At 55.5% G+C, this 230686-nt stretch carries 216 protein-coding genes, 5 pseudogenes and 1 riboswitch (1 of these 222 running past the window's edge); of the genes and pseudogenes, 87 read left to right on the top strand and 134 right to left on the bottom strand.

From position 1 onward, the window contains the following. The 3 genes from ACG98I_RS04070 to ACG98I_RS04060 form a co-directional block, all read left to right on the top strand. A protein-coding gene (locus ACG98I_RS04070; RefSeq protein ID WP_394718600.1) for a (deoxy)nucleoside triphosphate pyrophosphohydrolase crosses the window boundary here: on the top strand, nt 1–232 show its 3' portion. 161 nt of this gene lie to the left of the window's left edge; 232 of the gene's 393 nt are visible here — the last part of the coding sequence; its start codon lies beyond the left edge, outside the window; it ends in the stop codon at nt 230–232. Then, nucleotides 229–3351: a DUF3427 domain-containing protein gene (locus ACG98I_RS04065; protein ID WP_394718598.1), complete on the top strand. Its 3123-nt coding sequence runs from the start codon at nt 229–231 to the stop codon at nt 3349–3351. Before ACG98I_RS04070 ends, ACG98I_RS04065 begins: the two co-directional genes overlap by 4 nt. Nucleotides 3352–3435: 84 nt before the next feature. Continuing rightward, nucleotides 3436–4356 carry an ornithine cyclodeaminase family protein gene (locus ACG98I_RS04060; RefSeq protein WP_394718596.1) on the top strand — a complete coding sequence of 307 codons (921 nt, stop codon included), beginning with the start codon at nt 3436–3438 and terminating at the stop codon, nt 4354–4356. Between the two features lie 7 nt (nt 4357–4363). Here ACG98I_RS04060 and ACG98I_RS04055 read toward each other — a convergent pair whose 3' ends face one another. Together ACG98I_RS04055 and ACG98I_RS04050 are read right to left on the bottom strand one after the other, a co-directional pair. Next, nucleotides 4364–4642 carry a PhnE/PtxC family ABC transporter permease gene (locus ACG98I_RS04055; RefSeq protein ID WP_394718594.1) on the bottom strand — a complete coding sequence of 93 codons (279 nt, stop codon included), beginning with the start codon at nt 4640–4642 and terminating at the stop codon, nt 4364–4366. Nucleotides 4643–4686: 44 nt separating this feature from the next. Then, a pseudogene (locus tag ACG98I_RS04050) lies at nt 4687–5241 on the bottom strand (PfkB family carbohydrate kinase); the annotation flags it as partial. Between the two features lie 470 nt (nt 5242–5711). On the opposite strand from ACG98I_RS04050, the gene ACG98I_RS04045 reads away from it, so the two are divergent. Both ACG98I_RS04045 and ACG98I_RS04040 read left to right on the top strand, forming a co-directional pair. Then, on the top strand, nt 5712–6473 hold the full coding sequence (locus ACG98I_RS04045) for a GntR family transcriptional regulator (protein WP_394718592.1): 762 nt from the start codon (nt 5712–5714) through the stop codon (nt 6471–6473). A gap of 320 nt (nt 6474–6793) precedes the next feature. Then, the gene (locus ACG98I_RS04040) at nt 6794–6982 is read left to right on the top strand and encodes a hypothetical protein (protein WP_394718590.1); all 189 of its coding nucleotides are present in this window, start codon (nt 6794–6796) and stop codon (nt 6980–6982) included. Here ACG98I_RS04040 and ACG98I_RS04035 read toward each other — a convergent pair. Beyond that, nucleotides 6966–7718, bottom strand: a complete 753-nt coding sequence (locus tag ACG98I_RS04035) for a TSUP family transporter (protein WP_394718588.1) — start codon at nt 7716–7718, stop codon at nt 6966–6968. The two genes, ACG98I_RS04040 and ACG98I_RS04035, sit on opposite strands and share 17 nt — an antisense overlap. Nucleotides 7719–8218: 500 nt before the next feature. On the opposite strand from ACG98I_RS04035, the gene ACG98I_RS04030 reads away from it, so the two are divergent. The 3 genes and pseudogenes from ACG98I_RS04030 to ACG98I_RS04020 all read left to right on the top strand — a co-directional run. Continuing rightward, the gene (locus tag ACG98I_RS04030) at nt 8219–10195 is read left to right on the top strand and encodes an FAD/NAD(P)-binding protein (protein WP_394718586.1); all 1977 of its coding nucleotides are present in this window, start codon (nt 8219–8221) and stop codon (nt 10193–10195) included. A gap of 76 nt (nt 10196–10271) precedes the next feature. After that, entirely contained in the window at nt 10272–10820 is a 549-nt protein-coding gene (locus tag ACG98I_RS04025) for an OsmC family protein (protein ID WP_394718584.1), read from the top strand. Between the two features lie 54 nt (nt 10821–10874). Continuing rightward, a pseudogene (locus ACG98I_RS04020) lies at nt 10875–11171 on the top strand (hydroxyquinol 1,2-dioxygenase); the annotation flags it as partial. Between the two features lie 108 nt (nt 11172–11279). On the opposite strand, the gene ACG98I_RS04015 reads toward ACG98I_RS04020, so the two are convergent. Beyond that, nucleotides 11280–13178: a BCCT family transporter gene (locus ACG98I_RS04015; RefSeq protein WP_394718582.1), complete on the bottom strand. Its 1899-nt coding sequence runs from the start codon at nt 13176–13178 to the stop codon at nt 11280–11282. Between the two features lie 386 nt (nt 13179–13564). Between ACG98I_RS04015 and ACG98I_RS04010 the strand changes: the two genes are divergently transcribed. Then, entirely contained in the window at nt 13565–14809 is a 1245-nt protein-coding gene (locus ACG98I_RS04010) for a PLP-dependent aminotransferase family protein (RefSeq protein ID WP_394718580.1), read from the top strand. A gap of 12 nt (nt 14810–14821) precedes the next feature. Here ACG98I_RS04010 and ACG98I_RS04005 read toward each other — a convergent pair whose 3' ends face one another. From ACG98I_RS04005 to pcaH, 14 genes are all read right to left on the bottom strand, one after another. Continuing rightward, nucleotides 14822–15850 (bottom strand): sialic acid TRAP transporter substrate-binding protein SiaP, encoded by a 1029-nt coding sequence (locus ACG98I_RS04005; protein WP_394718578.1) that lies wholly within the window; start codon nt 15848–15850, stop codon nt 14822–14824. Between the two features lie 12 nt (nt 15851–15862). Then, nucleotides 15863–17140: a TRAP transporter large permease gene (locus tag ACG98I_RS04000; RefSeq protein ID WP_394718576.1), complete on the bottom strand. Its 1278-nt coding sequence runs from the start codon at nt 17138–17140 to the stop codon at nt 15863–15865. Further along, entirely contained in the window at nt 17140–17748 is a 609-nt protein-coding gene (locus ACG98I_RS03995; protein ID WP_394718574.1) for a TRAP transporter small permease, read from the bottom strand. The genes ACG98I_RS04000 and ACG98I_RS03995 overlap by 1 nt, the downstream gene beginning before the upstream one ends. Before the next feature lie 146 nt (nt 17749–17894). Continuing rightward, nucleotides 17895–19670, bottom strand: a complete 1776-nt coding sequence (locus ACG98I_RS03990) for an FAD-dependent oxidoreductase (protein WP_394718572.1) — start codon at nt 19668–19670, stop codon at nt 17895–17897. A gap of 28 nt (nt 19671–19698) precedes the next feature. Next, nucleotides 19699–20496, bottom strand: a complete 798-nt coding sequence (locus ACG98I_RS03985) for a sugar phosphate isomerase/epimerase family protein (RefSeq protein WP_394718571.1) — start codon at nt 20494–20496, stop codon at nt 19699–19701. A gap of 27 nt (nt 20497–20523) precedes the next feature. Then, nucleotides 20524–21642 carry a Gfo/Idh/MocA family protein gene (locus ACG98I_RS03980; RefSeq protein ID WP_394718569.1) on the bottom strand — a complete coding sequence of 373 codons (1119 nt, stop codon included), beginning with the start codon at nt 21640–21642 and terminating at the stop codon, nt 20524–20526. A gap of 9 nt (nt 21643–21651) precedes the next feature. Continuing rightward, on the bottom strand, nt 21652–22995 hold the full coding sequence (locus tag ACG98I_RS03975) for an MFS transporter (protein ID WP_394718567.1): 1344 nt from the start codon (nt 22993–22995) through the stop codon (nt 21652–21654). Nucleotides 22996–23247: 252 nt separating this feature from the next. After that, complete coding sequence (locus ACG98I_RS03970) at nt 23248–24036, bottom strand: IclR family transcriptional regulator (RefSeq protein ID WP_394718565.1); 789 nt, start codon at nt 24034–24036, stop codon at nt 23248–23250. Nucleotides 24037–24095: 59 nt separating this feature from the next. Beyond that, nucleotides 24096–24965: a shikimate dehydrogenase gene (locus tag ACG98I_RS03965; RefSeq protein WP_394718563.1), complete on the bottom strand. Its 870-nt coding sequence runs from the start codon at nt 24963–24965 to the stop codon at nt 24096–24098. 132 nt (nt 24966–25097) lie between these two features. Next, on the bottom strand, nt 25098–26975 hold the full coding sequence (locus ACG98I_RS03960) for a TIM barrel protein (protein WP_394718561.1): 1878 nt from the start codon (nt 26973–26975) through the stop codon (nt 25098–25100). A gap of 6 nt (nt 26976–26981) precedes the next feature. Then, the gene (gene pcaC, locus ACG98I_RS03955) at nt 26982–27395 is read right to left on the bottom strand and encodes a 4-carboxymuconolactone decarboxylase (protein ID WP_394718560.1); all 414 of its coding nucleotides are present in this window, start codon (nt 27393–27395) and stop codon (nt 26982–26984) included. A gap of 46 nt (nt 27396–27441) precedes the next feature. After that, nucleotides 27442–28626 (bottom strand): lyase family protein, encoded by a 1185-nt coding sequence (locus ACG98I_RS03950; RefSeq protein ID WP_394718559.1) that lies wholly within the window; start codon nt 28624–28626, stop codon nt 27442–27444. Nucleotides 28627–28662: 36 nt separating this feature from the next. Continuing rightward, a complete protein-coding gene (pcaG, locus tag ACG98I_RS03945) occupies nt 28663–29328 on the bottom strand; it encodes a protocatechuate 3,4-dioxygenase subunit alpha (protein WP_394718558.1) in 666 nt (221 codons plus the stop codon). Between the two features lie 62 nt (nt 29329–29390). Further along, the gene (pcaH, locus tag ACG98I_RS03940) at nt 29391–30086 is read right to left on the bottom strand and encodes a protocatechuate 3,4-dioxygenase subunit beta (RefSeq protein ID WP_394718556.1); all 696 of its coding nucleotides are present in this window, start codon (nt 30084–30086) and stop codon (nt 29391–29393) included. Between the two features lie 604 nt (nt 30087–30690). On the opposite strand from pcaH, the gene ACG98I_RS03935 reads away from it, so the two are divergent. Together ACG98I_RS03935 and ACG98I_RS03930 are read left to right on the top strand one after the other, a co-directional pair. Then, a complete protein-coding gene (locus ACG98I_RS03935; RefSeq protein WP_394718554.1) occupies nt 30691–31395 on the top strand; it encodes a GntR family transcriptional regulator in 705 nt (234 codons plus the stop codon). 68 nt (nt 31396–31463) lie between these two features. Further along, the gene (locus tag ACG98I_RS03930) at nt 31464–32576 is read left to right on the top strand and encodes an RNase H family protein (protein WP_394718553.1); all 1113 of its coding nucleotides are present in this window, start codon (nt 31464–31466) and stop codon (nt 32574–32576) included. Between the two features lie 136 nt (nt 32577–32712). Here the strand turns inward: ACG98I_RS03930 and ACG98I_RS03925 are convergent, their stop codons facing one another. From ACG98I_RS03925 to ACG98I_RS03900, 6 genes are all read right to left on the bottom strand, one after another. Beyond that, nucleotides 32713–33720 carry a bile acid:sodium symporter family protein gene (locus ACG98I_RS03925; RefSeq protein ID WP_394718834.1) on the bottom strand — a complete coding sequence of 336 codons (1008 nt, stop codon included), beginning with the start codon at nt 33718–33720 and terminating at the stop codon, nt 32713–32715. 330 nt (nt 33721–34050) lie between these two features. After that, entirely contained in the window at nt 34051–34542 is a 492-nt protein-coding gene (locus tag ACG98I_RS03920; protein WP_394718551.1) for a YdcF family protein, read from the bottom strand. A gap of 17 nt (nt 34543–34559) precedes the next feature. Continuing rightward, nucleotides 34560–35063 carry a 5-(carboxyamino)imidazole ribonucleotide mutase gene (gene purE / locus ACG98I_RS03915; RefSeq protein ID WP_394718549.1) on the bottom strand — a complete coding sequence of 168 codons (504 nt, stop codon included), beginning with the start codon at nt 35061–35063 and terminating at the stop codon, nt 34560–34562. Nucleotides 35064–35105: 42 nt separating this feature from the next. After that, a complete protein-coding gene (locus ACG98I_RS03910) occupies nt 35106–36338 on the bottom strand; it encodes a 5-(carboxyamino)imidazole ribonucleotide synthase (RefSeq protein ID WP_394718548.1) in 1233 nt (410 codons plus the stop codon). 59 nt (nt 36339–36397) lie between these two features. Next, a complete protein-coding gene (locus ACG98I_RS03905; protein ID WP_394718547.1) occupies nt 36398–36880 on the bottom strand; it encodes a hypothetical protein in 483 nt (160 codons plus the stop codon). Between the two features lie 14 nt (nt 36881–36894). Then, nucleotides 36895–37710, bottom strand: a complete 816-nt coding sequence (locus ACG98I_RS03900; RefSeq protein ID WP_394718546.1) for a biotin--[acetyl-CoA-carboxylase] ligase — start codon at nt 37708–37710, stop codon at nt 36895–36897. Nucleotides 37711–37872: 162 nt separating this feature from the next. On the opposite strand from ACG98I_RS03900, the gene ACG98I_RS03895 reads away from it, so the two are divergent. Continuing rightward, a complete protein-coding gene (locus ACG98I_RS03895; protein WP_394718545.1) occupies nt 37873–39174 on the top strand; it encodes an ABC transporter substrate-binding protein in 1302 nt (433 codons plus the stop codon). A gap of 188 nt (nt 39175–39362) precedes the next feature. On the opposite strand, the gene ACG98I_RS03890 is transcribed toward ACG98I_RS03895, so the two are convergent. Further along, entirely contained in the window at nt 39363–40643 is a 1281-nt protein-coding gene (locus ACG98I_RS03890) for an NAD(P)/FAD-dependent oxidoreductase (protein ID WP_394718544.1), read from the bottom strand. Between the two features lie 369 nt (nt 40644–41012). Between ACG98I_RS03890 and ACG98I_RS03885 the strand changes: the two genes are divergently transcribed. From ACG98I_RS03885 to ACG98I_RS03840, 10 genes are all read left to right on the top strand, one after another. After that, nucleotides 41013–42140 (top strand): carbohydrate ABC transporter permease, encoded by a 1128-nt coding sequence (locus ACG98I_RS03885; protein ID WP_394718542.1) that lies wholly within the window; start codon nt 41013–41015, stop codon nt 42138–42140. Continuing rightward, a complete protein-coding gene (locus tag ACG98I_RS03880) occupies nt 42137–42973 on the top strand; it encodes a carbohydrate ABC transporter permease (protein WP_394718540.1) in 837 nt (278 codons plus the stop codon). Before ACG98I_RS03885 ends, ACG98I_RS03880 begins: the two co-directional genes overlap by 4 nt. 20 nt (nt 42974–42993) lie before the next feature. Then, complete coding sequence (locus ACG98I_RS03875) at nt 42994–43242, top strand: hypothetical protein (RefSeq protein ID WP_394718538.1); 249 nt, start codon at nt 42994–42996, stop codon at nt 43240–43242. Nucleotides 43243–43247: 5 nt separating this feature from the next. Next, a complete protein-coding gene (gene treS, locus ACG98I_RS03870; protein WP_394718537.1) occupies nt 43248–44885 on the top strand; it encodes a maltose alpha-D-glucosyltransferase in 1638 nt (545 codons plus the stop codon). Between the two features lie 217 nt (nt 44886–45102). Beyond that, nucleotides 45103–46719 (top strand): acyl-CoA carboxylase subunit beta, encoded by a 1617-nt coding sequence (locus tag ACG98I_RS03865; protein ID WP_394718535.1) that lies wholly within the window; start codon nt 45103–45105, stop codon nt 46717–46719. Between the two features lie 222 nt (nt 46720–46941). Continuing rightward, nucleotides 46942–48498, top strand: a complete 1557-nt coding sequence (locus ACG98I_RS03860) for an acyl-CoA carboxylase subunit beta (protein WP_394718534.1) — start codon at nt 46942–46944, stop codon at nt 48496–48498. Nucleotides 48499–48589: 91 nt separating this feature from the next. Next, a complete protein-coding gene (locus ACG98I_RS03855; protein WP_394732527.1) occupies nt 48590–48853 on the top strand; it encodes an acyl-CoA carboxylase subunit epsilon in 264 nt (87 codons plus the stop codon). Between the two features lie 152 nt (nt 48854–49005). Beyond that, nucleotides 49006–49647, top strand: a complete 642-nt coding sequence (locus tag ACG98I_RS03850; RefSeq protein ID WP_394718531.1) for a Maf family protein — start codon at nt 49006–49008, stop codon at nt 49645–49647. Between the two features lie 23 nt (nt 49648–49670). Next, the gene (locus tag ACG98I_RS03845) at nt 49671–50105 is read left to right on the top strand and encodes a DUF3151 domain-containing protein (protein ID WP_394718529.1); all 435 of its coding nucleotides are present in this window, start codon (nt 49671–49673) and stop codon (nt 50103–50105) included. 82 nt (nt 50106–50187) lie between these two features. After that, entirely contained in the window at nt 50188–51018 is an 831-nt protein-coding gene (locus ACG98I_RS03840) for an aldo/keto reductase (protein WP_394718527.1), read from the top strand. Here the strand turns inward: ACG98I_RS03840 and ACG98I_RS03835 are convergent. Both ACG98I_RS03835 and ACG98I_RS03830 read right to left on the bottom strand, forming a co-directional pair. Then, nucleotides 51015–52517, bottom strand: a pseudogene (locus ACG98I_RS03835) (succinate CoA transferase). The gene ACG98I_RS03840 and the pseudogene ACG98I_RS03835 overlap by 4 nt on opposite strands. A gap of 34 nt (nt 52518–52551) precedes the next feature. Continuing rightward, nucleotides 52552–53190 (bottom strand): HD domain-containing protein, encoded by a 639-nt coding sequence (locus ACG98I_RS03830; protein ID WP_394718525.1) that lies wholly within the window; start codon nt 53188–53190, stop codon nt 52552–52554. Nucleotides 53191–53310: 120 nt separating this feature from the next. On the opposite strand from ACG98I_RS03830, the gene ACG98I_RS03825 reads away from it, so the two are divergent. From ACG98I_RS03825 to ACG98I_RS03810, 4 genes are all read left to right on the top strand, one after another. After that, complete coding sequence (locus tag ACG98I_RS03825; RefSeq protein WP_394718524.1) at nt 53311–54276, top strand: GlxA family transcriptional regulator; 966 nt, start codon at nt 53311–53313, stop codon at nt 54274–54276. Between the two features lie 229 nt (nt 54277–54505). After that, nucleotides 54506–56689 (top strand): choline BCCT transporter BetT, encoded by a 2184-nt coding sequence (gene betT, locus ACG98I_RS03820; protein ID WP_394718522.1) that lies wholly within the window; start codon nt 54506–54508, stop codon nt 56687–56689. 16 nt (nt 56690–56705) lie between these two features. Further along, nucleotides 56706–58187, top strand: a complete 1482-nt coding sequence (locus tag ACG98I_RS03815; protein ID WP_394718521.1) for an aldehyde dehydrogenase family protein — start codon at nt 56706–56708, stop codon at nt 58185–58187. Nucleotides 58188–58275: 88 nt separating this feature from the next. Then, nucleotides 58276–59841 (top strand): GMC family oxidoreductase, encoded by a 1566-nt coding sequence (locus tag ACG98I_RS03810; RefSeq protein WP_394718519.1) that lies wholly within the window; start codon nt 58276–58278, stop codon nt 59839–59841. Between the two features lie 128 nt (nt 59842–59969). On the opposite strand, the gene ACG98I_RS03805 is transcribed toward ACG98I_RS03810, so the two are convergent. Further along, complete coding sequence (locus tag ACG98I_RS03805) at nt 59970–61037, bottom strand: Cj0069 family protein (protein ID WP_394718518.1); 1068 nt, start codon at nt 61035–61037, stop codon at nt 59970–59972. A 363-nt stretch (nt 61038–61400) separates the two neighbouring features. Here ACG98I_RS03805 and ACG98I_RS03800 point away from each other — a divergent pair, with 363 nt between their 5' ends. Continuing rightward, nucleotides 61401–62270 carry a sulfurtransferase gene (locus ACG98I_RS03800; protein WP_394718516.1) on the top strand — a complete coding sequence of 290 codons (870 nt, stop codon included), beginning with the start codon at nt 61401–61403 and terminating at the stop codon, nt 62268–62270. Nucleotides 62271–62491: 221 nt separating this feature from the next. Next, entirely contained in the window at nt 62492–64267 is a 1776-nt protein-coding gene (locus ACG98I_RS03795; protein WP_394718514.1) for a biotin carboxylase N-terminal domain-containing protein, read from the top strand. A 102-nt stretch (nt 64268–64369) separates the two neighbouring features. On the opposite strand, the pseudogene ACG98I_RS03790 reads toward ACG98I_RS03795, so the two are convergent. Then, nucleotides 64370–64699 (bottom strand): annotated as a pseudogene (locus ACG98I_RS03790) (ABC transporter family substrate-binding protein); the annotation flags it as partial. 67 nt (nt 64700–64766) lie between these two features. Here ACG98I_RS03790 and ACG98I_RS03785 point away from each other — a divergent pair. Further along, the gene (locus ACG98I_RS03785) at nt 64767–64979 is read left to right on the top strand and encodes an integrase core domain-containing protein (RefSeq protein WP_394718512.1); all 213 of its coding nucleotides are present in this window, start codon (nt 64767–64769) and stop codon (nt 64977–64979) included. On the opposite strand, the pseudogene ACG98I_RS03780 reads toward ACG98I_RS03785, so the two are convergent. After that, a pseudogene (locus tag ACG98I_RS03780) lies at nt 64957–65983 on the bottom strand (ABC transporter permease). The gene ACG98I_RS03785 and the pseudogene ACG98I_RS03780 overlap by 23 nt on opposite strands. Nucleotides 65984–66482: 499 nt before the next feature. Here ACG98I_RS03780 and ACG98I_RS03775 point away from each other — a divergent pair. Next, the gene (locus tag ACG98I_RS03775) at nt 66483–67052 is read left to right on the top strand and encodes a GNAT family N-acetyltransferase (protein ID WP_394718510.1); all 570 of its coding nucleotides are present in this window, start codon (nt 66483–66485) and stop codon (nt 67050–67052) included. A gap of 154 nt (nt 67053–67206) precedes the next feature. Here ACG98I_RS03775 and ACG98I_RS03770 read toward each other — a convergent pair whose 3' ends face one another. From ACG98I_RS03770 to prpD, 4 genes are all read right to left on the bottom strand, one after another. Beyond that, nucleotides 67207–70656 carry a pyruvate carboxylase gene (locus ACG98I_RS03770; RefSeq protein WP_394732525.1) on the bottom strand — a complete coding sequence of 1150 codons (3450 nt, stop codon included), beginning with the start codon at nt 70654–70656 and terminating at the stop codon, nt 67207–67209. Between the two features lie 393 nt (nt 70657–71049). Beyond that, complete coding sequence (locus ACG98I_RS03765) at nt 71050–72198, bottom strand: bifunctional 2-methylcitrate synthase/citrate synthase (RefSeq protein WP_394718507.1); 1149 nt, start codon at nt 72196–72198, stop codon at nt 71050–71052. Nucleotides 72199–72388: 190 nt separating this feature from the next. After that, on the bottom strand, nt 72389–73318 hold the full coding sequence (prpB, locus tag ACG98I_RS03760; protein ID WP_394718505.1) for a methylisocitrate lyase: 930 nt from the start codon (nt 73316–73318) through the stop codon (nt 72389–72391). Continuing rightward, complete coding sequence (gene prpD, locus ACG98I_RS03755) at nt 73319–74830, bottom strand: 2-methylcitrate dehydratase PrpD (protein ID WP_394718503.1); 1512 nt, start codon at nt 74828–74830, stop codon at nt 73319–73321. It lies immediately after the preceding gene. Nucleotides 74831–75011: 181 nt separating this feature from the next. On the opposite strand from prpD, the gene ACG98I_RS03750 reads away from it, so the two are divergent. From ACG98I_RS03750 to ACG98I_RS03730, 5 genes are all read left to right on the top strand, one after another. Next, on the top strand, nt 75012–76334 hold the full coding sequence (locus tag ACG98I_RS03750; protein WP_394718502.1) for a short-chain fatty acyl-CoA regulator family protein: 1323 nt from the start codon (nt 75012–75014) through the stop codon (nt 76332–76334). A gap of 88 nt (nt 76335–76422) precedes the next feature. Continuing rightward, nucleotides 76423–77274: an Ltp family lipoprotein gene (locus ACG98I_RS03745; RefSeq protein WP_394718501.1), complete on the top strand. Its 852-nt coding sequence runs from the start codon at nt 76423–76425 to the stop codon at nt 77272–77274. A 141-nt stretch (nt 77275–77415) separates the two neighbouring features. After that, the gene (locus ACG98I_RS03740; protein WP_394718500.1) at nt 77416–78192 is read left to right on the top strand and encodes an Ltp family lipoprotein; all 777 of its coding nucleotides are present in this window, start codon (nt 77416–77418) and stop codon (nt 78190–78192) included. A 178-nt stretch (nt 78193–78370) separates the two neighbouring features. Then, nucleotides 78371–79156 carry an Ltp family lipoprotein gene (locus ACG98I_RS03735; protein WP_394718499.1) on the top strand — a complete coding sequence of 262 codons (786 nt, stop codon included), beginning with the start codon at nt 78371–78373 and terminating at the stop codon, nt 79154–79156. Between the two features lie 168 nt (nt 79157–79324). Next, nucleotides 79325–80329 carry a hypothetical protein gene (locus ACG98I_RS03730; protein WP_394718497.1) on the top strand — a complete coding sequence of 335 codons (1005 nt, stop codon included), beginning with the start codon at nt 79325–79327 and terminating at the stop codon, nt 80327–80329. Nucleotides 80330–80653: 324 nt separating this feature from the next. On the opposite strand, the gene ACG98I_RS03725 is transcribed toward ACG98I_RS03730, so the two are convergent. From ACG98I_RS03725 to upp, 4 genes are all read right to left on the bottom strand, one after another. After that, a complete protein-coding gene (locus ACG98I_RS03725) occupies nt 80654–82081 on the bottom strand; it encodes an NAD(P)H-quinone dehydrogenase (protein WP_394718496.1) in 1428 nt (475 codons plus the stop codon). A 119-nt stretch (nt 82082–82200) separates the two neighbouring features. Next, entirely contained in the window at nt 82201–83406 is a 1206-nt protein-coding gene (locus ACG98I_RS03720; protein ID WP_394718494.1) for a M20 family metallopeptidase, read from the bottom strand. 178 nt (nt 83407–83584) lie between these two features. Beyond that, a complete protein-coding gene (locus ACG98I_RS03715; protein WP_394718492.1) occupies nt 83585–84166 on the bottom strand; it encodes a helix-turn-helix domain-containing protein in 582 nt (193 codons plus the stop codon). A 185-nt stretch (nt 84167–84351) separates the two neighbouring features. Then, a complete protein-coding gene (gene upp, locus ACG98I_RS03710) occupies nt 84352–84987 on the bottom strand; it encodes a uracil phosphoribosyltransferase (protein ID WP_394718490.1) in 636 nt (211 codons plus the stop codon). Nucleotides 84988–85044: 57 nt separating this feature from the next. On the opposite strand from upp, the gene ACG98I_RS03705 reads away from it, so the two are divergent. Genes ACG98I_RS03705 through ACG98I_RS03695 form a run of 3 tightly spaced genes read left to right on the top strand, consistent with a single transcriptional unit; the run spans nt 85045 to nt 87696 of the window. Next, nucleotides 85045–85338: a transducer protein Htr23 gene (locus tag ACG98I_RS03705; protein ID WP_394718489.1), complete on the top strand. Its 294-nt coding sequence runs from the start codon at nt 85045–85047 to the stop codon at nt 85336–85338. A 41-nt stretch (nt 85339–85379) separates the two neighbouring features. Further along, a complete protein-coding gene (locus ACG98I_RS03700; RefSeq protein ID WP_394718487.1) occupies nt 85380–86435 on the top strand; it encodes a C40 family peptidase in 1056 nt (351 codons plus the stop codon). Nucleotides 86436–86457: 22 nt separating this feature from the next. Then, on the top strand, nt 86458–87696 hold the full coding sequence (locus ACG98I_RS03695; protein WP_394718485.1) for a hypothetical protein: 1239 nt from the start codon (nt 86458–86460) through the stop codon (nt 87694–87696). A 105-nt stretch (nt 87697–87801) separates the two neighbouring features. Here the strand turns inward: ACG98I_RS03695 and ACG98I_RS03690 are convergent, their stop codons facing one another. Beyond that, the gene (locus tag ACG98I_RS03690) at nt 87802–88875 is read right to left on the bottom strand and encodes an alpha/beta hydrolase (protein ID WP_394718483.1); all 1074 of its coding nucleotides are present in this window, start codon (nt 88873–88875) and stop codon (nt 87802–87804) included. A 14-nt stretch (nt 88876–88889) separates the two neighbouring features. Next, nucleotides 88890–89840 (bottom strand): adenosine deaminase, encoded by a 951-nt coding sequence (locus ACG98I_RS03685; RefSeq protein ID WP_394718482.1) that lies wholly within the window; start codon nt 89838–89840, stop codon nt 88890–88892. Between the two features lie 87 nt (nt 89841–89927). On the opposite strand from ACG98I_RS03685, the gene ACG98I_RS03680 reads away from it, so the two are divergent. After that, nucleotides 89928–91277 (top strand): D-alanyl-D-alanine carboxypeptidase family protein, encoded by a 1350-nt coding sequence (locus tag ACG98I_RS03680; RefSeq protein WP_394718481.1) that lies wholly within the window; start codon nt 89928–89930, stop codon nt 91275–91277. Here the strand turns inward: ACG98I_RS03680 and ACG98I_RS03675 are convergent. The 6 genes from ACG98I_RS03675 to ACG98I_RS03650 form a co-directional block, all read right to left on the bottom strand. Continuing rightward, nucleotides 91207–92202, bottom strand: coding sequence for an RDD family protein (locus ACG98I_RS03675; RefSeq protein WP_394718479.1), 996 nt, complete (start codon nt 92200–92202; stop codon nt 91207–91209). The two genes, ACG98I_RS03680 and ACG98I_RS03675, sit on opposite strands and share 71 nt — an antisense overlap. Nucleotides 92203–92293: 91 nt before the next feature. Then, the gene (locus ACG98I_RS03670; RefSeq protein ID WP_394718477.1) at nt 92294–93376 is read right to left on the bottom strand and encodes a YhjD/YihY/BrkB family envelope integrity protein; all 1083 of its coding nucleotides are present in this window, start codon (nt 93374–93376) and stop codon (nt 92294–92296) included. A 57-nt stretch (nt 93377–93433) separates the two neighbouring features. After that, nucleotides 93434–94468, bottom strand: a complete 1035-nt coding sequence (gene trpS, locus ACG98I_RS03665; RefSeq protein ID WP_394718475.1) for a tryptophan--tRNA ligase — start codon at nt 94466–94468, stop codon at nt 93434–93436. A gap of 152 nt (nt 94469–94620) precedes the next feature. Then, the gene (locus ACG98I_RS03660) at nt 94621–94812 is read right to left on the bottom strand and encodes a hypothetical protein (protein ID WP_394718473.1); all 192 of its coding nucleotides are present in this window, start codon (nt 94810–94812) and stop codon (nt 94621–94623) included. 146 nt (nt 94813–94958) lie between these two features. Further along, nucleotides 94959–95867: an exodeoxyribonuclease III gene (locus ACG98I_RS03655; RefSeq protein WP_394718472.1), complete on the bottom strand. Its 909-nt coding sequence runs from the start codon at nt 95865–95867 to the stop codon at nt 94959–94961. A 71-nt stretch (nt 95868–95938) separates the two neighbouring features. Continuing rightward, nucleotides 95939–97303 (bottom strand): MFS transporter, encoded by a 1365-nt coding sequence (locus tag ACG98I_RS03650; protein ID WP_394718832.1) that lies wholly within the window; start codon nt 97301–97303, stop codon nt 95939–95941. 243 nt (nt 97304–97546) lie between these two features. Between ACG98I_RS03650 and ACG98I_RS03645 the strand changes: the two genes are divergently transcribed. The 7 genes from ACG98I_RS03645 to ACG98I_RS03615 all read left to right on the top strand — a co-directional run bounded on the left by ACG98I_RS03645 (nt 97547) and on the right by ACG98I_RS03615 (nt 107241). Next, complete coding sequence (locus ACG98I_RS03645; protein ID WP_394718470.1) at nt 97547–98653, top strand: iron-siderophore ABC transporter substrate-binding protein; 1107 nt, start codon at nt 97547–97549, stop codon at nt 98651–98653. Between the two features lie 184 nt (nt 98654–98837). Beyond that, complete coding sequence (locus ACG98I_RS03640) at nt 98838–99818, top strand: FecCD family ABC transporter permease (RefSeq protein WP_394718830.1); 981 nt, start codon at nt 98838–98840, stop codon at nt 99816–99818. After that, nucleotides 99818–100840, top strand: coding sequence for a FecCD family ABC transporter permease (locus ACG98I_RS03635; protein WP_394718469.1), 1023 nt, complete (start codon nt 99818–99820; stop codon nt 100838–100840). The genes ACG98I_RS03640 and ACG98I_RS03635 overlap by 1 nt, the downstream gene beginning before the upstream one ends. A gap of 7 nt (nt 100841–100847) precedes the next feature. After that, nucleotides 100848–101684, top strand: coding sequence for an ABC transporter ATP-binding protein (locus tag ACG98I_RS03630; RefSeq protein ID WP_394718468.1), 837 nt, complete (start codon nt 100848–100850; stop codon nt 101682–101684). 7 nt (nt 101685–101691) lie between these two features. Further along, a complete protein-coding gene (locus tag ACG98I_RS03625; RefSeq protein WP_394718467.1) occupies nt 101692–102681 on the top strand; it encodes a siderophore-interacting protein in 990 nt (329 codons plus the stop codon). 126 nt (nt 102682–102807) lie between these two features. Further along, the gene (locus ACG98I_RS03620) at nt 102808–104982 is read left to right on the top strand and encodes an NADP-dependent isocitrate dehydrogenase (protein WP_394718466.1); all 2175 of its coding nucleotides are present in this window, start codon (nt 102808–102810) and stop codon (nt 104980–104982) included. Between the two features lie 144 nt (nt 104983–105126). Then, on the top strand, nt 105127–107241 hold the full coding sequence (locus tag ACG98I_RS03615) for a M3 family metallopeptidase (RefSeq protein ID WP_394718464.1): 2115 nt from the start codon (nt 105127–105129) through the stop codon (nt 107239–107241). A gap of 134 nt (nt 107242–107375) precedes the next feature. Here the strand turns inward: ACG98I_RS03615 and dps are convergent, their stop codons facing one another. Then, on the bottom strand, nt 107376–107855 hold the full coding sequence (gene dps / locus ACG98I_RS03610; protein WP_394718462.1) for a DNA starvation/stationary phase protection protein Dps: 480 nt from the start codon (nt 107853–107855) through the stop codon (nt 107376–107378). A 135-nt stretch (nt 107856–107990) separates the two neighbouring features. Here dps and ACG98I_RS03605 point away from each other — a divergent pair, with 135 nt between their 5' ends. The 4 genes from ACG98I_RS03605 (at nt 107991) to ACG98I_RS03590 (ending at nt 112361) form a co-directional block, all read left to right on the top strand. Beyond that, complete coding sequence (locus tag ACG98I_RS03605; protein WP_394718460.1) at nt 107991–108614, top strand: MBL fold metallo-hydrolase; 624 nt, start codon at nt 107991–107993, stop codon at nt 108612–108614. Beyond that, the gene (locus ACG98I_RS03600; RefSeq protein WP_394718458.1) at nt 108611–109795 is read left to right on the top strand and encodes a saccharopine dehydrogenase family protein; all 1185 of its coding nucleotides are present in this window, start codon (nt 108611–108613) and stop codon (nt 109793–109795) included. Before ACG98I_RS03605 ends, ACG98I_RS03600 begins: the two co-directional genes overlap by 4 nt. A gap of 110 nt (nt 109796–109905) precedes the next feature. Further along, nucleotides 109906–111219, top strand: coding sequence for an O-acetylhomoserine/O-acetylserine sulfhydrylase (locus ACG98I_RS03595; RefSeq protein WP_394718457.1), 1314 nt, complete (start codon nt 109906–109908; stop codon nt 111217–111219). Beyond that, nucleotides 111219–112361 carry a homoserine O-acetyltransferase gene (locus tag ACG98I_RS03590; protein WP_394718455.1) on the top strand — a complete coding sequence of 381 codons (1143 nt, stop codon included), beginning with the start codon at nt 111219–111221 and terminating at the stop codon, nt 112359–112361. The genes ACG98I_RS03595 and ACG98I_RS03590 overlap by 1 nt, the downstream gene beginning before the upstream one ends. Before the next feature lie 51 nt (nt 112362–112412). On the opposite strand, the gene ACG98I_RS03585 is transcribed toward ACG98I_RS03590, so the two are convergent. Next, on the bottom strand, nt 112413–112730 hold the full coding sequence (locus tag ACG98I_RS03585; RefSeq protein ID WP_394718454.1) for a DUF3017 domain-containing protein: 318 nt from the start codon (nt 112728–112730) through the stop codon (nt 112413–112415). Between the two features lie 19 nt (nt 112731–112749). After that, complete coding sequence (locus ACG98I_RS03580; RefSeq protein ID WP_394718452.1) at nt 112750–113604, bottom strand: bifunctional methylenetetrahydrofolate dehydrogenase/methenyltetrahydrofolate cyclohydrolase; 855 nt, start codon at nt 113602–113604, stop codon at nt 112750–112752. Nucleotides 113605–113628: 24 nt separating this feature from the next. Between ACG98I_RS03580 and ACG98I_RS03575 the strand changes: the two genes are divergently transcribed. Further along, nucleotides 113629–114096, top strand: a complete 468-nt coding sequence (locus ACG98I_RS03575) for a tRNA (cytidine(34)-2'-O)-methyltransferase (protein ID WP_394718450.1) — start codon at nt 113629–113631, stop codon at nt 114094–114096. Between the two features lie 21 nt (nt 114097–114117). Here the strand turns inward: ACG98I_RS03575 and ACG98I_RS03570 are convergent, their stop codons facing one another. Both ACG98I_RS03570 and ACG98I_RS03565 read right to left on the bottom strand, forming a co-directional pair. Beyond that, nucleotides 114118–114408, bottom strand: coding sequence for a type II toxin-antitoxin system RelE/ParE family toxin (locus ACG98I_RS03570; RefSeq protein ID WP_394718448.1), 291 nt, complete (start codon nt 114406–114408; stop codon nt 114118–114120). Then, a complete protein-coding gene (locus tag ACG98I_RS03565; protein WP_394718447.1) occupies nt 114405–114638 on the bottom strand; it encodes a type II toxin-antitoxin system ParD family antitoxin in 234 nt (77 codons plus the stop codon). Before ACG98I_RS03565 ends, ACG98I_RS03570 begins: the two co-directional genes overlap by 4 nt. Nucleotides 114639–114736: 98 nt before the next feature. On the opposite strand from ACG98I_RS03565, the gene ACG98I_RS03560 reads away from it, so the two are divergent. Then, nucleotides 114737–115033 (top strand): addiction module antidote protein, encoded by a 297-nt coding sequence (locus ACG98I_RS03560; protein ID WP_394718828.1) that lies wholly within the window; start codon nt 114737–114739, stop codon nt 115031–115033. Between the two features lie 5 nt (nt 115034–115038). Here the strand turns inward: ACG98I_RS03560 and ACG98I_RS03555 are convergent, their stop codons facing one another. The 3 genes from ACG98I_RS03555 to ACG98I_RS03545 all read right to left on the bottom strand — a co-directional run bounded on the left by ACG98I_RS03555 (nt 115039) and on the right by ACG98I_RS03545 (nt 120322). Continuing rightward, the gene (locus ACG98I_RS03555; RefSeq protein WP_394718826.1) at nt 115039–116457 is read right to left on the bottom strand and encodes a PH domain-containing protein; all 1419 of its coding nucleotides are present in this window, start codon (nt 116455–116457) and stop codon (nt 115039–115041) included. Between the two features lie 188 nt (nt 116458–116645). Further along, on the bottom strand, nt 116646–117125 hold the full coding sequence (locus tag ACG98I_RS03550) for a PH domain-containing protein (protein WP_394718445.1): 480 nt from the start codon (nt 117123–117125) through the stop codon (nt 116646–116648). Nucleotides 117126–117136: 11 nt separating this feature from the next. Then, entirely contained in the window at nt 117137–120322 is a 3186-nt protein-coding gene (locus ACG98I_RS03545; protein ID WP_394718443.1) for an error-prone DNA polymerase, read from the bottom strand. A 293-nt stretch (nt 120323–120615) separates the two neighbouring features. On the opposite strand from ACG98I_RS03545, the gene ACG98I_RS03540 reads away from it, so the two are divergent. From ACG98I_RS03540 to ACG98I_RS03530, 3 genes are all read left to right on the top strand, one after another. Next, nucleotides 120616–121518, top strand: a complete 903-nt coding sequence (locus ACG98I_RS03540; RefSeq protein ID WP_394718442.1) for a MetQ/NlpA family ABC transporter substrate-binding protein — start codon at nt 120616–120618, stop codon at nt 121516–121518. A 78-nt stretch (nt 121519–121596) separates the two neighbouring features. Then, the gene (locus ACG98I_RS03535) at nt 121597–122625 is read left to right on the top strand and encodes a methionine ABC transporter ATP-binding protein (RefSeq protein WP_394718440.1); all 1029 of its coding nucleotides are present in this window, start codon (nt 121597–121599) and stop codon (nt 122623–122625) included. Further along, entirely contained in the window at nt 122622–123302 is a 681-nt protein-coding gene (locus ACG98I_RS03530; RefSeq protein WP_394718438.1) for a methionine ABC transporter permease, read from the top strand. Before ACG98I_RS03535 ends, ACG98I_RS03530 begins: the two co-directional genes overlap by 4 nt. A 59-nt stretch (nt 123303–123361) precedes the next feature. Here the strand turns inward: ACG98I_RS03530 and ACG98I_RS03525 are convergent, their stop codons facing one another. Further along, entirely contained in the window at nt 123362–124261 is a 900-nt protein-coding gene (locus ACG98I_RS03525; protein ID WP_394718437.1) for a sucrase ferredoxin, read from the bottom strand. Nucleotides 124262–124353: 92 nt separating this feature from the next. Here ACG98I_RS03525 and ACG98I_RS03520 point away from each other — a divergent pair, with 92 nt between their 5' ends. Then, complete coding sequence (locus tag ACG98I_RS03520) at nt 124354–124914, top strand: hypothetical protein (protein ID WP_394718435.1); 561 nt, start codon at nt 124354–124356, stop codon at nt 124912–124914. A gap of 36 nt (nt 124915–124950) precedes the next feature. On the opposite strand, the gene ACG98I_RS03515 is transcribed toward ACG98I_RS03520, so the two are convergent. The 5 genes from ACG98I_RS03515 to ACG98I_RS03495 all read right to left on the bottom strand — a co-directional run bounded on the left by ACG98I_RS03515 (nt 124951) and on the right by ACG98I_RS03495 (nt 129771). Continuing rightward, nucleotides 124951–126597: a DNA polymerase Y family protein gene (locus ACG98I_RS03515; RefSeq protein ID WP_394718433.1), complete on the bottom strand. Its 1647-nt coding sequence runs from the start codon at nt 126595–126597 to the stop codon at nt 124951–124953. Then, nucleotides 126594–127334, bottom strand: a complete 741-nt coding sequence (locus tag ACG98I_RS03510) for a hypothetical protein (protein WP_394718431.1) — start codon at nt 127332–127334, stop codon at nt 126594–126596. The genes ACG98I_RS03515 and ACG98I_RS03510 overlap by 4 nt, the downstream gene beginning before the upstream one ends. Before the next feature lie 196 nt (nt 127335–127530). Then, entirely contained in the window at nt 127531–128217 is a 687-nt protein-coding gene (locus ACG98I_RS03505; protein ID WP_394718430.1) for a response regulator, read from the bottom strand. A 42-nt stretch (nt 128218–128259) separates the two neighbouring features. After that, nucleotides 128260–128430, bottom strand: coding sequence for a hypothetical protein (locus ACG98I_RS03500; RefSeq protein ID WP_394718428.1), 171 nt, complete (start codon nt 128428–128430; stop codon nt 128260–128262). Between the two features lie 147 nt (nt 128431–128577). Further along, nucleotides 128578–129771: a PspC domain-containing protein gene (locus ACG98I_RS03495; protein WP_394718426.1), complete on the bottom strand. Its 1194-nt coding sequence runs from the start codon at nt 129769–129771 to the stop codon at nt 128578–128580. Nucleotides 129772–129884: 113 nt separating this feature from the next. Here ACG98I_RS03495 and ACG98I_RS03490 point away from each other — a divergent pair, with 113 nt between their 5' ends. Together ACG98I_RS03490 and ACG98I_RS03485 are read left to right on the top strand one after the other, a co-directional pair. Beyond that, on the top strand, nt 129885–131375 hold the full coding sequence (locus ACG98I_RS03490) for a PspC domain-containing protein (protein WP_394718425.1): 1491 nt from the start codon (nt 129885–129887) through the stop codon (nt 131373–131375). 253 nt (nt 131376–131628) lie between these two features. After that, nucleotides 131629–132252 (top strand): hypothetical protein, encoded by a 624-nt coding sequence (locus ACG98I_RS03485; protein WP_394718424.1) that lies wholly within the window; start codon nt 131629–131631, stop codon nt 132250–132252. 154 nt (nt 132253–132406) lie between these two features. On the opposite strand, the gene guaA is transcribed toward ACG98I_RS03485, so the two are convergent. Genes guaA through ACG98I_RS03470 form a run of 3 tightly spaced genes read right to left on the bottom strand, consistent with a single transcriptional unit; the run spans nt 132407 to nt 135411 of the window. Next, complete coding sequence (guaA, locus tag ACG98I_RS03480) at nt 132407–133981, bottom strand: glutamine-hydrolyzing GMP synthase (RefSeq protein ID WP_394718422.1); 1575 nt, start codon at nt 133979–133981, stop codon at nt 132407–132409. 10 nt (nt 133982–133991) lie between these two features. Beyond that, nucleotides 133992–134489 (bottom strand): phosphatase PAP2 family protein, encoded by a 498-nt coding sequence (locus ACG98I_RS03475; protein WP_394718420.1) that lies wholly within the window; start codon nt 134487–134489, stop codon nt 133992–133994. After that, on the bottom strand, nt 134482–135411 hold the full coding sequence (locus ACG98I_RS03470) for a LysR family transcriptional regulator (protein ID WP_394718419.1): 930 nt from the start codon (nt 135409–135411) through the stop codon (nt 134482–134484). Before ACG98I_RS03470 ends, ACG98I_RS03475 begins: the two co-directional genes overlap by 8 nt. Nucleotides 135412–135499: 88 nt before the next feature. On the opposite strand from ACG98I_RS03470, the gene ACG98I_RS03465 reads away from it, so the two are divergent. Then, nucleotides 135500–136429: an EamA family transporter gene (locus tag ACG98I_RS03465; RefSeq protein WP_394718418.1), complete on the top strand. Its 930-nt coding sequence runs from the start codon at nt 135500–135502 to the stop codon at nt 136427–136429. Nucleotides 136430–136484: 55 nt separating this feature from the next. Here ACG98I_RS03465 and ACG98I_RS03460 read toward each other — a convergent pair whose 3' ends face one another. Beyond that, nucleotides 136485–137615 (bottom strand): GuaB3 family IMP dehydrogenase-related protein, encoded by a 1131-nt coding sequence (locus ACG98I_RS03460; RefSeq protein ID WP_394718417.1) that lies wholly within the window; start codon nt 137613–137615, stop codon nt 136485–136487. Between the two features lie 16 nt (nt 137616–137631). Beyond that, nucleotides 137632–139152: an IMP dehydrogenase gene (guaB, locus tag ACG98I_RS03455; protein WP_394718416.1), complete on the bottom strand. Its 1521-nt coding sequence runs from the start codon at nt 139150–139152 to the stop codon at nt 137632–137634. A gap of 131 nt (nt 139153–139283) precedes the next feature. Between guaB and ACG98I_RS03450 the strand changes: the two genes are divergently transcribed. Continuing rightward, entirely contained in the window at nt 139284–139673 is a 390-nt protein-coding gene (locus ACG98I_RS03450) for a DUF5319 domain-containing protein (RefSeq protein ID WP_394718415.1), read from the top strand. An 83-nt stretch (nt 139674–139756) separates the two neighbouring features. Here ACG98I_RS03450 and ACG98I_RS03445 read toward each other — a convergent pair whose 3' ends face one another. Beyond that, nucleotides 139757–140602 (bottom strand): hypothetical protein, encoded by an 846-nt coding sequence (locus ACG98I_RS03445; protein ID WP_394718414.1) that lies wholly within the window; start codon nt 140600–140602, stop codon nt 139757–139759. A gap of 87 nt (nt 140603–140689) precedes the next feature. After that, the gene (locus ACG98I_RS03440) at nt 140690–141256 is read right to left on the bottom strand and encodes a sigma-70 family RNA polymerase sigma factor (protein ID WP_394718412.1); all 567 of its coding nucleotides are present in this window, start codon (nt 141254–141256) and stop codon (nt 140690–140692) included. A gap of 486 nt (nt 141257–141742) precedes the next feature. Here ACG98I_RS03440 and ACG98I_RS03435 point away from each other — a divergent pair, with 486 nt between their 5' ends. Together ACG98I_RS03435 and ACG98I_RS03430 are read left to right on the top strand one after the other, a co-directional pair. Beyond that, on the top strand, nt 141743–142039 hold the full coding sequence (locus ACG98I_RS03435; RefSeq protein ID WP_394718410.1) for a WhiB family transcriptional regulator: 297 nt from the start codon (nt 141743–141745) through the stop codon (nt 142037–142039). Nucleotides 142040–142145: 106 nt separating this feature from the next. Further along, nucleotides 142146–143597, top strand: coding sequence for an aldehyde dehydrogenase family protein (locus ACG98I_RS03430; protein WP_394718408.1), 1452 nt, complete (start codon nt 142146–142148; stop codon nt 143595–143597). Between the two features lie 65 nt (nt 143598–143662). On the opposite strand, the gene ACG98I_RS03425 is transcribed toward ACG98I_RS03430, so the two are convergent. The 11 genes from ACG98I_RS03425 to glmS form a co-directional block, all read right to left on the bottom strand. Further along, entirely contained in the window at nt 143663–145999 is a 2337-nt protein-coding gene (locus ACG98I_RS03425) for an ATP-binding cassette domain-containing protein (protein WP_394718824.1), read from the bottom strand. Nucleotides 146000–146128: 129 nt separating this feature from the next. Continuing rightward, nucleotides 146129–147748, bottom strand: coding sequence for a chaperonin GroEL (groL, locus tag ACG98I_RS03420; protein WP_394718406.1), 1620 nt, complete (start codon nt 147746–147748; stop codon nt 146129–146131). Nucleotides 147749–147769: 21 nt separating this feature from the next. Further along, a complete protein-coding gene (groES, locus tag ACG98I_RS03415) occupies nt 147770–148063 on the bottom strand; it encodes a co-chaperone GroES (RefSeq protein ID WP_006823283.1) in 294 nt (97 codons plus the stop codon). Nucleotides 148064–148298: 235 nt separating this feature from the next. Next, entirely contained in the window at nt 148299–148754 is a 456-nt protein-coding gene (locus ACG98I_RS03410) for a hypothetical protein (protein WP_394718404.1), read from the bottom strand. Nucleotides 148755–148869: 115 nt separating this feature from the next. After that, nucleotides 148870–149916, bottom strand: coding sequence for a tRNA (adenosine(37)-N6)-threonylcarbamoyltransferase complex transferase subunit TsaD (gene tsaD / locus ACG98I_RS03405; RefSeq protein WP_394718403.1), 1047 nt, complete (start codon nt 149914–149916; stop codon nt 148870–148872). After that, nucleotides 149913–150377 (bottom strand): ribosomal protein S18-alanine N-acetyltransferase, encoded by a 465-nt coding sequence (gene rimI, locus ACG98I_RS03400; RefSeq protein ID WP_394718401.1) that lies wholly within the window; start codon nt 150375–150377, stop codon nt 149913–149915. The genes tsaD and rimI overlap by 4 nt, the downstream gene beginning before the upstream one ends. Before the next feature lie 3 nt (nt 150378–150380). Further along, entirely contained in the window at nt 150381–151082 is a 702-nt protein-coding gene (gene tsaB / locus ACG98I_RS03395; protein WP_394718400.1) for a tRNA (adenosine(37)-N6)-threonylcarbamoyltransferase complex dimerization subunit type 1 TsaB, read from the bottom strand. Next, nucleotides 151082–151555, bottom strand: a complete 474-nt coding sequence (locus ACG98I_RS03390) for a hypothetical protein (RefSeq protein ID WP_394718398.1) — start codon at nt 151553–151555, stop codon at nt 151082–151084. Before ACG98I_RS03390 ends, tsaB begins: the two co-directional genes overlap by 1 nt. 55 nt (nt 151556–151610) lie before the next feature. Beyond that, the gene (gene tsaE / locus ACG98I_RS03385; RefSeq protein ID WP_394718396.1) at nt 151611–152099 is read right to left on the bottom strand and encodes a tRNA (adenosine(37)-N6)-threonylcarbamoyltransferase complex ATPase subunit type 1 TsaE; all 489 of its coding nucleotides are present in this window, start codon (nt 152097–152099) and stop codon (nt 151611–151613) included. Beyond that, nucleotides 152096–153196 (bottom strand): alanine racemase, encoded by a 1101-nt coding sequence (gene alr, locus ACG98I_RS03380; RefSeq protein ID WP_394718394.1) that lies wholly within the window; start codon nt 153194–153196, stop codon nt 152096–152098. The genes tsaE and alr overlap by 4 nt, the downstream gene beginning before the upstream one ends. A 19-nt stretch (nt 153197–153215) precedes the next feature. Continuing rightward, a complete protein-coding gene (glmS, locus tag ACG98I_RS03375; protein WP_394718392.1) occupies nt 153216–155081 on the bottom strand; it encodes a glutamine--fructose-6-phosphate transaminase (isomerizing) in 1866 nt (621 codons plus the stop codon). A 208-nt stretch (nt 155082–155289) separates the two neighbouring features. On the opposite strand from glmS, the gene ACG98I_RS03370 reads away from it, so the two are divergent. Next, nucleotides 155290–156150 carry a dienelactone hydrolase family protein gene (locus tag ACG98I_RS03370; protein WP_394718390.1) on the top strand — a complete coding sequence of 287 codons (861 nt, stop codon included), beginning with the start codon at nt 155290–155292 and terminating at the stop codon, nt 156148–156150. A 4-nt stretch (nt 156151–156154) separates the two neighbouring features. Here ACG98I_RS03370 and ACG98I_RS03365 read toward each other — a convergent pair whose 3' ends face one another. From ACG98I_RS03365 to eccCa, 10 genes are all read right to left on the bottom strand, one after another. Continuing rightward, entirely contained in the window at nt 156155–156616 is a 462-nt protein-coding gene (locus ACG98I_RS03365) for a translation initiation factor IF-2 (protein WP_394718388.1), read from the bottom strand. After that, on the bottom strand, nt 156616–158172 hold the full coding sequence (locus tag ACG98I_RS03360) for a hypothetical protein (RefSeq protein ID WP_394718386.1): 1557 nt from the start codon (nt 158170–158172) through the stop codon (nt 156616–156618). The genes ACG98I_RS03365 and ACG98I_RS03360 overlap by 1 nt, the downstream gene beginning before the upstream one ends. Then, nucleotides 158169–158483, bottom strand: coding sequence for a hypothetical protein (locus tag ACG98I_RS03355; protein ID WP_394718384.1), 315 nt, complete (start codon nt 158481–158483; stop codon nt 158169–158171). Before ACG98I_RS03355 ends, ACG98I_RS03360 begins: the two co-directional genes overlap by 4 nt. A 130-nt stretch (nt 158484–158613) precedes the next feature. Beyond that, nucleotides 158614–159957: a phosphoglucosamine mutase gene (gene glmM, locus ACG98I_RS03350; RefSeq protein ID WP_394718383.1), complete on the bottom strand. Its 1344-nt coding sequence runs from the start codon at nt 159955–159957 to the stop codon at nt 158614–158616. Between the two features lie 123 nt (nt 159958–160080). Further along, complete coding sequence (gene rpsI, locus ACG98I_RS03345; RefSeq protein ID WP_394718381.1) at nt 160081–160620, bottom strand: 30S ribosomal protein S9; 540 nt, start codon at nt 160618–160620, stop codon at nt 160081–160083. Then, nucleotides 160620–161063, bottom strand: a complete 444-nt coding sequence (gene rplM / locus ACG98I_RS03340) for a 50S ribosomal protein L13 (protein WP_394718380.1) — start codon at nt 161061–161063, stop codon at nt 160620–160622. Before rplM ends, rpsI begins: the two co-directional genes overlap by 1 nt. Nucleotides 161064–161348: 285 nt before the next feature. Beyond that, on the bottom strand, nt 161349–161636 hold the full coding sequence (locus tag ACG98I_RS03335; protein ID WP_394718378.1) for a WXG100 family type VII secretion target: 288 nt from the start codon (nt 161634–161636) through the stop codon (nt 161349–161351). 55 nt (nt 161637–161691) lie between these two features. Further along, a complete protein-coding gene (locus ACG98I_RS03330; RefSeq protein ID WP_394718376.1) occupies nt 161692–162006 on the bottom strand; it encodes a WXG100 family type VII secretion target in 315 nt (104 codons plus the stop codon). Between the two features lie 138 nt (nt 162007–162144). Beyond that, nucleotides 162145–163176, bottom strand: a complete 1032-nt coding sequence (locus tag ACG98I_RS03325) for a type VII secretion-associated protein (RefSeq protein WP_394718374.1) — start codon at nt 163174–163176, stop codon at nt 162145–162147. A gap of 7 nt (nt 163177–163183) precedes the next feature. Then, nucleotides 163184–166828, bottom strand: a complete 3645-nt coding sequence (gene eccCa, locus ACG98I_RS03320; RefSeq protein WP_394718372.1) for a type VII secretion protein EccCa — start codon at nt 166826–166828, stop codon at nt 163184–163186. A gap of 128 nt (nt 166829–166956) precedes the next feature. On the opposite strand from eccCa, the gene eccD reads away from it, so the two are divergent. After that, nucleotides 166957–168282, top strand: a complete 1326-nt coding sequence (gene eccD, locus ACG98I_RS03315; RefSeq protein WP_394718370.1) for a type VII secretion integral membrane protein EccD — start codon at nt 166957–166959, stop codon at nt 168280–168282. Further along, nucleotides 168282–169505, top strand: coding sequence for a S8 family serine peptidase (locus ACG98I_RS03310; RefSeq protein ID WP_394718369.1), 1224 nt, complete (start codon nt 168282–168284; stop codon nt 169503–169505). Before eccD ends, ACG98I_RS03310 begins: the two co-directional genes overlap by 1 nt. Here ACG98I_RS03310 and eccB read toward each other — a convergent pair. Continuing rightward, complete coding sequence (eccB, locus tag ACG98I_RS03305; RefSeq protein WP_394718367.1) at nt 169441–170727, bottom strand: type VII secretion protein EccB; 1287 nt, start codon at nt 170725–170727, stop codon at nt 169441–169443. The two genes, ACG98I_RS03310 and eccB, sit on opposite strands and share 65 nt — an antisense overlap. A 44-nt stretch (nt 170728–170771) precedes the next feature. Next, nucleotides 170772–171620: a tRNA pseudouridine(38-40) synthase TruA gene (gene truA / locus ACG98I_RS03300; RefSeq protein ID WP_394718365.1), complete on the bottom strand. Its 849-nt coding sequence runs from the start codon at nt 171618–171620 to the stop codon at nt 170772–170774. A 233-nt stretch (nt 171621–171853) separates the two neighbouring features. On the opposite strand from truA, the gene ACG98I_RS03295 reads away from it, so the two are divergent. Beyond that, nucleotides 171854–172333 carry a hypothetical protein gene (locus ACG98I_RS03295; protein ID WP_394718363.1) on the top strand — a complete coding sequence of 160 codons (480 nt, stop codon included), beginning with the start codon at nt 171854–171856 and terminating at the stop codon, nt 172331–172333. A gap of 208 nt (nt 172334–172541) precedes the next feature. Here the strand turns inward: ACG98I_RS03295 and rplQ are convergent, their stop codons facing one another. From rplQ to infA, 6 genes are all read right to left on the bottom strand, one after another. Continuing rightward, nucleotides 172542–173039 (bottom strand): 50S ribosomal protein L17, encoded by a 498-nt coding sequence (rplQ, locus tag ACG98I_RS03290; RefSeq protein WP_394718361.1) that lies wholly within the window; start codon nt 173037–173039, stop codon nt 172542–172544. A gap of 72 nt (nt 173040–173111) precedes the next feature. After that, a complete protein-coding gene (locus tag ACG98I_RS03285) occupies nt 173112–174116 on the bottom strand; it encodes a DNA-directed RNA polymerase subunit alpha (RefSeq protein WP_394718359.1) in 1005 nt (334 codons plus the stop codon). Between the two features lie 123 nt (nt 174117–174239). Further along, entirely contained in the window at nt 174240–174845 is a 606-nt protein-coding gene (gene rpsD / locus ACG98I_RS03280) for a 30S ribosomal protein S4 (RefSeq protein WP_394718357.1), read from the bottom strand. A gap of 22 nt (nt 174846–174867) precedes the next feature. After that, a complete protein-coding gene (gene rpsK / locus ACG98I_RS03275) occupies nt 174868–175272 on the bottom strand; it encodes a 30S ribosomal protein S11 (RefSeq protein WP_006823255.1) in 405 nt (134 codons plus the stop codon). Between the two features lie 3 nt (nt 175273–175275). After that, a complete protein-coding gene (rpsM, locus tag ACG98I_RS03270; RefSeq protein WP_394718355.1) occupies nt 175276–175644 on the bottom strand; it encodes a 30S ribosomal protein S13 in 369 nt (122 codons plus the stop codon). Nucleotides 175645–175828: 184 nt separating this feature from the next. Then, nucleotides 175829–176047 carry a translation initiation factor IF-1 gene (gene infA / locus ACG98I_RS03265; protein ID WP_003854422.1) on the bottom strand — a complete coding sequence of 73 codons (219 nt, stop codon included), beginning with the start codon at nt 176045–176047 and terminating at the stop codon, nt 175829–175831. Between the two features lie 315 nt (nt 176048–176362). On the opposite strand from infA, the gene ACG98I_RS03260 reads away from it, so the two are divergent. From ACG98I_RS03260 to ACG98I_RS03225, 8 genes are all read left to right on the top strand, one after another. Then, nucleotides 176363–177169 (top strand): IclR family transcriptional regulator, encoded by an 807-nt coding sequence (locus ACG98I_RS03260; RefSeq protein WP_394718352.1) that lies wholly within the window; start codon nt 176363–176365, stop codon nt 177167–177169. Nucleotides 177170–177309: 140 nt separating this feature from the next. Then, entirely contained in the window at nt 177310–178689 is a 1380-nt protein-coding gene (locus ACG98I_RS03255) for an MFS transporter (RefSeq protein WP_394718350.1), read from the top strand. Between the two features lie 29 nt (nt 178690–178718). Next, nucleotides 178719–180464 carry a bifunctional 3-(3-hydroxy-phenyl)propionate/3-hydroxycinnamic acid hydroxylase gene (locus ACG98I_RS03250; RefSeq protein WP_394718348.1) on the top strand — a complete coding sequence of 582 codons (1746 nt, stop codon included), beginning with the start codon at nt 178719–178721 and terminating at the stop codon, nt 180462–180464. A 95-nt stretch (nt 180465–180559) separates the two neighbouring features. Beyond that, nucleotides 180560–181498: a 3-carboxyethylcatechol 2,3-dioxygenase gene (locus tag ACG98I_RS03245; protein ID WP_394718346.1), complete on the top strand. Its 939-nt coding sequence runs from the start codon at nt 180560–180562 to the stop codon at nt 181496–181498. Between the two features lie 16 nt (nt 181499–181514). Further along, on the top strand, nt 181515–182297 hold the full coding sequence (locus tag ACG98I_RS03240; protein WP_394718344.1) for a 2-keto-4-pentenoate hydratase: 783 nt from the start codon (nt 181515–181517) through the stop codon (nt 182295–182297). Between the two features lie 27 nt (nt 182298–182324). Continuing rightward, nucleotides 182325–183263 carry an acetaldehyde dehydrogenase (acetylating) gene (locus tag ACG98I_RS03235; RefSeq protein WP_394718342.1) on the top strand — a complete coding sequence of 313 codons (939 nt, stop codon included), beginning with the start codon at nt 182325–182327 and terminating at the stop codon, nt 183261–183263. A gap of 9 nt (nt 183264–183272) precedes the next feature. Beyond that, complete coding sequence (dmpG, locus tag ACG98I_RS03230; protein ID WP_394718340.1) at nt 183273–184286, top strand: 4-hydroxy-2-oxovalerate aldolase; 1014 nt, start codon at nt 183273–183275, stop codon at nt 184284–184286. Nucleotides 184287–184308: 22 nt separating this feature from the next. After that, a complete protein-coding gene (locus tag ACG98I_RS03225) occupies nt 184309–185160 on the top strand; it encodes an alpha/beta fold hydrolase (RefSeq protein ID WP_394718339.1) in 852 nt (283 codons plus the stop codon). 161 nt (nt 185161–185321) lie between these two features. Here ACG98I_RS03225 and ACG98I_RS03220 read toward each other — a convergent pair whose 3' ends face one another. The 10 genes from ACG98I_RS03220 to rpsH form a co-directional block, all read right to left on the bottom strand. Continuing rightward, on the bottom strand, nt 185322–186110 hold the full coding sequence (locus ACG98I_RS03220) for a L,D-transpeptidase family protein (RefSeq protein WP_394718338.1): 789 nt from the start codon (nt 186108–186110) through the stop codon (nt 185322–185324). A 62-nt stretch (nt 186111–186172) separates the two neighbouring features. Next, nucleotides 186173–186970 (bottom strand): type I methionyl aminopeptidase, encoded by a 798-nt coding sequence (gene map, locus ACG98I_RS03215; protein ID WP_394718336.1) that lies wholly within the window; start codon nt 186968–186970, stop codon nt 186173–186175. Next, nucleotides 186971–187516: an adenylate kinase gene (locus ACG98I_RS03210; protein ID WP_394718334.1), complete on the bottom strand. Its 546-nt coding sequence runs from the start codon at nt 187514–187516 to the stop codon at nt 186971–186973. Then, nucleotides 187516–188844 (bottom strand): preprotein translocase subunit SecY, encoded by a 1329-nt coding sequence (gene secY, locus ACG98I_RS03205; RefSeq protein ID WP_394718332.1) that lies wholly within the window; start codon nt 188842–188844, stop codon nt 187516–187518. The genes ACG98I_RS03210 and secY overlap by 1 nt, the downstream gene beginning before the upstream one ends. Nucleotides 188845–189199: 355 nt before the next feature. Further along, complete coding sequence (gene rplO / locus ACG98I_RS03200) at nt 189200–189649, bottom strand: 50S ribosomal protein L15 (protein WP_394718330.1); 450 nt, start codon at nt 189647–189649, stop codon at nt 189200–189202. Nucleotides 189650–189652: 3 nt separating this feature from the next. After that, the gene (gene rpmD / locus ACG98I_RS03195) at nt 189653–189838 is read right to left on the bottom strand and encodes a 50S ribosomal protein L30 (protein WP_003848313.1); all 186 of its coding nucleotides are present in this window, start codon (nt 189836–189838) and stop codon (nt 189653–189655) included. Between the two features lie 4 nt (nt 189839–189842). After that, a complete protein-coding gene (gene rpsE, locus ACG98I_RS03190; protein WP_394718328.1) occupies nt 189843–190463 on the bottom strand; it encodes a 30S ribosomal protein S5 in 621 nt (206 codons plus the stop codon). 34 nt (nt 190464–190497) lie between these two features. Next, a complete protein-coding gene (gene rplR, locus ACG98I_RS03185; RefSeq protein WP_394718327.1) occupies nt 190498–190899 on the bottom strand; it encodes a 50S ribosomal protein L18 in 402 nt (133 codons plus the stop codon). A gap of 3 nt (nt 190900–190902) precedes the next feature. Then, a complete protein-coding gene (rplF, locus tag ACG98I_RS03180) occupies nt 190903–191439 on the bottom strand; it encodes a 50S ribosomal protein L6 (RefSeq protein ID WP_394718325.1) in 537 nt (178 codons plus the stop codon). Nucleotides 191440–191454: 15 nt separating this feature from the next. Then, nucleotides 191455–191838: a 30S ribosomal protein S8 gene (rpsH, locus tag ACG98I_RS03175; protein ID WP_394718323.1), complete on the bottom strand. Its 384-nt coding sequence runs from the start codon at nt 191836–191838 to the stop codon at nt 191455–191457. Between the two features lie 307 nt (nt 191839–192145). Between rpsH and ACG98I_RS03170 the strand changes: the two genes are divergently transcribed. Further along, nucleotides 192146–192406, top strand: coding sequence for a DUF6457 domain-containing protein (locus ACG98I_RS03170; RefSeq protein WP_394718321.1), 261 nt, complete (start codon nt 192146–192148; stop codon nt 192404–192406). Nucleotide 192407: 1 nt separating this feature from the next. Beyond that, nucleotides 192408–193262, top strand: a complete 855-nt coding sequence (gene fdhD, locus ACG98I_RS03165; RefSeq protein WP_394718319.1) for a formate dehydrogenase accessory sulfurtransferase FdhD — start codon at nt 192408–192410, stop codon at nt 193260–193262. Here fdhD and ACG98I_RS03160 read toward each other — a convergent pair. The 6 genes from ACG98I_RS03160 to ACG98I_RS03135 form a co-directional block, all read right to left on the bottom strand. Beyond that, nucleotides 193259–194044: a formate/nitrite transporter family protein gene (locus tag ACG98I_RS03160; protein WP_394718317.1), complete on the bottom strand. Its 786-nt coding sequence runs from the start codon at nt 194042–194044 to the stop codon at nt 193259–193261. The two genes, fdhD and ACG98I_RS03160, sit on opposite strands and share 4 nt — an antisense overlap. Before the next feature lie 131 nt (nt 194045–194175). Beyond that, nucleotides 194176–195279, bottom strand: coding sequence for an HNH endonuclease signature motif containing protein (locus tag ACG98I_RS03155; RefSeq protein WP_394718315.1), 1104 nt, complete (start codon nt 195277–195279; stop codon nt 194176–194178). A gap of 202 nt (nt 195280–195481) precedes the next feature. After that, the gene (gene rplE, locus ACG98I_RS03150) at nt 195482–196033 is read right to left on the bottom strand and encodes a 50S ribosomal protein L5 (protein WP_394718313.1); all 552 of its coding nucleotides are present in this window, start codon (nt 196031–196033) and stop codon (nt 195482–195484) included. A gap of 2 nt (nt 196034–196035) precedes the next feature. Continuing rightward, complete coding sequence (gene rplX / locus ACG98I_RS03145) at nt 196036–196350, bottom strand: 50S ribosomal protein L24 (protein WP_394718311.1); 315 nt, start codon at nt 196348–196350, stop codon at nt 196036–196038. Between the two features lie 4 nt (nt 196351–196354). Then, nucleotides 196355–196723, bottom strand: a complete 369-nt coding sequence (gene rplN, locus ACG98I_RS03140; RefSeq protein WP_394718310.1) for a 50S ribosomal protein L14 — start codon at nt 196721–196723, stop codon at nt 196355–196357. Nucleotides 196724–196946: 223 nt separating this feature from the next. After that, a complete protein-coding gene (locus tag ACG98I_RS03135) occupies nt 196947–197654 on the bottom strand; it encodes an NUDIX domain-containing protein (RefSeq protein WP_394718308.1) in 708 nt (235 codons plus the stop codon). A gap of 60 nt (nt 197655–197714) precedes the next feature. Between ACG98I_RS03135 and ACG98I_RS03130 the strand changes: the two genes are divergently transcribed. Both ACG98I_RS03130 and ACG98I_RS03125 read left to right on the top strand, forming a co-directional pair. Then, entirely contained in the window at nt 197715–198497 is a 783-nt protein-coding gene (locus ACG98I_RS03130) for a hypothetical protein (RefSeq protein ID WP_394718307.1), read from the top strand. A gap of 155 nt (nt 198498–198652) precedes the next feature. Continuing rightward, nucleotides 198653–199402, top strand: coding sequence for a hypothetical protein (locus ACG98I_RS03125; RefSeq protein ID WP_394718305.1), 750 nt, complete (start codon nt 198653–198655; stop codon nt 199400–199402). Nucleotides 199403–199783: 381 nt separating this feature from the next. Here the strand turns inward: ACG98I_RS03125 and rpsQ are convergent, their stop codons facing one another. From rpsQ to rpsJ, 11 genes are read right to left on the bottom strand one after another with little or no spacing between them, the layout of a single operon-like run. Next, nucleotides 199784–200068: a 30S ribosomal protein S17 gene (gene rpsQ, locus ACG98I_RS03120; RefSeq protein WP_394718303.1), complete on the bottom strand. Its 285-nt coding sequence runs from the start codon at nt 200066–200068 to the stop codon at nt 199784–199786. A gap of 2 nt (nt 200069–200070) precedes the next feature. After that, entirely contained in the window at nt 200071–200301 is a 231-nt protein-coding gene (rpmC, locus tag ACG98I_RS03115) for a 50S ribosomal protein L29 (RefSeq protein WP_394718301.1), read from the bottom strand. Further along, a complete protein-coding gene (gene rplP / locus ACG98I_RS03110) occupies nt 200301–200717 on the bottom strand; it encodes a 50S ribosomal protein L16 (protein ID WP_394718299.1) in 417 nt (138 codons plus the stop codon). The genes rpmC and rplP overlap by 1 nt, the downstream gene beginning before the upstream one ends. A gap of 3 nt (nt 200718–200720) precedes the next feature. Next, the gene (gene rpsC / locus ACG98I_RS03105; protein WP_394718297.1) at nt 200721–201464 is read right to left on the bottom strand and encodes a 30S ribosomal protein S3; all 744 of its coding nucleotides are present in this window, start codon (nt 201462–201464) and stop codon (nt 200721–200723) included. Beyond that, on the bottom strand, nt 201464–201826 hold the full coding sequence (gene rplV, locus ACG98I_RS03100) for a 50S ribosomal protein L22 (RefSeq protein WP_394718295.1): 363 nt from the start codon (nt 201824–201826) through the stop codon (nt 201464–201466). The genes rpsC and rplV overlap by 1 nt, the downstream gene beginning before the upstream one ends. A gap of 3 nt (nt 201827–201829) precedes the next feature. Further along, nucleotides 201830–202108 (bottom strand): 30S ribosomal protein S19, encoded by a 279-nt coding sequence (gene rpsS / locus ACG98I_RS03095; protein ID WP_006823225.1) that lies wholly within the window; start codon nt 202106–202108, stop codon nt 201830–201832. A gap of 13 nt (nt 202109–202121) precedes the next feature. Beyond that, nucleotides 202122–202958 carry a 50S ribosomal protein L2 gene (gene rplB, locus ACG98I_RS03090; RefSeq protein ID WP_394718293.1) on the bottom strand — a complete coding sequence of 279 codons (837 nt, stop codon included), beginning with the start codon at nt 202956–202958 and terminating at the stop codon, nt 202122–202124. Nucleotides 202959–202985: 27 nt separating this feature from the next. Continuing rightward, nucleotides 202986–203288: a 50S ribosomal protein L23 gene (gene rplW / locus ACG98I_RS03085; RefSeq protein ID WP_394718291.1), complete on the bottom strand. Its 303-nt coding sequence runs from the start codon at nt 203286–203288 to the stop codon at nt 202986–202988. Then, the gene (rplD, locus tag ACG98I_RS03080; protein ID WP_394718289.1) at nt 203281–203946 is read right to left on the bottom strand and encodes a 50S ribosomal protein L4; all 666 of its coding nucleotides are present in this window, start codon (nt 203944–203946) and stop codon (nt 203281–203283) included. The genes rplW and rplD overlap by 8 nt, the downstream gene beginning before the upstream one ends. Then, on the bottom strand, nt 203943–204599 hold the full coding sequence (gene rplC, locus ACG98I_RS03075) for a 50S ribosomal protein L3 (RefSeq protein WP_394718823.1): 657 nt from the start codon (nt 204597–204599) through the stop codon (nt 203943–203945). The genes rplD and rplC overlap by 4 nt, the downstream gene beginning before the upstream one ends. A 29-nt stretch (nt 204600–204628) precedes the next feature. Beyond that, entirely contained in the window at nt 204629–204934 is a 306-nt protein-coding gene (gene rpsJ / locus ACG98I_RS03070) for a 30S ribosomal protein S10 (RefSeq protein ID WP_003848085.1), read from the bottom strand. A gap of 234 nt (nt 204935–205168) precedes the next feature. Between rpsJ and ACG98I_RS03065 the strand changes: the two genes are divergently transcribed. The 7 genes from ACG98I_RS03065 to ACG98I_RS03035 all read left to right on the top strand — a co-directional run bounded on the left by ACG98I_RS03065 (nt 205169) and on the right by ACG98I_RS03035 (nt 208947). Further along, a complete protein-coding gene (locus tag ACG98I_RS03065) occupies nt 205169–205375 on the top strand; it encodes a hypothetical protein (protein WP_394718287.1) in 207 nt (68 codons plus the stop codon). 280 nt (nt 205376–205655) lie between these two features. Next, the gene (locus tag ACG98I_RS03060) at nt 205656–206207 is read left to right on the top strand and encodes an Asp23/Gls24 family envelope stress response protein (protein WP_394718286.1); all 552 of its coding nucleotides are present in this window, start codon (nt 205656–205658) and stop codon (nt 206205–206207) included. A gap of 27 nt (nt 206208–206234) precedes the next feature. Then, entirely contained in the window at nt 206235–206612 is a 378-nt protein-coding gene (locus tag ACG98I_RS03055; protein WP_394718284.1) for a hypothetical protein, read from the top strand. Between the two features lie 44 nt (nt 206613–206656). Continuing rightward, a complete protein-coding gene (locus tag ACG98I_RS03050) occupies nt 206657–206848 on the top strand; it encodes a hypothetical protein (RefSeq protein WP_394718282.1) in 192 nt (63 codons plus the stop codon). After that, the gene (locus ACG98I_RS03045) at nt 206848–207681 is read left to right on the top strand and encodes an Asp23/Gls24 family envelope stress response protein (RefSeq protein ID WP_394718280.1); all 834 of its coding nucleotides are present in this window, start codon (nt 206848–206850) and stop codon (nt 207679–207681) included. The genes ACG98I_RS03050 and ACG98I_RS03045 overlap by 1 nt, the downstream gene beginning before the upstream one ends. Continuing rightward, nucleotides 207678–208394 (top strand): DUF6286 domain-containing protein, encoded by a 717-nt coding sequence (locus ACG98I_RS03040; protein WP_394718278.1) that lies wholly within the window; start codon nt 207678–207680, stop codon nt 208392–208394. The genes ACG98I_RS03045 and ACG98I_RS03040 overlap by 4 nt, the downstream gene beginning before the upstream one ends. Then, nucleotides 208387–208947: a hypothetical protein gene (locus ACG98I_RS03035; RefSeq protein WP_394718277.1), complete on the top strand. Its 561-nt coding sequence runs from the start codon at nt 208387–208389 to the stop codon at nt 208945–208947. The genes ACG98I_RS03040 and ACG98I_RS03035 overlap by 8 nt, the downstream gene beginning before the upstream one ends. Before the next feature lie 7 nt (nt 208948–208954). Here the strand turns inward: ACG98I_RS03035 and ACG98I_RS03030 are convergent, their stop codons facing one another. Continuing rightward, on the bottom strand, nt 208955–209629 hold the full coding sequence (locus ACG98I_RS03030; protein WP_394718275.1) for a hypothetical protein: 675 nt from the start codon (nt 209627–209629) through the stop codon (nt 208955–208957). Between the two features lie 108 nt (nt 209630–209737). On the opposite strand from ACG98I_RS03030, the gene ppc reads away from it, so the two are divergent. Further along, the gene (gene ppc / locus ACG98I_RS03025) at nt 209738–212482 is read left to right on the top strand and encodes a phosphoenolpyruvate carboxylase (protein ID WP_394718274.1); all 2745 of its coding nucleotides are present in this window, start codon (nt 209738–209740) and stop codon (nt 212480–212482) included. A 152-nt stretch (nt 212483–212634) separates the two neighbouring features. Here ppc and tuf read toward each other — a convergent pair whose 3' ends face one another. The 10 genes from tuf to ACG98I_RS02975 form a co-directional block, all read right to left on the bottom strand. Beyond that, entirely contained in the window at nt 212635–213825 is a 1191-nt protein-coding gene (tuf, locus tag ACG98I_RS03020) for an elongation factor Tu (RefSeq protein ID WP_394718273.1), read from the bottom strand. 382 nt (nt 213826–214207) lie between these two features. Beyond that, entirely contained in the window at nt 214208–216337 is a 2130-nt protein-coding gene (fusA, locus tag ACG98I_RS03015; protein ID WP_394718271.1) for an elongation factor G, read from the bottom strand. Between the two features lie 325 nt (nt 216338–216662). After that, the gene (rpsG, locus tag ACG98I_RS03010) at nt 216663–217130 is read right to left on the bottom strand and encodes a 30S ribosomal protein S7 (protein WP_394718269.1); all 468 of its coding nucleotides are present in this window, start codon (nt 217128–217130) and stop codon (nt 216663–216665) included. A 6-nt stretch (nt 217131–217136) separates the two neighbouring features. Then, the gene (gene rpsL, locus ACG98I_RS03005; protein ID WP_394718267.1) at nt 217137–217508 is read right to left on the bottom strand and encodes a 30S ribosomal protein S12; all 372 of its coding nucleotides are present in this window, start codon (nt 217506–217508) and stop codon (nt 217137–217139) included. Nucleotides 217509–217778: 270 nt separating this feature from the next. After that, on the bottom strand, nt 217779–218498 hold the full coding sequence (locus ACG98I_RS03000) for an aminodeoxychorismate synthase (RefSeq protein WP_394718265.1): 720 nt from the start codon (nt 218496–218498) through the stop codon (nt 217779–217781). Nucleotides 218499–218623: 125 nt separating this feature from the next. Further along, complete coding sequence (locus ACG98I_RS02995; RefSeq protein ID WP_394718264.1) at nt 218624–219382, bottom strand: energy-coupling factor transporter transmembrane component T family protein; 759 nt, start codon at nt 219380–219382, stop codon at nt 218624–218626. Beyond that, complete coding sequence (locus ACG98I_RS02990) at nt 219375–220730, bottom strand: ABC transporter ATP-binding protein (protein WP_394718262.1); 1356 nt, start codon at nt 220728–220730, stop codon at nt 219375–219377. Before ACG98I_RS02990 ends, ACG98I_RS02995 begins: the two co-directional genes overlap by 8 nt. Beyond that, nucleotides 220731–221351 carry an ECF transporter S component gene (locus tag ACG98I_RS02985; RefSeq protein ID WP_394718260.1) on the bottom strand — a complete coding sequence of 207 codons (621 nt, stop codon included), beginning with the start codon at nt 221349–221351 and terminating at the stop codon, nt 220731–220733. It abuts the gene before it with no gap. Continuing rightward, a riboswitch (TPP riboswitch) is annotated at nt 221342–221460 on the bottom strand. (Overlaps the previous gene by 10 nt.) A gap of 113 nt (nt 221461–221573) precedes the next feature. Continuing rightward, nucleotides 221574–225569: a DNA-directed RNA polymerase subunit beta' gene (locus ACG98I_RS02980; RefSeq protein WP_394718259.1), complete on the bottom strand. Its 3996-nt coding sequence runs from the start codon at nt 225567–225569 to the stop codon at nt 221574–221576. 129 nt (nt 225570–225698) lie between these two features. Then, a complete protein-coding gene (locus ACG98I_RS02975) occupies nt 225699–229196 on the bottom strand; it encodes a DNA-directed RNA polymerase subunit beta (protein ID WP_394718821.1) in 3498 nt (1165 codons plus the stop codon). Between the two features lie 495 nt (nt 229197–229691). Here ACG98I_RS02975 and ACG98I_RS02970 point away from each other — a divergent pair, with 495 nt between their 5' ends. After that, complete coding sequence (locus tag ACG98I_RS02970) at nt 229692–230642, top strand: DUF3068 domain-containing protein (RefSeq protein WP_394718257.1); 951 nt, start codon at nt 229692–229694, stop codon at nt 230640–230642. The last annotated feature ends 44 nt before the right edge of the window (nt 230643–230686 follow it).

The raw sequence follows: 230686 nt of genomic DNA, 5'->3' as shown, positions 1-230686 counted from the left end.
CGCCGAAGAACTGTCTCTTACCGCTGATGTCGGTGAAGAAGTAACAACGACCAGGCATGAATATGACTTCGCCACCATTGAGCTGACCACGTTCTTCTGCATTATCGCTGAAGGCACACCACTTCTCACCGACCACGATGAAGCCCGGTGGGTGACAGCAGATGAGATTCGAGAACTGAAATGGGCTCCCGCTGATATCCCTGCAGCCCAGAAGATAGTGGCATTGCTATGAGTCCCAAGGATTCAATACTTCCTTTCGGAATCTATGAAACCCCGGTGAATGCGCGGATTCGCCAACGCCTTGAGCACACCAAAGCTGGGCATCCTCAGGCCGGAATTCACATTGCCAAGGGCGCTGATGAAGACATAGCTTCCCGCTATCAGACCGCGGTCTCACGCGGAATTGCTCGGGTATTGGAGCAAAGGCTTAATGAGCTCGATAACGCCGAAGACCGGTTGGCGCTCATCAATTCCATCACCACGGTCTTAGGCGAGGACGAAGCGATCAGTTCAGAAGAACTGCTCTCAGCCATTGTGGATACCGAGCTCGCTTCCCCACCAGCGCTACCCACGGTTCCATTTCATTCCACTGCGTTATTTACCAATGCGGTTGATGAGACCAACATGTCAACGGAGTTGGCACGCGAGATTAAGACCGCCGATTCCGTCGATCTTTTATGTGCTTTTGTGAAAAACTCCGGCATTTCTGTACTCAGTGACCAGCTGGAATTCTTGCGCGATAATCAAGTGCCATTGCGGGTGATTACCTCCACGTATTGCGGCGCTACTGAGGCCACCGCAGTTGAAGCACTGGTCAAACGCTATGGTGCTGAGGTTCGCGTGTGTTATGAGCACAAGAGCACGCGTTTACATGCCAAGGCATGGCTTTTCCGGCGTAATTCTGGATTCGATACTGCATTCATCGGTAGTTCCAATCTGTCCCGCTCGGCGCTCATCGATGGCTGGGAATGGAATGTGCGCGGCTCTAGTCCCACGACGCCAGAAATCATCGATAAATTCATCAAGACCTTCGATTCATACTGGCACGATAATCACTTCAAGTCCTTCACACCAGAGAAAGACTTTCGCAGGCTCGAGGGCAGTCTGGCGGAGGCACGCACGGGTGGTAAGACTCAGCAGCGCTTGGAGCTTTCCGGACTGCACGTAGAACCGTACCCCTACCAGCAGGAAATGCTGGAGTCACTAGAAGCCGAGCGCACGGTCAAAGATATCCACCGTAATCTTTTGGTTGCTGCAACAGGTACCGGCAAGACCGTGGTGGCTGCACTAGACTACCGCGCGATGTGTGAGAACATTGGCCGCCGTCCGCGGCTGTTATTCGTTGCGCACCAAAAACGCATATTGCTACAGGCTCAGCGCACCTATCGTGAGGTACTCAGAGACTCATCATTCGGCGAAATGCTCGTCGGCGGCGAACGCCCCCGCGACTGGGAGCATGTTTTTGCCAGCGTGCAATCGTTGAAAAGGCAGGTTTTAGACGGTCTCGCACCGGATCGTTTTGACGTTGTGGTCATTGATGAATTCCACCACGCTGAGGCATCCACCTACCAGCGCATTTTGGACCATTTGCAACCAACGGAGCTGCTTGGCCTTACCGCAACCCCCGAGCGAACTGATGGCGAGAATGTGCAGAAGTTCTTCAACTATCGCGTGGCCCATGAGCTGCGACTCTGGGATGCTCTGCATCTTCAGCTGCTCACGCCCATGCACTATTACGGCATCGCCGATGGCACCGACCTCACCGGTCTGACGTGGAGCCGCACGAAGAAGGGTTACGACACGAGGGAGCTTAGCGAACTCTACATTCATGCCGGTGAAAAACGCACGAAGTTCATTATCAATGAGATTGAAAAGCGCGTCATTGACGTCACCAACCTCCGCGCCCTCGGATTCTGTGTCTCCATCGACCACGCTCGTTTCATGGCTCAGCAATTCACTAAGTTTGGGCTCCCTGCCCGGGCTATTCATGGTCAGACTCCTGCGTCAGAACGCGAAGCTGCCATTCGGGATCTGCGTGAGGGTAGGTTAAAGACGATCTTCTCAGTCGATCTTTTCAATGAAGGCATTGATATCCCAGAGGTCAACACCCTGTTGCTCCTGCGCCCTTCGCAATCCCCGGTGCTATTCATCCAGCAGCTCGGGCGTGGCCTACGTCTTGCCAATGGCAAAGATTCCTGCGTGGTTTTGGACTTTATTGGCCAACAACACCAACAATTTGATTTCACCGATCGCTACCAAGCGCTGACGAAGAAGCGCGGCAAGAACTTGGAACGGGAAGTCGAGCAAGGCTTTGCTTCCATGCCAGCGGGTTCCAATATCAGTCTGGACGCTGTCACTCAAGACCAGGTGCTGCGCAATATTCGCAGCGCGGCTAGCAACTCACTAAAGAAAATCAAAGCTCTGGTTGCCGATATACGAACCACAGATTTATCAGAGTTTTTGGATCAAGCTGGCGTGAGCATCAGCGATATTTATAAGACCCGCAGCTCTAATCAGTATTCCTGGACCAGATTCTTACGCGAGGCTGAACTCCTTGATGACCGTGCTGATGAGACCGAAGAATTTCTGTTGAAGAGACTTCGCACCATGCTGCACATCAATGACCGGCACCGCGCGCAGATGTACTCAAGGCTGATGGATCCGCAAGGTCCCGATCCTGAAGTTTTGAGTGAGGAGGAAAAGACCTATGCCCGCATGCTGGTGCTGAGTTTCTGGGCGGGTCAAAGAACAAACCTGCCCGCTGACTTCCCAGCAGCATTGAAGATCCTTCGCCGCTATCCTGCTGTGGCTAAGGAGCTGAGACTCATCATGGAGTATTCCATCAATGCCTCCCGCGTCATTCCGCAGTCATCACACGTCAGCGTCTTGTTGTCGCATGCCGAGTACTCCCTGGCTGAGCTCATGGGTGCTTTGGAAACTAAGCCACTGAATAAAATGGTGTCCTTACCGCGTGAGGGCGTTCGCTATATCAACCGCCTTCAGACAGATTTATTCTTGGTGACCTTCAAAAAGCGCGAGGGCATTAGCGCGTCAACCGATTACCGCGACTACCCCATCTCGCCTGAGCTTTTACACTGGGAATCTCAAAGTCGTACCTCGCTCGATAGTGATGCTGGACAGCGCTATATCCACCACAAAGAGCGCGGAAGCACCATCGCGATGGCAACCCGGTTCCACCAAGACAATGAGGTCGGCACCGCCTCTGCCTACACCTTCCTCGGCAAAGTTGATTACGTCTCCCACCACGGAGAAAAGCCCATCCAGTTCGAATGGGCTTTGAAACGTTCAATGCCGAAGAAGGTCTTCGTTGACGGCCGGACAGTGGCTTAAGCATTCAAGTTAATTCACAACATCACCGCCGCGCTTTTTATAGGCTGGTAAGGGACTTAGATTCCTATCGCGGAAGGCACAACGATGACGCTTACTCATATTGATTCCCAGCAGGTCGCGGCAGCACTGACTCCGAAGGACGCGGTATATGCATTACGCGCAGTACTCGAGCAGGGCTTTGATCCCAGCACGGATCTGCCGCGCACCAGCGGTGAAATCACTAATGGTAGTTTCCTGCTCATGCCCTCAAACTCACCGACGGCATTCGGTATCAAGCTAATCTCAGTGCCCGGTGAGACCGCGGATCCAAGCGTGCCCAGCGTCAATGGTCTCTATGCCCTTTTTGATGGGGCGACGCTGCAACCCACCTGCACCATTGATGGTGTTGCGCTGACGAACCTACGCACCCCGGCGGTGTCGCTGGCGGGTATCGCGCATCTGATTACGGAGTCTTCTGAGCCACTCAACGTGGTCATCGTGGGCACAGGTCAGCAAGGCCGTGCCCATGCGGCAACGGTGAAGTCAGTCGTCGAAGGTATTCGCGATGTAAACATCACCTTCCAAAGCCGCACCCAGCCGGATGAACTGGAGAATTGGCTAAAGGTAGGTTCGGATGAGGCGAAGGCCGCTGTTCAAGAGGCAGAACTCATTCTGACCACCACGACGTCGCCAGAGCCAGTGCTGGATAATGACGATGTGGGCTCTGATGCCATTATCGTTGCAGTCGGCTCGCACTCCCCTGATGCGCGTGAGCTGCCAGGCGAGCTCATGGGACGCGCACAAGTCATTATGGAAGAAGAAGGCGCCGCATTCCGCGAAGCTGGCGATATCATTCAGGCGGTCGATGAAGGCGCGTTAAACAAGGACTCCATCGCATCTTTCGCCGAAGTCGTGCGCGGTGATGTGAAGTTGAACCGTGAATCCCCGGTCATCTTCAAGTTTACTGGAATGCCTTGGGAGGACTTAGTCTTGGCTGAAGCAATCTTCGCAAAGCATCAGGCTTAAGCAGTTTCTATTTCACTGCTTTGCGCAGCCACATGGAGATTAATTCGACGGCGTAGATGACTATCACCATGAGAATGAGGATGTAGCTGACCACGTCGAATTGGTTGACTCGTGATGCATTGAGCAGCTGGAAACCAGTACCGCCGGCGCCCACCAACCCCAGCAGAGTGGCTGCGCGAATATTGTGATCGAATAGGTAAAGCGTGTGTGAGACAAATGCTGGCAGAGCCTGGCGAATAGTCGCGGCAGAGAATACCTGGCTCTTAGTCGCACCAACGCTTTCCACCGCGGTTTGAACCTAGACATCGGTTTCTTCAATGGAATCGGCGGGGTTTCTTCAGCCTTGTCTTCCCAGAACATGTCGCGATAATCCAAGTCCACGATGGTGTGGTCTCGGCGGGCGCGGGTCTGGAGGATTTCCTGGTGCGCGCTACGGCTGGGTTCTTCGCTTAAGCCGGTGAGCGTGAACCACAAGATGTCGACATCGCGGACATCCTCCAAGCTGACATCAGAAGATTTGATGCACATATCCGGAGCCTTTGGCTCGCGATAGAAGTACAGCGGGAAATCATCCGGTGGGAAGATTTCACACAAGGTCAGCGGGGTTTTATATGTGGGGTCCGTGCCAACGTACTGGTTATCCACACCCAGGCGGTCCAGTTCATCCAGCAGGTACTTACCCAAAGGATCATTGCCCACGCGGGACAACAGTGCGGAATTACGTCCATGCCGTGCCGCCGCCACCGAGACATTCGCTGCGGAGCCGCCCAGGAACTTACCAAAAGAAGAAACGTCTTCCAGCCCAACGCCGGTCTGTTGCGGATAGATGTCCACGCCAAGCCTGCCGATGGCCAGAACTTCATGAGCGCTAGTCAAATTCGCCATAAGACTTCTGCAACCTCTCACTCAAAGTAGATGTATTGTGGCGACCCTCACGGCCGCATGTCCTGACAATAGCACATATCAGTTTGGGCGCAAGGGGTTTATTTCAAAGAAATTTGATTCGAGCAATTTTCCCAGAATTTCCCTAGCTCAAACACCTAAATGACCTAATACAGACCCCCTACCCCACCCAGCCCAACCCCTTGCATCGCCGGCTCAAACCGGAGAAACAAGCTAACAAAGGCCGTTTGTCAGCTATCAAATCCCACATTTTCCAGCGTTCGACTGCGGGATTGCGCCCCTGCGTGATAGTGTCAAAAACTCATAACCGCATGATAAAGCCGCCTGACAGCGATTATCCCCTGTCCTCAATCCGCGCATACACTGGACATATCATCATCGAGGCAATATTGTTCAATTGTCCTAATGTATTACATTCGGATTGATAGACGAGTAGTGAAGGAAGCCCACCCATGACATCCAGCGCGCCCATCTGGCCGGCCGAGCTTTTCAAAGACCTTGATCGCAATGGCCCAGTCCCCCTGTACTTCCAGGTTGCGCAGCGCCTAGAAAATGGCATTCGCGATGGCGTACTGCCTCCCGGTGCGCGACTGGAGAATGAGATTTCACTGGCGAAGCACTTGAGTGTTTCGCGTCCCACGGTGCGCCGTGCTATCCAGGAAGTCGTGGATAAGGGTCTGCTGGTGCGTCATCGCGGCGTGGGCACGCAGGTGGTGCAAAGCCACGTAACCCGCCCAGTGGAGCTGACCTCTTTCTTCAATGACTTGAAGAATGCCAAGCTTGATCCAAAGACGAATGTGCTGGAACACCGCCTGATGGCTGCGAATTCTTCCATCGCAGAAAAGCTTGGGATCTCCGTGGGTGATGAGGTGCTCTTTATCCGCCGTGTGCGCTCCACCGGCGATACTCCAGTAGCGATTCTGGAGAACCACATTCCACCGGCTTTCAATGACGTCACTCTGGATGAGCTAGAAAATGGTGGTCTTTATGATGCCCTGCGCCAGCGCGGTGTAATCCTGAAGATCGCGAATCAGAAGATTGGCGCCCGGCGCGCAGTCGGTGATGAAAGCCGCCTGCTGAGCGTTGATGACGGCGGCCCGCTTCTGACCGTCGAGCGCGTCGCCCTCGATAATTCGGGCCAGGTCATTGAGTTGGGTAACCACTGCTACCGCCCCGATATGTACGACTTCGAAACCACCTTGGTAGCGCGCTAGTCCCAAAGGGCGAAGACCTACCATCCCGATGGAGGGCGAGTGCTAGGTCTTTGTGCTGCTGGTGCCCTGGAGCAACACCAGCAAGTTTAAGGTCCTGCTCACATACACGGAATCTCCACGACGGAGGTTTAGCGGCTGTTCTGATTTTAGAGTGCATTCTGCTACGGCGCTGAGATGATCGTTTTAAGCCCCGTCGCCATTGGGCTATTGTTCGCTATCCCGGAAACGCTCGACCACGACATACATATCTTATTATTTGTGCTGGTCCTTCCGGCTCAGTTGCCATGGCACCCTATCTAGCTGCATCACTCTTACTGAGCATGCCAATTTTCGGTTTGCTGAGCTATGGTGAACCGATTCTGCTTTTCGTTGCCGTTTTGATGCTCGACGAAGCCCTTAATAGCACCGATGCCATCGCCTATTACTTGCTTGCATGTGCACTAGCGTTGCTTGGTTTCGATGGAATTTGGCGCTCGCGCAAGACTTTGGAACCTACGCTAACTGCATAATCCCACGGATCAGAACTGCGGCGGCACCTGCAGCAGCCAAGAGTGTTGCTAGCTTGCGCGCCATTGGGCTCGAGATTTTGTCGTTTACTTTGTCGCCGAGCCAAGCACCGACAAACAGCATCGCGATTCCTAGGATCCACAGCCAGATCGGCGTGCCAGAGAAATCCACAGCGCCTAAGAGCAGAAGCTTCAGCAGGAAAGAAAGGGAGTTTGCCACAACCAAAACCGGGTGCAGCGTGGCAACGAAATCGCGGTAATCCCAATCAGTAATTCGCGCATAGATCGTCAATGATGGCCCTGCGATGCCAGCGATGGTGGACATAAATCCTGCCGACATTCCGAATCCCAAGAGCGGGCCTTTTGACTCCGGTGAGACATTGAATTTTTCAGTCGGAAAAAGCGATACTCCTAGGCCAAGGAGCACCAGCACACCAATGGCAATCAGTAGCCAAGGACCTTCAACGAAGTAAATCACTGCCACCGCCGGCAACGATCCCAAAACCAAAGCTGCTGAAATCAGACCAAACTTCCGCCAATCGGTTCGCTTCCTGACCGCCCAGGCATTGTTGACAGCGTTGATGATCGAAAGTCCGTTGACCATGGTGATACCAGCGACTGGCCCTAGGAACATAGAAAGCACTGGCCCGCCTACGAGGCCGACGCCCAGACCGGTGATGCGCTGGAAGAAAGCTCCAATGAGGATTGCGGAAAGAATAACGATGGCAACGGTTAACACAAGGACTTAGCATAAGCGGTGCTATGTTCTTCTCCTATTTGAGTAAAGACTCTCGTTGCTAAACCAAACGCTCCTGCGCAATCAAATGCCTACACCCTAGGCCAGAACGCAAAATCTAGGGACCTCATGGAGGGGAATTTAAAATCGATATGCGAACAACAACTACCTAGCGCTGATCCAAAAATATACCTCCGCATATGCAGAGAAGAGACTCAAACGGAGAACTGCTCCAAATTTTCCGTTGCTGGCAAGCCCATCCATGGTGGCATCATTTTTATTCAAAGGTCGATGTGACCCGTCATTTATATTCGCCATGCAATGCTTGAATATCGCCCAGCGGCTACTTGCTCATGCAGGCTATGCGGATAAGCGCGCAGGAGATCGCACCCCTTATCCTCACGGAAATGAACCGCTCCTACTAATTCTAATAGACAGAGTGGTATATTCAGGAGGAGAAATCGACGGACTTCATAGTCTATGAATTTAGGGATGAAACTTATATGCCAACTTCGCCTTCAATAGCGATTATCGGGCTGGGCCCACGCGGGGTATCCACGCTTGAGCGGCTCATCGCGCACTTTAATGCGGTGACAACACCGCCGCAGGAGTTCCACCTGCATTTGATTGATGATTCCCAGCATGGTGGCGGACGCGTGTGGGATACCCAGCAGACGAAGGCCCTGTGCATGAACACATTTGCGCATGGCATGACGCTGTTTTCAGAGCCAGGCTCCACGGTGGAAGCGCCGGTGGTTGAAGGACCAACTATCTATGAGTGGGTGCGCCTGCACCTGGGACATGATGAAGAGGTGTCCGCGGAGAAGCGCGCTTATGTGGAGAAGCACCCGCTGGGTGATGACCTATCTGAGCGCTTTAGCGATGAGGAGCTCGAAGAGCTTAAGCCGGCGTCCTATCCCCTGCGCGCGCTGTATGGCTTTTATCTGCAGTGGGTTTACCGCTCCATTTTGACGGATGTTCCGGACTGGGTGACGGTGCATAGCCATCAGGCACGTGCGACTGAGATTCAAGATAAGGGCGACCATGACGTCATTGTCTTGAATAATGGCGAATCTGTAGAAGCCTCGGCGACCATTGCCGTAACCGGCTGGCAGACGCAGGGACTGGGCGGACAAGAGCAGTGGATTAAGCAGACCTTAGAAGACCACCCTGACCTGAAATGGATCCGCGCAGACAACCCCATTGAGCAGGATATTTCCCTGATCGAGGACAACGAAACCGTCGTGTCACGTGGTCTAGGCATGGGATTTTTCGACATCCTGATTTTGACCACGCAAGAACGCGGGGGTGAGTTTATGGAAGATCCTTCTGCACGCGGCGGGGTCCGCTATATCCCAACGGGCAAGGAACCAACCTATTACGCCAGCTCCCGGCGTGGATACCCATTCATGCCACAATCCGATGATGGTGGCCTGCCACCAGCAGCGGAGATTCCACGGTTGAAGAAGGTCGTTGCCGAGTTGTCATCGCGAAGCGGCAAGCGGTCCATCGACTATGACGTTGAAGTCTGGCCGGCTGTTTTGCGCGACGCTTACCACGCCTATGCAAAAACCTTGGCGCGCGTGGAGCCGGAAGCTATCAAGACTGACTTGGATACGCTGGTGCAAGCGCTTGACGATGCCGAGGTGGATGCCAGCGTTGTCTTCAACGGCATTTCAGCCATGGACGCTGTGATTGAAGAGCACACCACCAAGCGGTTTACTTTGCTGCGTTGGATGCACCTTCTGCCCGCAAACTTCGATAATTCCGAAGAACTCACGGCTTATCTCATGCAGCGTATGGAAGAAGACCTGAATGAGGCGGCTGCTGGCCAGGACAGCCCGGTTCGTGCAGCGCTCTGGTCTTTGGGATTCTCCCGCAAGCCCACCCAGGTGCTCGGTGCTGAAGGCCGCTACACCGTCGAATCGCGCCACCACATGTTTGATAAAGCCATCGCCTTGGCACAGCTGGCATGCTCGGGCCCACCGATCTTCCGCACGCGCCAGTTGATGGCGCTGGTAGATGCCGGCGTGGTGAAATTCATCGGCGGCTACCCGCTGCTGGATACCGACCGCAGCACCGGTGAGTGGACCATGAGCTCCCAGTCTTCCGGTGGCGTACGATACCGCGGCACCACGCTCTTCGATGCCTGGGTACACAAGCCAGATATCCGCAAAGCACCGATTGATTCCTTCACCAAGGACCTGGTGGATGAAAAGCGTGTAGTTCCATTCACCGAATTATCAGAGGATGGCACGGAATTGCCAACTGCGTCGGTAGCGCAGGATCCGCACACCCGGCGCGTACGTAATGAGACCGGCGAGGAAGATCCACGTCTGCATTTCGTTGGAATCCCAGCTCACGCGCAGTATCCGGACACCACGATTTCGCCACCGATTCCGGGCACTGACTCGTGGTTTATCCAGGAAGCGGATAAGGCCGCGACGAGTGCGGTGAAGATCGCGCTTGCCGAAAATTAATATACCAAGCTGTCTAGAAAAAATTGACCACTAGGACTACAGTGGTGACCGTCTACCAATCAAGAAGGAGATTTACATGTCTGATCTAACTCCAAACCACAATGCTGGTGAAGCACTCGAGCCAATCAATAAGGACAAGCTGGCATCACTGCGCCAGAAGAATATCGATAACCCTGAGGGCGGCAAGAAGGTCATCAAGACTCACACTGAGGCTGACGGCCACTTCCGCAACTACACCCAGGTGCGCGACCTGAAGCCAGTTCTGGTTTCTGAGCCACCAGCACTTCTGGGTGATGACTCCGCACCAAACCCAACCGAGATTGCTCAGGCTGGACTTGCTGCATGTATCTCCGTTGGTATCCAGGCTATTGCCACCCACCGTGGCGTGACCTTGACCAAGATTGATATTGATATTGAGTCCAACATTGACGTTTCTCCAGTCTGGGGCGTTGGTGATATCAACGATGACAAGCGCCCTGGCGTTTCCGACGTGAACGTCAGCATTGATCTGGATGGCGATGCTGACCGTGAGACCCTGCAGAAGATTGTTGATGACGCAATCCAGTGGTCCCCAGTGGTGAACACCTACACCCGTCCGGCAAACCTGACCCACAAGCTGGTCTAGTAGCTGACTATTCGGGGGCGCCAACGGTTGGCTTGGGTAAATAGACTTGCCCACCCGCATGACGGTCCAGTCGGTAAGATGCTGGGTTCTGTGGGACGCTCCCCCGTTTCAGCTGCTCACCCGCATTTTATGGTTAATGCTGACAACCTTCGCACGCTTGTTACCCACATCTTTGTCGACGGCGACGCGCAGCTAGCAATTGGCGACTCTGTCTTTGGTGTCAAGGATTCTTTGATTAAGAAGTTTGAGGAACAACCGGCTGATTCCCCTACTCCTGACGGACGCGACTTGGGCGATAAGACCTGGACTAAGTGCCGCTTCGATATCGTGCTTGCTCCTGCGGAAGCCTAGTGGTTGCGGACAATCAATAATTAACACTCCGAACAGTAAGGTGGGGTCTCTTTCCTAAACGGAAATGAGACCCCACCTTACTGTTGTTATGTCCTGAGTAGTCTCAAGCTACTTGCCAGAATCATTAGGGTTGGAGCCAGTAGACTCACCATCTTCCACTGGGGTTTCTGGCTCATAGTCACTGTCGACATCGCCGCCGACGTAGACGTCACCATCAACCACGAAGTGACCGGGAATGTGGACACGACCATCCTCGTCATATTCCAATTCAGGAACATCCAGCGGATTGCCATCTTCGTCATAGCCAGGTGCTGGACGGGATTCGTGCTCCTCCAGCTTCTCAGGACTATCGGTCTTATCCCACTGACGCGTGGTAATACGGCGTTCAGCTGCATAGTCATCGCTCATTGCCTTCATCAAGGAGAACATCATAAGGAAGAGCATCACGAAAAACGGCAGTGCCACAATGATGACTACTTCCTGAATGGCGGCAATGCCTGAGTCATTAATAAACAGCAGCGCTGCGGTGACAACGCCAACCGCCACGGCCCAACCAATGCGGTAGTAAACCGGAGACTTATTTTCATCGCCGGTGGCGAAGGAGTCCATCACCAGGGCCGCAGAGTCAATGGAGGTCACGAAGAAGATGATAATCACGAATACTGCCAAGGTACCGGAAATGGCGTAGAGCGGGTACTGCTCCAAGAGCGCGAAGAGCGCGACCGGAGTATTACCGTCTTCCACCACTGGCCCGGTCAGCACGCCGGGATCATTTTGTTCCATATCGATGGCAGCGCGACCGAAGATGGAGAACCAAATCAACACGAAGATGGTTGGCAGGCCTAACACACCACCGATGAATTCACGGACAGAACGGCCACGGGAAATTCGTGCGATGAACATACCAACGAATGGTCCCCAGCAGATGGTCCATGCCCAGTAGAACACGGTCCAGCTGCCCTGCCATTCAGGGTTTTCTGCAAAGGAATCCGACCAAAACATCAGCTCCGGAAGCGAAGAACCATAGGCGCCAAAGGATTCCACGGTATGACGTAGCAGCGTCAGAGTTGGGCCCATGAGCAGAACAAAGAACATGAGAACGATAGCGGCACCGATGTTGAGATTGGACAGAATCTTAATGCCCTTATCCAAACCGGATGCTACGGAAATAGATGCCGCGATGGTGATAGCCACGATGATGCCGAGCTCTACCGTAGAAATCAGCGGGACGTCCCACATAATGTTCATGCCGGCGTTAATCTGCAGCACACCGAGACCTACGGAGACTGCGAGGCCAAATACGGTACCGATGATGGACAGCGCATCAATCAGTTTGCCTGGCCACTCATAGACCTTGCGGCCAAGAAGTGGCGAGAAGGTAGAAGACAAACGAGCAGGCATCTTGCGCTTATAAATGAAGTAGCCCAGAGCCAGACCAGGCAGCACGAAAGGCACCCACATGTGCGCAGCGAAGTGGTAGTAGGTGAAATCAAATGCTTGCTCGACGGCTTCTTGGCTCATCGGCGCAAAATCACCACGCGGCGGGTTGAAGGAGTGGTGCAGTGGCTCAGCCGCACCCCAGAACATCAGGGTTGCGCCCAAGCCTGCGGCGAACAGCATGGCGAACCAAACAGGCAGTGAGTATTCAGCTTCACCGTCATCATCGCCCAGCCGCAGGTTTCCGTACTTGGACACAAAGATGACAATCAAGAAAATAAAGAATAGGGAATAGCCACCGATGTACATCCAGCCGAGGTTTTCAAGAATCCAGCCAGAGATATTCGCATAAACGTCTCGGGCACTCGCGCCGAATACAAGAGTCACAGCCACGAAGATCACAATGAATCCGGCGGAAACCCAGAACACCACGGGGTCAGATTTCAGTCCGAGGAAATTCTTCTTCGGCGGATCCTCTTTATCCGCCTGTGAACTCACAGGCGTCTTTTTGGATTGGGATTGAGAGGTAGTCACGTAAGTTAACTTTCCTAATAGGGACAAAGAACACATGCCACAGTAGTTCAACAATTCCAATCGTGTAACCCATGTCACCCAACATGAGGGTAGCCACGTCATGCACATAATAAAATCGGGCGGTTATTTACACCATTAAGCGTGCGATATATTTACGACAACAGTCGATGATTCACACTGGTAAACACAGCTTTTCACCACCCTTTAGACCCCCTTATGCAGGGTTAATGTTAGTGAAGTGATTAATTTACAAAATCTTTATGCAATTCCCGCGTTTTGATTAGCTCACCGGTCTTGGGATTTTGGGATTTTCCCACTTCAGGTTGACTAGCATGAAATCAAGGGCGCCCACCCATGGCGCAGGTCACATATGCACGCACCGCCACCACTGGTGCTGGCTAGATTTTCGAAGGATGGTCATCATGTCGCATCGCACTTCCCCACTCCCGCTTAATAAGCGCTTTGCATCGCGCGCGCAATTCTTTGCGCCCTCACCGATCCGCGCAGTATTTGAAATGGAGATGGACCCGGATGTCATTTCTCTAGCCGGTGGCAACCCAGAGCTCACCCACCTGCCGTGGGATGACATCTCTTCGATCACTCATGATGTCGTAGCTAAACACGGCGCAGAAGCATTGCAGTACGGTACCTCGGTGGGCCAACCCGGCCTGGTAGAAGAGATCATGAAAATCATGCGGCGCGAGGGCATCGACACCAGCCCGGAAGACATCATTATTACTTCGGGTTCGCAGATGTCTCTCGATCTCATTGCAAAGCTATTCCTCAATAAGGGTGATACGGTTCTTGCTGCTGCGCCCACCTATTCTGGCGCGCTCAATGTGTTTGCGGTCATGGAAGCCCGCGTGGATCAGCTCGACGGCGATTCCGAGGGCATCACGATTGCTGCATTGGAGAAGGCGATAAACACTGCGCGGAAGATGGAATCCGATATCAAGTTGCTGTATTTGGTTCCCAATTTCGCCAATCCCGGCGGGGTCATGATGTCACATCAGCGCCGGATAGATATAGCGCGCATCTGTCGCGAAAATGAGATTGTCATTATTGAAGATAACCCCTATGGCCAGATCAACTTCGGGGTCAAAGCCCCACCGACGCTGCGCATGATTGACCCAGAAAATGTCATTTACTTGGGCTCACTATCGAAAATCTTCTCTCCTGGCATTCGCATTGGCTGGGCTGACGCGCCGGCGATGGTCCACGCAAGCCTTGTGCCCGCGGCGGAAGCTTCGGCTATTTGTCCATCCCCGTTAAGCCAAGCAATTGCGCACGCCTATTTGCGCGATGTGAACTGGAAATCGGTCGTTGCAGCAAATGTGGACATGTACGCTTCCCGCGCGAAAGCACTGGACGCGGCGTTGCACGAATTCCTACCGGCCGGATGCACGTGGAATACCCCACAAGGCGGATTCTTCATCTGGGTGGATGTGCCAGAAGCCCTTGATACCCCAACGCTTTTGGATGCTGCCATGGATGAAGGCATCCTGTACATCCCCGGCACCGCATTCTTCCTCGATGGCCGCGGGCGGCACTCGCTGCGCCTGGCGTATTCACAGGTGGATGAAGAAACCCTGCGGGAAGGTGCACGCCGATTGGGCGCTATCCTCACGCAGGGTTTGGCAGAAAAGAGCGTTGAATCCGTGGCTTAAACAGTCCCCGGTTTACTCTCCAGCGACTGAGCGAATGGAGTGGTAGACCTCAAGCTGTCCTGGGTTGAGGTTCTCCTCCCAGTAGGCATGAGCACGTTCCATAAAGGCTTCGCGGTCAACGTCTTCAACGATGACTGGGGAGCCTTGATCTTCCCAACGGGTGATCGTGGCCTGCTCATCTTCATCAGCGCACTGACGGTTTTGATCGCGCACGCCAGAGATTGCACTCTGCAGGTCATCTTGTTCCTGCTCGCTCAATCCTTCCCAGGTATCGCCGGAAACGACGATCAGCTGTGAACCAACTGCGTGGCGCGAGAGACTGACGTAATCCAGCACCTCATCAAGAGAGTTTTCGGCGGTCAATGAAATAGGATTTTCTTGACCATCAACCAGTCCTTGTTGCAGCGAGAGGTAGACTTCCTCGAAAGCCACGGCGACCGGTTCAGCGCCCACGGCGGCTGCCGATGCCAAGTGGGCAGGGGTTTCCGGGTAGCGCAGGCGCAGGCCCTCTAGGTCTTCTGGGGTGCGCACGGGTGCATTGGCGGAGAAGGTTCTATCGCCTAAATACCAGACGCCGAGAATCTTCGCGCCGGTTCTTTCTTCGAAGTCATCTTTGACCGGCTGGGAAGCCTCAGAATCGAACCACTCAAAAAGATGGTCTGGATCATCGAATACATAGGCCATGTCCATCACGCCGATGGGCTCATAGACGGACGCCAACGCGGAGGACCCCTGCAGGTCAATATCAATGTCACCATCAAGCAGGGAGGCGACGCGCTCAGCGTCGCCGCCGAGCTGGCTGGATGGGAAGACGGTGAGTTGCAATTCGGAGTCACTGGCAACCAGCTGCTGTTGGACCAGTGCGGTACCACAGGCATTGTGGTGGTGATTGAGGTTATAGCTATTGGCAAAGGTCAGCTGCTCGGAGCCGCGCACTGCTTGCTGGTGCAAGACATTGGTGCCAATGAGTGCGCCGACCACCAGTACGGCGCCAGTAGCCATAGCGCCCCAGCTTTTCGCGGAAGGTGTTTTCTGAGTCATGGTGAATTCTCCTTACATCCCGACCAGACCGGGGACAATAGTGACAATTCCGGGGAAGAAAATCAGCAGTACAAGAACCACTGAGATCGGAATGAGGAACGGTAGAACGCCCTTGAATACTTCGCCGGCTGGCATGCGTAGCACCGAACTCATCACGAAGAGCACTGTGCCGACTGGCGGGGTCAACAACCCCATCATCAGTGCCAGGATGGTGACCACACCGAAGTGGATTGGGTCCACGCCGAATTCGGTTGCCACTGGCAAAAGAATTGGGACGGTAATGAGCAGCAGCGCTGTGGCGTCGATGAATGCGCCAAGCACTATTAGCAGTACTGCGGTAACCAGCAGGAAGGCGACGGAAGAATTCAGGTTCCCGGTCATCATGGCAGAGAGCGTCTGTGGGACTTCTTCACGGGCCAGAATCCAGCCCAGAATGGTTGCAGCAGCAATAATCAGCATGATAGACGCGGTGGTCACAGCGGTTTCGCGCAGGGCCTTCCACAGCATCGGGATGGTCAGCGTGCGGTAGATGAAGCCCAAGATCATGATGTACAGCGCACCCAGTGCGGCTGCCTCAGTCGGGGTGAAGAAGCCACCCAAGATGCCGCCGAGGATGATGACGGGAGTCAGCATCGCACCGAGCACGCGGAGGGTTGCTTCACCGATGGGGCGTGGCTTCTCCGATGGGCCGGTTAGTTCATCCTTGTGGCGAGCAATGTAGAGCCACACCACTACTAGCAGGGATGCAGCCAGAAGCAGCGCCGGCAGAACCGATGCGGCAAAGAGCGCGCCGGTGGATACTGCGGCAACTGATGCGTAAATAACCGCTGGAATCGATGGCGGCATGACCGGGGAAATCAGCGAGGATGACGCGGTCAGACCGGTTGCGAATGAACGCTTGAATCCAGAACGCTCCATGGCTGGGACTAAGGTCTTGCCCATGGCGGCGGCATCGGCAAGCGCTGAACCTGACATCCAGGCAAAGCCGATAGATGCGAACACGTTGACGTAGCCCAGGTTGCCTTTGATGCGGTGCAGCAAGGATTCTGCGAATTCGAAGAGGCGATCTGCTACGCCGGCGTAATTCGCCAGAGTGCCCAACAGAATAAAAAGTGGGACGGCAAGCAGCGGGAAGCTGGCTACGCCATCGGCAGCAATGCGCATGGCAAAGCCAGGGCTATTGCCGGTGGCCAGCATGTACACAAGGCTGGGGCCCAGAATAGAAAGCGCGACGGGCACGCGGATGGCCATCAAAATACCGATGGCAATGAGCATGATTGCGACAGTCATTATGAACGCGCCTCCTTTTCCTTGTCACTGGTCGGCGCGCCAACGCCCTCACCGGTGATGTCTTGGGAAGCACGCAGTGCCTCATCTTCAATGGTCTCGATGTTTTCAAATGGCGCCCACACGATATTTACAAGCGCCTGAATGGTGGCAGAGACGAAAGCCACGAAAGGAATGACGTACAAAATCCACATTGGGATTCCGGTAATTTGCAGGGTCTGGCCGGTATCTGAAGAGATCAGCGCCCAGGAATCCTGCGCAAGCACAGCGCAGATAACAGCGCTGATGATGGAAGAAATAACCACCACGGTGCGCTTAAATTTTGGCTGGCCAACATTCATGATGGCTTCAATGCTCAAATGACGGCCTTGGCCCATGAGCGAGCCGACCAAAATGAACCCGAGCGCCATCAGTGCATAGCGGGAAACTTCACCGATCCACGGCTGCGTGGCAACGGGTAGATAGCGTTGAAAAACTTGAATAGTGAGCAGGACAAAGATGAGAAGTACGAGTAATGCTCCGAGTACTTCTTCTAATTTGGATAACCAAATTAGTATTTTAGGACGCCCGGGGGCTCCCATCCATTGTGGTGTCGCTGGCATATCAGTCATGTCAGTGGTCCTTATCTTCTACTGTGTCTAGGACTTGTCACCCCAGGTGACCTCATCTCACGCACTCACTACCAGGTACATGTATTGGTTATAACCTTAAGTCAGTGACGGAGAAAATCCCTAAGACAAATGAGAAAAAGATTCTTTTAAAGAGTTGATTTCGCCCCAGTGGCTGCGTAGTCGGTGACTTCATAGTCAGTAACACCGGCTAGTTCGCGGCCAATGATGTAACCAAAGCCCAATGCCGGGCCGAGGTTGACGCCACCGGCTGGGTAGAATCCGCCCATGATGGAATTGCGGTCATTGCCTGCGGTATACAGGCCTTCAATTGCCTCGCCTTGTTCATTGAGGACTTGGCCCCGGCCATCAGCTGCAATACCAGCGAAGGTACCGAAGCTGCCCGGGTAGACCTTTACGGCGTAGAAAGGCCCTTTTTCGAGTGCGCCCAGCGATGGGTTAGGCCCGACTTTTGGGTCTCCGCCGTAACGGTTGAACTCTGATTCTCCACGTCCAAATTCAGGGTCTTTACCCTCACGGGCATTGCGATTGAATTCTTCAACCGTGGCCTTCAATCCTTGAGGATCAATCCCACATTTCTGCGCCAATTCTTCGATGGTGTTGCCCTTTTTGAGGTACCCCGAAGCAATGTAGGGAAAGAGTGGCATCGGAAACGGCTTGGCCATACCTAGTGGGTATTTACGCACAAAGCTCGCGTCCGCAATCTGCCACGAGTTAACGGGATCACCGTCACTGGTGGCATTAATCATGCCGTCAACGTAGTCATAGTAACCATTGGCTTCATTGACGAAACGTTTACCGTTTCTCATCACGCCGATGGAACCAGGTTTCGCGCGGTCCATGATGTGTGGGAAAACTCCGGTCTTGCCGTTGAAGTAAGGAACCAGCGAGACCGGGCACCATGCTGCTGCCGAACGGTTATCGGTAACGAAGTGCGCACCAACGGCTTGAGCCATCTTTAGGCCATCACCAGTGGTGGTCTCTGGTGCCAAGGAATGATGTTCCTGCCCGGTTGGGGTCTTCGGGAAAAGCTCACGGCGAAGTTCGGTGTTCTGAGGGAATCCGCCAGTTGCCAGCACCACACCCTTGCGTGCATGAAGCACGTAGCTGCCCTGAGAGCCTTGGACCACTACCCCGCTGACGCGGTCACCGTCCTTGATGATCTCCAGCGCGGTGGAATTGGTGCGAAGCTCTACGCCAAGATCATCGGCGGACTTAGCCAGGCGTGCGGTGAGCGCTGTGCCATTGACTAAGTGCATGGTGCGACCGTGCAGCAACAAATCAAAGATGTGTGTGATGACGCGGCGCGCTGCGTGGATCCAGCCGCGTGGGTCGAGCTGGGATGCAGACAAGAACTTAGTCAGGTCCGGTCCAGCCATGATTCCCATGCCAAAGAAAGAGGTCTCATAAAGCTGGTGACGCAGTTTCTTACGCAGAGAGGGCTTTACTTCCTTCAGGTTGAAAGGTTTCGGACCCACTGAGCGGTGACCGGTACCGGCCTTCTCCAGATTGCCGTAGATATCTTTAATCTTGGCGCCAGGAGTAAATTGCAAAGAAGTTTTCTTGGCAAAGAATTCCACCATGTGTGGTGCGGCCTCCAAGAAAGCATCAATATTGTCTTTTTCTACCTCATAGCGGTCCCCTAGAACCTGGGCGAGATAGGTATGGAAGTCTTCCTTAGATTCATTGACGCCATCTTGATTGGCGTAGTACGTACCAGGTGTCCACGCCCAACCACCGGACCACGACGTCGCGCCGCCGAGCACGTCTGATTTTTCAACAACGCATACGGATTGGCCGTGATAGGCAGCGGTTACAGCAGCCGACAGTCCACCGGCACCAGAACCAACGATGATGACGTCAAATGTTTCAGTCGGTAGATGACTGTGTTTGGGATTATTCATGGGATGTAGGGCTCCTTGAGAAAAATTTCTATGGTGCGGCGCTGAGCTTGCGGCCGGCCTTGTGTAGGTGCTCCAGCCACGCCTTGGTGCCGCGTTCTTGAACAAAGATGTCATTGGGTGCTTCAACGCTGATGGGAATATCCGGCGGTAGCGCACGGATATAGCCGGCAACGTCGCTGGCACCTTCATCAGGGGCCAATCGGTGTGCACGGGATTCATGCACCAGGCCTTCACGGTCTTCGGGCCGGGATGGCTCCACCCCGCAAATCTGCATCATGGTGACATGCGAGGAGGCATCGGCAAGCAGCTGCGGGGACGCTCCAAACCGGTGCATATGCAGCGTGTCCGGTAAAAAGAAACTACCGTTTACAGCAATATCGACGGCACTAGCAATGTCATTGACCGCCTGATAAGAAATTGGCTCAATAGCAGGGGTAATACCGAAGTCTTTGCCGGCTTCAACCATGGCTGCCACGGTGTCGATGGTCCGTTGTCTATCGCTATCCCCTACCGCGACAGTAAGCGTGGCGGCGCTGAAAGAGGCTGCGCGTTCCATGGCGGTCATCCACACATCACGCTTGTTGGAGCCATCAAGCAAGATGAACTCTGCATCCTTGACCTTCAACCCCGTGTCTGCAAGCGCCTTGTGAACCTTCTTATGCAGGTCAGAACCTAAAGAGAGGTCATAGTGCGGCTCATTGGGTGTTACCGGGATAACCCGCAGACCGACAAAGTCGAATCCAACCTCATGCGCCAGATAAATGAATTCATCTGGCGAGGTATTCAACGCCGAAAGGGGCGCGATTCCTAATTCACGGGTACTCATGTCACAGTAGCTTTCTGATGTTTTCTCTTAAGGGCCGATATTTTCTGGCACGGTTACGTGCGTCGGTGCTGGCTCACTGCCCAGGTGCACTGGCTGGCCGGTGCGGTGGGATTCATAAATCGCCAGTAAGGTGCGCAGGGCCTTGGTGGATTCTGGGCCATCGACGATGAGCTCTTCTTCACCGCGCACGGCGTCCACAAAGTTGGCTACCTGCTGGATATGAAATGGAATGTGCTGATCATTGATGGTGCGTAGATCGACATTGGGCTCAAGGTCAGAAGGAAAAAGTGGTGTGGATTCAATAGCTGCGCCATGACCGTGGTTAACCAGGCGACCTTCGGTGCCTTCTGGGAATTCCAACAGTGACATGGATGAACCGTCCGCCTGAGTAATGTGAACAGTGGCACCAAATGCCGGAGTGGATGAGGTGGTGAGGTTCAACGTGGCCATCGCGCCTGATGCAAAAGTCACCGTCGCGACAACAGAGTCTTCAACCTCAATATTTTCAGCATGCTTGAAAGAGTTAACCCGGCCGGACACTTCCACGACATCGCCCATAAACCATAAGAGCAGGTCAATATAATGTATGGCCTGGTTCATGAGTACTCCCCCACCATCAGCACTCCAGCTGCCACGCCAAGCGTCCTTGGTGTAGTAGGAATGCTCACGGTGCAACGCGACATGGACGTGGCCCATGATGGCCGGATTAGTGGCGGTGGATTGCTTCATCTGCTGTGCGGCTGGCCACCAGCGGCGCTGGAACATGCCGCTCAGCAGTACTCCCGCTTCATCACACGCATCAATCATGCGTTGGGTTGCGCAATAGTCCGTGGACAAAGGCTTTTCACACAAGACATGCACGCCAGCCTGTGCGGACTGAATCACCAGTTGCTTATGTGTTGGGTGTGGGGTGCACACCGTTACTGCATCAATTCCTGAGGCGAGCAGCTCAGCAATATCGGAATAAGCATGAGGAATATCCCACTCATCCGCGAATGCTTGTGCGCGCTGGATATCGATGTCACAGACGCCAACGACTTCCGAATGCGGGTTTTGAGTAAAGGCCACGAGGTGGTTCTTGGCAATTACGCCGCAGCCGATAATTCCGACACGAATGATCGAAGGTGACGATGTGGATTCAGCCATGATGATTCACTACTTCTTAGCGCCGAGGTCTTCGAGCTTAGTGAATGCGGTCTCACGGGTAGACAGGATGAATCCGCACGCGATCAGGATGCAGCCGGACACGAAGGTGACAACGCCCTGCCAACCGAAGGTGACGTAGATAGCTGCATTAATAGCTGGTGCAAAACCGGTGAGGACCAGGCCGAGCTGGTTGCCCATTGCCATGCCGGTGTAACGGTATTCTTGCGCGAACATCTCTGGGAAGAAGACGCACCAGACACCATTCCAGCAGGAGTAGAAGAAGCCCTGGTTCAGGATGCAGAGAGCAAATACGAGGACGATGTTCTCATTGGTCAAAGCATCGAAGTAGAAGTAAGTGGTGATAATACAGCCGATAGCACCGATGATCAGGGTTGGTTTGCGGCCGATTCGGTCGCCCAGCATGGCTGCCAGTGGGATGGTGACCATGGAAACCGTCATGGCCACAGCATTCACGATCAACATGGTGGAGCGCTCGATGTTGGTGTGCTCAGTTGCGTATGACAGTGCATAGACCATGAAGGTGGACTGAACCACGGAGTAGAAGGTGATGAAGAAGACGCGGATAACATCCATTGGCTGCTTCTTGAGCACCTCAATTGCTGGCGCCTTCTGCTCTTGCTTATCTTCTTCGGAAGCTTCAAAGACTGGGGTTTCTTCCAGGTGGGTACGCACAAAGTAAGCAACACCCAGGACCACTGCGGAAAGCAAGAATGGGATGCGCCAGCCCCATGACATCATGGCGTCCTCAGGCATCATCATGATTGGAACCATGACCAAAGCGGCCAGGACATTACCTGCGGAACAGCCCAGCATGACTGAAGAGGTGAAGAATCCGCGCTTGCCTTCTGGCGAGTGCTCCATCGTCATTGTGGATGCGCCAGCTGCCTCAGCACCAGCGGAGAAGCCCTGAGCGATACGGCAGACCAACAGCAGGATGGTCGCGGTGATGCCAATCTGCTCATAGGTTGGCAGCAAACCAATCGAGATTGACGACACGCCCATGACAACCAGCGTGATCATCAGCGCGGCCTTACGGCCAATGCGGTCACCGATGTGAGCCATCACCAGACCACCCAGCGGACGCGCGATATAGGCAACACCGAAGGTCATCAGTGCACCAATGGTGGCCAAGGTTGGATTGTTTGAATCAAAGAACAATCGACTAAAGACTAGCGCAGAGGCAGTGCCGTAGAGAACGTAGTCGTAGTACTCCAGAGTGGAGCCGAGAAATGAAGCCAGAGCCGCCTTACGTGGGTTCTGCTTTCCTGCGTGAGCAGGTTCTTCAACGTGTGAAGCTGCTTTCGCGTCAACGAGTTGTTTCGTCACGATCATTCTCCCTATCAAACGTGATTTGGATCGATAGCTGTAATTTAGTGAGAGCCACAACACAAACCAACTCAGTTTCCATTGAATGGAAGAGTTTCGATTTAGTTCGGATATCGCACTGAAAAAATAGAAAACCCCCAGCTCACCGAATGACACATTTGCTGTGGGGGTAGCTAGGGGTAAATGCTTGATCTGCCTGAGGGACAGCCGTTCTTATCACGAACAAGCGTGTTTTTAAGGGGCTCGCGCCCGTAATTCTTAGCGTCCGCGACGTGGAATTCGCGGCAGCATCAACGGATTCTCACCATGCGAAAGCTGGTTTCCGGAAGCCGCCAGAACCGTCAGAATAACGTCGTCATCGCACTCATCGGCCCTGCCCACCACCGATAACGCCGCGACAACTTGGCCATTAGCGCCCATCAGCGGCACTGCATAGGCAACATTTTCGCGGACCATGCCATTGGTGATTCTTGCGTAGCCCATGCGTCGGGCGAATTCGATCTGTTCCTGCACAATATCGATGTCATAGGTTTCACCATCAGTTTTGGACACGAGGGGTTTGGAAAAGACTCGCTCTAAAACCTCAAAAGGCGCATGGGCCAAAAAGACAATCCCATTGGAATTATCAAAAAGGTCCATGCGCCCGCCTTGGGTAGCACGAATTTTTGCGTTCCCAAAGCCGGTGTAGCGCTCAATAAAAAGCACTTCATCATCATCAAATTGCGGCACGGCCAGTGACGTAAATTGCTGCACTGCCGAGTGGATTCCCTCCAGCACTGGGCGTGCACGAAAGCGCAACTCTTCCACCGGGTTAGAGCGTGCAAACATCTCCCATGCCCGGTGGCCCATCACAAATTTCTTATCCTCGGATGGGTCCAGAAGCCCGACATCAACGAGCTCCGCCACCATTCGGTGCGCCGTGGACATAGGAAGGTTGGCCCGGCGCGAAATCTCACTGACCGTCAAGGCAAAGTGGGTGGCATCAAAAGATTCCAGCACCCGAACACACCGTTCTAGGACGGTTTCCCCGGACTTTGAATTCGCCATATGCTCACTATACTCAACACTTTCGCCGTTCAGGGAGCAAAGTCAGCGCGGGCAGAAGCTTAATTACCGAAGGACACGAAAGTTTCGCGCAGACGCTCAGCGTCTGCTTCAAGGCCAGTGAAGTGTGTGAATGCGTCGAGTGCTTGACCAACAGCCATGCCCGAGCCATCAAGGACAGCGCAGCCGATTTCTTTGGCTTCGCGCAATAATTGGGTTTCCAGTGGAAGGTAGATGACATCGCTGACCCACTGGGTCGGCTTCAAAATAGAGGTATCGAAGGCGGTGCCAGGCAGCTGTTCCATGCCGACTGGGGTGGCATTGACTACCCCATCAGCCTTGGAGATGTATTCTTCAACATCCGCGGTTGCGATGCCGGTGACGGTGAAAGAGCCAGCGGCTTCGGACGATGTTGCGGTGATGTTTTCTGCCAGCTGCTGCGCGCGCTCAGGGTCCAAGTCAGCTACGTAGAGGTTTTTAACGCCGCCAGCAATTAACGAATGTGCCACTGCGTTGCCCGCGCCGCCTGCGCCAACTTGAACCACGTAGTCCAGCTTCGAATCAGGCAGGCCCTGCTCCAGCCCGCGGCCGAAGCCGGTGACGTCGGTGTTATAGCCATAGAACTTACCTTCGCGGATAGCAACGGTGTTGACCGCGCCAATCTTGCGAGCACGCTCATCAACTTCATCTAGGTACTCCAGCACTTCTTGCTTGTGCGGGTGGGTAATGTTCAAGCCATTAAATCCCAGTGCGCGCGCAGCATTCAGAATCTCTTTGAGCTCCATGGACTTCGCTGGTTCTGCACCGGTATCAATGACGCGATAAACCGTCGGGATGCCGTGCGCTAGACCTTCTGCCTCGTGCATAGCTGGGGTGCGTGATTGTGCGATGCCGTGTCCGATGAGTCCGAGCAGCAAAGTCTTATCAGTCATGTGTGTTCTCAATCCTTGGTAGAAACAGTCAGGGTTAATCAGCCAGCGCACAGTACGTGGCGCTAGCTGAGTCAGTGTTTGCTTGGAAAGCGTTAGCTAGGAAATGTTTTGCGGTAAGCGAGGTCCTCGGGATTAGTGCGGGATGCCGCGGACATCATCGCGCAAAGCGCGGTACTGGGCGGCGAGGCGGATAGGTTCATCGGCCCATCCGAAACCAGAGTAATTTCCGCGTACCTCAGCGACTTCGAAGAAGGTGCTTCCTAAAGGCGCAGTGTAGAAGTGCAGGAGCTCACCATCCGCGCTGCGGTCATAGCAGATGTTGAACTCTTTCATCTGCGCGATGAGAGATGGTTCCAGACCGAAACGGGCAGCAAGATCGTCGTAGTAATTCTCTGGAATTGGCAGCATCTTCAGCCCGCGAGTTACCGCGCGTTGGGCAACGGCGAAGACATCGGATGTCCCAAAGGTGATGTGCTCTGGGTAGTGCTCCGCGAAGAAGCCACCTTGTTCAGACCCCTCCGGTGCGGCTGATACGGTCAGGCGAACATTGTCACCTTCGATGGCTTGCTTATGCACCAATCCTGCTGGAGAAGGCACGAACTCTGGTGTGGTTGGTTCCAGACCCAGCACGGATGAGTAGAACAGACGAGTTTCAGCAGCGGTTGATTGCGGTTGCGCCAGCGCAATATGGTGCACCGAATTAATTAGTGCATTCTTGTCATTCGCACCGATGATTTCATCACACTCGAAGCCGAACTCTGGAGTCCAGGTGCCACCGCGACCAGCTCCGCCAGTGCTATTTGTGCCGGTGCCACAGAAATACAGCTCCGAACCATCCGGGGTAAAGACTGGGTGCAGGTCTTCTTCCCCCACGCCAGTCACGCGCGGTACCGGTTGTGCTTTGAGCGCAATAGCACGTTCTGCTGCAGCGCTGGCATCATCTACAATGACGCCTAAGCCAGTCAGCGTGGTCGCGCCACCAGTGGGGCCTTCATCTTCGACGATGATCCGAACATTACCTTGTACCCAAGCCTGAAAGTCCGGCTTGGACTGGTGATAGCCACCTAGGCGGAAACCCAATTGGTGTAATGCCTTGGTGACCTCACCCAAACGCCCGGTGCGTACTTCCACGAAGTCGAAACCGCGCGGAGTTTGAGGCTGCGCAAGCTGCGGCAATTCCAAAGGCGCATTGGGGACCTTGGCGGCGGTCTTATCCGCCAACCAGGTCAAAGAGCGCAGACCATCAATGGCGGTGCGTCCCACCTCGGCCTCACGGAAATCATCGTTGAAGATTTCCAAAGACACCGGTCCCTGATAGCCCGACTTGGCAACCTGTTCCATGAAGTAGCCCAGATCGAAGTCACCTTCGCCGGGGAATACACGGTGGTGGCGCGACCACGGCAAGATACCCATGTCCATGGAGGGGGCATCGGCAAGCTGCAAAAAGAAAATCTTTTCCGCGTCCATCGACGCAATCCCCGTCGGATCATCACCCCGGGAAAGAATGTGGAAGGAGTCGAGGCAGGTACCAACATTGGGGTGATCCACTTTTACCACGATGTCATAAGCATGCTGATAGGTGTTGACATACTTTCCCCAGGCCAAAGCCTCATAGGAGATAAAGCAGCCATAACGCGCGGCCAGTTCCCCAGCGCGGCGCAGCTGGTCCACGCGCACCTCATCATCATCCACCGTCGCGGTTGCAACGTTGGAGCACACCAGAATCTGATTCATGCCTAAACGCTGCATCAACTGGAACTTTGCTTCCAGGCGGCGAAGATTGTCTTGGAAAACGTCTTCTTCAACGCTGAGCAGGTCACGGAAAGGTTGGTAGAGGTCGAGGCTGAGCCCAAGTTCTTGCGCGCGGTCACGGATTTGCTCCGGCGAATGCGGTGAGACCACCAAGTCTTGCTCGAAGATTTCTACGCCATCAAATCCGGCATCAGCTGCGGCGCGCAGCTTTTCGGCGAGCGTGCCAGATAAACACACGGTCGCAATAGAAGTACGCATCAGGAATTAGCCCTCGAGCTCTTGAACCGCCGCATTCAACAGGGCAAATCCATGGTTGGAATTAGGAACACCCGCATAGATAGCGGTATGAAGGAGCACCTCACCGAGGGTTTCAGAATCTACCCCGGCGCGAAGCGCTGCGCGCAAGTGCATATCCAGCTCACCGTGATTGCCCACTGCAGTCAAAATGGCGATGGTCAACAGGCGACGCTCGGTATGGTCCAAGCCTTCACGCTGCCAAATATCGCCCCATGCGGTACGGGTGATGAAATCCTGGAACTTTTCCGTCACAGGGGTCATCTTTTCCACGGAAGCATCAACGTGAGCATCACCTAAAACAGCGCGGCGATTAGCCATACCCACCTCGTGGGCTGCTTGGCGTCCGTTTGTGTAATCAGGTCCTGGATTCTGCGTAGTCATAATGATGCTTTCCTTTTCTTAAATCTTGATAAAGCTTGAAGTATTTCTAGGTGGCGCAGTTCGGGCACGCCTCATCACGGTGAGGACGTCGCGTCATCTCAGCGCGGTTAATAATGTCGGTGACGATCTCAGCTGCATGACCAACCGTTCCAGTATCAATCATGTTCTTTTCCATGGCCGCAGTATTGACGTTGATGCCATCAATGCTGGCCCACAGGCGCGATGTTGCTGAAGCAGTAACCGCGAGTAGCTCACGCAGAGTGGCCCATTCTGCATGCCAGCTGCCCACCCCACGCTGCAGGCGTGAATCCAGCGACTCCAGCATTGTGTTGGCCAGGCCTGAGGCGCGGCGCGCGTAGCCATCGGCAGCAACGGCTGCAGCCGGGTTAGCCTTGTGCGGCATGGAGGACGACCCACCCGGCGTGGCTTCTTGTAGCTCCCCCACCTCAGATGCGGACATGAAGATAATATCTCCAGCAACCTTGCGGATAGTACCGGCCACAATGGCCACCGAGGTGGCAAAGCGCACTAGCGGTATACGGTTGGTGTGCCAAATGCGGGGTGCGGATTCCAGCTCTAATACTCGTGCGAGTTTATTGTGAATCTCCAGACCAGACGGGTATGTGGCCGATAAAGTACCGGTCGCACCACCGTATTGCACTGGCAATGAATTACACGCGCGCTCAAGGTCAATGCAGGCATCATCAAGGGTTTCCAACCAGTTGGCGGCAACTAAACCGAATGTCATTGGCTGCGCGGCTTGGCCCAAAGTGCGGCCCATGACGGGAGCATCAGCATAGGTTTCGGTAAATTCTGCGAGGCGCTTGATGACGTGCGCAGCAAGGTCAAGCAGTTCATTGGTTCCGCGCTTGAGCACGAGCACCAAAGCCGTATCAATAGCGTCTTGGCTCGTGGCACCCGTGTGGATGCCCTTGGCTCCTACCTCACCGGCACGCTTTTTCAGCTGCTTGGAAATTGGAACAGCTGGATTGGCGCCCCCTGCAGAAAGCTGCGAGATTTCTTCCACATCAACCTCGTAGCCATCAATAGCTGCGATGGCTGCGGTGTGCTCATCATCAGAAATAATGCCGCTGGAATGTGCAGCGGTGGCCAAAGCGCGCTCAAATTCCACGATGGCATTGAGGAATTCTTGATCGCCAATCTGTGCATGTACCGCGGTGTTTCCACCTGCGAGATCAGAATAAGTGCTGCGCGAATAGGAATAAGTCATGAGCCCCTACATTAATGCCGATGATGAGAAGAAGTTCTAGTTGCCCGCCGTGATGTCGAAGAACGGGGTTTCCTTATCCTTCTCCGGATGCTGAACAATGATCTCAAAGTGGTAGCCCTTGTCGGTCTTCTCAGCGACCAAAAGAGCACGGCGATTTTCATCCACCAGCTGCAGAACTGGATCCTGTGCATTGGCCTCAGCAAATTCTGGGAAATACAGACGGGTGTACAAACGCTCCAACATGCCGCGCGCAAATACGCCGACCTTGATGTGTGGTGCTTCAGCATCCTTTGCTGGCGCGAAGCCATCGATAGGCTGCAACGCCCCTGGCACAACTGTAATCAGCTTGGACGTACCCGTTTCATCCGCGAAAGCTCGGCCCAAACCTCGGAATCCATCAACGGTGGCTGGCTGCTCACGGCGCGGATCAATATCAGAATTGAATACGCCATTCTCATCCGCTTGCCAGAACTCAATCATGGAGTCCGCAATCGGCGCGCCATCACCATCGATGGTGGTCACGGTGATTTCCACGGCATTATCGCCCTCGGCCATGATTTCTGAGCCTTCACGAATCAGACCAATGTGGACGTACGGTCCGACGGTCTGTGAAGGCATGATGCCAAATTCGGTCTCATCCTGGTCACCATGGGCAAGCTCGCCATAGCGAAATTCCCCATCCGAAGCTTTATCAATACGCATTGTTTACTCCTTAGCGTTTCTTTTTATCTCAGTATCTATGCTGCGAATATCGAAGAAGTGATTTATTCGAAAGGGGTGGAATTCTTGCCGCGCAGGACGATGTCGAACTTATAACCCAAAGACCAGTTCTCACGGGTTTCGTCATAGTCGAAGACAGAAATCATGCGCTCGCGCTCACCCTTGGGCACGGAGTTAAAGATTGGGTCTTGGAAGAACATTGGGTCATCCGGGAAGTACATCTGGGTCACCAGACGCTCGCCAAATTGGCGACCGTAGAGAGAGAAGTGAATGTGCGCTGGGCGCCAAGCATTGTGGTGGTTGCCCCAAGGGTATGCGCCCGGCTTGATGGTGTAGAAGCTGTAATTGCCGTCCTTATCAGTCAAGCAGCGCGCCACGCCATTGAAGTGTGGATCCAAGGGTGCTGGCCAGGAGTCATTCTTGTGACGGTAGCGGCCTGCCGCATTGGCCTGCCATACCTCAATGAGGGTATTTGGTACTGGCTTATTGTCCCAGCCCAAGACCTTGCCGTGCACCAAGATGCGCTGGCAGATGGCCTCGCCGCCATCCACGATGGTCATATCATTATCGATACCGCCGAGGTCCTGTTCGCCGAAGACCGGTCCGGTGATTTCGCCCAGGCGCTCATTCACCATAATGAGGTCATTGCCTGGGTTGCGTTTGATGGTGGTGCGGTACTCAGGAAATGCGCGTGGTGCCCACACGTCACCCGTGCCAACATTGGTCAATAGTTCTGACATCGCTTAGTCCTCCTATGAAATGCTCCATGCCTCACCATATGCCATGCCGGTCGGGTAAGCGGCATCACTTTATGAGTGAGCTCGATAAACATCACATTAGTCCTCCGTTCGCCCTTCACCCCCCTTGTGCGAAATGCGAACTTTGAATCCCGATCAAACCCCTCCCCACCTGCCACAATCGCCTTCCATTGAATGGAAAGGGTGTCCCAGTAGGGGTAGGTGGCCGAAAATTTGGATCCCCATAAGTCCACAGGGTAAGAGTCCTCCCCCAACGCACATCTTTGAACAAAGCGGATAATCCACCATTTTTATGCGTAAACTTCCAAGCCCCACCACCCGCACTTAATTATCACGAGAATCACGAATAGATACGTATTCCCTCAGGCAGAAACCCGCAATTGGCACATTAAAATCAAGCCTGATCCAGTCTGCGGAAATACATGGTCAAGCAATACGATCGACTGCTGTTACGAAGCTCAATAATGGCCCATCCGATACCAGCCCAAATACCCTACTAGCTTGATATCCATCATCGATGTGTAAAACTTTCTGATTATTGCTTTGACAACGAAACTGCATAACAATTCTTATATAGACTAAGCTCATGGCTATGCTTGCTAGTTCCATAGCCGAAGACCTCCGGGCAGCCATTGCTGGCGCCCGATACTTGCCTGGAGACAAGCTCAATGAAGTTGCGGTTGCTTCACATTACAAGGTTTCACGAAACACGCTGCGTGAAGCATTCGTGACCCTTGCGGCTGAACAGCTCTTGGTCAAAATCCCCAACCGTGGCGTCTTCATCGCAAGTCCAGATATTGACTACATTGTGGATTTATACCGCGCTCGCGCCAATATTGAACCTGCAGCTGCACTATGGGGCGAGTTTCTCGACGTTGACTATTTGGTGGAACAAACCAATCTAGCAGTCCAAGCTCTTAATGACAGCGATATGGAAGCTCTTTCAACCTGCAACCAGAACTTTCATCGCGCGCTAGTTAATGGCGTTGGCTCCCCCACCATGGATAAGGAGATGAGCAATCTCCTCGCCCGCATGCGCCTAACCTTCTTGCAGGTGCTTCCCCTCTACCCAGAGCTGCATGCCGAGAATGTTCAAGAGAACGTAAAAGTTGCTCAGCTACTGGCACGGGATAAACGCTATGAAGCAGCAGAAATGCTGCGTAGCAATATGATGATGAACCTCTACCGCATCATTTCAGTACTCCGCACCGCCGAGCACACCCGCCAGTATCCGGCTGGAGCGCCTCACGCTGTTGCGCCTGAGGATCCGCAGGTTCCACCAGTTGCTTAGCCCATCAATTTCTCTAAAACACCGAGCACGATGTGCTAAGGTGAGGTATATGCGGTTTACTAGTGGGTATGCCCGAATCTCGTCTTGACTTAGAAGCGCTGCTTGGTACGCAATCGCGCACTTATAAAACGCGCCAAGTCACCGAAGACATGGTTCAACGCCCCATCCATGTAGCCATTGCGCTGTGGGATCAGCCATGGAAATCCGGCAAGGCTGGCAAGATTGATGGCTGGGTTATTGCAGTAGATTCTAAGCGTGCGCGCTTCGTGCGTCGCGGGCGCACCATCAATGATGATGTTGTGGAAAGAACACTGCAGGAATTAGATGCTGCGTTGAAGAATCTGCACGGCAAAGCGTGGATTGTTACTGGCCGCCGCCAGACCGTGTTGCGTTTGGCGCTAGAAAAGCGCGGATACGTGGTCACCGGCAGCTTTTCTGAAAAGAACCGGGCCGGTAAGCGGGCTTCATCCCAGCGTAAGAAAGATGACCACGCCGCACTGCGTGAAGCTAAAAAGACTGGCGAAGCACCTGAAATCATCAAGTCACAGCCAGTGCCCACCACCCCGGCTCATTGGTGGCCACAATTTTCTACTACCGCGGGTCACCCTGATGCCGATGAACTCGTGCGCATTGCCACCGATGCTTCATCTGACACGGTGTATAAAGGCTCCATGTGTTTTGTCGCCAATAATGGCGACTTCCAGCTGCGAACCAAAAAGACCAAGGCTTCCACCGATGAGCTCGAACTCGAATCCCTCACTTTGGCATTGAAGTACCTGCATAAAGTTGGTGCAACCAAGGCCGTCATTGAGTCAGACTCAGTCGCAGCATTGGAGGCCGTGGACTACATTTTATCCGGTGAAAAGCCTCGTTCACGACGGCAAAATAACAACCGCAATCGCCGCCGCAACCCCCGCGGTCGAGCCTGGCGGGGGTTAAGCCCGGGCTCCCGCAGTCGCTTTGACCAAGCCTGGAAAGACCTCAGCGGTCAATGCGAGGTGAAAATTCAACGCGTGCTTGGCCATGCCGGTGACCCACTGAATCAGGCCGCCGATCAAATCGCTTACATGGGGCTGCGTGCCATCGCCCACCCGCTCAACCAGGCGCGGCCAACGCTCAAGCAAGGCATCAATAAAGCCCTCAAGAAAGCCACTATGCCGGCTGCCGATGGTTCTGCCTAGCTTGCCTCAGTGCTTCGGCGAATAGCTGCTGTTATTCGTAGTTTAGATTGGAAAAAGGCAGGCCCCACGTGCATGGGACCTGCCTCGGCACAGTTATTCGAACCGCGCGTTAATTTATGAGCGAAGGTACTACCGCTTAAGAGCGTGCTTTAACATCCTCACGTTCGGCAGCAGCCTCATTAATGTTCTGAACTTCTAGCTGCTCGGTAGGGAAACGACGAGCAACAGCTGAGAAGATGGCACCGGTGATGTTGTGAAGCACAGCAGCACACGCACCAGGCAATGCTGCTTCTGGGGCGAAGAATTTTGCCGACATGCCGGAGGCCAGTCCGGCCGACTGGGTACCAATCTCCACCGCCATGGTGCGGTTATAGGACTCAGGCATCTTCAGTGCCTTTCCAGTGAAGTAGCCCAAGGCATAGCCCAAGATATTGTGCAGCAAGACCGCGACGAAGACGATTGCGCCCATTTCGATGAGCAAGTCCGCATTATTGGCCACGGTTGGGAATACAACGCCGCCGATGCCCAAGATAGAAATCCATGGCAGGACTGGTGCAATGTAGCCAATCCACTTGTCCAAGAGGTAGCGAAGAACCAGACCGCCAACGACTGGGACCAAGACGGTCTGAACCAAAGTCAACGCCATTCCAGCACCATCGACTTCAGTCTCAGCGCCAGCAAGAACCAGCATGAGCATTGGAGTGGCAATGGGCGAAAGCAACGTCGATACAGACGTCATCGCAACAGACAGAGCAACATCGCCTCGTGCCAAGTAGGTAATCACATTCGATGATGTACCACCCGGGACGGAACCTAGCATGAGCAGACCGACCGCCAACATCGGATTGAGCCCAAGCACCTTGGCTACCATGATGGCGCACAAAGGCATGATGACAAATTGCGCGATCACACCAATAAGAATGGGCAAGGGACGCTTAGCAATTTCCTTGAAATCAGGAATAGTCAGCGTCAAACCCATGCCGAACATGATGATCATGAGGAATTGAGTGATGTACTGCCCCATGGGCACAAACGGAGCGGGGAAAATCCATGCAAGCGCAGTTCCCACCAGGATGAACGCAGGAAAGGCAGTCACGGCGATGGTGGCAGACCGGTCCTCACGCGCACGCTCTTTCTTGGTCATGGATGCATTTAAGAGCTCGTCCTTGTCAGACACAATAATTCCTCCCAGAAAATCCGTATTCTTGCAGTGCTGAAAGCGCGCGGAATCATGCGGGCGCAGCAATGCAAGAGAATCAAATATTGTCTTTCACCAAAACCACGATTGTGTGGTTTCTGCCTTCTGGGTGGAGGCGTTGTGCAGCGATAGTGTGCAATGGTGATGCAGCTATCGGCGTGTGGCTTGATAGAAATATTAGCCCTCGAAACCTGATAACCAAGTTTCGGTATGAACTAGCACACTAATCTGGGGTCAAATCTTTGCTAATCAGCGTGAGAAGAAAATTAGCAAAACCTAGAATTTAGCTCGAATCTTGCGCCAAATAATCCGCGTTGCGGAATGCGGAGTGGCCAGGATTTCCCGGGAGTAATTTCGGAGACGATGACTGCGCGGAGTCAGCGCTGGGTGCACAGTGATGGGGATCTTCAAGTGCCATGCCCACAGCTTGGTGCGGATAGCATGGAAATCATTAGTCACCACGTGATAGAATTCCGCATCGGGTGCCAATGCATGACTTCGTTCCAAATTCTCATTGGTGCTGGTGGCCTCATGTTCTTCCACAACACGCTGCGGGTCTAATCCATGCTGGAGGAGATAGCGCGCCATCACAGGCGCTTCCCCATCCCCTGAAACGATGACCTGTACTTGTGGATAGCGCTGAGCAATCTGCAAGGCCTTCTTCAAACGCGACACCAACAAGGCCCCAGGCTGACCATCGGTCACCCGGGAACCTAATACCACGATCGGCGCATTGCTCGCGTCCGACTTACTGTGCTGGCGCTTCATAAATTGATGCTTTGGGTTTACTCACCCATAAGCTGAGCACGGAGATTGGCGTCTTTTTGCTCAACTTCCTTCGCCATATTTTCCTGGTATGCGGCCATGCGCTCAACCAGTTCAGGGTGCCCAGCGCCCAAAATGCGTGCAGCCAATAGACCGGCATTCTTCGCACCACCGATGGATACCGTTGCAACCGGCACACCGCTAGGCATCTGCACGATAGACAGCAGAGAGTCCAAACCGTCTAGGTCCTTCAATGCACGTGGGATACCGATAACCGGTAGTGGCGTTGCCGCAGCAACCATACCCGGCAAATGCGCGGCACCGCCCGCACAAGCAATGATGGTTTTAATGCCCCGAGAATGCGCCTGCTTTGCGTAGTTCAGCATCTTTTCCGGAGTGCGGTGAGCTGAGACCACACCTACCTCAAAAGGAATCCCGAATTCAGCCAGAATCTCGGCGGCTGGCTCAACAGTTGGCCAATCTGAATCTGAACCCATGATGAGCCCAACGAGCGGTGCAGTCATATTCTCCCCTTGAAAAGTATCGGTGGCGGTATCGCTATAAATCTATGACGTCTGAGTATCCGACCACGTGGCGTTGACCAAGAAATCCGCCGCCAGGCGGGCATCTCGGCGAGTTGCATCAACGTCGTCGCCGGTCAGGTTCACGTGCCCAATCTTACGGCCCGGACGGTGCCCCTTGCCGTAAAGATGAACCTTGGCACGTGGGAATCGGCGCGATACTTCGGTAACACGCTGCGCCATTGGCATAGTCGGATCCTCATCAGCGCCCAGAACATTAGCCATCACGGTAACCGGAGCCAGCGTGGAAGTATCGCCCAAAGGCTCATCCATAACTGCGCGAAGGTGCTGTTCAAATTGCGAAGTCACAGAGCCGTCCTGCGTCCAGTGACCGGTGTTATGTGGACGCATTGCCAACTCATTAACCGCAATGTCTTCTTCACCCTGGTCATTGGTGAATGCGAAAAGCTCAACCGCTAGAACGCCAGTGACGCCCAGCTCAGTGGCAATCTTTTCACCAAGCTCTTCCGCTCGCGCCTTCAGCTCTGGATTCACATTCGGTGCAGGCGCGACAGCCTCCGCGCACACGCCATTGCGCTGTACAGACTCAGTCAATGGCCACGCTGCCACCTCACCCGATGGCGTACGCGCCACCAGAACCGAAAGCTCACGAGTCAACGCAACTTTTTCTTCGGCCATCAATGGAACGCCGCGGCGAATCAGATCAGAGACCAATGCGGTCAGCTGGGATTCATCCGCGGAGAACCAGACACCCTTACCGTCATAGCCACCCCGGCGCGCCTTCAAGCACACCTGACCACCGGTGAGGGACCAGAATTCAAAGGCATCTTGCGCGGACTCAATAGGTGCAAAGCGTGGCAGTGGTGCCCCCAGCTCCGAAAGGCGCTCACGCATAATGAGCTTGTCCTGGGCATTAATCAGAGCAGAAGGCTGCGGTTGCACGTTATATCCTGCATCAATCAATGCAGTGAGATGCTCATTTGGAACATGCTCATGATCAAAGGTGACAGCAGTGGAACCTTGCACGGCTTTCAGCAAATCCTCGTACTTTGTGTAGTCACCGAGCACGACATCAGCACACACTTGAGCTGCCGATGCATCCCGTGCGCCTGCTAGAAGTCGCAATGATTGACCTAATTCAATGGCAGCGGTCTGCATCATGCGTGCTAGCTGACCATCACCGATCACAGCGATAAGCGGCATGCCGGCAACATGTGCTTGAGGGTTTCCTTCTGGGGTTCCTGCTTGTTCACTCACGCGTTCAATACTAGCGCCACTGACGCCTGCAGCCTTACTTGGCTAACCCTGCCTTACTCTTAACGCCAGATGGGAGATCGAAGTTCAGCAATTTGCTGGTTCAAAATCTTTTCAATCCGCTTGGTTTTGGGCACGTCAGGGAAATGGATGGCACGCTCATAGCCCCGAATAGCAAGCGAGATTCCACCGCGTCGGCGACGAACACCAACGATATCGCCCAGGGGAATCGAATCCGTCTGGCCTTTCATCGTCGGAGCACGCGCGATCACTCGCCGGTTGGTCACGATGAAACGCTTGCGGCGTTGCCGAAAGACAGGCAAAACAAATCGCCACAGAGCAAGACATGACCACAACAACACCACGCCATTGCGCAGCGCCAAGTCAATCGCGCCTTGGTTGACTTGCACATCAAGCCAACCGATGAGAATCCACAAAACACCAGTGATGAGGACGAGCTCTAAGATTGGGAATAAATGAGCACGAAAAGGTGAGGTGACGTCAACATGTTTGACCTCACCTTGTCCCATCTTTTGAATGCTCATGGGTTCCAATCCTACTAGTTAGCCTTGGCGGGACGAAGATGGATGACGTCGCCAGCGGAGTAATACTCACCACCCACGTTGATTCGCCCGTCATCAGCAACACCTTCAACAACGCCGTAAATGTCTCCACCTGGGGCTTCCAGACGAACGTCCATACCGATGGTGGAACAAACCTGGCGGTAGTCCTTCATCATGGTGGGGTCCTGGTTCTTCCACTGCTCAAGGCGATTATTCAATGCTTTCATCAGACCAATGGTCAGTTCTGTGCGGTCGGTATCTAGGCCTTCAATCAACAAAGACGTTGCGGTTTCGACTGGTCGTTCTTCCTTAGTTAAGGAGACATTGATCCCCATTCCCAAGACCACGCGTGCAACTGGCTCGCCTTCGGCAAGGTTTCCAAAGTGAGTAGAGATCGGACCAGCTTCAGCCAAAATTCCACACAGTTTCTGTCCATCAATCTGCACATCATTAGGCCACTTCAGGGATGCTTTATCCACCACATCAGTCACGGCGAGGCCTGCAGCCAATGGCAGCGTACCCAGGTGCTCGAGGGACATCGGCAGCAAAGCAACAGACATAATAACCTGTGCTTTGGCTGGTGCTGACCAGGACCTACCAAGCCGGCCCTTGGCCGCAAGCTGCTCATCCGCTAAGAGCGCCTGCTTATCAACAACATAATCGGCTTTCATCAAATCCGCGTTCGTGGAACCGGTTTGCGCAGTGTGGTCTACTTTTGCGTACAGGCCGCTATCCACCAGTTCTGCTCTAATTCGAGCCAGATCCAGTTCTTTACGGTCATCTGTGCCATGCGCGGCGCTGGAATTACTCATGGGCTAAATCATACGCGGGGAACATTCGGGACGTATTTGATTATAATCCCAGGAATTCTACCCCCGTGGCGGGGGAAATTTCCCAAAAGCTACCGCAGGACAGTGCCCATATCTTAGGGTAAATCCAATTGGTCCTCCCGCACAGAAAAGGTAGCAACCATTATGAAGAAGTCCCTCTTCCGCTCAACTCGCACTGGTGTTGTAGTCACCACTGCCGTTGCAGCACTGGCCCTATCCGCATGTTCTTCTGACTCTGCTTCCGAGTCTGAGACTGACAGCACCGACGCTGCTTCTGATGAAGCAACCACCGATGATGGTGATTCTGAAGGTCGCGGCCCTATCACCTTTGCCATGGGCAAAAATGACACCGATAAGCTCATTCCCATCATTGAGAAGTGGAATGAGGAGCACCCAGATGAGGAAGTAACCCTTTCTGAGCTCGCTGGTGAAGCCGACGCACAGCGCGAAACCCTCGTACAGTCTTTGCAGGCTGGCAACTCCGATTATGACGTCATGGCACTGGACGTAATCTGGACTGCTGACTTCGCCGCAAACCAGTGGTTGGCACCGCTGGAGGGTGACTTGGAAGTAGATACCTCCAATCTCTTGGAAGCCACCGTTGAGTCGGCGACTTACAACGACACCTTGTACGCACTCCCGCAAAACACCAATGGCCAGCTGCTCTTCCGCAACACTGACCTTGCCCCAGATGAGGTGTCTACCTTTGATGAGCTCGCATCCGCGTGTGAGGCTCTTGAAGAGGGCACTGCGTGTTTGACCACTCAGCTCAAGCAGTACGAGGGCCTGACCGTGAACACCGTGGGCTTCATGGAAGGCTGGGGCGGCAAGGTTCTTGATGAAGACGGAAACGTCACCGTTGACTCCGATGAGTCCAAGGAAGGCCTACAGGCACTCGTTGACGCATATGAGGATGGCACCATTTCCGCTGAGTCCACCGCAGCGACCGAGGAAGAAACCAACCTCACCTTCACCGAAGGTGACTCTGCATTCGCTATCAACTGGCCTTACATGTACACCAATGCTGAGGAATCAGAAGCAACCGCAGGCAAGGTTGAGGTTCAGCCACTCGTTGCTAAGGACGGCGTCGGTGTTTCCACCCTCGGTGGCTACAACAACGGCATCAACGTGAACTCTGAGAATAAGGCCACCGCGCGTGACTTTATCGAGTTCATCATCAATGAGGAAAACCAGACCTCCTTCGCAGAGGCATCCTTCCCACCAGTTCTGGCATCCATCTACGATGATGAGGCTCTCATCGAAGAATTCCCATACCTGCCGGCGCTGAAGGAATCTCTGGAAGCAGCATCTCCGCGACCAGTTTCCCCGTTCTACCCAGCAATTTCCAAGGCCATCCAGGATAATGCTTACGCAGCGCTTACCGATGGCAAGTCAGTCGACGACGCCACCGCCGACATGAAGGCCGCTATCGAATCCGCGTCCTAAACCTTGCGGATTTCGGACGTCCGATGACGCACGAATGTGTGAAGTAGGTAAGCCGGAAAGGCTTTCCTCGCGTAGTCACAATCAAAGGCGCTGCCTCCCCCAACAATCTGGGGAGGCAGCGCCTTCTCCTATCTATCGGCACTAACTACGTAACTTCTCCCTCTACGTAGTAACTGCATAAGTAGTTACTACCTCTTGAAGGGGTTGGCAGAAGTCAGGTTCTTACGCAGCGGGTTCATTGGCTTGATGATGTCATTGGTGACACCGGTATCAATAAGCTCGGCTAGGTACTTACCCGTTGCGGGGCCTAAGACAATGCCCCACATGCCGTGTCCACCAGCGACGAAGACATTCTTCGACTTGGTCTCACCAATCAAAGGCAATCCGTCTGGGGTGACTGGACGGGAACCTACCCACTCATCCTGGCGGTCATCAAGATCCACATCGCGGAAAGCCACGCGGGAGTTATTGACGATGGATTCAATGCGGCGTGGAATCAATGGGTCATCGGGGTCACGGAATTCCATGGTGCCCGCGATACGGAAGCGGCCCTGATAAGGGGTACACGCAATACGCTGCTGCGGCAGGTAAACCGAATGCTTGACGGGCTCAGGCGTTTCTACAGAGAAGGAGTATCCGCGGCCAGCCTGGACAGGTACGTTCACGCCGTGATCGCGAACCAGATCATTGAGCCACGCACCAGAGGCGACAATGACCTTATCGGTTTCTTCACGCGTGCCGTCATCGTAGATAACGGCGGCCTTCGTTCCGCCCTCAACGGATGCAACGGTCTTGCCGGACACTACTTCCCCACCGCGGTCCTCAACTGCTTTAGCGATCGCTTCGACGTAAGGACCTGGTTCAATGAAGCGCTGACCTTCGAGCCGGTAAACAGCACGAATCTCATCAGAGAGAATCGGAACCATCGACTGAGGATCATCGACACGGTTGATGTCCACATCCTGGCCATAGCGGATAACGCCGGCGATTTCCTTGAAGAAGCCGCGGGAATCAGCCTCAGATTTGAAACCGATAACAAAAGGACCTTCGTGGGACTTTGCCTCCACGCCACCCAGTTCTAGTTCATCAAAAGCAGCAAGAGCGACTTTGTCGATTGGCGTGAGCTTCTCCATGGTCTTATCCCATGCAGAGTTAGAAGCATGCGCCATAAATTGTGCCAAGAACTTCCACAGGCGAACATCCACCTTGAAAGGCATGGACAATGCTGCATCAGGATCGAGCAGCAAGGATGGTCCCTGCTTCCACAGACCACTTTCAGCCAATGGAATGGTCTTCGCTGGAGCTAGCCATCCGGCATTGCCCCACGATGAGCCAGCCGCGACGCCTTCGCGGTCTACAACTTTGACGTCATAACCGCGTTCCTGCAAGTGCCAAGCAGTTGCCAAACCGACCATGCCCGCGCCCACGATAATCGCTCGTGCCACGTATCCTCCTCGATAGGTATCCATACGAATGAGAGGTATTATTTTTCAATACCTCAATAGAAATGTGAAGTAGAACTCACTCCGACAATTATGACCTCAGGCGTCACTAAATTCCTAGTTTGCTTCTCGCATTAAAGAAAAATAGCCCTTTCGGGGTGTGGTCGCTGTGCGAACAACCGCCCTGGAAGTAACTCCCACCAAGAGTCCTCGGCCACCCATCCCATAAGTGGGTGTAAAACAAACAGGCTTTACTCTAAATTTGCCCATATCGGGTGCTAGTGTCATTAGTTACATAAACCAAGTGGCAGAACACGCTCTGGTTCGCTGACAGTGTCTGAACGCACTTTCATCCATATCCAGTGCACGAGCAAAAGAAGGAATGACACTATTACTGTGAAAAATTCCCGTGCCAAGCGGTACCTTCCAGCGGCGTTATTGATTACGCCGGCGCTAGTAACCTTGGCCATCGTCATTGGCTACCCGGTCATACGCGCCATCATGCTGTCATTCCAGGGCAATCGCCGCCTGGACCCTGAAACAGGTACCTTCGTCGAAGGCGGGTTTGCCGGGCTAGAGAACTACCTTTACTGGATCACCAATCGCTGTATGTCCCCCAGCGGTGAAGTTTCTGTCTGCCCACCCGGTGTGATCGCCACCGATTTCTGGCCAGCAGTAAAAATCACCCTCTTCTTCGCCGTCACGACCGTGCTTCTGGAAACCATCCTGGGCCTGATGATGGCACTGATCATGAATGGTAATTACCGCGGCCGCGGCCTGGTACGCGCTGCCGTGCTGATTCCTTGGGCAATTCCTACCGCAGTCACCGCGAAGCTTTGGCAATTCATGTTTGCCCCACAGGGAATCGTCAATTCATTACTTGACCAACAGATTGCCTGGACCACTGACCCGTGGGCTGCACGTCTCGCGGTGATCATCGCCGATGTCTGGAAGACCGCACCATTTATGGCGCTGCTCATCTTGGCCGGATTGCAGATGATCCCGAAGGAAGTTTATGAAGCATCCCGCATTGACGGCGCTTCCCGCTGGCAAACCTTCATCCACATCACGCTTCCGCTGGTCAAACCAGCCCTGATGGTTGCAATCCTCTTCCGCACCTTGGACGCGCTGCGCATGTACGACCTGCCAGTAATTATGATTTCCGGCTCTTCCAATTCCCCTACTGCAACTATCTCGCAGCTGGTGGTGGAAGATATGCGCCAAGGCAATTTCAACTCGGCGTCTGCTATGTCAACGCTGATCTTCCTGCTGATCTTCGCAGTAGCGTTCATCCTCATTAAATTCCTCGGCGCTGACATCGCGGGCGGAACGGGAATGCAAAAGCGCAAGCTTATTAAGAAACGCGACGAGGCCACCGATGTCGACCAAGCCGTGGCACCGCCCGAGAAAGTTGGCGCCGGAATCCGAACAGGCGGTGGCGCAGCCGGTGGCGCAGCCGGTGGCGCAGCCGGTGGCAGCACAGCTAAGGAAGTAAAAGATAATGCGAAGGAGGCGCGCTCATGAAACAGTCGAAGCTGTCCTTGATTGGCCACTACGCGGGCATTATCTTCATCATGTTCTGGGGCCTGGCACCGTTTTATTGGATGGTTGTCACCGCACTGCGCGACTCGAATCACACCTTTGACACCACGCCGTGGCCAACGCACGTTACCTTGGATAATTTCCGTGATGCGCTGGCAACAGATAAAGGCAATGATTTTCTCGGAGCGATTGGTAACTCGCTCATCATCTCGCTGATCACCACGGCACTCGCCGTTGCCATTGGCGTGTTTACCGCTTATGTCCTGGCACGCATGGATTTTCCTGGCAAAGGCATTGTCACGGGCATCATCCTGGCGGCGTCTATGTTCCCGGGCATCGCGCTGGTCACTCCACTCTTCCAGCTCTTTGGTGACTTGGGGTGGATTGGCACTTACCGCGCGATGATCATCCCGAATATTTCCTTCGCGCTTCCACTCACCATCTACACCTTGGTGAGCTTCTTCCGTCAGCTTCCCTGGGAGCTGGAAGAAGCTGCCCGCGTGGATGGCGCGACGAAGGCTCAAGCATTCCGCCTCATCCTGTTACCGCTCGCGGCACCAGCATTGTTTACCACCGCGATCATCGCATTCATCACCACGTGGAATGAGTTCATGCTGGCCCGTCAGCTCTCCACCACAGATACCGAACCAGTGACTGTGGCAATTGCACGATTCTCTGGCCCATCTGCCTTCGAATATCCATATGCCGCAACCATGGCTGCCGGCGCGCTGGTGACCATTCCGCTCATCATCATGGTGCTCATTTTCCAGCACCGAATCGTTGCCGGACTGACTGCCGGCGGCGTCAAGGGTTAGGTTAAGGAGGCCTGCGACACATGCCACCGAACTATCACCCCGAACAAGCCAAACTGCTATGGGACACCGCCCTCGGATTTGTGGGATTCATGGCCGCGGTATCGATGCTGCAGGCCATCATGAATGTCTTTGCTGAATCACCAGCAATCTGGCCAGGTTTCGTGGCAGCCGGGCTCATCGGAAGTACTTGGCTTATATACCGCGCTAAGAAGAAGTACTTTCAGCGCTATCAGCGCCCCTATGACACAGAAAGCTCTGAGCAATCATGATGAACATGCAACCTCACCGCCGTTGGTATGAAAATTCTGTGTTCTACCAAATCCTCGTAGGCGTATTCAACGACACGACCGGAGACGGTATCGGCACGCTCAAAGGCTTGGAAGAAAAGCTGGACTACCTGCAGTGGCTCGGCGTGGATTGCGTGTGGCTTTCACCTTTCTACGCATCTCCCCTACGCGATGATGGCTACGACATCTCGGACTACCGCAGCATTCACCCGGACTACGGTACGATGGAAGATTTCGAGTCTTTAGTCGCTGCCATCCACAGCCGCGGCATGAAGATTATTACGGACCTCGCGCTTAATCACACATCTATGGAGCACCACTGGTTCCAAGAATCCCGTAAAGACCCACATGGGCCTTATGGCGATTATTATGTGTGGGGCGATGACCCCAACCGTTATCCAGAAATCCGCGTCATCTTCACTGATGTGGAGTCCGGAAATTGGAGCTTTGATGAAGTCCGCGGGCAGTATTATTTCCACCGCTTCTACAAAGAACAGCCGGATCTCAACTATGACAATCCAGCGGTTCACCAGGAAGTGCTGGATCTCATTGATTTCTGGATGGACAAAGGCCTAGATGGTTTCCGCCTTGACGCTATTCCTTATTTATATGAGCGTGATGGCGAAGGCGGTGAGTCTCTACCGGAGACACTGGAGTTCATCGGCAAACTTCGAGCCCATGTAGATGAGCACTATCCGGATGCATTCATGATTGCGGAAGCCAATCAACCGCCACAGCAAACCCGCGAATTCTTTGGCGCAGGCGACCGCGTGCACATGGTGTTTAATTTCCCACTCATGCCGAGGCTCTACCAGGCGATTGCCACGAGCCAGGCCAGCCCGATCGATGAAATCATGCCGGAACTCCTGCACCTTCCGCCCACTGCGCAATGGGGAAATTTCCTCCGTAACCATGATGAATTAACGCTGGAGATGGTCTCTGGTCCGGAGCGTGAGCTGATGTATTCGGCCTATCTGCCGGATGATTCCATGCGAGCACATTTAGGTATCGCGCGCCGCCTAGCACCATTGATGGATAATGACCGCGCGAAAATTGAGCTGATGTTCGCGCTGCTATTTAGCCTTCCGGGCGCTCCATTTTTGTATTACGGCGAAGAGATCGGCATGAATGATGACCCCTCATTGCCAGACCGTTATGCGGTACGCACGCCGATGCAGTGGGATGCCAGCCCTGGTGCCGGGTTTAGTACATCGGAGAATCCGAAGCGTCCCATTGTTGGCGGCAAAGGTTTATCGGTACAAGAGCAGCAAAATGACCCGGATTCCCTCCTCAACTTTGTCCGCTCCCTCATCGCTGCACGCAAGGCCCACCCAGAACTGGGTATTGGCCACTACGAGTCTTTCGCGGTAGCAGAGCCATCGCTCTTGGCTGTCGCGCGCACGCTCGATGCTCAGGATCGACTGATCCCAGCGGATGCGATGAGCTCCGATGTGATGCTTTGCTTATTTAACTTCGCTCCGCACCCCATCGCGCTTCCTCCACAAGCCTTGGCTGCAGTTGGCGGTGTGGGCAAGGTTAGTTTCGGTTCCGTGGCGCATGGCAGTGAGCTTCATGTCGGCGATGCCCTTCCGGGCTTTGGGTTTGCGTGGATTTCTGCAGGCTAATGAACCTGCCGTGTGCCAAGCATCATTGGCACACAATCCTGAGAGCAAAATTAAGGTTTTGGCATTGAAAACAAGTGACCTTCGTCAAAACGCGAGGAAATTCTCATATTTTTTCGACCCGACCCAGGGCTATAACCTGCACGTATTGGTTTTGTGATGGAAATCACCGGGATTCAATGGTGGAAACTGACATCAATAGAGTCTAGGATTTCGAAACATGACCATTTCCTCACCTTTCACGGATCTTGACAGCTTGGAAGACGACAACACCACCGCAGGCAAACTTGCCGAGCTTAAGCGTCGCCGCGCTGAAGCGACCTTGCCTATGGGTGAGCCTGCAGTAGAAAAGGTTCACGCACAGGAGCGCCTCACCGCCCGCGAGCGCCTGGACTACTTGCTGGATGAAGGTTCCTTCGTAGAAACCGACATGCTGGCAAAGCACCGCACCACCGACTTCGGCATGTCTAAGAAGAAGATTGTCACCGACGGTATCGTTACCGGCTGGGGCACCATCGACGGACGCGAAGTCTGCATCTTCTCCCAGGACGGCACCGTCTTCGGCGGCGCACTCGGCGAAGTTTATGGCGAAAAGATGATTAAGATCATGGAACTCGCCGTTACCACCGGCCGCCCACTCATCGGCCTCTACGAAGGCGCTGGCGCACGCATCCAGGAAGGCTCTGTCTCCCTGGACTGGATTGCACAGACCTTCTACCAAAACATCAATGCCTCTGGCGTTGTGCCACAGATTTCCGTCATCATGGGCGCCTGCGCCGGCGGTAACGCATACTCCCCTGCACTGACTGACTTCGTGGTCATGGTGGACAAGAAGTCCAAGATGTTCGTCACCGGCCCAGACGTGATTAAGACCGTCACCGGCGAAGAAGTCACCCAGGAAGAACTGGGCGGCGCATCTGCACACATGCAAAACGCTGGTAACTCCCACTACACCGCAGAATCTGATGAAGAAGCACTGGACTGGGTACATGACCTGGTTGGCTACCTGCCTTCCAACAACCGCCAGCAAGCACCACTCGAGCTGACCGAGTTCACCGATGAAATCACCGAAGACGACCTCAAGCTCGACGAAATCATCCCAGACTCCCCAACCCAGCCTTATGATGTGCGCGAAGTTATCGAGTCTTTGACCGATGACGGCGAGTTCATGGAAATCCAGGCTGAACGCGCTGAAAACGTCGTGATTGCATTTGGCCGTATTGAGGGCCAAACCGTTGGTTTCGTTGCTAACCAGCCAACCGTCTTCGCCGGTTGCTTGGACATTGACTCCTCCGAAAAGGCAGCACGCTTTGTCCGCACCTGTGACTCCTTCAACATCCCACTAGTACTGCTCGTCGACGTACCAGGCTTCCTGCCTGGTATCGACCAGGAGCACAACGGTATTCTGCGTCGCGGCGCGAAGCTGCTTTACGCATACGGTGAAGCAACCGTTCCAAAGATCACCGTCACCATGCGCAAGGCCTACGGCGGCGCATACTGCGTGATGGGCTCCAAGGGTCTGGGCGCTGACGTCAACTTGGCATGGCCTACCGCACAGATCGCAGTGATGGGTGCATCCGGCGCAGTCGGATTCATCTACCGCAAGGAACTAAAGCAGGCACACGAAAAGGGCCTGGACGTAGCCGAGCTGGCGAAGTCCTTCGAGCGCGAATACGAAGACCACATGCTCAACCCATACAAGGCAGCAGAACGTGGCCTGATTGACGCAGTCATCCTGCCATCCGAAACCCGCCAAATGGTTGCCCGCAACCTCCGCCTCTACGCCGACAAGAACGTTGCCCGTCCAGCACGCAAGCACGGCAACATCCCGCTGTAAATCGCCTACGCGATTTACAGCGTATGAAGAGGACGCGAATTGCAGCGTAAGAAGCGGGAACCGTATTTTCTTCAGGAAGACGGTTCCCCGCATGCATCAAGTGAAATGAAGAAATAGCCCCATAGTTTTCTGCTATGAAAAGCCGCGCTTGGCCAAGGTATTGCCTTCGCTGAGTGCGGCTGGCTATGTCGAAGCTGATATGGGGTTGTAAACTAGCTGATTATGACTAATAAACCGGATCTGAAAACGACTGCCGGCAAGATCGAAGACTTGGATCAACGTCTTTCCAATTCCCGCCACCCCCTTGGTAAGGAAGCGGCAGCAGGTCAGGCAGAAAGCCAGCTCACTGCCCGAAAGCGCATTGATGTTTTGCTCGATGCCGGTTCCTTCGTTGAAACTGATGCACTAGCACGCCACCGCTCCGTGGACTTCAACCGTGAGCACGATAAGCCACTCACTGATGGCATCATCACCGGCTACGGCACTCTTGATGGCCGCAAGGTCTGCGTCTTTAGCTATGACGAGTCCATCTTTGAGGGCACACTCGGTGAGGTCAACGGCGAAAAACTCATCAAGATCTACGACCTCGCAATCAAGACGGGCGTACCAATCGTTGGCATCCATGCATCGCGTGGACCACGTGTCCAAGAAGGCATCGTCGCACTTGGTATGTACGGCCGCATCATGGCACGTGCAACCAAAGCATCCGGTTTGATCCCACAAGTTTCTGTTGTCGTTGGTGACACCGAAGGCCTGGCATCCTTCGCGGCAGGCTTTGCTGATGTCATCATCATGACCACCAACGGTGCCCTGCACCAGGCGCGCCCAAGCGCAGTTGCACAGGTCTTTAGTGAAGACGTCACGGTTGCTGATCTGGGTGGCGCTGCAGTGACGTCAGAAAATGGCACCACGCAGCTCATCGCTGATACTGATGAAGCCGCATTAGGTATCGCACGTGATGTGTTGAGCTACCTGCCGGTCAATAACCGTGCGGAAGCCCCACGCACCGAAGAAGAGATCATGTCTGGCGCGATTGCGGAGAATATCTCTGAGCGCGATAAGACTCTGCAGTCCGTCATCCCGGATGAGGCATCTACTGCTTATGACATGCGTACCGTCATTGACACCGTGGTGGATGAAGCGACCTTCTATGAACTCGGCGGTGCACATGCTGCCAATGTGCTGACCGGTTTTGCACGTATTGAGGGCCGCAGCGTGGGCATAGTGGCGAACCAGCCCACGGTTAATGCTGGTGCTTTGGATGCAGCTGCTGCTGAAAAGGCAGCCCGTTTCATCCGTACCTGCGATGCCTTCAACACCCCAGTGGTGACTTTCGTAGATTCGCCGGGCTTTGTGCCATCGGCAAGCGAAGAAAAAGCAGGCCTGGTGCGTCGTTCGACCAAGCTGGCTTATGCCTACGCCGAAACCACCGTGGGCACCATGACGGTTATTACCCGCAAGGCACTGGGCCCCGCATATGTGTTCATGGGTTCCAAGGACTTAGGCGTAGACCTGGCATATAGCTGGCCAACCGCAGAAATCGCGGTCACCCAGACTTCCCAGGCAGCAGAAGATATCTACGGCGCAGATGCGACCGAAGAACAGCATGCTGAGCTGGACAAGAAATTTATGGGCCCCTACCAAGCTGCAGAGCGTGGCATGGTGGATGGCGTCATCGACCCAGCGGCAACCCGCGGACACCTCATTGAAGGCCTGCGCCTGCTTGAGCGCAAGGTTGTGTCCTCGCCGCTGAAGAAGCACGGAAATATCACGCTCTAGAAATTATTTAATTAGCTCTAGACCCCGGGTTACTTGTGTGGCACTCTAAGTGCAGCACACGGTGCTCCCAGACTGTTAAGGAAGAGAAGACATGACCACTTCAACTGACACTGATACCGCCACTAAGGCCACCTCAGCACCACTGTTTAGCGTGGTTAAAGGCAACCCTTCCGAAAGCGAGATTGCCGCTCTCACCGCTGTCTTCGCACAGCTATCCAATCAAGCACGCCGTGATGCGGCTGGCGCTGGTGTATCCAAGCATGGTGAGCGCAACCTATGGGGCCGCCCAGAGGACCGTTTCAAATCGCAGCTGAACTTCAACCCAGCAGCGTTTAGAAACGTGCGTTTCTACTAGATTTTCCTCCCCTAGCGGGGGTGGGGACCCTTCTCGTTAGGGGTGTAGTACCTATCCTTTTTCCTTTTCTTGGTGCTGCACACCTTCTTGGTGAAGTGTGCAGCACCGCTACTTTTTATGTTCATGGCTGCTATGTGATCTAGAATCCCTGCATGCAAATTATTCTCGCTTCTCAATCCCCTTCGCGCGCATCTATTCTGCGCGGCGCCGGCGTGGACCCTGTTCTGCGCCCTGCGCATGTGGATGAAGCCGCCATCATTGATGGCCTTTATGATGCGGCACCCGCTGAGGTGGTTTCCCGCCTAGCTGTTGCTAAGGCACAAAAGATCGCTCCTGAGTTCCCCGAAGATGTCATCATCGGTGGCGATTCCATGCTGCTGCTGGATGGCGAATTGCAAGGAAAGCCACACACTGTCGAAGCCACCATGGAACGTTGGCGCAGCCAGGCCGGCAAGACTGCTGAGCTATTGACCGGGCACTGCGTGCTGTGGGGCGATCAGAAACATGTGGAAACCTCCCGCACCACCGTGCGTTTCGCGCAGGCCACCACCGCAGATATCCGCGCCTACGCCAACACGGGCGAGCCGCTGGAGTGCGCCGGCGCTTTCACCCTGGAGGCAATTGGCGGTTGGTTCATTGACCGCATCGAAGGTGATCCTTCCTCAGTTATTGGCCTTTCCCTTCCTGTCGTGCGCCGGGCGCTGTATTCCTTCGGCCTATCCGTCAGTGAGTTCTGGCCTCCTGCGAAGACCGCGGCTGCAACCGATGACTCTTTGGCAACTGTCACCAATTAACGCTTATAGGTAGATTGGTGGGCATGGAAATTAATGACATGCTTGCCCCACCACCAGTAAAGCTACCCGAGGACCCGGCTCAGGCCGAGGCCGCAAACCACTCCCCGCATGAGTTGGCAGCGAAGTTTCCTGCCAGCCCTTTCGCGTGGGCTGAGTTGGCTGAAGCGGAATTAGCGCAAGCACAAAAGCAAGATGCGGAAGCATCCGAATTCATTACTGCTTATGCATTTGCGCGTACCGGCTACCACCGTGGCTTGGACCGCCTGCGTGGCAATGGCTGGAAGGGATGGGGGCCGGTTCCTTTCTCCCATGAGCCAAACCAGGGTGTGCTGCGCGCTATCGCTGCTTTGGGTCACGCGTCCCAGGCAATCGGTGAGACCGAAGAGTATGACCGTCTGCGCCAAATGCTTTCCGATGCCGACCCTGACTCCGTAGCCACCCTTTTGGATGGTAAATAAACTTTCACTTATTTAATCCTATGGCCTGCTCTTTCATTCATTTCGGAACATAAAGAGCAGGCCTTTGGCTACCCTGAGGCGTGTGACTTCCACAATCCAGAACCCACGCATTGAGCTTCCGCCCATCGGATTTGGCACCGTCCACTTAGATGGTGCTGCCGGTGTAGAAGCAATGACCTCTGCTATTTCCACTGGCTATCGCCTCATTGATACCGCGTACAACTATGAAAATGAAGGCGCTGTGGGCGTTGCCCTCCAAAAATCAGGCGTGCCCCGTGAAGAGCTCATTGTCACTTCCAAGCTGCCTGGCCGTTTTCACGAGTTTGAGAAAGCCCGCCCACGCATTGAGGAAAGCCTCTTCCGCCTCAGCGTTGACTACTTGGATCTGCTGCTGATCCACTGGCCGAATCCTGCCCAGGATCTCTATGTCGAGGCGTGGCAGGCGCTCATTGATGCCCGCGACCGCGGCCTAGTCCGACACATCGGCGTATCCAATTTCCTCCCTGAGCACATGGAACGCTTAGAACAAGAAACCGGTGAGCTGCCCGCCGTTAACCAGGTGGAGCTGCACCCCTACTTTCCACAAGTCGACCTGGTGGAGTGGCACAATGAGCGCGGCATTGTCACTGAAGCATGGAGCCCGCTCAGCAACGGCCGCGGCCTAGTGGAGGAACCAGTCCTGAAGGAAATCGGCCAGCGCCACGGCGCTGGTGGCGGCGAGGCCGCCCTAGCGTGGCATGCCGCGCGCGGCATTGTCCCCATTCCACGTTCCACCAACCCCGGACGTCAAAAATCAAACCTGGAAGCCGTCAACATCACCCTTGATCATGACGACATCCAGGTCATTAGCGCCCTAGGCCGCCCCGATGGACGCATCAAAGACCAGGACCCACGGACCTACGAAGAGTTTTAGCCCTTCATTGAGCCGGTCGCATCAAAGTTTTGATGAAAGCTCAGCGCAGTGCGTAGGTCATGCGGGGTGTGCTGGAACTTATTCTTCTTTGCGCGCTCGAAGTACTCCTCCAGAAGTGGACAGTATTCTGGGTGAGCACTAGAAATCATCTTCGGCACGCGTTCGCGTGGTGCAAGACCGCGAAGGTCGGCGTAGCCGTATTCGGTGATAATGACCATCGCATCATGTTCGGTGTGGTCAATGTGGGATGCGAAAGGAACGGCTGAGGAAATGGCATCACCCTTCGCCACCGATGGTGAGATAAACGTGGAAGCGAAAGCAGTACGGGTGGAATCGCCCGATCCGCCAATGCCGTTCATAATGCGGGTGCCGGAGACGTATGTGGAATTCACATTGCCATAGATGTCGGCCTCAATCATGCCATTGAAAGAAATCAGGCCCCTGCGGCGGATGACTTCCGGGCTATTGGAAATCTGTGGTGGCCGCAGCACCAGGTGGCTGCGGTACTTGGATGCCTCGCGGTTCATCTTCTCCGCGTATTCAGGAGAGAGTGCGAAAGAGGTTGCTGAAGCGACAGTCATCTTGCCCGCGTCAATCAGATCCAGCATGCCGTCTTGAACAGCCTCGTGTGGGCCTGGATGTTTTCAAACTTAGAATCCAGCAGGCCAGCCATCACAGCAATCGGCACATTTCCCACACGAGACTGCATGATGTAGCCGTCATAGGTCAGGCGGCCAGCTTGAACTTCACCTTCGAGGAAGTCGAGGAAGTGGCCTGCAATCTGCTTGGAGGTTTCATGGAAAGGCTTGAAAGGGCTATTGCGGTCCGGTGCACCCGTTTCAACCACGGCGACGACCTTTTCCGTATCAATCTGGATGAAGGTTTCACCAATCCGGTCACCCACATTATTGATTGGAATTGGGGTTCGGTTTGGTAGACGCGGCACGCGGTAAACATCAGCCATGCCCTCAAGCTCCAGCGACTGCCAGGAGTTCACTTCAATGATGAACTTCTTTGCGGAATCAATGCACTCGAGATTATTGCCCACCCCGGAAGAAGGAACCAAATGGCCTTCCTCAGTAATGCGAGTGACTTCAACGACGGTGACATCCAGCTCACCGAAAAATCCTTGTTCCACCTGTAGCCCGGAGTGGGATAGATGAATGTCCTGGTACTTCATCGCAGCGGAGTTAATCTTGCCGCGCATTTCCGGATCAGACTGGTATGGCATGCGATAGTTAATCGAGTCGGCTTCCGCCAAGACACCATCGCAGTCCGGCGCGGTGGAAGCGCCAGTGATCAGGTTGATGGTGAATTCATCGCCCTTTTTCGTGCGCTTCTCTAGCGCGATTGGCAATAGCCGTTGGCAGCGCCTTCGGGTAGGCGGCCACGGTAAAACCGGACATGCCAACGGTGTCACCATGATGAATGAACTCGGCTGCTTCATCAGCCGACATTACTTTTGAAGCAAGCGCACTGCTGGCGATTCTTTCAGACATAGCTATCGCTTTTCTTGCCTAGCTCTTGGTGGGCTTATTCTGGCCACTGGTTATTGCGAATGACCTCTACGAAGTCGCCGCGTTTGAAGCCAGGGACGAAGTGCTCGAGGACATCAGCTTTAACATTGCCGAAGGTGGTTTCTGGGCGGTCTTTGATGCCATCCGTGAACGCGGCCAGAATTTGGTTCTTAAAATCAGGACGTGGGTGCGCAGCGGTGATTTCCGCGCGCTGCTCTTCTGTGATGGTGTTGTATCCGAGTCCCAACACATCGTGTTCCACGCCGCGGGTCACCAGGGCAACCTCAGCTGCCATGTGTAGTGGAATCTCAGGGGTAGTGTGCAGGGCAATCGCGGTCCAAACGGTTTCAGCAGCGTCCTTGGTGATGCCATGCTCAACGAGGAAGCGGCGAGCTTCATCAGCGCCATCAATCTCAAAGCGCTGGTCAGTGCGGCGGTATTTCTGTGTTAGGCCCAAGTCGTGGAACATTGCGCCGACGTACAGCAGTTCTGGGTCATAGGACAGACCATCTTGTTCACCGCGCAGTGCACCAAAAATGAATACGCGGCGGGAGTGGTCGAAGATGAGCTCGGAGGCGTGCTCACGAACGAGTTCGGTTGCTTCTTGTGCCAGCTTGGAATCGGGGATCGTGATACCGGAAATTATCTCAGGCATGTGATGCTCCTTAGAAAGCTAGTTGTGGGTGTTCGCTAACACTTCCCCAGTGTGCCGGAAGACGTAGACTCAATCCATGTCGATCCGGCCATATAAACCACAAAAAGCGACACAAGATCGTTGAGTACCCCAATGCGCAAAGTAGGATTTCTCGTCTTTGATGGGGTCACCCTCATGGATGTCTCAGGCCCCGCTGAGGTATTAAGCCGCGCGCCCGGCTATGAGATTGTGCGCTTCTCCCCGCATGGAGGAACCGTGGAATCCACCAGTGGAATTCCAGTGGCGGATACTTTAAATCCATCACCAGAGTTAGCCGCCACCTTGGACACACTCATCATCGCTGGCGCAGATCGCCTCCCCTATGAATCCTGGCCAGAAGGTTTATTAGAGGCCGCTAACATTTTGATTTCGCACATGGGCGATGCCCGGCGCGTGGCAAGCGTGTGCACAGGCGCATTCGTGTTGGCCGAACTGGGACTTCTTGATGGCCGTCATGCCACCACCCATTGGAAGAATGCTCGCGATCTGGCCACCCGGTACCCGCAAATCAAAGTCAACCCCGATATCTTGCACGTCCATGATGGTCGCTTCATTACATCGGCCGGCATTACCGCGGGCATTGATTTGGCACTATCACTGGTGGAAGAAGACCACGGCGCGGCAGCCGCTAGGTCAATTGCCCAAGACATGGTGATGTTCATGCACCGCCCCGGCGGGCAATCACAATTCGTGGGCTACGCAATCCCACTCAATATCATCAACCCAGTGGTCAAAAATGCCATTGAGGTATTCAAAGCCGATCCCCAAGGCGATCATTCCTTGACTTCCCTGGCACGTGCTGTCGCCGTGAGCCCACGCCATTTGGGTAGGCTCTTCACCAAAGAAGTGGGAATTACTCCCGCCAAATGGATTGAAAAGATGCGGCTGCATACCGCCCAAGAACTCATCCTGGATGGTTATAGCGTCACTGCCGCTGCACAGCGGTCGGGATTTGGAAATGATGAGAACCTCCGCCGGGTATTTGGGCGTCGGCTCAAGATGTCGCCCTCGGAATACCGCGCACGGTTCAGCACAACATTTCGCTAAATTTCAACGCTCACGATGCGCAAATCGATAGTCCGATCGAAATACGCCAATGTTTGAAATAATGCCCGAGAATCGCCATCTGTTTTTGATATTTCAGTATTAGCTTCATTCTAAAAATGCTGGATGCACGCTTAAGGGAACCTTATAATTGCTGTTCTCGCAGAATTCTCCTACGGTAGATCCGGCTTCTGTGCACGTATTTTAAATGTAGATGGATTACGGAGGAAAGATGGCAAATCTTGCCAAGTCTCACCTACGAGACACTTCGAAGGATCCAGAAAGCACTGATTCTTCAGACGAGCAAAATCAAAAACATTCTGCTGTTAACAAACCAGTGTTTTACACGGCCGCTGGTCTAATTATCGCTTTCGTACTGTGGGCGTGGCTCGCCCCTGCGCAAGCTGAAGCCGTAATTTTCGGGTCGATGAATTGGATAGCCGCCAACCTCGGCTGGTACTACATCCTCACCGCAGGAATCATCGTGGTCTTTGTTGTCGCTATCGCACTCACACGCGTCGGCAACACTCGACTGGGACCTGATCATTCTCGACCTAAATACCGCTTATTTACTTGGGCTTCCATGCTCTTTGCGGCTGGCATCGGCGTTGACCTGATGTTCTTCTCCATTGCTGGTCCCGCAACTAATTTCCTTACCCCACCAGAGTCCGTTGAGCTTTCTGATGAAGCTGCCCGCATGGCGCCAATTTGGACCATGTTCCACTACGGAATCCCTGGTTGGGCTATGTATGCACTCATGGGCACGGCCCTGGGACTATTCGCATATCGTTATCACTTGCCACTGAGTATCCGCTCGGCGCTCGCGCCAATTTTCGGCAAGCGCATTCATGGCGCTGCCGGCAATGCAGTCGACGTCACCGCAACTCTCGGCACTATCTTCGGTATCGCTACCTCGCTGGGTATCGGCGTTGTCTTCCTGAACTACGGCCTGTCGGAACTCTTTGGACTTCCTACCAACGCCGCTGTTCAGGTAGCGCTTATCGCCCTTGCAGTATTAATTACTGTCATTTCCACGGTATCCGGCGTGGATAAGGGCATTCGTCGACTGTCAGAACTCAACGTTCTGCTCGCTGTTGGTTTGCTGCTGTGGATTTTGGTGACTGGCAAGACGGCTGAATTGCTCAGCCAGCTGGTCCAAAACGTTGGCGATTTCTTCAGCCGCTTCCCCGGCATGCTGCTCAATAACTTTGCCTACACCGATGGATCCGCCGCCTACCCTGCTGAACAGTGGTTGGGCGATTGGACACTCTTCTTCTGGGCATGGTGGATGGCATGGGCACCATTTGTTGGACTCTTCCTGGCACGTATCTCTAAGGGCCGTACTCTGCGTGAGTTCATCTTCGGTGTTCTGCTGATTCCATTCGGCTTCATCCTGCTTTTCGTATCCATCTTCGGCAACGCGGCACTGTCTTTCTTCCGCGCTGGCGATGATGCCTTCCTGCAGGAAGCTGTTGAGCTGCCAGAATCGGGCTTCTTCAACCTGCTTTCGCAATACCCTGGCGGCATGGTGCTCATCGCTGTCGCTGTATTCGTCGGCATGCTGTTCTACATCACCTCAGCTGACTCCGGCTCCCTGGTGATGGCGAATATGACCTCCAAGGCATCACTACAGGATTCTGATGGTGCACCATGGCTGCGTATTGTCTGGGCAGTGATCACCGGTGCGCTCACGCTGGTCATGTTGTTTATTGACGGTGTTTATACGCTTCAAGCCGCAGCCGTGCTGATCGGCTTGCCGTTCTCGGTCGTGATGTACCTGCTGATGGCCAGCGTGCTCAAGGCCTTGCGCGCCGAACAACGCAGTCTGGATTCCAGGCTCTATTCAGTAGCCCGCGCTTCTCGCGGCACAGCCGGTGGAGCCGAGCAAGCACCATGGCAAGACCGACTGGCAGGCCGAATGGCATTCCCTGGACCTAATCAGGCAAAGCACTTCATGGAGAAAACCGGCATACCGGCCGTTGAAACCGTGGCGCTGGAGCTTCGTGAATTGGGTATGGATGTCTCCCACTCCAAGGGAGAGAACGCCGAAGACGACATGCCATTCGTGGACCTTGTTGTTCGCTTCCCTGAACAAGAGGAATTTAAGTATCAGCTCTCTCCAGTCATGTACTCCACCCCAACGTGGGCGCCGGATGATGGCGAGGAGCACAAAACCTACTTCACCGTCGAGGTTTTCACAGCTCGTGGTACTCGCGGCATCAATGTTATGGGTCTGACCAAGGACCAGGTCATTGAAGATGTGGTGAGCTCTTATGAAACTCACCTCACCTATATGGAGATGGGCGGCGAAGAAGGCACATCCTTTACTGGCGTGGAAACCACCGCCCCCACCGATTGGGACGGAACCGGTACCGTCGACAGCGACGAGACCAACAGCGACTCTCAATCAAACTAAGAAAGTGAGGACTTTTATGTCTTTAACCAAGCATTTCATTAATGGTGAATGGGTCGACTCCACCTCCGGAGCTACCCGCACTATCATCTGCCCTGCTAATGGCGAGGTCGTTGCCGAGGTCGCTGAAGGTGGCAAGGAAGATGTTGAAAAGGCAATCGCGGCTGCCCGCGAAGCCTTCGAGACAGGCGTGTGGTCTGGTGTTCCTGCGGCCAAGCGTGGCGATTTCCTGATTAAGGTCGCTGAAGAAATTGAGCGCCGCAAGGACGAGTTCGCACGCGCCGAAGCACTTGATACCGGCAAGCGTCTGGTTGAAGCAGAAGGTGACATGGATGATATCGCCAACTGCTTCCGCTATTACGGCAAGATTGCTGACTCGAACCCAGGCCGACTCGTTGATGCGGGAGACCCCACCGTGCTCTCCCGCGTGAAATATGAGCCAATGGGCGTCTGCGGCATGATTACGCCATGGAATTTCCCACTGCTGCAGGCTTCTTGGAAGATTGCACCTGCACTGGCAACCGGTAATTCTTTTGTCATTAAGCCATCGGAGCTGACTCCATCCACCACCCTTCTAATTGCGGATGTCCTGGATTCCCTGGGCCTTCCAGCTGGCGTGGCAAACGTAGTTATGGGTGATGGCATAAATGTTGGTGCCGTACTGTCCTCCCACCCAGAGATCGATCTCATCTCCTTTACCGGCGGTCTAGCCACCGGTAAAAAGATTGCTGAATCAGCAGCGCGCGGTGTAAAGAAGGTCGCGCTTGAGCTTGGTGGCAAGAACCCCAACATCGTCTTCGCTGATGCAGATTTCGATGCCGCAGTTGATAACGCACTCAACGCTGGTTTCATGGATTCTGGTCTGGTGTGCTCTGCGGGCACCCGCCTGATTGTCGAGGAATCCATTGCCGAGAAGTTTGTTGATGAGCTGGTTCGCCGCGCCGAGGGCATCGTCATGGGCGGACCATTTGATGAAAAGGCAGAAACTGGTCCTCTGATCTCAAAGGAACACCGCGATAAGGTCACCGATTACGTTAATCGTGGCATCGAAGCAGGCGGCCGCCTGCGCTGCGGCGGACACTGGGGTGGCGACGAGCTAGCAAATGGCTGCTTCTACGCACCAACGGTCATTGACCAGGTCGCTTCTGACAACCCAGCTGTTCAGGAAGAAGGCTTCGGCCCCGTCATTACCGTCGAGACTTTCAAGACTGAAGAAGAAGCCATCGCTATTGGCAATGACACCGACTACGGCCTGGCTGGTGGCGTGTGGTCCTCCAACCAGGGCACCGCACATCGCGTTTCCACCGCGCTGCGTCACGGCACCATCTGGATCAATGACTACCACCCATACATGCCACAGGCAGAGTGGGGCGGATTCAAGATGTCCGGTGTCGGCCGCGAACTGGGCCCATCGGGTCTTGAGGAATACCAGCAGGCAAAGCACATCTACCAGAACACCGAGCCTGCAGTCACCGGTTGGTTCCCAGATAAGACCAAATAAGACTTGCTGCGTGCAAAGCCTGAGCTGGTGCGTCGCGAACTGACACACCAGTAAAAAACAAAGATAGAAACTGAGCAAGGAGATATCAATGGCTGATCAGGCCAATCAGAAGGAATATGACTACATCATCGTGGGCGGCGGCTCGAGTGGCTCGGCTCTCGCTGCACGTTTGAGCGAAAACCCAGACGTGACCGTAGCTCTCATTGAGGCTGGACCTCATGATTCCAAGCATGATGAGGTACTGACGCTCAATCGCTGGCCAGAACTACTGGAATCTGGACTCGACTGGGACTACCCAATTGAGCAGCAGGAAAACGGCAACTCCTTCATGCGCCACTCCCGCGCAAAGGTGCTGGGTGGTTGCTCCTCCCACAACTCTTGCATCGCATTCCACACCCCAGCAGAAGACTTGGATCTGTGGGAAAAGCTCGGTGCTACCGGCTGGAACCGCGAGAATATTCTTCCACTGTTGAAGAAGCTGGAAACCAATGACCACGAGGGCGACCAGAATGGCCATGATGGTCCGGTTAACCTCATGTCCGTTCCGGCCCAGGATCCAGTCGGCGTTGCTGTGCTTGATGCTTGTGAAGAAGTAGGTATTCCACGCAAGGAATTCAACAAGGGTGAGACCGTCAAGCACGGTGCGAACTTCTTCCAGATCAACTCCAAGGAAGACGGCACTCGTTCTTCCTCTTCGGTGTCCTACCTCCACCCAATCGAAGGCCGTGAGAACCTGGATGTCCTCACCGATATGTGGGTTTCCCGCATCGTCTTCGATAAGGACAACAATGCCACCGGCGTTGAATACCAGCGTGACGTTTTTGGCCGCCGCGCAGAGCTGAAAGCTAACCGCGAGGTCATCATTTCCGCAGGCGCCATCAACACCCCGCAGCTGCTGATGCTTTCCGGCATTGGCCCAGCTGAGCACCTGAAGGAAGTCGGCGTTGATGTCCGCGTTGATTCCCCTGGTGTTGGCTCCAACTTGCAGGACCACCCTGAGGCAGTCATCAACTTTGAAACCAAGGTGGATATGGTTGATGACTCCACTCAGTGGTGGGAAATCGGTATCTTCACCCAGATCGATGAAGACACCGACCTACCTGATCTGATGATGCACTATGGTTCTGTGCCATTTGATATGCACACCCTGCGTCAGGGCTACCCAACTGCGGAGAATTCTTTCGCGTTGACCCCTAATATCACGCATGCTCGTTCCCGCGGTACGGTTCGTCTGCGATCCAGCGATTTCCGCGATAAGCCAGCTGTTGATCCTCGTTACTTCACCGACGAGGAAGGCTATGACATGCGCATCGCCGTTGAGGGCATCAAGTTGGCCCGCAAGATTGCGTCCCAGCCAGCGCTTGCCGATATCGTCGAGCGTGAGCTCTCCCCTGGCCCTGAGACACAGACTGATGAGCAGATCGCTGAGTACGTCTCCAAGACACACAACACCGTCTACCACCCAGCTGGCTCCTGCCGCATGGGTTCTGCTGATGATGACATGTCACCACTGGATCCGGAACTCCGTGTCAAGGGCGTCAATCGTCTGCGCGTAGCGGATGCTTCTGTCATGCCACAGCTGGTTGCTGTGAACCCAAATATCACCTGCATGATGATTGGTGAGCGCGCAGCTCAGCTCATCGCTGAAAGCTAAACGCAGGCTGTGCATGCACAGCCTGCGTGCACAAGTTAGTGCGTGCATCATTCACTTTTGAGAAGTAGCTCCCGAAGGCTTGAGACCTTGATGGTCGAAAGCACTCGGGAGTTAATTTTTGTAGCTGATTAGGCCTCGGCAGCTGCCTTTGCCTCAACGCGAGCGATGGCAACTTCCGCCACCTTCTGCTGGATGCCCATGTCGAGCTCAGAAGTAAAGCCCACGCAGGAGCAGTTGATTTCGCCTAGGACATAGGTGTCGGAACCATCTTTTGCATCGGCAAGCATGAAGTCAGCCGTCCAGATGAGCGGGATATTATCGCCGCCGAGCTTTTCAGCGATCACGGGGCGAGCTTCAGCAAACATATCCACCAAATCCTGCCACGCTTCTGGGGTGTCATAGCTGTACTTCGCACCAGAGAAGAGCGTTGCGGAGAAATTATCGCCGCCTTCAGCAGGCTGCTTATGCACCACAAAGACTGGATCTTCACCGACGAGCAGGATCCGGATTTCGCCCTCGACGATGCGAGGCATGAAACGCATGTCCACGAGCATGCCGTTATCGCCGATGATGTAGCGGTCACAGAAGTCCATGAAGTCACCCAACTCATGGATTTCAGTGTGATTATCAACCGCTTCGGTGCACTTCAGCTTCGTATCCAGCGGCAGCGGTGTACCTGGGGCAATCGATGCCGCCAGGCCTTTGTCATCTAGCTGCACACGCCAAATGCCGGTGCCCGTGGATCCACGGTTCTGCTTCAACACGCGCTCGCCATAAGACAGCGAGGTTGGGAAGGTCTCGTGGAAAGTTTCCACGTCATAGTATGCGGCGGTATCTGATGGCACGAGGTCGGTGTCATTAAACTTGACCAAGGCATCTTTCGCGCCATAGGCCATCATCTCTTCCGGCGTAGACATGCCCACCAAGCCCGCTTCAGTCAGCTGTGTGAGAAGTTCAAAATAGCCTTTCTCGCCACCTGGGACATTTCCTGGATTGACGCGGGAGATGAATGCGTCAAAATTCTCAGAAACATAGGTGAAGATATCTTCGCGCCATTCTGGGCGGAAGTAGACAACCTCAGAGTGCCAGCCTGCATCCAAAATGGAATTCACAATCGGCATAGTGTCTTTACGGTGACCATCAAAATACTTGTCAGAGCCGCCTTCGACTTCGAAGACCACAATTACTTTGTGCATGGAGGACTCTCCCCTTTCATGGGTAATTAAGAAACAAGAGGATTGAGGGCACCGCTAGAAACGACTAAATGAAGCGTTCCCCCACTTGAAAAATAGCGCATCCACCCCAATTCAGCGTGGTTGAAAAGAGCACTAATTTCACGGGGGTAACCTGCGTCTTTGCACGGAATAAAATTACTTAAATGCAAGGTCAAGTGACCTATTTTGAGCGTGAGATTCTCTAAGTGAAACTGTGACGAGAATTTTATGTAGTCAATACCACATTTGGCTATCTCAAGTGACCATTTATGAGATGGCACGGTAAGGTTGAGGAGACGCATTACAACCGATAAATAGTTATCGAAATAAAGAAAGGCCGCCGACGTGACTGAATTCGATCCGCACCCACCCTTTCAGGATTACGCGCAACCCGGTCGCCTCGTATCGGCGCCGTGGCTATCCGCACGCTTAGGTATTAAAGGTCTGCGTGTTATTGAGGTAGATGAAGATTCTTTGCTCTACGACATTGGGCACATCCCTACCGCAACGCGCATTAACTTCCACACCGAGTTGCTGGACCAAAACACCCGCGACGTTATTGATTCGGCAGGCTTTGCCGCGTTGATGCGCGATAAGGGCATCAAGCCTGATGACACGATTGTCATCTATGGCGATAAGTCCAACTGGTGGGCAGCTTTCGCCCTGTGGATTTTTGAGCTTTATGGCCACGAGGACGTCCGTTTGTTGGATGGTGGCCGTGATTCTTGGATGGCTGAAGAGCGCGATACCTCTTATATGGTCCCCGACTTCCCAGTTTCTGAGTATCCAGAGTCCCCACGCGCGGATGAGAAGCACCGTGCTTTCGTGGGTGATTTGCTGCAGGAAGATCCACAGCGCGTACTCATTGATACCCGCAGCGTTGAGGAATACAACGGTGAGCCAACCTCGCATTCCGCTAGCGGCGATTCCCAGTATGGCACTACGTTCCGCCACGGCCACATCCCTGGCGCAACCCATATCAAGTGGGCCGCAGCAACCTACCCGAACGCCACTTTCCGTCCATACAAGGATTTGGAATCTACCTATGGCGAGCTGCGTTCAGCATCTGAGGTCATTCTCTACTCACACCTCGGTGCGCAAGGCGCGCACACGTGGTTCGTACTGAAGTACCTCTTGGGTTTTGAGAACGTTCGCAACTATGACGGAGCTTGGGCTGAGTGGGGCAATATGGTCCGCATGCCAATTGAGAAATAAACCGATCCCGTAGTTAGAAGCACCCAAGAATTGCCTCGCTGAGGACTCTGATTTTTGAGATGAGATCAAAGACACGCCCGCACCCGCAGACATTTGCGCAGGTACGGGCATTTTCTTTATTGTTTGTTGCGAAAAAGCAAAATATGACGGTATTCTCATGTTTCTGTGTGCAAGAATAGTTGCAGTTCAAAGTTATTCATTTTTAGGAAGGTCAAATAGCCGTGGCAGTTGAATCCAAGAAGATCACCAAGGTTCTGATCGCGAACCGCGGCGAAATCGCGGTTCGCGTTATTCGCGCAGCTCGTGATGCGGGCATTGCCTCTGTGGCTGTGTACGCAGAACCAGACGCAGATGCTCCATTCGTTCAGTTGGCTGACGAAGCATTTGCCCTTGGCGGTCAAACTTCAGCAGAGTCTTACCTTGTCATTGACAAGATCCTGGACGCTGCGAAGAAGTCCGGGGCTAACGCTATCCACCCGGGCTACGGTTTCTTATCTGAGAACGCTGAGTTCGCACAAGCAGTCATTGACGCTGGCATCATCTGGATTGGTCCTTCCCCGAAGTCCATCGCTGACTTAGGCGATAAGGTCACCGCACGCCACATCGCTGAGCGCGCCGATGCACCAATGACCCCTGGCACCAAGGACCCAGTGGCGGACGCTGCCGAGGTTGAAGCTTTCGCTGAGCAAAATGGTCTGCCTATCGCTATTAAGGCAGCTTTCGGCGGCGGCGGTCGCGGCATGAAGGTCGCATATGAAAAGTCTGAGGTTGCAGAGCTCTTTGAGTCCGCAACCCGTGAGGCTGTTACCGCATTCGGCCGTGGTGAGTGCTTCGTTGAGCGTTACCTAGATAAGGCTCGCCACGTGGAGGCACAGGTCCTGGCGGACCAGCACGGCAACGTCATCGTTGTTGGTACCCGCGACTGCTCCTTGCAGCGTCGTTTCCAGAAACTGGTTGAGGAAGCCCCTGCCCCATTCTTGACCGATGAACAGCGTGCTTCTATCCACGAGTCCGCTAAGCGTATTTGCCGCGAGGCTGGCTACTACGGTGCCGGCACCGTTGAGTACCTGGTTGGCTCCGATGGCCTCATCTCCTTCCTTGAGGTCAACACCCGTCTGCAGGTTGAGCACCCAGTGACCGAGGAAACCACGGGTCTGGACCTGGTTCGTGAGCAGTTCCGTATTGCTGAAGGCCAGGAACTGCGTATCAAGGAAGACTCAACCCCACGTGGTCACGCGTTTGAGTTCCGCATCAACGGTGAAGACGCTGCTGCTGGCTTCATGCCTGCACCAGGCACCGTAACCCGCTACTCCGAGCCATCCGGCCCTGGCGTTCGCGTTGACTCCGGTATGCGCGAGGGTTCCGTCATTGGTGGACAGTTCGACTCCATGCTGGGCAAGCTGATTGTTTGGGGCGAGACCCGTGATGAGGCTCTGGCTCGCTCCCGTCGTGCGCTGTCTGAGTACAAGGTTGAAGGCCTTCCAACCGTTATTCCTTTCCACCAGGCGATTACCGCTGACCCAGCTTTCATCGGCAATGGAGACGGCTTCGACGTCTACACCAAGTGGATTGAAGAAGAGTGGGTCAATGAGCTGCCTGCATACGTCGATCCAGCTGAAGCTGCGGAAGAGTCCGACGAGCTGCCAGCACAGAAGTACGTTGTTGAAGTTGATGGCCGCCGCGTAGAGGTCGCATTGCCTGGCAACCTAGTTGTCGGCGGTGGCGCTGCCCCACGCAAGAAGTCCAAGAAGCGTCGTGGCGCTGGCTCCAAGGCTGCCGTGTCCGGTGACGCAGTGGTTGCACCAATGCAGGGCACCGTCATCAAGGTCAACGTTGAAAACGGCCAGGAAGTTGCCGAAGGCGACGTCATCGTCGTTCTGGAAGCCATGAAGATGGAAAACCCAGTCAAGGCCCACAAGTCCGGTATTGTCTCCGACTTGGCTGTCGAGACCGGTTCCCAGATCAACAAGGGCAACCCAATCCTCGAGATTAAGTAAGCTCAAGAGGCTTCAACGCTCTAGCGATAGAGCCCTCAAAGGCCGCAGGTACCAGTTGGTACCTGCGGCCTTCATCATTTCAGCGGCGTGCTTTACCAGTGCTTATTCCATGTAGCCGATGTCTTCGACGCCGACGTTGGCGAATGAATACGCGCCGTAATTGGCAAGGGTTGGGTCGGCTACTGCAACCATGCCAGGGCCATTAGCGAATGGCATGATGCCGTAGGTTCCCAGTGCTTCTTTCTCCAGCTCATTGGCGCGCGCAATTTGCTCATCGCCATCACCAATTTGCTGTAGTTCTTCAATCTTGGCATCTAGTTCTTCCGTGCCGGTGCCGGACCGGTTCAGCTCGGAATCAGACATGTACATCTGACCAAAGTAGGCAACACCGAATGGGTCGGTAGAAGAAAAGCCCATTGGGAAGACATCGAAAGAACGCTCAAAAGCACTTGACCTCGCCTATCAGTCGGCAAGGTAGGAGTGTGCTGGGATAACGGTCGTGGCGGAATCATTCTTTTCCACACTGAAACTGCATTTACTCTACGAACGCAAACAGTTTCAATCCAAGCTAGAAGCACGGATCGGTGTGGGCGAATGGATCGAGGCCTACTACAACCGGCCTCGCATCCACACCAGCACCGGCAAAATCCCTAAGAAAGCAATGGACGACTTCCTGACCCCACCAACGACTACCGCCGCGCAAGCGGCCTAACCAACAAACCAAAGAGTTTCCCCGTCAACAAAAATTGACACAGCCCAGCCACAACCACAATGTCAGCAAGTACTGCTGAGATTGCGACCATGACAGCGCCGAATGCTGCCACAGCGGTGGTGCCATGCATGTCATTTCGGCTGATGGTTTCGATGAAGTACTGTCCCATGCCATTCCATGCGAAAATCTGCTCAGTCATGATTGCGCCGGTAAAAATACCCGGCACGGAGAATGCCACCGACGTGGCCACAAAAATGATGGATGTGCGCAATGCGTGTTTGCGAATAGCGTGTGCACGGGTTAAGCCCCTGAGCACGGGCTGTTCGCACATAGTCTGCATTGAGGTTATCCAGCAGCAGGGTGCGCTGCATCATGTGATAGCCCGCGTAGGAAATGATGACCAGAGAAATAGTCGGAAGAATCAAGTGCTGGGCGGTATCAATCAGAGAAGGAAAGAAGCCCTCCACGTTCTGGCTCGATGCACCAGTGACATAAACAATGCGACGTCCAGCGATGTCCTTAATCCACAGTCCGCAGGCAACAACCAGCAGCGAGGCAACTGCCACGTGCACGTTCATGGTCACAATCGATGCTGCCTGCCAGAAACGGTCAGCTGCCTTATATTGACGGGATGCGGTGTACACGCCCAATCCGACACCAATGATGACGGAGAGAACGGTGGCTAGTAGAAGTAGCTGCGCAGAAACTAGTGCGCGATGACCAATCTGATCAATTACTTCCTCGCCGATGGGAGAAGTTCCCCACTCCCACCGGAAGAGAATTCCAGATAGCCAGGTCCACCAGCGCTCGATAAGCGGAGTAGTTTCACTCAAATTGAGTGGGGTAAGAATTCGGTCAGTTTGATCTTGAGAAAGTGGGGGTCGTCGAGCCGCATAATTGGATTTCGGGTCGAGGAACGAAGCCGCGAGAAGGTAGGCAATGTTGGTGGCTAGGAATACAATCAACATCCAGCTCGCGGTCTTTTTGATGATGTCTTTGAACATCCTCATCCATTCCGTTTGAGATTTACACAATAGTCCTTAAAGTGTCCCACACCTCAATCATTCCAATAATGAGATGCTATTCACATTTAAATGAGCTTTATACCAGGTAGCCCCACAGGGGATATAAGCCACTTTCCCGAAACAAAAAGAAGTTAGGGGTGAAAATTACCCCCGAAGTGAATAATCAAATCCCATACGCAAGTTATGCAATCTCGACATTTGTGCAGCTCAATCAGTTAAGAATTCGAGAACAAATGTTCCTTGAATGCAATCCACAGGACTACCACAGCCCGAATCAGGATAAATCCCGCACGTCAATAAGCTTGAAGTACCGGAACATAAATTAATCAATTGCCTAGTGAAATTTACTGCACTTAACGCTGATTTAAATTCACAATTGAGCCAATCTCAGTGGATGAAACCGAACATCGGACGGTCTTCCCAGCATTTCGAAATTAAGGATGCACGGACTTCCCTAGTCTGGTTAAGCTCGGAAGGCATGGACTTAAGCAACGTAAACGACACGCAGCTTCGCGTGCGACTTGCCCTTGAAGAAGACCGCACCTACTTGCTCCGATTGCTGTATCTCACTTCTGTTTTCGGAGACGAATCTGCCAAACTTCCGGAGTCACACACCCCGGATGTGGAACGCTATGTTGGTGATTGGTCACCGTTGGTGGATGGCGGTGTGATTGCAGTTTCTGATTTCGAGGTACCGGCTGGTGGTGCTTGGCTGCGCTACTTCACCGGAGATAACAAAGGTGCGGCATACATGGGCCCACAGTCCCCTGATGCGGACCCGCATGATGAATCACTCTGGGCTACCGAATTCGACCCAGAGTCCATTCCTGAGTTGTGCATCGCAGTAGAGCGCCGTTATGCCGGCCAGGGATTAGGTGAGATTCTTCTGAAGAATGTCGTAGACCTGGCACGCGAGCAAGACGCCCCAGCTGCTGCACTGTGGGTGGACTCTGAGAATTCTCGCGCGCGGAGGCTGTATGAACGCTTCGGATTTGAAGACATCACCATTCCCAATGAGAAACCAGGCGCGATGATCAAGTACTTCTGATAAATCGCTAATCTCCCCTTCTTCACCCTTCATAATTTTGTTGAAGGGGCGAAAACCGGTGGAGATTTATGCAGCAAAAGACCCTCGTCTCACCTATTGGGAGACGAGGGCCTTGAGGTTTTAGCATCACCGTGGCGAGCTAAATCCTACGGTGCTAGCTAATGACAGCGATGAGGTCGCCGCCTTCTACCTTGGTGGCCTGAGCGATAGCTACACGCTCAACCTTGCCGTCTTTGGTCGCAGAGATGGATGCTTCCATCTTCATTGCCTCGATAACAGCAACCTGGTCACCGGCCTTGACTTCATCACCAGCCTGAACAGTCGGGTTCACAACACCGGAGAATGGTGCAGCCACGTGGCCTTCCTGGTTCGGATCTGCCTTCTCCACGGTGGAGGTGACGGACTCAGCAGACTGGTCACGAACCTTCAATGGACGAATCTGGCCATTGACGTTCAAGATGACAGAGCGCATACCCTTCTCATCGGGCTCACCCACAGCATCCAGGCGCACAACCATCTGCTTCAAATCAGCACGGTCATTGGAGCCTTCTGGGAAGATGTGGATGATGCGCTCTTCGCCCTCATTAAGACCATAGAAGAAGTCCGCGTCATTGAGCGCCTCAGTGTTGCCGTAGTGGCGACGGAACTCATTGAACTCACCCCACTGCTTCGGGAAAAGCAGCCGGTTCAACGCTGGACGGCGCTCCGAAGAATCATCCGAATCCAGGTGAGGAGCTTCTTCTTCTGGGACCTCGCTGACCTTCAGCTCACCGGTACGTCCAGTCAGAATCTTGTCGCGCAATGGTGGCCAGCCACCTGGAGGGGTACCCAGCTCACCGCGCAAGAAGGAAATGACAGAATCTGGAATGTCGTACTTCGTTGGGCTTTCTTCAAAGTCCGCTGGATCTACACCGGCACCGACCAGGTGCAGCGCCAAGTCACCAACCACCTTGGAAGATGGAGTCACCTTGGTTGGGCGGCCCAGCATCTCATTGACAGCTGCGTAGTTATCCTCGATGACCTCGAAACGGTCAGCTAGGCCCAACGCTGACGCCTGCGCGCGCAGGTTGGAGAGCTGGCCGCCTGGAATCTCGTGCTTGTACACACGACCAGTAGGGCCAGGAATACCATTTTCGAATGGAGCATAGAGCTGGCGCACAGCCTCCCAGTATGGCTCCATGTTGGAGATGGAATCCAGGTCAATCTTGGTATCGCGGGAAGTATTCGCGAAGGCACCAACAATTGCGGATAGCGAAGGCTGTGAGGTGGTGCCCGCCAGCGGTGCGGATGCACCGTCAACAGCATCAGCGCCAGCCATCGCTGCCGCGTAGTAGGTAGCCAACTGGCCACCCGCGGTGTCGTGGGTGTGCACGTGGATAGGCAGGTCAAAGTTCTTGCGCAGCTCAGTCACCAAGGTGACAGCGGATTCTGGACGCAGCAGGCCAGCCATGTCCTTAATCGCCAGAACGTGCGCACCGGACTTCACAATCTCTTCCGCCAGTTTGAGGTAGTAATCCAGCGTATAAAGCTTCTCATTCGGATCACTCAAGTTGCCGGAGTATGCCATGGCAACCTCAGCCACGGTGGTGTTGGTTTCCAGAACGGCCTCAATCGCTGGACGCATCTGGGAAACGTCATTCAGCGCGTCGAAGATGCGGAATACGTCCACACCAGACTTTGCTGCCTCCTGCACGAATCCGCGGCAAACGCTGTCTGGGTACGGGGTGTAGCCGACAGTATTGCGGCCACGCAGCAACATCTGGATGTTGACGTTTGGCATTGCCTCACGCAGCAGATCCAGGCGCTGCCATGGATCTTCGAAGAGGAAGCGCATGGCAACGTCATAGGTTGCACCGCCCCAAGCCTCTACCGAGTAGAGGTTTGGCGTCAGACGAGCAACGTGCTCAGCGGCAGTAACCAGTGCAGTACCGCGCACACGGGTAGCAAGCAGCGACTGGTGCGCATCACGGAAGGTGGTATCCGTTACCGCCAAAGCATCCTGGTTACGCAATTTCTCAGCAAAAGCCTGTGGGCCCAGCTCCAGTAGCTCATCACGGGAACCACGTGGCAGCTGCACATTATCGCGGTCGATCTTTGGCAGCTTATCGAATGGACGCAGATCCGTTGGGCGCTCGCCATTAGGACGGTTGACGGTAACATCAGCCAGGTACTCCAAGATTCGGTCCTGCTCATTGGAAGCAGGAGGAGCCTTCAGAAGATCTGGGTGGTTATTGATGAAGCCGGTATCAATACGCTTGGTGATGAAATCTGGCTCGCGCAGCAATGCACGCAGGAAGCCAATGTTGGTCGCTACACCAGCGATGTTGAATTCCTTCAAAGCACGGCGAGAACGAGCCACTGCCTGCTGAAAGTCCTTGCCACGGCAGGTCATCTTCACCAGCAAAGAGTCAAAGTTTGGTGAGATTTCCGCACCTACAGAGGTCGCGCCGTCCAAGCGGACACCCGCGCCACCAGGTGAGCGGTAAGCAGTCAATGTACCGGTATCTGGGCGGAAACCGTTATTAGGATCCTCAGTGGTGATACGGCACTGCAGTGCGAAGCCGTTGAGGCGCACTTCTTCCTGGCTCAGACCCAGGTCTTCCAGGGTCGCGCCAGCAGCAATCTGCATCTGGGACTTTACGATGTCGATGCCGGTGACTTCTTCAGTCACCGTGTGCTCCACCTGCACGCGTGGGTTCATCTCGATGAAGACGTGGTTGCCGCGTTCATCAACGAGGAACTCGACGGTGCCAGCACCCTCGTAGTTGATGTGCTTACAGAAGTTGACGGCATCCTGGCAGATACGGTCACGCAATTCTGGGTCCAGGTAAGGTGCTGGAGCAATCTCCACAACCTTCTGGTGACGGCGCTGCACGGAGCAGTCACGCTCAAAGAGGTGCATGACATTGCCCTGGCCATCAGCCAGAATCTGCACCTCAATGTGCTGCGGCTTGATTACCGCAGTCTCCAGGTAAACACGGCCGTCGCCGAATGCTGCTTCTGCCTCACGGGAGGCTTCAGCAACACGCACCTTGAATTCTTCTTCATTCTCAATAAAGCGCATACCACGACCGCCGCCGCCGGCAAGCGCCTTAGCGAACATCGGGTATTCAAAGTCCTTAGATGCTTCAAAAAGCTCTTCCACATCGGTGGACGCTTTCGAGTCATGCAAAGTGGGCAGACCTGCTGCGGTAGCTGCTTCTACTGCCGCTGCCTTATCGCCGGTCAGATCAAGGGTATCCGCAGATGGTCCGATGAACTTAATGCCTTCTGCCGCACATGCGCGAGCCAATTCTGCGCGTTCTGAAAGGAAACCATAGCCGGGGTAAACGGCATCTGCGCCAGTCTTCTTTGCCGCACGAATGACCTCATCAATATTGAGGTAAGACTTGACCGGCTGGCCGTCCACACCAATGCGAACCGCTTCATCAGCGAATGCACGGTGGAAGGAGTTTCTATCCTCACGGGGATAAATGGCAACAGTTTTTGCACCGGTCTCATATGCGGCGCGGAATGCGCGAACTGCGATTTCGCCGCGGTTGGCGACGAGAATCTTCTTAAACGATGGAAGCGCGGAATCTACCACGGTTGCATGTCCTTTCATGGAGACAATAAGCAAACATGCGCGACGACCAGGATTTGATGTCTTGGACTTTCCCGATCTTGACCTGGGGTGGTGGTCCCGAGCATGCTGACATATTGACTTAGGCGAAATGAGTACATCGTCCTGCACGCTATGCGCACAAGAGGTGACGCTGACAACTATACGTGTTCTGGCTAACTCACATAACTTTTTCTTCGAAACGGGTTATGTGCAAAATTAGCCAAGAATCGTTAATTAGAACTTTGCCAACGTAAAACTCGCCGCCTAGTGGCCATTTTTCTGGACCTGGCGGCGAGCTTCGCAAGATGCACGAAAATCTTTGCAAGATTAACGTGAATGTATATTAGTAATCACCCTGCATATTGGGGGTGGGAACCTGAAGCGCTCAGAGCCTTAGAAGGACTTTGGCGGAACTGGACGCTGCTCTTCACCAACGTAGGCAGAAAGTGGACGAATCAGGGAGTTATTCTCATTCTGCTCCACAATGTGCGCGGTCCAGCCGGTGATACGCGACATGACGAAGATTGGTGTGAAGAACTCAATTGGGAAGCCCAGGATGTAGTACGCAGGACCAGCTGGGAAGTCCAGGTTTGGCTTGATCTTGATGGAGGTATTTTCTTCCATGGTCTTAGCCAAGATGTCATAGATTTCTACCCACTTGGTCTGACCGTGATCTTCGGCCAATTCCTTGAAAGCTGCCTCCATGGTTGGAACACGGGAGTCACCCTTCTTGTACACGCGGTGACCAAAGCCCATGACCAGATCCTTATTAGCCAGCTTCTCCTTGGCCCACTCCTCCGCCTTGGATGGGTCATCAATCTCAATCATGTTGTGCATGACGGCCTCATTTGCACCACCGTGCAGTGGGCCCTTGAGGGCACCGATAGCAGCGACCACTGCGGAGTAGGTATCCGACATGGTGGAGGTCACCACGCGACCAGTGAACGTGGAGGCATTGAAGGAGTGCTCCGCGTAAAGAATGAGGGACTTATCAAAGGCCTCAATATCGGAACGGGAGTTCGCAGGAGAACCTTCCTCATCACCGAAGACCATCCAGAGGAAGTTCTCAGCAAATCCCTTCTTACGGGATGGCTCGATGTAGCCCTTACCCTGACGGCGGCGAATGTCGAGCGCAACGATGGTTGGCAGCTTTGCCATCAATTCCAGCGCGGAATGACGGATGTGCTCAGAGTCGCGGGTGTAGGCATCTGGATCCTGTGCGCCGATGAAGGATACCGCGGTGCGCAGTACGTCCATTGGGTGGCAAGACAGTGGCATAGCCAGAATCAAGTCAATGAGGTGGCGGTCTAGGTGGCGCAACGCCTTTTCACGCGCAGAGAAGCGGATGAGGGATTCCTGGCCTGGCAGCTTGCCATTCCACAACAGGTAGGCAACTTCCTCGAAGCTGCAGTAACGTGCCAGCTCCTGAACTGGGTAACCACGGTAGGTCAAAGAGTTGGTCTCTGGGACAACCTTGGACACAGCGGTTTCATCAACGACAACGCCGTAGAGGCCCTTGCGGATTTCTGGGGTTTCAGACATGGTGTTCTCCTTTGAGATTGGGTGGGTTTGAAATTCCTGACGCAGTGGCGCACATTTCCTGAGTACAGAAAGGTAGTGGCCATCACAGCCAAATTTGGGTAAAAGGTGGGTCCTAAAACCGCTGATCGGTTGAAGTGGTTTTAGGACCTCGGGGCACCTTTCAAGAAGGTGCCTACCTAACGGCAACTACTTAAAAAGTAGGCTTGTAGGATTCCTGGGAGTAGGTAAATACTGACTGGTCAAAGTCGTTGTATTCGTTGTAGCGGACCAGCTCGTAGAGCCTGGAGCGGTGCTGCATACGCTCGAGCCATTCCTCGGACTGCAGACCATCGGCATGCATGTCGCGGAGGAATTCTTCGGTCGCACCCATCGCCACGCGGAAGGTGGAGACCGGCCAGATAACCGCGTTATAGCCCAGGTCCTGAATCTGCTTGGCCGAGAGCAATTTGGTTTTGCCAAATTCTGTCATATTCGCCAGCAACGGAATATCCACTGCCTCGCGGAACTTGGCAAAGTCTTCTTCGGTGTACAGCGCCTCAGTAAAGATCATGTCCGCACCAGCATCGGCATAGGCTTTCGCTCGGTCAAGGGCATCTTCAATGCTGTGGACTCCAGCGGCATCGGTACGCGCGCAAATGATGAAATTCTCATCACGACGCTCATTGACCGCTGCTGCGATTCGTCGCACCATCAGGTCCTTGGGTACAACTTCCTTGCCATCCAAGTGGCCACAGCGCTTCGGATTGACTTGGTCCTCAAGGTGACAACCAGCCAGGCCAGCGTCCTCAAGTGCTGCGATGGTACGCGCGGCGGACATTGGTTCGCCGAAGCCGGTATCGGCATCAACGAGCACCGGCAAATCGGTCACGCGGGCAATCTGCCCGGCGCGCTGCGCTACCTCGGTCAAGGTGGTCAGGCCGATATCTGGCAGACCCAGATCGTTGGCGAGCACAGCACCGGAGATGTAGACGCCTTCAAAGCCACCAATATCTTGAATCAGGCGTGCGGTCAGTGGATTGAATGCGCCCGGCAGCTTGGTCAGTTCGTTACTTTCCAGCGAAGCGCGGAACTCGGCACGCTTTTCGGCATTGGTTTTGGTGGAGCCAAATAGTCCAGCCATTTAGAAGATCCCTCCTGGGGTTTGTGGCGCCTGTGCCAAAGCCTCATCGGTCAGGCGCACGTTCAGCTCGCGCAGGTCGGTGAGGTTCTCAACGTTTTCCGCAGCAGCCAGGAAGCGGTCCTGTTCTTCTGGGGATACGAGGCCCTCGGCTAGCGTGCGGAACTTTGCGATGTACTGCTCGCGCGCGAATGGGCGGGCGCCGAATGGGTGAGCATCGGCCACAGCCATTTCATCTTCGATGACGGTGCCATCCTTGAACGTGATAACCGCCTTGGCACCGAACGCCTTTTCATTCGGGTCATGGGAGTGGTAGCGGCGGGTCCACTCTTCATCCTCCACTGTGGAGACCTTGTGCCACAGCTCAACGGTCTCTGCGCGGTTGGCGCGCTCTGGCGCGTAGGAATCCACGTGGTGCCAGGTGCCGTCTTCGAGGGCTACGGCGAAGATGTACATGATGGAGTGGTCCAGGGTTTCACGCGATGCATTCGGGTCCATCTTCTGCGGATCATTCGCACCGGTACCAATCACGTAGTGGGTGTGGTGCGAGGTGTGCAGAACAATTGACTCAATGTCGGCAGTGTTGAGCCCCTTCTCTTCCAGCGTGGACTTCATGCGGCGTGCCAGGTCGATCGGTGCCTGGGACTGGTATTCCGCTGAGTGCTCCTTGGTGTAGGTGTCCAGGATGGCACGCTTTTCTTCGCCCGCTGCTGGCAATGGAACGGTGTAGGTACGCTCTGGGGAATGCAGCATCCACGCGATGAAGCCGTCTTCACCTTCCCAGATTGGTGCAGGTGCGCCCTCACCACGCATAGCGCGGTCGACTGCTTCAATCGCCATCTTGCCAGCGAATGCTGGCGCGTATGCCTTCCAGGAAGAAATCAAGCCCTTGCGGGACTGACGCGTTGCGGTGGTCGTGTGCAGCGCCTGACCAATAGCCTGGTAGATGGTGTCGGTGTCTAAGTCCAGCATGGTACCCAGACCAGCTGCGACGGATGGGCCGAGGTGCGCGACGTGGTCAATCTTCCACTCGTGCAGGCAAATACCCTTCACCAAGTTGACCTGGATTTCATAGCCGGTAGCAATACCGCGCAGCAGCGCCTTGCCGTCCAGGCCCTTGTGCTGGGCGACCGCCAGAATCGGCGGGATATTATCGCCTGGGTGGGAGTATTCCGCGGCCAAGAAGGTGTCGTGGAAGTCCAGTTCACGCACCGCGGTGCCATTAGCCAGCGCTGCCCACTCAGCGGAGTAGTTGCCATCCACACCGAAGATGGTTGCGCCACCTTCATCCACACCGTGGCCTTGCGCAATCACGCGAGCAGAGGTCACCGGGCGGCGAATCACGGACGCTACAGCTACCGATGCATTGTCAATGATGCGGTTGATGATCATGTCCTTGATCTCTTGACCAAGCTCAACCGGATCCGCTGCAACCTGGGCAATCTTATATGCCAGGTGCTCTTCAAGCGGGAAGTCCTCCGCGGACTTATGGGTACGTACTGAATGCTCAATCATGTCTTTTCCGTATAGCCCTTTCTAGAACCATTCACGACTAGTTGCGTTACACATCACACTAGGTAAGATTTCATGCGTTGCGCCATAGGTAGAATTTGTGTAAAAATGTGGCGCAGATTAGTAAAATTAGCAAAACTTGCATAACCCGCAGCTAGTCTAGGGTTTTACGGAAAGGCAAATCATGAGCAAACACTTCGCGGGGGCAAGAATCCACTCATTACGCAAGAGCCATGGCCTGACTCAGGTGGAGATGGCCAAGCAGCTCAACCTTTCCACGAGCTACCTCAACCAGCTGGAAAATGACCAGCGCCCACTCACGGTCACAGTGCTCATGCAGATCTCGCAAGCTTTCAATGTGGACACCACTTACTTCTCCACCGACCGCGACCTGCGCGTAGTCAATGAGCTGCGCTCGCTCTTTCCCAGCGCCGAAGATGACACTTTGCATGATTTAGCCTCCCGCTTCCCGGAGCTTATGCCAAAGCTGGTTTCCGTTGCGCGGGCCAGTCCAGAAGAAGCCACCCCGTCGCCGCAGGAGCTGGTTCAAACCTATTTCTTCGAATCGCATAACTACATCCATGACTTAGATGTGCTGGCGGAAGAACTCTCCCATCGTTTGGGCGATAAAATCTTGCGGCTTAATCACCTGGCCAATCTCTTGGACCGTGACTTTGATGTCCACACCCGTTTCGGTCGCGCCAATCAAACCGAGCGCCGCGTGTTTGAGCCCGCCTCGCGGGAGTTATCGTTGCGCGCCGGGCTTTCGGATGCCCAGCTGACCTTCCAGCTCGCCATGCAATATTGCCTTCTCGCCTACCCTGAGGTGCTAGATAACTTGGTCCATGAGCTTCCGGAGGGCCTCGCCCGCCAAACCGCACGCTATGGACTGGCACAATATTTCGCTGCGGCGGTCACGCTGCCCTATACGGATTTTCTCGAAACAGCTGAGAATACTCGTTATGACATTGACCGAATGGCCGCCATCTTTGGTACCGGTTTTGAGACCACCGCGCAGCGTTTGACCACGTTGCAGCGTCCCGGCGCGCGCGGTGTGCCCTTCGTGTTTATCCGAACTGACCGTGCCGGCAATATTTCCAAACGGCAATCAGCCACGTCTTTTCACTTCTCACGCACCGGCGGCTCCTGCCCGCTGTGGGCCATCCACCGTGCTTTTGAAACCCCTAACCGCATCACTCGTCAGGTTGCCACCATGCCCGATGGTCACACCTATTTGTGGATCGCCCGCCACGTCCAGGGCCAAGTGAAGTCTTTTGGCACTCCCCGCAAGGAATTCGCCGTGGGGTTGGGCTGCAATATCTCCCAAGCCGACAAGCTCATCTATTCCGATGCGCTAAACCTCTCCCCCAGTTCGTCCACTCCAATTGGCCCTGGCTGCACCATCTGCCCGCGCGAAGCCTGCCCCCAGCGCGCATTCCCGCAGGCAGGGCGCGAGCATGCTATCAATCTCAACTCCACCTCAGAAACTCCCTTCGATTTTGCTTAGTGCCACCCCGGCCTTCCTCGCCTAGACTCCGATCTCAAGCGCTCAGCATTTGGCGCAATGAGTTGGCGATACGTCGGAGGGGGACTTCATGCCAAGCACTTCACGCACGCCTGAAGGCGATGATGACGGCACCATCTCTTATACCGACTACCTCGCCCACATCCCCGCGGCTAAAGAACTCACCTCCGTCGAAGCCACCCCGGATGCGGAAACTCTACATGATGAAGCTCCAGACATCGAAGCTCAAAAGCCTCCCCCTGCACTCGTGACCGTTGACCGTTCAAAGCTGCCAAAGATAAGTGAGAATACTCGTGCTTTTGCCCTGGCCACCGGACTTTTCACTCTGGTCTACGGCACCATCAACGGCATAATTCTTTTGGTTTATGCATTTTCTGCTGGAATCATGCCGGATGATGAACCTGTGCAGCCAAGGTTTCTTCCGCTCAACCCTTATGCTTACTTTCCAACTGATTGGACGTTGCCCACGTGGTTGGAAACTCGTTCCACCCGTGATGATGCTTTGATACTCGCACAAGACCATGTTGATACAGAGAATGTCTCTGAAGTAGAACTCGAAACGCTCTTGCGGGACCACGACACCCCAGAGTTCACCAATGGCGCCATCAGACACGCGATGAATAATGTGGCGGCCGACTGGAACGCAGAAGCACTCGCCACCGCCGAGCAATTAATTGAAGAAGCTGCCTACTCCGAAGAAGATATCAAGTACAAACTCCATTACTCACTGAAGTTCACCGAGGAACAAACTGCGTTTGCCCTGGATAATCTCAATGCTGATTGGCATGCTGAAGCAGTTGAACGGGCAGAAAACTTAATTGCGCTCGGAACCGATGCCCCTGACCAAATCCGTTTAGTACTCGAAATGGACTTCAGTGATGAGCAGGTCCAACATGCAATGGACACCTTGGGGCTCGAGTAAGCATCACAATTCTTTTCCGCAACTTTGGGCGGAAAATTCCCCACCAGTATTTATTTCCCAGCCTGGTTCAGTAGACTTCGTGCATAAGAAACTTTCAGCTTGTGATCCCTTGACACTGCCGCGAATTCCGAGGAGCCTTTTATGCCCACGCCCAATTCTCATGACTATGGCGCTTACCCATCAGGGCATGATGGCGGATACTACCCAAGCCATGACAATGACTATCCGACCCAGGGCTACCCAACGCAGAGCTATCCCGAGTACAAGGAATCTCTCAAGCAAAACCGGGTCTTCGCTTCCCAGAAGCCCACGGAACCGCCCAAAGAGCGCAAATCTGGCAAGTTTGGCTGGCCTGCCATTATTGCCGCAGTACTGCTCCTCCTGGTGGGCAGCGGCATCACGCTCACCTCACTGGATCTTGGTTCCGATTCAGATTCAGATACTTTTACCCCTACTAGCTCCAATAATGAGGAAGCCCTGGAATATGCCCAGAAGCAGCTGGAATACACCCACTATTCCTATGCGAAGCTAGAAGAACGGCTCTCCGATGATTTCGAGCCACGGTTTTCTGACGGCGCGGTCCAATACGCAATGGACAACGTCGACGCCGATTGGAATGCAGAAGCAGTAGAAGCACTGGAAAGCTACGTGCGCCACGGACACCTCTCCGAGCTCGGAATGATGCGCCAGCTAACGTCCCCGTCGGGTGAAGCTTTCCCCCAAGATCAGGCTGAGCATGCCCTAGATACTGTGGACGTGGATTGGAATGAAGAGGCAGTAGAAGCCGCAGAAAGCTACTGGAGCCTGCATAATGTTAATACGGCCGAGAAATTGCACGATACGTTGACCTCCGAAAATGTTGCTGGTTTCACCGAAGAACAAGCCGACTATGGAATGCGCCAGATTGGCGTTTCTTAGAACACGTGCACCCATATTGAGCTGGACGTTTTCGAAAAGTTAGTACAAGCATTCTAGCTAAAACTCATGCCGTGTCCGGTTGCCTTGACATGATGAGGAAGTACCAAGCAAGCAGCCCCTAAAACTGCTCTTGGACATTTCATCCCCCTTCCCCATCACTCATAAAGGAATAGCGACTATGTCCAGCCCCTACGGCAACGCCCCACAGTCCCCGCAACAGCCCCAGCAACCAGCACCTGGCACTGATACCCAGAGCTACGCTGAGTTCCAGGCGGGTCAGAATGAGAAACCACAGAAGAAGAAAAAGCGCGGTTTCCTAAAGTGGGGTGTTGGTGCCGTCGCAGTTATTGTCATCGCCAGCGCGTTCACCGGTGGCAATGATGATGACTCCGCCACCACCGCCGATTCCAATGACAGCGCAAACTTCGTCGCCGAAGCAGAAGCCGATGCTGTCCCCGCAGCCAATGATGCCGCACCTGCCGATGTCCCTGCTGCGGATGACAATGTCTCCACCGAGTTCAAAAACGCATTGCGCTCGGCGGAAAGCTACTTGAACTTCAGCTCTTTCTTCTACCAGGGCCTCTACGACCAACTGACGTCTGAATACGCTGACCAATACCCGGCTGAGGCAGCTCAGTACGCGGTCGACAATGTTGACGCTGACTGGAATGCAGAAGCACTCGAAGCAGCTGAAAGCTACCTCGACTTCTCGTCCTTCTCGTACCAAGGTCTCTACGACCAGCTCACCGCTGAGCACGCCGATAAGTACACCGCTGAACAGGCACAGTACGCAGTCGACTCAGTGGATGCCGACTGGAACGCCGAAGCAATCGAAGCTGCCGAAAGCTACCTGGAATTTAGCCCAATGTCCGGTGCCGAACTGCTCAACCAGCTCACCTCGGATTACGCCGATAAATTCCCCCAAGAACAAGCCCAGCAAGCAGTTTCTGCAGTCGGCCTTTAATCCCCCAATCCAACTCAACGCCACGAAATACGCCGCATATTTAGTTGAGACGTCAATCACTTGAATTCAATAAGTATGCACGTATGCCCACCGGTAATATTTAATTTGGCCCAACAACAGTGTAGTTGGGCCTCCCCTATTTCTAACTTCATTCATAAAGGAATACCGATGAAAGCTTCTGTGCCTGATCCATCCAACGGCGCAGGTCGTTCCTCTACAAACGGCCGCTTCTTGGGACTGAAGAAGTCCACTCTTTCAATGCTTGCTGTCATCACAGTCGGCGCCCCTTTGCTTGTCGCATGTGACAATTTTGAAAGCTCAATCCCCGTCAACACAGAAGTCAGCACCACCCCTGTTGCCCCATCCGAGCACACTCCTGCCCCAACGACTTCTGAAGCTCCTGCTGTTGAAACCTCGGCCTCGAAGGCCCCAAAGCCTGAACCAACCAGCGAAGCAAAGCCAACCAGCACCGAGGTACCTACTTCCGCTGAGTCTCCAGAGGCGACGGAGGCACCACAAGCTCCGGATACCAATGAACCAAGCGAAAACATCCCTTCGCACTTAAAAGACGCGATAGCGGAAGCAAAGGACCGCGTCGATAATGGCGCATACTCATACAGACTCATCAAAGACTGGCTCATAAAACGCAAGAATCTGTCAGAAGCAGACGCGGAGCTTGTCCTCGATAGCTCTGATATTGATTGGCATGCCGAGGCTTTAGAGTCTGCACAGAAATCTATTGATGGAAGCGAAGGAATATCTAAGACTAACTTGTTCTCATGGCTTACCTACTACAGCTCGATCAGCTGGATTGGCGGCAATACCGGTTTTAGCGAAGATGAAGCATTCTACGCAGTGGAGAATGCTGAAGCTGACTGGAATAAAGAAGCTGCTGAGTTTGTCAAGAGCAACTTGGAGACTTACTCCCCGATATCAAAGTACTACTTGAATTTCATGGTCTCAGGGGAAGGGTTTAATAGAGAAGAATTAGACTATGGCTTTTCTCAACTTCCAGAAGATACCTGGGAGACACAGGCAGTACTCGAAGCTCGGGTAATCCAACTCTCACAAGATCCCACACGCGATGAACTCATCCGCCACCTAACTAACAGCGAAAAATACACCGACGCTGAAGCAGAATACGCAGCCGATCAGGTTGGACTAACGGAGTAGATTTAGAACATTTGAGCTATAAGCCGGGCGGCGTTGTCTGGTGGGTTTGAGATGATTCATTGGTGCGCGGCTAGAGATTCCGGTTGGTGTGTGGTCTCTTCCCCGGTTGATGGTGACTCTGGCCGCGTGCACTTAATAGCTTTCGACCTGGCGGGGTCGAAAGTACGGGTGGCAGCCCAGAAAGCCCCAACGTGCACTATTTCCCCCTTTGAAAGTGCGCGTTGGGGTTTTCGACTTTTTATAACAAATGCCGCAGCCCCACGCTTGGAACATTGCGTCCTTGGCGCGGGGCTGCGGCTTGCGTATCAGCAATGGGCTGTGGATTTACTCCAAGTCGTCGTGGGCGACTAGGCGGCGGGCGGCCTCGGTGATGGTGCCGGACAGGGATGGGTACACGGCCATGGAGTCAGCAAGCTGATTCACGGTGAGCTGGTTGGTCACGGCGACGGCAACAGGCAGGATGAGCTCAGATGCGGTTGGTGCAACAATGACGCCACCGATGACGCGGCCGGAAGTTGCACGGCAGAACAGCTTCACAAAACCGTGGCGCAAAGAGCGCATCTTCGCACGAGGGTTGGTAGCCAGCGGCATCATGATGGTGCGCGCAGCAACCTCACCTGCCTCGATTTCCTTCTGAGTAAAGCCAACGGCAGCAATCTCAGGACGAGTGAACACGGCGGTGGCAACAGTCTTCAAACGCAGTGGGGATACGCCCTCACCCAAAGAGTGGTACATCGCGATACGGCCCTGCATCGCAGCAACAGAAGCGAGTGGGAACAAGTCAGAACAGTCACCAGCAGCGTAGATGCCAGAGACATTAGTGCGGGACACGCGGTCAACCTTGATGTGTCCAGAAGGAGCGGTTTCCACGCCAACATTTTCCAGGCCAAGGTCAGCGGTAGAAGGAACCGAGCCAATAGACATCAATGCGTGGGAGCCAAAGATTTCACGACCATCGGTCGTCTTTACCTTGACGCCGCCGTCCTCAGTGCGGGTCACGGTGTCAACGCGGCAGTTCTTTTCCAATTCCACGCCGCGCTCAGCCAGAACGGTCTCCAACACGTCAGCGGCATCAGCGTCATCATGAGGCAGAATGCGGTCGCGAGACGCCACCATGGTGACCTTGACACCCAACTCCGCGAAAGCAGAAACGAACTCAGCACCGGTGACACCGGAACCGACAACGATGAGGTGCTCAGGCAGTTCAGTAATGTCATAGACCTGCTGCCAGTTCAAAATGCGCTCACCATCTGGCTTTGCACCCGGCAAGACGCGTGGGGTGGCGCCGGTAGCGATAAGAACCAGATCAGCATCAAGGATTTCCTCGCGACCGTCCTCATTGTGGGTCACAGTCACTTTGTGCCCACCAGCCATAGCTGGGGTCTGATCTTTATCAAAGCGGCCGCGGCCATTAATAATACGAACGCCGAGTTCTTCTGTGCGTGCGCGAACGTCATCAGACTGACGGTTAGCCAGCGAGGTCACACGCTCATTGAGGGCCTGCAGCGCTAGCTCAGTTTTGCCGATGCCTTCGTTCAGGCCCATGTCATCGGCACGGCGAAGGTCGGTCTTAATGTTCGCACCAGCGATGAAGGACTTCGATGGAACACAGTCAAGCAGGATGCTGGCACCGCCCATGCCCTGGTCTTCAATAACGGTAATATCCGCGCCGTACTTCGCGCCGGCCTGCGCGGCCTCGTAGCCACCAGGGCCACCGCCGATAATAACAATGCGCTTTTGGTGCTCAGACATGCTGCAACCGACTCCTTTAAAAGTCATGGGAATTTTATTCCCTTAAAGTCTAACTGTTAAAGGCCGAAAGTTCTTAGCCAGGTAGTCCTGGGTGTGATGGCTGTTATAGCTTTGCAGCTTTAGCGCGTGTTGAGTTCAACATTTGAGGCGAATTGGTTGATGACTGAGCCAAAGAGTTTGATGCCCACGCCCAGCGCGCGTTCATCCACCAACAAATCACCCTGGTGCAGATCGTGCATGTCACCATCACCGGACCAGCAGCCCAGGCGCACCATGGAGCCCGGCACGTGCTCGAGATACCAGGAGAAGTCCTCGCCACCGGAAGATTGCGGTGCTTGGACGATAGATTGCGGGTCAATAGCTTTGGCTGCCGATGCAATCAGCGCCGTCGCCACATCATCATTGAGAACAGGTGGCACGCCGCGGTGATAGGTCAGCTCATGGGTCACGCCGGTCGGTGCCAATACCTGGTCCACGAGTTCGGAAAAGAGCGTGGAAATTTCCCGCCAGATCCCAATATCAGCAGTGCGCAGTGTGCCAGAGATGGAGCCGGTCTGCGGCATTGCATTGGGTGCGTAGCCAGAATTAATGGTGCCGAAAACCAAGACCGTGCCAGTTCGTGGGTCCACCCGGCGCGAAAGCAGCGCGGGTAATTCGGTCACGACCTTAGCCATCGCGTAGACTACATCAGCGGAAAGATGCGGGCGGGAGGTATGGCCGCCGGGACCTTTAATATCCAGCTCAATGACATCAGTCGCAGAAGTAATTGCGCCAGCCCGCAGACCGATGCGCCCCACGCGCAGCTTGGGTTCCACGTGCACAGCGTAGATAGAGTGGACACCTTCGAGTGCGCCCCATTCGATGACATCAGTGGCACCGCCAACCCAGACTTCTTCTGCTGGTTGGAAAATCACGCGCACACCAAAATCGAGTGGGAATTCACGGTGATAGTCCGCCACCGCGCACGCCAAGCCCAGCGAGATGGTGGTGTGAACATCATGCCCGCAGGAATGCGATACACCTGGGGTCTCAGAGCTGAACTCTAACCCGGTTACTTCTTGAACTGGCAGCGCATCAATATCCGCACGGAACGCAATACGTCCTTCTTCAGTATCTGGACCAATGTCCACCATGAGGCCGGTTTCCGGGAAACGCTGTGCCTCTAAGTCATATTCGCTCAGAATCTTGGCGAGGTAATTGGTAGTTTCAAATTCCTGGTTGGATGGCTCTGGGTGACTGTGAATGTGCCGGCGCCAGCCAATGACTTCTGCGCGGTGAGTGTCAAACCAGTCATTGACGAATTCCGAAATAGTCGGCTGCGTCATATTCAGACTCTCCTTGATACTCACGGCGTACCCAATGTGTGGTGCGCAGAAGAAGTTTTCTTCTGGGCGCAATTCTACAACTAGACCGTGCTGTTCATAAATCGAGTCTCGAAGTAATTAGGCTAGCCTGTGGATTTAAGAGAATAAAAGACCACTCAGGCTTCATTAAATAGCTCTACTAGGCCGGCTTCGATGGTTTCTTAGCACGCTCCCGTTTCGCCTCTCGGCGTTTACTTTCGGTGTAATCTCGCGGAAATGGCGCAAGATCCTCAATCGTCATAATCAACGGTTCTTCGACCTCACTCAAACCGACCCCGCCTACAGAAACGTCCATGTTCGCTTCCCCAGGCAACATTGCGGTGCCCTCCCCTATGCCATCCTGTGGTGGTTCACCATCGATATAGATGCTGGCCGCGGTGGTACGTGCAGCTTCCGCTGACTGCTTCTTTTTGATTCTCATCAAAGCCGTGCGCGTACGTGGGGTGGTACAGATTGAGGCCACAACCTGCCCCGACTCCGGTAGCAGCAGAGATGGCGGGACTTCCAAGGCCAACGCCAACTTGTACACCGTCGATAAAGCTGGATCGGCGCTGGTTCCGGAATTATTCTCATTGCGTTCTAGATTGCAGATTTGAGTCCGCGACATCCCAGCGATTTCCGCCAACGCTTGCTGCGTGACCGCACGACGGCGGCGAATCTCTTTCAAGTTTTGCGAGAACGTGAATCCATAACTAGCCCACAGCAGGCGTTCAACACTCACGGCCACAGACCTCACCCCCAAGGTTTGCCGTATTGCTTGCCCGTATTTGTTGTTTAAGCAAGCGCAATCGAAATTAGAAAACTAAGACGCCAATGAATCCCCCGAATCATTGACGCCTGTGAGCTTAACCCAGCGGCGGGAAACTTTCCACGTTTCTACCCCACTACGCTGGTGGTTTAGACCAATTAGAGCTCTATGTTGCGTGGGCCGTAGAGACGGTCACCGGCATCGCCCAAGCCAGGCACGATGTAGGCATTTTCATCGAGTTCAGGGTCAATGCAGGCGGTGACCAAACGGACTGGGTAGCCAGACTCAGCCAGTGCGTCAACGCCTGGCTGTGCAGAAATCAAGCACACGGCAACGATGTCAGTAGCACCACGATCTACCAACAGCTTCAGTGCATGCAGCAAAGAGCCACCGGTTGCCAACATAGGGTCTACCAAGAATACGGTGCGTCCGGTGAGATCTTCAGGCAGCGCTTCCAGATAAGGAACTGGTTCATGGGTTTCTTCATTGCGCGCCATACCGATGAAACCAACCTGTGCATCAGGAATCATCGACAACGCTGGGTCAATCATGCCCAGACCCGCACGGATAATCGGAACGATGATTGGTGGATCCAAAAGGCGGGTGCCATCAGCGATAGCAACTGGGGTCTTGCAATCAAAGTGCTCAACTGGCAGGTCACGGGATGCTTCGTACACCAGCATCGCGCCCAAGTCAGCAAGAGCTGCGCGGAAAGCGGCATTATCGCTGCGCTCATCGCGCATGAGGGTCAGTCGGGAGGATGCGAGTGGGTGGTCTACTACGTGGATGTCCATAAGCTACATCGTAAATGATGGGGAACCATTCTTATATTTGCGCAGTCTTACCTAGGTATGAAACCTTTGAGCACTTTTGTCATTGATCCCGAATACACGCGTGTGTTGGCAAAGGATCTTTCGCAGGCATCGCAATTTTCTCCGCCGGCAGAACAGGCATTACCTACCGATGCCACGATTACAGACTTCATCACCACTCTCACCGCAGCAATCACCAATTTAACCACCCGCGCTGAGCAGCTTCACGCTGACACGAACCACATTGCAGATGCGAGTTTCGCTATGGCTGATGCCGCGGAGGCACAAGATGGCTCCGCGGCATCAGCCTTTCATGAATTTCGGGTGGTTTAGCGATGTTTCTTCTAACTGAAACCCTAAATAGGCTCTCTCAAATGTCACCACCGCAAATCCCGCAATTGCAGCTGGTGAATGCACCCGATATGGCTGCTCTAGCGCCGCTCGCACAGACTGCGGGTGCCGATCCAAGCAAGATACTAGATGCTGTTGGCATTTTTGAAGCAGATCAATCCACCATCTTCACAGTGGCGCAAGAAGCCAGCGGACGCATCTCCGCTTGTGGTTTCGATTTAATCAAGTTGGGTGCAGAGTTTCTCACCATGGCGGCACCGCTGGCAGCGGCCTCCTTACTTCCGCACCCAGCTACCAGGGCATCTTCCCAAGCAGCACTGAAGGCATTGGTGTGGGAGTATCTTGCCCGAGCTGCCTTCCGCTGCACTGAGCTTGCCGGTGAACTCTTAGGCATTGCGAATCCCCTAACAGAGATAGCTGCACGTCCTGTGGTTTCAGCAGTCAGTGCTGGCCTGGATGATTTGGAAACACTCCAAGCCGTTTCCCAACAGGCTGGCACACATATTCCTGGTGCGAAGGAAGTAAGCACGCAATTGGGCAATGTGCGTGGTCTTGCGGAGTCTTCACTCAGTATAACCTCGGACTCAACCAGCTCTGGATCTGCTCCAGCGACTGGAGCAAGCCCGGGTAGCGGCGCTGGTGGAGGTGCTGGTAGCAGTACCGGAGGCGGTACGGGAAGCAGCGTGGACTCAGGAAGTTCGGGTGCAGGAGATATTGAAGATTCCGGTGAAGCTTCAGCGGCCGGAGAAAAGGCAGTCGATACCGCATTGTCCATGGTTGGTACCCCCTACGTATGGGGTGGTACATCTCCACAAGGCTTCGATTGTTCAGGGCTGACGCAATACGCCTATCGCGAGGCCGGCGTGGAGCTTCCTCGTTTGGCTGAGCAACAAACCGTGGGTCAACAAGTATCTGCAGATCAGTTGGTCAAAGGCGATCTAGTGGTCTGGGACGGCCACGTGGCAATGTACGCGGGCGATGGCCAAATAGTAGAAGCAGGCGATCCTGTTCAGGTTAATCCGCTACGAACCAGCAACATGGGAATGGAATTCAAGGGCTTCTGGCGTCCGACAGCATAGCGTTTGGGTAGAATCGTTGGCCATGAGCTCACGCGCGATTGTTCCGATTAAAGTTTCTTTAACTGAAGGCGATTTCTATACCCTGTGGGCGCCAAAGTGGCGCCAGCAAGGTACTGATTGGCAGGCCTTGTTGGGAGATGATGATTCTATCCTTGGTTTCCGCACCGAGGCAGAGCTTCTGACCTTCATTGAGTCAGGAAAGCGCCATGATCTCAGTGATCACCCAGAGTGGGAAGCCTTCAATAAGGGACCAGCCAACCGCGTCAGCCCCGATAAGCGCGATATCTATGACCTCATCGCCGTGCCAGAATTCCTCGCTGGTCGCCCTAGCCATGAGAATGTTTCGGCGGTAGCTCGTAATTTTGAGATGGCCGAAGTTATCTCTTCTGTCACAGGTGCCCAGCACACCACCATCTTCTTCGCCAGCCACTCTATCTTGCGTAATGCTTCCCGCGGCCTTGACCATTTCTCCGGTGAGCAAGGCTTGAAAGAATGGACCGCTATTGGCCGTGTTGTCCTCAATAACTGGAAGGGCGTTATCGAGGACTTGGATGAGCAGGCCCGCATTGTTTCTTCCACCGAGCTCGATGAAAAGAAGGTCACTGAGGCAGCGTCGAAGATTTCTGCGGCTAATCAAGCTGCAGAAGAAAAGCGCAAGAAGCTCGAAGAGCAGCGCAAGGAACAAAAAGAAGCTGCCGATCCTTATGACGGTTCCCCCTGGGCTGCCGCTGGTATCGACCCGGTGAAGATCACCGTCGATTCCAAGTCCGTCTACACCCTGCGCACCTACCTGGGCAGCTCACCAGTGTTCTTGGGCAAGTGGGGCGAAATCTTCACCTTCCCAACTTCCAAGCAGCTGATGCGTTGGATCATGGAAAATGATGACCACGATCTCGCGCGTGTATCTACCTGGGAAGACCTGGTGACCGCAGCAATGGCGGGCGAGCTGGAATTCAGCGTGCACCCAGATAACCAGTACACCTTCAACGGTATCGTTCGTGACATCACCACTGGCCCGGATTCAGTAGATACTGACCAGATGAGCCGTTGCTACGAAGTCTGCGCGGATGCCGCGGACTGGGCTGGGGATGACTCGATCAACTCATTCATGCTCGCAAACCCACGCTTCCAGGACTACCTGGGCTACATGCTCGGTTCCACGGAGACCGCAGGTTATGTCCCTTCCAAGCCATACAATGACCACGCTGAGGCGTGGAAGGGCCTGGAAGAGATGCTTACTAAGCGTTTCTCCAAGTTCTAACTGCGGTTACTCGCGCGAGTAACCGCAGCGGCTAAAAGAAACACACAGGAATGCCCTGATGAAAGCCATTTTCATGGCTATCATCAGGGCATTATGTTGTGAGGACTAAATTCTCAAGGCATTCGCCATCGCGGCGATAAGGTCATCGGACAGCTTCGCAGACGCTTGTGCTTTTGGCACAAGATGGTTGAAGCCGTGATAAGCCCCTTCATAGACATCAACGCTCACCTCAACGCCTGCGCCTTCCAGGTTGTCAGCGAATTCTCGCGCCTCATCATAAAATAGGTCCAGGTCACCAATACCAATCCACGTCGGTGGCATGGTGGAGACATCTTCGCGAAATAACGGTGAGGCATAGTCTGGGAGCTCAGCTTCAAGGTGGTCTGCTCCCAGGTAAAGATTCCACGCGGCAGCGTTGAAATTCGGGGTCCACACAAATTGCCCGCGGGCCGTTGGAATATTCTTCTTCGGTTCAGCTTCTGTACCAGTTCGGTGATCCAGCATCGGATATACCAGGCCCTGGAATGCCACCGGGTGCTGCTCACCAATCGCGCGCTGCACCACGCTTGCTGCCAAGCCACCACCTGCGCTATCACCGCATACTGCAATACGTTCCGGGTCGATGCCTAAGCCCTCGGCGTTATCCTGCACCCAGCGCAGCGCGGCAAAGCAATCATCGACGTCCGCAGGAAAAGGCGCTTCTGAAGCCTTGCGATATGACACGGCAAATACTTTCATGCCCAGTTCATCTGCAACCTGCGCATTCTGCGGGTCATAAAGACCAGGAGTACCCAGCAGGTGCCCACCTCCGTGAATCCACACCATGGCAGGTACTGGACCGTCTAATTTCCTTTTCGGCTCAATCTGGCGCGCACTAAACGGATGGCCATCATCAGGGCTAATGCCCTCAATAACGGAGATGTCCGCGTCATGCTCAGGTGGACGGACGATATCCATCTTGGCACCCATGCCCATGAGCGGGCCAACAATTGATTGTGGAACCAGGGTTTGGGGAAAGTTTAAAAATGGCGTTCGCAACTCATCAGACACCTGCGCAACGAGCGGCTGACGTTTCTTCATGAAAACGCCTAAACCTGCGCCGAGGAGTCCCACAGCAGCTAGTCCTGCCAGAACCTTGGCACGAGATTTACGTTCGGTGCCTTTCTGTTGCGACGCCATAGTTTTAATACTTTCTATTCGGTGTCATCTTCATCATCGTGGTCGGCTTCAGCTGCTTCACGGGCAGCTGCATCCTCCGCGAACTCAGTGGAAGAGAATTCTTCATAAGCCGGCAAGATGATGGTTTCAATGATGTGCTGGCGGTGTTCTTGGTCGCTGAAGCTGTTTTGAATAGCTGCAACGGTTAGCTCAAAGAACTCTTCCAGGCCATATCCCATGTTCTCATTCAAAGAAGTGAATTGATCGGTCAACGATGCCGCTCCCACCGCACACGTAAATCCAAGCTGTTGTAGCAGTGGCAAAGGGTGATCAGCCAGGGTATCGGCGTCGCCATTGGCCACATCATCATCAGGTTGCAGCTCCACGGTGATGTGACGATCACGAATCCACCCAGTTACCACGCCTGGTTGAATACCTTCCACCGTTGCAGAGAAATCATCGATGATATCAATGCCGGCGTTGATGCGAGTGGCTCCGGCTTTCACGCCTGCTTCAATTGCCTGGAAGTCACCTTCCACGACTACGGGCACAAAGTTCTCATTCAGCTTGCGCAGAGTTTCATGATGGGCCGGAATGTCATTTCCGATGAGGGCGTAGCCAGCGATGTCATCGCTATGGATGGCGAACTCAGCGAGTTCGGATACGTTATCTGCATCCGTGGTGGTTTCAAGGATGATGCGCGCGTCCACCTTGTGGTCATCAATGGCGGTCTTGGCATTCGCGAGTAGGTCCACCACGGTGCCATCGCCTAAAGCTTCAGCGAAATCAGCTGGATTGAGGCGAATTTCGGCATAAATCACATTCTCGGATTCCAGTGCATCCAAGGTCTCAGTAAATGCTTTAGCAATGTCTTGCGCTGGCTCAACGGCAGCAGCTAGCTCAATTTTTGGGAGGCTTGCGTAGATCTCGGAATTGGAGTCTTTGTTTTCAGGGCTGATTAAAGGCGCGTCATACATGCCAGCCATAGTAAACCGCACCCTAAGATATTTCACACAATGAATGCCTTTTCCAGTAACTCTAAGCTCACCCTCAGCCGCAGAGTAGTTTCCGCCATGGTGATCACCTCACTCACTGTGGCTCCGCTGTCCTTTTCTGCTCCCGCTTTCGCGCAGGACTCCGAGCCCACCGATATCACTGATACCGATGTGGTGGACCTGTTTGATGATGTCCGCGATGGCGTCGATGATGATCCAAATTCAGAGGATGCCGAAGTATCTTCTACGCGCGAAGCTGCCCCGAATACGGATCAGTGCCCGCAGGCACTCCTGCCTCCGGAGCCAGTAACTACATCGGAGGTTTTAGCCCCAGGGCAGGAATCGCCCGCTCCCCTGCCTGAGGTACCAAGCAACAACTGTGGCATTCAGGCACCTGAGGGTTTCAACGTAGATGATGATGTGCGCGCAGCATCGTGGGCTGTTTCTGATCTGGATACCGGTGAAGTTGTCGCGACCAAAGATCCGCACGGGCGCTACCGTCCAGCATCCATCTTGAAAGTCCTCATTGCACTCGTTGCGATTGAAGAACTGGATTTGGATAAAGAGGTTATCGGCACCGATGAGGACGCAGCGATTGATGGTTCCGCAGTGGGCATTGGCCCTGGCGGGCGATACACCGTAGAACAACTCCTGCAGGGCCTAGTTATGGCTTCCGGCAATGATGCGGCTCATGCGCTGGCACAGCAGCTCGGCGGCGATGAGGAAACACTGAAGAAGATTAATCAGCTCGCCCAAGATTTAGGCGCGCGCTCTACCCATGCCGCCAGCTACTCCGGACTCGATGCCCCGGGTATGTCTACCTCCGCGGCAGATATGGCCCTGTTGTACACCGCAGCATTTGAAAACCCGACCTTTGCGCGGCTCGTGGGTACAGAAAGCGTCGAGTTTCCTGGTTATGGCGATCTCGAAGGCTACGAGCTGTGGAATGACAATAGCCTTTTTATGAATGACCCAGATGGAATTGGTGGCAAGACCGGCTATACCGATGACGCGCACCATACTTTTGTTGGCGCACTCGATCGGGATGGCCGCAGGCTCATGGCTGTTATTCTCGATACCACCGTTGACCACGGGCCACGTGCATGGGAGCAGGCACAACTACTACTCAACGAAGCCTACGACGTCCCAGCAGGCCAAGGAGTTTCATCTTTGGATGAGCTCGAAAGCATCGGATTGGAAGAGGACACCGCAGAAGAAGCATCGGCTGTCGCCGCGAGCGCCCCATCCCCAGAGGACTCCGATGTTCAAGCACAGACAGAAAATACCAGCAGCAATCAACACTCCCCGATCACGGCTTGGCTGATTGTTGCTGGCATTGCAGTACTAGTTCTCGCAGTTATTGCTTCTTTATTACTTCTGCGTCGGCCATCCGGTCGTGGGCGCCACGCAGCCCGTTCTCGGGGGTAATGGTAAAGCTCGTTGCCAGCGCACCAATGAAACCGACAGTTTGTCCAAACCCCGGGACAATCAGGATGGACCTAAACCACTGACGTTTCAGTGACTGCTTCCAACTGAGCTTTTCGTGAGTATTGACATCACGCACGCGGTAACCGAGCATCAGCTTCGCCGGTGAGCCGCCCCAGGTGACCTCGGTTCCCACGAACAGCAATACCGCGATGATGCCCGCGATGAGAGCCCCAAAAATGGATTCATTAGCCACCATGACTGTGGGAATAGCACCAATGATGATCCAGTCCATGAGCGCCATACCAATGCGGGCTCCGGACGATGGCCGCTGCGCTACCGCAGGATCATGTTGAAAAGCCGGTGCTTGCTGTGGCTGCGGCACCATCTGCTGATGCTGATAGTCCTTCTGCTGATAAGGATTAAAAGGCTGTGCATAGGGACTTTGCGCGCTCTGTGGCTGCGCATAAGGCGCCTGGTTGGGCTGCTGGTTAAACTGTGGCTGCTGCTGAGGCTGCGGTTGTGGAGCAAAGTTTTGCGGAGCGAAGTTCTGCGGGGCCTGGCGTTGCGGTCCCTGCTGCGGCACGCCTTGCGGGCTGGACCAGCCGCGCGTCTGAGGCTGCGGCGCAGCCGGATTCACGCGAGTCGCGGGGTCCGGCCAGATTCCAAAATTAGCTAGGTGCTCAATTTCTGGCCATGTGATGCGGCGTCCCGCAGTGATCGCGTCATCATAGTGCTTGCGCACTTCTGGCTTAGACAAGATTGCGTAGCACAGCTGGATTTCCTTACGACGTGGGTCATTGGCCGTAACCCCGTGACTTTCAAAATCGGCATCACGTGCAGCTAATAAAATTCCTAAGGCTGCAGATTCATCATTGCTGTCAAGCTTCATATGCTTGTACAGATCAGGCGCGTAGCTGTGGCTCATGCCCCCAACTATAGCGCGGACACCTGCCAATCAACAGGCAATATATCGCACGCCAGTGCCAATTTCCTGTGCACCGGTGTGTGCAAGTTTCTTACTTCCGGCGCCAAAGGGCCACAGCCCCTGTTGTCACTGCACCAATTGCTGCACCAATACCGAAGGTGGTGCCTGCGGATGGCCCTTCAGAGATCTCCTGACGCACGCGAATCACCGCGGGTTCAGGAACAGCTGGCTCCTCCAGAGCAAGGGCCTCCTCAGTGGTGGCGGTCCACGCGGACACGTACATCACTATGCGCCAGATGAGGTACATCATGACCATCAAAACAATAACCGGCCCAAATACCGCACCGGCGGGATTATTGGTGGCCGAAGAGATAATCACGGTGGAGAGCTGCTTAATCAGCTCGAGCGCGATTGCGCCGAGCAACGCGCCCTTTGCACCGGACTTCAGTGGGACCTTGGTGCGCGGCAAGATAACAATCAGCCACCACATCACTAGGAAGTTGGCCAGCAAACCAACGGCCAGACCAGCTGCGAAAATGACCCAACTCATGCCTGGGAACTGATCGATGCCCATCCAGTCAAAGATTTGCGGAATAATACCTGATGTACCCAAAGCAGTTACCGCAAAAGCTACGATGAACGCGACCAGCAAGCCAATCAAACCAACCAGGTCATTAAGCTTTTTCACCACGAAGTTGCCGCCGCCTTCATTTGCGTCAAGCCCCCACATCGCGGAAATACCAATGCGCAAGTTATTCATCCATCCCAGTCCTGACCACAAGGTGGTCAGACCGGCTACGCCGAACATAGCGCCACGCTGGTCAATGGCAGTGACCAGGATTTCATTAATGGTATTGCCTAACTCGCCATCCACTGCCTCAGTAATGGCGTCTTGGACCTGCTGCATGAGATCTTCGCGATTCGCCAGCACCGTCGCGATAACGGCGACGGTCAGCATGAAGATCGGGAAGATCGCCAATACCGAGTAATAAGTAACACCCGCGGAGAATTGGTTGCCGCCTTGGGCCACATAGCGTTCCTGCATCCGCATGATGTGATCAACAAACCCGGAGCGCTTCCGGATTTTGTCTACTGCGCCAGGGTCGTCCTGGTTTGAACGCTCGATTCCGTAGTTATCGGTCCTTTTATCGTGCGGTTTGGTAGCGGCAACCATATCCAAAGGCCCTTTCTAGAAAGTGTTCAGCTGATTCACATCTACACTAGACGGGAATTAGCGTCGGCGTGCAGGAAGAAACCCAATCTTGTCATAAACGTTTTCAAGAAGAGGTGTGGAAACCTCGATGGCTTTATCGGCGCCATCGGCAAGCAAGCGCTCAATTTCACCGCGATCATCCATCAATTCATCAAAGCGTGCCTTCAGCGGCGTGACAAAAGCTTCCAGGGCATCAGCGGTATCAACCTTCAACTGGCCATAGCCCACGCCGTCATAGCGCTGCACCAGGTCATCGATGCTGTCATTGGTCAACGCCGACTGAATAGCCAGCAAGTTAGTTACGCCTGGCTGGTTCTCGCGGTCAAAGTTAACCACGCCCAAATCATCGGTGACTGCAGAACGAATGCGCTTAGCGGACGTCTTTGGCGCGTCCAGCAGGTTAATCAGGCCCTTCGGATTCTGCCCAGACTTAGACATCTTCGCGGTTGGTTCCTGCAAGTCATAAATCTTTGCAGCACCCTCCGGAATATAAGCATCCGGTACGCGGAAGGTCTCACCATAACGGGAGTTGAAACGCTCCGCTAGGTTGCGGGTCAGCTCCAGGTGCTGACGCTGGTCCTCACCCACTGGCACAAAGTGTGGCGAGTAGAGCAAGATATCTGCCGCCATCAGCACCGGGTAGGTGAAAAGGCCGACCGATGCGCGGTCTTGGCCCTGACGTGCGGACTTATCCTTGAATTGGGTCATGCGCGATGCTTCACCGAAACCGGTCAAGCACTGCAATACCCAAGTCAGTTCAGCGTGCGCTGGCACCTGCGATTGCACGAAGAGGGTGGAACGCTGCGGGTCAATGCCCAGCGCAATCAGCTGTGCCGCACCAGCGACGGTGCGCTCACGCAACTCCTTCGGATCCTGATCCACGGTAATCGCGTGCAGGTCTGGAATGAAGTAGAACGCATCATAGCCATCCTGCAGGTCAATCCACTGCTTGAGCGCACCCAGGTAATTTCCAAGGTGGTAGGAATCAGCAGTTGGCTGAATGCCGGAAAGAATACGATTACCTGGTTGTGGCATAGGAGTTGAATCAGTCATGTTTTTCTACCTTAGTGTGGTGGGTTTTCACCTGCGCACCTGACATAGGTCACAGATACCAAAAAGCGCCTTAGACGGCTGACACAAAAGCTGTGTACTTATCCGACCAAGACGCTTGAAGATGAATTTAAGAAAGCGCGGGGAGCTTTAACTTAAATCTTGCGGCTCGTTGGTGAGTGAACATCGAGTGCAACTGCGATGCCACCAACTACGAATGCGCCGCCCACTGACATAACGATCAATGGAGCAAGGAAAGCGAAGGACGGACCAATGACGGTCCACCACCAGATACCCAGAGCAACCAAAACTGCACCGAGGACAAGGTAAATAAATGCGCGAGACATAGGGTCTACTCCATTGTGTTCTAAACGGTAGCGTGAGTGAAATCAGCGCCGTGCCAGCTTCACCAAATATTGTTCACAGAAAGTTTATCACTTAATCAGCCAAAGACTAAGATTTGCCGGTGCAAACCTCACCCCGCAACCCCCTCTTAGGAGTACTCGACCAGCAGTGGTGAGTGGTCAGACCAACGTTCTTCCACACTTGGAGCCTTCTCCACCCAGCTGCGTTGCGCACGCTGCAGCATGGAGTCAGTCGCTGCCTGGTAGTCAATGCGCCAACCTGCGTCATTATTGAAGGCCTGTCCACGGTAGGTCCACCAGGTATAAGGACCATCTGCTTCTGGGGCAAGACGGCGGGCAACGTCGAACCACTGGGGATCCTCGGTTGCCTCCCATTCGGTCTTGGTCTCATACTCAATCACGCCAAGGTAGTCCCCCAGCCCCTTCTTGACCTGTGGCTCAGCATCAGGGAAAGCACCGAAGACATGATCCATAAAGGCACGCTCTTCCGGTAGGTGGCCGGACTTTTTCTCATTGGACTTATTATTCTTCAAGTCTTGGGCACGATGGCAGATATTCCAGTCTCCGCCAATGACCATCTCAGTGTGTGCCTTCGCGCGCTCCTCCAGAACATCTGCGAATTCATCCAGGAAGGTGTACTTTTCATCCAGCTTCGGGGAATCCACATCACCCGATGGCAGATACAGCGATGCCACGCGAACACCAGCGGTGGTTGCTTCAATCCAGCGACCGGATTCAAGGAAAGAGCCAAAACCGATGGAAACGTCCGTCAGCGGGGTGCGGGATAAGATGCCCACACCAGCGCGGCCTTTCGCGCCAGGAGTCAGTGCATCCGCCATAGCGAGATGCCAACCGGCATCCAAAGCTGGTTTGAGCGCTGCCTCAGTTTGAGCAGGGTTCGCGCGTACTTCCTGCATGAGCACGATATCTGCACTGGTTTCTTCCAACCAGGCATTCATTCCAGGATTGAGTTCATTGCGCTGCTTGCATGCGGCGCGAATGCCATTGACGTTGACTGAAGCAATAGTTAAAGACATGGCCCACAGTCTAGCCATGTCTTTTTCTTTCCCGTCATTCACGTTCCATACGCTCAGTACGCACGGAACGGTTATTTCTTCACGAATTGCGCGCCAATCCAAATCAGGATGGCAGCGGCCGAGAGCGCTGCACCCGCCAGGGCTGGTGAGGCATACCCCATGCCTGCGCCAACGACGACACCGCCGATTGCGGCGCCTGCCGCATTGGCCAGATTCAGTGCTGAGTGATTCAACGAGGCCGCCAGCGTTTGGGCATCACCGGCAACGTCCATGAGGCGAATCTGCAGGCTTGGAGTGAGTGATGCACCGAAGAAACCAATAAGGCCGAAAGTAATCGTGCCCAATATCGGGTTCAATGAAGTAAAGAAGAAGGCGATGAGAATCAATGAGATGCTGACCAGTGAGAAAAGAACTCCCTTTTCCAGGTTCCGGTCAGCGAGCCAACCGCCGAAGTAATTGCCGGCCACGTTGCCGATGCCGTAGACCATCAGCACCAACCACATGAGATTTTCTACCATGCCAGCACGATCGGTCATGGTCCAGGTGATGTAGGTATACACAGCGAACATGCCGCCGAACCCAACGGAACCCATGGCCAAAGATAGCCAGACCTGCGGGCGGCCAAAGGCGCCGAGCTCCGTCTTCACTGAGGTTGGCGGCATCTTAATCATGTGCGGCATAAAGACCCACAGGCCGGCCAGGGTCAAAGCACCTACCGCAACAACCAGCGCATAAGCCGCTTGCCAGCCGAATGCCGAGCCCAAGGCTTGTGCCGCAGGAACACCAGCGACGGTCGCAACGGACAGGCCCATGCCGACCATCGCAACGGCCTTGCCGCGCGCACCGGCCGGCGCCATCGACGCAGCTGAAAGACCGGCGACGGAGAAATACGCACCATGTGGCAGGCCCGCGATGAAACGGGCGATTACGAGCACGGCGTAATTTTCGGCAAAGATGCCTAAGCCATTGCCGATGATGAAGGCCGTCATCAAGATAATCAGCAAACGCCTGCGCGGAATCTTGCCGGTAAACGCCGTAATGAGTGGCGCACCAACCACCACGCCGAGTGCGTAAGCGGAAATAATATGAGAAGCCTGGCCCTCAGAAATACCCAAATCACCAGAAATCATTGGCAACAGTCCCATGGAGACGAACTCCGTGGTACCGATGGCAAACCCACCCATCGCTAATACGATGACCACAAGGATGCGGCGAATATTAGAAATATCCGTCTGCAGCGGACGCGGGTGACGGCGATAGCGCAGTCGGCGTTGCGCCTCATACTCTGAGGCATCCTTCGGGGAAGCATGCGTAGTCACCGATCGCTTCGAATCAATTGGATTAGAAGACTGATCGGTAGTTGATCCTAAAGTTTCACTATTGTGGTTGTTATCACGCTGAAGATTCCGGTCTTTGTCATATTCATTTCCGCGCATCTCATTCACCCGCGCAACCTTACCCAACAGTGGGATAAACCTGCATGTCAAGTGAGAAAACATAAAAAGCTCTTGACACTGTGCACCACACCACGAATGATAGAAAACCGCAGCTATAGGGTATAGCTACCTGAACTGACAGCTAAACCATATTGACAAGGCCACATGCACGAGGATTAACATAGGTTATCCTAAAATCATTTAGGGCAGGCTAGCCTGCCCATTTTCGTGGAGGTCCACACCGTGCATACATCCAAACTTGTTCGCCTCACCGCTGTATCAGCCATCGCAGCTTTGACCTTGGCTGCGTGCTCCGATAGCGCGAGCACCGATTCCGCAGCAGGTTCCGACTCTTCTGCGTCTGAGTCTTCTGAAGGTACCGAAGGTGGAGAAGGCGAGTCCACCAACCCAGCTGATGAAGCGCAATTCCCTGTCACCGTTGAGCATGCGTTGGGCGAGACTGTCATTGAGTCCAAGCCAGAACGCGTTGCCACCGTTGGCTGGGCAAACCACGAGGTTCCATTGGCGTTTGGCATCGTGCCAGTAGGCATGTCCAAGTCCACCTGGGGCGATGATGATGACAATGGCATCATGCCATGGACCGAGGAGAAGCTCGAAGAGCTTGGTGCCGAAGAGCCAGTGCTTTTCGATGAAACCGATGGCATCCCATTCGAGCAGATCGCTGATACCCAGCCAGATGTCATCTTGGCTGCCTACTCTGGTCTGACCCAGGAAGACTACGACACTCTGTCTCAGATTGCGCCTGTGGTTGCCTACCCAGATAAGCCGTGGACCACTTCTGCCTATGACATGGTGTCTTTGGATGCAGCGGGTCTGGGACTGGCCGAAGAAGGCGAGGAGCTCAACGCTGATTTGAAGCAGCAGGTTGCTGATGCCATGGCACAATACCCAGAATTGGAAGGTAAGAAGCCACTGTTTACTTCCTTCGGTGGTGCTTCTTCTGAGTCCATGATTGGCTTCTACACCCTGGATGATCCACGTGCGGGATTCCTGGAAGAAACTGGTTTTGAGACCCCAGAGATCGTGGAAGAATACACCGGCAATTCTGATTCTTTCTGGGAAGAAGTATCTGCTGAAAACCCAGAGCAATTCGAAGATGTGGACTTCTTCATCTCCTACTCTTCTGGTGATGAAGCAGCTGACCAGCAGACCCTAGAGGACATGCAGGCTGATCCACTGATGTCGAAGATTCCAGCTATCGCTGAAGGCCGCGTGGTCTTTTTGGAAGCAGGCCCACTGGGCGCTGCTGCCAACCCATCCCCACTGTCTATACCTTGGGGCATTGATGAGTATTTCGCCGAGCTCAACACAGCTTTTGAATCTGAATAGTTCGGCACATCCATAATTTTTAGTTAGAGGGAACCTTTTCGCAGTGTCTGAAAAGTCCGTGAAACTGCTAGCGCCTGCTGATGACGCCGGCCGCCACGAGTCGCCGACCGCAGGTGACTTGGCTGGTGCCGCGCGGGCATCCCAGGCTGGTGATGCTGGGAAAAAGCGTCCAGTCGGGGTACGCATCGCAGTATTCGTGTTCCTGCTCATCGCTCTAGCCGTCGCATGCGTTGCATCGGTTATGTTTGGCGTGCGCTCAATTTCAATTGAGGACGCCATCGCTGCCATCAGTGGTGCGACCGAGACCGCTGAACAAGCTGCTGCCTCGACCCGTTTGCCGCGCACGGTCATGGCAGTAGTGGTCGGTGCCGCACTCGCACTATCAGGCACAACACTGCAGGGCGTTACCCGCAATCCACTAGCCGATCCCGGCATTTTCGGCGTCCTTTCCGGCGCTTCGCTCGCCGTGGTCACCGGTATCGCCTTCTTTGGGCTCTCGCGTCCCGTCCCCACGATGATTGCCGCCATGTGCGGTTCACTCGCTGCAGCCATCTTCGTCTACTTCGTCGGCTCATTAGGCCGTGGTGGCGCAACGCCATTGAAACTCGCGCTTTCGGGCGCTGCGACCGCAGCGGCCACATCCAGTTTGGTTTCGGCAATCTTGTTGCCGCGCGCTGATGTCATGGACCAATTCCGCTTCTGGCAGATCGGTTCCGTCGGCGGTGCCGAGTGGAATGTATTAGGTCTCTCCCTGCCTTTTCTGGGCATCGGCCTGCTGCTCGTCCTCGGCTGCGCGCCCGGGCTTAATGCCTTGGCACTGGGCGATGACGTCGCCACCGGCTTAGGCGTCAAAGTCATCACCACCCGCCTGGTGGCTACGTTGGGCGCGGTCATGCTCTGCGGTACCGCCACCGCGCTCGCTGGTCCTATTTCTTTCGTGGGTCTTATCGTTCCACACCTGATTCGCCTCATCTGCGGTACGGATCACCGCTGGCTGCTGCCGCTGACCGGACTAGCTGGCGCACTACTGTTGACGGTGGCTGACACCATCGGCCGCGTGGTCACCCGCCCATCAGAATTGGCCGTAGGAATTTTGGTGCCGCTAATTGGCGCACCACTATTTATCTGGATTGTCCGTAATACTAAAGTCAGGGAGCTAGCCTAATGAGCACCACTACCCTGGCAACATCACTGGCGTCCGCGCGCAAGAAGCGCAGCCTGCACTATTGGGCGCTCATCGCGGTCTTAGCCATCGCCGTCATCGCCGTATGGTTTGCTTCCCTCATCATCGGCGAAACTTTCTACTCCCCGTCTGATGTCTTTGCTGTCATCATGGGTGAGCAGGTACCTGGCGCCAGCTTTACCGTCGGCACGCTGCGCCTTCCGCGCGCAACGGTAGCGATCTTTGTGGGCTTGGCATTTGGTATTGCCGGCACGATTTTCCAGACCATGCTGCGCAACCAGCTGGCCTCACCAGACATCATCGGTATTTCTGCCTCCGCATCCGCGGCGGGCGCAACCGGCATCATCATGTTCGGCATGGGACAAACTTCCGTGTCCATCATGTCCACCATTGCCTCACTGACCATCGCGGTCATTATTTATTTGCTGTCTATTAAGTCCGGTTTTACCGGTACGCGCATGATCCTCATCGGCATTGGCTGTGCCGCCATCATGCAGGCGTGGACTTCATATGTGCTCTCCAACGCGGCTGCGTGGGATTTGCCCACCGCTACCCGCTGGATCACCGGATCCCTTAACACCATGAGCTGGGAACGCGGCATGCCCGTCATCATCACGGTCATCATCCTGGCACCGCTCATGATTGCGCTTTCCCACCCGCTGTCGATTTTGCGCCTCGGTGATGACCTTGCCCGCGGTTTGGGCATTCGCTTAACGATGACCCGCGTGATCCTGTTCGTCGGCGCCGTCATACTCATCGCGATTGCTACCGCTGCCACCGGCCCAATTGCTTTCGTCGCCTTTATGGCAGGACCGATTGCGTCTCGCATCTTTAAACCCGGCGTATCCCTTGTGCTCCCCGCGGGCCTGCTCGGCGCACTGTTGGTGCTGGTGGCTGACCTTGCTGGGCAATATCTCTTTAGCACCCGCTACCCCGTCGGTGTGATTACCGGCGCGATTGGCGCACCATTTCTTATTTACTTACTTACTCGATCATCGCGATAGGACTTTCATGACTGCACTTCATACACCCGCAGCGCAAGAAACCGGTAGTGCTGCTTTGCGCGCTACCGATGTCTCCGTCGGTTATGGCGAACGCACCGTGATCGACAAACTCAACGTGGATATCACCCGCGGCACAGTGACCTCTATCGTGGGCCCTAATGGTTGCGGAAAATCAACCTTGCTGCGCGCCATGTCACGGCTATTAAATCCCAGCAGTGGTGAGATTGTCCTGGACGGTAAGTCCATTCATGACATCCCCACCCGCAAACTGGCAACACAGCTAGGCCTGTTGCCACAAACCCCGATTGCACCCGATGGCATCGTGGTCGCTGACCTCGTTGGCCGCGGCCGCACCCCACACCAGGGACTCTTGGGACGCTGGAGCCAGCAGGATTATGACATTGTGGCCGAGGCGCTCGAAGCCACCGGCACCGCCGATTTGGCGGAGCGCTCCATCGATGAGCTTTCCGGCGGTCAGCGCCAACGCGTGTGGATTGCCATGGCTCTGGCACAGCGCACCGATACGTTGCTGCTCGATGAGCCCACCACCTACCTGGACGTCAAGCACCAGTTGGACGTGCTGGATTTGCTCACTGAGCTCAACCGCGACCGCGGGACCACCATTGTAATGGTGCTGCATGATTTGAATCTGGCCGCGCGTTATTCCGATGAACTCGTGGCGGTTGCCGGCGGCAAGGTATTTGCTCACGGTCGTCCACATGAGGTTATTACGAAAGAAAACGTTCAGGAAGTCTTCGGTATTGATTCCATCATTATCAATGACCCTGTCTCTGACCACCCGGCGGTCATGCCCATTGGCCGCCACCACCTAAGGACAAAGTAGATTCATCATGGCCTTCCACCCATTTCTTGCCACCGTCAAAAATTCGAAGAGAATCTCTCCGAATTTCCAGCGCGTCACCTTCACTGGTATCGATGACATGGGCCCCGCCGGTGCCATCATGGACCTGCGCATCAAGCTCGTCATTCCAGGCCCACACGGACTGCCGGAGCTCAAGGGCGAGGGCGATTGGTACGCCGAGTGGAAAGAGCTGGATGCCGAGCACCGCGGGTGGATGCGCACCTACTCCGTTCGTGAGCTCCGACGTGCAGACGCACACGTCGAAGACAAGAGCCTCGACGGCGAGAACAGCGAGGCCGAAATTGATATTGACTTCGCACTGCACGGCGTCGGCACGCCACACAGTGGCCCCGCTGCTACCTTCGCTGTGGAAGCCCAGCCTGGCGACCAGCTGTTTATCATCGCGCCCGAGAAAGATGATGAATCTGGCCCCGGTATCGAATTCCAGCCAGGTGATGCCACCAATGTGGTGATTTTGGGCGATGAGACCGCACTGCCTGCAATGCTGCGCATTGCCGATGAATGGCCCTCACATCTCACTGGCACCATGTACTGCGAACTCGTTGATACTGCAGATACCCCGCAGATTGATTTTCCAGAGAATCTGACCGTGCACTGGGTTCCCCGCGCAGACCACCACACCTATGGTGACATGCTCGTAGAATCAGCAGCACGCCTATTTGAACTCGACAACCCCCGCGGTGAATTCACTCCACCGGAGCCTTCTGGCGCTCAGGAAGCTGAGCCTGCGTCAATGGTGTGGGAGACCCCGGTATATAGCTCTTTCGAGGATGAAAATGAAGCCGGCGAACCCACCTCGACGACTGCGGAACGTTTTGCTGATACTTACTTCTGGATCGCCGGTGAATCATCGATGGTGACCACCATTCGCCGCATGTTGGTTAAGGGCGCGGGAATTTCGCGTCACCAGGTATCTTTCATGGGTTACTGGAAAAATGGGGTCTCGGCTCTAGGCTAAATCCCCCACCTTAACCGTGGCTTAGGCAGCGCTCACTATTTAGAGGGTATCTATCGCACAAAAGAAACGGTAAACCGGTATTCTTGGTAGCTGAACGTTTTCCAAAACTTTTATTTTAGGAGAAACATGGCAAAGATTATCTGGACCCGCACTGACGAAGCGCCATTGCTCGCTTCCTACTCTTTCAAGCCAATCGTTGAAGCTTTCGCTTCCGTTGCTGGCATTGAGGTAGAGACCGCGGATATTTCCCTGGCTGCTCGTATCCTGGCTCAGTTCCCTGAGACCAAGGTTCCAGACGCACTGTCTGAGCTCGGTGAGCTGGCTAAGACTCCAGAAGCAAATATCGTTAAGCTTCCAAATATTTCTGCATCTGAGGTTCAGCTGCGCAAGGCTATTGCTGAGCTGCAGGCAGCTGGCTTTGACCTGCCAGAGTATGAGGACGCTAAGGACAAGTACGACGTAGCTAAGGGTTCCGCTGTGAACCCAGTTCTGCGTGAGGGTAACTCCGACCGTCGTGCACCACAGGCAGTCAAGAACTTTGCCAAGGCAAACCCACACCGCATGGGTGCTTGGACCGCTGATTCCAAGACCAACGTGGCAACCATGGAGGATAACGACTTCCGCCACAACGAAAAGTCCGTCATCATCGATGGTGATGACACCCTGACCATCAAGCACGTTGCAACCGACGGCACCGAGACCGTTCTGCTCGACGGCCTGAAGGTTCTGGACAAGGAAGTTATTGACGGCACCTTCATCTCCTCCAAGGCTTTGGATGAGTTCTTGAAGGCTCAGGTTGCACGCGCGAAGGAGGAGGGCGTTCTCTTCTCCGCTCACCTGAAGGCCACCATGATGAAGGTTTCTGACCCAATCATCTTCGGCCACGTTGTTCGCGCTTTCTTCGCAGACGTCTACGACAAGTACGGCGAGGAGCTGCTCGCAGCTGGCCTGAACGGCGAGAATGGCTTGGGCGCAATCTACACCGGTCTGGAGAAGCTGGACAATGGTGCAGAAATCAAGGCTGCTTTTGATGCTGCTCTGGAAAACGGTCCAGACCTGGCTATGGTTAACTCCCACAAGGGCATCACCAACCTGCACGTTCCATCGGATGTCATCATTGACGCTTCCATGCCAGCAATGATCCGTACCTCCGGCCACATGTGGAATAAGAACGATGAAGAGCAGGACACCCTCGCGGTTATCCCTGACTCCTCCTACGCTGGTGTCTACCAGGCAGTTATTGAGGACTGCAAGGCTAATGGCGCATATGACCCAACCACCATGGGTACCTCCCCTAACGTTGGTCTGATGGCTAAAAAGGCTGAGGAGTACGGCTCCCACAACAAGACCTTCAAGATTGCTGCTGACGGCGAAGTACAGGTTGTTAACACCGCTGGTGACGTTCTGATTTCCCACAACGTTGAGGAAAATGACATCTGGCGCGCATGCCAGACCAAGGATGCCCCAATCCAGGACTGGGTCAAGCTCGCTGTGAACCGCGCTCGCCTGTCCGGTATGAAGACCATCTTCTGGCTAGATTCTGAGCGTGCTCACGACCGCAACCTGATTGACCTGGTCAACAAGTACCTGGGCGATCACGACACCGAGGGCCTGGACATTGAAATCCTGTCCCCAGTTGAGGCAACCAAGGTCACCGTTGAGCGCATCCGCAAGGGTGAGGACACCATCTCCGTTACAGGTAACGTTCTGCGTGACTACAACACCGACCTCTTCCCAATTCTGGAGCTGGGCACCTCTGCAAAGATGCTGTCTGTTGTTCCACTGATGGCTGGCGGCGGCCTCTTTGAGACTGGTGCTGGCGGATCTGCTCCTAAGCACGTTGAGCAGGTTCAGGAAGAAAACCACCTGCGTTGGGACTCCCTCGGTGAGTTCCTGGCTCTGGCTGAGTCCTTCCGCCACGAGCAGCAGAACCACGGCAATGAGCGCGCCGGCGTTCTGGCCGCTGCACTCGACAACGCTACTGAGCGTCTGCTGACTGAAGGCTACTCCCCTTCCCGCAAGGTCAAGGAGATCGACAACCGCGGCTCCCACCTCTACCTGGCTGCATTCTGGGCTGAGGAATTGGCTAAGCAAACCGACGATGCTGAGTTGGCAGAAGGCTTCAAGGCATTCTCCGCGAAGCTCAATGAGAACCTCGACGCTATCGCACAGGAACTCATCGACATCCAGGGCCAGCCTGCTGACTTGGGCGGCTACTACTGGCCAAACGAGGACAAGACCACCGAGGTCATGCGTCCTTCCTCCAAGTACAACGAGATCCTGGAGTCTCTGAAGAAGTAGTTCTTCTTCCCGGCTAGCGCGCACACCGCGTGCTAGCGCGAGTACTTCACGCCCGCTTCATCATCCTTTCCTAGGAGATGAAGCGGGCGTGTTCGTTCTACCCCTCACAATTCGGAGCTCAAATTCAGAGTAGATTAGTCTTCTATGGCTAACCCACTACTTATCCCTTCTCAATTGCCGTACCAGCTGCCACCTTTTGCTGAGATTCGCGTTGAGCATTATCGTCCTGCTTTTGAAGAATCTCTCTCCCGTCACAATGCGGAGATTGCTGCAATTGTTGATAATTCTGAGTCCCCAACCTGGGCTAATACTGTAGAGGCTCTCGAGCGTTCTGGCCGTGATTTGGAACGGGTCATGTCAGTGTTCGGAAACCTATCGGGTACCGATATCACCGATGAGATGGTAGAGATTGGCGCGGAAATTTATCCGCAGCTCTCCACCCACATGGATGCAATTTATCAGAACGCGGCACTCTATGACCGCCTGAAGGCAGTCACTGCACCCGAAGATACTGAGTCCCAGCGCCTGCATGACCATTTGCTGCGTACCTTCGCGCGCAAGGGCGCAGAACTCAGCGATGAAGACAAGCACACGCTATCGGAGATTAACCAGCGCCTGTCCACCTTGTCTGAGGAATTCGGTCGCAATCTCATGACTGATACCAAAGAACGGGCCGTGCATTTTACTTCCGAGGAAGAACTCTCTGGCCTGCCGCAGGACCGCATTGATGCAGCAGCTGCATATGCCAAGGAAATCGGAAAGGAAGGCTACGTCTTCCCGCTCGAGCTGCCTTCCGTGCAATCCGAGCAACAGCGCCTAGCAGACCCATCATCCCGCGCAGCACTGTATGAGGCGGCACGCCTTCGCGGCACCGAATCCAACTCATCCGTACTCCTCGAGATGGCTCAGCTGCGCGCCCAGCGCGCGCAGCTTCTGGGATATGACACCCATGCGGACTACGTTATCGCTGAAGAAACCGCGAAGGAAGCCAGCGCGGTCTCCTCGATGCTGCGCGGCCTCGTCCCCGCGATTAACGCGAATGCGGCTGGTGAGCACAAGATCCTGGCCGAGGAAGCTGAGCTCAACGGCGAATCCTTCGGCCCCGCCGATTGGCCATACTGGGAATCCAAGGTCCGCGAACGCGACTTCGCCGTGGATGACAATGAGCTTCGCAAGTACTTCCCTCTGGATGCCGTGCTGGTTGATGGCGTCTTTGCCGCCGCCAAGCGTCTCTACGGCATCACGGTCATTCCGCGTGATGATTTGGAAGGTTATGCCGAGGGTGTGCGTGTATGGGAGGTCTTCGATGACGGCCAAGAGCAAGAACCCAACACCGGTATTGGGCTTTTCCTCACCGACTATTTCGGCCGCCCCACCAAGCGTGGCGGTGCGTGGATGTCCACGTTCATGGAGCAATCCCATCTACTTGGCACCCGCCCCGTGGTCATCAACGTCATGGGTATCTCACGCCCAGCAGATGGCTCCACGCCGTTGCTGAGCATCGATGAACTACACACCGTATTCCACGAATTTGGCCACGCATTGCATGGCTTGCTCTCAGATGTCCGCTACCCCACCTTCTCCGGCACCAATGTGCCGCGCGACTGGGTGGAATTCCCATCGCAGATCAATGAGAACTGGGCTCTTGACCCAGCGTTGGTCAAGAATTACGCCCGCCACGTGGAGACCGGTGAAGTCATCTCCGATGAACTGCTGGCCGCTGTTACTAAGGCATCTCAGTTCGGGCAGGGCTTTGCCACTGCCGAATATGTCGCGGCGTCCATTATTGACCTCGCGTGGCACTCACTCACGCCCGAAGAAGCAGCTCAGCTTCAGTCAACACCGGAAGCCATTGCGGACTTTGAGCAAGCCGCGCTTGCCGATGCCGGCATGGACATCGATTCCATCGCCCCACGCTATCGCTCAACTTATTTCCAGCACATCTTTGCCGGCGGCTATTCCGCGGGCTACTACTCCTACCTCTGGGCCGAGGCCCTCGACGCCGATGGCTTTGAATGGTTCCGCGAAAACCACGCCGCCACCTCGACCGACTCCCAGTCAGTCGACGATAACGCTGAAGCCACAGACGGTGTCAGTGATGACGCCGCCCGGCGCGCAGGCCAGCGTTTCCGCGACCTCATCCTGTCCACCGGCGCGTCTCGCGATTTCTCCGAGGTTTACTCGGAGCTTCGCGGCCGTGACAAGGACCTCACCCCACTACTAGTTCGCCGCGGCCTTAACACCCCAAGTTCCAACTAGTCCCCAAACACAAACGCCATTCAAGTGATATCAAAGCGAGCGGGAAAGTATCAGTGAAGATGCTTTCCCGCTCGCTTTTATCTCAGGTGATGGCTCTAGAAGGTCACTACCTTAAGTCTGACTCAAAGTAGGTCTTAAGCCTTATCGAGGTGTGCGCGGACGAACCAATGGAACTTCTCCAGCTCAGCGGACTGGCCGATGAGAATGTCCTCGGTGATTGGGTCGATTTCGCCGGAAGCCTTCAGCGAGCTGCGAACATTTTCAATCACGGTGGTGTACAGCTCATCGATTGCTGCCAGGTGGGTTTGGGTGTTAGCGCGGTTGACATCGTAGGTCAAAGAAGTACGGTCCTCAGCCTGCGCCTTTGGCGTACCCAGTGGCTCATAGCCCAAGGTGGATACACGTTCTGCGACTTCGTCTGCATAGCCGCGAACCAAATCAATTTGAGGATCCAGCATCTCGTGAACTGCAATGAAGTTCGGTCCCACAACATTCCAGTGGGCGTGCTTCAAAATCAGGTGCAGGTCATTGTAGTCATTCAGACGAGCCTGCAGCTCTTCCACGAGCTTCTTAGAATCAACATCGGACAATCCAGGAACAGTGTATTGAGTCATAACTTCATTATACGTCCAATTTAGTTTTATTGCATGTAATATCGATCCCATTTCCGCAGGTCAAGCCTTAGGTTAGACTAAGTTTCCCGTCGATGGATTAACCACAGCCTCATGAGTTTTATCTAGACTGGGACTATGAAAATCACACTCCATGGACATTCTTGTGTATCCGTCGCAACCGATGAAGGCGTCTTCGTTATTGACCCGGGCCCGGCATCCGACCTTTCGGTTCTCGCGTCCGCAGACGCAGTCCTTCTTACCCACGCGCATCCCGACCACGTGGATGCAGATACCGTCATCGCGTCTCAGCTTCCAGTCTGGGGCCCAGCCGATGCCGTAGGGCTGATTGGCCAAGGCACCGTTGTACGTCCCGGTGAGTCTTTTAGCTTGCTGGGCACGACCATTAACGCAGTAGGCGGCTTGCACCACGAGATTCATCCACGCCTGCCGCGCCCGGTTAATATCGGCTACTTCTTTAATGGCGTGCTGCACCCAGGTGATCAGTACATCAAGGGCTTGCACAACGTAGATGTGCTGTTGCTGCCCATTTCCGCACCGTGGGTGAAAAACTCTGAGGCGGCCGCCTATGCGCGCACGGTGTCAGCAACTCGCACCATCCCGATTCATGACGGCGTCTTGAGCGATTTCGGTCGCAAACTTTATGACAACGTCATGGTGAAGATGAAAGTCCCAGGCTATGCCCGGTTGCAGCAAGGCACCCCACTGGATCTCACGCAGCCTTTAGAATTGGATGAATGAGCCAAGATTCAAACGGTACATCATCCCGAGAATTCGACGTCGTCGTCTTCGGAGCAACCAGCTTTGTTGGGCGTCTTACTGCGGAGTATCTAGCAGAGAATCATCCGGAACTATCGCTCGCGCTGGCAGGACGCAATGAGACCAAGCTCAGCGCGCTTGGTTTAGGTCTGCCGGTACTACTTGCCGATGCCACCGACACCGCCGCCCTAAGCACCCTAGCGCAGCGCACAAGGGTGCTTATTTCTACCGTCGGTCCGTATACGCATTATGGAGATGAAGTGGTCAAAGCCTGCGTCGAGGCCGGTACCCATTATGTCGATCTGTGCGGTGAAGCGCTCTTCATCCGCCGGAATATCGATGGGCTCCACGAGAAAGCCCGGGCCAACGGTGCGAAGATCGTGCACTCCTGTGGTTTTGATTCGGTCCCTTCGGATATGGGGCTATTCCACCTGCATGAGAAATCGGGCGCCACTTTTACCGATGTCACCATGGCCGTTGAGCACCTTCAAGGTGGATTATCGGGCGGCACGATTGATTCAATGCGCGCGGTCAGTACTGATGCCAAGAAGATGGAAAAAGGCGGTGCCATCTTGCACAGCCCTTATACGCTTTCGCCTGACCACAAAACGGAACCGGACTTAGGCGAACAAAAGGACATGGAGGTCACCTTCGATCCACTCCTTCGGCAGTGGACTGGGCCATTCTTTATGGCCATGTTCAATACCCGCATTGTGCGCCGCACTAATACCTTGCGCGGCTACGCCTATGGCGAGCAGCTACGCTATCGCGAAGCAATCACCACTGGCACTGGCATCGCCGGGCGCATTAAGGCAGGTGCGCTCTTCGCTATCACCGCGCTTGGTTTCGCAGCGGTAATGAATAAACGCCTAGCTCGCTTTCTTCCCCAGCCTGGTGATGGCCCCAAAGACTTGGACAAGGGTGGTTTCACCATCACCCACGTCGGCCGCACCGAATCCGGGGCGTTACATACCGCGACAGTCATCGCCGAAGGAGATCCCGGCTACCGCGTAACGTCCATGATGCTGGGTGAAGCCGCTGCCACGCTTGCCACCAACCCGAAAGGCATGCCCGACGTCCTCGGCGGCATTCTTACTCCTGCAACGGCACTCGGTGCGCCATACCGGGATGCATTGCACGCACATGGAATGAGATTCAAATAGACCGCTTACCCTAGCCAACAATACCGCTTTGTCTATTTTTATTCTTGCACTGCCAGCACGTTCGGGTTTGTGGCTGTAGGACACGCGTTTGCGCGAGTACGGTGCCAAGTATGACTAAATACGACAACAGCAATTTTGAAAACTGGTCCATCGAAACCCGTGCATTGCACGTAGGTCAGGACCTAGACGGCAATGCCAACTCCCGTAATGTGCCGATTCATCAGACCACTTCTTATGTCTTTGATTCCGCGGAGCATGCCGCTAACCGCTTCAATCTGTCCGATGCCGGACCAATTTACACCCGCCTGACCAACCCAACTGTGGACGCATTGGAACAGCGTATCGCTAGCTTGGAAGGCGGCGTTGCCGCTGTAGCTTTTGCATCCGGACAAGCAGCACAAACTGCAGCGATTTTCACCCTGGCATCCGCAGGCGACCACATTGTCTCCTCCCCTCGTCTCTACGGTGGCACCAATACCTTGTTCACCATCACCCTGGCTCGTTTGGGCATTGAGGTCACCCTGGTAGCAAACCCAGATGATCCACAGTCCTGGGCCGACGCGGTCAAGCCAAACACCAAGGCTTTCTATGGTGAAACCTTTGGCAACCCGGTCGCCGATATTCTTGATATCCCAGCTATCGCAGAAGTTGCACACGCGCATCAGGTCCCACTGATCGTGGATAACACCATCGCAACTGCTGCCGTATCTCGCCCACTTGAGCTCGGTGCGGACATCGTCGTGGCATCGACCACCAAGTTCTACTCCGGCAACGGTTCTTCTGTCGGCGGCGTTATTGTCGATGGCGGAAAGTTCGACTGGACTGTTGAGCGTGATGGCCAGGCAGTCTTCCCTTATTTCGTTAACCCGGATCCGGCATACCACGGCTTGAAGTACGCAGACCTTGGCGCACCAGCATTCGCGCTCAAGACGCGCGCTGGCTTGCTGCGTGACACCGGTGCATCATTGTCCCCATTTAATGCGTGGATCACCCTCTCCGGTCTCGAGACTCTGCAGCTGCGTATCGATAAGCATGGAGAAAACGCACAAAAGGTTGCTGAGTACCTCGAAGCACACGATAAGGTCACCAAGGTCAACTATGCCGGCCTGGCGTCCAGCCCATACAAGGACGTTAAAGAACGTTTGGGCTACACCTCCACCGGTTCAGTTCTTTCCTTCGAGATTGACGGCGGTAAGGATGAAGCATGGGCATTCATTGATGCGCTAAAGCTGCACTCCAACCTGGCAAATATCGGTGATACCCGCTCCCTCGTCGTACACCCAGCCACCACCACTCACTCCCAGTCCGATGAAGAAGGCCTGCGCGTAGCTGGTATTACTCAGTCGACTGTTCGCCTGTCCGTTGGTATTGAAAATATCGATGACATCATCGCTGACCTCGAATTGGGATTCGCCGCGCTCTAATGGTTTCACTGCACATTTCGCTTGCCGATGAAGGCGTTCTCACCAAAGTCAACATTGGCTCTTTCACCACCGAAGCAGGGGCTGAGATCCCAGATGTTGATATCGCTTATCAGCGCTGGGGTGAGTACCGTGGCTCCAATGTCTTGCTCATTGAGCATGCATTGACCGGTGATTCAGACGTTGCTACGTGGTGGGGCGATCTCGTTGGACCTGGCAAGGCGCTAGATACCAATACCTGGTGCGTTGTTGCCACCAATGTGCTGGGCGGCTGCACCGGCAGCACCGGACCGAGCTCCGAATACCAGGGTCGGCCTTATGGCTCCCGCTTTCCCGCGATTTCTATCCGTGACCAGGTTGAAGTTGAAAAGCTTTTCTTGGATGCACTGGGAGTTACGGAAGTGCATGCGGTCATCGGTGGATCCATGGGTGGTGCCCGCACTCTCGAGTGGACTTTGCTTTACCCAGAAATGGTGCAAGCAGCGTGCGTGATTGCGGTGTCTGCACGTGCTTCGGCATGGCAGATTGGTATTCAGTCCGCGCAGATTTCTGCCATTGAGCGTGATCCTGATTGGAATGGTGGCGATTATTACGGTTCAACCGGCCCTGCCGAAGGCTTGGCTGCTGCACGCCGTCTTGCGCATCTCACCTATCGCGGTGAAATGGAAATCGATGAGCGCTTTGGCACCTCAGCCCAAGCGGGTGAAAATCCGCTCGGTCCTTATCGCGAGAAGAACCAGCGTTTCGCCGTGAACTCTTATCTGGATTACCAGGGACAGAAACTCACCGAACGCTTCGATGCTGGTTCCTATGTGATTTTGACCGAGTCTCTCAATCGCCACGATATTGGGCGTGGCCGCGGTGGTTTGAATAAAGCACTCGCATCCTCCCAAGTTCCGACCATGGTTGTGGGTGTGGATACCGACATTTTGTACCCATACCACCAGCAGGAACACATCTCCCGCAACCTCGGCAATCTTCTGGCGATGGCGAAGCTCTCCTCCCCCGTCGGCCATGATGCTTTCTTGGTTGAAGGGCGTCAGATGGATAGGATTCTGCGTAATTTCATCAAACAAACGCTGCCTGAAGGCGAAGATGAAGTGGATGGTCGCGAATTTCACTTCGGCGACGAATACGTCATCTAACTGGGGAGCTAGTGTTTTACCACTAACTCCCCAGGAAATCAGCTGCTTTCATTAGCTGCCCAGCGAATCGACTGAGGCCGAAAGCCACAGCAGGGCTGCGCCCATGCATGCGGTGAAAATGGAGTCGAAGCGGCGCGAGCGCACCGCAAAGACTCCGACCCTGCGGGAATCACAGGTTAAACGAACCGCGGTCAGCCACACCATCGCTGCCCCCAGCACGAAGGTGGCACGGCGCCAGTGTTCCATCAGACTCAAAACGCCAGAGACCACCACAGCCGCGCAAAATAGGCCGATGAACGTCCACTGCAGCCAACCTGGAAGCGGCGATGGCTTCAGGTTGACGTCATGTGGATTGGATACTGGCAGCATAGAAATGGCGATTCAGCCCTTAATTTCCAGTTGCTTCCGCAAGCTTTTCAGCGCGCTCAACAATATTGGAGACTAGGAAGGTACGGGTCAAAGGACCAACGCCGCCTGGGTTCGGGGAAATGTATCCGGCCTTCTCCCATACGTCTGGGTGGACGTCACCAGCCAGCTTGCCATCAACGCGGGAAACACCGACGTCGAGGATAGCTGCACCTTCTTTGATCATGTCTGCGGTCAGCATGTGTGGTTGGCCCGCAGCAGCGATGATGATGTCTGCGGCCTGAGTTTCTGCCTTCAAATCCTTAGTGCCGGTGTGGCACAAAGTCACGGTCGCGTTCTCGCTGCGACGGGTCAGCATCAGACCAATTGGGCGACCCACTGTGACACCACGGCCGATGACGACGACTTTCGCGCCGTTGATCTCAATGCCATAGCGGCGCAGCAAAGAAATGCAGCCATTTGGAGTACAAGGCAAAGGCGCGTCTTCATTGAGCACCAGCTTGCCCAGGTTGACTGGGTGCAGGCCATCCGCGTCCTTGTCTGGGTCAATGAGTTCCAGGATGCGGTTTTCATTGAGGTGCTTAGGCAGTGGCAGCTGCACGATGTAACCAGTGACATTCTCATCAGCGTTGAGCTCAGCAATGACTGCTTCGAGCTCTTCTTGGGTGGTGTCTTCTGGCAGGTCCTTGCGGATGGACGCGATACCGAGTTCTTCGCAATCGCGGTGCTTCATCTTCACATAGGAATGTGAGCCTGGATCTTCACCGACCAGGACGGTGGCCAATCCTGGCTTTTTATCTAGCGCGGCAACCCGCTTCTTAAGGTCTTCAAATAGCTCGGCGCGGTACAGTTTTCCATCCAAAGTGGTTGCAGTCATGGACACCATCATAAACTTATCGTTATGCCGTTACACATCGTGTTCGATAATCCTGTCATTCCCACCAATACTGGCAACGCTATTCGCACTGCCGCGGTCACTGGTGCGAAGCTTCATCTAGTGGAACCATTGGGCTTCAATTTCGATGATAAGCATCTCAAACGTGCAGGCCTTGACTATCATGACCTCGCAGATATGCAGATCCATGCCGACTTTGACGCGTGCATGGACGCGCTTCCCGGCGCGCGTGTTTTCGCGTTTACGACGTCTGCAACTAAATGGTTCAGTGATGTCGAATACACCGATGGGGACGTTTTGCTTTTTGGCACCGAACCAACTGGTTTGCCGGCTGAGCACCTGGCGCACCCACGCATCACCGAGGAAGTCCGTATTCCAATGGTGCCCGCACGCCGCTCGATGAATCTCTCTAATGCTGCCTCGACTGCTGTGTACGAGGCCTGGCGCCAGCTCGGCTTCCCCGGCGGGGTCTAACTGTAGCTTTCCGGCAAGCGGTCATAAATGTTGCCTGTGATCCATACGATGATGCAGAATGCGTATCACCTCGAGATGGCTTTCTTGATGGCGGTAGAAGATAATGTGACTGCCTACCGCGTAGCTCATATAGCCTGCGCGGACATCGTCGCGGCGACGACCACGGGCGACAGCTTCCGTGACTCGTTCAAGCGCCCGTTGAATCTCTCGAAGGTATTTCTCTGCTTGCGCTGAACTCCATTGCTCTTCGGTAAAGTTCCAGATTGCTGACAAATCACGCTGCGCTGCTGGAGTTAGTAAATATTTGCTCACAACGTTTTTGAAGCAATGAACGCATCGAAATCAAATTCTTCCGCCGCACCACTCTCTTCACCCGCAATAAGCGCTGTCCGCAGAGCGCTCAGCTGTACTTCACGCTCTTCGAGCAACCTCAGTCCAGCACGAATAGCCTCGCTAACTGACGAATATCTGCCTGATTCCACCTGTTCAGCAAGAAACTGTGCGAAGTGATCATCAAGACTGATGGATGTATTTGTTGCCATAGCGCGAGATTACCAAAATTTGGTACCTCTCAACACCCCTACTCGAGCATCGGCTTTCCTCTACCGTCTACACCAGCTCGGCTCCCTAGGCGGGGCTAATCCGACCTCTATTCGCATTCAAACCTTTCAACCCATCCGACTATCTCGAAACGGTTGAATACGTGGCGACATACCTTGAAGCAACCATCGAAGAATACGGAGATGATTCTGCAGCAATTAAGCGCGCTTTGAATAACATCGCCCGCTCCCGAAACTTCAGCGAAATTGCCCGGCAAGCTGGAATGAGCAGGGAGGGTCTGTACAAGACTCTGTCTGAAGACGGGAATCCGAGTTTAGCCACCGTCATCAAGGTTTCTCACGCTTTAGGCCTCAAGCTTCGATTCGTAGCTGCTTGAAGTTCTTAGTCCTCTTCTTCAGAAACCTCACCGTAGGATTCTTCGACTTCGGCGATGGTGGGTTGACTCGCTGAGGCCATGGCGGGCAGCTTACGTGCGCGCAGCCTATCCATCAATGCAATGCAATCGGGGTATTCCAGGTCTTCGCCGGCTAGTGTTGCTGGTCCTGCGACCATCTCGAATGCGACGGTACCGAGTCCCAATGCCTGGCGAATAGGACCAGCCTTGAAGGTTAGCTCTTGAACGTGCGATGCGGTCACGGCAGTTACGCGTCGATTTATCCGCCCGGCGTGGGTAATGGCGATGGCGTCATCATCAATCAGCGTGACCGCTTGCTTGTTGTGATCCAGTGGTGAGGACCAGAACGCGCGCTTGGGTGAAGTGAACTCCGCATTGTTGAAGCCTTCCGGCTGCGCGTAGGTTTCAATCTGTTCGGCGCTCAAATCGCTGACTCGCTCAAAGAGTTTCATGGCTAGTTCCCTATTGCCTACCGGCAGGATGCGCGTCGAACCGGACTGCGCGCCACCGCTAGCGCGGCCATAGCCGGCCACAGAAACATTGACTTCATACCAACCCAGCATCCGCCACAGCAGTGGCTGGGTGACGCGCACGCCGTGGATGCGCTCGATACGGATGGACTGACGGCGGCGGTCTGCCAAGCCATAGGCAATGTTGAGCGTGTTTTCTTCCTCATTAACTTGAGCATTAAAGCGCCATGAGGAATCCAGCAGACCCCACACACCGGGAACAATACCGACCAAAATCGGGATGACGGTGCTCAGCGGCACTGGGGTCACGATGATGACAATGATGAATGCAAGGGTCAATATCGTTGTAAATCTTAGCGCCGCTGCCGCGAGTGAACGCCGAATGGGAATCTCCGGAACGATTTCCGGGTGTTGCTTTTCCGCACCGAGTACCGCTGTTCGCTGCATACCTGTCGTCCCAGTGACGCCAGATTTTGCCTCATCCGGCGCCACGCCTTCTTCTTCGGCTAGTGCCGCGATGGCTTCTTCTGGCTCGGCACGACCGTCAACCACGCCATGCACATGCGCGAGGACTTCCAGGCGAAGTGCTTCAGCTTCTGCTTTCTTGAGGTAGGCCACCTCAATCACTGAGGAGGTACCGCCGGCGGTTTCCACGCGGACGGATGCGAGCCCGAAGATACGCGCGATGAGGTTTTCCACCACATCCACGGCCTGGGTTCGGTCATAACGAGCAGAGCGTAAAGACTTTGAGAGCACGCCACGGCGAATGGAGATTTCTTCATCATCGAGTTTGAATCCTAAACGCCGCCACCACAGTCCGGAGACTACCCAGATGAGAATGCACAGCACGATGAATCCGCCAAACGCAATCGCGGTGCCGCGCATCGCTTCACCGAGATGACCATCGGTAAAGAAGGTGTAGATATCCCCCAGCATCTCCAGATTGATCTGCAGGATAAAGACAGTCAGGATGGCCAGAATCACCGACCAAAAGCGCAGCAGTGGGGTTAACCGGTGAACGCGGCGATAACCGTCGTCTTCATCGACAATCTCGGTGGTGTCCTCGGCAGTCGTGGTGGGTTCGTCAGGTTCTTCGTGGGCAGCGTGTTTTCCGTATGCTTCGCTCACAGCCCGCTCATCCTCTCGCGTGCCTTTTCGGCCAGGCGCTCACGCAAGGCATCGGCAGTTTCGCTTTCGAGGCCTTTGATGGTGGCATCAGTGCCAGCAGAAGCGGTGTGTAGCTTGACGGTTTTCAGACCGTACATGCGCGCGATGGGACCAGATGAAACATCCACGAATTGGATACGGCCATAAGGGACCACGGTGAATCGGTGCCATAAACGACCCTTGGTAATGAGCAGCTCATCATCGGTTTCTTGCCAGCCCATGAGTTTGACCTGTGATGGGATAAGCCAGAGCAGCCAGAAAATCAGGGCGACGAAAACACCCGCCGCGATGTAGAAAGACCAATGCAGAAAGTAGCCTGCGATGCCAGCGCCAATCGCTAAAATCGCCATCCAGGAAAGGTTGACAATATAGCGGGCTTTGGTGAGATCCGGGGAGACCGGATTCATTCCTTCGGGGACAACATCGCGTGAGCTCATGAGGTTCCACCTTAATGGAAATCTCTACTACCCCGCGATAGGAAACTGCCCACATCAAGTGCTTCTAATTTATCGGCCGTCACGGTCGCTGCCCCATTGGCATTAGAGACAATCCCACGAATCAGCAAAGCCTTCGCCGTGCGCGCCACCACCTTATTGCGCTTCCACAGCCCGGGAGTCACCATCACGTTGATCAGCCCGGTTTCATCCTCCAATCCGAAGAAGGTCACGCCGCTGGCCGTTTGCGGACGCTGACGGTGAGTCACAATACCCGCGACACGAATCCGCGAGCCATCCTCAGCCTTCATCAACTCTTCTGCTTTTAATACACCCGGCGGGCGAATGAGCTGCATCGGCTGCAGGTTATGCGTCACACCGGTGGAAGAAATATCGGTGGCCACCAGCTCCATCAGGCTCATACCGGGCAGCGCCGGTGCTTCCGTAATAGTCAGTCCCGGCAGCATGCCGTCTTTCTCCGTTGCCGCCACGCGCGCATTCCACAACGCCTGACGGCGAGTGAGCCCAAAGCAATCCAACGCCCCGGCTTTAGCGAGTGCTTCCATATTTGCCGTATTCAAATCAGCCCGGCGCGCCAAGTCCGCCATGTCTTTATACGGCGCATTGGCCTCAATGCGGTCGGTGACTTTGCTTAGTCCCTGCACCAGGTTCAGCCCGATCCTGATGGCAAAATCTTCCTTGGGTCCCTCGGCGTTTGTGCCGTCTTGTGGTTGGATTCGCTCGAGGCGGGCTTCGGTGCCGGAGGCGTTGACATCGGCAGGCAAAATGCGCACGCCGTGCCGGCGGGCATCTTGGATAAGCGACTGCGGGGAGTAAAAACCCATCGGTTGCGCGCGCAGCAAACCCACGCAGAATTCTGCTGGATAGTAGTGCTTAAACCAGGCAGAGAAATACACCAGGGACGCAAAAGACTGCGCGTGGGACTCGGGGAAACCATAGGCGGCAAAGGCCACAATCTTATTCCACAAGGTCAAGGCGACCTCGCCCTCAATCTGGTTGGTCTCCCACAAGCCAGTAAAGAAACGCTGGCGCAGGGCTTCCATACGCTCCGGGGAACGTTTAGAACCCATCGCGCGGCGCAGCTCATCCGCCTCAGCGCCGGAAAAGCCCGCGGCGTCCACGGCAATCTGCATCAACTGTTCCTGAAATAACGGAATGCCTAAAGTCTTGCCCAAAGACTTCTCCAACACCGGATGGTCATAGGTAATTTCCTCTTCCCCATTGCGCCGACGCAAATAAGGGTGCACCGAACCACCCTGAATAGGGCCGGGGCGAATGAGTGCGACTTCCACCACCAGGTCAAAGAAGCGGCGCGGCTTAAGCCTCGGCAGGGTGGCTAACTGTGCGCGGGATTCCACCTGGAATACGCCGACGGCATCAGCGCGCGACAGCATGGCATAAACCTCCGGATCAGCTAAATCCAGCTCCCACAGGTTGATGGTCTTATTACGGGTTTCTTGCACCAAATCCACCATGTGGTGAATAGCTTCCAACATGCCCAGACCGAGCAAGTCGAATTTCACCAATCCGGCCGCAGCGCAGTCATCTTTATCCCACTGCAGCACCGAACGGTCTTCCATGCGCGCCCACTCCATGGGCACAACATCAGCAATCGGGCGGTCACATAAGACCATGCCGCCAGAGTGAATGCCTAAGTGCCGTGGCTGCCCACGGAATTTCTCCGCTAGGTGCGAGACGTCCTCGGGTGGATCGGCAATGCCTTTAGACCAGGCATCACCGGCGCCTTGCGGGTAGCCCAAAGCACGCGCCGCATCACGCAATGCACCTTTGCGGCGGTAGGTAATCACATTTGCTACCTGCGCTGCACGGTCGCGGCCATAGTAGTTATAGACATACTGGATAACCTCCTCACGCCGGCCAGATTCAATATCCACGTCAATATCCGGCGGGCCATCACGGTCCGGCGAGAGAAAACGCTCGAATAAAAGCTGCGCGGAAATCGGCTCCGCATTCGTAATCCCCAGCACAAAACACACCACTGAGTTCGCCGCCGAACCACGCCCCTGGCACAAAATATTGGCATCTCGGCAAAAATCCACGATGTCAGTGACAATCAAGAAATAGCCCGGAAAACCAAGCTTCTCAATCACCGCCAGCTCATGCTCAATCTGCGCCTTCGCCTTCGCCCAAGACTTCGGGTGCGCACGATAGCGCTCCGGGGCGCGCCGGGTGACCATCTCGCGCAACCAGCTCATCTCATCAAAACCATCCGGCACATCGCGATTCGGCAGGTTCGGGGCCAACGCGTCCCAGGTAAAAGCGCATTGCTTAGCAAGTGCCACTGAATAAGCAATTTCTTCAACCCGGTTCGGCAACAGCGTTCGCATCTGCTGACCTGAGCGCAGCCACTGCGCGCCCATCGGGTGCTGGGCTGGTTCGGCATTCTCTAAAGACTCACGCCGCGCCAACGCACGTTTGGCCGCTGCCAGGCGCGCATCATTACGGGTAGCAGCGCCGGGCTGAGCGGTAGCGATGGCGCGCAGGCCCATGCGGGCGCGCATCTCATCGAGCGTCTCATGATGATCGGTATCTTCCGGCGTGGATGAGGCAACATATTCCAACACGACGTTGTTGGCCCCGAAATCCGTAACCAGCTGCTCGATGTCATCCGCCCATTCAAAGCCAGCAATAATCACGCACTCATTACCCAATTGCTTAGCAACCTCATGTTGTAGCGGGTACCGCACTTCGTCCTTCTCCCCCGTGGACATGCGGGCTTGTGCCACTAGCCGCGATAGCCGCCGGTACCCTTCCGGCCCACGCGCCAGTGCAAGCAAACCTGGGCCGATGGATAATTCCACGCCATAAACCGTAGGCAGATCCTGCAGCGCAGCGGCCTCCGCGAATTTCATCAGGCCATAAAAGCCATCCCGGTCCACAATCGCCAGCGCATTCAAGCCCAATTCAACAGCACGTTCGACTACCTCCTCCGGCTCAGAAGCTCCAGATAAGAAGGCATAACAAGAACTCGCGTGCAGCTCAGCAAATGGAACCAGAGCGCTCGCGGCTTTCCCGCCAGCACAGCCCGCTTGTCCGCGTTTCTCATCATCCACCGGCACGGGCGCACCATAAACTGGCACGGGAGTAGGTCCTGGCCGTCCGGATAAAATCCTCTCAATCCGGGACCAGGATAGCTGACTTCCGCCATTGAACCTCATGAACAAAACATTACACCAAATACGAAAGCATGTTCTAATTTTTCAGCCAGGGCAAGCATCGGCAAGCAGGCGCTAGCAAAAATCGGCAGGAAACAGTGCGGTCTATTAATATTCAGCAGGACACAGAAGGGTATAAACGCTGGTTGCAGGCAGGGAAAACGCTAAGACGCACGTAGGTGAATAAAACTACAGATAGACAAAGCGGTATAGCAGTTGCTACTTTCGACGCAGCAACAAAGATACAAATCCCTAGATCTTCCGCAAGATCCCCTTAAATAGAAAGACGTCCAAACATGCAGATTCGTCGCGTACTTGCCGCTACCTCGGCAGCAGTTATTGCCGCAACCGGTCTGGTTGCATGCTCCTCTGAGTCCGAAGACACCGCTTCCGGTGATGCTGACTCCGCAGAGCAGGATGGCCCAATCCGCGTTGGCACCACTGATGCTGCGAAGAAGGCTTGGGCAGTATTGGAAGAGCAGGCTGAAGCGGCTGGGCTCGATATCGAGATTGAGAACTTCGCTGATTACTCCACTCCTAACCAGGCACTGGAGCAGGGCCAGCTGGACACCAATAACTTCCAGCACCTGAAGTTCTTGGCTAAGTACAACGTCGGCAACGACTCGGATCTGACCCCAATCGTGGCCACCGAAATCATTCCTTTGGCACTGTTCTGGAAGGACCATGACTCCCTGGATGGCATTGAGGGCGAAAACGTCGCTATCCCTAATGACCCTTCCAACCAGGGCCGCGCTATCAACGTTCTGGTTCAGGCTGACCTGGTCACCCTGAAGGAAGAGGGTCTGGTGACCCCAACCCCGGCAGACATTGATACTGAGGCTTCCAAGGTTGAGGTCACTCCGGTTGATGCAGCGCAGACCCCATCCGCTTATGGCGAGGGCACCCCAGCTATCATCAACAACTCCTTCCTTGACCGCGCAGGAGTCGATCCAAACCTGGCCGTATTCCAGGATGATCCAAACTCCCCAGAGGCTGAGCCATACATCAACGCTTTCGTTGTTCGCGCTGAAGACGCTGACAATGAAACCATCAAGCAGCTGGCCGAGCTGTGGCACACCCCAGAAGTACAGGCAGCTGTAGACGAAGATGCCAAGGGCACCTCTGTTCAGGTTGAGCGCACCCCAGAAGAATTGCAGGAAATCCTGGATCGCCTCGAAGAAGCTGAGCGCAACAGCTAGGCTTTAAAAGCACTACACATCGAATACCCCGTCGGCGGATCACGCCAGACGGGGTTTCCAACTGAAATGAGTAAAGCCATGAGCACTGTTGGAACGCGGGTTGAATTCCGCAATCTCACGAAGGTTTTCAAACAGAAAAAAGATGAGATTAAAGCACTAGATAACGTTTCCCTCACCGTCGAACCGGGTGAGATCATGGGCATCATCGGCTATTCCGGCGCAGGTAAGTCCACGCTGGTCCGCATGATTAATGGCCTAGATCAGCCGACCTCGGGCAGCGTTTTACTCGATGGCACCGATATCGCGCAGATGCCGGAATCGAAGTTGCGCGGTATTCGCAAGAATATCGGCATGATCTTCCAGCAATTCAATCTGTTTACCTCGCGCACCGCGGCAGGCAATATTGAATACCCGCTGAAGCTGCAGGGCGTGGGCAAGGCTGAGCGCAAAAAGCGCGTGGCGGAATTGCTCGAGTTCGTTGGTCTGGCTGACCGCGGCGGCAACTACCCAGAGCAGCTTTCTGGTGGCCAGAAGCAGCGCGTCGGTATCGCGCGTGCGTTGGCGACCAACCCAACGCTTTTGCTTGCCGATGAAGCCACCTCCGCCCTTGACCCCTCCACCACCAAGGAGGTGCTGGAGCTGCTACGCAAGGTCAATCAGGAATTCGGCATCACCATTGTGGTCATTACCCATGAGATGGAAGTTGTTCGTTCCATCGCCGATAAAGTCGCGGTGATGGAAAATGGTGTCGTGGTCGAACAAGGCTCTATCTATGAGGTCTTCTCCAACCCGCAGACTGCAGTCGCGAATTCTTTCGTGGCAACGTCTTTGCGCAATACTCCTGACCATGTTGAGGCAGATGACTTGCTGGCCTATGACGGCCGGCTGTTCACCATCGAGCTGGCCGAAGATTCCGGCTTCTTCGATGCCGCTGCTGTTGCTCGTCAATCGGGCGTGGGCATCTCCATCGTGCACGGTGGTGTTACTACCTTGCAGAAACATTCTTTTGGCAAGATGACTGTTCGTCTTAATGGCCCGGATGCTGCCATCGCACAGTTCTACAACACTTTGAACGCCACCACCGATATTCAGGAGATCACCCGATGAACACACATCTTCTGGCACAAGCAGACTGGGACCGCCTCGGTGGCACACTAGTTACTGCCATCCAAGACACCCTCATCATGGTGATTGTCACCATGCTCATCGCTGGCGTTCTGGGCCTTGCGATTGGCATTTTGCTCTACACCACCCGCCCCTCGGGCATTTTGAAAAACCGCGTTGTATACACGATCCTCAACGTGCTGGTGAACTTCGTTCGCCCGATTCCGTTCATTATTTTGCTGGCCTTTGTCCAGCCCGTCACCGTCGCGGTCATGGGCACCTCCATCGGCCGTAATCCGGCAACCTTTGTGATGGCGATTGCCGCGACCTTCGCCGTGGCGCGCATCGTCGAGCAAAACCTAGTCGCCATCGACCCCGGCGTCACCGAAGCCGCCCGCGCCATGGGTGCCGGTCCGTGGAAGATCATCACCACCGTCATCATCCCCGAAGCACTCGGCCCACTCGTGCTGGGCTACACCTTCCTCTTCATCGGTGTCGTCGATATGTCCGCGATGGCCGGCTACGTCGGCGGCGGCGGCCTCGGCGACTTCGCGATCGTCTACGGCTACCGCGCCTTCGAGTGGCAAGTCACCCTGGTAGCAACGCTCATCATCATCGTCATGGTCCAAGCCGCACAATTCTTCGGCAACTGGCTCTCCGCCAAAATCATGCGGCGCTAAACGCTAAAGCATTTAACGCCGTCAAAAAGGGAAGTAGTTAGCGCCGTGAGGGCAAGGAACTAACGTAGCTGAGGAGACTTAACCTCCGCAGCTACCCAGACAGAGGAAGTCTTTGGTTTATCTCCACAGGAGGAGATAACACCGGAGACTTCCTTTTTCTCTAGCTGCACCTCCCACATGCGCCCATCCACATGAGTGATGCTGACGGGACGGTTCTCCCGACCTTTCGGGTCTTCATCTACCGGTGTGAGCGCGCCATAATGAAGGCGCTCGCCGGCATCGATAAGCTCCCTGGCTACCGCTAGTTCCGCGACCTGCGCCCGGCTCGATAACAAGCCATTACCGCGGTTGCCGGGGAAGAAATACTCACCCCGCATGGCGGTCTCCACCAGCTGCTTGCCGACTTCCGCGTTGAGACGACCAAAGGAATACGCCCACGGCATCAACAGGCTTACCGCAGCAAAGCGGTGGCCTTTCATGTGCGAGGCTTCCCACACTATGTCATCACCGAAATGGGCATTCAGCTCCGCTGCCAGCGGACGGCCTTTCACCGCACAACACACATCGCGTTTGCCGTGCGTGCACACCAACAGCAGGGGTTTATCAATGCTGCGTCCATGATTTTTGCCGGGCCCCGATAAATCCAAGTGAAGAATATCTTCTGGCCCGCGCAGCAGCACCAATTCCATCTTCCGCTCATGCGCCCACACCAAGTAGCAACGGTGAAGCTCACCCACCTTGCGGCCCTCACGGCCAGGGCGGCGAATTAATTGCAGGCCCGTTCCTTTGCCGCCCTCTTTCAATTTGGACTTCAGCTGCTTCGATAGGCTCCTATCAAAGGTGTTCCCATCAAGGACATCACGGGACCAACCAGCAGGCCATTCGAATAAAACATAGGCGTTGCCTTGCTTCGCGCTGCCCGCCAACGGCTCCGCTTTAATATCAGAACAGACAGTCATGGTTCCAGCCTACCCAGCACTTTGGCCTTTAAGGGAAATATTGATATTTAAAAAGTTCGCTATCCTTTGCAATTCCTATTACTCTATTTGACATGAATAAATCTCTCCGTGCCAGCGCAGCACTGCTCGCCGCAACTTCGCTGTGCCTGAGTTCTTGCAGCACGGGAGATAATAACCAGGTCACGATGGCCGCCTCCACCAATTCTGGGATCTCCCCGCTCGGTGAGGCAGACTCCACGATGAAGACGCTACGTCCTACCGCGCCATCCCAATTAGTGGTCACCAATGTGCGCTTGGGCGTGCACGATAGATTTGAGCGCGTTGTCTTCGATCTGGAAGGCGAAGGCGACCCCGGCTGGTTTGTGGATTACACCGATAAGCCCATGCAGCAAGGCTCCGGAAACCTGATCAATCATGCTGGCCGCATTGCGCTCAACGTCAATATTGACGGCACCGTCTACCCACATGAGCTCGGCCGCGAGGACCCCGAGCTCACCTCTGTCCCGGGCCAAGGTGGCTTCGTCTCTGAGGTAGTCAGCGCCGGGACTTATGAAGGCCGTTCGCAGTTTGCCATCGGGCTCGATGAATCCCGCCCTTATTCAATCCAGGTACTCGAAGAGCCTAAGCGCCTCGTCATCGATATCCTCCGCTAAACCACGTGCACTAGGTACACACCGTGCAGGTCGCACCTAGCTATACGTCGCTTCCACGCGCCACTGCCCCGCAACCCACTGCAATAGCCATGCTCTCTCGCAGTCTTCATACTCGGCTTTGCCCACCAATTGCAGCCGAGCCACCCGTCGAGGTTTCTCCGGGTCTTCGCTCGTGGCGGGTTGCCACCACAAGGTATCTACCGGCCACGGTCCTGCCCAGCCCACTACCTTGTAGCGATTTCTACCCCAGCCCACTGCAACAGGCACCGATGACAAAACCGCCTCGGCGGTGACCTGAATGTCTTTCGCTGCGGCATCGATAAGCCGTATACGCGCGGCCGGGTGTTGCGGTCCACCACCACGCCGCGCCGGAAAAGGCCCAGGAATCCGGCCTGGCCATTGTCCTTCCGAAGCTTGTGGAATATCGTCACCATAAGGCACAAAATCCACGCGCTCCGCTACCCCACGCCCGCCAGCAGCCCAAGGCTGCAGCACTTTATCCGTGCCAATGGTGGACTGCACGCGCGAGATTGCTCTTTTGACATGCTCATCGGAACTTCCGCTGCCCCACAGCTGACCTATGAAATCCGGCCGGCTAACTTCTAAAGGCTCGAGCGATAGCTCGATGATGCCCGCGCTTTCAGCTTCTGGATCATAATCGCCCGCATCTGATGCCCGCGCCGTGGTCAACCAGCCATCTAGCTGCCAACGCACACGGTCTGCCGTGGCGTCTTCGCTCAATGCCTCACGGGTTCGCCATACCCGCTCCAGTGCCTGGCTTCGGTTAAATTCCGCGCGGATTTTTAACCGCAGGCACACCACTCCTGCCGCAGCGAGCTTTTCATGTAATTTTGCCGCCAACTGTCGTGCTGCGAATGCTGCCGAGTCCACGCGTGTAATCGGCTCTGCCGGCAACACTGCCGCCGATAAGTCACTACGCGCTTCTTCGGGCGCTACTTTCCTATCCGCGCGCGCCGTCACGATGTCATAGACCCGCGCACCCGGCGGACCGAAGCGGTTAACAATCTGGCGCAGCGGCAATGCTGCTACCTCACCTAAACGTCGCAGCCCCAGCTGCTGGAATTGCTGCACTAACTCATGTGGAATCCCCAGCGCGGTCTCCGCAGATAGCACCGATACCGGCTGCAGCGCCAAGAAATCTTTTGATGCCCCGCGCGCCACCACGTGTCCTGCTTCTTGGTCACGTGCGGCGATAATCGCCGTGGCAATCTCATCAGCCACGCCCACGGTAGAATCCACGCCCTGGCGCGCAACCGAGTCAATGAGCATCTCCATCGCATTTTCACCGTGAAAGCGCTCCGCGGCACCCGCATCCACGATCACCAAACCCGGACGCAGCACCTCCACGGAAGACACCACATCATCCAAGGAACTCGCAATCGCTGCAAAGAGCGCACCATCCCGGTCCTCATTAGCTTCCACCACGGTCGCTTCCGGGCAGATAGCTTGGGCTTGACGCAGCCGCATTCCACGCTTCACGCCCGCCGCACGCGCTGCACGGTTACAGACCTCCACGTGGTGATAGCGCACCAGAATAATGGGTCCCTGCAGTGTTGTATCTTCAATCTGTGCCGCCTGAATAGGCCAGTCCGGAAACCACAGCGCCGCAATCCGCGGGCACGCAATATGCCGCCCCATAATTCGTACCTCAGGCGCACTCATAGCGCTCTCAACCTACGGCCAGTTGCTGTTGGACGCGTCTTCTTTGTCTGCTGTCCACACGTCACAGTGCCCGATTTCGGTCGCATCCCTTTGGCCTCTGTTCGCACTGCGATATCCACGCCACGAATCCGGCCAGTTCCCTGACCTATTCCGTGATAGCGCACCACAGATGCATCCATCTTCATCGCCGTGCCCGGCAGCCGTGCATCCACCGTCACCAATGCCGCTTGCCCGGCGCGCACCCGCGCTAAAATCGGCCGCGCCCGGGCAGGGCTCAGTTCCACCGGTGGGCCATGATGAAAGACCACGTCCATGCCTTCCACCAGCACGCCAGTCACACCCCATGGGTCAGCGCCTGGGTCCGGGACGGTCACCACACGTGATAAATCACCATGTTCGACTACCTGTGCGAGCAATAACTCCGTCCAGCCCACGACTGCCACATGTCCGCCAGCTGCAGTCACGTGCGAAATCATCTCTACCGCCAGCGCCGGCGAATTAGACAATGACATCACCTGCCGCCGGGGCAATCCGCCACCAGGCAGTAGCGCTCCAAGCTCTGATGATAGCTCTACCACGCCTTCATCAGCGGTGACTTCTACTTCCGAAGCCTGCCCAGATCCAAGTGCAGCCATGCGAGAGCGCAGCGCCGCAACACGCTCACTCCGACTCAGGCCTTCTAGGTCAACGGCAGCAGATCCATCCACTCCACCGTAACGAACACTTGTTTGATTCACGGTTATAGTATGCAATCCAAGCCAGACAGATTGCAACTGTATGTTCGAAAACGCAGGTAGGCTTTTCGAACACTTCTAGCCAGTGCCGAAAAGTCCTAAAATACGTACGAAAAATAGCCTATGATTGTCCGCTAATTTCACGATAAGGGCAGATCACAGGCTTATTTCCCGGATAAAACTTAGGCTGAACTGGGAGTTAATCCAAGTCCCTATCAGCTGCCCAGCGGGTGAGCTGGTAGCGGTTCGACTGCTGGGTTTTACGCAAGATGTTCGATGCGTGTGTTTCCACCGTCTTAATCGAAATAAAGAGCTCTTGACCAATTTCACGGTAGGTATAGCCGCGCGCCAAGAGTCTCAGCACTTCCAACTCGCGGCGCGTCAGCGCATCCACCACCGGGTCTGAAATCGGTTCCGGTTCTGAATCTGGCCCACCAGCTGGGTCCGGGGCAGGATCGCCAGAGGCAAAAGCGTCCAGCACAAAACCTGCCAAACGCGGGGAGAAATACGCATCGCCGCTATGCACGCGGTTAATCGCTTCCGCCAGTTCCGTACCGCCAATATTCTTGGTGACATATCCGCGCGCCCCCGCGCGAATCAACGCAATCACGTCTTCCGCCGCATCAGAAACCGATAGCGCCAAGAACTTCGGGCCATCATCTCCTGGGTGCGCCTGGGTGATGTGCTTAAGCACTGCCAGTCCCCCGCCGTCCGGCATGTGCACATCCAACAGCACCACGTCTGGGCTGGTTTCTGTAATTCCACTGGTTGCCTCAGCAACCGTGCCCGCATCCCCCACAATAGAAATGCCTTCAGCACTGCTGAGCTCAGCTCGAACACCAGCACGGAATACAGAATGGTCATCAACCAGAAAGACGTTCACCATGTTCACAAGGCTACACGGCTACATCCGGTTGAACCTTGCAAACTACGGTTTCCAGTTCGTGCCAAAGTAGATAACCGATAGCGCTGCAGCGAATAGCGGCACGCATGCCACCACGACTGAGCGCCAATCGAGTATCCCAGTAAAGCGGCACGCTACCAAGATAACCGCGTACAACGCGAGCAGAACTAGGACATTTTTTTGGCTTTTAAACATCAACGCAATCCTCTTGAGAAACAAACTTCATGAGGGTTTAATCCTAAGCACTCATTTTCTTAGGTCAAGGGTTTGGAAAGCTCGGAACGTTCGTACACACCTAATGAGGATCATCCGACGAAGCGCATCCGATCAAGCTCGGAGTAGTTAGTAGCTCGCGATGACGAGCGTAACCTCGGTGCCTTCGCCGGGGGCGGATTTAATCTTGGCGCTGCCGCCAATGCGGTTCATTCGCTCCACGATGGAATCACGGATACCATGACGGTCTTCTGGAATAGCTTCAGAGTCAAAGCCATCGCCGCGGTCGCGAACGAAGATGGATAGCTCACCGGCGAGGTGCTCCGCATAGACATCCACGGAATCTACACCGGCATGTTTACCAGCATTGACCATGGCTTCGCGCGCGGCCATGACGGTCAGCTTGGTGTCCTCAGTCAAAGCGATATCCTCACCTACGGTGACGGGGCGAATGGTGATGCCAAAGAGGTCTTCAACCTCACCGCAGGCACTATCCAGTGCAGAGAAAACTGATTGCGAGGTCTTTTCTTCAGAATAAAAGAGCCAGGCGCGCAGCTCACGTTCCTGGCCGCGGGCCAAACGTGCAACTTCTTGAGGGTCTTCGGCGCGCTTTTGTATCAGTGCCAGGGTCTGCAGCACCGAGTCATGCAGGCGTGATGCAATTTCCGCACGTTCATCAGAGACTGCTTTGGCTGCTTGCTGTTCCGTCAACTGATTCCACATGCGAATGCCCAGCGGCACCACCAGCGCGCCAATGCCGCCCAAGGTCAACACGACGGCCAAAAGTGCTGCACCGAAAGAGTCATTGCCTTGCCAGCTCAAGCTCATAAAGAGCACACCAGCCAACACCAACACCGCACCGGAAACCACGCTGATAATGCCCGTTGTGCCACTCAGTCCCCGGTCATAGGCACGCCATGCAAGGAATGCGCCAACAGCCACGATAATCAGTGGCAGCAGCGCCACCAGGGATAATCCTGCGCCCAGTGTGGCAAAAAGAATCGGCGCAACAATGGCAAAAGCAATGATAAAGCCGTTGGTGCCGCGCGGCAGCTTGCCAGCAAAACGCTCACTAAAGCTGCCAGTAACCGGTTGCACTTCCGCCGGTTTGGTCAACATCCACAGACCGGCATAAACCAACAGACCCGCACCAGAGACCAAGGAACTTAAAGCAAAGACCACGCGGACAAGAAGCACGTCCACGTTGAGGTGAGCTGAGACTCCTGATGCCACGCCAGCAACCACGCTGCCGTTCGATGCACGGCTTAAGCGTGGATACGGCGCGGGCCGCTCAGCGGTGGAATAAGGCGCGGGTGTGGTCATGGCTTTAATTGTGGCATGACGCCTTCCCTGAGGGTATCGGGGAGAACCCTGAACCTGAAAGATCAGGGCAGTCCCCTATGGTTATTTGAGGCTGTGGCTTTGATAATTGAGTCATGACTTCCTACGAACCCTCCCCATACGGCCCAGGTTCTCGCCCATCCGGCAAGAACGAGCCTGGCGCCCACAGCGGAGCTACCCCACCGTCCAATCCGTACCAGAAACCATCCAGCCTCTCTGACAACACGAATAACGCGGATGCTGGCAACCAGAAGCCACCACGCAGCTTCATGGATGAAGTAAGTGATGCGTGGAAAGAGACCAAAGAGTCCGTCTCCCAAGCCTTCGATGAGATGCGCACGGAAACTACACCCAAGCACGCAAAGCCTTCCGATGCCTCCGCTACCACTGGTACCGGCGCTACGGGAGCTGGATCCCAGGCTGGCGCAAGCGATAAGCCCCACTCTGAGGACTCGGGCTTTGAAGATATCAAGGCGCAGTTTAAAGAAATGTGGGCATCACGACCAGTGCGTTTGCCTTCTGACCAAGGTGGCGGTGGCAAGATTGCCGGCGTTGCTGAGGGCATCGCTGTCCGCTACCAGGTAGACCCAATCCTGGTTCGCACCATCTTCGTTGTCACAGCATTCTGCTGGGGCGGATCCATCGCTCTGTACTTGCTGGCGTGGATGATTATGCCGCGCTACTCCAAGACCACATCCCCAATTGAGGATGCTTTCGGTTCACCAAAGGACCTGCCTGTTGATTCAGAAGGTAAGTCCACCTCTGAAAAGAGCTTGGGCACCACGTTGGCGGTCATCTTCGCCATCGGTTTCATCATCCCGCTCATCTTCTCTTCCAGCTCAGTAACCATGTTGCTGCCAATCCTTGCTGGTGTCGGTGGCTGGTACTTGCTGCACAAGCGCCGTCCAGTTGCACCAACTGGTTTGCTGGCCACGCCACAAACCCCACGCGGCGATAACAAGCAGGATGCGCAGAATGACGACCACATTGACCTGTCGATGTTCGAGCCCGTCGACGGCTACCCCTTCCCCGAAGGCCGCACCACCCCACCAAGCTGGGACCCACTTGGTGCCGCGCCAGATACCTGGCACCTGCCTGACCCAGACCCGGTCATGGAAGAGCCAAAGAAGGAAAAGAAAGGACGCCGCTGGGGACGCATCATCGTCATCACCACCGCAGTCATTGCGTTCTGGGCAGCTATTATTACCGCAGCTACCATCTTCGCAGCATCCCACTTCAATGAGGACTCCACCTGGGGCACCGTCAATGAAGCACCAGTCAGCGCTGCGGATGTCTCCAGCACCTATGATGTCGGCGTAGGAACCTTTGACCTGGATCTTTCCGAAACCACGGGTATCGATGACCTGGCTGAACCACGCACCGTCACCATCGACGGCGGCATCGGAGAGATGACCATCAAGCTCCCAGAAGATACCCCAGTCAACGTTCGCTGCGATGACGGCATCGGCGACAGCAACTGCCAGAACATCACTGTCGAAGACGCCATGATGACCATTGATATCGACAGCGGAATCGGCTCCACCATCATCGACTATGGCTTCATGGAGTCCCAGCTCCAGAGCTAAGAAAGCTTCAATCAGCTCCGCGCGGAACCGCTCACAGGAAGTCAGTGAGAATCTCCTCCAGTAGCTGACCAGGCTATCAGGGATATATTGTCCTTCCGGTTCACCCAAGAATCGGAGGGACATTTTCATGCGTTCAGCTAGAGCTGAGTGCTGAAATACCGACATGTGACCTCCCAACATACCCAGCTCGCCTGATAAGCTTCGTGCGGATAAATAGCCATGAGGGCACAGCCCCAGATTTAAGGGGATTTAAATGATTGATGCCAGCGTTTCGCTTATGGGACTGGCTGATTCATTTAATCTCCTGTTGTGGATTGTCATTTTCCTCGGCAAATTCCAAGGCGCGCGGAGTAGAACGCTAATGCTCGCGGTCATTGGAGATTGGATCGGAATCTGCGTTGCGGCCCTCGCCGTGACATTGATTGTTCGTCTCTCCGGCTGGACCCCACCGCACCTGGGTGAGAACCCGCTCTTGGGCATCCTGCTGTGTGTCCTCGCGGTATTCGCGTTCGTTACTCGCAATAAGGGCACGTCAGTGTGGGGATTAGCCAATCGAATCACGAAGTTCTGCTTTAGCTCATCCACCGCAGCCATCGGCACAGGCATTGTCTTAGGTGTTGTTCAATCTGTCACCTCAATACCTTTTGTCGGCGCCGTCCTCACGCTGCTTTCTCAAAGCAATGGCCTGGTGCTCATCACGTCCATGGGGCTGTTCTCGCTGATTGCTATTTCTTCATCATGTCTGGTCTTGTTGCTGCTCTCGATGAAGAAAGGCATTTCTGACATCGGCGCCATCTCGATGGAGAAGATAAATCTGCTATTGTCCATTGCGCTTTTTATCATCGGCGCTCTGCTCGTCTACGGTACCCTCACGTAATTTGTCGCACGCAGACGCGCAAAAGCCCCAGCCAATTCACTAACTGGCCGGGGCTAACGCGGTTCTGGGGAACAATATATCCCAGTCTCCCAGTAAAACCTGTTCCAGAAAAACTGCTCAGTAGAACTCGTGATGAAGCAACGCTTCTAGAGTTCTACTCCCACTCGATGGTTCCTGGTGGCTTGGAGGTCACGTCAAGCACGACGCGGTTGACGTCTTTGACTTCATTGGTGATGCGGGTGGAGATCTTCTCCAGCACCTCATAAGGGATGCGGGTCCAGTCGGCAGTCATGGCATCCTCAGAAGAAACTGGGCGCAGCACGATCGGGTGGCCATAGGTGCGGCCATCGCCTTGGACGCCGACGGAGCGGACATCAGCCAAAAGTACAACTGGGCACTGCCAGATCTCGTTGTCGAGGCCAGCGTTGGTCAGCTCAGTACGGGCAATCAGGTCGGCTTCGCGCAGGGTATCCAGGCGCTCCTGGGTGACTTCACCGATGATGCGGATGCCCAGGCCAGGACCAGGGAAAGGCTGGCGGGCAACGATTTCCTCAGGCAGGCCCAGCTCACGGCCCACGGCACGGACTTCGTCCTTAAAGAGCAGACGCAGTGGCTCAACCAGTTCGAATTCCACGTCATCAGGCAGACCACCGACGTTGTGGTGGGACTTAATGTTTGCGGTTCCGTCACCGCCGCCGGACTCAACCACGTCCGGGTACAAGGTGCCCTGAACCAGGAAGTCCACGGTCGCCCCTGCGGGCGCTGCTTCTAGCACGCCCGCCACAGCACGTTCGAAGGAACGGATGAATTCCGCGCCGATTGCTTTGCGCTTAGCTTCAGGGTCGGTGACGCCGGACAGCTTGGCCAAGAAAGCATCAGCCTCATGCGCGGTGACCAACTTTGCGCCAGTCGATGCCACGAAGTCTTTTTCGACCTGCTCACGCTCACCAGCGCGCAGCAGACCATGGTCCACGAACACACAGGTCAAACGGTCACCAATGGCGCGCTGCACGAGCGCTGCCGCCACAGCTGAATCCACGCCGCCGGACAGACCACAAATCGCCTGGCCTTCTGGGCCAATCTGGGCACGGACGTCATCGATAAGCTGCTGCGCGATATTCGCCGAAGTCCAGGACTGCTCAAGGCCTGCGACCTCAGTGAGGAAGCGGGTAAGCACTTCCTGGCCATGTGGGGAGTGCATGACCTCAGGGTGGTACTGCACGCCAGCCATCTGCTTTGCCATGCATTCCATCGCAGCAACCGGTGCGCCCGCAGAAGATGCGGTCACGGTAAAGCCCTCAGGAGCTTCAGCCACAGCATCTCCGTGGGACATCCAAACCTTGTGGTTTGCTTCCAGACCATCATGCAGCACACCACCGGTATGGGTGATTTCCGTACGGCCGTATTCACGGTCGCCGGTTTGTGCAACACGGCCGCCCAAAGCGTGGTTCATAGCCTGGAAACCATAGCAAATACCAAAGACCGGAACACCAAGTTCCAGCAGCTCAGGCTTAAGCTGCGGGGCACCATCGGCATAAACAGAAGATGGGCCACCGGAGAGAATCAATGCGGCCGGATTCTTGGCCTTAATCTCTTCCACGGTAGCGGAATGTGGGACTACCTCGGAGTACATCGATGCCTCGCGCACGCGACGAGCAATCAGCTGTGCGTACTGGGCACCAAAGTCCACCACGAGGACTGGGCGCGGAGTTGTTGCAGGTTGAGTCACGCACGCTAGTTTATCCCAACCCACCCTTGCGGCGGTAAACAGAGAACATCCCTACCGCAACGAGTATTCCAATGCCGGCGCCAGCCAACACATCACTGGGCCAATGCACCCCCAGATAGATCCGCATTGCAGCGCTTGCCGATGCCCCCACCACCAACCCAGCAATAATCCATGAGGGGTATCGCGTTTGGATATTTTTGCTGAGTATGAGGATGATCAGCGCCGTAGCAATAGAGAATGCAGCGGTGGCATGGCCGGAAGGAAATGCCGGGTCATAGGTGTAGACCAGCTGCCCTTCCAGCGGCGGGCGCTCACGGTTGATGGTGTATTTCAGCACGGTGGTAATACTTTGCGCGATGAGAAAGACCACGGGCACATAGCTAACCAGCCAGGGGGATGCTTTGCGCAGCAGCGCAATACCTGCCGCAATCAGCACCAGCACGCCCAGATAACGCGGACTCATTGCTGTGCTGATGATGGCGATAGCTTCGGCCAAGGGATTAATCATCAAGCAGTGCCCTCGCCTCTTTCGCGGTGTTCTCCACCGACTGCACAAGCGCCTCTCTGAAGGCCCGCAGCGCTGGATGATTTTCACGACCCGCGCGCACGGCCGTATACAACGTGCGGTGTGGACGGTCCGGCAGGTGCACAAACCGCACACCCGGCTGCAGTGGACCAAAAAGTGCCGAGGTCACCGAACATGCATGGCCGGTGCGCGTGAGGTGGGTTTGTAGAAACGGATCTGGGGTTTCAAAAAGCACATTCGGCTCAATCCCGTGCTGGCGGCAAAATGCGTGGAAGAACTTACCCAAAGAATAATCCACCGAGTCCAGCGCGAATACCACCGCGCCCACGCCATTGCCGCGGGCAATCACTTCTTCAAAAGTCAGGGTGGACTCTGCCGGGGTAATCAGCACCAATTCATCATCGATGAGGTGCTCCCTGTGCACCGTATTATCCGTCAGTGGCACCACGCCCGGATAATCCTCACCCAGAATCAAGTCCACTGTGCCATTGGCTAACGCCGGCACGGCATTTTCAATTTCCAGCTGAGTAATCTCCACTTTCAAATCCGGGTATTGCTCACTGAGATTATCCAATGCATTCGGCAGAATCGATGCCAGGACTGTTTGGAAACTGGCCACGCGGATGCGCCCGCGGACCTGGGAGGTGGAGTCCAGGACGGCGGACAGGGCGGAATCGGCAAGCGCTAAAAGCTCATTGGCGTAATCAGCCAGCAACTCGCCTTGCTCAGTCAACACGATACGTCGCCCGGCGCGCTCATAAAGTTTGACGCCCGCATCCTTTTCGCACTGGGCGAGCTGCTGCGAAATCGCCGAATGCGTGTAATTCATCAGCTCCGCCACGGCGGTGACCGTTCCCAAGCGGCGCAATTCGCGCAAAATGCGCAGCCTATGCAAATCCAGCACATCGCCTCCTATGTTTAAGAAAATCTTACATATTAAGTCCATTAAATATAGCTAGACTGACAGAAGTTTCTCGCGCAGAATACGAGTCATGACCAACCCCTATGCAGTTCTGTGCATCATCGGCTCCTGTATTTCCTTGCAGCTCGGTGCGGCTTTAGCAATTGAGCTCTTCCCCCACGCTGGTACGTGGGGTACTGCTGCCGTGCGTTTGCTCATGGCTGGGCTAATTCTGCTGCTGCTTGTGCGCCCCAAGTTTCATACGTGGACGAAACAGCAGTGGCTCGGCGTGGCACTGTTTGGCGCATCATTGGGCCTGATGAATGGCTTCTTCTATAACGCCATTAGCCTGATTCCACTGGGCACAGCGGTGACCATTGAGTTCCTAGGCCCCTTGGCACTCGCGGCAGTGCTCTCGCGCTCGGTGCGTGATGCCGCCTGCGTTGGCCTAGCAATAGTAGGCATGGCGCTCTTAGGCCTAGATTCTTTCACCGGTGAGTCACTCAGCGTCCTCGGTGTCATCTTCGTGCTCATCGCCGGATTCTTTTGGGCCTGCTACATCCTGGCGTCGAAGAACGTAGGCAAGCTTGTGCCCGGCCAAGGTGGTCTGGCGGTGGCGCTGATTTTCGGCGGGTTATTGATAGCCCCGCTTTCTGGGACCAAGCCGCTGGTGGTCTTCACCGATACCCACCTCTTCGTTTTAGCCGTGGGCACCGCCGTGCTCGCATCACTTATCCCCTACTCTTTGGAACTTATCGCCCTGCGCCGACTAGACCCAAAGGTCTTCTCCATCCTGATCTCACTTGAGCCCGTCTTCGCAGGGCTTTTCGGCTGGTTGCTGCTCTCCCAGGGCCTCAGCGCGCTGAAGATCACCGCCATCATCCTGGTTGTTGCCGCATCCATCATTCAAACGGCAGCGAAACCTCGGGCTAAGGTTTCGTCCAAAGCTTCCTCACAACCGGTTTCGTCGAGGCACCGCAGACTCCGCAGGCTCCGGCGGGTAAGCAAAATACGCTCTTAGATCGCGAAAATCCGCTAGGAACAAAGATGTCACCTAGCGGATTTTGTTGTCATTCTTAGCGAACAGCCAGTCCGACTTTCTGGAAAGACTTCAGATCGGTGTAGCCACACTTAGCCATCGCGCGGCGCAAACCGCCGACCAAGTTCAGCTGGCCAAAAGGCTCATTGGATGGACCATGCAAGACGGTCTCCAAGCTGGGAGCGCTGTCATCATCTAGCGCCTCGACGTCAAAGTCCAGCACGCCTGCGTATTCCACGACACCACGTGGGAAACGAGGGTGCCCGGCGGTTGCTGGCCAGTAGAAGCCATTCGCGCCAGCTTCCTTCGCCTGCGCCAGAAGTGGTCCCAAGACCACGGCATCCGCACCACAAGCAATGGCCTTAGCCATATCTGCGGAGGACTCCAGGTCATCATCAGCCAAGATGTGCACGTAGCGGCCACCGGTCTCATCCAGGTAATCGCGGCGTGCAGCCGAGACATCCGCAATCGCGGTAGCCAGTGGAATATCAATGCCCACGGTCTCCGCGTTGGTATTGACACCGCCGCCAACAATCACGCCAGCAGCGCCGGTGCGCATCAGGTGCAGCGCGGTGGTGTAATCTGCCACGCCACCAGCGATGACAGGAATCTCCAGCTTGCCAATAAACTCCTTCAAGTTCAAAGGCTCACCACCGGTAGAGACATGCTCCGCCGAAATCAACGTGCCTTGAATAAAGAGCAGCTCCGCACCAGCAGCGATGACCACTGGAGCAAGCTCACGCGCATTCTGCGGGGAAACGCGAACAGCGACGGTCACGCCGGACTCACGGACTTCCCGAATGCGCTCTGAAAGCAGCTCCGTGTTCACAGGTGCAGCATGCAGACGCTGCAGCACGCTCAAGTCCGAAGCATTCTGGGTGACTTCCGCAATCGCTGCATCCAGGTCCTCATGACGGCCCCACAGGCCTTCTGCGTTGATAACACCCAGACCGCCCTGCTTGCCCATCTCAATGACGAACTCAGGGGTTGTCAAAGCATCCGTCGGATGAGCGACCACGGGGATATCAAACGTGTAGGCATCGATATGCCACTGCGTGCTCACATCTTTCGAGGAGCGGGTGCGGCGGTTTGACACCAAAGAGATATCAGCCAGGTCATAGGTACGGCGCGCTTCGCGGCCAATACCAATTTCAACGTAGTCACGCATGAATCTACTTATTTCCTTAACGGTAGTTCGGAGCTTCGACAGTCTGCTGCAGGTGGTGAGGGTGCGACTCAGTCAGACCTGCGGTGGTAATGCGCACGAATTGCTTGGTCTTGAGCTCAGCCAAATTAGCGGAACCAGTGTAACCCATCGATGCGCGCAAACCGCCCACAATCTGGTGGGTAATCGCACCGATTTCGCCGCGGTAAGGAACCTTGCCTTCCACGCCTTCTGGAACCAGCTTGTCTTCGCTGCGCACATCTGCTTGGAAGTAGCGGTCCTTGGAGTAAGAACGCTTCTCACCGGACAAGCCGCGGCCCTGCATAGCGCCCATGGAGCCCATGCCGCGGTAGCGCTTGTACTGCTTGCCACCAACAACCGCGATGTCACCAGGTGCCTCGAGGGTGCCCGCGAACATCGAACCAAGCATGACGCTGTCTGCGCCGGCAGCCAGTGCCTTAGCGACGTCGCCGGAGTACTGCATGCCGCCATCAGCAATCACTGGCACGCCAGCCTTGGATGCGACAGCCGCAGCTTCCATGATTGCAGTGATCTGTGGTGCACCCACACCAGCAACCACGCGGGTGGTGCAGATAGAACCAGGACCAATACCAACCTTGATGGCGTCTGCACCGGCATCAATCATGGCCTGCGCCGCCGAACGGGTGGCCAAGTTGCCGCCGATAACGTCAATCTTGGAACCAAAGTCCTTCTTAACGCGAGAAACCATCTCGAGCACACGGTTATTGTGCGCGTGAGCTGAGTCAACAACCAGGACGTCCACGCCAGCATCAACCAGCATGGCTGCGCGCTCATAGGACTCTTCGCCAGTACCGATACCTGCTGCGACCAGCAAACGGCCTGATTCATCCTTCGCCGAATTTGGGAACTGCTCAGTCTTGACAAAGTCCTTAACCGTAATCAGGCCAACCAGCTTATTATCGCCATCGACGATAGGCAGCTTCTCCACCTTATTGGCGGACAGCAGCTCAAGCGCTTCTTCCTTGGTCACACCCTGCTTTGCCACCACCAGTGGCATCGCGGTCATAATGTCAGAGACCTTACGGGAGTAGTCGCGTTCAAAACGCATATCGCGGTTGGTGCAGATGCCCAGCAGAATACCCTTGTCATCCACTACTGGCAGACCAGAAATGCGGAAACGCGCGCACAGGTCATCAACTTCCTGGATGGTCATATCTGGGCTCGCGGTTACTGGGTCGGTCACCATGCCAGACTCAGAACGCTTCACAATTTCAACCTGCTCCGCCTGCTCTTCCGAGCTCAAGTTGCGGTGCAGCACACCGATACCGCCCTGACGCGCCATCGCAATGGCCATGCGCGCCTCAGTCACGGTGTCCATCGCTGCGGAAGCCAAAGGGATTCCGAGGCGAATATTGCGGGTAAATTGCGCCGAAGTGTCTACTTCCGACGGAACAATGTTGGATTCAGCAGGCAGCAACAGCACGTCATCAAACGTCAAGCCATGCAATGCAACCTTATTTGGGTCATCTCCACCGGTCGAAACACGATTATCGGACATTAAAGGTCTTCTCCTTCGCACACGCCATTTCTTTTTCTTTACTCTAATCCCTTTCTCCCCGTTATACCTATCCGCGTATCTAACACCTAAAATAATTGCCTAATCGATAAGTATTACCTAGGCTTCGAGGTGTGAACTTTTTCGCCAATATGCCCAAAGATCCCTTTGCTGATGATCCAAATGATCCAGCGTCTTTCATTGAGGATGATGATCACAATGAGCATGTAGAGCCGATTACGGCAGAAGAACGTTTCGCTCTCAACCGCGATCTCGAGATGGTCCAGGAGTTTGCCAAGCATCTCACCCCACGCGGGATTGATGGAATTTTCATGTTCTGCGAGGACTGCGAAGAACCTCACTTTTATGAGTGGGACATCATGGCATCCAATATGAAGAGCATGCTTAATGATGAACTCTCGGCCGTCCATGAACCCGGCCCCGAACCGGACCCCAACCGCTACGTGCCATGGGAGTACGCCGTCGGTTTCCTCGACGGACTCAACGCTTTTCGCTTCGGCTAACTCGCTGCGCTTTCAACGCTGCTGCGCACACGACAAAGCCTCTGACCTCACTTTCCAGTGAGGTCAGAGGCTTTTCTTCTGCGTTAATTCTGAACCTGCGGTGGTGCCAACTCGCCACCACCGTTACCGCCCTGGTTGCCACCTGGGTTAGTGGGGTCCTCGGTTGGTTCCGGGTTATTGGTTGGCTCCGGCAGCGGGTTTGGAACCGTATTGTCATAGACCGTGGTGGTCTCCACAACAGTTTCCGTCTGCTGCTCAACCACCGTGGTGGTTGTGGTTTCAGGGGCCGGCTGCTCTGTCTGTTGCGGCGTTTCCGCCTCTACAGTCTCAGTCACAGTCGTCGTGCGCGGAGTGGTGCGATTAGCACGTGATGCCTCATTTGCTTCGCTTTCCGCAACGCGCCTATCGCCACGGGCCTGGGCAGCGAGACCGCGTGCCTCTTCCAGAAGCTCACGCGTGCTATCCATGTCGCCCGAAGCTGCTGCCGCATCCATCTCTTCCAGCGTTCCAGCCAGTTCTACGAATGCGGAGTCATCAGAATCAAACATGGTCTGATTCACGCCATATAGCGGCGAGCCTGGGCCCGAGTTATAAATCGCGGCACCCGAACCAGCAATCAGTACCGTGGCGGCTGCCGCACCGATCAGACCATTCAAAATCGGACGGCCTTTACGGCGACGCTTACGTGCATCCGCCAAAGAAATTACCTCTGGCTCCAGCTCCGCACCTTCAATCAAAGGTGCTGCAGGCATCTGACGCTCAACGTCTTCCCGCAACTCCAAAAACAGTGCGGCAAGCTCATCTTCACCATCAGAAGGATCATTACCTAAGGAAAGCTCGGTCAGGAAAGCATCATCGTCGATAAGCGGCTGAAGCTGCTCAGCCATGGACTCGCGTGACTCGAGTCCATCATCTTTCTTCTTACCCATGTCTACTCCCCCTTTCCCTGGCGATTATTCATTATTTTTAATTCACTATCGGTTTGTAGTTGAACATGTGAAGGTTTTAGGTCTCCGTCAGCCCTCGGTGGCTGTATCAACCATCTTCCGCAACTGCGCCAATGCCCTATGTTGGGCCACGCGCACAGCACCCGGAGTGGAATCAACAACTTCCGCGGTCTCCTCCGCAGACAGCCCAACAAACACTCTCAAAATAACAATGTCGCGGGCCTTGTCACTTAATATATCGAGCATCGCGCGCACTCTGTTACTACCATCTTCAACCAGCGCAAAGTCTTCTGGATTATCACTTTGCTCGACTGAATCTGGCACTTCTTCCGTGGGCAGAGTCTGGTCCCTACCCATCGCGCGATGAGCATCGGTGACCTTGTTAAATGCAATGCCATACACATAGGCCATGAATGGGCGACCCTTATCAACATAAGAGCCCACCGATGTCGCAACCGCCAAACAGATCTCTTGCGTCACATCCTCCGGCGTGGGCTGGCGCCCACCACCAATTCGGGCGCGACAATACCGCAAGACCTGCGGGTAAATAATCCGCATGATGTCTTGGATCGCACGACGACTGCCGTCAACAGCCAACGGAACCAGGTCCGCCAACTCCTTTTCGGTATCGCTCACGTCTTCAAATGCCCTTCATCATGTCAACAGCCATAAATCACCCACGTCGAGTTTTTCCCAAAGGGATTTCATCTTCGTGAGTGCAATAAGTGTGCGTCAATACGGCGCGTCGTGCCAAACCCGACACGTGAATTCGCCACCATCACTATTTCACAATAGCACCACTGGAAACATCAGCCACACGCCCATCGCGGAAAGTATCAGCATTATTGCAGGAATTCGCCCCCGCGCAACTCGAAAAACCTGCAAACTAAAAAGTTCACCTACCTTTAACCTTCAGCAATATCGCAGGTCAAACGCCTCGAAATTCCATTCGCAATGGTCAGCCAACTTAATTGACACCATTTGGCTACTTTTTGTTCACCAAATCGCGACACACTACGTCTTGGCCATTTTCACGGTGTCCGATTCGCCGCCGCCGAAAGTGGTCAGAATTTTGAAGTCTTTCAATTACTTGGATAATTCCCTCACAAAGGAGTCTTAACCGTGTCACAGCCGCACCTGCTTCCAGGACCAAACGCTGATTTCTGGGAATGGCAGCTGCACGGCGCTTGCCGTGGAGAAAATTCGGATGTGTTTTACCACCCAGACGGCGAACGTGGACGTGCACGTGCGCAGCGCGAGAACCGCGCCAAGGCCATTTGCTCAGATTGCCCAGTACTCGAGCTCTGCCGCGATCACGCGCTACAGTCCGCAGAGCCATATGGCGTCTGGGGTGGCATGAGCGAATCAGAGCGCTCGGTTGCTCTGCGCGGTCACCGCAAGCGCAAGGTCTCCGCTTAGATTTCCCTCCCCCTGGGCGTCGTTTCGCTGCCGAAACCACGCCCTTTCTTCATGCACTCCGGGTACGGTGGCGGATATCACTCTTCCCCGAACCAAGGAGTTTCTCATGGCAAGCTTTTCTGGCGTTGATGCGCATAAGCAACTGATCGGTCCAAACTGGCGCGAGGGCTCATCTGAGCGCACCGCCGATGACATCAACCCTTTTGATGATTCCGTACTCACCACCATCAAGCTGGCTTCTGCCGCAGACGTGGATGAAGCCTACTCACAGGCCGCAGCCGGCCAAGCCGAGTGGGCCGCATTGCCGCCAGCCAAGCGTTCCGCCATCATTTACCGCGCGGCCGAGCTGTTGGAGGAAAAGCGCGAAGAGATCGTTGATTGGCTCATCAAGGAATCCGGTTCCACCCGCACCAAGGCCAACCTAGAGGTCACGCTCGCTGCCGGAATCACCCGCGAGTCCGCATCCTTCCCCGCGCGCGTGCATGGCCGCACCAGCCCGTCGAATACCCCGGGCAAGACCAATCGTGTCTACCGCACCGCCAAGGGCGTCATTAGTGTCATCAGCCCGTGGAATTTCCCGCTGCATTTGACCATCCGCTCAGTCGCACCAGCACTGGCACTGGGCAATGCAGTGGTCATCAAGGCCGCTAGTGACACTCCGGTATCCGGCGGCGTCATCCCGGCGCGTATTTTCGAAGAAGCTGGTGTTCCAGCAGGCGTGATTGGCAATATCACCGGCGCTGGCTCTGAAATTGGTGATCATTTTGTCACCCACGGGGTGCCCAAGCTGATTTCTTTCACTGGCTCCACTCCGGTGGGCCGCCGCGTTGGCGAATTGGCGATCAATGGCGGGCCGATGAAGAATGTCGCACTTGAGCTCGGCGGCAATGCGCCTTTGCTTGTGCTTTCCGATGCCAACCTGGACAAAGCCGTCGAACATGCCGCCACCGGTGCTTTCTTGCACCAGGGCCAAATCTGCATGGCAACCAACCGCGTGATTGTCGATGCCTCAATCTATGACGAGTTCGTAGAAAAATACGTCGAGGCCGTAAAGAACTTGCCGGTCGGGGATCCCGGTGATGAGAAGACGCTGGTCGGACCGATCATCAATGACAGCCAGCTCGAAGGGTTGAAGGAAAAGATTGCGCTGGCCAAGCAGGAAGGCGCCACCGTTGCACTCGAAGGAGACATCAACGGCCGCGTCGTACATCCGCATGTATTCACCGATGTCACCCGCGATATGGAGATTGCGCGTGAGGAAATCTTCGGCCCGCTCATTGGCATTCTCAAAGCCGATGATGACGCGCATGCTATCGAGCTTGCCAATGACACCGAATTCGGTCTCTCCGCAGCCGTGCATGGCACCGACCTGGACCGTGCAGAGCAGGTAGCTTTGCAGGTCCAGTCGGGCATGGTTCACATCAATGACATGACGGTCAATGATGAAGCCCATGTCATGTTCGGTGGCGTGAAGAACTCCGGTCTGGGCCGCTTCAACGGCGACTGGGCCATCGAGGAATTCACCATCGACCGCTGGATCGGCGTCTCCCGCGCTTAATATTTCGCCCGTTAAACGTATCTCGCGAGCCTAATGATTCCTTTCGGCTAACGTATCTCGCGAGTCTAATAGCGAGCGAGATACGTGCCCGTCTGGGACTCCTTCACGTTCATCAGGTCTTTGGGCGCGCCGGCGAATACGATGTGTCCGCCTTCGGAGCCGGCGCCGGGGCCCAGGTCAATGACGTGGTCTGAGTGCGCGATAACCGCTAGGTGGTGTTCCACGCAGACTACGGTATTGCCGGATTCCACCAGCGTGTCCAAAAGTCCCAGCAGCATGTCGACGTCGGCTAGGTGCAGGCCGGTGGTGGGCTCATCGAGGATCAAGATGTCTGCTGCTTGTTTTGCACCCAGGTGCACCGCCAGCTTGAGGCGCTGACGCTCGCCACCTGACAGCGTATTCAGCGACTGTCCCAGCGTGATGTACCCCAGGCCAACGGAGACCAAGGTGTCACAAATCTTTGCTGCAGCCGCAACCTTAGATTCTTTTTCTTTGAAATATGCCGCGGCTTGGTCTGCTGGCAGCTCAAGCACATCAGCGATATTCTTTCCGCCGAGTTCATAGCCCAGCACCTCATCATTGAAGCGACGGCCTTCACAGACCTCACACGGTACGTCAGCGCCACTCATCAGACCCAGGTCCACCCACACGACACCGGCACCATTACAGTGCGGGCACGCGCCATCAGAGTTGGCAGAGACCATACCTGGTTTCACGCCATGCGCCTTCGCAAAGGCTTTGCGGATAGAGTCCAGCGCGCCCGTGTAGGTTGCCGGATTCGAGCGCCGTGAACCGCGAATCGCGGTCTGATCCACAAAGAGAATTCTGCCCGAATCCACCAGGTCCTGCGGCAAGCACGACATCAATGACGACTTACCAGAGCCCGCCACACCCGTAATCGCGCTAAGTACGCCCAGTGGAATATCCACATCAACTTCGGCCAGATTATTCTTCTTCGCTCCACGAATTTCCACCACGCCCGTAGCGCTGCGCACGTCATCTTTGACAGGTAGGCGGTCACCCAGGTGCTTGCCTGTGACCGTGTCCGAGGTTTTAAGCTCCTCAAAAGTACCGGTGAACATTACTTCACCACCATGAGAACCCGCGCGCGGGCCCAAGTCAATCACGTGGTCCGCAATCGCAATGGTTTCTGGCTTATGCTCCACCACCAGCACCGTATTGCCCTTATCGCGTAGCTGCAGTAGCGTGCGGTTCATTCGCTCAATATCTGCTGGGTGCAGACCGGCGGTGGGTTCATCGAAGACATAGGTGGCATCGGTCAGCGCCGAGCCCAAGTGCCGCACCATGCGTGCGCGCTGCGCCTCACCTCCCGACAATGTACCCGAAGGCCGCGACAAGGTCAGATAGCCCAGCCCAATATCGACAGCCGTTTCCAGCGAAGAAGACAACACGTCCACCAGCGGCGCCACGCGCTTATCATCTATTCCGCGCAGCCACATCAGCACCTCGCCCAGCTCCACCGCGGAGACATCAGCAATCGACTTGCCATTGATCGTGGAGGTGCGCGCATGCTCCGCCAAACGCGTGCCTTCACAGGATGGACAAGCAATAAACGTCACCGCACGGTCCACGTATTCACGCAGGCTCTTTTGCAAAGAATCCGGGTCTTTAGCCAAAAGGCCGCTCTTAAGACGCGGAATCAGACCGTTATAGGTCATGTTGATACCGCTGGATTTCACCTTCTCATCCTCGGCGTAATACAGCTTGTGCTTTTGCTCCTCAGTAAAATCTTTGACCGGTTTATCGGCCGGATAGAAACCTGATTGAGCATAGGTCTTCCAGCTCCACGTATCCACCTTCAGGCCGGGAACCAGAATCGCGCCATCATTGAGCGAGAGGCTTTCATCCACTACCGCCGCCAGGTCAATGTCGGAGACACGTCCGGTGCCGTCACAGTGCGGGCACATACCGCCGGTGCGCTCAAACTTGGCAACTTCCTTCTTGCCATCATTCACGCTCATTGCGCCTTGCCCGCTCACCGATGGCACGTTAAAAGAAAACGCACCCGGCCCACCCACATGTGGTTCCGCCATACGGGAGAAAAGCACGCGCAACATGCCCGTGATATCCGTAACCGTGCCAAAAGTAGAGCGCGTATTCGCTACTAGTGGATCTTGGCCCACGATGATCGCCGCGGTCAGGCCTTCCAAATGTTCCACATCCGGACGTGCCAAGGACTGCATGAATCCTTGAACGAAACCTGGGTAAGTTTCGTTGATCAGCCGCTGTGATTCCGCCGCAACGGTGTCAAAAACCAAGGATGATTTACCCGATCCAGACACACCGGTAAACACGGTGAGCTTGCGCTTTGGAATGTCAATGCTGACATTCTTCAGATTATTATCATTTGCGCCAACAACGCGGATATATTCTTGTCCAATCACTTAAGCGATCTTAGCTTCGCTCACGCTGTGGCACAGATCGAAAAAGCGCGCGCCCCCGCTAGATGCGTAGGTCGCGCGCTTTAATCATTCGAACTAACGCACGGGTTAATTCGCGTGTGAATTAACCTAGTGCGCGTGGCCGTGGTGTCCACCAGCTGCTTCTTCAGCAGGGGCTGGCTTTTCCACAACGGATGCCTCGGTGGTCAAGACCATGCGGGCAACGGAGGTTGCGTTCACAACCGCCGAGTGGGTGACCTTAACTGGGTCGATGATGCCGTTATCAATCAGATTGCCGTATTCCAGGGTGGCAGCGTTGAAGCCCTCACCGTTAGGAAGTTCAGCAATGCGAGAAACCACAACAGCACCGTCCAGGCCAGCGTTGGATGCAATCCAGTACGCAGGACGGGTCAGGGCACGAGCAACCGAGAGGACGCCGATCTTGGCTTCGCTCTCGAATTCATTCGCGTAAGACTCCAGGCCCTTGGCAATCTGAACCAGTGCGGAGCCGCCGCCAGCGATAACGCCTTCCTCTACTGCCGCGCGGGCAGCATTGATGGCGTCTTCGACGCGCAGCTTGCGCTCATTGACCTCGGTCTCAGTTGCAGCGCCAACGCGGATAACCGCAACGCCGCCAGAGAGCTTAGCCAAGCGCTCCTCGAGCTTTTCCTTATCCCAGGTGGAATCGGTGCGCTCGATTTCGCGACGGATGAATCCGCGGCGCTCTTCAACTGCTTCACCGGTGCCAGCACCATCAACGATGACGGTGTCATCCTTGGTCACGGTCACACGGCGTGCACGTCCCAGAACCTCTAGGCCGGACTCATTCAAGTTCACGCCGACCTCTGGGTCCACAACGGTAGCGTTAGTGACCACTGCCAAGTCATCCATGAATGCGGAGCGACGCTCACCGAAGTAAGGCGACTTCACCGCAGCGACCTTCAGGGTCCTACGGATAGCGTTGACAACCAGTGCCTGCAGAGCTTCGCCCTCGATGTCTTCAGCGACGATCAGGGTTGGCTTATTGGACTCTGCAATCTTTTCCAAAATTGGCAGGAAGTCCGGCAGGGAGGAAATCTTATTGCGCACCAGCAGGATCTGCGCGTCATCCAAGATTGCCTGGGAGGATTCTTCCTCGGTGGCAAAGTATGGAGACAGGTATCCCTTGTCAAAGGAAATACCCTCAGTGATGTCCACGCTGGACTCAATTGACTGGGATTCCTCGACGGTGACAACGCCGTCCTTGCCCACCTTGTCCATGGCACCGGCAACGATGTCGCCGATCTCTGGGTCGCGGGAAGACACGGTCGCAATTTGCGCGATTTCGGTATTGGACTCCACCTGGGTCGCACGGGACTTCAGCTCTTCAATAACCTTTTCAGCTGCCGCCGCAATACCGCGGTTGAGCTCCACTGGGTTTGAACCAGCGGCAACATTGCGCAGACCTTCGAAAATCAGCGCCTGCGCCAGCAAGGTTGCAGTGGTAGTTCCGTCGCCAGCGATGTCGTTGGTCTTGACAGCCACAGACTTCACCAGCTGGGTGCCGAGGTTCTCAAAAGGATCTTCCACATCGATGTCACGCGCGATGGTGACACCGTCATTGGTCACGGTTGGGCCGCCGAAAGACTTCGACAGCACCACGTTGCGGCCGCGTGGGCCGAGCGTGACCTTCACAGCGTCGGCAAGCGTATCGACGCCGCGCTGGATGCCCTCGCGGGCTTCTTGATCAAATGCAATCAGCTTTGCCATGTTTGGCTAAACCGCCCTTACTTACTTTTCGATTACAGCGAGCAGGTCACGTGCAGACAGCAGCAAGAATTCTTCGCCGTCGTACTTCAGCTCGGTGCCGCCGTACTTGGAGAAGATGACAACGTCACCAACGTTGACGCCAACTGGAGTGACTTCGCCCTTGTCATTTGCGCGGCCTGGGCCGACTGCAACAACGGTTGCCTCTTGTGGCTTTTCCTTAGCAGAATCTGGGATGACCAGACCGGATGCGGTGGTGGTTTCAGCTTCTACGATTTGGACGAGTACCTTGTCCTCAAGCGGCTTAATGTTTGCCATGGTGTGATTCCTCCGTATGAAATCAAATTAGTTGCAGGTTTTGTGCCGGTTGCATCAATAGTCCAGCACAGCCGTCGTCGCGGGTGAACAACTGTGGGTCAAACAACCTTGATTAGCACTCTACCCTTGCAAGTGCCAGCTCTCAACCAACACTCGGTACGCCACGGGCGAACAACGTCAAAAGCGCTGCCCTCCCCTTTTAAGAAGGAAGCCAGCGCTTGAGGTTTAATGAATTTTAGTTTTCTTGTGCTGCGTCGCGTTCTTCCGCCTCTTGGCGGCCTGAGTTGAGCACAGCTGCACGCCACAGAATGTATTCTTCCTCATTGTCTTCGCGGTAATTCTTGACCGCGCGCACGGAGTTTTCTACACCGTCAATAATTTCATCAGTAACTTCGCCGCCCTCAGCGTCTACGAAGATGACCGAGCCGCAAATGGCGCGGTATGGGTCCTGCAAGAATGCCGAGTTACCGGTTCCTGCGTGGTTGCGCGCTAAGGAAGCCACTGGGTTTGGCTCGGCACCATCTGCCTTAGCTTCGGCGCTAAACAACGCTGCGTAGAGCGTGCCATCATCCTGGAAGGACACTGCTACGCGGTCTTCGGTTGCGCCGCCCAAAAACTGGTTGGCGTGCTCCAGCTCGAATTCGATCTTGCGGCGGGTCAGGTCAGGGTTGACAAGGAATCCGGTCATCATGGCAAATCCACGCTCCTTTAATACATGTATTCAAGCGGATTAAGGCAATATTCAGTATCAATCTATCTTGCTTTATAGATTGACGCTTGTTTGGTTAAGAAAACAGTTGGTGAATTTAAGCCAAGAGAAGTGGAATTTCAACATCGAGTGTAGTGTCGGTGCCCACTGCTAGCCCGGATTCACCGGCGCCCTCAAAAATGAGCTGCCCGGCAAGGGCCGCAATCATCACGCCATTATCGGTGCACAGTTCAAAGCGTGGGACACGCAGTTCAATGCCTGCATCGGCGCAGCGTTGCCCCGCTAATTCACGAAGCCGCGAGTTTGCTGCCACGCCGCCGCCAAGCAGCAGTACGCGGGCGCCGGTGTCCTCGCAGGCGCGAATCGCCTTCGCCGTCAGCACGTCACATACGGCTTCCTGAAAAGACGCGCAGACGTCTTCCACGGAAATCACGGTGCCTTCGCGCTCGGCTTTTTCCACGTACCGAGCCACCGCAGTTTTCAGACCCGAGAAGGAAAAGTCATGACGGTGTTCCCCGCGCAGGTCTTCGGCACGGTTCAATCCCCGCGGGAACGCGATATTCGCCTCGCCACGCTTGGCCAACTTATCAATGACCGGCCCACCTGGATATCCCAATCCTAAAAGGCGGGAGACTTTGTCATAGGCTTCACCAGCTGCATCATCGAGTGTGGAGCCCAGTTCTTTCATGGGTTTTCCTACCGCCTCGACTTCCAACAGCTGAGTGTGTCCGCCAGAGACCAACAGCGCCACCGAGTACGGCAACTCCTCGCCCTCCAAGTTCGCCACCGCAACGTGGCCGCCGAGGTGGTTAACGCCATAGAAAGGCACGCCCCAGGCTGAGGCATAAGCCTTGCCTGCCGATGCCCCCACCAATAACGCACCAGCCAACCCCGGCCCGATGGTCGCGGCAACCGCATCAGGTTTTTCAATACCTGCCTCTTCGAGAGCTGCCTGCATCACCTGTGGCATCGCTTCTAGGTGGGCGCGGGATGCGATTTCTGGAACAACACCTCCGAAACGCGCGTGCTCCTGCATGGAGGACGCCACTTTATTGGCGATGATCTCCATGTGCCCATCATCGGAAAGCTCGATGATGCCCACGCCGGTTTCATCGCAGGAAGTTTCAATACCTAAGACAATCATGGTTTCTCCGTTTGGATGTCACGTTTCATGGTGTGGGCATCAGCACCCGATGGCTGATAGTAGTTGCGGCGAATGCCTAAATGCTTGAAGCCATAGGCTTGATACATCTCGATGGCAGGGTCATTACCTACGCGCACTTCTAAGAAAATCGGCGCGTGTTTAAGATCAGCGATGTGGCAGATATTGTCCATCATCATCCGTCCGATTCCGCGGTGCTGCTGTTTCGGGTCGGTGCCGATAGTGAGGATCTCAAACTCCGGATAATCCAGCGTGCCGCGCATACCAATGCCCGCGTAGCCCACGAGCTGGCATTCATCTTCCACACCAAGATAAAAGTTATAGGGCTGTTGAAATTCCGATTCGAAGATGGCTTTCGACCACGGTGTTTCACCCGGAAAGAGGAGTTCTTCTAATTCCGCGCAGCGTTGCGCATCCGCCTGGGTCAACTCGCGCAGGTGCATGGGTTAAAGCTCCACTTCCGGAATCGCTGCTGAGCGCGGCTTAGCAGCTGGTTCTTTCGCGTCTGGTCGGCGCAGGTACAACGGCACCAGGGGCGCAGGCTGCGCATCCAGGTCAGCCGCTGCGACCAAACCAGCTGCGGTCGGGCGCTGGTGCAAAGTCTTAACGTCCCGCAAGTGCGCGGGCAGGCGCTCAATGAGATGTTCAGGAATGGAAATCAGATCCACCGGTGAATCCACCTGCAGCTCTTCTGGGCGCACCACGCCGGGTTCCTGCATGCGGGTCACCTGGCCAGCCTCAATGCGATAAGTGGCAAAGTAGATTTCTTTGCGCCGCGCATCAGTCGCCACCAGCAACGTTGCATCAGTCGTGTCTGCGGCAATCGCATGAGCCACGGCATAAGCCACCGCATCATGCGTGCAGACCCCATGTACTGGGATGCTCAGTGCTTGCCCCAGCGCCGAGGCAGTAGCCATGCCGACGCGGAGACCCGTGAACGGCCCTGGTCCCACTCCCACCGCGATGGCTTCGATGCCCTCGTAGCCATCGCGGTGCTGATTACCCGTGACCTTCTCAATCGCGGGCATCAGCTGCTCGCTGAGCAGGCGCGTGTCTTCGATGACATTTTCTTCCACTGCACCCGAGGCAGCATCAACGACCCCGGTCACTAGGTCCGGGGTAGCAGTATCAAGCGCGAGAATTCGCATTAGGCCACCAACAACCAAGCGCCAGCTGGGTCCTTCAAAAAGACCATCAAAGCGGCTGGGTTAATAGGCTGCATCTGAGAAAGCTGGCTGCAGAGGTCAATGTTTTCAACAAAGTGCTTTTCTACCACTGGCGTTCCTTGCATCGGCAGCACCAGCATGTAGTTGGTGGATGCTGGAATAGCACCATTTTCGAAGGTGAACTGCTTTGTATCCACGCCCATCTGAGCGATCTCGTCCTCGGTGATGCCTGGGCAAATCGGCATCACAGCAGCGGTATTTTCGCCCCAAATATCCATCGGTGCGAGAGAGGTGCCCTGCAGCTCCATCTCATCCATCTTTTCCAGGCTGGATTCCAGATCACCGGTGACGGTTGCCTCCGCACGGGTGGCATTCATCGCAATCAGCCCCATGAGCACGACTAGCCAGCCTGCTACGATAATGCCGATTATTGCTTTGGTCTTACTGGAAATCATGGGGCTCCTTGAAAAATAAACCGTTGGGGGTAAGTCACCGGTTAAGCGTACTCTTTTAGGCGTTTTCTACCCAACGCCACGAAATGATACGTGCATGTGAGTCGGGATTTACTTCCAACGCGGATTCGCGGTCCAGGGAAATCAACAGGTAGCGCTGCGCAATCTGTTCCACGAGTCCACCACCCCATTCGGCCACGACCACAGCATCTTCTAAATCAGTATCCAAATCCAGCGAATCTAACTCTCCGAGCGGATCACCAGAATTACCGTCACCGAGCAAACGGTAGGCGTCCACATGCACCAGCGATGGCCCGCCAATAGTCGAGCGATGCTCACGCGCAATCACAAAAGTCGGTGATGTGACACGTCCTTTAACCTGCATTCCACGCGCAATGCCCTGGGTCAGCGTGGTTTTGCCAGCACCGAGTGGGCCATCCAAAATCACCACATCACCTGCGGCTAATTCCTGGCCTAGTTTTTCGCCAAATGCTTGCGTCTGCTCAGCCGTTGCGAATTCTTCACATCCCTGTGATTCCAGTGTCATAGATCAATCCCACCTTCATAAGTTCTACGCGTGCGGCCAGTGGGACGACAGACGATTTCATAGTTGATGGTGCCAGCGGCATCGGCGAGCTGGGTAGCAGATTGACCACCTTCGCCGAAGATAATGACTTCATCATCCACGGCCACATCAAAGGGGTTCTCCCCCAAATCCACCACAATCTGGTCCATGGACACACGCCCCACCTGCGGATAGGTTTTCCCGCCGATGCTGACCTCCAGCGCGCCTTGCAGGCTACGCGGCAAGCCATCGGCATAGCCGACTGGCACCACGGCCAAGAAACCATCGGCGGGCGCGGTCCATGTCAGGCCATAGCACGAGGACTCGCCCTTTTTCACCGGCTTAATATTGATGATGTTGGCAGCCCACGTCATCGCTGGCTGCAAACCATGGTCCAGGCCCGCAATAGGCTCGAGACCATAACACGCCAACCCCACGCGTACCTGTTCAAAGCGCAAATCCGGTCGGGTCAGCGTGGCTGGCGAATTCGATAAATGATTCACCGGGCAAGCCAGCCCGTGCGCGCGGGCGTTCTCAATTGCCTCACGGAATTCTGCTGCCTGAATATCCGTGTGTGGATTATCCGGCTCATCCGCGCACGCTAAATGCGACATGAGGCCAGTGACTTCGATATGAGGGGAATCGGCAAGCAATGCGAAAACCTCATCCCACTGGGACTTATCCACCCCATTGCGGTGCATGCCGGTTTCAACCTTAATGGCCACCTTGGCTGGCACCTCCGCCTCAACTAGCGCCCGGGCATGCGCTAGCGATGGCACGCCAATCACGATATTGGAGCTGAGCACATCAGAAAGGTCCTGGGCTGGCTCCCACATCCATGCCACCAGCGGGGCTTCAATGCCCTTGCGTCGCAGCGCCACTGCCTCATCAACGGTGGCGCACCCCAGCACATCCGCACCGGACTTTAACATCACCGGTGCCACGCGCTCGACGCCGTGGCCATAAGCATCCGCCTTGACCACGCACATCAACGACACATCAGGGCCCACCAGGTCCTTCAATAGCCGGACGTTGTGGGCGATGGCGTCGAGGTTTATTCGAGTGGATAAAAGCGACATGGCCCTTATTCTAGAACGCCTATTCCACAGTTACGGATTTAGCCAGGTTACGCGGCTGATCCACGTCATAGCCCTTAGCTTCCGCCACCTTGCAAGCAAAGACCTGTAGCGGCACGGTTGCAAGCAAAGGCTGCATCAGGGTTGGGCTCTGTGGAATGCGAATAATGTGGTTGGCATAGGCCTCCACTGCCTCATCGCCTTCTTCTGCAATCACGATGGTGATAGCGCCACGAGCACGGACTTCCTGAATATTGGACACGACCTTGGCATGCAGCGAATCACGACCACGTGGGGATGGCACGATAACAAATACCGGCTGGCCTTCCTCCACGAGCGCAATCGGACCGTGCTTGAGCTCGCCCGCCGCGAAACCTTCCGCGTGCAGGTAAGCAATTTCCTTGAGCTTCAGTGCTCCCTCAAGCGCAACTGGGAATCCAACGTGGCGGCCCAAGAAGAGCACCGACGTGGCATCCTGCATGGACTTAGCCAACGCCGCGACATCATCCGCGCCGTCGATGATGGTCTGCACCTTATCTGGCATGGCGCGCAGCTCACCGAGGATGGCTTCAACTTCATCAGCGAACATGTTGCCGCGCAGCTGCGCCAGGTATAGGCCCAGGACATAGGTTGCGGTGATCTGTGCCAAGAAAGCCTTAGTGGATGCCACAGCAATTTCTGGACCCGCGTGGGTGTACAGCGCCGCATCAGATTCACGTGGGATGGACGCACCCTGCGTGTTACAGATTGCGATAACCTTCGCACCCTGCTGGCGTGCGTGACGCACCGCCATCAACGTGTCCATGGTTTCACCCGACTGCGACAGCGCAACCACCAGGGTCTTTTCATTCACGATAGGGTCGCGATAGCGGAACTCGTGCGCGAGTTCGACCTCGGTTGGGATACGACACCAGTGCTCGATGGCATAACGCGCCACGTGGCCAGCGTATGCGGCAGTACCACAAGCGATGACGATGATCTTATCGATGGACTTCAGCAGTGACTCATCAATGCGCAGCTCATCGATGGCCAAGTTGCCCTTCTCATCCACGCGGCCCATCAGGGTATCGCGGACAGCTGCTGGCTGGTCATGGATTTCCTTTTCCATGAAAGATGCGAAACCGCCCTTTTCGGCAGCGGCCGCATCCCATTCAATGTCGAAACGCTTACCTTCTTGTGGGTTGCCCTCATAGTCAGAAATGAAGATGTCATCAGCGGTGACGGTCACGATGTGATCGTTTTCCATCTCCACGGCCTTCTTGGTGTAGTCAATGAAGCCAGAAACATCCGACCCCAGGAAGTTCTCGCCCTCGCCCAAACCAATCACCAGCGGGGAGTCGCGGCGTGCCGCGACAATACGGTCTGGCTGGTCGGCGTGGATGGCCAGCAGGGTAAAGGCGCCATCGAAAAGCTGGCATGCCTTGCGCATTGCCTCTTCTAAGTCGCCGGTCTGCTCAAAAAGGTCACCCAGGACAGTCGCTGCGACCTCGGTGTCTGTCTCAGACACAAAATTATGGCCCTTTGCCAGCATTTCAGCCTTCAGCTCAGCGAAGTTCTCGATGATGCCGTTATGAACAACCGCAATCTTGCCGCCCGCAACCACGTGCGGGTGCGAGTTCACATCACTTGGGCCACCATGGGTTGCCCAACGGGTGTGGCCAATACCCAGCACTGACTGTGGCAGCGGGCTAGCTGAGATTTCAGCCTCCAGCGCTGCGACCTTGCCCGCCTTCTTACGCCAATGAACAGCGCCATCGGAGTACACAGCAAGGCCGGCTGAGTCATAACCACGGTATTCCAGACGGCGTAGGCCTTCTAGAACAACGTCTTCCGCAAAGTACTTACGGGCATCGGACGGGTGACCGGCATATCCTACGATTCCACACATGGGAGAAAACTTTACAACAGGTTTTTTGATTTTTTATTGCGAGAAATCCACGCAAATTTCCTATATTCCCGATACCAGCAAAAACTGTCTCAAGAAAACTCACACGTGGCAGTAAAATTCACCCCTACCGCAGCTATTCGCCGCAATTTCAACCAGCGCTGGGATGTTAATGACTCATGGAAGATTAAGTTGTTCTATCCTGGGTATTGTGTCTGCGAATCTGAAGAAACACCTGGCAACGTTGTCCAAGCGCGGCAAGCACCGTGTACTCGTCGGCGATCTCGATTATGCCGGCCTTCCCGGCAAGGTTTATACCCCAGCCGAAGGCAAGGGTCTTCCCGCTGTTGCGTTTGGGCACGACTGGCGCAAGAACGTCAAGGATTACCACGCCACGCTGCGCCACCTAGCCAGCTGGGGTTTCGTGGTGGTTGCGCCGGATACTGAGACCGGGTTTATTCCCAACCACCGCAACTTTGCGGCTGATATGGAATCCAGTCTGCAGATCGCTGCCGGCGTGAAGCTCGGCAGCGGCAATATTTCTGTCTCCCCGCACAAGCTGGGTCTCCTTGGCCACGGCATGGGCGGCGGAACCGCCGTGCTCGCCGCTGTTGATAATGACAAGGTGAAAGCTGTCGGCGCCTACTACCCTGCGCAGACCGCGCCATCTTCCGATGCCGCTGCGCGCAGCCTTGATATCCCCGGCCTGATTATCGGCTCCGGACGTTCCGATATTTTCAACGCCGGCAACCCAGCCAAGCTGGCGTATCACTGGGGCGGCGACGTCGCCTACCGCGAGGTCGACAAAGGCACCCAGCAAGGCTTTTCTGAAGATTTCTTCTACAAGCTCACCATCGGCTCTGGTGCTTTCCAGGCCTCCCAAGCTGAGATTGCGCGCGGCCTCATGGTCGGTTTCTTGCTCCACCAGCTCGAAGGCGACAAGACCTACTCTGATTTCTCCGAGCCAGATGCCTCTGCCAAGGGCGTGGAAAGCTTCTTCGGCGATGACCTCGCCGATAAGGCGGGCGAGCCAAAGCGCGGTGAACTCGTGCCCGCAAAGCAGCAGGCATAGAAACCTAATCGTGGCTTCTGCGAAGCACTGACTTAACCTTTCCCGGCGTCCTTCGTGGCGCCGGTTTTTGTTGCTCTAGGGGCTGCCTTCTCGGCTGTGAGGCAGGCTGCGGCGAAGTCTCCGTCTGATTACCAGGAGCATGATTGTCCCGTCCTACCCGAATATTCGGTGTGCGGTACTCCAATGGCCTATTTTGTGGCCACTGCTGCTCACCATATCCTGTTGCGCCATGACCGGTAGCGCCGTAACTGGTATCCCCGTGACCATTACCGCCGCGCTGCTGCGAGTGCCATGTGTTCTGCGAAGCTGGTGGATTCTTCGCTTGTGCCTCACGCTTAGCCTGCGCTGCGGCATTCTTCGCCGCCTGCTCCATCTCACGTTGTGCTTTCTCCAGCGTCTTTTCAAACTCAATGAGACGCTCCGCCGTCCGCTTACGGAATTGCTCTGCAAAATCTTCAAAATCCATTACCAGGACCCTGCCTTTCGTGCCGGTGAACTACTTCCCTGCCCTGCCTGAGAACCTGCGTCGGCACTCGCAGTCGCTGATGACTCCGCCGCCCGATCATCAATCACCGGTTCGCTCAGCACCGCCGTACTTCCATTGGAGCTGCCCACTGAGCTTGCTCCTGAGCTTCCAGTAGAGCTCGCCACTGCGCTACCCACTGTGGCCTCGAAAATCTTCTTCGGTGGTGGTGTTGGCTCCGGAACCTTCGACAAGTCCTCTGGAGGTTCCTTGGGTTCTGGCTCAGGTTTTGGTTCCGGCTCGGTTTCGGGCGTCGGTTCCGATTCAGGTTCTGGCTCGGGTTGAGGTTCCGGGACTTCGGCGAATACCTCCAATTGCTCTCCAATAAACATCATGAAGGCACCAAGTCCGACAATGGCAACGCCTACCCCCAATGCGCCTAGAATTCCTGTGCAATTAACTGCCGATTCTGCATCCTTGCACTCTTCAGTGACAACCACGTCGCATGGTTCTTCAACAGGCTCGTTGATGCACTCCTCCGCTGGTTCGGGTTTTGGCTGTGGCTCCGGTTTTGGTTCCGGTTGTGGCTCTGGATTTGGGTACTTGACAACTGGGTCCTTCGGTTGTGGTTTGCTTTCACCGGGATCAGTGTCGACTGGAAGTGTCGGCGTCGTTTCAATCGGCTTCTTCACCGGAGGATCAACTGGGTGTGAAGGATCGGAGGGATTACCTGGATCCTTAGGCTTGATCGGATTGCTGGGGTTACCAGGTTCGCCGGGTTCGCTGGGTTCCGGATCAATGACCGTTGGCGGCGGTTCGCAGGTACATTCACCAGCGGGTGGTTCTGGTTCTGGACAGCCTTCTACCTCAGGTGGTTCGCAAGGAAGCTCCCGATCGCAAACGCGGTCACAGCACTTCTCAAATTCTCGATAGCACTCTTCAATGCATTTATCACGCTCATCGCATTGGTCGACAATGTTTAGATTGGTCTTCTCAATGAGCGAAATGACCGTTGTCAAAAGTCCTCCTGCCAGCAATCCTGGCGGGGTAAACCGGAGCAGGCTTGTTGCCACGCTCACGAATTTCAATGTCGGGAGGATGATGCTGACTATGGCCTGATCGGAGGTTTTGCAAATATCATCAATGCTTTCTTGGCACCTGCGCGCTTGATCATTGAGATCATCACAGTGCTGGTTGTCTTCATCGTCATCGTCAAAAAGTCCATTAAAGAAGTTAACTACCCGGCCGCCAGCGAAGCCAGAGAGTACGGAACTAGCGAAATCAAATCCGAGCTGTACAAAGAACCCTCGCCCACCACGAAATCTTTTCTTACCGGTCGTATTCCCGTCGCTTGAGTCTTCATTAGAGCTGGTTGTTCCGGTTGAAGCTCGCGTCTGCTCAACTAGTTGAGAGGTTTCCAACCCTTCAATGGCACGAACCTGATGTTTGAGGGCGCTCACGGGGGTCGTAGGGCCGGCGAAGAGCCCGCCTGAGAGAGCCTTGAACTCGTTCAGGGCTCCTTCATATTCGGTGAGGCTATCAAGCGCTGAGGTATTCACTTGGCTTCCCCGATTCGAAACGCGCGTAGGACACCCGCATTATCTTCATCGAGTGCACGGACCTTATCCATCTCGGCGAGAGCTGCAGTCGCGGTGTTGCGCATATTGTTCAAACGCCAATGACGCTGGGCATTGATGCGCGCCAACCTGGATTGGATGCGTTGAGCGTGGTGGGTAAAGTCGCGTCCCGCAGCATGATGCGCAAATTGCGGATTTGCGGTGCTCAAGTCCGCTTGGCGGGCGTCCACACCTTCGATGAATTCATTGAGTTTCGAAATGGCCTCGGAAACATTCACATGTAAATCAGACATGCAAAAAGCCCTCCCCCTGTAAGTTAGTCCATCATCTTCTTACGCAATGTGCGATACAGATATTGGACTGAACAATTGGGAGAAAGGTTCCCCCAGGAGAAGGGCTTAGAAGTTTTCGCTGAGAGTCTTCTTAGACTGCAGAAACCACAGCAGCGAGACGACCAGCGACCTTGCGGGCCTGGACTTCCTCGGCAGCTTCCACCATGACACGGAAAAGTTCTTCCGTACCGGATGGACGCAAAAGGACACGCCCGGATTCGCCGAGCTCTTCTTCAGCTTCAGCAATCGCGGCGCGGACCTCTGGGGAATCCATAATCGCGGACTTATCGGAGACCGGAACGTTGATCAGTACCTGCGGCAAAACGGTCATGACGGAAGCAAGTTCCTTCAAAGACTTACCAGTCTTGGCCATACGTGCCATCAACGACAGACCAGACAGAGTGCCATCACCGGTGGAGCAATCTTCCGGCAAGACGATGTGGCCGGACTGTTCGCCGCCGAGTGAGAAATCACCGCGCAAGAGTTCTTCCACCACGTAGCGGTCGCCGACCTTGGTCTCGCGGACCTCAATGCCCTGTTCCTTCATGGCTAACTTCAAACCCAAATTCGACATGACAGTGGCAACCAACGTGTTGAAACGGAGGTTATTTTCTTCTTTCATGCCCACGGCCAAGATAGCCATAATTTGGTCGCCGTCAACGACATTGCCCTCGGCATCGACAGCCAAGCAGCGGTCAGCGTCACCATCATGAGCAAGGCCCAAGTGTGCGCCATATTCAACTACGGCTTCCTGAGTCTTCTCAATGTGCGTCGAGCCGCAGTTTTCATTGATATTAAAAGCATTTGGCTTATTGTGAATCGGGATGACCTCAGCACCGGCCGCACGGTAGGCCTCAGGCGCCACACGAGAAGCCGCGCCATTGGCAGCGTCCACCACGACTTTCAAGCCTGAGAGGTCCACGGCAACGCTCTCACGTAGGTGCTTGAGGTAGCGATCACGCGCATCAGGAGCTTCCGAAATAATCCGACCCAGCTTCGTGCCGGTCGGGCCAGCCTCACTGAGTTCTTCCATCACTGCTTGGATTTGGTCCTCAATGGAATCGGGAAGCTTACGGCCACCCGCAGTGAAGAACTTAATGCCATTATCTGGCATTGGGTTATGGGAGGCAGAAATCATGACGCCCAGATCCGCCCCATAATCATCAGTCAGATACGCAATAGCCGGAGTTGGCAGCACACCGACCCGCACAACATCCACACCGCGCGATGCCAAACCAGAAGCAATCGCCGCATCCAGCATCTCACCGGACACTCGTGGGTCCCGGCCGATCACAGCTGTTGGGCGCAATTCATAGGATTCACGGTCAGCAGTCAACACTTCCGCTGCTGCTTGGCCCAGCTTCAGCGCCAAAATCGGCGTCAGCTTCTTATTGGCCAAACCACGAACACCGTCAGTTCCAAACAATCGAGTCATAGGAACAATTATGCACGCCTTAGCCCCTATTCGCTGACATAGGGGCAAGAAAAACTAAACAAACCCACCGTGACTTCCCGTAACAGGAAATCGACGATGGGTTTGAAGCAAGCGAAATAAAGATTAACGCTTGGAGTACTGAGGAGCACGACGTGCCTTGTGCAGACCCGCCTTCTTGCGCTCAACTGCACGTGCGTCACGAGTCAGCAGACCAGCCTTCTTCAAGGTGGTGCGATCCGCTGGGTTGTAGATGTTCAACGCACGAGCGATAGCCAGACGCAAAGCGCCGGACTGACCGGTTGGGCCGCCACCGTTAACAGTAACCTTGATGTCGAACTGGTTTTCACGCTCGAGCAAGGTCAAAGGCAGGAGCAGGTCCTGCTGGTGCAGCTTATTCGGGAAGTAGTCATCCAGGGTGCGACCATTAACGGTGATCTCACCGGAACCTGCGATCATGCGTACGCGAGCAACAGCGCGCTTACGACGACCAACAGTCTGGATTGGGCCCTCGTGCAGGACTGGAGCTTCAGCTTCGGTCTCTGCAGATGCCTCTGGAGCAATCGAGTCACCGATGGTGTTGGTGAACTCTTCGGTTGCAGCAGCTGCAGCAGCAATGTCCGCTGCGTCTGCTACGTTGTTCTCGAAGTTCTCGTTATCAGCCATTACTGTGCCACCTGCTTAAGCTCGAAGGTCTCCGGCTTCTGGCCGGCGTATGGGTGCTCTGCGCCGTTGAAGACATGCAGCTTCTTAGCAGAGGAACGGGAAAGCTTGTTGTGTGGCATCATGCCGGTAACAGCTTCTTCGATAACGCGCGCTGGGTTAGCGTCCAGGGACTGGCCCAGGGTCATGGTGCGCAAACCACCTGGGTAACCAGAGTGGCGGTAACGCATTTCACGATCGCGCTTGTTGGAAGAAATGTGAATCTTTTCAGCGTTGATGATGATGACGTGGTCACCACAGTCAACGTTTGGTGCGTACTGAGGCTTGTGCTTGCCGCGCAGAACGTCTGCAACGGTCGAAGCAAGCTTGCCCAGAACCACGTCAGTTGCGTCGATGACGTACCACTTACGGGTAATGTCACCGCTCTTTGGGTGGAAAGTAGACAAAATGACTCCTTGGAGTTGTCTCTCGAGGCTGCCGGCCAGCGCTACGTGCCCATACATGCATCAAACAGCGGCCGGTGGAGACCTGCTGACCATGCGCCGGTTTTAACACAAACCGGCAAAGCACACAGGGGTATAAGCATAATAGTCAGGAGGTCAAAAACCAAAATGCGCAAGAAGAGCCTTTGCTTGCCGATGCAAAGCCCCATGCATCGAGGCAAGCTTTTCAAGCTCTCTTGCGCACAATGTTTATGCAATGTCCCCGCCCGGGACGCTTATGGTGCGTATTTATCCCCAGCTAGCTGCGGCGCGACGGTTGACGTCACTCATGCGGTCATTGGACTGGGAAACGGTTTGAGAAATAGTAGCCAGCACGGTGTTGAGTTCGGCTGCTGCCTTGTCCCACTTGGCCTGTGCCTCATTATATGCTGCGGCGGATTCACCTTCCCACGTGGATGCCATCGGTGCGATAACGCCTTTCAGGTCATCGAGAAGACCGTTGATGCGGGAAGCGCTGGAGTTGATGTCGGCGGCAGCATTAGAGATGGCACCGAATTGATACTTAATTTCGCTCATGGAGTGGATTCCTTTTCTGTCCTTATATATAGGCGAATTGGTATGTCAGTGTGTGTTAGAGTGCGAGGCCGCCGCCGACGTTATTGAAAGCATCCTGGTTCTGGGCCTCCACGTTGTCGAAGTTGCGAGCATTCGAGCGGATATTTTCGCTGATAGTGGTCAGCGCTTCCTGCAGTTGCTGAGAAGATGCGTCATAGCGCTGCATCAGGTTGTCGAAGGACACCTGCGCGCTACCAGTCCAGCTAGCGCGAACGGAATCCACCACGCCCTGCAGACGGACGAGCTCAGCAGCAACTTCATCATTGGTGGTATCAACGCGACCTGCGGTCGCGACCATGACCTCGGCTTCAGTTTTGAAAATCTGACTCATGGGTGAAAGTCCCCTTCTTCCTTCAATGTGGGTGTGTGCGAATAGTTGGTGTTTCAGAAAGTTGCGGTACCCCCTTGGCCGCTTAACTTCCCTAACTACATTGGACTTCGCGCTTATTAGAAAGGTTCCCGTGAAGGTTTAATCAACTTTCTCCACGGATTCTGCTGCCATGCGGCACGCCGCGCGCTGCGCCAAGCTCGGTTCATTGCGGGTATGACAACCAAGCGAAACCTGCTGGTCATCTTCAACCCAGGTGGTCCAGGACACCACAGAATCATCGCCGGGATGTTCCACGTACATCAGCCGCCCATCAGCTTCGCGTGGTTGTGACAAGGTCTCATCGGCGTCAATGTGTGCACGTACCTCAGCAAAGAGGGCGTGGGCTGGCACCGAGTACAGCGGGTCCATGACCATGAGAATGCGCAAGTTCGGGTCATCCCCTGTCGCGGTGACCAACCCATCTTCTTCAACGTGGCTAAAGCCTGCAGGCAGCATCACGCGCAGACCGCCACCTTCGATAATCACATTGGCTGGTGCCACTGTCGTCGGGGTATCAGCCGGCGTGGGTACAGGTGTGGTGGCAGGTGCTGCCGCTGTGGTAGCCGGTGCCGGTTGTGTGGTGTCATCTTCATTTATTTCGGTGTTTGAGCTGCGGATGAGCAACCAAACGACAAGCAGCACGATGATTGCTGCCGCCGCGACCGCACTGATGAGCAGCCACTTGTAGCGGTAGAAGAAGCTGGCTGGTTCATCGACCGGCCGAATGATCGCTTCTTCGTTGTAATTCTCATACTTGGGTACTTCTTCCACCACGCTGAGATGCGTGGTGGCTGCTTCCGTGGCTGGCTCCGTGTCGCGCACCGTAGCAGGCACCGAGGCAGGTTCAGTGACCATCACCTCATGAACTTGCAATTGGCGACGGATAATTTTGACCGCTTCATGTGACATCGGTCCGCCGGAAGAATCCGCAAGAACCACCACGCGCAACTGCGGCCACGGTGCCGGAAACATCTTCTTTACTTGGTCAATGACCCCGCTTAGTGCAGAGCCTTCAACGATGGCGGTGCCAGGAAGATCATAGCGATAAATGGCTTCCGGTCCCTCGAAAATGGTGGCGGTATCCAGCACCGTGATGGTGAGGTCAACGGAGTAGTCGTCATAAGTGGACATGTAGTTTTTATCCTTCGCTTTCTGGCAGCGCTGCTTGGCACAACCCCACCATGTCCGACCCGATTGCCAATTGACCACGGCCGATTGGTTGCGGGGCGGGTTTAATACCGAAAATTGCGCCTTCATCACGTGGGGTGTCCATGACAAAAATCGCAGGCTGGGTATCACGCAATTGCGCAAGGAATTGACCAAAGAGTGCACGCCCAATTCCACCAGCTTTACGTGCGGCGACAATATGCAGGCCGATATCACGCGCATGCGGTAGCAGCTCCACGATTGGCGCTAATGCCATATCACTGACCAGGTCCAAATCATCGATGACCACATAAATATCCGGTCCCGTCCACCAGCTACGTTCAGTCAGTTGCGCTGGGGTGATATCTGGCCCTGGTAGACGCGCGGCAAGCGTCGTTGCTGTATCGCGGAGAACTTTTTCTGTGGCAGCAGACGTCGCCGAATACGCCGCCAGCATGGATTCATCAACGGTGCCCAAATGCGCGCGACGCTGGTCGATGAGCACGATGCGTGCATCCGCTCGATCAAGCTTGCCGATGCCCTGCAGGAGCGTCGCCACCACCGTCGACTTACCCACCCCGGATGTACCCACGATGAAGAAATTGTGCCTGGTATCCCAGGTTTGTGTCTCCAAATCGCGCCCTCCGCGTGCCCACGGAATCCTGATATCTACATCCGGATTACGTTCGAGTTCGGAGCTCGCGTCGGTGGTGACGAGATCGGCGACGGAAAGCGTGGCCGGCAGCATCTTCAGCTCAGGAACTGGAGCAACATGCGTCCACAAGGATTCGATGTGCGCGAGATCTTGACGTGACGTGGCGGCCATCAGCATGCTCTCCCCTTCTGGTGTGATGCCACGGCCAGGTAGATTGGGAAGTTTTTGCTGCTTCTTACGGTCAAAAAGCGAATCCATCGGCTCACCGAGTTTCAGCTCCAAACGCTCAGTGATGAGGTCGCGGATGGCAGGACGCATCGTCGTCCAGCGTGGCGTCGAGATAATCACGTGCACCCGCGCCGAGGGGCCGTCAACTGCCAGTCTCGTTATGGGCTCGGAAAGATCCTCAAAATCAGCGCCGGCGACACCCATATGGTGCCAGCCATCAATGACAAGATAGGTATGCCGGGATTCGGGGTGTTCCACCAGCCCCATAACTTCATCGATGACACGGCGGACTTTTTCTTCTTCATGCCGCCCCGCCACCGCCGCGACATGCGGCAGACGGTTCAGACCGCTTAACTGCCCGCCACCTAAATCAATGACATAAAAGCGCAGGAAATCCGGTGAGTAAGCCGCAGCCAGCGACGCCACTATGGTGAGCAGCGCCATCGACTTTCCAGATTGCGGGCCACCACAAATAGCCATATGACCCGATGAGAGATTGACGAGCAACTGATCCTGTCGCTGGTAAAAGGGCCGGTCAATGATACCGACCGGCGCGTGAATCTGTCCGTCGCCTGGCGGCGAGAAATCCACCGCCACCGCCGGCAATTCAATGGCCGGTGGCAAAGGCGCCAGCCACACGCGGTGCGCCTTAAGCCCCCTCCTTGCGGCTTCCTCACGCGTGGCATCGACAACTTCGGCCAAAAGCGTCGTGGAATCATCAATGTAGGTCTCCACCTTAATTGGCTCCGCGGTCTCTTCATCCCAGCCAGTAAATTCTGAAATCGGTAGACGCTCAGCTCCCGGTGCATCGTGTACGGCCGCTTCCCGCGGCAGCCCGCCGGAGACATAAAAGGCCTGGAAACGTGCAAGCGCATCCGCATCGGTCTTCAAATAGCCAGCGCCCGGTTCGGCCGGCAAATGGTACGCATCAGAAACCCCAAGCACCTGACGTGATTCCGCCGCTGAAAATGTTTTCAGACCAATCCGATAAGACAGGTGCGAATCCAGTCCACGCAATCTGCCCTCTTCCAGCCGCTGTGAGGCAAGCAAAAGGTGCACATGCAAAGAACGTCCCAACCGGCCCACGGCAACAAAAAGTTCGGCAAAATCCGGGTGCTGCATGAGCAATTCAGAAAACTCATCCACCACAATCACCAATGCCGGAAGCGCCGGTAAATCATCACGGCCAGAGAGCCGCGCCGTGGTGTAATCAGTGACATTGGCGAAGTTTCCTGCATCGCGCAAGATTTCCTGACGGCGGTTCATCTCACCCGAAATGGCATCATACATGCGCTCCACCAGGGCTGATTCATCCTCCAGGTTGGTAATCACTGCTGCGGTGTGGGGCAAATGATCGCAGCCTAAAAAGGTGGCGCCACCCTTAAAATCCACCAGTACAAAATTCAGCTCATCTGGGCTATGCGTTGCAGCGAGTGACACCACAATAGTTCGCAGTGCCTCCGATTTACCTGATCCTGTAGCACCAATACATAACCCATGCGGTCCCATGCCGCCCTGAGCAGACTCCTTCAAATCCAGCATGACCGGCAACTTCGACGGCGACAGCCCAATGGGGACTGCCAACCGCGCCGCGCCGCGGCGCCCCGGCCACAACGCCGGCCCTGTCATCTCAGCAACATCCCCAAAGCCCAAAAGACCAAGCAGGTCATCGCGGGTATGAGCCGAAGTCACCTCAGGACGCGAAAACCGGGCCAGCGCACGCGCACCCACAATCGCCTCAGCTTCGCTGACGTCATCGGCACGACCAAGCTCCTCTGCGCCATCAGAGGTCAGCACGGTGAGGGAGGCATCGGCAAGCAAAACTAGCCCCTCCTGTTCGGCGCGAACGCCCAACGCCGTAGTCCGACGTGAAGAGATATCAATGATGCAATCAACGTCCGGGTCATCCATGAACGGCTCCAAGCCAGTGGTCGTGGTGTCATCAACCAGAAGACACACAAAGTGCGCCTGCTGGGGTGCGCGTGCATGCGGCAACCACTTCAACCATTCCCAACCCTGGCCAATGCTGCGGAAACCAATCGCTTCTGGCCCATGAAAAGTCGCCAGTTGCAAGACCATAGCGCGTGCCAACTCACGGGCATTGTCCCCGGTGATGCCCAGAAACCTGAATGCCTGAAGCTGCAGCGTGATCGGCATATCCGCCACCGTTGACACTGCCGCCAGCGTGTGCCGCAAACTCACCGCGCACACCGGATCCAAATCTTCTGTCGCGCCAGATTCGGAAACATTAATGGGCGTGCTCAGCGTCGCAGAGCCAATACCAACGCGCACCTCATAAGCATCGTCGTCACTGGTCTGCCGCTCCCACATGCGCGTGGTGCCAGCCAGCTGCACCAGATCCCTGGGCGCCGGATGATGGTGCAGCGCATTTTTACGTTGTGCCTGCCCATTCTTTAACGCTGCCTCCCGCAACGAACCCAGATGGCGCAGATAGGTCCGCCGCGACTCATCCGGATCTTGGCCTGATTGTGGGTTAAACATCATGGCCATAGATGCGATCATCATCATGGGAAACATCAGCATCATCGGATTTGGCGCGCCATTCGATGTCAGAATCATCATCGCGACCATCGCCAGCATGACCACCACCATGATGAGCGGCATCAGAATCCGCATGAGCGAAATCGGTTGCGGCTTGATGGCTTGCGGTACCGGTTCGGCGTCCAGGTTGCCCGATGGTAATGCTGGTGGTTCATCACGCAGCGCAAATGAAATTGGATCAACGATCTGCAAAATATTCCCCCTTCTTCCCCCGAAGAAGCTCAATCGTCCCAGTTAAGTGGACATGTATATATTAAGTAAGCCACAATAGAGCCGGTGGGGCAAGACCTAGGCCCACGGATGATTATTTCGGGGGAAATATGAGCTTTTCACAAAGCGTGCGTTTAACCGTGCGCCTGCATGCGGGGGATTTTAAGAAAGAGGCTGATTTAGCGCTGCCGGTGTCATCCTCGCTGGGTGAGTTGATGGCGGAGTTGGTGGATTTTATCGGCGCACCGGAATCAACGGTGCCGTGGCGTGCAACAACGCCGGCGGGGCGTCCGGTGGATCAATTGGCGCCGCTGTCGCACACGCAGCTTGCCGATGGCTCCCTACTCGTCATCAGTCCCGCCGAAGACTTACCGGCGCCGGTCATTCGTGATTCCGCGGAGTCCCTGGTTTTCGCAGGCCACGAAGGTTCTACGCGCGGGATTCTCACGATGTGGGTCACCGCTGCCCTTCTGTGTCTCGCCGTGGTCGTAGGGTCTGTGGCCTCGGATATCCCATCCGGTGCGGTTGCAGCAGGCGCCTGCGCGGTGGTCATGGGCGGGCTGATTCTAGCGGTGTGGCACCGTGGCTTATCGTTGGCGTGGCTGCTTATTACAGCTGGTGCTCTTGCAGCAGGCGCAGTAGTGGCGGGCTGGCCGATTGTTGATGAGCATTCCTTGCGTTTAGGGTTCTTCGCGTCGGCCGTGGGTGCTACGGTGATGGCGTTAGTCTGTCATGTGCTGGCGATTGCACATCCGCGCACCACAGGTGCAGCTGCAACAATATCTCTACTATTACTGGTCGCGGGGCTCACCCTACCCGGCAGCGCCGGCGCGGTAATTGGAATATCCGTGGTGTTAGTGGCGTTTGCACCGGGGATATCCACGATGATGGCAGGCCTTCGCGTGCCACAGCTTCCGACCGCCGGCCAAGACTTAGACATCTCCGATGAGCAAGCTCCGGATATTGATGACCGCTCCCGACGCGCGCATTTCCTCTATGAGGGCATATGCTTTGCAATCGCGCTCATGGCGGCGATGGCGCTGGGATATCTGGCGCTGACCTCTACGCCGCGGCTGATCGTGACCGTGATGTTGTGCCTAACGCTGTGTGCGGCGGTGTTATTGCATGGGGCGCGGCATCGGCAAGCGCATGCATTGTGGTCGCTGATGGCACTCGCGGTCATCGCAGCTGTCGCTGCGCCCATCGCGGTAGTCGTAGCTAGTGCCCACGGTCCAATTCACCCGAGCCTGTGGATCGCGGCGTGCTTTCCGATATTCGCCGCACTGCCCTCACCGTGGTGGTCCCCACTGGTGCAGCGAGCGACACCAACCACGATTCAATGGTTCGAACGTCTCGAGGCCATTGCCCTAGTTGCTACATTGCCGCTGGCTGCGCACGTGGCGGGACTCTTCGAATTCATCCGGGGTTTGGGATGATGCAACGGTTATTGTTGCGACGGGCGGTCATGGTCGCTGTGGCGGCGCTGGCGATATCTTTAATTCCGGTAACACCCTTGTGGCTGGGAACAGCCGCAGCGCAAGATACAGCGTGCGCTCACCCAGTGGGATCCGCACAACCACCGTCTTTTAGTCCTGATCAGCAGGGTTACCGCGACAGGCTGCATAATCTTGCGACCGGCCGTGGAATTACTGTGGCGATTATTGATACCGGCGTCTTTGCCCATGAGCAGTTTTCGGTGCTGGACGCTGGGCCGGACTTTGTGACTCCAGATGCGCCAGATTCGCTACATGACTGCGATATTCACGGCTCAGTGGTGGCCAGCATCATCGGCGCGCGCGATATGGGTATTGCGCCGAATGCGCGCTTGGTCTCCATTCGGCAGACGTCTCAGCATTACCGTTCTGCGCCCGGAACAGAAAGCACAGGCTCATTAGCAAGCATGGCGCAAGGTATTGATGCCGCCGTTGACGCTGGCGCGCGCGTAATTAGTTTATCGGTGGTCGCATGCCTGTCCCCTGCTGATGCCGAGCGGCTAGATTCAGCCGAGCTGAAAGCAGCACTCCAGAAAGCAGAGCAGGCAGGGACAGTGGTGGTGGCGTCCGCTGGCAATATTGACGGTGACTGTGAAGCAGGAATGGTGGCCTACCCGGGCGTAGAAGATACCGTCATCACGGTGGCAGCGCTTACCGATGCCTATACCCTCGCCGACTATTCCCTTCCCGTCACCGACGGCGACTGGGTGAGCGCGCCAGGTACTGCACAAGTCGCGATTCATCCCAATGGCGAAGGCTGGATGCGGGCCGCGGTGAAAGATGGCGGCGAACGCGAATTCCATGGCACCAGCTATGCCACGCCCACTGTGAGTGGAACCGTTGCGTTGATGCTGGAGCGCAATCCGCGGCTAAGTCCTCAGGAAGTGCGCTCGATAGTTTACAGCTCGGCGCAATCAGCTCATCGGGTGCTCGACCCGCTGGCAGCGTTGACTCACATGCCGATGCAAGAGAGCACTGCGCAACGCCACGTTGCCATAGAGGCTCCGGCTGACGCTGATGCCGGCGCGCAGCGAAGACTCAATCGCATGCTCATTGTCAGTGGTGCAGGGCTTGTCTTCGCACTATTTCTCGGCGGTGTTCTTAGTAGCTGGCTTCAAGCGCGCGATCGCGAGAAAGCGGCGTTGCCTCCGGCAGCAACCGGATAATCGGCCAGGCAGCTTCTTCCACCGCGATGCCCAATGAGTTCACCGCCGCCGCATCCTCGACCTCGTGGCGGCGGCCAGTTTCATTAATCACGTGGACACCATAACCAGTATCAGCAGCGACCGCACCGCCGGGCAGGCCCGCGAAATGCGAAGCTGCACCATCGCCAGATAGCTCCACCAGGGAGTCTATAGGAGCAACGGCGACCGCGTGCCCCTCGGTATTTGCGCACAGCCACGCGGTGTCATCCATCAAGCTAGGAATGGTTGTGGGTAGGGCGTCAAGGTCGGTGGAGGGGGCATCGGCAAGCGCTGCAAGCTCTGCTTCTCTGACTGCGCGCGCTGGCCGCGACGCTGCCTCCAGCATCGCAGCCTGAGTCTTCGTGAGTGCATATACCCCGCCATCGACCTCCGCCCACGCATCATTGCCGGCATATAACAGCGTGGTCTGCGGCAAGCGGATGGGCGGGTTCTCCGTGAAAGTATTGAGGAACTCAGCTGAGACCTCACGTGGGTTATCCAGCTTCAATATGCGACGAACTATGCGGCCCTCATCACTGGTCGCGCTAGGTAAACCTACCCGACCGCGTGGTGTGATGAGCCACTCCTGGCCTTCGTGCGTGAGATACGCTGCCGTCGGTTCGGCCACAGGCATCAGGTCATGCCCGGTGGACACAATCAGCTGGTTGGGCGCCTCCTCATCGAGACCGGGCGGGGTAGGAAACTCCGCTTCCGGAGCATCTTCTGGCATGATGCAGGCAGCCCAGGTATTGGGCTGCGCGGGGGCAAGCGGGTCAAAATCTTGCGGCGCGGCGAGCGCAATCGGCGCATCCGGAATCCCCACAGGCGTTCCCAGCGCCATATTCTCTAGGGCCGATTCTCCGATACTGACTGGTTCTGCCGCTTCCCCGAGAATCAACCGCGCTGACACCACATTTGCCACTGGATGAAGTGAGTCATCCACGCGGACATATAGCTGCGACTGTTCAGAGCGCATCAGCATGGCCTCGCCTGGATTCGGATCTGGCCGTAGCCACGCGAGTAGACCTGAACCAGCTGCGATGAGAACCACGGCAATGGTGCCGAGGATCAACGCGCGACGCCGGGCCGCCAGCGGATCATGGATCATGCGGATGTCGCCGAGCACCAAAGCATGCTGCATGCGGCGAACCAAAAATTTATGCCCCGAAACCTGGGCTTTTGTTGTAGGTACAAATCTAGACACGTGAAAAGCTCTCCCCCCGAATAGCTTTTACTAGATTAGCGGGTTTAGCTGCGTTTGTCCCGCGTAATCAATGCGCGCGCGGCGAGTTCATCATCAGCAGGATAATCCACGCCGACCAGGGAGAGGCCTTTTGCCGCGGCCACGGGAATCGAGGAGGAACGCTCCAACTCAGCCAGCATTGCCTCCACGAAGTTAATCTCGCGCCGGCCCTCCCCCACGGCGAGGCAACATCCGACGAGTGAGCGCACCATCGACCAACAAAAGGCATCGGCGCTCACGTGTGCTTCGTAGAGGTGGGGCTCGGTCGGCGTCGATACATCATGCCAAGTAAAGGCCTGTAAATCACGAATCGTGGTGGCATTCGGTTTGGCTTTACAGAAAGCCGCGAAATCATGCAGCCCAACCAACGTGGTTGCAGCTTCTTGCATGGCATTGATATCCACCGCGCGCGTCCACGTGGCTGTATCGCGCACGCGCGTGGGCAATGGACCGGCTGGGTCCGTGGTGATGCGATAGACATAATGACGCCGCAGCGCCGAAAAGCGCGCATCGAAGCCCGGGGGTGCAAAAGAGACGTTATGAATACGGATGTCCTCATCCGTGAGCTTCGCTAGCCGACGCACCAACTTCGCCGGATCTCCATCGATGCTGCGCTGAGCAAGCCCTGCTACTGGCACATCAGCGTGGGCGACCTGACCGGCAGCATGCACACCAGCATCGGTGCGCCCCGCGACGGTGAGCTCAATGGGGTGTCGGAAAATCATCGACAAGCATTGCTCAAGATGCCCTTGTACCGTGCGCAAACCGCCTTTCTGGCTCGCCCACCCATGGAAATCGGTGCCATCATAAGCGAGATCAAAACGCAGCCGGACAAACTCTTCATGCACAGTCATAGCTCGCCATTCTACCCCCACATGAGGGCGATTGGAGGAACCTGTGAGCCCGTTTCTTTCCGCTGGGCATTGTTCACAGGAATGAAAATAGCTTTAAATAAGGTGGACTCGTCACCCAAACGATGGGTGGACAGGTGGGTCGGCGCTATTGCAATAATGGTGAGCAAGCACGGAGCACTCAAGTCGCTTTCGTGCATGAATCTTTCAACAAGGCTGGAAGGAAATACAGCACAATGAAGAAGTTCAAGAAGTTTACCGCCACTGCATCCGCAGCGGCTCTGCTGGGCGCAGGCGCCATGACCGCACCTGCTGCGTACGCACAAGAAGAAGGTTCTGCTGAGGGCGTCACCGAGTCTTCAGAGAACTCTGATACCTCAGACTCCTCCGAGTCTTCTGACTCCACTGATTCCGCTGAGTCTTCCGAATCCTCCTCCGGTGAAGGTGAAGAAGGCGAGGCATCCTCCGAGCTTCAGGGTTCCAGCGATGAGCTCTCCTCCACCGAGGAAGGCGCAGAGGGCGAATCCGACCTTTCCTCCAACTTCCCAGGCTCTTCCACCGCTGATGGCGAAGAAGGCACCGAAGAGGGCTCCTCCGAAGAACAGCAGGCCCTGCTCGGCGTAGGCATCTTCGCGGCAATTGCAGGCGGCATCGCATCCTTCCTGCCTCAGATCAAGGACCAACTTCCTTCCCAGGTACAGCAGCTGATTCCTTAAACCTCAATCGGGCAGCGCTGTGAAGTCAGGGTGATTCCGGCGCGCACAATTGAGATCTCCTTATGTGTCAGGCTCAGGCCCACATCGTATCGCGGCGGTGTGGGCCTGAGCCAGTTTTTGCATCGGCAGGCAATGCAGCGCAAAGCTAAAGGCCGTGCCACACCATAATGGTGGGCACGGCCTTTAGGGATTAAAAGGTATTAGAGAATTACTTCTCTTCTTCCTTGGTCTCCTCAGCTGGGGTTTCCTCTACTGCGGTTTCTTCTGCCGGGGTCTCCTCGACAGCTTCTTCCTCAGCTTTCTTGGAAGCAGCCGCGCGGGTTGCACGGGATGCCTCTGCAGAAACGGTCTCCTCCAGAACCAGAGAAATCTGGGACATAGGAGCGTTGTCGCCGGAACGGTTGTCCAGCTTGATGGTGCGGGTGTAGCCACCAGCACGGTTTTCAAACTTAGGCGCCAACTCGTCGAACAGGTACGCAACAACATCCTTGTGAGGGATGAGCTTCAGTACGGAACGACGGTCAGCCAGGGTTCCACCCTTAGCCTTGGTGATGATCTTCTCAGCGTAAGGACGAAGCAGCTTCGCCTTCGCGTCGGTGGTCTTGATAGCGCCGTGCTCGAACAGGCTAGCTGCCAAGTTGCTCAGCAGGTGAGCCTGCTGCTTAGCGGAGCCGCCGAGACGGGCACCCTTCTTAGGGGTAGGCATTTAAGTACTCCTCGTGTGCGGATTAGGTAGAGCGCGCGACCAAGCTACTGCTCGGTCTAGCACAATTGCTATTTACTCGGATTCAGCCGGATCTTTGAAGTCACCGGTTTCAGCGTCGTAGCCTTCAAGCTGGGTTGGATCAAAGTCCTCAGGGGTGTCCTTGAGGGCCAAGTTCAAGTTAGCCAGCTTAATCTTCACCTCGTTGATGGACTTCTGTCCAAAGTTACGGATATCCAACAGATCCGACTCGGTGCACTCTGCGAGCTCACCAACGGTGTGGATTTCCTGACGCTTCAAGCAGTTATAAGAACGAACGGAGAAATTCAAGTCCTCAATTGGCATGCCATAAGCAGCGATGTACTCGGACTCCTGAGGGGATGGTCCGATCTCGATGCCCTCGGCAGCGGTGTTCAGCTCACGAGCCAGGCCGAAGAGCTCGACCAGGGTGCCGCCAGCAGAAGCCAGGGCGTCGCGTGCAGAAATAGAGTTCTTGGTTTCCACGTCGACGATCAACTTGTCAAAGTCGGTGCGCTGCTCAACACGAGTAGCTTCAACCTTGTAAGAAACCTTCAGCACTGGGGAGTAAATCTGGTCAACCGGAATGCGTCCGATGTCACCAGAAGTTGGTGCTGCAGGAACGTAGCCGCGGCCACGCTCGACGACGAGTTCCATGTCCAACTTCGCGTTCTCAGTCAAGCTTGCGATGTGCAGATCCGGGTTGTGGATCTCAACACCAGCTGGAGGCTGAATGTCGCCAGCAGTGACTGCGCCTGGACCTTCCTTGCTCAAGTACATAACAACAGGCTCGTCGGAGTCCGAGGACAAAACGAGGCTCTTGATGTTCAAGATGAGCTCAGAAACGTCTTCCTTCACACCGTTGATGGTGGTGAACTCGTGCAACACGCCATCAATCTTGATGGAGGTTACTGCCGCACCAGGGATGGAGGACAAAAGAGTACGGCGCAGGGAGTTACCGATGGTGTAGCCGAAACCTGGCTCCAGTGGTTCGAAAACGAAACGGGAGCGCGAGGAATCGATGAACTCCTCGGTAACCTGTGGGCGCTGTGAAATAAGCATGGAACTTCTCCTTGTCGGCGACCGCTATTTGACGCCGGTAGAGGGTGAAAATTATTGAAGGATATCGAATGAATCCTGCGACAACCGCACTGTGCCGGGCTTGGCACCGTACGGTTAAACAGTTTACTTCGAGTAAAGCTCGACGATGAGCTGCTCTTGCAGTGGGACGTCGATCTGAGCGCGCTCGGGCAGCTGGTGCACGAGGATGCGCAGGGTTTCAGGAACAACCTGGATCCAAGCTGGAACAACAGCTTCACCAAGACGATCCTGAGCCTCTTCGAACCATTCCATCTTCTGGGAACGCTCGCGGACATCGATGATGTCGTACTGCGAAACGCGGTGAGAAGGAACGTTGGTCTTCTTGCCGTTCACGGTGAAGTGACCGTGGGAGACAAGCTGACGTGCCTGACGACGAGTACGTGCCAGACCTGCGCGGTAGACAACATTGTCAAGGCGGGATTCCAGCAGGACAACCAAGTTGTCGCCGGTCTTGCCTGGCTGACGGTTTGCCTCTACGTAGTAGCGACGGAACTGACGCTCCAGCACACCGTAGGTGTACTTTGCCTTCTGCTTCTCCTGGAGCTGCAGCAGGTACTCAGATTCCTTGATACGGTTTCGGCCAGCCTGTCCCGGTGGGTATGGGCGGCGTTCGAATGCCATATCGCCACCGACCAAGTCGACGCGAAGACGGCGGGATACACGAGTAGCGGGGCCGGTATAACGAGCCATAGTTTAGTTTCTCTTCCTTCCCTTAAACGTGGCGACGCTTCGGTGGTCGGCAGCCATTGTGTGGCTGTGGGGTGACGTCAGAGATAGACGACACTTCCAAGCCGGCAGCCTGTAGTGAGCGGATTGCGGTTTCGCGGCCCGAACCTGGGCCCTTAACGAATACGTCAACCTTCTTCATGCCGTGCTCCATTGCCTTGCGTGCTGCAGACTCAGCTGCCATCTGCGCGGCAAATGGGGTGGACTTACGGGATCCCTTGAAGCCAACCTGACCAGAGGAGGACCAAGAGATAACAGCACCGGATGGGTCCGTGATGGACACGATGGTGTTGTTGAAGTTTGACTTGATGTAAGCGTGGCCCTGGGCCACGTTCTTCTTGACTACACGACGGCCGGAACGGCGCGCCGTGGAACGAGTCTTCTGAGCCATTTATTACTTCTTCTTTCCTGCGATCGTCTTCTTAGGACCCTTGCGCGTACGCGCATTGGTCTTGGTGCGCTGACCACGGACTGGCAGGCCACGACGGTGGCGCAGACCCTGGTAGCAACCGATTTCAATCTTGCGACGGATGTCGGCCTGAACCTGACGGCGGAGGTCACCCTCTACCTTGTAGGAGCCTTCAATTGCGTCACGAAGCGCCGACAGCTGGTCATCATCCAGGTTGTCGGTACGCAGGTCAGGAGAAATGCCGGTCTTTTCCAGCAGCTCCTTGGAACGGGCTGGGCCAATTCCATAAATGTAAGTAAGCGCGATCTCCATGCGCTTGTTGCGTGGGAGATCAACACCAGCTAGACGTGCCATGTGGCGAGTCCTTTCGGGTTGTTACGGTGGTTTTCTCCTTAACCGCCCCGCACCATGTCACGCTTCGCCCGGTCCGACCGGATCTGTGGATGACATTGTGGTACAGGCTTCAGCCACCGTGGCCGAAGGTATGAGTAGGACACCTGACCTTGCAGCTGCCCCTGGTTAAGAAGGCTTTTCGTTTTTACTTGTAGCGGTAGACGATGCGTCCGCGGGTCAGGTCATAAGGAGACAACTCCACTACAACACGGTCCTCTGGGAGAATGCGGATGTAGTGCTGACGCATCTTGCCTGAAATGTGAGCAAGAACCTTGTGCCCATTATCGAGCTCGACACGGAACATTGCGTTTGGCAGCGGCTCGACAATGCGACCCTCTACCTCAATTGCGCCTTCCTTAGCCATAACCTCTACTTTTCTGGCAGCCGCTTTTCATACGGCTACCTGCATTTTTAAATGTCTACTACCTGGCGCAGCCAACACACGGACTCGTGTGCGCATACACCATCGTCATAGCTTACGCGTTGAGCTTGCGTTTTCCAAATGCACCTCTGGGGCTTCTCGCTGGTCAGCCACGGCAAGCCCGCAGACAAGTCCACCGACACACGCCCGCCCGAAGCGGGCCTTCCCCCGTGACTGTTTCTCACGTCACCAACGTGACTAATCTTGAGCCATTACCTATTTCTTAGCATTTCCTAACCACACATTGATGGAGTCCGAATGGCAAATACACCCGAATCACCGTCTTTGGAAGGTCCTGCGTCTAAACAGCGCGGCTCGGTCGAGAAGGCGATCGACATTCTTGCAGCTTTCCAGAATCACCCTTCAGGCCTGGGCGTGAGCGAGGTCGCCAGGCTCACGAAGTTACCCAAGACCACCTCGCATCGCCTGTTGAATACGCTCGCCACCCGCGGCGCACTAGAACGCAGCGGCGACATCTTCCGTTTGGGTCCCGTCATTTTCGATATCGTTTCCTCAACCAGCAATTCGGTGCGCGCAAATCTCATTAGTGAAGAAGTCACACCTTTTTTGGCATCTCTTTTTGAGCAAACCCGCCACACGGTCCACCTTGCTTACCTCGAAGGCAACGATGTCGCATATGCAAATAAACTCTTTTCAACGAAGCGCCTGAATTCCCCTTCGCGCATCGGCGGGCGCGCCCCGTCGTATTGCACTGGCGTCGGCAAGGTGCTTCTCGCCCACGACCCGGCGCGCGCGGAGATGGTGCTTGAAAGAGAGCTCACACCGTGGACGCCGTACACCATCACCGATCCGGCGGACCTGCGCGCCGAGCTTGTCAACATCCGCAACGACGGCATCGCTTTTGACCGTCAAGAAATCTCTTTGGGACTTTCCTGCGTCGCTGCGCCGGTTTTTGGCCTGGAAAACCGCGCCGTTGCTGCATTATCCGTGTCCTCACCGTCGGATAAGTTTGCGCCAGAAGAGCTCATCCCACCACTTCAACGCGTTGCCGCCGCCGCAGGCCGGGCGGTTCGCGAGCATCAAAAGAGCCAGGAAATGCTTTAGCCGCTTGCCGATGCCACCCTTCCACCCCTCCGCTCCGTTCCACTCTTCGGAACGCGCTTTGCCTTTGGCCAATTCAAAGATTGTAATAAGCCTCACACAGAATGTGATGGTCATTACTTTAGGCAACAAAGGAGCTTGAGATGACAGAGATTAAAAGCGTGAATGCTTCCACCACTACTAGTCCCCCAATCCAGGAGTCTTCCGATAGTCAGCGTCGGAAAGTCCTCATCTCCAGCTTCCTCGGCTCGATGGTGGAGTACTACGACTTCCTGCTCTACGGCGCGGCGGCAGGCTTGGTCTTTCCACACCTCTTCTTCGATGAGGAAATGAGTCCATTCTTGGGCATGATCCTCTCCTACACCATCTTGTTCGCCGGATACCTAGCGCGCCCAGTTGGTGGCCTGGTTTTCGGTCACTTCGGTGACCGCTACGGTCGCAAGAACGTCCTACTGATCACCTTGATTGGCATGGGCCTGGTATCTGTTGCGATTGGTCTTTTACCAACGTACGCAACCATCGGCGTCGCAGCGCCCATCATCCTGGTGCTGCTGCGCGTCATCCAGGGCATCGCCGTAGGTGGCGAGTGGGCCGGCGCAACCTTGATGGCTGCTGAGCATGCGAAGGCCAAGTCCCGTGGTTTCGCCGCTTCCGTCGCGGTTTCCGGTGCTCCTGCCGGTGCGGTTTTGTCCACCCTGGTTCTGGCAATCTTCTCCGGCCTTCCGGAAGAACAATTCATGTCCTGGGGCTGGCGCGTGCCATTCCTGCTTTCCGCGCTTCTTGTTGTCATCGGCCTATACATGCGTTACTCACTGACCGAATCCCCTGAATTCGAGGCCGCCCGCAAGTCCGGCGAAGTCAAGACTGGTGTCCCACTGGCTCGTATCTTCTCCGTCTACCCGAAGCAGACCATCCTCGCATCCCTCGCGATTACCGGCCCACTATTCATGCAGGCGCTGATGGCCGTCTTCATCGTGCCTTACGTAGTCAGCACCGGCGCGATGGAGCGCCAGCCAGCGCTGATGCTGCTGACTTTCTCCGCATTCTTGCATATCTTTGCGATTCCATTCTTCGCATGGCTTTCCGATCGCTTCGGTCGCCGCCGCATCATGATCTTCGGCGCTGTCCTGTCTATTGCTCTCATCTTCCCCATGTTCGCCGCATTCAACTCGGGCAACGCATTCCTCATCGGCTTGGGCTTCATCATTGGTAACCCAATTATCCAAGCATCCATGTACGGCCCAGTCGGCGCATTCCTGGCTGATAAGTACGCACCGCAAGACCGCTACACCGGTGTATCCGTCTCCTACCAGCTCGGTTCCGTCCTGGGCGCAGGTCTCGCGCCACTGATTTCCACCGCATTGCTGGAACTCGACAATGGCTGGGGTTCTTCCAACGTGGCCATCTACTTCGTCTTCCTCATGGGTGTCGCAGGTATCTCCGTGTGGTTTGTCGAGCGCAAGGAAAACAACATCGTGCTCACGGCTACCTCCGAACCTGAACCTGCTCACGCAGCCAAGTAAACATTTAAAAACTACTGAAAGGGATCTCCATGACCTCGGCAAATAACTACGACGCAGATGTCATCATCGCAGGCGCTGGCCCGACTGGCCTGGCTCTCGCCAATCTGCTGGGCATCAATGGCATCAATGTCATCTTGATTGAAGCTCGCGAGGAGCTCATTGATTACCCACGTGGCGTCGGCATGGATGATGAGTCATTCCGGACCGTTCAGGCGATGGATCTGATTGATGAAGTCGTGCCTTTTACCATTCCACACCACATCATGCGGCTAGTCGATGGTCAAGGCGACGTCATCATGACCAATAACCCCAAGGGCGAACCTTTCGGCTGGCCACGCAAGTTCGGTTTCTTGCAGCCATTAGTCGACCGCGCAGTCTACGAGGGCCTCGAGCGCTTCCCGAACGTCGACGTACGTTTCAGCTCCAAGCTGGTCGGCTTGGAACAAGACGGCGAGGGCGTCACCGCCACCGTAGAGAAGGTTTCCGGTGAAGAGGGCGAAGTTGCCAGCGGCGATACCCACACCCTGCGCGCTCAGTATTTTGTGGGCTGCGAAGGCGGACGCTCCTTTACCCGCAAGTGGATGGGCGTGGACTTCGAGGGCAAGTCACCTTCTACCCGTTGGGTAGTCATTGACTGCAATAATGATCCGCTCGGTTTCCCGAATGTCTACCTGGGTGCAGACCCAGCGCGCCCTTACGTGTCAATCGGCCTGCCGCACGGTGTCCGCCGCTTCGAATTCATGCTATTCGATGATGAACCAAGCGAGCGCGTCGAAGATGATGCCTTTGTCGAAGGCCTACTCCATGAGCACCTTCCACCAAATACTCAGCTGGACATTATCCGCCGCCGCGTGTTTACCCACCACGGCCGCATCGCGACCGACTTCCGCAAGGATCGCGTGCTCATCGCCGGCGATGCCGCGCACCTCATGCCGGTATGGATGGGCCAAGGCTTCAACTCCGGCTACCGCGATGCCACCAACCTCGCGTGGAAGCTCGAAGCCGTCATCGCAGGGCATGCTTCCGATGACCTACTCGATTCCTACTCGCTTGAGCGTCGCGACCACGCCAAAGCAATGGTGGATCTATCAATGACGCTGGGCAACATCATCAAACCAACCGACCGCCGCATCACCTTCTTGCGCGACCGTGCCGCCAAGGTAGCCAACGTCATTCCTAGCGTGCGCTCCTACTTCGAGGACATGCGCTTTAAGCCCATGCCTCGCTACGGCCGCGGTGCTGTCGTTGACCAAGAAACGCTCACCCCCGGTGAATCGCACACCCGCAATAGCCGCAGCCGCATCCCCAAGCTGATTCCTTCCCGCAATGCACTGGTAAAGCGCTCCCCCGTTGGCACGCAGTTCATCCAGCCAACCGTCGGATTTGAAGGTGCCGAAGTCAAGCTCGATGACGTCTTCGGCCATGGCTTCGCCATCATCTCCTGGGGCATCGACCCGGCACGCCTATTCACCGATGACCAGCTGCGCCAGTTTGAAGAACTCGATGTACAGCTCATCTGCGCGGTGTCCCCAACCCAGGTGGCGTGGGCACGCGAGCACTGCGATGAAGGTACCGGCCCTGTCGCATCCGCCGTCATTTCAGATATCGATGGCTCGATCAAGAGCTGGTTTGACCGCCACTCAGTGGGCACTGCTTTCGTGCGCCCAGACCGTTTTACCGCCGCCGTCAGCCTCAACGGCGACGCGCCACGCGCATGGAACGCACTGGTCACCGCCACGAGCCTGACCCCATCGAATGCCGAAGTGGCCCTCTAAACAGCTTCCGCAGCGCTGACGTTCTGCTGTACGGAACGACACAAGACACCGTGTGATACGAGTCCTAGACTCATCTCAAAAGAGAAAGGAATAACATGCCAGCCGCATTGCTCGCTATGTCCCATAGCCCTCTACTCCACCACAATCCCCCAGCTGAGGATGTTCAGGCGGAACTCGATCAGAAGTTCGCTGAAATCAAGAAGTTCGTCCAGGATTATGATCCGGACCAGGTCGTTGTCTTCTGGCCGGACCACTTCAACGGCTTCTTCTATGAATTGATGCCACCATTTTGCATCGGTTTCGAAGCTTTCGGCACCGGCGATTATGACAGCTTCGATGGCAACCTCAACGTTGATACCAAGACTGCTGAAGACCTCGCCCAGTTCGTGCTCGAGCAGGACGTGGACATCGCGATTTCCCGCAAGATGGAAGTTGACCACGGCGCTGTCCAGCCTTTGGAAATCGTCTACGACGGTGACCCTAACGTCAAGCCGCTGATTCCTATCTACACCAATGGTGTCGCCCGCCCATTTACCCCGGTCTCGCGCGTCCGCGCGATGGGCGCGGCCGTCGGCAGCTACTTCCGCAACTCCGATAAGAAGGTACTTTTCGTGGCATCGGGCGGACTCTCCCACGATCCACCGCTACCACGCTGGGATGAAGCAACCCCAGAGCAGCGCGCGATGCTGCTCAACCGCGACTCCCGCACCCCGGAATCCCGCGCTCTGCGCGAGTCCCGCGTGATTGAGACCGGCAAGAAATTCGCCCGCGGCGAAGCCGACATCATGGACATCGCGCCTGAGTGGGACAAGCAATTCATGGAGGACTGCAAGTCCGGCGACCCGAGCCGTTTCGATGCCTATAACTACAAGGACATGGAAGCCGTCGCTGGCCATTCCAGCCACGAAGTTCGCACCTGGGTCGCAGCATTCTCCGCGATGCATGCGGTCAACCCAGATTATGAAATTGGCATTGAGTATTACCGCCCAATCCCAGAATTCATCGCCGGCTTCGGCATCTTGACCGCGCAGTAATTTTAAGGACAGCACCATGCCACATATCACGGATAGTCACGACGAGGTCGCCGCCGCGCTTTTTGCTGCCTATACCTCGCATGAGACGGTAAGACCACCGCGCGAGACCATCGACGGCCTTGACCTTGCGGGCGCCTACCGCATTCAGCGTTGGCAGCAACAAGCCTTCGAAGAAGCGGGTCACACGGTTATCGGCCACAAGATTGGTTTGACCTCACTGGCTATGCAAAGCCAACTCGGTGTGGATAGCCCAGATTTCGGCTTCTTCACCGACCAGATGAAGTTCGAGCTCGGTCAGCCAGTACCAACCTCACGGTTTATCGCTCCGAAGGTCGAGCCTGAACTAGCGTTCACGCTCAAGGCAGATGTGCCTGCCGATGCCACCCTCGACCAAGTTCGCAACGCCATCGACACCGTGCACCTGGCGGTCGAAATCATCGATTCTCGCGTAGCCAACTGGGATATTCGCCTCGTGGATACCGTTGCTGACAACGCATCTTGCGGCGCGGTCGTACTTGGCGATGCCATCGACGTCGATCTCACCGACCTTGGCTCCGTTACCGCCACGATGACGCTGAATGGCGAAGCAGCCGGCTCCGGCCAAGGCTCTGACGTCATGGGCGACCCGCTGCTTCCACTGCAGTGGCTGGCTCACACGCTGGCCGAACAAGGCACTGAAATTAAAGCCGGCGCAACCGTACTTACCGGCAGCTTCTGCGGCGCCGTCGCATTCGCCCCCGGCGATACCCTCAACGTCGACTACGGCGAGCACGGCCAGCTCGCACTGAGCTTTAGCTAGCTCTCCCACTATTTCCAAAGGATTACCATGACTGAAAAACTCACCGCAGCAATCGTCGGGCCCGGCAATATCGGCACCGACTTGCTCAAGAAATTGCTCCGCAAGTCCAAAAACGTCGAACCTATCTACATGATTGGCGTTGACCCCGAATCCTCCGGTCTCAAGCGCGCCGAAGAACTCGGCGTGAAAGCATCTGCTGAGGGCGTCGATTGGCTGCTTGCTCAAGACGTGAAGCCGGACATTGTGTTTGAGGCGACATCGGCAAGCGCGCACCAAGCCAACGCCCCGCGCTACCGCGAGGCTGGCATCCACGCCATCGATCTCACCCCTGCTGCTGTTGGGCCTTATTTCTGCCCCTCCGTCAACCTCGACGAGCTCGAAACCGTCGACAACGTCAACCTGATTACGTGCGGCGGCCAGGCCACCACGCCAATCGTCTCCGCCGTCAGCCGTATCGTGCCGGTAGAGTACGCCGAAATCGTCGCATCCATCTCGTCTCGCTCTGCAGGCCCGGGCACTCGCGCCAACGTCGATGAATTCACCGAAACCACCGCGAAAGCACTCGAGGTAGTTGGCGGCGCCAAGAAGGGCAAAGCGATTATCATCCTCAACCCGGTCGAACCACCGATGAAGATGCGCAACACCGTTTACTGCTCCCTTCCGCCCGAGGCCGCCATGCCCGGCGAGTTGCAGGACAAGATTCGCGCCTCCATTCAGGCAATGGTGGAAACCGTCCAGGGCTACGTCGATGGCTACCGCCTGACCGCCGAGCCACAATTCGATGAAGCCACCGACGCCTGGAATGGCTGGGGCCGCCTCACCGTGCTCATTGAGGTCACTGGCGCCGGCGACTTCCTGCCTGATTACGCGGGCAACCTCGACATCATCACCTCGGCTGCAGTTGCCACCGCTGACCGTTACGTTGACTTGCTGCGCGAAAAGCAGTCAATTTCGACCAACGCTTAAGGACAAACCATGACTAAAATCCGTCTGAATGACACCACGTTGCGCGATGGCTCGCACAGCGTGCGCCACCAGTACACCGAGCAGCAGGTCCGCCAGGTTGTCCGCGCGCTTGACGACGCCAACATTGAACTCATCGAAGTCACCCACGGCGATGGCCTGGGTGGGTCTTCTTTCAACTACGGTTTCTCCAAGGTCTCTGACCTGGATTTGATTGAAGCGGCAGTAGATGAGGCTCAGAACGCCAAGATTGCGGCGCTGCTGCTGCCGGGCTTGGGTACGATTCATGACCTGAAGGAAGCGCATGCACGCGGTGCGGGCATGGTGCGTATTGCTACGCACTGCACCGAAGCCGACGTATCCATCCAGCACTTCCAGGCCGCACGCGAGCTGGGCATGGAAACCGGCGGTTTCTTGATGCTGTCGCACCGCATCAGCCCAGCGGAGCTGGCGAAGCAGGCACGCATCATGGTTGATGCTGGCTGCCAATGCGTATTCGTGGTTGACTCCGCCGGCGCGCTGATCATGGATGAAGCCAAGGACCGAGTTGCGGCGCTCTATGACGCCGTTGGCGATGATGCCCAAGTTGGCTTCCACGGCCACCAGAACATGTCTTTTGGCGTAGCTAACTCCGTGCTTGCAGTACAGGCTGGTGCGTCCCAGATTGATGGCTCGCTAGCGGGCTTGGGCGCGGGCGCTGGCAATACCCCGACTGAGGTGGCCGCTGTTGCCTTCGAGCGCCTCGGCATTGAGACCGGTGTGGATACCCAGAAGATTCTGGATGCCGCTGAGGTACTCAAGGGCATGGTCGACCGCCTGCCGTCCATGGACCGTGGCTCCATTGTCCAGGGCCAAATGGGCGTCTATAACTCCTTCCTGCTGCACGCTGAGCGTGCTGCCGAACGCTACGACGTGCCTGCGCCAGAGATTCTGGCTGAAGTTGGTCGCCGTGGCTACGTTGGCGGCCAAGAAGACATGATCATTGAGGTTGCGCTGGATTTGAAGAAGTCCGCTGCCACCGTTTAACTACCCTGAAAGGAATATGTACATGACTGTTGAAATCCCTAACTACACCACCGACGAATTCTTTGGCTTAGAGGACAAGTGGATTGAAACCGCCGAGGGCGAGCTCACCCACTACCACGAGCTCGGCGAAGGCACGCCGATTCTGTTTCTCCACGGCTCCGGCACCGGCGTGACCGCTGCTGCGAACTGGTGGCTGAATCTGCCGCAGCTCAGCGAGCACGGCCGTTGCATCGCGATTGATTCCATTGGCTACGGCCAAAGCATCGCTGCCGATGACGTTCAGTACGGCATCAAGGAATGGGTCCGCCACGCGGTTCGCGTCCTCGATGCACTCGGCATTGAAAAGACCTGGATTGTAGGCAACTCCCTCGGTGGCTGGTTGGCATTCCAGTTCGCACTCGACTACCCAGAACGACTCCTGGGTATCGTCTCCATGGGCACCGGCGGTGCGAAGCTCACCCAAGCACTGAAGGGCCATTCCAATCCAAACCTCAGCGAGGAAGGCATTCGCGACACCCTCGAACTCTTCGTGGTCAATAAGGAATTGGTCACCGACGAGCTGGTTAAACTGCGCTACCAGTCCGCGCTCAATGACACCGCGTCAGACCGCCTCAAGGAAGTTGTTGCTGCTCGCGACCGCGACCGCAATGAACTGCCACTCGACTTCGAGCGTCTCGCCGAGCTGGACATTCCAGTGCTGCTGATCCACGGTGTCCAGGACCACGTCATCCCATTATCCCGTACATGGGAAATCCTCAATACTGTGCCGCACGCAGATGCGCACATCTTCTCCCAATGCGGCCACTGGTCCCAGGTAGAGCGCGCTGATGAATTCAACGAAGTCGTTGGCTCCTACATCAAGCGCCACATCTAGGCTTCCTCTCAAGTTCTTACCCAGCGGATAAAAAGCGGCGCCAAGGTGCAACAAGCATACTGGCGCCGCTTCTTTCGCCTTCAACCACCCTATGCATAGCTAAAACGGGAAAAGCGGCACGATTACTCGCGCCGCTCAATCAGCTTAGGTGCAGTCCTTAATTAGTAGATGAAGACCTTGTCGCCGATTTGCAGGTCGTCCCAGAAGCGCAGTGCTGCCTGCTCTGGCAGACGGACGCAGCCTGCAGAGTCATAAGCTGGGTTGCCCATGTGGAACGCGTGGCCATTATTGGTGAAGTAAATCGCGTATGGCATCGGCGCGTTATTGAACTCGTAGGAAATCTCGTCCTTGACCTTGCGGTTCACGTAGAAGGTGCCGCGTGGGGTGTCCTGTCCAGCCTTGCCTGGCGCCATGGACGGTGCCACGTAGGTGATGTTGCCATTATCCTGCAGCCAGGTGCGGCGGCCGTCGATATCAACGCAGACATCCGCATCAGCCGGGCATGGACCGACGTTGAACTCGCGACGCTTGCGCTCGGCCTCAGCCTTGCGAGCTGCTTCCTCCGCGCGTGCCTTCTCCGCAGCCACCTCAGCTTGACGCTCGCGCTCAATACGGTCGAGACGCGCCTGCTCCTCGCGCTCCTTCTGGACACGCAGGCCAGGGAATACCACATCGATGGCATCATCGAGGACCGGGCGCATCTGCGCAGCAAGCTGCGGGTTGGTTTCGCTGACCTGCTTCAAAAACGCATTGCGGGAATTCCACGCATTTTCGCGAGTATCATTGAGCACGTCGTCAAAGCTCAAGTCAGAAGAGCTCTGGGCGAAGTCTGGGACGGCTGGTTGTGCCTGCGCCGCTGGTGATGCGCCGAGCAGCGCGACCGCAGTAGCAGCCGTAGCAGCTAAAGCTACAAGCGAGCGACGGACACCGACAAAGCTGGTTTTCAACATGTGAGAAAGTATAAACCTTCCTGCCAACAATCGCATAGCCAATGCGGCAATTTCACGAAGTTTTAATACCGCGGGGTTAAAATCCGGGGCCCATTGGAGGTCGCAGCCACCGTATGTTCCCAGTGCGCAGCCCAGGAGCCGTCCTCGGTGTAGACAGTCCACTCATCATCAGCATCCACGAAATTGTCTTCCGTACCGAGCGTAATAAGCGGCTCAATCGCTAGCGTGGAGCCTTCCTGGATGACCGGCCCGCGGTTCGCGCGGCCCTCGTTCGGAAGGAAAGGGTCCTCGTGCATGGTGCGGCCAATACCGTGGCCACCGAAGCCATCAACGATAAAGAGCTCGACGTCCCACTTTTCTTCCGCCTCATAGGTGGCCATCTCGATAGCGTGGGAGACATCGGTAAGCCGATTGTCTGGCTGCATGGCTTGGATGCCTTGCTCGAGGATCCACGCGGTGGCATCGTTAAGCTTTTCCGCTTTCTCAGCCAGCTTCCCGATACCGAAAGTCCACGCCGAGTCCCCCACCCAGCCGTCTAAAGTGGCGCCACAGTCAATGGAGACCAGGTCGCCTTCCTTCAAAATGACGTCCGCGCTCGGAATGCCGTGCACAATGACGTCATTGACGGACGTGCAGATACTGCCCGTAAATCCGCCATAGCCAAGGAATGTTGGAATAGCACCGGCGTCGCGAATCGTTTGCTCCGCCAGCGCATCAAGTTCCTTGGTGGATACGCCGACAGCCGCCGCCTCACGCACCGCTTGCAGGGTACGGCCAACAATCTCGCCGGCGGCTTGCATGGCATCCAGCTCGCCTGGTGTGCGTGCTGGCATGGTGTTCTTGCGGCTGCGTCGTCCCATTTACTTGCCGATGGCTTCCATCGCCGCAGCGTTGATTTCCTCAACGGTACCTTCGGCCTTGATGTCGATGATCGCGTCATCGTAGTGATCGATCAACGGCATGGTCTCCTCACGGTAGACGGACATGCGGGTGCGGATGGTTTCTTCGTTATCATCCGCGCGGCCACGAGCCAGCATGCGCTCGACGACGACATCATCGGAGACTTGGAAGTTCAGCACGCCATCAAGGGTCTGGCCGTTCTTTGCCAGCAGGTCCTTGAGGATCTCTGCCTGCTCAACCGTGCGTGGGAAGCCGTCCAGCAGGAAGCCATTAGCAGCGTCCTCCTGAGAGAGGCGGTCTTCGACCATGCGCGCGGTGACATCGGTAGGCACAAGCTTACCGGCGTCCATGTAGCTCTTTGCTTCCAAACCGAGTGGGGTGCCCTCGCCGATGTTGGCGCGGAACAGGTCACCGGTGGAGATGTGTGGGATGGCGAGCTTTTCGCTGAGGATTGCTGCCTGGGTACCTTTGCCGGCACCTGGAGGGCCGAGGAGAACGAGTCGCATTACTTAAGTAGTCCTTCGTAGTTGGATTGGAGTAGCTGGGATTCAATTTGCTTGACCGTAGTTAATGCCACGGATACAAGAATCAGGATAGCGGTACCACCGAAGGCGGACATACTGCTGCCGCCGCCGGCGCCGCCGACGCCCTGGTCGAGCAGGATATTTGGCAAGACCGCGATGAGCGCAAGGTAGGTTGCACCAACGAATAACAGACGGTTCATGACAAAGCCCAGGTATTCAGCGGTTGGGCGGCCCGGGCGGATGCCTGGGATGAAGCCGCCGTAGCGCTTCATGTTGTCGGCCTGCTCTGCTGGATCGTACTGAATCGACACGTAGAAGTACGCGAAGAAGATAGTCAGCACGAAGTAGAGCAGGATGTACTGCCAGGAGGATGGCGCCTGCAGCCACGCGATGACGTTGCGCTGCCACCAGTTATCCGGCGGAGTCGCGGCGCCGGAAGTAGCAATCTGAGTAATCAGCACCGGCATGTAAATCAGCGAGGAAGCGAAGATGACCGGGATAACGCCGGCCTGGTTGACCTTCAGCGGCAAGTAGGTGGAAGAGCCACCGTACTGGCGACGACCCACCATGCGCTTTGCGTACTGCACTGGAATGCGGCGCTGACCCTGCTCGATGAAAGTAATACCGACGACGAGGATGACCACGCCGAGGACAACCATGGCGAAGACGAGGCCGCCGTTGTTCTGCAGGATCTGGGCGCCATCGGTAGGCAGGCGCGTCGCGATGCCCGCGAAGATCAGCAGCGACATGCCGTTGCCGATGCCCTTTTCAGTAATGAGCTCGCCCATCCACATCACGAGAACCGCACCGGAGGTCATGACGATGACCATCACGATGAGCGTGAAGATATTGCGGTCAGCGTCCAAGACCTCAACGCCCTGCCCCAGCAGCTGCTGGCGGTCAGCCAGCGCAACGATGCCTGCGGACTGCAGCAACGCCAGCGCCAGGGTGAGGTAACGCGTGTACTGCGTCATCTTGGACTGGCCGGACTGGCCTTCCTTCTTCAGCTGCTCGAAGTGCGGAATAACCACGGTCAGCAGCTGAACGATAATCGACGCAGTAATGTACGGCATGATGCCGATCGCGAAGATGGACAGCTGCAGCAGCGCACCACCGGAGAATAAGTTAATGACCGAGTAAAGGTCACCTGATTCCTGGGTCAGCTGACGCAAGCGCCCCGCAATGGCTGCGTAATCCACTCCCGGTGTCGGGATCTGGGCACCGATACGGTAGGCGATAATCATCACAATGGTGAAGATGATCTTCTTCCGCAGGTCGGCGTCCTTAAATGCCTGAATAATGGCGGACACAAATGCCTCCTGAGTCTTCCCTGCCCCGGCCAGGGTCTGGCAGGAGGAAAGCACACTAAATTAAATTCCGTTTTCACTTGCGCATAGGATAAACGCAACTTACACAACAGTGAAACACTACCAGCCTTTATAACGTTGGCGTTACTTCACCCATGGATAAGCGCGTCATCTCACAGTTACCACTGCCTAGCTCAAGTTTTCTATCTTACCTTAAAGCGTCACCGCGTCTCTTCGAAGTCGCGCGGAGAACTCGCACACCGGGATTGTTCGGCTATGACTACACAACTAGCCAAGATCGCCAAAGGCTCTATTCGGAATTCATCCGAATAGAGCCTTAGAGCTTTATGAAAAAGACTTACTTGGTTGCGGTGGTGGAACCACCAGCAGCTTCAATCTTTTCAACAGCAGACTTAGAGAACTTGTCTGCGGTGACGTTCAGCTTGACGCTGAGTTCGCCTTCACCCAGAACCTTGACCGGCTGCTTAGCACGGACCAGGCCAGCGGCAACGATGTCAGCAACAGCGACATCGCCACCCTGTGGGAATGCTTCTGCCAAGTCCGCAACGTTGACTACCTGGTAGGTAATCTTGTTCGGGTTCTTGAAGCCCTTGAGCTTAGGCAGACGCATGTGGATTGGCATCTGACCGCCCTCGAAAGCAGCCGAAACTTGCTTACGTGCCTTGGTACCCTTGGTACCGCGGCCAGCGGTCTTACCCTTAGAAGCCTCACCGCGGCCTACGCGGGTCTTAGGCTTGTTTGCACCCTTAGTTGGGCGCAGATCATGCAGCTTGATGATATCAGCCATGGTTTACTCCCCTGCCACTTCTTCAACGGTGACCAGGTGACGAACCTTATTAGCCATACCACGGATGATCGGGGTGTCCTGCTGAATAACAGAATGACCGATGCGCTTGAGACCCAGAGCCTCCATGTTTGCGCGGTGGTTTGGCTTGGTGCCTACCAGGCCCTTTACCTGTGTAATCTTCAGAGCCATTGTTTTATGCCTCCTGTCCTGCGCGCTGGCGCAGCATACGTGCTGGAGCAACCTCTTCCAAGGACTTGCCACGACGAGCGGCAACCTCTTCAGGGCGGACCAGCTGCTTCAGGCCGTCCACGGTAGCGCGGACGACGTTGAGGGCATTATCGGAGCCCAGGGACTTCGACAGGATGTCCTGGATGCCAGCACACTCAAGCACTGGACGAGCAGCGCCACCAGCAATAACACCGGTACCAGGTGCGGCAGGCTTCATCATAACGATGCCAGCTGCGTCGCGACCCTCGACTGGGTGGGTGATGGTGCCGCCAACCATTGGGACGCGGAAGAAGTTCTTACGAGCCTCTTCAGCACCCTTCTGGATAGCTGCAGGTACTTCCTTAGCCTTGCCGTAGCCAACGCCTACCATGCCCTGGCCGTCACCAACGATGACCAGTGCGGTGAAGGACATGTTGCGTCCACCTTTAACGGTCTTGGAGACGCGGTTGATGGTGACAACGCGCTCGATGTACTTATCGCGCTCGTTATCCTGCTGGTTACGACGATCGTTCTGGCGGCCGCGGCCACCACGATTGTTGTTGTTTTCGGCGGAGCGTCCGCCGTCACGCTGTTCACGGTCCGACATTAGGCGTTCCTTCCGTTGAGATTTCCGTTGACCATTAGAACTTCAGACCACCTTCGCGTGCGGCGTCTGCAAGAGCTGCGACGCGACCGTGGTACTTGTAGCCTGCGCGGTCGAAGACGACTGCTTCGATGCCGGCTTCCTTGGCACGCGCAGCAACGAGTGCGCCAACCTTGGATGCCTTAGCCTTCTTGTCGCCTTCCAATGCGCGCACGTCAGCTTCCATGGAGGAAGCAGAAGCCAGGGTGTGGCCAGCCAAGTCATCGATGACCTGGACGTGCATGTGGCGAGAAGAGCGGTGGACAACCAAACGTGGAGCCTCTGGGGTGCCACGCAGGGTCTTACGGACGCGGAAGTGACGACGAGCACGTGCTTCGCGACGTCGGGTGGAGATGTCCTTGCCGACTGGGGTGCGCTTTGCGTTTTCAGTGTTTGCCATTGCTTACTTACCCGTCTTTCCGACCTTGCGGCGAACCTGCTCACCGGCGTAACGGATGCCCTTGCCCTTGTAAGGATCATCCTTACGCAGACGGCGAATGTTCGCGGCGATCTGGCCTACCTGTTGCTTGTCAATACCAGCGATGGACAGCTTGGTGGTGCCATCGGTAGCGAAGGTGATGCCCTCTGGAGCCTCAATGAGGATCGGGTGAGAGTAGCCCAGAGCGAACTCCAGGTCCTTGCCCTTTTGTGCTACACGGTAGCCAACACCGAAGATTTCCATCTTGATGGTGTAGCCCTCGGTAACGCCAACAACTGCATTGTTGATGAGGGAACGGGACAGGCCGTGCAGCGCACGGTTTTCGCGGTGATCGTCTGGACGAACAACGCGCAGCTCGTTCTCTTCAACTTCTGCGGTGATTGGGCTTGGGATCTCAACAGTGAGAGTTCCCTTAGGGCCCTTTACCTCAATGGTCTGACCATTGATCTTGGTTTCTACGCCACTCGCAAGTGCGATGGGTGCCTTACCAATACGAGACATTGTGTGTACCTCCCTTTACCAGACGTAGGCGAGGACTTCTCCGCCCACGCCCTTCTCAGATGCCTGACGGTCGGTCAGAAGGCCGTAGGACGTGGAGATGATAGCCACGCCCAGGCCGCCTAGAACCTTAGGCAGGTTTGTGGACTTTGCGTACACACGCAGACCTGGCTTAGACACACGGCGAAGGCCCGCTAGGGAGCGCTCACGGTTGTTGTACTTAAGCTCGAGGGACAGCTCGCGGCCCTCGACGGAGTAGTCAGCGATGTAGCCTTCCTGCTTCAAGATTTCAGCAATGTTTGCCTTGATCTTGGAGGTAGGCATCGACACGGTGTCGTGCTGCGCATGGTTTGCATTGCGCACGCGCGACAGCATGTCGGCGATTGGATCAGTCATGGTCATAGTTAAGTGACCGTTGCCTTTCTCGTTGCGGTTCCCATTCCCACCTGCGTTTTCCGTGTGATTTCGGGCTACTTACGCTCCTACTGGTCAGTACCGGTAGGCGCTCGCCACCCTTTGATGCATACACGGGCCGCTTCTATGGCGAGGGGCCTACAACAAAGTAGATGTATAAAATTCTTGCGCGGATTAGGTCATCGGTGCAGCTCAGAAATCATTTTGCTTACGACCTGCTAGTCCGACGTGCTACTTTACCGTTTTCGCTGGTGGTTTTGCAAAACCCTTCCCGTCACGGACTACAGTGGGCAGCATGAGTCAGTCTTCAGATGATAAGGCAGTACAGACCGCACACGAATGGCTTACCGATGCCGCCCGCGAGCTCGGTTTGCCGCCCGAAGACGCCACCCGCCACATCCGCGCACTTTTAGATCTCACGCGCGATGTTGCGCATAACCGCTCGCGCCCAGCTGCGCCCTTGACCTCATTTTTGGTGGGCTTGGCATCGAATACCCCGGCTGAGGTGGAAGAGAACATCGAAAAGCTCAGCATTTTAGTGAATAAGGAGGACTGAGATGGCTGGTCGTTTAAATCAGAATTTTGCCGTTACCCGCATGCGCCGCACGGCCGATGGCACGGGCTGGGAAGAAGATACCCGCGCGGATTCGGTCACGGCTGAAGAACCCTTGGAGATTCGTGTTGGCCAGCAAACTGTGACCACGACGATGCGCACGCCGGGTCATGATATTGAGCTCGCCCACGGCTTTTTGCACTCAGAGGGCCACATTCGCACCGTTGATGACATTGCCACCGCGCGTTATTGCGCGGGCACCAACGCGCAGGGCGAGAATACCTATAACGTGCTGGAGCTGGCCTTGACTAATAAGGTCATCTTGCAGCCTGAGGCACTGCGCTTAACGACGATGACGTCTGCCTGCGGTGTGTGCGGCACCTCGTCCATCGAGGAGCTTGGTGGCAAGCTTTATCACCCAATTCCGGATGTTGGTCTAGACCCCGAGATAGCGGCCACGCTGCCAGATAAGTTGCGCGAATTCCAGAAGCAATTCCGCAAGACCGGCGGTATCCATGCGGCGGGTGCGTTTGATTATGAGGGCAACCCGATTGTGGTACGTGAGGACATCGGCAGGCATAATGCGGCCGATAAGGTCATTGGCCATCTCATTATGGAAGGCATGCTGCCGGCTAATGACTTGATCTTGGTCATGAGTTCACGGGCGTCTTTCGAGCTGGTACAAAAAGCCGCGATGGCGGGCTTTGGCACGCTCATCGCGGTATCGGCTGCGTCCTCACTGGCGGTGGAGACCGCGCGCGAGGTCGGTATGAATTTGGTGGGCTTTGCCCGCGGCGACCGCTTCAACCTCTACGCTGGCCGTTTGCAGCCAGCGGAGAAGAAGGAAGTCGCGAGTTAGTCGCGGTAGGCCTCTGGCCCCTCATTCAGCCAGGCGTAGACGCCGCCCATCAGCAGGCCACCGCCGATGAAGTTGGCAATCCAGACAATTACCCAGTTCAGTGAGATGGAACCGAAGGTCATTGCTGCTGGGATTGGGTCGGAGCCAAACACCGTGATGAGCATGACGCAGAAGTTCGCAATGACGTGCTCAGTGGATAGCCCAACGAAGATTGCAATGATTGGCACGATCACGAAGAACTTCGAGACGATTTCCTTAGCGAAGATGCCGCCGATGATCGCCATGTTGACGACGAAGTTCGCAACCATACCTTCAACCAACATGCCCTGCGGCGACTTCTCTACCTTGCCCTCGGAGATGGTAGAGAGCAGGTGCGTGGGATCCATGCCCGCAAATTTCGCACTCATGCCGAGCGCCGCTGCGATGAGCGCGACGCCGATGAGGTTATAGACGGTCGTCATGAACACGATGAAGATCGCTTTGCCCCAACCGACCTGCTTGGTGGTTGCGCCATAGCTGAAAAACATCATGGAGCCGGTGGCAAGCTCGGCGCCCAGAATGACAATCGCGAAAAGCCCCAGGCCAAACAGCGCGGCGAAAACTATCGAGCCCACACCCGGTGCTACTTGCTCAACAGCTTGGCCAGCGACACCCGCGAAACCGGTACCTAGCGCCAAATATGCGCCGGCCAAGATACCGCGCACGGCGAACCGGGGCTGGTCTTCATCAAAGAGCGTGACCTTCTTGCCAACGCCAGCTTCAATTGAATCATTCAAACTCATTGTGTTTTGCCTTCCCAAAAGTGCACTCGCATGCGATGTTACATCGGGCGCTAAAATTCTTTGACCGCTAACACATTAGTTGTTATGTCACGGATCCGCTCAATGGGATAGTCAAAAGCTTGGCAGAATGATTAGGAAATCAGGTCCATGGCACCCATCTGAGATACATCGTGGGTATTGCGCATCGTCCGCCCGCCAGGCGAGGTGTAGCGAACCTTGACGCGGTGGCGCCGAACGCGTCCGCGTTTCGGTTTACCCGCCGATGCCTTGCCGGGGTCGTCATCGTTGACGCCATTGTGATACGGGCACAGCATGGTCAGATTCGATGGCGTTGTGTTCCCGCCATTCTTATGCGCCTGCAAATGATGTACCTGGGACCTATCCGCAGGCGTTGCGCAATCAGGCCATGGGCACACCAGGTTTTCTGACATAGCAAGCACGCGCTGCTTAAAGTTCGCAAAACGCGCTTGGTATAAGTTCACGGGGCCCTGTGTCGGGTGGAAAAGCCCCGCGAAGAGGTCAATGCCTAGGGCGCCGGCGAAGGCGGCATCGATAAGCTCTGCTCCTGTCATTGTGCTGCCATCAGACAGCCCGACGGTGACCTCCTCCCCCGCCCCGCTGGCAACTTTGGCAAAGTCATCTAAACCGATAGCAATCACCGTCCGATATTTCGGTTCAAAAGTGCCTGCACCTTCCAGGTGCTTCCAGACCGCTTCCAGGAGCCCCTTCCGTCGCGGCACATCTGGCGGCGCGAGCGCATCCAAGGACTTTTCCAGATCGGTGATTTTGCGCTGGGTGTCGGTAATCGTGACGGTGCGCATTCCTTCACGCGTGTTGCTAATACTCACTCCAGCTGGCTTCGGGCTGGGGCCGAGCAATTCCTCAACCCGTTTATTGGCATACTTGTTGACCTCATCAAAGGAGTCATCGAGGGCAATGAGTTCAGCTCGCATTTTCCACGCAGCACCCCGACCCCTAAGCTTCGTCGCATGCCGGTTGATCATGAGCAGGAATTCCAAACTCAATTCGCGCTTTTCTGCGCGTTCCACGAATTCACGCTGCAGGCGAGGCGAATCGGCGGGACCGAAGAGGACATCGGCAAGCTTGGTGTATCTGCGCGCCGTCTTCACAGCCATGCCATAGGCCGCGATGTCATAAGGTGAGCGCCCATAAATCGCGCGAAGAAAGTCCACGCCGTGGCTGGTAAAGAAAGCATATGCCTGGATGATGTTCATGCACCTGACGCTAATCTCCCAGCGCAACCCTACTCCAGCACAAGCGGCAAAATCTGTGGATAACTATGCTGACGCATCAACCAACGCCCGGTGTTATTCACAGGTTTACGCAAAGCTGTTACGAAATCATCACGAAACCTAGTTCAAGATGCAAAAAGCCCACTAACCAACAATGTGGCTAGTGGGCTCTTCGACGCGCTATTTACTTGAATGGGAAGCCGAGCTCGCGGAGCAGCTGGCGACCTTCTTCATCGTTGGTAGCGGTGGTAACGACGGTGATGTCCATACCGCGTGGGCGGTCAACCTTGTCTACGTCAATTTCGTAGAACATGGTCTGCTCGGACAGGCCGAAGGTGTAGTTACCGTTGCCGTCGAACTGCTGATCAGACAGACCGCGGAAGTCACGAATACGTGGCAGCGCGATGGTCAGCAGACGGTCCAGAAACTCCCACATGCGGTCGCCGCGCAGGGTAACGCGAGCGCCAATTGGCATGCCTTCACGCAGCTTGAAGTTCGCAATGGACTTCTTTGCGCGACGCAGCTGTGGCTTCTGGCCGGTAATTGCGGTCAGATCTTCCAGAGCACCGTTAATAACCTTGGAGTCACGTGCAGCGTCACCGACGCCCATGTTGACAACAACCTTAACGACGCCAGGGATCTGCATGACGTTGTCGTAGGAAAACTCCTTGTTGAGAGCATCCTTGATTTCCTCGCGGTAGCGAGTCTTCAGACGAGGGGTGTAGTTCTCGCTCATTTTTAGATGTCCTTCCCGTTGCTACGCGCGATACGGACCTTCTTGCCGTTTTCATCAAAACGGTAGCCGACGCGGGTCGGATTGCCATCGGAGTCAATCAACGCAACGTTAGATACGTGGATTGGAGCTTCCTGGGTAACAATGCCGCCGGACTCAGCGCCACGCTCAGCGGCGGAGTTCGCAACGTGCTTCTTGATACGGTTAACGCCCTCAACGAGGACGCGCTCACGCTTTGGGTATGCCTCGATGACCTTGCCCTTCGCACCCTTATCTGGGCCCGAAATGACAATCACCATATCTCCCTTATGAACCTTCATAAGATTAGATCACCTCCGGTGCAAGTGAAACGATCTTCATGAACTTCTTGTCACGAAGCTCGCGAGCGACTGGGCCGAAGATACGGGTACCGCGTGGCTCGCTGTCGTTCTTCAAAATGACAGCTGCGTTCTCGTCGAAGCTGATGTAAGAACCATCTGGACGACGAGTTTCCTTCTTGGCGCGGACAATAACAGCGCGAACGACTTCGCCCTGCTTAACATTGCCGCCTGGGGTTGCTTCCTTGACAGTTGCGACGATGGTGTCGCCAATGCCAGCGAAACGTCGTACGGATCCACCGAGGACGCGGATGCAGAGAATCTCTCGTGCACCAGAGTTATCGGCGACGCGCAGACGCGATTCTTGCTGAATCACTATGGGTCTCCTGACCTGGATTAATGTGTGCCAAAATTTCCGACCTTGACACACGCGGTCTTTTGCTTTCAAATGCATTAACGCGGCGTGAATTACTGTTCTCGCCGTGAGAAGGTGTGGTTCGGAAACGCACCACATACGCTCTCATCGCGCAATGCAACCTAAGCATTAAACCACACCCGAAGCACAAGCTCCAAATCGCTTAATCTGCTGGTCAAAACAACTAGGAGGGGGCATCGGCAGGCGCAAAAGCAGCAAATGGGTCGGTGATTTCCAGCTGGTGGCGAACAAACCTAAATTGTTTAGCCGGACGCCCGCCTACCTTGCCGGGCTTGGCCAGCTTTCCGGTCAGCTCCAACTGTCCACGTCTTTTAAGCACACGCTGCAAATTGGTCACCGCGACGGGATAGCCGAGCACAGATTCATATGCTCGCGCGAGTTCAGACAAGGTGAACTCCGCGGGACATAACGCGAATGCGATGTTGGTATACGACAACTTCGCGCGCAGGCGGGCCGCAGCCTCTTGAACAATCGCGCCATGATCAAAGGCCCATTCCTGATCCAAATCCACGAAGGTTTCATCAGGCAATTCATCCCACGCAACTAAGCCGACATGCGCGGTGGCAATAGTGCGATCAAAGGGGTCACGTTCAATTTCCGAATGCGTGCTCAGCTGCTCAATGAAATTCACCGGAACACTGAGATACCGCATGATGGACTGGTCAATGGTTTCATCCACTTCCAAGGGGCCCGATGGCAGCGCCCACTGCCCGGCGAAAGGGTTGCGCTCACGCCTGCGCGCCATGACCTGCAGGCCACGCCCGGGCGTAGTGCGCAGCACAGCAGCCACAGCTTCATGACGGTATTTGGCGGCCCCCAGCTCATCACGCATGGGGCCACGTGGTTGCGGAATTGACGCGCCTTCTGTCATAAGAATTCATCTTAGCCTTAATATAGTGAGGACATCGATGTGAAAAGGGCGGTTGATTTTATGACGTCTCGAGGCAGTCAGCGGCCACACTATGACCGGCCGCCTTCGCGGGAGCAACGCGGGCGTGGCACGCTAGGCCCGCGCCGTACGTGGCGCCAAAAGCTTGCCGATGCCATCCTTGCCATCGCGCCGCGCACCCGCCTTTATATTGCTATCGGCATTCTCGTGGTGCTGGTAGTTGTCATTGCTTCAGCCATCTTGTCCGGCGGCGAATCCGAGCAGGCGCAACAACCGGCGGCGACCTCGACCTCCCCTGCCCCACTCGATGTGGACATTGCGCCATCGCGCCCGGTGGAAATGTACATTCCATCGATTGATTTGCGGGCGGATTTTGAGGCCGAGAATTGCGCGGTCACTGACGGCGCTATCGATCCGGACACAATGTCTGAAGCCTGCACATACACCTCTGATGATCGTCCATACTCACTGCCGGGTACGGATGCTTCTGACATCGTGGTCATCGCTGGCCACACCGGCGCGGGCGTACCGGCGGTCTTTAACGATCTTTATGATGGCAGCGCCGATGAGCACCAAGTGGCCATTGGCGATGAACTCTTTGTACGCACCGAAGAATCTAGGGATTTGTGGCTAGTTTATGAAGCCACAGATCTGCATGAGCCAGAAAAATCTGGCTTGTCGCAGTCCGAAGAAATCTGGGGCACGTCTGCCACGCCGGGTCGATTGTTGACGATTAGCTGTATTCAACCACCAAACCTGCTGCAAGCAGCGGTAAAGAACGCGGTTGTGGGCTGGCAATATTCGCGTACGGTCAACGCCGTGTGAAAAATGTTAAAGATGTTAAAAAAGTTTTAAATGCTACTGGGGTGTCGCTGTGTAACTGTTTTTAATCGTGTTGCTATTGTGCTTGATAGTGCGTGTGGGATCATTGTGGATCTCAATCCGCGCATATTCGCACAAACCTATCTAGGAGTAACAGCATGAAGCGTCTTGGCACCACCTTGGCCGCAGCCGCGCTAACTGGCGCGATCGCTTTCGCTGGCGTTCCAGCCAGCGCTTCCGAGGGTGCGGTCCCTCAACCAGAAACCACCACCCTCGGCGATCGAGGCACCAACGAAGAAGACAACGATGGTGACCGCGGTCAGAATGAAGAGGATGATTCCACCCGCGATAACAATGAGGGCGAAACCCCTTATGGCGACAACTCCCGCTCCCGCGTCGAGTGCGCTGACGATGAGAACGCAACCCTAAACATCAAGTGGGGCGAAGAACGCCCAGAGTCCTTCGAATTCGATGGCAACACCTGGTTCTTGCATGAAGATGGCGAGCACTATGTCACCGATTCCGCTGGCCGCACCGACGAGCTCTCCGAGCAGGATCAGTTCGAGTCCGACCAGGCTGCAGCAAAGAAGTTCGGCTACAGCTGTGACTACGAAAGCTCCGATGAGGGCGAGGACGGCGACAATGACCGTGAACGTACCCCTGAGGGCGAGCGCGAAAAGTGCGTCACCGAAGAAAACAGTGGCGGCAACAACGGCGACAGCAACAATGGTGAGGGCAACAACGGCGAAGGCTCCACTGGCGACAACTGCGAGACCACCACGTTGGGTGACCGCGGCATGAACGCTGAAACCGGCGACAACACCGTTGCTCGTACCCTCTTCGCACTGGCAGCACTGTCTGTTCTGGGCGTAGCAGCATTCGGCGCACGTCGTTTCTTCACCGCTTAGTTTCTCAGTGACTAGCGTTGCGGCGAAGTCCTTAAATTCGTCACTCCTGGCGTTAGGGCCGACCGCGCTCTAACTTCACACGCGGATTTGCAGTAAACGCATTAACCCCTTCTTGTCTCACAGGGCAGCTTCCACATTGAAAGCTGGTGGCAAGAAGGGGTTTTGCTATGCCCATCGGCAGGCAATTAGCGCCGTTAGCCACGGCGTTGCAAGGCTCGCTATAGCCGAACCTCTAAAACAGACTCCCTAAGAGGTAGTTCTCTCCCGTCCGAGCCCCTTCTCAGTCGCTGGAGAGGAAAACAAAGAAGATGCGGCCTGACATGATTGCTCATGCAGGCCGCATCGTAATTCCGCGGTTAAGCCGTGGAGGAGGTATAAGTCTTACTTAGCCTTCTCGACGATTTCAACCAAGCGGTGGTGCTTGTCCTTGGACAGTGGACGGCATTCCTGAATCAGAACGCGGTCGCCGATGCCGGCGGTCTCATCCTCGTCGTGGACCTTAACACGTGGGTTGTTACGCATAATCTTGCCGTACAGTGCGTGCTGCTTACGGTTTTCCAACTCGACAACAATGGTCTTGTTCATCTTGTCAGAAACAACAACGCCGGTGCGGGACTTGCGGTTGGTCTTCTCAATCTGGGTTTCGTTCACATTTGCCTCACTCATGATTATGCCTCAGCTCCCGGAACGACGGACAGACCAAGCTCGCGCTCGCGCAGAACGGTGTAGATGCGAGCGATGTCGCGCTTAACAGCGCTAACACGCTGATTGTTGGTCAGCTGACCGGTTGCCTTCTGGAAACGAAGGTTGAAGAGTTCTTCCTTCGCATCCGCCAGGCGCTTATCCAGTTCAGCGTTGTCGAGTTCACGGAACTCGTGGGCAGGGGTACCTAGTGCCATTAGAACTGGTCCTCCTTCTTGATGATACGTACCTTACAAGGCAGCTTCTGGCCGGCACGACGCAGTGCCTCCACGGCGGTAGCCTCATCTGGGTAGGACATCTCGAAGAGGATGCGGCCTGGCTTAACGTTAGCCACCCACTTCTCAACTGGACCCTTACCGGAACCCATACGAACACCAAGTGGCTTCTGGGTCAAAGGACGGTCTGGGTAGATGGTGATCCATACCTTGCCACCACGCTTGACGTGGCGGTTGATGGCAATACGAGCAGCCTCAATCTGACGGTTGGTGACGTACGCTGGCTCAAGAGCCTGGATTGCGTACTCACCGAAAGTGATGCGGTTTCCGCCCTTCGACAGACCGCTACGGTGTGGGCGGTGCTGACGGCGGAACTTTACGCGCTTAGGAATAAGCATGAATTAGCCCTCCTGCTTCTGTGCACGCTGGCGGCGCTGGCCACCACGGCGTGGACGGCCGCCACGGTCACCGCGGTTGCGGCCCTGAGACGGAGCGTTCAGTTCGGACTCGCGCACGCCACCGACAACGTCGCCCTTGTAGATCCACACCTTGACGCCAATGCGTCCGAAAGTGGTGTGAGCCTCGGCGAAGCCGTAGTCGATCTCTGCGCGAAGGGTGTGCAATGGAACGCGACCTTCGTGGTAGCGCTCGGTGCGGGACATTTCTGCGCCGCCCAGACGACCAGAGGTCAGGACCTTGATGCCCTTAACCTGTGGCTGACGCATAGCGCCCTGGATAGCCTTACGCATGGCGCGGCGGAAAGCCACACGGTTAACCAGCTGCTCAGCGATGGACTGTGCAACCAGGTTTGCGTTGGCATCAACCTGCTTGACCTCGAGGATGTTGAGCGCAACCATCTTGCCGGTGAGCTTCTCGAGCTCGCGGCGGATGCGGTCAGCCTCAGCGCCACGACGACCAATCACGATGCCCGGACGAGCGGTGTGAATGTCAACGCGGACGCGGTCGCGGGTGCGCTCGATGACAACGTCGGCAATGCCGGCGCGCTCGAGGCCCTTGGACAGGTACTCGCGGATCTTGATGTCTTCGGCTACGTAGTTTGCGTAGTCCTTATCGGCAAACCAGTGGGTCTTCCAGTCGGAAGTGATGCCCAAACGTAGGCCGTGAGGATGGATTTTCTGGCCCATTACTTGGCCCCTTCCTTCTGGCTCTCGACCACCACGGTGATGTGGCTGGTGCGCTTACGGATCATGAATGCACGGCCCTGGGCGCGTGGCTGGAAGCGACGCATGGTTGGACCCTCGTTGGCGTAAGCCTCAGAGATGACCAGGGTGCGTGGGTCCAGACCGAAGTTGTTCTCAGCGTTAGCTGCAGCAGAAGCTACAACCTTAGCTACTGGCTTAGCAGCGCCCTGAGGAGCGTACTTCAAGATAGCGAGAGCTTCGGCGACGGACTTGCCGCGTACCAGGTCGATAACGCGACGTGCCTTCATAGGGGTGACGCGAACGAAACGTGCCGTTGCGGATGCGGAGGTGATGGTGTCACTCATCGCTTATCGACGTCCCTTCTTGTCTTCCTTGACGTGACCCTTGAAGGTCTTGGTTGGTGCAAACTCGCCGAGCTTGTGGCCGACCATGGAATCCTCGATGAACACTGGGACATGCTTACGACCGTCGTGGACGGCGAAGGTGTGACCAATGAAATCAGGGAGAATAGTCGAGCGGCGAGACCAGGTCTTGATGACCTGCTTGGTGTTTGCCTCGTTCTGAGCATCCACCTTGTTGAGGAGGTGCTCATCTACGAATGGGCCTTTCTTAAGGCTGCGTGGCATTGTTTACCTCCTCTTAGCGCTTCTTGTTCGGACGACGACGTCGTACGATCATGTTGTTGGAGTAACGGTTAGGGTTACGGGTACGGCCTTCCTTGTGACCCCATGGGGACACTGGGTGACGACCACCGGAAGTCTTACCTTCACCACCACCGTGTGGGTGGTCGACCGGGTTCATAACGACACCACGGACGGTTGGGCGAACGCCCTTCCAACGCATACGACCGGCCTTGCCCCAGCGGATGTTCATCTGGTCAGCGTTGCCGACCTCACCCACGGTTGCGCGGCAACGAATGTCAACGCGACGGATTTCGGAGGATGGCATACGCAGAACTGCGTACTTGCCTTCCTTACCGAGCAGCTGGATGGAAGCACCAGCGGAACGTGCAAGCTTTGCACCTGCGCCTGGCTTCAATTCAACAGAGTGAATGGTGGTACCGGTTGGGATGTTGCGCAGTGGAAGGTTGTTGCCAACCTTGATGTCGGCATTAGCGCCAGCCTCTACAACAGCACCCTGCTTCAGGCCCTTAGGAGCGATGATGTATCGCTTCTCACCATCGAAGTAGTGCAGCAAAGCAATGTTTGCGGTGCGGTTTGGGTCGTACTCGATGTGAGCGACCTTTGCCGGAACGCCGTCCTTGTCGTGACGACGGAAGTCGATCAGACGGTAACGACGCTTGTGGCCACCACCGATGTGGCGGGTGGTGATGCGACCGTAGTTGTTACGGCCACCGGTCTTGGAAATTGGGCGCAGCAGGCTCTTTTCCGGAGTCGAGCGAGTGATCTCCTCGAACATGGAAACGGAGCTCTGGCGGCGACCCGGAGTTGTCGGCTTGTACTTACGAATAGCCATAATTCTTCCTTACCTCTCGACTTTCTCTTAGGCGCCAGCGCCGAAGATGTCGATGGAGTCGCTGCCCTCGCGGAGAGATACGTACGCGCGCTTGGTGGACTTACGTACACCGAAGCCGGTGCGGGTGCGCTTGCGCTTACCTGCACGGTTTACGGTGTTAACGGAGTCGACCTTCACGCCGAAGATCTTCTCGACGGCATCTTTGATCTGGGTCTTGTTGGAATCCGTTGCAACGTAGAACGTGTAAACGTTCTGCTCCATGAGGCCGTAGGACTTTTCAGACACTACTGGCGCCAGGATGATGTCGCGTGGGTTAACAATCTTAGACATTGGTTGCCTCCTTAGCTTCATCGTTGCCGCCTGCGCGGTTGATGAAGGAGTGCAGTGCCTCAACGGAGAACACAACGTCGTCTGCATTGAGAACGTCGTAGGTGTTCAGCTGACCAGCGTCCAGGATGTGAACGTTAGGCAGGTTGTTGGCGCTGCGACGAGCATTCAGGTCTTCGCGGCCGACGACAAGCAAGACGGACTTGCGTTCGGTCAGGCGCTCGATGAATGCCTTTGCAGACTTGGTAGATGGGGTCTGGCCCGCTACCAATTCTTCGATTACGTGGATGCGCTCGTTACGAGCACGGTCAGACAGAGCACCGAAGAGAGCAGCCTTGATCATCTTCTTAGGGGTGCGCTGTCCATAGTCGCGTGGCTTAGGGCCATGAACAATGCCGCCACCGGTGTAATGAGGTGCGCGGATGGAGCCCTGGCGTGCGCGGCCAGTACCCTTCTGACGGAAAGGCTTACGGCCACCGCCGCGAACCTCACCACGGGTCTTGGTCGAGTGGGTGCCCTGACGAGCAGCAGCAAGCTGAGCGTTGACAACCTGGTGCATCAAAGCGATGGACACCTCTGCGTCAAAGATCTCGGCCGGCAGCTCGACAGAGCCATTGGTCGTACCTTCAGCAGTCTGGACGTCTAGCTTAAGGTTGCTCATGCGTGTGCACCGCCCTTCACTGCGGTCTTGACGGTGACGAGGCCACCGCGAACACCAGGGATAGCACCCTTGATGAGCAGCAGGTTGGACTCGGCATCGATCTTCTGAATCTTAAGGTTCTGCGTGGTTACGCGATCGGAGCCCATGCGGCCAGCCATGCGCTTGCCCTTGAAGACGCGGCCTGGGGTAGCAGCGCCGCCAATGCCACCGACACGGCGGTGAGCAGCCTGGTTACCGTGAGCAGCACCCTGACCAGCGAAGCCGTGGCGCTTCATAGCACCAGCGTAGCCGTGACCCTTGGAGGTACCGGTGACGTCAACGAAGGTGATGCCCTCGAAGATTTCAACGGTAACGTCCTGGCCAACCTCGTAAGCAGAGACATCATCCATGCGGATTTCTGCTACGTGGCGACGTGGGGTGACACCAGCCTTCTTGAAGTGGCCAGCTGCAGGCTTATTAGCCTTGCGTGGGTCGATCTCGCCAAAGGCGATCTGGATGGCGTTGTAGCCATCGGTTTCTACGGTGCGAATCTGGGTCACAACGCATGGCCCAGCCTCGACGACGGTTACCGGAACTACGCGGTTCTCCTCGTCGAAGACCTGAGTCATGCCGAGCTTCTTGCCCAGAATGCCCTTGATCTCGTTAGTCATTATTATTTCTCCACCAAAGTTTTATTCGTCGATCACTGGATATTGACGTCGACACTTGCCGGAAGATCGATGCGCATCAGAGCGTCAACGGTCTTCGGGGTTGGGTCGAGAATGTCGATGAGGCGCTTGTGGGTGCGCATCTCGAAGTGCTCGCGAGAGTCCTTGTACTTGTGTGGAGAACGAATAACGGCGTATACGTTCTTCTCGGTCGGTAGTGGCACCGGGCCGACAACACGAGCACCCGTGCGGGTTACCGTCTCAACGATCTTCTTTGCAGAAGCGTCGATTGCCTCGTGATCGTAGGCCTTCAGCCGAATGCGGATTTTTTGTCCCGCCACGCTTATCCTCTTCCTCGCTTCCCCACTTTCACATTCCCGGCGTATCCGGGGCGCGAAGCGGTGGGGAATTGCTTCTCGATGTTCTCTATAACGTTGTCCGGGCAAAGAGCCTGGGCGCAACGCCAGTTGGATTCTGACTTCATGACAGCTGCTGCAGCCTGGTCAAATGTCCAGGCAGAGTCAGTAGCCATAAAATGGTCACAATCAATAAGGAGGATGGTGTAATCACGCATTATGCGTGGCACGCATTACCTTACGTATACTGCCGCTGTTCATTTGCCATGCTCCTTCTCCGGTCTGGTATCTCGGGTTGCCTCTGCTAAAGCGCGGACATCGCCCGATGAACCAGCCTTCCTGCCATTGCGCCGCAGCGAAAGCCACGACACGGACATCGAAGGTGTCATGTTCGCCCTACCAGCGCCGCATGCTGCGACGTGTTAAGGCAACCTATGTATTTAAGCATGCTAAGAGGCATTTTCCAAACCGTTTTTCAAAACGTTAGGAATTTCACGTTTAGGTGGCATCGGTAAGCATCTAACAGCGTAAATCACTTATGTTATCGAGAAAACTTTTTAATAACGGTTCGATCTAGTTTCGTTAAAGATTTTCCCGCGCAGAAACTCGGTTGATGACTTTTGCGTAAGCTTAATTTTGTTCGCCTTGTTTTTAAGGCGCCACACTGAAATTTCTGACGAAACTTTTCGAAAGCGAGCGAAATATCATGGCTGACAACACTAATAACGACAACAACAACGAGACCCCAACCCCAAAGACCGTCGCTGAGGCAACCACCAATGCGACCACTGATGTGGCAGAGACCCCACGCAAGGTCAATGAGAACTTGGAGACCGAGTACGGCACCACCACCATCGATAACGCCGTTGTGTCCAAGATTGCCGGTATTGCAGCACGCGAAGTTTCTGGTGTTGCAGCACTTGGCGGCGGCGGTGCACGTCTGGTGGGCTCCATCCGCGAGTCTTTCGGCGGTAATGAAGATGTTCGCCAGGGCGTTTCGGTGTCTGTGAATGAGGGTGTGTCCTCCATTGAGGTTGCCATCAGTGCTGAATACGGCGTGGCCATCCACGAGTTGGCTGAGGCAATTCGCCGCAACATCATCAACGCCATTGAGCGCATGACCGGCCTGGAGGTCGAGCGCGTGGACGTTGTTGTCCATGACGTCAAGCTTCCTAATGAGAAGAATGAGGAAGCGCCAGAAGAGTCCGCCTCCCAGTCCGTGACACAGCAGCAGAACCCTGCGATCAACCACTTCTAAGTCCTGGACACAGAAAGTCTCATCTTTATGACCACTTCCCCAACGCCTGCTCATCGCACCCCGCGCTTTGAACTTGATGCCGCAACCGCAAAGCGCATCAAAGCCGAAGTGCTGGCGCTTTCTGGCGTGGCTGATTTGTCCTCGGGCACTTTCGGGGAGGTTTCTGTTCTTTTTGCCGGTGAACGCGTAACTGGTATCCGCAAACCTTCGCCACGTGAAGACACCGCTATTGAGATTCATGTCGTAGTGGATGTTTCGGCAGAGAAGGTTTTGCAGTTGCTTGCCGATGAAATCCGGGCCGCAGCGCTAGGCGCCTGCCCGGAACTGCTGCGCGTGGACGTCACGTTTGCTGACGCGGTATCTGGCGTGGAAGCCGCAGAAATAGCTGAAGCCCGCCACGCATAAATATTTTTAACTAAATCCCTCATCCACACAGCGAAGGAGTTCTTATGCAGAACTACACCTATATTGGCGTCGCATTGGGCATTTTATTAGCGATCGCCATCTTGACCAACGCTTGGTCGCTGCTCATTTTGGCTATCGTTCTGGGCGCCGTCGGTGGTGTCATCGGCGCGCACTTCGATGGACGCATCAATCTGGGCGAAATCTGGAATAACATTATTGGTAAAGGCCGCGGCTAATGACAATCACACCACATGCACCAGAAGTTGATGCCGGTGGTGTCCACGTTGTTGACGCCCCGGGCACCACAGAGATCAGCGTTCGCAGCCTCGAGCGCATTGTTGCCCAAGCGATCAAGTCTGTCCCCGGCACTGTCTCTATCGATGCGAAACTCGCCGGTATTGGCGGTCGCGGGTATCCCCGCAGCATTGTTCAAGCCGATCCGGATACACGCATGGTCGCGGTCGAATCGACCATCGCGGTAACCTGGCCATCACCTGTCACGCAGGTGGCGGCGCAAACTCGCGCGGCGATTATCTCTGCGATTGAGCAATTCACTGGCTATTCCACCACTCGTGTGAATATCACCGTCGGACACGTGGAACCTGGTTCTCGCATTACTAATTCTGCAGTTGCTGCTCCGGTTACTTTTCATGCGGCTATTCCAGCTGTGTCCCCAACGAAGGTGAACCATCCGGTAACAAGGTCATCTTCGACGTCCGTAACGCAATATGACGCGCAGCAGTGGACTAACCGGGCAAAGGTGGCATCCGTCAGTACTCCGGAGCCCAAGGATGTTCGTTCCGTGGATGCGCCCAAGGAAGTAGAGATTCGCCCGAGTGGTGAAGTGAGTAATCCTTTGGAGGAGGTCTTTGTGCCAGATTCCACCCCGCGTGAGCATGAGCTGAAAAAAATCGAGGTTGCCGATGAGATGCCTTTGCGTGAGATCCACGTGGAATCCGCTAATCCGGATCCGGTCCGAGTGCAGGCACCAAAACCAGTGCAATTGCGCCACATTGAGGTCAATGAACTGGAAGTAAGGAAGCCGGAGATAAGGAGCTTTTGGTCATGAGTGAGGATCCTTCTTTCAAGACGGTGGAGTTTAAGTCCACCAATGACCCAGACACCACGCTGAAGGTTGCTGAGCCGCAGAATGAAACGGCACGGACTTCCGATGCGGGTTATGTAACCGCCGCGCATTCGACGCTGCCCGCAGAAGGTGGCCCTATCGGCAAACAACCACGTCTGGCGCCACCGGTGAAGTGGTTGTCGGTGCTGCTCGGATTGGCGCTTATTGCGCTCGCATGCGTGGCTTGGCGTGATGTGTGGGTGACCTACTCCGATTCCACGCGTGAGCTGTGGACGGCACCGGTCTTTGAGTTGATTGGAACGCCGCCGTTGCCGATGTGGATGGTGTGGGCTGGTGTGGGCTCCATTGTGGTCGGCCTTCTATTTTTCCTCATCGCGGTGCGCCCAGGCCGCATGACGCATGTGCCTGTCGCGTCTACCGCCCAGACTTCCATGTGGATCCGCCCAGTCGATATCGCGCGTCTAGTCTCCGGAACGGCACGTCAGATTCCGGGTGTCAGCACGGCGCAGACTCGGACCACGGGCAATACCAAGAAGGGTCTCAAGGTTGAGGTCACTATCGCTGGTGATGTCAATGACCCGATGCTGGCTGAACGGGTGACCGAAAGCGTCAAAGAGGCGCTAACGGACCTGGGTACCAAAGTCGAGGTCGCAGTTGAAGTAGAGAAGAAGCAGGAGTTGGGAAACAATGTCTAAGGCATTACGCGGCACAGACCGCACAATTTTCATCATCCTCTCGCTGATTCTCATCGTGCTGGGTGTGTGGCCGGTATTGATGTACTTCAACGTGGAATTTGCGGGATACTTAGCCGAGTGGGTTCAGCATGATGTGTGGGCTGGGATTCCTGAGCAAAGCTGGTATGTCTACGCACTGATCGCTGTGGGAATCGTGGCGCTATTCTTTGGGATTTGGATGGCCATTGCGAATATCCGTACCCACCGTTTCAATTCTGTGGAAGCTGCGGTGAGTGATGACCAGGGCGCGGTGAAGACTCTGTTCAACCAAGCTGCACAAGGTATCGCGCAAGCAATCGCAGCGGAACCAGGCATTGAAAGCGCCAAGAGCAAAGCCACCGTGGTGGACAAGCAACAGACCTTAACGTTTACGGTGCTGGCAAAGGCAACAACCCCATTGAGCGATGTTCGCCGCCTCATCGAGCAGTACGAAGCTGACTTCCGCGCTGCGTTTCCGGATGCGGATATCGCGACGGTTTATAACTTGCACTTCGATAAAGTGGGCAAGCAATAGTGAAATTCTAGGTTTCTGCGAGCAGGATCTGGGTGAGGGTTCCCAGGTTGAGCTCGTTGCCGCCGGCAAGCTGCACGATAAACGGGTCATGGGACAGGATCCTTGTCCACTGATGAGTGGTGACATCCAGGCTGCGCCGCTGTGTGGAGTTAATCTCCAGCCTTCGTGACAACGTCACGGTTTCGCCGCTGCTGGTGAGGATGACAAAGACACTGTCGCCGATATTCTCCCGAGAAAGTCGGGTGAGGTCGGCGACTTTCTTTTTGTCATTAATGCGGGTGATGCGTTCCGTAATGCCCAAGCGGTGATCAATTCCCGCAGTATCTGTGATGACCAGTGGGAAACCTGGTGACGTCGTGCGAAAGATGTCGTATTGCCACACCACTGTTTGGTGGGAGGGGGTGCGGCGGACGATGACGTGGGCATCGGTAAGCGAAATGCGCAGCCCTTTATCCATGGTGGTGATCAGCACGCCGGAGTGAAGATTTTCAGGGGAAATCTCAGGTGGATAGTCCCACGCAGTGCGGTGAAGGAACTCCATGAGCTCATCATCGCTGCTGCCCCACCCGATTCCTTGGTTCGCGGCCATCGCCATCAGCGTGGGCAGCGTGAGATCAGGCTGGCCGGCCCAAGCATCGCGGACGACACTCAGAACGTCATCAATGCGCGTGGGATCTTTCATGGCTCTCACTTTAATCACGTTGGTTGGCGATACAGCCAACGCGGGTTAGTTCGGCGGGCTAAGCTATGTTCGGTATCACGATTTTGCATTGAAGGGACGCACAGCGCAATGAGCGAACAGGTACGCGATGATATCCGCTTACTCGGCCGAATTCTGGGCCGAGTAATTGCTGAGCAAGAAGGGGAAGATGTCTTTGAGCTTGTGGAAAGCACCAGGCAGCTGGCTTTCGGGGTAGCGCGCGGTGAGGAAGATGCACAGGCACTGCTGCGGACGTTTCGAACCGTGGACGAGCAGAAAATCAACCTGGTGGCGCGTGCGTTTAGCCACTTTGCACTGATGGCGAATATCGCCGAGGACTTAGATGATGAGACAGCCCTTGCCGCGCGTGAGGACTCAGGTGAAAAGGCACCGGATGCGTCCTTGGACGGGGTGCTCGCGAAGCTGGCGGCCACCGATAGTGTGGATGCCGGGGACGTGCTGCGGGTTCTGGAAAATGCGCAAGTATCACCGGTCTTTACTGCCCACCCGACCGAAACCCGTCGGCGTACCGTCTTTGATGTGCAAAAGCGTCTCATTGCGTTGTTAAAAGAACGCCACGGGATTCTGGCGCAGCCGGTAACCCCGCGGCGCGAGGCGCGCTTGGAGGCAATTGAGCGCGAGGCGCACTTGCGGATGACGATGTTGTGGCAGACCGCGCTGATTCGTATCGCGCGTCCAACGATTGAAGATGAAGTCAACGTCGGCCTGCGCTACTTCAAGCTGAGCTTGTTGGACCAGGTGCCGGCAATCAACCGCGACACGGTGGCGGGATTGCGCAAGGTTTTCGGTGCAGCGGTTCCGAACCGGCAAGTCGTGCGGACGGGTTCCTGGATCGGCGGTGACCATGATGGCAATCCTTTTGTCACGGGTGACACGCTAACCTACGCCACCCGCAAGGCAGCGGATACCGTCCTGAAGTATTACGTGGATGAGCTGAGCGAGCTGGAACGCGAGTTGAGCTTGTCCGACCGCTATTCACAATCTTCGGGTGAATTACAGGAACTGGCGGCGGGCGGCAATAATGACGTGCCCTCTCGCGTGGATGAGCCTTATCGCCGCGCAATCCATGGAGTGCATGGCCGAATGGTGGCAACGCGGGCTTCTGTTGCTGGGGAGCTTATAGAGAGTGGATTTGATCCTTACGCGAATCCCGCGCAATTCAAGGCGGACTTGGATGTCATCGATCGCTCGCTGCGTCACTTCAATGATGGCATCATCGCGGATGATAGGTTGCTGCGGATTCGCACGGCAGTGGATACCTTTGGCTTCCACCTCAATGCTTTAGATTTGAGACAAAACTCGGATTCCTTCGAGGCCGTGTTGAGTGAGCTCTTTGCTGCCGCCGGTGTCAGTGCCAGTTACGAAGCGCTCGATGAGCCCACCAAGCGTGAACTGTTGATTGCTGAGCTGAAGTCGGCGCGTCCATTAACGTTCTCCTGGTCATCGCGTTTTAGCGAGGACACCGAAAAGGAATTGGGCATCTTCCGCGCAGCAGCAGAAGCCGTAGCATTATTGGGAGAAGGGGTGATTCCTCATTGCATCGTGTCCATGACGGGCACCGTCAGCGATATTCTGGAGCCGATGGTGCTGCTGAAAGAAGTGGGATTGCTGCGCTATGACCCAAGCACAGGGCGCCTAGTGGGGTCGGTGGATATCGCACCGCTCTTTGAGACCATCGATGATTTGAAAGCCGGCGCGGCCATTCTTGAGCAGTTGTGGGATGTTCCTGTGTATCGGCAGTACCTGCGGGCCCGAGGTGATATTCAAGAGGTTGTCTTGGGTTACTCGGACTCCAATAAGGACGGCGGCTATCTTTCGGCGAATTGGGCGCTCTATGACGCGCAATTGGCTATTGTGTCCGCCTGTGAAGCACACGGGATTGGGCTGCGGTTCTCGCACGGTCGCGGCGGTGCCGTCGGCCGTGGTGGCGGACCGACTTATGATGCCATCTTGGCGCAGCCGGAAGGAGCCGTGCGGGGTTCGGTGCGTATCACGGAGCAAGGCGAAGTCATTTCCGCCCGCTATGGCACGCCTACCTCAGCACGCAGGCACCTGGAGGCATTCGTCGCAGGAACACTCGAAGCATCATTGCTCGATACTGAGAAGCTCAATGAACCGGAGCGTGCTTATGCCATTGTGCGTGAGATCGCGGAATTGGCCGGACAGAAGTACCGCGATTTGGTGCGCGGGGATGAAGGGTTCATTGATTACTTCACGCAGTCCACTCCCCTGCATGAGATTGGTGAACTCAACCTGGGATCGCGGCCCACCGCACGGAAGCAGACGACGGCGGTGTCAGATCTGCGTGCGATTCCGTGGGTGCTGTCGTGGCAGCAGTCCCGCGTGAACCTGCCAGGCTGGTTCGGGGTGGGCACCGGCATAGCACAGTGGGCGGGCGATAGTGAAGCGCGATGGCAGGATTTGTCTGCGCTCTACCGCGCGTGGCCATTCTTTAGGTCAGTACTCGACAACATGGCGCAGGTAATGGGTAAAGCATCCATGGGCTTGGCCAAGAATTACTCCACGCTGGTTGATAACGCAGTGGTTGCAGAACGTGTCTTTGGCACCATCACCGAAGAATATGAACTCACGCGCCAAGTGTTTCACAAGATTACTGGCCATGAGTCCCTGATGGCGGGCAATGAGCGTCTTGAACGGTCGGTTCAGCGCCGCTACCCATACTTGCTGCCGTTGAATGCGATTCAGATTGAGCTGCTCCGTCGATACCGTGCTGGTGATGATTCCTTCTTGGTTTCAAAGACTATCCAGGTGACCATGAACGGTCTGGCAACAGGGTTGCGTACTTCGGGCTAACGCACAACAAAATAGAAAAGTCGGGCCAAGAGAAAACTCTGGGCCCGACTTTTGCGTAGGTGCTAAGAATTCAAGGCTTGGTGGAAAACGCCAAAACCCGCCTTTCTCAGAATCGAGAAAGGCGGGTTGAAAGGTTAGCTAGGAGTAAAGAATTACTCGATAACCTTGGTCACACGACCAGCACCAACGGTACGGGAGCCCTCGCGGATAGCGAAGCGCAGGCCCTCGTCCATAGCAACTGGCTGGATGAGCTCAACGGACATGTCGACGTTGTCGCCAGGCATGACCATCTCAACACCCTCAGGCAACTTCACAACACCGGTAACGTCGGTGGTGCGGAAGTAGAACTGTGGACGGTAGTTGTCCATGAATGGGGTGTGGCGGCCGCCCTCTTCCTTCTTCAGGACGTAGACGGAGCCCTCGAACTTGCGGTGAGGGGTGTAAGCGCCTGGCTTAATAGCAACCTGGCCGCGCTCAACCTCTTCACGCTTGGTACCACGCAGAAGCAGACCACAGTTGTCGCCAGCCTCGGTGTAGTCCATCATCTTACGGAACATCTCAATACCGGTAACGGTGGTGGAGAGGGACTTCTCCTGGATACCGATGATCTCGATGTCTTCGTTAACGTTCAGCTGACCGCGCTCAACACGACCGGTGACAACGGTGCCACGACCGGTAATGGTGAAGATGTCCTCGATAGGCATCAGGAATGGCTTGTCGGTCTCGCGAACTGGATCTGGGATGGAGTCGTCACATGCCTGCATGAGGTCAACAACGGACTGTACCCACTTCTCTTCACCGTTCAGTGCACCCAGTGCGGAGATATGAACGATTGGAGCTTCCTCGTCGAATTCCTGCTCAGCCAGAAGTTCACGAACTTCCATCTCAACGAGCTCGATGATTTCCTCATCATCAACCATGTCACACTTGTTCAGTGCAACAAGGATGTAAGGAACGCCAACCTGGCGAGCAAGCAGAACGTGCTCACGGGTCTGTGGCATAGGGCCGTCGGTTGCAGCAACAACCAGGATAGCGCCGTCCATCTGAGCAGCACCGGTAATCATGTTCTTGATGTAGTCGGCGTGGCCTGGAGCATCTACGTGTGCGTAGTGCCGCTTAGGGGTGTTGTACTCAACGTGGGAGATGTTAATGGTAATACCACGCTCCTTCTCCTCAGGAGCCTTATCGATCATGTCGTAAGCGAATGCTTCATTCTCCTCAGGGTACTGCTCTGCAAGTACCTTGGTGATAGCAGCGGTGGTGGTGGTCTTACCGTGGTCGACGTGTCCGATGGTGCCGATGTTTACGTGCGGCTTCGAACGCTCAAACTTAGCCTTTGCCACTGTATGTCCTCCTGGACTTCATTGTGACTACGACTTTCGCAGCCACGTGGTTGACAATTGTCACTGCACTAAGAATATCCCAAGAGATATGTCTTGGTGCAAATGACTCTTTCTTTTCGTGCCAGTTACACGATCCTAGATTTATGCCACGGATTTTTCAAACCAGCTAAAGGCGGTATGAAAAGACGCCGCGGAAGATTTGTGCGGACGTTAGTCCTCGACAGGAATCATTAGGATCCTAGGAGGGTAACGGCCAGCTCAACCAGTAGATAACATCATGCTGGTTCAGCGTGACCCCTACCCACCTGGGCTGCCTGGGGGCATCGGTAAGCGCAACTGGCTTGTGCGCTCACCGACCTCTATTCAGACAACGAAGGGAGAATTACTTGGAGCCGCCGGTGCGCTCTTCGATAATCTCCTGAGCAACGGAGGAAGGAACCTCAGCGTAGGAGTCGAAGACCATGGAGTAGTTCGCACGGCCCTGGGTACGGGAACGCAGGTCGCCAACGTAGCCGAACATCTCAGACAGTGGAACCTTTGCCTTAACCAACTTGGCACCAGCACGGTCTTCCATTGCGTTGACCTGGCCACGACGGGAGTTAACGTCACCAATAACATCGCCCATGAACTCTTCTGGAGTGGTGATTTCCACTGCCATCAAAGGCTCCAGCAGAACTGGCTTTGCCTTGGCGATAGCTTCCTTCAGAACCTGGGAACCAGCCAACTTGAAGGCCATTTCCGAGGAGTCAACGTCGTGGTAAGCGCCGTCTTCCAGGGTTGCCTTGATGTTGACCAGTGGGAAGCCTGCGAGGTAGCCGTACTGCATTGCGTCCTGAATACCGGCGTCAACGGATGGGATGTATTCCTTTGGAATACGGCCACCGGTAACGGCATTCTCGAACTTGTAGGTTGCGGACTCGCCCTCTTCCAGCTCAGCTGGATCTGGGTTATAAGGCTCGATGGAGACGATAACCTTTGCGAACTGACCAGAACCACCGGTCTGCTTCTTGTGGGTGTAGTCCAGGGACTCCACGTTCTTGCGGATGGTCTCGCGGTAAGCAACCTGTGGGTTACCAATGTTTGCCTCGACCTTGTACTCACGCTTCATGCGGTCAACAAGAACATCCAGGTGCAGCTCGCCCATGCCGCCGATAACGGTCTGGCCGGACTCTTCATCCAGTTCAACAGTGAAGGTTGGGTCCTCAGCAGCAAGCTTCTGAATAGCGGTACCCAGCTTCTCCTGGTCGGCCTTGGTCTTAGGCTCGATGGAGACCTTGATAACTGGATCTGGGAAGTCCATGGACTCCAAGATGATTGGGTTTGCGCGGTCAGACAGGGTGTCACCAGTGGTGGTGTCCTTCAAGCCGATAACAGCGTAGATGTTACCAGCTACTGCATCATCAACAGGGTTTTCCTTGTTGGCGTGCATCTGGAACAGCTTACCGATGCGCTCCTTCTTACCCTTGGTGGTGTTCTGAACTTCATCACCCGGCTGTACGCGACCGGAGTAGACGCGAACGAAGATGAGCTGACCGAAGAATGGGTGAGCAGCAAGCTTGAACGCCAGACCGGAGAATGGGGAGTCGATGGAAGGCTTACGGGTAAGCTCCTCATCCTCATTGCCCACAGCGTGGCCGTGAACCTCGCCCACGTCCAGTGGGTTTGGCAGGAAGTCAATAACTGCGTCGAGCAGTGGCTGAACGCCCTTGTTGCGGTAAGCGGTACCACAGTAAACAGGGTAGATCTCAGAGTTGATAACCATCTTGCGGATACCAGCCTTGAGCTCTTCGATGGTCAGCTCTTCGCCGCCGAAGTACTTCTCCATGAGCTCTTCGTCGGACTCAGCAACAGCCTCAACGAGCTTCTCGCGGTACTCATTAGCCTTGTCGACCAAGTCAGCAGGAATCTCAGCCTCGGTTGCCTCGGTGCCGATTTCGGTCTTGCCTGGCCACATGAGGGCCTTCATCTCGAGCAAGTCAACAACGCCATCGAAGTCATCTTCAGCGCCGATAGGCAGCTGCATAACCAATGGCTTAGCGCCCAGGCGGTCAACGATGGTACCGACGGTGTAGTAGAAGTCTGCACCCATCTTGTCCATCTTGTTCACGAAGCAGATACGTGGAACGTCGTACTTCGCAGCCTGACGCCACACCTGCTCGGACTGTGGCTCAACGCCTTCCTTACCATCGAAGACAGCAATAGCGCCGTCCAGGACACGCAGGGAACGCTCAACCTCGACAGTGAAGTCAACGTGACCCGGGGTGTCGATGATGTTGATCTGGTTGCCTTCCCAGAAACAGGTAACAGCAGCGGAGGTAATGGTAATACCGCGCTCCTTCTCCTGCTCCATCCAGTCAGTGGTGGAAGCACCGTCGTGGGTCTCGCCTACCTTGCGGTTGATACCGGTGTAGAAGAGAATACGCTCGGTCGTGGTGGTCTTACCAGCATCGATGTGAGCCATGATGCCGATATTGCGGACCTTCTTGAGATCCTTAAGCACTTCTTGTGCCACGGTTAATACCCCAACTCGTTGGTTGTCACGCCCGGGCCGAACTTCACGGAAGCTTAAGCCCAAACGCAGTTACGTACATTAGTTCTCGATCAATCTTGCCACTCTTTACGCTACTTAGCAGCCCAGAAAGCGAATTTTGAGATGAAATTTATCTTAAGACTTGCTATAGACCAGTTCAACAGCGCGTTTGCGGCAAGTGTTTACTCTTGGTCAAGAGAAAACGATGACCCGAGCAGTCACATTATTAATTTATTCTTTCCCAGCATGCGTGCCTTTAAGGGCGCATGCTGGTTAATGTGGTGCTCGGGTCATAGTTAGCCACAAATTACCAGCGGTAGTGAGCGAAGGCGCGGTTTGCCTCAGCCATCTTGTGGGTGTCTTCGCGACGCTTAACGGAAGCCCCAAGACCGTTGGATGCATCCAAGATCTCGTTTGCCAAGCGCTCGATCATGGAGTTCTCGCGACGCTGACGGGTGAAGGTAACCATCCAACGCAGTGCCAAGGTGTTAGCACGGCCTGGACGAACCTCGATTGGGACCTGGTAGGTTGCGCCACCAACACGGCGGGAACGAACCTCAAGGTCAGGGCGGATGTTGCCCAGTGCCTTTTCCAGGGTACCTACTGGATCGGTGCCGGTCTTCTCGCGGCAGATTTCCAGAGCGCCGTAAACGATACGCTCTGCGGTGGACTTCTTGCCGTCCTGCAGGATCTTGTTTACGAGCTGGGTGACCTGCTCAGAGTTGTAAACTGGATCCTTGACTACAGGACGCTTTGGAGCAGCATTCTTACGCATTTTAGTTTACTGTCCCTTCTTTGCGCCGTAACGGGAACGAGCCTGCTTGCGGTCCTTAACACCCTGGGTATCCAAGGAGCCACGGACGATCTTGTAGCGAACACCAGGAAGGTCCTTCACACGACCACCGCGAACGAGCACCATGGAGTGCTCCTGCAGGTTGTGGCCCTCGCCTGGGATGTATGCGGAAACCTCAATACCGGTGGTCAGGCGCACACGAGCAACCTTACGCAGAGCGGAGTTAGGCTTCTTAGGAGTGGTGGTGTAAACGCGGGTGCAAACACCACGACGCTGAGGGGAACCCTTCAGCGCAGCGGTAGCGACCTTAGCGCGCTTATCATGGCGGCCCTTGCGGACCAGCTGCTGAATAGTTGGCATAATCAGTCTTTCTTTCGTAGAAAATTCTTAGCCTCAGCATCTTTAGCTGCCACAAGCTCTTCGGTGCGAAACAGGTGCCTAAACACGCAAAAATGAGGACTCTTATCCGGGGTCCTACCGCGTGTCCAGATACCTGTTCCCCACCGAGTCACAACTGACTGGCGATAAATACTGAGAAAAGGATCAGACTCTTCGTCACAAAATGTAACGAACTTCGGCTAACACTACCAAAGCCCGTGCAGTTTTAACAAAACGCGTCACGGGCAGCATTTATGCTTCGGTCTGATATCGCCACTCCCACACAAGGTCCGGTGAAACTTCCTTATCGAATAGCTCCTCAAAATGCGTGGCTTCCTGGCGTTCCCAGGTCTCAAACCAGTCTTCGTAGCCTTCGTCGCGCTCCAGTGCGCGGGTGCGTCGGGCCGTCCGTGGGCCGGTCACCATCACCGTGATTACTGTGCCGCGTGCCGATGCCGCCTGGATATTCTCCGGTGATATCGCGCCCACTCCCTCCACAATCAGGTCATCACGGCCGTCGAGGCTGTACCACTCAGCAGGTGCGTTGGCGTGCCAGTCCCAGCGCCAAAAGCCGGGGTTCATCTTGCGTAATACTTGGTCCGCGACCATCTCACTGCCTTGGGCAAGACCGTGCCAGCCGGGGTAAAACTCATCCAGGTGCACCGTTTGCCATTGGGTAAACTCCGACAACCGCGCCGCAAACCACGTCTTGCCGGAGCCAGACGGCCCATCCAACAGCACCGTAACTGGTTTCATCGGCTTCTTGCGTGCAGCCACCAGCGCCATAACTTTGTCGCGTAGGAGTGATTGTCCCTGTTCTAACGTGTCAGTCTCCGCCGGATCCTCGGCACTATCCATGCCGGGTACCACGGTGATTTCAGTGTCAGTGAATACTTCCGAAGGTACATCCCCTGGTACAAGGCCGCTGTCTTCCGCCGCAGGGTCAAGGTAAGTTCTTATAACTTCAGTCATCAGTGTATTTCTCCCAGGCCAGGCGGTGCCGCTCGGGTTGCAACAGCGCCGCTGGGGCTTGATCTACCCTTCGACGTTACCACTTTCGCTGTTTCCGTTGCCGAATATGGCTTTCCGCTTGCGCTTTAAAGACCGAAGAATCGCCACGAGTCAGTGGAAACAGCGATGATTACTGGTATGGCTGCCAGTACCACGGAAATCAGCATGACCACATAATCCTTGCGGCACAGCTTGGAGGTGCGCGCCCAGGTGCGCTTTCGCGCGGAACCGAATCCGCGGGCTTCCATCGCGGTAGCAAGCTTCCCGCCGCGTCGCAGTGCAAGGACCAGCAAACCGAAAGACATGCTGATGGTATGCGCTATCTTTCCCCTATCTGCCAAGCCGCGTGCACGGCGGGACTGAGCCATGGCTTGCCAGTCATCGCGAAATAGCGTGAGCATCCGCACACCGGCGACTGCACCAATAACAAAGCGCGAAGGCAGCTTGAGGATTTGCGAAAGGGCATCGCCAAGTTCCGTGGGGTCAATATCGCGTGCGAGAACAATAACGGGTAACGCGACGGCGAGTACTCGGAGCATCATCGCAAGCGCGAGCTGGAGGGAATTATCCGTAATGGTTGCTAGCCAGAAGCTGAAATACTCCTCCCCGCTTGGGCGGGCATAAAGCAGCATGGAAATGCCGGAGATGGGCGCGATGATAAATAGAGGCCAAGAAACCTTCAGCAGGCGCGTCAGGCCCATGCCGCACAGCGGCGCCCCAATCAGCGTGATGGATAGAGATACGGCGGCACTCACCCAGTCCACTGAGAGCAACAGCGGTGTGGTGATCAGCAATATTATTGCTATCCGGGTAAGCGGATTCATGCCGCGCAATAGGTTAGGCATGGGCACTCACCTGCAGGTGGGCATCGGCAAGCGCTGCGATATACAACTCATCGTGAGTAATCGAGGCAACCGTGACGCCGCTATCCACGAGTTCACGAATCATGGTGACTAGCTCAGCGAAAGTCTGCGGGTCTTGGCCAAAAGTGGGCTCATCCAGCAGAACCACACTTGGTGCGGTGACCAGGGCGGTCGCTACCGAAAGGCGGCGCTTTTCACCGCCGGAGAGGGTGAAAGGATTGGCATCAGCAAGATGGCTCAACCGCAGACGCTCCAGCAGCATACCGATGCGCTCATCAGGTACATCCACATCCATCACCTTCGGTCCGATGCGCATTTCCTCCATCACGCTGCGGGCAACGAATTGGTGTTCGGGGTTTTGGAATACATAGCCAATACGGTGCGCAAGCTGTGCCGATGACCATTTGTGTGGATTTGGGGCTAGACCTTTGTGAATACTGGCTGCGTAGCCAATCTCTCCGGACACCGGTGGAATTAGCCCCGCCATGGTCATCAACCAGGTGGTCTTCCCGGAGCCGTTTGCGCCGGTAATAACCGTTGAAGCTCCTTCCGGTACTGCTAGTGTGCGCGGTGGCCCAAAGCGGCAGACGAGGTCGGTGGACCAGAGGGCTGAGGGGGCATCGGCAGGCACTGGCTGAGATTGCGGTAACCCCGTGACGCGGCGGGCGGCGATGGCAGGTCCGATGTCGCCATCGTAGGTAATCTCGCCGTGCTCAAGGACCAGCGCGCGGTGAAGAACTGATTCCCATTCGGAGTAATTGTGCTCGATAACGATCAGAGTTGCGCCGGTTTCTTGAACCGTGTGCGCTACTGCGGCGATGACATCGGCGGCGCCCTCGGGGTCCAGGTTGGCGGTGGGTTCATCAAGCAGGATGACCTCAGCACCCATGGCGATGACTCCCGCGAGTGCCAGGCGTTGCTTCTGCCCACCGGAAAGCCTGGCGGTGGGATGGTTGATATCTAAGTTCAATCCAACCATCTCAAGCGCTGCGTGGACGCGGCGCCAAATCTCATCGCGCTCAAGGCCCAAATTCTCGCAGCCAAAAGCGACGTCGTCGCCAATGCGGGAGGCGATCACCTGGGAATCAGGGTCTTGGAGGACAAGTCCGACGGTGGATGCATCAATGTGCAACTCCCCTACTAGCGTGCCTTCATCATCGCCGCCGAGTACGCCGGCAAGAGCCGCGAGCAGGGTGGATTTTCCCGAACCTGAGTCACCGGCGAGCAAAATACGTTCCCCGTGCTCGATGCTCAAAGAGACGTTATTAATTGCGGGCTGGGTGCGTCCGGCGTGCTGCCAGGTCAGCCCTGACGTGTAAATCTGTGGCATTTAGTTAGCGCGCTGCTCACGTCCTACAGCGAAGCGGTCCAGGGCGCCAGTCTTGGCCAGCGCTTTCACGGCGTAGAAGCCCAAGGCGCCAGCAAGAAGCGCGCCGGAGATGACCAGGCACGTTAAGTAGATGAGATTGAACTCCAGTGACTTGGCAATGTTGGCGGAAGTGAATAGCTCCAGTACGTAGGCACCGAGTGCGGCACCGATACCGCCGAGGACTGCTACGGAGAGACTGAAGCGCTTGTACAGGAAGATAGCGAAGACGATTTCAACGCCGATGCCCTGAGCGAGTCCTGAATAGAGCGTTTCTGGTCCCCATTGGGAACCAAAGACTGCCGAGACCGTAGCAGCAAGAGTCTCCACATATAGTGCTGCGCCAGGCTTGCGGATGATGAGTGCGCCGATGACGCCACCGATGAGCCACACGCCGGTGGCCATGCCGCCGAGACCTGGAGTGAGCGCGTCCATCGCCATGAACCACGCATAGCCGACTGAGTTCCACAGTACGAAGACCAGACCACAGGCCACGGCCAAGATGGAAGCAACGATGATGTCCACAACCCGCCACTGGAGCGTTCGACGCGCTTGAGCTTGGGCAGGGTTAGCTAAAGTAGCCATTTCTTTATCCTTTCGCCGGCATTATCCGGTTCAAGTTCGACGGTTTCCATAACGCCTGCGCTATGGCTCTCAGCCCGCACATTGCTTGCGAGCACCCGTAAATGAATGTTGTGCCTATAACAGTTACCAGATGGCGGTAAGAAAGACGAATGCGGCGTCGATGCCCTGATTGACCAGGAACATCGACGCCGCATTCGGGGTGTTGTGTCGGGAGATTACACCTTAGAAGGTGAAGTCCTCATCCAGTGGGACGGAAGCGCCGGTGAACTCACCGAAGCCGTCATCGCCGTAGATGGAATCGCCATAAGTCGGAATCGAGTATGCCGCATTGCGGGCAGCCTCGGTCGGCTTAACGGAGATGTTGCGGTAACGGGAGATACCAGTACCAGCTGGGATCAGCTTACCGATGATGACGTTCTCCTTGAGACCGATGAGCTTATCGGAGCGTTTGTTAATAGCGGCATCGGTAAGCACGCGGGTGGTCTCCTGGAAGGATGCGGCCGAGAGCCAAGACTCGGTAGCCAAGGAAGCCTTGGTGATACCCATAATCTCAGAACGCAGCTGAGCTGGTTCCTTGCCCTCTGCCTGCATACCAGCGTTGACCTGGCGTGCCTCAGAAAGGTCAACCAAGGTACCTGGCAGCAAGTCGGTGTTACCGGAATCGATAACAGTACCGCGACGCAGCATCTGACGGATGATGATCTCGATGTGCTTATCGTGGATAGCCACACCCTGAGTACGGTAAACCGCCTGAACCTCATCAATGAGGTGCTTCTCCACACCACGACGACCGAGAACCTCGAGCACGTCATGTGGGTCAGCAGCGCCACGCATCAAACGAAGACCGGTGGTGACATGGTCACCGTCGCGCAGGGAGCGCTCGATCATCGCATTCGGGTTAGATTCCATCGGGCGACGTACCTGAGCCAGGCCCTGACGCTTCGACAGCTTCTCGTAGACCACGTTGTCCGAACCATCATCTGGGGTGATGGTCAAAGTCCAGAAGTTACCTTCATCGGACAGGGAGATGGTGCCATCGACGGAAGCGATTGGTGCGCGGTTCTTCGGGTTACGAGCCTCGAAAAGCTCCTGAACACGAGGCAGACCGCCGGTAATATCGCCACCGACACCACCCTGGTGGAAGGTACGCATTGTCAGCTGGGTACCAGGCTCACCAATGGACTGAGCTGCAACAATACCGACTGCCTCGCCGATATCGACCAGCTGGCCAGAAGCCATGGACTTGCCGTAGCACTTCGCACACACGCCGGCTGGGGTCTGACAGGTCAGTACGGAACGAACCTTAACCTGTGGAATACCAGCAGCAACCAGCTTATCGGTGAGCTCTTCGGTCAGGTCAGCGCCTGCTTCAGCAACGACGTTGCCTTCAGAGTCCTTGACGTCGGTTGCCACAACGCGGCCCGATGCTGAGGTCTCCCACAGCTCGTGGACAGCGTAGGTGCCCTCAGCGATTTCCTCACTGATTGGGACGCGCACACCCTGGCGGGTGCCACAGTCATCCTCGCGGACGATAACGTCCTGAGCAACGTCAACCAGACGACGGGTCAGGTAGCCAGAGTCAGCGGTACGCAGAGCGGTATCCGCCAGACCCTTACGGGAACCGTGGGAGTTGTTGAAGTACTCCAGAACCGACAGACCTTCACGGAAGGAGGTCTTAATCGGACGGGTGATGTAGTCACCCTTGGAGTTCACAACCATGCCCTTCATGCCGGCCAGGGTCCAGATCTGACGCATGTTACCTGCTGCACCAGACTTAACGATCATCGGAATTGGGTTGTCATCAGGGTAAAGTGCCTCTACCGCGTTACCCACGGCATCGGTTGCGTCCTTCCACAGCTCAACCAGACGGTCGTAGCGCTCGCGCTCGGTCAGTGCACCCTGCTCCCAGAACTTACGCTCGATGCGCTCCGCTTCCTTCTCATAAGACTCAAGCATCTCGGTCTTATTTGGAAGAACCAGAACGTCGTGCATGGTGATGGTGACACAAGAACGGGTTGCCCAGTAGAAACCGGCATCCTTCATCTTGTCCAGCACCTGAGCAACGGTGATCATTGGGTACTTGACAGCGAGGTCATTGATGACGTCACCGAGCAGAACGATGTCCTTGGAGCCGCCCTTACGGACCATGACGCCCTCAAGGTATGGGTAGTTCCATGGCAAGAGCTCGTTGAACATGATGCGGCCCAGGGTGGTCTCAGCCATCCAGGACTCGCCCTTGGTCCAGCCATCTGGGAATTGAGCTGCCTCAATAGCCTCAGTTGGACGCAGGTGATCAAGACGAACCTTGATTGGAGCCTGCAGGCCCAATACGCCACGGTCATACGCCATAATTGCTTCTGCGTAGGAGGAGTACACGCCCTGTGCAGGACCGTTCTCATCAGCAGGAGCGTAGCGGCCGTTGCCACCAATTTCATCCTCGCGCTTGTTCATGGTGAGGAAGTACAGACCGGTCACCATGTCCAGACGTGGCATAGCCAGTGGCTTACCAGACGCTGGGGAAAGGATGTTGTTGGAGGACAGCATCAGAACGCGAGCCTCAGCCTGGGCTTCAGCGGACAGTGGCAGGTGAACTGCCATCTGGTCACCGTCGAAGTCGGCGTTGAAAGCTTCACAAGCCAGTGGGTGCAGCTGAATAGCCTTACCCTCAACCAGCTTAGGTTCGAATGCCTGAATACCCAGGCGGTGCAGGGTTGGTGCACGGTTCAGAAGAACTGGGTGCTCAGAAATTGCTTCTTCCAGAACGTCCCACACCTCAGGGCGCTGACGCTCAACCATGCGCTTAGCGGACTTGATGTTCTGCGCGTAGTCATTTTCAACCAGGCGCTTCATCACGAATGGCTTGAAGAGCTCGAGAGCCATCAGCTTTGGAAGGCCACACTCGTGCAGCTTCAGCTGAGGACCAACGATAATAACGGAACGACCGGAGTAGTCAACACGCTTACCCAGCAGGTTCTGACGGAAACGACCCTGCTTACCCTTGAGCAGGTCACTCAAGGACTTCAGTGGTCTGTTACCAGGACCGGAAACTGGGCGGCCACGACGGCCGTTGTCGAAGAGCGCGTCAACAGATTCCTGCAGCATGCGCTTCTCATTGTTCACGATGATCTCAGGTGCCCCGAGATCGATCATGCGCTTGAGGCGGTTGTTGCGGTTGATGACACGACGGTAAAGGTCGTTCAAGTCAGAGGTAGCGAAGCGGCCACCGTCCAGCTGAACCATTGGGCGCAGCTCTGGTGGGATCACTGGGATGGAGTCAAGCACCATGCCAGCTGGATCGTTGCCGGAACGCTGGAAGGCTGCAACAACCTTCAAACGCTTCAGCGCACGCATCTTCTTCTGGCCCTTGCCATTGTTAATGACATCGCGCAGCTCTTCTGCCTCGGCGTCGAGGTCGAAGTTGCGGATCAGGGTCTGGATAGCTTCTGCACCCATGCCGCCGGTGAAGTAATCCTCGTAGCGGTCAACAAGCTCTTCATAGATGGTTTCATCGATGATCATCTGCTTTGGAGCAAGCTTGTTGAAGGTATTCCAGATTTCATCCAGGCGTGCGACTTCGCGCTCACCACGTTCACGGATGTGCTGCATTTCCTTATCAGCAGCGTTCTGAACCTTGCGGCGAGCATCAGCCTTAGCGCCTTCTGCCTCAAGAGCAGCCAGGTCATCTTCCAGCTTGGATGCGCGCTCAGCAATTTCAGCCTGAACGTCATCTTCAACGTCCTTCTTCTCCAAGAGCATTTCGCCCTCAAGAGTAGACAGGTCATTGTGGCGAGCCTCGTCATCAACGGAGGTGATGATGTTGGCTGCGAAGTAGATGATGCGCTCCAAATCCTTTGGAGCCAGGTCCAGCAGGTAGCCCAAACGGGATGGGACGCCCTTGAAGTACCAGATGTGGGTTACTGGAGCAGCGAGCTCAATGTGGCCCATGCGCTCACGACGAACCTTGGACTTGGTGACCTCAACGCCACAACGCTCACAAATGATGCCCTTGTAGCGGACACGCTTGTACTTGCCACACTGGCACTCCCAGTCACGGGTAGGGCCGAAGATACGCTCACAGAAAAGGCCGTCCTTTTCTGGCTTCAGGGTGCGGTAGTTGATGGTCTCAGGCTTCTTAACCTCGCCCTTAGACCAACGGCGGATGTCGTCGGCGGTGGCCAGTCCAATACGAAGCTCATCGAAGAGATTTACGTCGAACACGTAACGTCTCCCTTTCATCCTCCTTTAAACGGAGGAAGTTGATTGGATTTTGTCTATTTAACGAATTCCTGCGCCTTGAGCGTTCGCCGCCATATGTGGTGGCGAACGCTCAAGACCAAAAGTGCACGATTAGGCGATGTCTGCGGAAGAGCCCTCATCACGGGACAAGTTAATGCCCATGGAAGAACCGGATTCCAGATCATCTTCGTCGCTGCCGGAAAGCTCCATTGGAGTGCCGTCTGCGGAAAGAACTTCCACGTTCAGACACAGGGACTGTAGCTCCTTGAGCAACACCTTGAAGGACTCAGGAATACCTGGATCCGGGATATTGTCGCCCTTCACGATTGCCTCGTAGACCTTGACACGACCAACCACGTCATCGGACTTAATGGTCAGCAGCTCCTGCAGGGTGTAGGCAGCGCCGTATGCCTGCATTGCCCACACCTCCATCTCACCGAAGCGCTGGCCACCGAACTGTGCCTTACCACCCAGTGGCTGCTGGGTAATCATGGAGTAAGGACCGGTGGAACGTGCGTGGATCTTCTCATCAATGAGGTGGTGCAGCTTCAGGATGTACATGTAACCAACCGAGATTGGGTACTGGTATGGCTCACCCGAGCGGCCATCGAAAAGCTGTGCCTTACCGTTCTCATTCACCATGACGTCGCCGTCACGGTTTGGCTTGGAAGAAGCCAGCAAACGAGTCAGCTCTTCGTTGGTAGCACCGTCAAAGACAGGGGTTGCGGTCAAGGACTCTGCAGGAACGTCATAAAGCTCCTCAGGCAGGGTCTTCAGCAATTCCTCATTCTTAGGATCCTGGGTGTCAACGGTCCAGCCAGTGTGTGCCAGCCAGCCCAAGTGCAGCTCCAGAACCTGACCAATGTTCATACGACGTGGAACACCGTGGGTGTTCAAGATGACGTCAACTGGGGTGCCGTCCGACATGAATGGCATGTCCTCTGGAGGCAGAACCTTACCCACAACACCCTTGTTGCCGTGGCGGCCAGCGAGCTTATCGCCGTCCTGGATCTTACGCTTCTGAGCAACGTAGACACGGATCATCTCATTGACACCAGGTGCCAAATCATCATCGTCATCGCGGGAGAAACGAGCAACGCCAATAACCTTGCCGGTCTCACCGTGAGGAACCTTCATAGAGGTATCACGAACCTCGCGTGCCTTCTCACCGAAGATGGCGCGCAGCAGACGCTCTTCTGGGGTCAGCTCGGTCTCACCCTTAGGAGTGACCTTACCTACCAGAATGTCGCCTGGACGCACGTCAGCACCGATGCGAATGATGCCGCGGTCATCCAAGTCACGAAGAACATCTTCGGACACGTTTGGAATCTCACGAGTGATCTCTTCTGCACCCAACTTGGTGTCACGAGCATCAATCTCGTGCTCCTCAATGTGGATGGAGGTCAAAATGTCCTCTTCCACAATGCGCTGGTTCAGGATGATCGCATCCTCGTAGTTGTGGCCTTCCCATGGCATGAATGCCACGAGCAGGTTACGACCCAGCGACATTTCGCCGTTGTGGGTACCTGGGCCATCGGCAAGCACCTGGCCAGCCTCAACACGCTGGCCCATGGAGACCAATGGAGTCTGGTTGTAGTTGGTGCCCTGGTTGGTGCGCTCAAACTTACGCAAGATGTAAGTATCGCGGATGCCCTCATCGTCCATGATGGTGATGAGATCAGCGTTGACGTTTTCAACCACACCAGCCTTCGGAGTGATCACAACATCGCCGGCATCGTATGCAGCGCGCAGCTCCATACCGGTACCAACATAAGGTGCCTCAGCGCGGACCAGTGGAACAGCCTGCTTCTGCATGTTCGCACCCATCAACGCACGGTTAGCGTCGTCGTGCTCCAAGAATGGAATCATTGCGGTACCAACGGAAACCATCTGACGTGGTGAAACGTCAACATAGTCAACGCCGGAAGCGTCGGTCACGCCAATATCGCCGTCCTTGAGGCGAACCTCAATACGGTCGCCGATAATGTTGCCATCAGCGTCCTGCTCAACTTCAGCCTGCGCAATGGAGTAGCGGTCTTCTTCGTCCGCGGTCAGGTACTGAACAATGTCAGTAACCTGGCCATTCTCAACCTTGCGGTAAGGGGTCTCAATGAAGCCGAACGCATTCACGCGAGCATATGAAGCCAAAGAGCCGATCAGACCAATGTTTGGACCTTCGGGAGTCTCAATTGGGCACATACGGCCGTAGTGAGATGGGTGAACGTCTCGGACCTCAATGCCGGCGCGCTCACGGGACAGACCACCCGGGCCTAGCGCAGACAGACGACGCTTGTGGGTCAGACCCGACAGCGAGTTGTTCTGGTCCATAAACTGCGACAGCTGGGAAGTTCCGAAGAACTCACGGATAGCTGCCGAAACAGGGCGAACGTTGATCAAGGAGGTAGGAGTAATGGACTCCGCGTCCTGAGTGGTCATGCGCTCACGCACAACACGCTCCATGCGAGAGAGACCAACACGAACCTGGTTCTGGATCAGCTCACCAACGGTACGCAGACGACGGTTACCAAAGTGGTCGATGTCGTCAGTGCTTACTGGAATGATGTCACCGTTAGGTGCCTTCATTTCACGCTCACCGGTGTGCAGGCGAACGAGGTATTCCAGGGTGACAGCGATATCTTCTTCGGTCAGGGTCATCAGACCGTCATGATCGCCGCCGAGGCCGAGCTTGCGGTTGACCTTGTAACGGCCCACGCGAGCCAGGTCATAACGCTTTGCACGGAAGAAGGAGTTATCCAGCAAAGACTGAGCAAGATCGCGGGTTGGCTGCTCGCCTGGACGCTGCTTGCGGTAGATCTCCAGCAAAGCTTCGTCGGTGTTGGCAACGCCATCGGACTCCAGAGTTGACATCATCAGCTCGGAGAAACCGAAACGGTCGCGGATCTGCTGCTCGGTCCAGCCGAGAGCCTTCAGCAATACGGTGACAGGCTGACGACGCTTACGGTCGATACGGACACCAACGGTGTCGCGCTTGTCCACGTCAAATTCCAGCCACGCACCGCGGGATGGGATGACCTTCACGGAGTGCAAAGGGCGCTCCGTGGACTTATCAATAGTCTGGTCAAAGTAGACACCAGGGGAACGAACCAGCTGGGAGACAACAACACGCTCGGTGCCGTTGACAATGAAGGTTCCCTCATCCGTCATCATTGGGAAGTCACCAATGAAGACAGTCTGGGACTTGATTTCCTGGGTGTCATTATTGATGAACTCTGCCGTTACGTACAACGGTGCAGAGTAGTTAATGTCTTTCTCTTTACACTCATCGACGGTGTTCTTCACCGGCTCAAAGCGTGGCTCAGACAAGGACAAAGACATGTTGCCGGAGTAGTCCTGAATTGGGGACAACTCTTCCAGAATGTCTTCTAGACCAGAGGAAATGCGGGCTTCAGCGCCGCGCTCTTCCTGCTGACGTTCACGCCACTCAGGCGTGCCGATGAGCCATGAAAAGGATTCAAGTTGTAGATCAAGGAGGCCCGGAACCGCGATTGGTTCGCTGATTTTCGCGAACGAATAACGCTTCGGGGCTCCAGGGATATTGGCCACTGACTTGGTCTGGCGGGAGACTGCCAAGATGGGTCCTTCCAGCACCTCACGCGGAACGCCACTCAAGAACCACCTTGAGGAACGAAAACCGCTGGTAGATTTAGCATTCGGTCTGCTGTGGAATAATCGGGGTCAGATAGCACAAAATCACCCTGTCAAATCAGCTTTACCATCGCTACTTGTCAAGGCTAAATGCGCACTGAAGATCCGGATTCCAGCGCAACGAACAAGCCTAGTCCAAATTTGCCCCCATGTAAAGTCGGACTTGACTTTTTTATTCGACACGGACTATTACCGTGCTGCGCAGCTCATACCAGCAGGTTTTCGGATTGGAGGTCCACTTGGCCCGCTGTGTGCTTCAAGCATGAGCCTAACTTTAATTCTCCCATTTCACCAAATGCGGCCCGGGGTCAGGGCGTTCACCAACCCACTTTGGTCACGTTTTGGTTACAGGCGGCAATCTACCACGTACCAATCGATTGGGAATTATTCGCCCCGCGCGTCAGGTAATTAAGTATGTGCCGGGTAGACTAGTTTCCCATGCTGCCTAAGTCTCGAGTTTTATCCATTGTGCTGCTAGGTCTCGGTGTCGCGTTGCTGGTTGCGGGCATAGTCGCTCCCCAGTTTTTGCATTCTAGTGCCCGGCTGCCCTTGGATCTCACCGGCGCTACCTACACACTGACCGATGAAGATGGGCACGCGCAAGAAATCTCTGAGGAAGGAACCGAGCCCTATGAGGGCCCGGTGACCTATCAGATGCACGTAGATATCCAAGACCCATCGGATGAAGATACCGCGACGGTCAGCATTGGTGAATCCACGTTCCGCGGCTCAGATGATGCAATTGAGAACTTAGTTCAGGCGCAGATCTGGAACTACGCCATCGACCGCGTCACCGGTGAGGCGCAAAGCGAAGCGGATATCAGCTACCAGCTGGCCTCCCCCATGGCGACTGCACCAGTGGATGGCTACTGGTTCAAGTTCCCTTCCAATGCTGAAAAGACCACCTACCCGGCATTCGATCCCACGCTGCGCCAAGCGCGCGATGCCGTCTTTGAAGAAGAACTCGACATGGATGGACGCACGGTCTTCCGCTACCACCAGGAAATCGAACCAGAGAACGTAGCAACCCTGTATGCCGGCATCTTCAACACCACCACCCTCGAAACCGAGGATGGCGGCACCGAAGCCGGCTACCTCTTCCACTCTGGCACCCGTGACCTCTACGTCGATCAAGAGACCGGTTTGCTCATTGGCATGGACGTAGACATTCATGACTTCTACGGCGACCGCGAAGGCAATCATGACCACGACGCCCTTGTGTTGAATGCCTCAAGCACCGAAGAAGACATGTCCACGATGCTGGCGCAGGCCGATGACATCCCGCGTGAAGCCACCGCCCATGCCGCTCGCCTCGCACTGCTCATTGCAGGTGGTCTCATCATCCTGCTCGGCCTAGTCGGCACCTTCTGGCCACGCCAAAAGGCCTAACCCCTCAAGGTTTTACACCTCCCGTAACAGTGACCGGAACGTTA

Origin of the sequence: Corynebacterium sp. L4757, assembly GCF_043673995.1 — a bacterium.
GTDB lineage: Bacteria > Actinomycetota > Actinomycetes > Mycobacteriales > Mycobacteriaceae > Corynebacterium.
The sequence above is the reverse complement of the archived record's forward strand: the minus strand, read 5'-3'. Positions and strand labels throughout refer to the sequence as shown.

Coding starts and splice junctions, on each gene's coding strand:
- ACG98I_RS04065 (WP_394718598.1), top strand. CDS start 229: ATGAGTCCCAAGGATTCAATACTTCCTTTCGGAATCTATGAAACCCCG.
- ACG98I_RS04060 (WP_394718596.1), top strand. CDS start 3,436: ATGACGCTTACTCATATTGATTCCCAGCAGGTCGCGGCAGCACTGACT.
- ACG98I_RS04045 (WP_394718592.1), top strand. CDS start 5,712: ATGACATCCAGCGCGCCCATCTGGCCGGCCGAGCTTTTCAAAGACCTT.
- ACG98I_RS04040 (WP_394718590.1), top strand. CDS start 6,794: ATGCCAATTTTCGGTTTGCTGAGCTATGGTGAACCGATTCTGCTTTTC.
- ACG98I_RS04030 (WP_394718586.1), top strand. CDS start 8,219: ATGCCAACTTCGCCTTCAATAGCGATTATCGGGCTGGGCCCACGCGGG.
- ACG98I_RS04025 (WP_394718584.1), top strand. CDS start 10,272: ATGTCTGATCTAACTCCAAACCACAATGCTGGTGAAGCACTCGAGCCA.
- ACG98I_RS04015 (WP_394718582.1), bottom strand. CDS start 13,178: ATGTGTTCTTTGTCCCTATTAGGAAAGTTAACTTACGTGACTACCTCT.
- ACG98I_RS04010 (WP_394718580.1), top strand. CDS start 13,565: ATGTCGCATCGCACTTCCCCACTCCCGCTTAATAAGCGCTTTGCATCG.
- ACG98I_RS04005 (WP_394718578.1), bottom strand. CDS start 15,850: ATGACTCAGAAAACACCTTCCGCGAAAAGCTGGGGCGCTATGGCTACT.
- ACG98I_RS04000 (WP_394718576.1), bottom strand. CDS start 17,140: ATGACTGTCGCAATCATGCTCATTGCCATCGGTATTTTGATGGCCATC.
- ACG98I_RS03995 (WP_394718574.1), bottom strand. CDS start 17,748: ATGACTGATATGCCAGCGACACCACAATGGATGGGAGCCCCCGGGCGT.
- ACG98I_RS03990 (WP_394718572.1), bottom strand. CDS start 19,670: ATGAATAATCCCAAACACAGTCATCTACCGACTGAAACATTTGACGTC.
- ACG98I_RS03985 (WP_394718571.1), bottom strand. CDS start 20,496: ATGAGTACCCGTGAATTAGGAATCGCGCCCCTTTCGGCGTTGAATACC.
- ACG98I_RS03980 (WP_394718569.1), bottom strand. CDS start 21,642: ATGGCTGAATCCACATCGTCACCTTCGATCATTCGTGTCGGAATTATC.
- ACG98I_RS03975 (WP_394718567.1), bottom strand. CDS start 22,995: ATGATCGTGACGAAACAACTCGTTGACGCGAAAGCAGCTTCACACGTT.
- ACG98I_RS03970 (WP_394718565.1), bottom strand. CDS start 24,036: ATGGCGAATTCAAAGTCCGGGGAAACCGTCCTAGAACGGTGTGTTCGG.
- ACG98I_RS03965 (WP_394718563.1), bottom strand. CDS start 24,965: ATGACTGATAAGACTTTGCTGCTCGGACTCATCGGACACGGCATCGCA.
- ACG98I_RS03960 (WP_394718561.1), bottom strand. CDS start 26,975: ATGCGTACTTCTATTGCGACCGTGTGTTTATCTGGCACGCTCGCCGAA.
- pcaC (WP_394718560.1), bottom strand. CDS start 27,395: ATGACTACGCAGAATCCAGGACCTGATTACACAAACGGACGCCAAGCA.
- ACG98I_RS03950 (WP_394718559.1), bottom strand. CDS start 28,626: ATGACTTATTCCTATTCGCGCAGCACTTATTCTGATCTCGCAGGTGGA.
- pcaG (WP_394718558.1), bottom strand. CDS start 29,328: ATGCGTATTGATAAAGCTTCGGATGGGGAATTTCGCTATGGCGAGCTT.
- pcaH (WP_394718556.1), bottom strand. CDS start 30,086: ATGTCAGAACTATTGACCAATGTTGGCACGGGTGACGTGTGGGCACCA.
- ACG98I_RS03935 (WP_394718554.1), top strand. CDS start 30,691: ATGGCTATGCTTGCTAGTTCCATAGCCGAAGACCTCCGGGCAGCCATT.
- ACG98I_RS03930 (WP_394718553.1), top strand. CDS start 31,464: ATGCCCGAATCTCGTCTTGACTTAGAAGCGCTGCTTGGTACGCAATCG.
- ACG98I_RS03925 (WP_394718834.1), bottom strand. CDS start 33,720: ATGACCAAGAAAGAGCGTGCGCGTGAGGACCGGTCTGCCACCATCGCC.
- ACG98I_RS03920 (WP_394718551.1), bottom strand. CDS start 34,542: ATGAAGCGCCAGCACAGTAAGTCGGACGCGAGCAATGCGCCGATCGTG.
- purE (WP_394718549.1), bottom strand. CDS start 35,063: ATGACTGCACCGCTCGTTGGGCTCATCATGGGTTCAGATTCAGATTGG.
- ACG98I_RS03905 (WP_394718547.1), bottom strand. CDS start 36,880: ATGAGCATTCAAAAGATGGGACAAGGTGAGGTCAAACATGTTGACGTC.
- ACG98I_RS03900 (WP_394718546.1), bottom strand. CDS start 37,710: ATGAGTAATTCCAGCGCCGCGCATGGCACAGATGACCGTAAAGAACTG.
- ACG98I_RS03895 (WP_394718545.1), top strand. CDS start 37,873: ATGAAGAAGTCCCTCTTCCGCTCAACTCGCACTGGTGTTGTAGTCACC.
- ACG98I_RS03890 (WP_394718544.1), bottom strand. CDS start 40,643: ATGGATACCTATCGAGGAGGATACGTGGCACGAGCGATTATCGTGGGC.
- ACG98I_RS03880 (WP_394718540.1), top strand. CDS start 42,137: ATGAAACAGTCGAAGCTGTCCTTGATTGGCCACTACGCGGGCATTATC.
- ACG98I_RS03875 (WP_394718538.1), top strand. CDS start 42,994: ATGCCACCGAACTATCACCCCGAACAAGCCAAACTGCTATGGGACACC.
- treS (WP_394718537.1), top strand. CDS start 43,248: ATGCAACCTCACCGCCGTTGGTATGAAAATTCTGTGTTCTACCAAATC.
- ACG98I_RS03865 (WP_394718535.1), top strand. CDS start 45,103: ATGACCATTTCCTCACCTTTCACGGATCTTGACAGCTTGGAAGACGAC.
- ACG98I_RS03860 (WP_394718534.1), top strand. CDS start 46,942: ATGACTAATAAACCGGATCTGAAAACGACTGCCGGCAAGATCGAAGAC.
- ACG98I_RS03855 (WP_394732527.1), top strand. CDS start 48,590: ATGACCACTTCAACTGACACTGATACCGCCACTAAGGCCACCTCAGCA.
- ACG98I_RS03850 (WP_394718531.1), top strand. CDS start 49,006: ATGCAAATTATTCTCGCTTCTCAATCCCCTTCGCGCGCATCTATTCTG.
- ACG98I_RS03845 (WP_394718529.1), top strand. CDS start 49,671: ATGGAAATTAATGACATGCTTGCCCCACCACCAGTAAAGCTACCCGAG.
- ACG98I_RS03830 (WP_394718525.1), bottom strand. CDS start 53,190: ATGCCTGAGATAATTTCCGGTATCACGATCCCCGATTCCAAGCTGGCA.
- betT (WP_394718522.1), top strand. CDS start 54,506: ATGGCAAATCTTGCCAAGTCTCACCTACGAGACACTTCGAAGGATCCA.
- ACG98I_RS03815 (WP_394718521.1), top strand. CDS start 56,706: ATGTCTTTAACCAAGCATTTCATTAATGGTGAATGGGTCGACTCCACC.
- ACG98I_RS03810 (WP_394718519.1), top strand. CDS start 58,276: ATGGCTGATCAGGCCAATCAGAAGGAATATGACTACATCATCGTGGGC.
- ACG98I_RS03805 (WP_394718518.1), bottom strand. CDS start 61,037: ATGCACAAAGTAATTGTGGTCTTCGAAGTCGAAGGCGGCTCTGACAAG.
- ACG98I_RS03775 (WP_394718510.1), top strand. CDS start 66,483: ATGGACTTAAGCAACGTAAACGACACGCAGCTTCGCGTGCGACTTGCC.
- ACG98I_RS03770 (WP_394732525.1), bottom strand. CDS start 70,656: ATGAAAGGACATGCAACCGTGGTAGATTCCGCGCTTCCATCGTTTAAG.
- ACG98I_RS03765 (WP_394718507.1), bottom strand. CDS start 72,198: ATGTCTGAAACCCCAGAAATCCGCAAGGGCCTCTACGGCGTTGTCGTT.
- prpB (WP_394718505.1), bottom strand. CDS start 73,318: ATGGCTGGACTATTTGGCTCCACCAAAACCAATGCCGAAAAGCGTGCC.
- prpD (WP_394718503.1), bottom strand. CDS start 74,830: ATGATTGAGCATTCAGTACGTACCCATAAGTCCGCGGAGGACTTCCCG.
- ACG98I_RS03750 (WP_394718502.1), top strand. CDS start 75,012: ATGAGCAAACACTTCGCGGGGGCAAGAATCCACTCATTACGCAAGAGC.
- ACG98I_RS03745 (WP_394718501.1), top strand. CDS start 76,423: ATGCCAAGCACTTCACGCACGCCTGAAGGCGATGATGACGGCACCATC.
- ACG98I_RS03740 (WP_394718500.1), top strand. CDS start 77,416: ATGCCCACGCCCAATTCTCATGACTATGGCGCTTACCCATCAGGGCAT.
- ACG98I_RS03735 (WP_394718499.1), top strand. CDS start 78,371: ATGTCCAGCCCCTACGGCAACGCCCCACAGTCCCCGCAACAGCCCCAG.
- ACG98I_RS03730 (WP_394718497.1), top strand. CDS start 79,325: ATGAAAGCTTCTGTGCCTGATCCATCCAACGGCGCAGGTCGTTCCTCT.
- ACG98I_RS03725 (WP_394718496.1), bottom strand. CDS start 82,081: ATGTCTGAGCACCAAAAGCGCATTGTTATTATCGGCGGTGGCCCTGGT.
- ACG98I_RS03720 (WP_394718494.1), bottom strand. CDS start 83,406: ATGACGCAGCCGACTATTTCGGAATTCGTCAATGACTGGTTTGACACT.
- upp (WP_394718490.1), bottom strand. CDS start 84,987: ATGGACATCCACGTAGTAGACCACCCACTCGCATCCTCCCGACTGACC.
- ACG98I_RS03705 (WP_394718489.1), top strand. CDS start 85,045: ATGAAACCTTTGAGCACTTTTGTCATTGATCCCGAATACACGCGTGTG.
- ACG98I_RS03700 (WP_394718487.1), top strand. CDS start 85,380: ATGTCACCACCGCAAATCCCGCAATTGCAGCTGGTGAATGCACCCGAT.
- ACG98I_RS03695 (WP_394718485.1), top strand. CDS start 86,458: ATGAGCTCACGCGCGATTGTTCCGATTAAAGTTTCTTTAACTGAAGGC.
- ACG98I_RS03690 (WP_394718483.1), bottom strand. CDS start 88,875: ATGGCGTCGCAACAGAAAGGCACCGAACGTAAATCTCGTGCCAAGGTT.
- ACG98I_RS03685 (WP_394718482.1), bottom strand. CDS start 89,840: ATGGCTGGCATGTATGACGCGCCTTTAATCAGCCCTGAAAACAAAGAC.
- ACG98I_RS03680 (WP_394718481.1), top strand. CDS start 89,928: ATGGTGATCACCTCACTCACTGTGGCTCCGCTGTCCTTTTCTGCTCCC.
- ACG98I_RS03675 (WP_394718479.1), bottom strand. CDS start 92,202: ATGAGCCACAGCTACGCGCCTGATCTGTACAAGCATATGAAGCTTGAC.
- ACG98I_RS03670 (WP_394718477.1), bottom strand. CDS start 93,376: ATGGTTGCCGCTACCAAACCGCACGATAAAAGGACCGATAACTACGGA.
- trpS (WP_394718475.1), bottom strand. CDS start 94,468: ATGACTGATTCAACTCCTATGCCACAACCAGGTAATCGTATTCTTTCC.
- ACG98I_RS03660 (WP_394718473.1), bottom strand. CDS start 94,812: ATGTCTCGCGCATTTATTTACCTTGTCCTCGGTGCAGTTTTGGTTGCT.
- ACG98I_RS03655 (WP_394718472.1), bottom strand. CDS start 95,867: ATGTCTTTAACTATTGCTTCAGTCAACGTCAATGGCATTCGCGCCGCA.
- ACG98I_RS03650 (WP_394718832.1), bottom strand. CDS start 97,303: ATGCGCGGAAATGAATATGACAAAGACCGGAATCTTCAGCGTGATAAC.
- ACG98I_RS03635 (WP_394718469.1), top strand. CDS start 99,818: ATGAGCACCACTACCCTGGCAACATCACTGGCGTCCGCGCGCAAGAAG.
- ACG98I_RS03630 (WP_394718468.1), top strand. CDS start 100,848: ATGACTGCACTTCATACACCCGCAGCGCAAGAAACCGGTAGTGCTGCT.
- ACG98I_RS03625 (WP_394718467.1), top strand. CDS start 101,692: ATGGCCTTCCACCCATTTCTTGCCACCGTCAAAAATTCGAAGAGAATC.
- ACG98I_RS03620 (WP_394718466.1), top strand. CDS start 102,808: ATGGCAAAGATTATCTGGACCCGCACTGACGAAGCGCCATTGCTCGCT.
- ACG98I_RS03615 (WP_394718464.1), top strand. CDS start 105,127: ATGGCTAACCCACTACTTATCCCTTCTCAATTGCCGTACCAGCTGCCA.
- dps (WP_394718462.1), bottom strand. CDS start 107,855: ATGACTCAATACACTGTTCCTGGATTGTCCGATGTTGATTCTAAGAAG.
- ACG98I_RS03605 (WP_394718460.1), top strand. CDS start 107,991: ATGAAAATCACACTCCATGGACATTCTTGTGTATCCGTCGCAACCGAT.
- ACG98I_RS03600 (WP_394718458.1), top strand. CDS start 108,611: ATGAGCCAAGATTCAAACGGTACATCATCCCGAGAATTCGACGTCGTC.
- ACG98I_RS03595 (WP_394718457.1), top strand. CDS start 109,906: ATGACTAAATACGACAACAGCAATTTTGAAAACTGGTCCATCGAAACC.
- ACG98I_RS03590 (WP_394718455.1), top strand. CDS start 111,219: ATGGTTTCACTGCACATTTCGCTTGCCGATGAAGGCGTTCTCACCAAA.
- ACG98I_RS03585 (WP_394718454.1), bottom strand. CDS start 112,730: ATGCTGCCAGTATCCAATCCACATGACGTCAACCTGAAGCCATCGCCG.
- ACG98I_RS03580 (WP_394718452.1), bottom strand. CDS start 113,604: ATGACTGCAACCACTTTGGATGGAAAACTGTACCGCGCCGAGCTATTT.
- ACG98I_RS03575 (WP_394718450.1), top strand. CDS start 113,629: ATGCCGTTACACATCGTGTTCGATAATCCTGTCATTCCCACCAATACT.
- ACG98I_RS03565 (WP_394718447.1), bottom strand. CDS start 114,638: ATGGCAACAAATACATCCATCAGTCTTGATGATCACTTCGCACAGTTT.
- ACG98I_RS03555 (WP_394718826.1), bottom strand. CDS start 116,457: ATGCTGGGGGATATCTACACCTTCTTTACCGATGGTCATCTCGGTGAA.
- ACG98I_RS03550 (WP_394718445.1), bottom strand. CDS start 117,125: ATGAGCTCACGCGATGTTGTCCCCGAAGGAATGAATCCGGTCTCCCCG.
- ACG98I_RS03545 (WP_394718443.1), bottom strand. CDS start 120,322: ATGAGGTTCAATGGCGGAAGTCAGCTATCCTGGTCCCGGATTGAGAGG.
- ACG98I_RS03540 (WP_394718442.1), top strand. CDS start 120,616: ATGCAGATTCGTCGCGTACTTGCCGCTACCTCGGCAGCAGTTATTGCC.
- ACG98I_RS03535 (WP_394718440.1), top strand. CDS start 121,597: ATGAGCACTGTTGGAACGCGGGTTGAATTCCGCAATCTCACGAAGGTT.
- ACG98I_RS03530 (WP_394718438.1), top strand. CDS start 122,622: ATGAACACACATCTTCTGGCACAAGCAGACTGGGACCGCCTCGGTGGC.
- ACG98I_RS03525 (WP_394718437.1), bottom strand. CDS start 124,261: ATGACTGTCTGTTCTGATATTAAAGCGGAGCCGTTGGCGGGCAGCGCG.
- ACG98I_RS03520 (WP_394718435.1), top strand. CDS start 124,354: ATGAATAAATCTCTCCGTGCCAGCGCAGCACTGCTCGCCGCAACTTCG.
- ACG98I_RS03515 (WP_394718433.1), bottom strand. CDS start 126,597: ATGAGTGCGCCTGAGGTACGAATTATGGGGCGGCATATTGCGTGCCCG.
- ACG98I_RS03505 (WP_394718430.1), bottom strand. CDS start 128,217: ATGGTGAACGTCTTTCTGGTTGATGACCATTCTGTATTCCGTGCTGGT.
- ACG98I_RS03500 (WP_394718428.1), bottom strand. CDS start 128,430: ATGTTTAAAAGCCAAAAAAATGTCCTAGTTCTGCTCGCGTTGTACGCG.
- ACG98I_RS03495 (WP_394718426.1), bottom strand. CDS start 129,771: ATGACCACACCCGCGCCTTATTCCACCGCTGAGCGGCCCGCGCCGTAT.
- ACG98I_RS03490 (WP_394718425.1), top strand. CDS start 129,885: ATGACTTCCTACGAACCCTCCCCATACGGCCCAGGTTCTCGCCCATCC.
- ACG98I_RS03485 (WP_394718424.1), top strand. CDS start 131,629: ATGATTGATGCCAGCGTTTCGCTTATGGGACTGGCTGATTCATTTAAT.
- ACG98I_RS03475 (WP_394718420.1), bottom strand. CDS start 134,489: ATGATTAATCCCTTGGCCGAAGCTATCGCCATCATCAGCACAGCAATG.
- ACG98I_RS03465 (WP_394718418.1), top strand. CDS start 135,500: ATGACCAACCCCTATGCAGTTCTGTGCATCATCGGCTCCTGTATTTCC.
- ACG98I_RS03460 (WP_394718417.1), bottom strand. CDS start 137,615: ATGCGTGACTACGTTGAAATTGGTATTGGCCGCGAAGCGCGCCGTACC.
- guaB (WP_394718416.1), bottom strand. CDS start 139,152: ATGTCCGATAATCGTGTTTCGACCGGTGGAGATGACCCAAATAAGGTT.
- ACG98I_RS03445 (WP_394718414.1), bottom strand. CDS start 140,602: ATGGGTAAGAAGAAAGATGATGGACTCGAGTCACGCGAGTCCATGGCT.
- ACG98I_RS03430 (WP_394718408.1), top strand. CDS start 142,146: ATGGCAAGCTTTTCTGGCGTTGATGCGCATAAGCAACTGATCGGTCCA.
- groL (WP_394718406.1), bottom strand. CDS start 147,748: ATGGCAAAGCTGATTGCATTTGATCAAGAAGCCCGCGAGGGCATCCAG.
- groES (WP_006823283.1), bottom strand. CDS start 148,063: ATGGCAAACATTAAGCCGCTTGAGGACAAGGTACTCGTCCAAATCGTA.
- ACG98I_RS03410 (WP_394718404.1), bottom strand. CDS start 148,754: ATGATGACCGGATTCCTTGTCAACCCTGACCTGACCCGCCGCAAGATC.
- tsaD (WP_394718403.1), bottom strand. CDS start 149,916: ATGATTGTCTTAGGTATTGAAACTTCCTGCGATGAAACCGGCGTGGGC.
- rimI (WP_394718401.1), bottom strand. CDS start 150,377: ATGCACCTGCGCGAGTTGACCCAGGCGGATGCGCAACGCTGCGCGGAA.
- tsaB (WP_394718400.1), bottom strand. CDS start 151,082: ATGCGAATTCTCGCGCTTGATACTGCTACCCCGGACCTAGTGACCGGG.
- ACG98I_RS03390 (WP_394718398.1), bottom strand. CDS start 151,555: ATGATTTCCAGTAAGACCAAAGCAATAATCGGCATTATCGTAGCAGGC.
- tsaE (WP_394718396.1), bottom strand. CDS start 152,099: ATGACACTGGAATCACAGGGATGTGAAGAATTCGCAACGGCTGAGCAG.
- alr (WP_394718394.1), bottom strand. CDS start 153,196: ATGTCGCTTTTATCCACTCGAATAAACCTCGACGCCATCGCCCACAAC.
- glmS (WP_394718392.1), bottom strand. CDS start 155,081: ATGTGTGGAATCGTAGGATATGCCGGTCACCCGTCCGATGCCCGTAAG.
- ACG98I_RS03365 (WP_394718388.1), bottom strand. CDS start 156,616: ATGGATTTTGAAGATTTTGCAGAGCAATTCCGTAAGCGGACGGCGGAG.
- ACG98I_RS03355 (WP_394718384.1), bottom strand. CDS start 158,483: ATGTCTGATTTACATGTGAATGTTTCCGAGGCCATTTCGAAACTCAAT.
- glmM (WP_394718383.1), bottom strand. CDS start 159,957: ATGACTCGATTGTTTGGAACTGACGGTGTTCGTGGTTTGGCCAATAAG.
- rpsI (WP_394718381.1), bottom strand. CDS start 160,620: ATGGCTGATAACGAGAACTTCGAGAACAACGTAGCAGACGCAGCGGAC.
- ACG98I_RS03335 (WP_394718378.1), bottom strand. CDS start 161,636: ATGAGCGAAATTAAGTATCAATTCGGTGCCATCTCTAATGCTGCCGCC.
- ACG98I_RS03330 (WP_394718376.1), bottom strand. CDS start 162,006: ATGAGTCAGATTTTCAAAACTGAAGCCGAGGTCATGGTCGCGACCGCA.
- ACG98I_RS03325 (WP_394718374.1), bottom strand. CDS start 163,176: ATGTCCACTTATGACGACTACTCCGTTGACCTCACCATCACGGTGCTG.
- eccD (WP_394718370.1), top strand. CDS start 166,957: ATGAGCTTTTCACAAAGCGTGCGTTTAACCGTGCGCCTGCATGCGGGG.
- ACG98I_RS03310 (WP_394718369.1), top strand. CDS start 168,282: ATGCAACGGTTATTGTTGCGACGGGCGGTCATGGTCGCTGTGGCGGCG.
- truA (WP_394718365.1), bottom strand. CDS start 171,620: ATGACTGTGCATGAAGAGTTTGTCCGGCTGCGTTTTGATCTCGCTTAT.
- ACG98I_RS03295 (WP_394718363.1), top strand. CDS start 171,854: ATGAAGAAGTTCAAGAAGTTTACCGCCACTGCATCCGCAGCGGCTCTG.
- rplQ (WP_394718361.1), bottom strand. CDS start 173,039: ATGCCTACCCCTAAGAAGGGTGCCCGTCTCGGCGGCTCCGCTAAGCAG.
- ACG98I_RS03285 (WP_394718359.1), bottom strand. CDS start 174,116: ATGCTTATTTCACAGCGCCCACAGGTTACCGAGGAGTTCATCGATTCC.
- rpsD (WP_394718357.1), bottom strand. CDS start 174,845: ATGGCTCGTTATACCGGCCCCGCTACTCGTGTATCCCGCCGTCTTCGC.
- rpsK (WP_006823255.1), bottom strand. CDS start 175,272: ATGGCTCAGAAGACTCGTTCCACGGCGCGCCGTTCCGGCCGTCGTGTA.
- rpsM (WP_394718355.1), bottom strand. CDS start 175,644: ATGGCACGTCTAGCTGGTGTTGATCTCCCACGCAACAAGCGCATGGAG.
- infA (WP_003854422.1), bottom strand. CDS start 176,047: ATGGCTAAGGAAGGCGCAATTGAGGTAGAGGGTCGCATTGTCGAGCCG.
- ACG98I_RS03260 (WP_394718352.1), top strand. CDS start 176,363: ATGGCAAATACACCCGAATCACCGTCTTTGGAAGGTCCTGCGTCTAAA.
- ACG98I_RS03255 (WP_394718350.1), top strand. CDS start 177,310: ATGACAGAGATTAAAAGCGTGAATGCTTCCACCACTACTAGTCCCCCA.
- ACG98I_RS03250 (WP_394718348.1), top strand. CDS start 178,719: ATGACCTCGGCAAATAACTACGACGCAGATGTCATCATCGCAGGCGCT.
- ACG98I_RS03245 (WP_394718346.1), top strand. CDS start 180,560: ATGCCAGCCGCATTGCTCGCTATGTCCCATAGCCCTCTACTCCACCAC.
- ACG98I_RS03240 (WP_394718344.1), top strand. CDS start 181,515: ATGCCACATATCACGGATAGTCACGACGAGGTCGCCGCCGCGCTTTTT.
- ACG98I_RS03235 (WP_394718342.1), top strand. CDS start 182,325: ATGACTGAAAAACTCACCGCAGCAATCGTCGGGCCCGGCAATATCGGC.
- dmpG (WP_394718340.1), top strand. CDS start 183,273: ATGACTAAAATCCGTCTGAATGACACCACGTTGCGCGATGGCTCGCAC.
- ACG98I_RS03225 (WP_394718339.1), top strand. CDS start 184,309: ATGACTGTTGAAATCCCTAACTACACCACCGACGAATTCTTTGGCTTA.
- ACG98I_RS03220 (WP_394718338.1), bottom strand. CDS start 186,110: ATGTTGAAAACCAGCTTTGTCGGTGTCCGTCGCTCGCTTGTAGCTTTA.
- map (WP_394718336.1), bottom strand. CDS start 186,970: ATGGGACGACGCAGCCGCAAGAACACCATGCCAGCACGCACACCAGGC.
- ACG98I_RS03210 (WP_394718334.1), bottom strand. CDS start 187,516: ATGCGACTCGTTCTCCTCGGCCCTCCAGGTGCCGGCAAAGGTACCCAG.
- rplO (WP_394718330.1), bottom strand. CDS start 189,649: ATGGCTGATATCATCAAGCTGCATGATCTGCGCCCAACTAAGGGTGCA.
- rpmD (WP_003848313.1), bottom strand. CDS start 189,838: ATGGCTCTGAAGATTACACAGGTAAAGGGCCTGGTAGGCACCAAGCCA.
- rpsE (WP_394718328.1), bottom strand. CDS start 190,463: ATGTCGGACCGTGAACAGCGTGACGGCGGACGCTCCGCCGAAAACAAC.
- rplR (WP_394718327.1), bottom strand. CDS start 190,899: ATGGCAAACACTGAAAACGCAAAGCGCACCCCAGTCGGCAAGGACATC.
- rplF (WP_394718325.1), bottom strand. CDS start 191,439: ATGTCTCGTATTGGTAAGGCACCCATCGCACTTGCGAGTGGCGTAGAA.
- rpsH (WP_394718323.1), bottom strand. CDS start 191,838: ATGACCATGACTGATCCAATCGCCGACATGCTGTCGCGCGTGCGCAAT.
- ACG98I_RS03170 (WP_394718321.1), top strand. CDS start 192,146: ATGAGTCAGTCTTCAGATGATAAGGCAGTACAGACCGCACACGAATGG.
- fdhD (WP_394718319.1), top strand. CDS start 192,408: ATGGCTGGTCGTTTAAATCAGAATTTTGCCGTTACCCGCATGCGCCGC.
- ACG98I_RS03160 (WP_394718317.1), bottom strand. CDS start 194,044: ATGAGTTTGAATGATTCAATTGAAGCTGGCGTTGGCAAGAAGGTCACG.
- ACG98I_RS03155 (WP_394718315.1), bottom strand. CDS start 195,279: ATGAACATCATCCAGGCATATGCTTTCTTTACCAGCCACGGCGTGGAC.
- rplE (WP_394718313.1), bottom strand. CDS start 196,033: ATGAGCGAGAACTACACCCCTCGTCTGAAGACTCGCTACCGCGAGGAA.
- rplX (WP_394718311.1), bottom strand. CDS start 196,350: ATGAAGGTTCATAAGGGAGATATGGTGATTGTCATTTCGGGCCCAGAT.
- ACG98I_RS03135 (WP_394718308.1), bottom strand. CDS start 197,654: ATGACAGAAGGCGCGTCAATTCCGCAACCACGTGGCCCCATGCGTGAT.
- ACG98I_RS03130 (WP_394718307.1), top strand. CDS start 197,715: ATGACGTCTCGAGGCAGTCAGCGGCCACACTATGACCGGCCGCCTTCG.
- ACG98I_RS03125 (WP_394718305.1), top strand. CDS start 198,653: ATGAAGCGTCTTGGCACCACCTTGGCCGCAGCCGCGCTAACTGGCGCG.
- rpsQ (WP_394718303.1), bottom strand. CDS start 200,068: ATGAGTGAGGCAAATGTGAACGAAACCCAGATTGAGAAGACCAACCGC.
- rpmC (WP_394718301.1), bottom strand. CDS start 200,301: ATGGCACTAGGTACCCCTGCCCACGAGTTCCGTGAACTCGACAACGCT.
- rplP (WP_394718299.1), bottom strand. CDS start 200,717: ATGCTTATTCCTAAGCGCGTAAAGTTCCGCCGTCAGCACCGCCCACAC.
- rpsC (WP_394718297.1), bottom strand. CDS start 201,464: ATGGGCCAGAAAATCCATCCTCACGGCCTACGTTTGGGCATCACTTCC.
- rplV (WP_394718295.1), bottom strand. CDS start 201,826: ATGAGTGACACCATCACCTCCGCATCCGCAACGGCACGTTTCGTTCGC.
- rpsS (WP_006823225.1), bottom strand. CDS start 202,108: ATGCCACGCAGCCTTAAGAAAGGCCCATTCGTAGATGAGCACCTCCTC.
- rplB (WP_394718293.1), bottom strand. CDS start 202,958: ATGGCTATTCGTAAGTACAAGCCGACAACTCCGGGTCGCCGCCAGAGC.
- rplW (WP_394718291.1), bottom strand. CDS start 203,288: ATGTCTAAGATTGTTAACCCACGCGACATCATCCTGGCGCCAGTAGTG.
- rplD (WP_394718289.1), bottom strand. CDS start 203,946: ATGAGCAACCTTAAGCTAGACGTCCAGACTGCTGAAGGTACGACCAAT.
- ACG98I_RS03065 (WP_394718287.1), top strand. CDS start 205,169: ATGCGTGGCACGCATTACCTTACGTATACTGCCGCTGTTCATTTGCCA.
- ACG98I_RS03060 (WP_394718286.1), top strand. CDS start 205,656: ATGGCTGACAACACTAATAACGACAACAACAACGAGACCCCAACCCCA.
- ACG98I_RS03055 (WP_394718284.1), top strand. CDS start 206,235: ATGACCACTTCCCCAACGCCTGCTCATCGCACCCCGCGCTTTGAACTT.
- ACG98I_RS03050 (WP_394718282.1), top strand. CDS start 206,657: ATGCAGAACTACACCTATATTGGCGTCGCATTGGGCATTTTATTAGCG.
- ACG98I_RS03045 (WP_394718280.1), top strand. CDS start 206,848: ATGACAATCACACCACATGCACCAGAAGTTGATGCCGGTGGTGTCCAC.
- ACG98I_RS03040 (WP_394718278.1), top strand. CDS start 207,678: ATGAGTGAGGATCCTTCTTTCAAGACGGTGGAGTTTAAGTCCACCAAT.
- ACG98I_RS03035 (WP_394718277.1), top strand. CDS start 208,387: ATGTCTAAGGCATTACGCGGCACAGACCGCACAATTTTCATCATCCTC.
- ACG98I_RS03030 (WP_394718275.1), bottom strand. CDS start 209,629: ATGAAAGATCCCACGCGCATTGATGACGTTCTGAGTGTCGTCCGCGAT.
- ppc (WP_394718274.1), top strand. CDS start 209,738: ATGAGCGAACAGGTACGCGATGATATCCGCTTACTCGGCCGAATTCTG.
- rpsG (WP_394718269.1), bottom strand. CDS start 217,130: ATGCGTAAGAATGCTGCTCCAAAGCGTCCTGTAGTCAAGGATCCAGTT.
- rpsL (WP_394718267.1), bottom strand. CDS start 217,508: ATGCCAACTATTCAGCAGCTGGTCCGCAAGGGCCGCCATGATAAGCGC.
- ACG98I_RS03000 (WP_394718265.1), bottom strand. CDS start 218,498: ATGACTGAAGTTATAAGAACTTACCTTGACCCTGCGGCGGAAGACAGC.
- ACG98I_RS02995 (WP_394718264.1), bottom strand. CDS start 219,382: ATGCCTAACCTATTGCGCGGCATGAATCCGCTTACCCGGATAGCAATA.
- ACG98I_RS02990 (WP_394718262.1), bottom strand. CDS start 220,730: ATGCCACAGATTTACACGTCAGGGCTGACCTGGCAGCACGCCGGACGC.
- ACG98I_RS02985 (WP_394718260.1), bottom strand. CDS start 221,351: ATGGCTACTTTAGCTAACCCTGCCCAAGCTCAAGCGCGTCGAACGCTC.
- ACG98I_RS02970 (WP_394718257.1), top strand. CDS start 229,692: ATGCTGCCTAAGTCTCGAGTTTTATCCATTGTGCTGCTAGGTCTCGGT.